At 44.3% G+C, this 230,686-nt stretch carries 223 protein-coding genes, 16 tRNA genes, 3 rRNA genes, 8 pseudogenes and 5 riboswitches (2 of these 255 only partly in view); of the genes and pseudogenes, 174 read left to right on the forward strand and 76 right to left on the reverse strand.

Annotated elements, in window-relative coordinates; genetic code table 11:
• The 6 genes and pseudogenes from J9317_RS04205 to J9317_RS04230 form a co-directional block, all read right to left on the reverse strand.
• Nucleotides 1-295 carry the 5' portion of an ABC transporter substrate-binding protein gene (locus J9317_RS04205; protein ID WP_211556630.1) on the reverse strand. 950 nt of this gene lie to the left of the window's left edge, so 295 of the gene's 1,245 nt are visible here — the first part of the coding sequence; the start codon lies at nt 293-295; its stop codon lies beyond the left edge, outside the window.
• Nucleotides 292-1,376: pseudogene (ssuD, locus tag J9317_RS04210) on the reverse strand (FMNH2-dependent alkanesulfonate monooxygenase). The gene J9317_RS04205 and the pseudogene ssuD overlap by 4 nt, the downstream one beginning before the upstream one ends.
• A 517-nt stretch (nt 1,377-1,893) precedes the next feature.
• A complete protein-coding gene (locus tag J9317_RS04215; protein WP_211556631.1) occupies nt 1,894-6,375 on the reverse strand; it encodes a glutamate synthase-related protein in 4,482 nt (1,493 codons plus the stop codon).
• Between the two features lie 681 nt (nt 6,376-7,056).
• Nucleotides 7,057-8,349, reverse strand: a complete 1,293-nt coding sequence (locus J9317_RS04220; protein ID WP_211556632.1) for a glutamate-1-semialdehyde 2,1-aminomutase — start codon at nt 8,347-8,349, stop codon at nt 7,057-7,059.
• 67 nt (nt 8,350-8,416) lie between these two features.
• Nucleotides 8,417-8,995: an ATP-dependent Clp endopeptidase proteolytic subunit ClpP gene (gene clpP / locus J9317_RS04225; protein WP_284143252.1), complete on the reverse strand. Its 579-nt coding sequence runs from the start codon at nt 8,993-8,995 to the stop codon at nt 8,417-8,419.
• A gap of 18 nt (nt 8,996-9,013) precedes the next feature.
• A complete protein-coding gene (locus J9317_RS04230) occupies nt 9,014-9,616 on the reverse strand; it encodes a sigma factor-like helix-turn-helix DNA-binding protein (protein ID WP_211556633.1) in 603 nt (200 codons plus the stop codon).
• A 165-nt stretch (nt 9,617-9,781) separates the two neighbouring features.
• On the opposite strand from J9317_RS04230, the gene J9317_RS04235 reads away from it, so the two are divergent.
• The 6 genes from J9317_RS04235 to J9317_RS04260 all read left to right on the forward strand — a co-directional run bounded on the left by J9317_RS04235 (nt 9,782) and on the right by J9317_RS04260 (nt 14,595).
• Nucleotides 9,782-10,807, forward strand: a complete 1,026-nt coding sequence (locus J9317_RS04235; protein ID WP_211556634.1) for an ABC transporter ATP-binding protein — start codon at nt 9,782-9,784, stop codon at nt 10,805-10,807.
• Nucleotides 10,808-10,822: 15 nt separating this feature from the next.
• Nucleotides 10,823-11,614 carry an ABC transporter permease gene (locus J9317_RS04240; RefSeq protein ID WP_211556635.1) on the forward strand — a complete coding sequence of 264 codons (792 nt, stop codon included), beginning with the start codon at nt 10,823-10,825 and terminating at the stop codon, nt 11,612-11,614.
• A 3-nt stretch (nt 11,615-11,617) separates the two neighbouring features.
• Nucleotides 11,618-12,403 carry an ABC transporter permease gene (locus J9317_RS04245; RefSeq protein ID WP_211556636.1) on the forward strand — a complete coding sequence of 262 codons (786 nt, stop codon included), beginning with the start codon at nt 11,618-11,620 and terminating at the stop codon, nt 12,401-12,403.
• Between the two features lie 601 nt (nt 12,404-13,004).
• A complete protein-coding gene (locus J9317_RS04250) occupies nt 13,005-13,412 on the forward strand; it encodes a potassium channel family protein (protein ID WP_211556637.1) in 408 nt (135 codons plus the stop codon).
• Nucleotides 13,413-13,472: 60 nt separating this feature from the next.
• A complete protein-coding gene (bcp, locus tag J9317_RS04255) occupies nt 13,473-13,943 on the forward strand; it encodes a thioredoxin-dependent thiol peroxidase (RefSeq protein WP_211556638.1) in 471 nt (156 codons plus the stop codon).
• A 130-nt stretch (nt 13,944-14,073) separates the two neighbouring features.
• A complete protein-coding gene (locus tag J9317_RS04260; protein WP_211556639.1) occupies nt 14,074-14,595 on the forward strand; it encodes a DinB family protein in 522 nt (173 codons plus the stop codon).
• Between the two features lie 34 nt (nt 14,596-14,629).
• Here the strand turns inward: J9317_RS04260 and J9317_RS04265 are convergent, their stop codons facing one another.
• Both J9317_RS04265 and J9317_RS04270 read right to left on the reverse strand, forming a co-directional pair.
• The gene (locus J9317_RS04265; RefSeq protein ID WP_123914226.1) at nt 14,630-14,785 is read right to left on the reverse strand and encodes a type II toxin-antitoxin system antitoxin; all 156 of its coding nucleotides are present in this window, start codon (nt 14,783-14,785) and stop codon (nt 14,630-14,632) included.
• Between the two features lie 11 nt (nt 14,786-14,796).
• Nucleotides 14,797-15,663 (reverse strand): SPFH domain-containing protein, encoded by an 867-nt coding sequence (locus tag J9317_RS04270; protein WP_211556640.1) that lies wholly within the window; start codon nt 15,661-15,663, stop codon nt 14,797-14,799.
• 335 nt (nt 15,664-15,998) lie between these two features.
• Here J9317_RS04270 and perR point away from each other — a divergent pair, with 335 nt between their 5' ends.
• Entirely contained in the window at nt 15,999-16,436 is a 438-nt protein-coding gene (perR, locus tag J9317_RS04275) for a peroxide-responsive transcriptional repressor PerR (RefSeq protein WP_211556641.1), read from the forward strand.
• A 22-nt stretch (nt 16,437-16,458) separates the two neighbouring features.
• Here perR and J9317_RS04280 read toward each other — a convergent pair whose 3' ends face one another.
• Nucleotides 16,459-16,818: a YgzB family protein gene (locus tag J9317_RS04280; protein WP_211556642.1), complete on the reverse strand. Its 360-nt coding sequence runs from the start codon at nt 16,816-16,818 to the stop codon at nt 16,459-16,461.
• A 200-nt stretch (nt 16,819-17,018) separates the two neighbouring features.
• Here J9317_RS04280 and J9317_RS04285 point away from each other — a divergent pair, with 200 nt between their 5' ends.
• From J9317_RS04285 to J9317_RS04390, 22 genes are all read left to right on the forward strand, one after another.
• Nucleotides 17,019-17,891: a nucleotidyltransferase-like protein gene (locus J9317_RS04285; protein WP_211556643.1), complete on the forward strand. Its 873-nt coding sequence runs from the start codon at nt 17,019-17,021 to the stop codon at nt 17,889-17,891.
• A 231-nt stretch (nt 17,892-18,122) separates the two neighbouring features.
• Nucleotides 18,123-19,661 (forward strand): 16S ribosomal RNA (locus J9317_RS04290).
• A gap of 244 nt (nt 19,662-19,905) precedes the next feature.
• Nucleotides 19,906-22,832 (forward strand): 23S ribosomal RNA (locus tag J9317_RS04295).
• 128 nt (nt 22,833-22,960) lie between these two features.
• A 5S ribosomal RNA gene (gene rrf / locus J9317_RS04300) occupies nt 22,961-23,076 on the forward strand.
• The 16S, 23S and 5S rRNA genes sit together here with 15 tRNA genes alongside, the layout of an rRNA operon.
• Before the next feature lie 6 nt (nt 23,077-23,082).
• Nucleotides 23,083-23,157 (forward strand) — tRNA-Asn (locus J9317_RS04305).
• A gap of 6 nt (nt 23,158-23,163) precedes the next feature.
• A tRNA-Ser gene (locus J9317_RS04310) sits at nt 23,164-23,254 on the forward strand.
• 8 nt (nt 23,255-23,262) lie between these two features.
• Nucleotides 23,263-23,337 (forward strand) — tRNA-Glu (locus tag J9317_RS04315).
• A gap of 146 nt (nt 23,338-23,483) precedes the next feature.
• Nucleotides 23,484-23,559, forward strand: a tRNA-Val gene (locus J9317_RS04320).
• A gap of 161 nt (nt 23,560-23,720) precedes the next feature.
• Nucleotides 23,721-23,797 (forward strand) — tRNA-Met (locus J9317_RS04325).
• A gap of 4 nt (nt 23,798-23,801) precedes the next feature.
• Nucleotides 23,802-23,878 (forward strand) — tRNA-Asp (locus tag J9317_RS04330).
• 310 nt (nt 23,879-24,188) lie between these two features.
• A tRNA-Phe gene (locus J9317_RS04335) sits at nt 24,189-24,264 on the forward strand.
• 164 nt (nt 24,265-24,428) lie between these two features.
• Nucleotides 24,429-24,501: transfer RNA gene (locus J9317_RS04340), tRNA-Thr, on the forward strand.
• Between the two features lie 16 nt (nt 24,502-24,517).
• Nucleotides 24,518-24,601: transfer RNA gene (locus J9317_RS04345), tRNA-Tyr, on the forward strand.
• Between the two features lie 5 nt (nt 24,602-24,606).
• A tRNA-Trp gene (locus J9317_RS04350) sits at nt 24,607-24,680 on the forward strand.
• Between the two features lie 18 nt (nt 24,681-24,698).
• Nucleotides 24,699-24,774, forward strand: a tRNA-His gene (locus J9317_RS04355).
• Nucleotides 24,775-24,836: 62 nt separating this feature from the next.
• Nucleotides 24,837-24,911: transfer RNA gene (locus tag J9317_RS04360), tRNA-Gln, on the forward strand.
• A 61-nt stretch (nt 24,912-24,972) separates the two neighbouring features.
• Nucleotides 24,973-25,047: transfer RNA gene (locus tag J9317_RS04365), tRNA-Gly, on the forward strand.
• 7 nt (nt 25,048-25,054) lie between these two features.
• Nucleotides 25,055-25,128: transfer RNA gene (locus J9317_RS04370), tRNA-Cys, on the forward strand.
• 8 nt (nt 25,129-25,136) lie between these two features.
• Nucleotides 25,137-25,217, forward strand: a tRNA-Leu gene (locus tag J9317_RS04375).
• 211 nt (nt 25,218-25,428) lie between these two features.
• Entirely contained in the window at nt 25,429-26,004 is a 576-nt protein-coding gene (locus tag J9317_RS04380) for an MEDS domain-containing protein (RefSeq protein ID WP_211556644.1), read from the forward strand.
• Nucleotides 26,005-26,176: 172 nt separating this feature from the next.
• Nucleotides 26,177-26,548, forward strand: coding sequence for a MerR family transcriptional regulator (locus J9317_RS04385; protein WP_211556645.1), 372 nt, complete (start codon nt 26,177-26,179; stop codon nt 26,546-26,548).
• Nucleotides 26,549-26,601: 53 nt separating this feature from the next.
• Nucleotides 26,602-27,897 (forward strand): hemolysin family protein, encoded by a 1,296-nt coding sequence (locus tag J9317_RS04390; protein ID WP_211556646.1) that lies wholly within the window; start codon nt 26,602-26,604, stop codon nt 27,895-27,897.
• Nucleotides 27,898-27,980: 83 nt separating this feature from the next.
• Here the strand turns inward: J9317_RS04390 and J9317_RS04395 are convergent, their stop codons facing one another.
• The gene (locus J9317_RS04395) at nt 27,981-28,835 is read right to left on the reverse strand and encodes a DUF1206 domain-containing protein (RefSeq protein WP_211556647.1); all 855 of its coding nucleotides are present in this window, start codon (nt 28,833-28,835) and stop codon (nt 27,981-27,983) included.
• 220 nt (nt 28,836-29,055) lie between these two features.
• Complete coding sequence (locus J9317_RS04400; protein WP_211556648.1) at nt 29,056-29,457, reverse strand: PH domain-containing protein; 402 nt, start codon at nt 29,455-29,457, stop codon at nt 29,056-29,058.
• A 197-nt stretch (nt 29,458-29,654) separates the two neighbouring features.
• Between J9317_RS04400 and J9317_RS04405 the strand changes: the two genes are divergently transcribed.
• Together J9317_RS04405 and J9317_RS04410 are read left to right on the forward strand one after the other, a co-directional pair.
• On the forward strand, nt 29,655-29,792 hold the full coding sequence (locus tag J9317_RS04405) for a hypothetical protein (protein ID WP_211556649.1): 138 nt from the start codon (nt 29,655-29,657) through the stop codon (nt 29,790-29,792).
• A 274-nt stretch (nt 29,793-30,066) separates the two neighbouring features.
• Nucleotides 30,067-30,444 (forward strand): FAS1-like dehydratase domain-containing protein, encoded by a 378-nt coding sequence (locus J9317_RS04410; protein WP_211556650.1) that lies wholly within the window; start codon nt 30,067-30,069, stop codon nt 30,442-30,444.
• Between the two features lie 69 nt (nt 30,445-30,513).
• Here J9317_RS04410 and J9317_RS04415 read toward each other — a convergent pair whose 3' ends face one another.
• Entirely contained in the window at nt 30,514-31,353 is an 840-nt protein-coding gene (locus J9317_RS04415; RefSeq protein ID WP_211556651.1) for a hypothetical protein, read from the reverse strand.
• Nucleotides 31,354-31,814: 461 nt separating this feature from the next.
• Between J9317_RS04415 and J9317_RS04420 the strand changes: the two genes are divergently transcribed.
• Nucleotides 31,815-31,888 (forward strand) — tRNA-Gly (locus J9317_RS04420).
• Nucleotides 31,889-31,978: 90 nt separating this feature from the next.
• Here the strand turns inward: J9317_RS04420 and J9317_RS04425 are convergent.
• Nucleotides 31,979-32,644, reverse strand: a complete 666-nt coding sequence (locus tag J9317_RS04425; RefSeq protein ID WP_211556652.1) for a B3/B4 domain-containing protein — start codon at nt 32,642-32,644, stop codon at nt 31,979-31,981.
• Between the two features lie 76 nt (nt 32,645-32,720).
• On the opposite strand from J9317_RS04425, the gene queG reads away from it, so the two are divergent.
• Both queG and J9317_RS04435 read left to right on the forward strand, forming a co-directional pair.
• Nucleotides 32,721-33,854 (forward strand): tRNA epoxyqueuosine(34) reductase QueG, encoded by a 1,134-nt coding sequence (gene queG / locus J9317_RS04430; RefSeq protein WP_211556653.1) that lies wholly within the window; start codon nt 32,721-32,723, stop codon nt 33,852-33,854.
• A 132-nt stretch (nt 33,855-33,986) separates the two neighbouring features.
• Nucleotides 33,987-34,877 carry a PhzF family phenazine biosynthesis isomerase gene (locus J9317_RS04435; protein ID WP_211556654.1) on the forward strand — a complete coding sequence of 297 codons (891 nt, stop codon included), beginning with the start codon at nt 33,987-33,989 and terminating at the stop codon, nt 34,875-34,877.
• A gap of 43 nt (nt 34,878-34,920) precedes the next feature.
• On the opposite strand, the gene J9317_RS04440 is transcribed toward J9317_RS04435, so the two are convergent.
• Nucleotides 34,921-35,466, reverse strand: a complete 546-nt coding sequence (locus J9317_RS04440; protein WP_211556655.1) for a nucleotidyltransferase family protein — start codon at nt 35,464-35,466, stop codon at nt 34,921-34,923.
• Nucleotides 35,463-36,074: an FMN-binding negative transcriptional regulator gene (locus tag J9317_RS04445; RefSeq protein WP_211556656.1), complete on the reverse strand. Its 612-nt coding sequence runs from the start codon at nt 36,072-36,074 to the stop codon at nt 35,463-35,465. Before J9317_RS04445 ends, J9317_RS04440 begins: the two co-directional genes overlap by 4 nt.
• A 156-nt stretch (nt 36,075-36,230) precedes the next feature.
• Here J9317_RS04445 and J9317_RS04450 point away from each other — a divergent pair, with 156 nt between their 5' ends.
• The 12 genes and pseudogenes from J9317_RS04450 (at nt 36,231) to hxlB (ending at nt 48,076) form a co-directional block, all read left to right on the forward strand.
• Nucleotides 36,231-37,121: an amidase domain-containing protein gene (locus J9317_RS04450; RefSeq protein WP_431190696.1), complete on the forward strand. Its 891-nt coding sequence runs from the start codon at nt 36,231-36,233 to the stop codon at nt 37,119-37,121.
• A 38-nt stretch (nt 37,122-37,159) separates the two neighbouring features.
• On the forward strand, nt 37,160-37,642 hold the full coding sequence (gene trmL, locus J9317_RS04455; RefSeq protein WP_211562110.1) for a tRNA (uridine(34)/cytosine(34)/5-carboxymethylaminomethyluridine(34)-2'-O)-methyltransferase TrmL: 483 nt from the start codon (nt 37,160-37,162) through the stop codon (nt 37,640-37,642).
• Nucleotides 37,643-37,984: 342 nt separating this feature from the next.
• Nucleotides 37,985-39,880 carry a PrkA family serine protein kinase gene (locus J9317_RS04460; RefSeq protein ID WP_211556658.1) on the forward strand — a complete coding sequence of 632 codons (1,896 nt, stop codon included), beginning with the start codon at nt 37,985-37,987 and terminating at the stop codon, nt 39,878-39,880.
• A gap of 368 nt (nt 39,881-40,248) precedes the next feature.
• Nucleotides 40,249-40,416: a hypothetical protein gene (locus J9317_RS04465; protein WP_211556659.1), complete on the forward strand. Its 168-nt coding sequence runs from the start codon at nt 40,249-40,251 to the stop codon at nt 40,414-40,416.
• Between the two features lie 274 nt (nt 40,417-40,690).
• Nucleotides 40,691-41,859: pseudogene (gene yhbH / locus J9317_RS04470) on the forward strand (sporulation protein YhbH).
• Nucleotides 41,860-42,135: 276 nt separating this feature from the next.
• Complete coding sequence (locus J9317_RS04475; protein WP_211556660.1) at nt 42,136-42,888, forward strand: sugar phosphate isomerase/epimerase family protein; 753 nt, start codon at nt 42,136-42,138, stop codon at nt 42,886-42,888.
• Nucleotides 42,863-43,822 (forward strand): sugar kinase, encoded by a 960-nt coding sequence (locus tag J9317_RS04480; protein WP_211556661.1) that lies wholly within the window; start codon nt 42,863-42,865, stop codon nt 43,820-43,822. The genes J9317_RS04475 and J9317_RS04480 overlap by 26 nt, the downstream gene beginning before the upstream one ends.
• Complete coding sequence (locus tag J9317_RS04485; protein WP_211556662.1) at nt 43,819-45,096, forward strand: MFS transporter; 1,278 nt, start codon at nt 43,819-43,821, stop codon at nt 45,094-45,096. Before J9317_RS04480 ends, J9317_RS04485 begins: the two co-directional genes overlap by 4 nt.
• 15 nt (nt 45,097-45,111) lie before the next feature.
• Nucleotides 45,112-45,750, forward strand: coding sequence for a bifunctional 4-hydroxy-2-oxoglutarate aldolase/2-dehydro-3-deoxy-phosphogluconate aldolase (locus J9317_RS04490; protein ID WP_211556663.1), 639 nt, complete (start codon nt 45,112-45,114; stop codon nt 45,748-45,750).
• Between the two features lie 133 nt (nt 45,751-45,883).
• Nucleotides 45,884-46,891: a LacI family DNA-binding transcriptional regulator gene (locus tag J9317_RS04495; RefSeq protein ID WP_211556664.1), complete on the forward strand. Its 1,008-nt coding sequence runs from the start codon at nt 45,884-45,886 to the stop codon at nt 46,889-46,891.
• 3 nt (nt 46,892-46,894) lie between these two features.
• Complete coding sequence (locus tag J9317_RS04500; RefSeq protein WP_211556665.1) at nt 46,895-47,494, forward strand: orotidine 5'-phosphate decarboxylase / HUMPS family protein; 600 nt, start codon at nt 46,895-46,897, stop codon at nt 47,492-47,494.
• Between the two features lie 30 nt (nt 47,495-47,524).
• The gene (gene hxlB / locus J9317_RS04505) at nt 47,525-48,076 is read left to right on the forward strand and encodes a 6-phospho-3-hexuloisomerase (RefSeq protein WP_211556666.1); all 552 of its coding nucleotides are present in this window, start codon (nt 47,525-47,527) and stop codon (nt 48,074-48,076) included.
• Nucleotides 48,077-48,178: 102 nt separating this feature from the next.
• Here the strand turns inward: hxlB and J9317_RS04510 are convergent, their stop codons facing one another.
• On the reverse strand, nt 48,179-48,337 hold the full coding sequence (locus tag J9317_RS04510) for a hypothetical protein (protein ID WP_211556667.1): 159 nt from the start codon (nt 48,335-48,337) through the stop codon (nt 48,179-48,181).
• 111 nt (nt 48,338-48,448) lie between these two features.
• Here J9317_RS04510 and J9317_RS04515 point away from each other — a divergent pair, with 111 nt between their 5' ends.
• Genes J9317_RS04515 through J9317_RS04525 form a run of 3 tightly spaced genes read left to right on the forward strand, consistent with a single transcriptional unit; the run spans nt 48,449 to nt 50,686 of the window.
• Nucleotides 48,449-49,246, forward strand: a complete 798-nt coding sequence (locus J9317_RS04515; protein ID WP_211556668.1) for a transporter substrate-binding domain-containing protein — start codon at nt 48,449-48,451, stop codon at nt 49,244-49,246.
• Nucleotides 49,247-49,267: 21 nt separating this feature from the next.
• Nucleotides 49,268-49,933: an amino acid ABC transporter permease gene (locus J9317_RS04520; protein ID WP_211556669.1), complete on the forward strand. Its 666-nt coding sequence runs from the start codon at nt 49,268-49,270 to the stop codon at nt 49,931-49,933.
• A 12-nt stretch (nt 49,934-49,945) separates the two neighbouring features.
• Complete coding sequence (locus J9317_RS04525; RefSeq protein WP_284143253.1) at nt 49,946-50,686, forward strand: amino acid ABC transporter ATP-binding protein; 741 nt, start codon at nt 49,946-49,948, stop codon at nt 50,684-50,686.
• Between the two features lie 119 nt (nt 50,687-50,805).
• Here J9317_RS04525 and J9317_RS04530 read toward each other — a convergent pair whose 3' ends face one another.
• Entirely contained in the window at nt 50,806-51,228 is a 423-nt protein-coding gene (locus tag J9317_RS04530) for a pyridoxamine 5'-phosphate oxidase family protein (protein WP_211556670.1), read from the reverse strand.
• A 190-nt stretch (nt 51,229-51,418) separates the two neighbouring features.
• Between J9317_RS04530 and J9317_RS04535 the strand changes: the two genes are divergently transcribed.
• The 7 genes from J9317_RS04535 (at nt 51,419) to J9317_RS04565 (ending at nt 58,688) form a co-directional block, all read left to right on the forward strand.
• The gene (locus J9317_RS04535; RefSeq protein WP_211556671.1) at nt 51,419-52,045 is read left to right on the forward strand and encodes an FMN-dependent NADH-azoreductase; all 627 of its coding nucleotides are present in this window, start codon (nt 51,419-51,421) and stop codon (nt 52,043-52,045) included.
• A 338-nt stretch (nt 52,046-52,383) separates the two neighbouring features.
• Complete coding sequence (locus J9317_RS04540) at nt 52,384-52,848, forward strand: divergent PAP2 family protein (RefSeq protein ID WP_249291993.1); 465 nt, start codon at nt 52,384-52,386, stop codon at nt 52,846-52,848.
• Nucleotides 52,849-53,016: 168 nt separating this feature from the next.
• On the forward strand, nt 53,017-54,408 hold the full coding sequence (gene bcaP, locus J9317_RS04545) for a branched-chain amino acid transporter BcaP (RefSeq protein ID WP_211556673.1): 1,392 nt from the start codon (nt 53,017-53,019) through the stop codon (nt 54,406-54,408).
• Nucleotides 54,409-54,493: 85 nt separating this feature from the next.
• Entirely contained in the window at nt 54,494-54,823 is a 330-nt protein-coding gene (locus tag J9317_RS04550) for a YqzG/YhdC family protein (RefSeq protein WP_211556674.1), read from the forward strand.
• A gap of 105 nt (nt 54,824-54,928) precedes the next feature.
• Complete coding sequence (locus J9317_RS21005; protein WP_431190669.1) at nt 54,929-55,111, forward strand: hypothetical protein; 183 nt, start codon at nt 54,929-54,931, stop codon at nt 55,109-55,111.
• Nucleotides 55,112-55,294: 183 nt separating this feature from the next.
• A riboswitch (SAM riboswitch) is annotated at nt 55,295-55,403 on the forward strand.
• A gap of 137 nt (nt 55,404-55,540) precedes the next feature.
• On the forward strand, nt 55,541-56,887 hold the full coding sequence (locus J9317_RS04560; RefSeq protein ID WP_211562114.1) for a Na+/H+ antiporter NhaC family protein: 1,347 nt from the start codon (nt 55,541-55,543) through the stop codon (nt 56,885-56,887).
• 685 nt (nt 56,888-57,572) lie between these two features.
• Nucleotides 57,573-58,688, forward strand: coding sequence for an acyltransferase (locus tag J9317_RS04565; RefSeq protein WP_211556675.1), 1,116 nt, complete (start codon nt 57,573-57,575; stop codon nt 58,686-58,688).
• Between the two features lie 21 nt (nt 58,689-58,709).
• Here J9317_RS04565 and J9317_RS04570 read toward each other — a convergent pair whose 3' ends face one another.
• Genes J9317_RS04570 through J9317_RS04590 form a run of 5 tightly spaced genes read right to left on the reverse strand, consistent with a single transcriptional unit; the run spans nt 58,710 to nt 63,145 of the window.
• On the reverse strand, nt 58,710-59,177 hold the full coding sequence (locus J9317_RS04570) for a hypothetical protein (RefSeq protein ID WP_211556676.1): 468 nt from the start codon (nt 59,175-59,177) through the stop codon (nt 58,710-58,712).
• The gene (locus J9317_RS04575) at nt 59,174-59,467 is read right to left on the reverse strand and encodes a hypothetical protein (RefSeq protein ID WP_211556677.1); all 294 of its coding nucleotides are present in this window, start codon (nt 59,465-59,467) and stop codon (nt 59,174-59,176) included. The genes J9317_RS04570 and J9317_RS04575 overlap by 4 nt, the downstream gene beginning before the upstream one ends.
• Complete coding sequence (locus J9317_RS04580; RefSeq protein WP_211556678.1) at nt 59,454-60,569, reverse strand: GerAB/ArcD/ProY family transporter; 1,116 nt, start codon at nt 60,567-60,569, stop codon at nt 59,454-59,456. Before J9317_RS04580 ends, J9317_RS04575 begins: the two co-directional genes overlap by 14 nt.
• Nucleotides 60,570-60,581: 12 nt before the next feature.
• Nucleotides 60,582-61,757, reverse strand: a complete 1,176-nt coding sequence (locus J9317_RS04585; RefSeq protein ID WP_211556679.1) for a Ger(x)C family spore germination protein — start codon at nt 61,755-61,757, stop codon at nt 60,582-60,584.
• Nucleotides 61,754-63,145 (reverse strand): spore germination protein, encoded by a 1,392-nt coding sequence (locus tag J9317_RS04590; protein ID WP_211556680.1) that lies wholly within the window; start codon nt 63,143-63,145, stop codon nt 61,754-61,756. The genes J9317_RS04585 and J9317_RS04590 overlap by 4 nt, the downstream gene beginning before the upstream one ends.
• A gap of 537 nt (nt 63,146-63,682) precedes the next feature.
• Between J9317_RS04590 and J9317_RS04595 the strand changes: the two genes are divergently transcribed.
• From J9317_RS04595 to abc-f, 4 genes are all read left to right on the forward strand, one after another.
• On the forward strand, nt 63,683-64,351 hold the full coding sequence (locus J9317_RS04595) for a cobalamin B12-binding domain-containing protein (RefSeq protein WP_211556681.1): 669 nt from the start codon (nt 63,683-63,685) through the stop codon (nt 64,349-64,351).
• A complete protein-coding gene (locus tag J9317_RS04600; protein ID WP_211556682.1) occupies nt 64,329-65,435 on the forward strand; it encodes an ATP-binding protein in 1,107 nt (368 codons plus the stop codon). The genes J9317_RS04595 and J9317_RS04600 overlap by 23 nt, the downstream gene beginning before the upstream one ends.
• A gap of 133 nt (nt 65,436-65,568) precedes the next feature.
• On the forward strand, nt 65,569-65,703 hold the full coding sequence (locus J9317_RS20760; RefSeq protein WP_284143254.1) for an RAxF-45 family protein: 135 nt from the start codon (nt 65,569-65,571) through the stop codon (nt 65,701-65,703).
• Nucleotides 65,704-65,862: 159 nt separating this feature from the next.
• Nucleotides 65,863-67,698 (forward strand): ribosomal protection-like ABC-F family protein, encoded by a 1,836-nt coding sequence (gene abc-f / locus J9317_RS04605; RefSeq protein ID WP_211556683.1) that lies wholly within the window; start codon nt 65,863-65,865, stop codon nt 67,696-67,698.
• Between the two features lie 209 nt (nt 67,699-67,907).
• On the opposite strand, the gene J9317_RS04610 is transcribed toward abc-f, so the two are convergent.
• From J9317_RS04610 to J9317_RS04625, 4 genes are all read right to left on the reverse strand, one after another.
• A complete protein-coding gene (locus J9317_RS04610; RefSeq protein WP_211556684.1) occupies nt 67,908-68,603 on the reverse strand; it encodes an LrgB family protein in 696 nt (231 codons plus the stop codon).
• Entirely contained in the window at nt 68,593-68,970 is a 378-nt protein-coding gene (locus J9317_RS04615) for a CidA/LrgA family protein (RefSeq protein WP_211556685.1), read from the reverse strand. The genes J9317_RS04610 and J9317_RS04615 overlap by 11 nt, the downstream gene beginning before the upstream one ends.
• 57 nt (nt 68,971-69,027) lie before the next feature.
• A complete protein-coding gene (locus tag J9317_RS04620) occupies nt 69,028-69,441 on the reverse strand; it encodes a carboxymuconolactone decarboxylase family protein (RefSeq protein WP_211556686.1) in 414 nt (137 codons plus the stop codon).
• A gap of 433 nt (nt 69,442-69,874) precedes the next feature.
• On the reverse strand, nt 69,875-70,774 hold the full coding sequence (locus J9317_RS04625; RefSeq protein ID WP_211556687.1) for a LysR family transcriptional regulator: 900 nt from the start codon (nt 70,772-70,774) through the stop codon (nt 69,875-69,877).
• 395 nt (nt 70,775-71,169) lie between these two features.
• Between J9317_RS04625 and J9317_RS04630 the strand changes: the two genes are divergently transcribed.
• On the forward strand, nt 71,170-71,781 hold the full coding sequence (locus J9317_RS04630) for a flavin reductase family protein (RefSeq protein ID WP_211556688.1): 612 nt from the start codon (nt 71,170-71,172) through the stop codon (nt 71,779-71,781).
• A 36-nt stretch (nt 71,782-71,817) separates the two neighbouring features.
• On the opposite strand, the gene J9317_RS04635 is transcribed toward J9317_RS04630, so the two are convergent.
• Nucleotides 71,818-73,050 (reverse strand): M14 family metallopeptidase, encoded by a 1,233-nt coding sequence (locus J9317_RS04635; RefSeq protein ID WP_211556689.1) that lies wholly within the window; start codon nt 73,048-73,050, stop codon nt 71,818-71,820.
• A 146-nt stretch (nt 73,051-73,196) separates the two neighbouring features.
• On the opposite strand from J9317_RS04635, the gene J9317_RS20890 reads away from it, so the two are divergent.
• The gene (locus tag J9317_RS20890; protein ID WP_211556690.1) at nt 73,197-74,690 is read left to right on the forward strand and encodes a methyl-accepting chemotaxis protein; all 1,494 of its coding nucleotides are present in this window, start codon (nt 73,197-73,199) and stop codon (nt 74,688-74,690) included.
• Between the two features lie 93 nt (nt 74,691-74,783).
• Nucleotides 74,784-75,362 carry an NAD(P)H-dependent oxidoreductase gene (locus tag J9317_RS04645; RefSeq protein ID WP_211556691.1) on the forward strand — a complete coding sequence of 193 codons (579 nt, stop codon included), beginning with the start codon at nt 74,784-74,786 and terminating at the stop codon, nt 75,360-75,362.
• Nucleotides 75,363-75,401: 39 nt separating this feature from the next.
• Here J9317_RS04645 and J9317_RS04650 read toward each other — a convergent pair whose 3' ends face one another.
• Entirely contained in the window at nt 75,402-77,159 is a 1,758-nt protein-coding gene (locus J9317_RS04650) for a glycoside hydrolase family 66 protein (RefSeq protein ID WP_211556692.1), read from the reverse strand.
• A 59-nt stretch (nt 77,160-77,218) separates the two neighbouring features.
• On the reverse strand, nt 77,219-79,762 hold the full coding sequence (locus tag J9317_RS04655; protein WP_211556693.1) for a glycoside hydrolase family 31 protein: 2,544 nt from the start codon (nt 79,760-79,762) through the stop codon (nt 77,219-77,221).
• 458 nt (nt 79,763-80,220) lie between these two features.
• Here J9317_RS04655 and J9317_RS04660 point away from each other — a divergent pair, with 458 nt between their 5' ends.
• Complete coding sequence (locus J9317_RS04660) at nt 80,221-81,051, forward strand: aldo/keto reductase (RefSeq protein WP_211556694.1); 831 nt, start codon at nt 80,221-80,223, stop codon at nt 81,049-81,051.
• Between the two features lie 44 nt (nt 81,052-81,095).
• On the opposite strand, the gene J9317_RS04665 is transcribed toward J9317_RS04660, so the two are convergent.
• Nucleotides 81,096-81,986 (reverse strand): RluA family pseudouridine synthase, encoded by an 891-nt coding sequence (locus J9317_RS04665; RefSeq protein WP_211556695.1) that lies wholly within the window; start codon nt 81,984-81,986, stop codon nt 81,096-81,098.
• Between the two features lie 147 nt (nt 81,987-82,133).
• On the opposite strand from J9317_RS04665, the gene J9317_RS04670 reads away from it, so the two are divergent.
• Entirely contained in the window at nt 82,134-82,535 is a 402-nt protein-coding gene (locus J9317_RS04670) for a DUF5365 family protein (RefSeq protein ID WP_211556696.1), read from the forward strand.
• A 263-nt stretch (nt 82,536-82,798) separates the two neighbouring features.
• Here the strand turns inward: J9317_RS04670 and J9317_RS04675 are convergent, their stop codons facing one another.
• Together J9317_RS04675 and J9317_RS04680 are read right to left on the reverse strand one after the other, a co-directional pair.
• Nucleotides 82,799-83,269, reverse strand: coding sequence for a thioredoxin family protein (locus J9317_RS04675; RefSeq protein ID WP_211556697.1), 471 nt, complete (start codon nt 83,267-83,269; stop codon nt 82,799-82,801).
• Nucleotide 83,270: 1 nt separating this feature from the next.
• Entirely contained in the window at nt 83,271-83,702 is a 432-nt protein-coding gene (locus J9317_RS04680; protein ID WP_211556698.1) for a disulfide oxidoreductase, read from the reverse strand.
• A gap of 161 nt (nt 83,703-83,863) precedes the next feature.
• Here J9317_RS04680 and J9317_RS04685 point away from each other — a divergent pair, with 161 nt between their 5' ends.
• From J9317_RS04685 to J9317_RS04730, 10 genes and pseudogenes are all read left to right on the forward strand, one after another.
• Entirely contained in the window at nt 83,864-84,865 is a 1,002-nt protein-coding gene (locus J9317_RS04685) for a LacI family DNA-binding transcriptional regulator (protein WP_211556699.1), read from the forward strand.
• A gap of 12 nt (nt 84,866-84,877) precedes the next feature.
• Entirely contained in the window at nt 84,878-86,560 is a 1,683-nt protein-coding gene (locus tag J9317_RS04690; RefSeq protein ID WP_211556700.1) for a glycoside hydrolase family 13 protein, read from the forward strand.
• 128 nt (nt 86,561-86,688) lie between these two features.
• A complete protein-coding gene (locus J9317_RS04695) occupies nt 86,689-87,117 on the forward strand; it encodes a CBS domain-containing protein (RefSeq protein ID WP_211556701.1) in 429 nt (142 codons plus the stop codon).
• A gap of 89 nt (nt 87,118-87,206) precedes the next feature.
• The gene (locus J9317_RS04700; RefSeq protein WP_211556702.1) at nt 87,207-87,875 is read left to right on the forward strand and encodes an HAD family hydrolase; all 669 of its coding nucleotides are present in this window, start codon (nt 87,207-87,209) and stop codon (nt 87,873-87,875) included.
• 50 nt (nt 87,876-87,925) lie between these two features.
• The gene (locus tag J9317_RS04705; protein ID WP_035404925.1) at nt 87,926-89,470 is read left to right on the forward strand and encodes a bifunctional GNAT family N-acetyltransferase/carbon-nitrogen hydrolase family protein; all 1,545 of its coding nucleotides are present in this window, start codon (nt 87,926-87,928) and stop codon (nt 89,468-89,470) included.
• 121 nt (nt 89,471-89,591) lie between these two features.
• Nucleotides 89,592-90,158 carry a glycerol-3-phosphate responsive antiterminator gene (locus J9317_RS04710; RefSeq protein WP_211556703.1) on the forward strand — a complete coding sequence of 189 codons (567 nt, stop codon included), beginning with the start codon at nt 89,592-89,594 and terminating at the stop codon, nt 90,156-90,158.
• Nucleotides 90,159-90,504: 346 nt separating this feature from the next.
• A pseudogene (locus J9317_RS04715) lies at nt 90,505-91,286 on the forward strand (MIP/aquaporin family protein).
• 24 nt (nt 91,287-91,310) lie between these two features.
• The gene (gene glpK / locus J9317_RS04720; protein ID WP_211556704.1) at nt 91,311-92,801 is read left to right on the forward strand and encodes a glycerol kinase GlpK; all 1,491 of its coding nucleotides are present in this window, start codon (nt 91,311-91,313) and stop codon (nt 92,799-92,801) included.
• Nucleotides 92,802-92,957: 156 nt separating this feature from the next.
• Nucleotides 92,958-94,616, forward strand: a complete 1,659-nt coding sequence (locus tag J9317_RS04725; protein ID WP_211556705.1) for a glycerol-3-phosphate dehydrogenase/oxidase — start codon at nt 92,958-92,960, stop codon at nt 94,614-94,616.
• A gap of 536 nt (nt 94,617-95,152) precedes the next feature.
• A complete protein-coding gene (locus J9317_RS04730; protein WP_211556706.1) occupies nt 95,153-96,901 on the forward strand; it encodes a phospho-sugar mutase in 1,749 nt (582 codons plus the stop codon).
• A gap of 376 nt (nt 96,902-97,277) precedes the next feature.
• On the opposite strand, the gene J9317_RS04735 is transcribed toward J9317_RS04730, so the two are convergent.
• Complete coding sequence (locus J9317_RS04735; protein ID WP_211556707.1) at nt 97,278-97,670, reverse strand: Na-translocating system protein MpsC family protein; 393 nt, start codon at nt 97,668-97,670, stop codon at nt 97,278-97,280.
• A gap of 219 nt (nt 97,671-97,889) precedes the next feature.
• Nucleotides 97,890-98,030, forward strand: a riboswitch (cyclic di-AMP (ydaO/yuaA leader).
• Nucleotides 98,031-98,532: 502 nt separating this feature from the next.
• Here J9317_RS04735 and J9317_RS21010 point away from each other — a divergent pair.
• The 10 genes and pseudogenes from J9317_RS21010 (at nt 98,533) to J9317_RS04785 (ending at nt 109,769) form a co-directional block, all read left to right on the forward strand.
• Nucleotides 98,533-98,610, forward strand: a complete 78-nt coding sequence (locus J9317_RS21010; protein WP_123920017.1) for a potassium-transporting ATPase subunit F — start codon at nt 98,533-98,535, stop codon at nt 98,608-98,610.
• Nucleotides 98,611-98,633: 23 nt separating this feature from the next.
• Nucleotides 98,634-100,307, forward strand: coding sequence for a potassium-transporting ATPase subunit KdpA (gene kdpA / locus J9317_RS04745; RefSeq protein WP_211556708.1), 1,674 nt, complete (start codon nt 98,634-98,636; stop codon nt 100,305-100,307).
• Between the two features lie 27 nt (nt 100,308-100,334).
• Nucleotides 100,335-102,359, forward strand: a complete 2,025-nt coding sequence (gene kdpB, locus J9317_RS04750; protein WP_211556709.1) for a potassium-transporting ATPase subunit KdpB — start codon at nt 100,335-100,337, stop codon at nt 102,357-102,359.
• Between the two features lie 23 nt (nt 102,360-102,382).
• Nucleotides 102,383-102,937, forward strand: coding sequence for a potassium-transporting ATPase subunit KdpC (kdpC, locus tag J9317_RS04755; RefSeq protein ID WP_211556710.1), 555 nt, complete (start codon nt 102,383-102,385; stop codon nt 102,935-102,937).
• 20 nt (nt 102,938-102,957) lie between these two features.
• Complete coding sequence (locus J9317_RS20765; RefSeq protein ID WP_211556711.1) at nt 102,958-105,285, forward strand: universal stress protein; 2,328 nt, start codon at nt 102,958-102,960, stop codon at nt 105,283-105,285.
• A 124-nt stretch (nt 105,286-105,409) separates the two neighbouring features.
• The gene (locus J9317_RS04765; RefSeq protein WP_211562116.1) at nt 105,410-106,855 is read left to right on the forward strand and encodes an amino acid permease; all 1,446 of its coding nucleotides are present in this window, start codon (nt 105,410-105,412) and stop codon (nt 106,853-106,855) included.
• Between the two features lie 141 nt (nt 106,856-106,996).
• Nucleotides 106,997-107,341, forward strand: coding sequence for a hypothetical protein (locus J9317_RS04770; protein ID WP_211556712.1), 345 nt, complete (start codon nt 106,997-106,999; stop codon nt 107,339-107,341).
• A gap of 115 nt (nt 107,342-107,456) precedes the next feature.
• Nucleotides 107,457-108,599: a GAF domain-containing sensor histidine kinase gene (locus tag J9317_RS04775; RefSeq protein WP_211556713.1), complete on the forward strand. Its 1,143-nt coding sequence runs from the start codon at nt 107,457-107,459 to the stop codon at nt 108,597-108,599.
• Nucleotides 108,596-109,227: pseudogene (locus J9317_RS04780) on the forward strand (response regulator). Before J9317_RS04775 ends, J9317_RS04780 begins: the two are co-directional and overlap by 4 nt.
• Before the next feature lie 11 nt (nt 109,228-109,238).
• Nucleotides 109,239-109,769: an NADPH-dependent FMN reductase gene (locus J9317_RS04785; RefSeq protein WP_211556714.1), complete on the forward strand. Its 531-nt coding sequence runs from the start codon at nt 109,239-109,241 to the stop codon at nt 109,767-109,769.
• A 52-nt stretch (nt 109,770-109,821) separates the two neighbouring features.
• Here J9317_RS04785 and J9317_RS04790 read toward each other — a convergent pair whose 3' ends face one another.
• Nucleotides 109,822-110,064, reverse strand: coding sequence for a YhdB family protein (locus J9317_RS04790; RefSeq protein ID WP_035405685.1), 243 nt, complete (start codon nt 110,062-110,064; stop codon nt 109,822-109,824).
• A gap of 176 nt (nt 110,065-110,240) precedes the next feature.
• Between J9317_RS04790 and J9317_RS04795 the strand changes: the two genes are divergently transcribed.
• Nucleotides 110,241-110,564: a DUF3889 domain-containing protein gene (locus J9317_RS04795; RefSeq protein ID WP_211556715.1), complete on the forward strand. Its 324-nt coding sequence runs from the start codon at nt 110,241-110,243 to the stop codon at nt 110,562-110,564.
• A gap of 63 nt (nt 110,565-110,627) precedes the next feature.
• The gene (locus tag J9317_RS04800; RefSeq protein WP_211556716.1) at nt 110,628-111,539 is read left to right on the forward strand and encodes an alpha/beta hydrolase; all 912 of its coding nucleotides are present in this window, start codon (nt 110,628-110,630) and stop codon (nt 111,537-111,539) included.
• Between the two features lie 47 nt (nt 111,540-111,586).
• On the opposite strand, the gene J9317_RS04805 is transcribed toward J9317_RS04800, so the two are convergent.
• On the reverse strand, nt 111,587-113,053 hold the full coding sequence (locus J9317_RS04805) for a catalase (RefSeq protein WP_211562117.1): 1,467 nt from the start codon (nt 113,051-113,053) through the stop codon (nt 111,587-111,589).
• A gap of 168 nt (nt 113,054-113,221) precedes the next feature.
• Here J9317_RS04805 and J9317_RS04810 point away from each other — a divergent pair, with 168 nt between their 5' ends.
• On the forward strand, nt 113,222-113,623 hold the full coding sequence (locus tag J9317_RS04810; RefSeq protein WP_211556717.1) for a DUF4362 domain-containing protein: 402 nt from the start codon (nt 113,222-113,224) through the stop codon (nt 113,621-113,623).
• An 89-nt stretch (nt 113,624-113,712) separates the two neighbouring features.
• Here the strand turns inward: J9317_RS04810 and J9317_RS04815 are convergent, their stop codons facing one another.
• Nucleotides 113,713-114,150, reverse strand: coding sequence for an RrF2 family transcriptional regulator (locus J9317_RS04815; RefSeq protein WP_211556718.1), 438 nt, complete (start codon nt 114,148-114,150; stop codon nt 113,713-113,715).
• 223 nt (nt 114,151-114,373) lie between these two features.
• On the opposite strand from J9317_RS04815, the gene J9317_RS04820 reads away from it, so the two are divergent.
• The 19 genes and pseudogenes from J9317_RS04820 to arsC all read left to right on the forward strand — a co-directional run bounded on the left by J9317_RS04820 (nt 114,374) and on the right by arsC (nt 129,875).
• Complete coding sequence (locus tag J9317_RS04820; RefSeq protein ID WP_211556719.1) at nt 114,374-115,786, forward strand: SpoVR family protein; 1,413 nt, start codon at nt 114,374-114,376, stop codon at nt 115,784-115,786.
• A gap of 171 nt (nt 115,787-115,957) precedes the next feature.
• Entirely contained in the window at nt 115,958-116,449 is a 492-nt protein-coding gene (locus tag J9317_RS04825) for a PCYCGC domain-containing protein (protein WP_249291997.1), read from the forward strand.
• A gap of 210 nt (nt 116,450-116,659) precedes the next feature.
• A pseudogene (locus J9317_RS04830) lies at nt 116,660-116,925 on the forward strand (cupin domain-containing protein); the annotation flags it as partial.
• Nucleotides 116,926-117,151: 226 nt separating this feature from the next.
• Nucleotides 117,152-117,520, forward strand: coding sequence for an ArsR/SmtB family transcription factor (locus tag J9317_RS04835; protein WP_211556720.1), 369 nt, complete (start codon nt 117,152-117,154; stop codon nt 117,518-117,520).
• A 31-nt stretch (nt 117,521-117,551) separates the two neighbouring features.
• Complete coding sequence (locus J9317_RS04840) at nt 117,552-120,158, forward strand: heavy metal translocating P-type ATPase (protein ID WP_249291999.1); 2,607 nt, start codon at nt 117,552-117,554, stop codon at nt 120,156-120,158.
• 211 nt (nt 120,159-120,369) lie between these two features.
• A complete protein-coding gene (locus J9317_RS04845) occupies nt 120,370-120,789 on the forward strand; it encodes a MarR family winged helix-turn-helix transcriptional regulator (protein WP_211556721.1) in 420 nt (139 codons plus the stop codon).
• Complete coding sequence (locus tag J9317_RS04850) at nt 120,774-121,127, forward strand: DUF3147 family protein (protein ID WP_211556722.1); 354 nt, start codon at nt 120,774-120,776, stop codon at nt 121,125-121,127. The genes J9317_RS04845 and J9317_RS04850 overlap by 16 nt, the downstream gene beginning before the upstream one ends.
• A 276-nt stretch (nt 121,128-121,403) precedes the next feature.
• Nucleotides 121,404-121,925, forward strand: coding sequence for an SMI1/KNR4 family protein (locus J9317_RS04855; RefSeq protein WP_211556723.1), 522 nt, complete (start codon nt 121,404-121,406; stop codon nt 121,923-121,925).
• A gap of 206 nt (nt 121,926-122,131) precedes the next feature.
• Nucleotides 122,132-123,070: a ring-cleaving dioxygenase gene (locus J9317_RS04860; RefSeq protein WP_211556724.1), complete on the forward strand. Its 939-nt coding sequence runs from the start codon at nt 122,132-122,134 to the stop codon at nt 123,068-123,070.
• A gap of 14 nt (nt 123,071-123,084) precedes the next feature.
• Nucleotides 123,085-124,032, forward strand: a complete 948-nt coding sequence (locus J9317_RS04865; protein WP_347880550.1) for a ring-cleaving dioxygenase — start codon at nt 123,085-123,087, stop codon at nt 124,030-124,032.
• Nucleotides 124,029-124,634, forward strand: a complete 606-nt coding sequence (locus J9317_RS04870; RefSeq protein WP_211562121.1) for an alpha/beta hydrolase — start codon at nt 124,029-124,031, stop codon at nt 124,632-124,634. Before J9317_RS04865 ends, J9317_RS04870 begins: the two co-directional genes overlap by 4 nt.
• A 400-nt stretch (nt 124,635-125,034) precedes the next feature.
• Nucleotides 125,035-125,595: a YdhK family protein gene (locus J9317_RS04875; protein ID WP_211556726.1), complete on the forward strand. Its 561-nt coding sequence runs from the start codon at nt 125,035-125,037 to the stop codon at nt 125,593-125,595.
• A 178-nt stretch (nt 125,596-125,773) separates the two neighbouring features.
• Nucleotides 125,774-125,992: a hypothetical protein gene (locus tag J9317_RS04880; RefSeq protein ID WP_211556727.1), complete on the forward strand. Its 219-nt coding sequence runs from the start codon at nt 125,774-125,776 to the stop codon at nt 125,990-125,992.
• Complete coding sequence (locus tag J9317_RS04885; protein WP_211556728.1) at nt 125,993-126,439, forward strand: MarR family winged helix-turn-helix transcriptional regulator; 447 nt, start codon at nt 125,993-125,995, stop codon at nt 126,437-126,439.
• 67 nt (nt 126,440-126,506) lie between these two features.
• Nucleotides 126,507-127,373, forward strand: coding sequence for a permease (locus tag J9317_RS04890; protein WP_211556729.1), 867 nt, complete (start codon nt 126,507-126,509; stop codon nt 127,371-127,373).
• A gap of 11 nt (nt 127,374-127,384) precedes the next feature.
• Nucleotides 127,385-127,519, forward strand: coding sequence for a hypothetical protein (locus J9317_RS20770; RefSeq protein ID WP_284143255.1), 135 nt, complete (start codon nt 127,385-127,387; stop codon nt 127,517-127,519).
• Nucleotides 127,520-127,765: 246 nt separating this feature from the next.
• Nucleotides 127,766-128,116 (forward strand): ArsR/SmtB family transcription factor, encoded by a 351-nt coding sequence (locus tag J9317_RS04895; protein WP_211556730.1) that lies wholly within the window; start codon nt 127,766-127,768, stop codon nt 128,114-128,116.
• A gap of 13 nt (nt 128,117-128,129) precedes the next feature.
• Nucleotides 128,130-129,425 (forward strand): arsenic transporter, encoded by a 1,296-nt coding sequence (locus J9317_RS04900; protein WP_249292002.1) that lies wholly within the window; start codon nt 128,130-128,132, stop codon nt 129,423-129,425.
• 30 nt (nt 129,426-129,455) lie between these two features.
• The gene (gene arsC, locus J9317_RS04905; protein WP_211556731.1) at nt 129,456-129,875 is read left to right on the forward strand and encodes an arsenate reductase (thioredoxin); all 420 of its coding nucleotides are present in this window, start codon (nt 129,456-129,458) and stop codon (nt 129,873-129,875) included.
• 39 nt (nt 129,876-129,914) lie between these two features.
• On the opposite strand, the gene J9317_RS20540 is transcribed toward arsC, so the two are convergent.
• Together J9317_RS20540 and J9317_RS04915 are read right to left on the reverse strand one after the other, a co-directional pair.
• Nucleotides 129,915-130,526 carry a periplasmic substrate-binding domain-containing protein gene (locus tag J9317_RS20540; RefSeq protein ID WP_249292003.1) on the reverse strand — a complete coding sequence of 204 codons (612 nt, stop codon included), beginning with the start codon at nt 130,524-130,526 and terminating at the stop codon, nt 129,915-129,917.
• Entirely contained in the window at nt 130,523-131,641 is a 1,119-nt protein-coding gene (locus J9317_RS04915) for an ABC transporter substrate-binding protein (RefSeq protein ID WP_211556732.1), read from the reverse strand. Before J9317_RS04915 ends, J9317_RS20540 begins: the two co-directional genes overlap by 4 nt.
• Nucleotides 131,642-131,742: 101 nt before the next feature.
• Between J9317_RS04915 and J9317_RS04920 the strand changes: the two genes are divergently transcribed.
• Complete coding sequence (locus J9317_RS04920; protein WP_211556733.1) at nt 131,743-133,002, forward strand: MDR family MFS transporter; 1,260 nt, start codon at nt 131,743-131,745, stop codon at nt 133,000-133,002.
• 302 nt (nt 133,003-133,304) lie between these two features.
• Nucleotides 133,305-133,541 (forward strand): hypothetical protein, encoded by a 237-nt coding sequence (locus J9317_RS04925; protein WP_211556734.1) that lies wholly within the window; start codon nt 133,305-133,307, stop codon nt 133,539-133,541.
• 91 nt (nt 133,542-133,632) lie between these two features.
• Here J9317_RS04925 and J9317_RS04930 read toward each other — a convergent pair whose 3' ends face one another.
• Nucleotides 133,633-134,613, reverse strand: coding sequence for a hypothetical protein (locus J9317_RS04930; protein ID WP_211556735.1), 981 nt, complete (start codon nt 134,611-134,613; stop codon nt 133,633-133,635).
• 159 nt (nt 134,614-134,772) lie between these two features.
• Nucleotides 134,773-135,729, reverse strand: coding sequence for a hypothetical protein (locus tag J9317_RS04935; RefSeq protein WP_249292367.1), 957 nt, complete (start codon nt 135,727-135,729; stop codon nt 134,773-134,775).
• Nucleotides 135,730-135,982: 253 nt separating this feature from the next.
• On the opposite strand from J9317_RS04935, the gene J9317_RS04940 reads away from it, so the two are divergent.
• From J9317_RS04940 to J9317_RS04950, 3 genes are read left to right on the forward strand one after another with little or no spacing between them, the layout of a single operon-like run.
• The gene (locus tag J9317_RS04940; protein WP_211556737.1) at nt 135,983-136,312 is read left to right on the forward strand and encodes an ArsR/SmtB family transcription factor; all 330 of its coding nucleotides are present in this window, start codon (nt 135,983-135,985) and stop codon (nt 136,310-136,312) included.
• Between the two features lies 1 nt (nt 136,313).
• Nucleotides 136,314-136,559, forward strand: coding sequence for a hypothetical protein (locus J9317_RS04945; protein WP_211556738.1), 246 nt, complete (start codon nt 136,314-136,316; stop codon nt 136,557-136,559).
• Nucleotides 136,560-136,578: 19 nt separating this feature from the next.
• A complete protein-coding gene (locus tag J9317_RS04950; protein WP_211556739.1) occupies nt 136,579-137,061 on the forward strand; it encodes a PH domain-containing protein in 483 nt (160 codons plus the stop codon).
• 1 nt (nt 137,062) lies between these two features.
• On the opposite strand, the gene J9317_RS04955 is transcribed toward J9317_RS04950, so the two are convergent.
• Nucleotides 137,063-137,506: a YoqH family protein gene (locus J9317_RS04955; RefSeq protein WP_211556740.1), complete on the reverse strand. Its 444-nt coding sequence runs from the start codon at nt 137,504-137,506 to the stop codon at nt 137,063-137,065.
• 154 nt (nt 137,507-137,660) lie between these two features.
• On the opposite strand from J9317_RS04955, the gene J9317_RS04960 reads away from it, so the two are divergent.
• Entirely contained in the window at nt 137,661-137,867 is a 207-nt protein-coding gene (locus J9317_RS04960) for a DUF5316 family protein (RefSeq protein WP_211556741.1), read from the forward strand.
• A 487-nt stretch (nt 137,868-138,354) separates the two neighbouring features.
• Here the strand turns inward: J9317_RS04960 and J9317_RS04965 are convergent, their stop codons facing one another.
• Both J9317_RS04965 and J9317_RS04970 read right to left on the reverse strand, forming a co-directional pair.
• The gene (locus J9317_RS04965) at nt 138,355-138,699 is read right to left on the reverse strand and encodes a hypothetical protein (RefSeq protein WP_211556742.1); all 345 of its coding nucleotides are present in this window, start codon (nt 138,697-138,699) and stop codon (nt 138,355-138,357) included.
• Between the two features lie 90 nt (nt 138,700-138,789).
• The gene (locus J9317_RS04970) at nt 138,790-139,179 is read right to left on the reverse strand and encodes a DUF1761 domain-containing protein (RefSeq protein WP_211556743.1); all 390 of its coding nucleotides are present in this window, start codon (nt 139,177-139,179) and stop codon (nt 138,790-138,792) included.
• 199 nt (nt 139,180-139,378) lie between these two features.
• Between J9317_RS04970 and J9317_RS04975 the strand changes: the two genes are divergently transcribed.
• Nucleotides 139,379-140,143 carry a MerR family transcriptional regulator gene (locus tag J9317_RS04975; protein WP_211556744.1) on the forward strand — a complete coding sequence of 255 codons (765 nt, stop codon included), beginning with the start codon at nt 139,379-139,381 and terminating at the stop codon, nt 140,141-140,143.
• A 165-nt stretch (nt 140,144-140,308) separates the two neighbouring features.
• Here J9317_RS04975 and J9317_RS04980 read toward each other — a convergent pair whose 3' ends face one another.
• Entirely contained in the window at nt 140,309-141,487 is a 1,179-nt protein-coding gene (locus J9317_RS04980) for a NupC/NupG family nucleoside CNT transporter (protein WP_211556745.1), read from the reverse strand.
• A 414-nt stretch (nt 141,488-141,901) separates the two neighbouring features.
• Nucleotides 141,902-142,043: riboswitch (cyclic di-AMP (ydaO/yuaA leader) on the forward strand.
• A gap of 154 nt (nt 142,044-142,197) precedes the next feature.
• Here J9317_RS04980 and J9317_RS04985 point away from each other — a divergent pair.
• From J9317_RS04985 to J9317_RS04995, 3 genes are read left to right on the forward strand one after another with little or no spacing between them, the layout of a single operon-like run.
• Nucleotides 142,198-142,614, forward strand: a complete 417-nt coding sequence (locus tag J9317_RS04985) for a CBS domain-containing protein (protein WP_211556746.1) — start codon at nt 142,198-142,200, stop codon at nt 142,612-142,614.
• A gap of 25 nt (nt 142,615-142,639) precedes the next feature.
• Complete coding sequence (locus J9317_RS04990; RefSeq protein ID WP_211556747.1) at nt 142,640-143,107, forward strand: MgtC/SapB family protein; 468 nt, start codon at nt 142,640-142,642, stop codon at nt 143,105-143,107.
• Between the two features lie 25 nt (nt 143,108-143,132).
• Entirely contained in the window at nt 143,133-143,369 is a 237-nt protein-coding gene (locus J9317_RS04995) for a hypothetical protein (RefSeq protein ID WP_211556748.1), read from the forward strand.
• Nucleotides 143,370-143,403: 34 nt separating this feature from the next.
• On the opposite strand, the gene J9317_RS05000 is transcribed toward J9317_RS04995, so the two are convergent.
• Nucleotides 143,404-143,700 (reverse strand): hypothetical protein, encoded by a 297-nt coding sequence (locus J9317_RS05000; RefSeq protein WP_211556749.1) that lies wholly within the window; start codon nt 143,698-143,700, stop codon nt 143,404-143,406.
• Nucleotides 143,701-143,842: 142 nt separating this feature from the next.
• Here J9317_RS05000 and J9317_RS05005 point away from each other — a divergent pair, with 142 nt between their 5' ends.
• The gene (locus J9317_RS05005; RefSeq protein WP_211556750.1) at nt 143,843-144,691 is read left to right on the forward strand and encodes a dimethylarginine dimethylaminohydrolase family protein; all 849 of its coding nucleotides are present in this window, start codon (nt 143,843-143,845) and stop codon (nt 144,689-144,691) included.
• 83 nt (nt 144,692-144,774) lie between these two features.
• On the opposite strand, the gene J9317_RS05010 is transcribed toward J9317_RS05005, so the two are convergent.
• Both J9317_RS05010 and J9317_RS05015 read right to left on the reverse strand, forming a co-directional pair.
• The gene (locus tag J9317_RS05010) at nt 144,775-146,223 is read right to left on the reverse strand and encodes an MDR family MFS transporter (protein WP_211556751.1); all 1,449 of its coding nucleotides are present in this window, start codon (nt 146,221-146,223) and stop codon (nt 144,775-144,777) included.
• 118 nt (nt 146,224-146,341) lie between these two features.
• Nucleotides 146,342-146,803, reverse strand: coding sequence for a nucleoside deaminase (locus J9317_RS05015; RefSeq protein ID WP_211556752.1), 462 nt, complete (start codon nt 146,801-146,803; stop codon nt 146,342-146,344).
• A gap of 118 nt (nt 146,804-146,921) precedes the next feature.
• On the opposite strand from J9317_RS05015, the gene J9317_RS05020 reads away from it, so the two are divergent.
• Nucleotides 146,922-147,263, forward strand: a complete 342-nt coding sequence (locus J9317_RS05020) for a hypothetical protein (RefSeq protein WP_211556753.1) — start codon at nt 146,922-146,924, stop codon at nt 147,261-147,263.
• A gap of 223 nt (nt 147,264-147,486) precedes the next feature.
• Nucleotides 147,487-147,636 carry an RDD family protein gene (locus J9317_RS05025; protein ID WP_211556754.1) on the forward strand — a complete coding sequence of 50 codons (150 nt, stop codon included), beginning with the start codon at nt 147,487-147,489 and terminating at the stop codon, nt 147,634-147,636.
• On the opposite strand, the gene J9317_RS05030 is transcribed toward J9317_RS05025, so the two are convergent.
• The 4 genes from J9317_RS05030 to J9317_RS05045 form a co-directional block, all read right to left on the reverse strand.
• Complete coding sequence (locus J9317_RS05030; protein ID WP_211556755.1) at nt 147,630-148,973, reverse strand: (Fe-S)-binding protein; 1,344 nt, start codon at nt 148,971-148,973, stop codon at nt 147,630-147,632. The genes J9317_RS05025 and J9317_RS05030 overlap by 7 nt on opposite strands.
• Nucleotides 148,970-150,382 carry a glycolate oxidase subunit GlcD gene (gene glcD, locus J9317_RS05035; RefSeq protein ID WP_211556756.1) on the reverse strand — a complete coding sequence of 471 codons (1,413 nt, stop codon included), beginning with the start codon at nt 150,380-150,382 and terminating at the stop codon, nt 148,970-148,972. The genes J9317_RS05030 and glcD overlap by 4 nt, the downstream gene beginning before the upstream one ends.
• A 101-nt stretch (nt 150,383-150,483) precedes the next feature.
• Complete coding sequence (locus J9317_RS05040) at nt 150,484-151,587, reverse strand: CdaR family transcriptional regulator (protein ID WP_211556757.1); 1,104 nt, start codon at nt 151,585-151,587, stop codon at nt 150,484-150,486.
• 51 nt (nt 151,588-151,638) lie between these two features.
• On the reverse strand, nt 151,639-153,330 hold the full coding sequence (locus J9317_RS05045) for an L-lactate permease (RefSeq protein WP_211556758.1): 1,692 nt from the start codon (nt 153,328-153,330) through the stop codon (nt 151,639-151,641).
• Between the two features lie 337 nt (nt 153,331-153,667).
• On the opposite strand from J9317_RS05045, the gene J9317_RS05050 reads away from it, so the two are divergent.
• From J9317_RS05050 to J9317_RS05080, 7 genes are all read left to right on the forward strand, one after another.
• Nucleotides 153,668-154,381, forward strand: a complete 714-nt coding sequence (locus J9317_RS05050; protein ID WP_211556759.1) for a FadR/GntR family transcriptional regulator — start codon at nt 153,668-153,670, stop codon at nt 154,379-154,381.
• Between the two features lie 207 nt (nt 154,382-154,588).
• The gene (locus J9317_RS05055; protein WP_211556760.1) at nt 154,589-154,963 is read left to right on the forward strand and encodes a DUF2089 domain-containing protein; all 375 of its coding nucleotides are present in this window, start codon (nt 154,589-154,591) and stop codon (nt 154,961-154,963) included.
• Nucleotides 154,960-155,349, forward strand: a complete 390-nt coding sequence (locus tag J9317_RS05060; RefSeq protein ID WP_211556761.1) for an SHOCT-like domain-containing protein — start codon at nt 154,960-154,962, stop codon at nt 155,347-155,349. Before J9317_RS05055 ends, J9317_RS05060 begins: the two co-directional genes overlap by 4 nt.
• A 3-nt stretch (nt 155,350-155,352) precedes the next feature.
• On the forward strand, nt 155,353-155,622 hold the full coding sequence (locus tag J9317_RS05065; protein ID WP_211556762.1) for a hypothetical protein: 270 nt from the start codon (nt 155,353-155,355) through the stop codon (nt 155,620-155,622).
• Nucleotides 155,623-155,881: 259 nt separating this feature from the next.
• Nucleotides 155,882-156,598, forward strand: a complete 717-nt coding sequence (locus J9317_RS05070) for a (Fe-S)-binding protein (RefSeq protein ID WP_211556763.1) — start codon at nt 155,882-155,884, stop codon at nt 156,596-156,598.
• Nucleotides 156,599-156,613: 15 nt separating this feature from the next.
• The gene (locus J9317_RS05075) at nt 156,614-158,041 is read left to right on the forward strand and encodes a LutB/LldF family L-lactate oxidation iron-sulfur protein (RefSeq protein ID WP_211556764.1); all 1,428 of its coding nucleotides are present in this window, start codon (nt 156,614-156,616) and stop codon (nt 158,039-158,041) included.
• Nucleotides 158,034-158,762 carry a LutC/YkgG family protein gene (locus tag J9317_RS05080; RefSeq protein WP_211556765.1) on the forward strand — a complete coding sequence of 243 codons (729 nt, stop codon included), beginning with the start codon at nt 158,034-158,036 and terminating at the stop codon, nt 158,760-158,762. The genes J9317_RS05075 and J9317_RS05080 overlap by 8 nt, the downstream gene beginning before the upstream one ends.
• Before the next feature lie 142 nt (nt 158,763-158,904).
• Here J9317_RS05080 and J9317_RS05085 read toward each other — a convergent pair whose 3' ends face one another.
• Entirely contained in the window at nt 158,905-159,741 is an 837-nt protein-coding gene (locus J9317_RS05085) for a glycoside hydrolase family 191 protein (RefSeq protein WP_211556766.1), read from the reverse strand.
• A gap of 321 nt (nt 159,742-160,062) precedes the next feature.
• Here J9317_RS05085 and J9317_RS05090 point away from each other — a divergent pair, with 321 nt between their 5' ends.
• A complete protein-coding gene (locus J9317_RS05090; protein WP_211556767.1) occupies nt 160,063-161,013 on the forward strand; it encodes an L-lactate dehydrogenase in 951 nt (316 codons plus the stop codon).
• Between the two features lie 149 nt (nt 161,014-161,162).
• On the opposite strand, the gene lepB is transcribed toward J9317_RS05090, so the two are convergent.
• From lepB to J9317_RS05105, 3 genes are all read right to left on the reverse strand, one after another.
• Nucleotides 161,163-161,690, reverse strand: a complete 528-nt coding sequence (lepB, locus tag J9317_RS05095; protein ID WP_211556768.1) for a signal peptidase I — start codon at nt 161,688-161,690, stop codon at nt 161,163-161,165.
• A gap of 123 nt (nt 161,691-161,813) precedes the next feature.
• A complete protein-coding gene (locus tag J9317_RS05100) occupies nt 161,814-162,599 on the reverse strand; it encodes a cytochrome c oxidase assembly protein (RefSeq protein WP_211556769.1) in 786 nt (261 codons plus the stop codon).
• Complete coding sequence (locus J9317_RS05105; RefSeq protein WP_211556770.1) at nt 162,599-163,042, reverse strand: DUF2243 domain-containing protein; 444 nt, start codon at nt 163,040-163,042, stop codon at nt 162,599-162,601. The genes J9317_RS05100 and J9317_RS05105 overlap by 1 nt, the downstream gene beginning before the upstream one ends.
• Nucleotides 163,043-163,252: 210 nt before the next feature.
• Between J9317_RS05105 and J9317_RS05110 the strand changes: the two genes are divergently transcribed.
• The 3 genes and pseudogenes from J9317_RS05110 to J9317_RS05120 all read left to right on the forward strand — a co-directional run.
• Nucleotides 163,253-164,224 (forward strand): aromatic ring-hydroxylating oxygenase subunit alpha, encoded by a 972-nt coding sequence (locus J9317_RS05110; protein ID WP_211556771.1) that lies wholly within the window; start codon nt 163,253-163,255, stop codon nt 164,222-164,224.
• A 33-nt stretch (nt 164,225-164,257) separates the two neighbouring features.
• A complete protein-coding gene (locus tag J9317_RS05115; protein WP_249292005.1) occupies nt 164,258-164,635 on the forward strand; it encodes a hypothetical protein in 378 nt (125 codons plus the stop codon).
• Between the two features lie 264 nt (nt 164,636-164,899).
• A pseudogene (locus tag J9317_RS05120) lies at nt 164,900-165,208 on the forward strand (RrF2 family transcriptional regulator); the annotation flags it as partial.
• A gap of 3 nt (nt 165,209-165,211) precedes the next feature.
• Here J9317_RS05120 and J9317_RS05125 read toward each other — a convergent pair.
• The 3 genes and pseudogenes from J9317_RS05125 to J9317_RS05135 form a co-directional block, all read right to left on the reverse strand.
• A pseudogene (locus J9317_RS05125) lies at nt 165,212-165,589 on the reverse strand (glutathione peroxidase); the annotation flags it as partial.
• 98 nt (nt 165,590-165,687) lie between these two features.
• Nucleotides 165,688-166,104: a VOC family protein gene (locus J9317_RS05130; RefSeq protein WP_211556773.1), complete on the reverse strand. Its 417-nt coding sequence runs from the start codon at nt 166,102-166,104 to the stop codon at nt 165,688-165,690.
• A 621-nt stretch (nt 166,105-166,725) separates the two neighbouring features.
• Nucleotides 166,726-167,769, reverse strand: a complete 1,044-nt coding sequence (locus J9317_RS05135; RefSeq protein WP_211556774.1) for a hypothetical protein — start codon at nt 167,767-167,769, stop codon at nt 166,726-166,728.
• Between the two features lie 201 nt (nt 167,770-167,970).
• Between J9317_RS05135 and J9317_RS05140 the strand changes: the two genes are divergently transcribed.
• The 9 genes from J9317_RS05140 (at nt 167,971) to J9317_RS05180 (ending at nt 175,612) form a co-directional block, all read left to right on the forward strand.
• Nucleotides 167,971-169,527 carry a sensor histidine kinase gene (locus J9317_RS05140; protein ID WP_211556775.1) on the forward strand — a complete coding sequence of 519 codons (1,557 nt, stop codon included), beginning with the start codon at nt 167,971-167,973 and terminating at the stop codon, nt 169,525-169,527.
• The gene (locus J9317_RS05145) at nt 169,528-170,190 is read left to right on the forward strand and encodes a response regulator (RefSeq protein WP_211556776.1); all 663 of its coding nucleotides are present in this window, start codon (nt 169,528-169,530) and stop codon (nt 170,188-170,190) included.
• Nucleotides 170,191-170,513: 323 nt separating this feature from the next.
• Entirely contained in the window at nt 170,514-171,818 is a 1,305-nt protein-coding gene (locus J9317_RS05150) for a CitMHS family transporter (RefSeq protein WP_211556777.1), read from the forward strand.
• Between the two features lie 83 nt (nt 171,819-171,901).
• The gene (locus J9317_RS05155) at nt 171,902-172,849 is read left to right on the forward strand and encodes a tripartite tricarboxylate transporter substrate binding protein (protein WP_211556778.1); all 948 of its coding nucleotides are present in this window, start codon (nt 171,902-171,904) and stop codon (nt 172,847-172,849) included.
• A 29-nt stretch (nt 172,850-172,878) separates the two neighbouring features.
• Nucleotides 172,879-173,022, forward strand: a complete 144-nt coding sequence (locus tag J9317_RS05160; RefSeq protein ID WP_211556779.1) for a hypothetical protein — start codon at nt 172,879-172,881, stop codon at nt 173,020-173,022.
• A gap of 265 nt (nt 173,023-173,287) precedes the next feature.
• Nucleotides 173,288-173,554: a YueH family protein gene (locus J9317_RS05165; protein WP_211556780.1), complete on the forward strand. Its 267-nt coding sequence runs from the start codon at nt 173,288-173,290 to the stop codon at nt 173,552-173,554.
• A gap of 111 nt (nt 173,555-173,665) precedes the next feature.
• Complete coding sequence (locus J9317_RS05170) at nt 173,666-174,013, forward strand: nuclear transport factor 2 family protein (RefSeq protein ID WP_211556781.1); 348 nt, start codon at nt 173,666-173,668, stop codon at nt 174,011-174,013.
• Between the two features lie 120 nt (nt 174,014-174,133).
• A complete protein-coding gene (locus J9317_RS05175) occupies nt 174,134-175,039 on the forward strand; it encodes a cation diffusion facilitator family transporter (RefSeq protein WP_211556782.1) in 906 nt (301 codons plus the stop codon).
• A gap of 12 nt (nt 175,040-175,051) precedes the next feature.
• Nucleotides 175,052-175,612, forward strand: a complete 561-nt coding sequence (locus J9317_RS05180; RefSeq protein WP_211556783.1) for a maltose acetyltransferase domain-containing protein — start codon at nt 175,052-175,054, stop codon at nt 175,610-175,612.
• Between the two features lie 233 nt (nt 175,613-175,845).
• Here J9317_RS05180 and J9317_RS05185 read toward each other — a convergent pair whose 3' ends face one another.
• Nucleotides 175,846-177,306 carry a potassium/proton antiporter gene (locus J9317_RS05185; protein WP_211556784.1) on the reverse strand — a complete coding sequence of 487 codons (1,461 nt, stop codon included), beginning with the start codon at nt 177,304-177,306 and terminating at the stop codon, nt 175,846-175,848.
• A gap of 352 nt (nt 177,307-177,658) precedes the next feature.
• Here J9317_RS05185 and J9317_RS05190 point away from each other — a divergent pair, with 352 nt between their 5' ends.
• The 5 genes from J9317_RS05190 to J9317_RS05210 all read left to right on the forward strand — a co-directional run bounded on the left by J9317_RS05190 (nt 177,659) and on the right by J9317_RS05210 (nt 180,962).
• A complete protein-coding gene (locus J9317_RS05190) occupies nt 177,659-178,225 on the forward strand; it encodes an RNA polymerase sigma factor (RefSeq protein ID WP_211556785.1) in 567 nt (188 codons plus the stop codon).
• A complete protein-coding gene (locus J9317_RS05195) occupies nt 178,215-178,964 on the forward strand; it encodes an anti-sigma factor (RefSeq protein WP_211556786.1) in 750 nt (249 codons plus the stop codon). Before J9317_RS05190 ends, J9317_RS05195 begins: the two co-directional genes overlap by 11 nt.
• A gap of 299 nt (nt 178,965-179,263) precedes the next feature.
• The gene (locus J9317_RS05200) at nt 179,264-180,190 is read left to right on the forward strand and encodes a nucleoside hydrolase (RefSeq protein ID WP_211556787.1); all 927 of its coding nucleotides are present in this window, start codon (nt 179,264-179,266) and stop codon (nt 180,188-180,190) included.
• A 41-nt stretch (nt 180,191-180,231) separates the two neighbouring features.
• Nucleotides 180,232-180,615 (forward strand): fluoride efflux transporter FluC, encoded by a 384-nt coding sequence (locus J9317_RS05205; protein WP_211556788.1) that lies wholly within the window; start codon nt 180,232-180,234, stop codon nt 180,613-180,615.
• On the forward strand, nt 180,612-180,962 hold the full coding sequence (locus J9317_RS05210) for a fluoride efflux transporter FluC (protein WP_211556789.1): 351 nt from the start codon (nt 180,612-180,614) through the stop codon (nt 180,960-180,962). Before J9317_RS05205 ends, J9317_RS05210 begins: the two co-directional genes overlap by 4 nt.
• An 888-nt stretch (nt 180,963-181,850) precedes the next feature.
• Here the strand turns inward: J9317_RS05210 and J9317_RS05215 are convergent.
• The 3 genes from J9317_RS05215 to J9317_RS05225 all read right to left on the reverse strand — a co-directional run bounded on the left by J9317_RS05215 (nt 181,851) and on the right by J9317_RS05225 (nt 183,630).
• Nucleotides 181,851-182,264 (reverse strand): NUDIX hydrolase, encoded by a 414-nt coding sequence (locus J9317_RS05215; RefSeq protein WP_211556790.1) that lies wholly within the window; start codon nt 182,262-182,264, stop codon nt 181,851-181,853.
• Between the two features lie 34 nt (nt 182,265-182,298).
• A complete protein-coding gene (locus J9317_RS05220) occupies nt 182,299-182,751 on the reverse strand; it encodes a DinB family protein (protein ID WP_211556791.1) in 453 nt (150 codons plus the stop codon).
• Nucleotides 182,752-182,871: 120 nt separating this feature from the next.
• On the reverse strand, nt 182,872-183,630 hold the full coding sequence (locus tag J9317_RS05225; RefSeq protein ID WP_211556792.1) for an MBL fold metallo-hydrolase: 759 nt from the start codon (nt 183,628-183,630) through the stop codon (nt 182,872-182,874).
• A gap of 118 nt (nt 183,631-183,748) precedes the next feature.
• On the opposite strand from J9317_RS05225, the gene J9317_RS05230 reads away from it, so the two are divergent.
• The 4 genes from J9317_RS05230 to tenA all read left to right on the forward strand — a co-directional run bounded on the left by J9317_RS05230 (nt 183,749) and on the right by tenA (nt 187,604).
• Nucleotides 183,749-184,171, forward strand: coding sequence for an Lrp/AsnC family transcriptional regulator (locus J9317_RS05230; protein ID WP_211556793.1), 423 nt, complete (start codon nt 183,749-183,751; stop codon nt 184,169-184,171).
• An 88-nt stretch (nt 184,172-184,259) separates the two neighbouring features.
• Entirely contained in the window at nt 184,260-185,447 is a 1,188-nt protein-coding gene (chrA, locus tag J9317_RS05235) for a chromate efflux transporter (protein ID WP_211556794.1), read from the forward strand.
• 264 nt (nt 185,448-185,711) lie between these two features.
• The gene (locus J9317_RS05240) at nt 185,712-186,686 is read left to right on the forward strand and encodes a DUF3231 family protein (RefSeq protein ID WP_211556795.1); all 975 of its coding nucleotides are present in this window, start codon (nt 185,712-185,714) and stop codon (nt 186,684-186,686) included.
• A 49-nt stretch (nt 186,687-186,735) separates the two neighbouring features.
• Nucleotides 186,736-186,842, forward strand: a riboswitch (TPP riboswitch).
• Nucleotides 186,843-186,917: 75 nt separating this feature from the next.
• Nucleotides 186,918-187,604: a thiaminase II gene (gene tenA, locus J9317_RS05245; protein WP_211556796.1), complete on the forward strand. Its 687-nt coding sequence runs from the start codon at nt 186,918-186,920 to the stop codon at nt 187,602-187,604.
• Nucleotides 187,605-187,883: 279 nt separating this feature from the next.
• Here tenA and J9317_RS05250 read toward each other — a convergent pair whose 3' ends face one another.
• On the reverse strand, nt 187,884-188,237 hold the full coding sequence (locus J9317_RS05250) for a hypothetical protein (RefSeq protein WP_211556797.1): 354 nt from the start codon (nt 188,235-188,237) through the stop codon (nt 187,884-187,886).
• 163 nt (nt 188,238-188,400) lie between these two features.
• On the opposite strand from J9317_RS05250, the gene J9317_RS05255 reads away from it, so the two are divergent.
• Nucleotides 188,401-188,880, forward strand: coding sequence for a hypothetical protein (locus J9317_RS05255; RefSeq protein ID WP_211556798.1), 480 nt, complete (start codon nt 188,401-188,403; stop codon nt 188,878-188,880).
• Between the two features lie 45 nt (nt 188,881-188,925).
• Here J9317_RS05255 and J9317_RS05260 read toward each other — a convergent pair whose 3' ends face one another.
• Nucleotides 188,926-189,366: a ferritin-like domain-containing protein gene (locus tag J9317_RS05260; protein WP_211556799.1), complete on the reverse strand. Its 441-nt coding sequence runs from the start codon at nt 189,364-189,366 to the stop codon at nt 188,926-188,928.
• A 127-nt stretch (nt 189,367-189,493) separates the two neighbouring features.
• Here J9317_RS05260 and J9317_RS20775 point away from each other — a divergent pair, with 127 nt between their 5' ends.
• From J9317_RS20775 to J9317_RS05285, 6 genes are all read left to right on the forward strand, one after another.
• On the forward strand, nt 189,494-189,628 hold the full coding sequence (locus J9317_RS20775; protein ID WP_284143256.1) for a hypothetical protein: 135 nt from the start codon (nt 189,494-189,496) through the stop codon (nt 189,626-189,628).
• A gap of 40 nt (nt 189,629-189,668) precedes the next feature.
• Nucleotides 189,669-190,460, forward strand: a complete 792-nt coding sequence (locus J9317_RS05265; RefSeq protein ID WP_211556800.1) for a GNAT family N-acetyltransferase — start codon at nt 189,669-189,671, stop codon at nt 190,458-190,460.
• A gap of 161 nt (nt 190,461-190,621) precedes the next feature.
• Entirely contained in the window at nt 190,622-192,457 is a 1,836-nt protein-coding gene (locus tag J9317_RS05270) for an IucA/IucC family protein (RefSeq protein WP_211556801.1), read from the forward strand.
• Entirely contained in the window at nt 192,438-194,348 is a 1,911-nt protein-coding gene (locus J9317_RS05275; RefSeq protein WP_211556802.1) for an IucA/IucC family protein, read from the forward strand. The genes J9317_RS05270 and J9317_RS05275 overlap by 20 nt, the downstream gene beginning before the upstream one ends.
• Nucleotides 194,345-195,565, forward strand: a complete 1,221-nt coding sequence (locus J9317_RS05280) for an MFS transporter (RefSeq protein ID WP_211556803.1) — start codon at nt 194,345-194,347, stop codon at nt 195,563-195,565. The genes J9317_RS05275 and J9317_RS05280 overlap by 4 nt, the downstream gene beginning before the upstream one ends.
• On the forward strand, nt 195,565-196,749 hold the full coding sequence (locus tag J9317_RS05285) for a type III PLP-dependent enzyme (RefSeq protein ID WP_211556804.1): 1,185 nt from the start codon (nt 195,565-195,567) through the stop codon (nt 196,747-196,749). The genes J9317_RS05280 and J9317_RS05285 overlap by 1 nt, the downstream gene beginning before the upstream one ends.
• 155 nt (nt 196,750-196,904) lie before the next feature.
• Here the strand turns inward: J9317_RS05285 and pdxR are convergent, their stop codons facing one another.
• Nucleotides 196,905-198,269, reverse strand: a complete 1,365-nt coding sequence (gene pdxR / locus J9317_RS05290; RefSeq protein WP_211556805.1) for a MocR-like pyridoxine biosynthesis transcription factor PdxR — start codon at nt 198,267-198,269, stop codon at nt 196,905-196,907.
• Between the two features lie 105 nt (nt 198,270-198,374).
• Here pdxR and J9317_RS05295 point away from each other — a divergent pair, with 105 nt between their 5' ends.
• The 4 genes from J9317_RS05295 to J9317_RS05310 all read left to right on the forward strand — a co-directional run bounded on the left by J9317_RS05295 (nt 198,375) and on the right by J9317_RS05310 (nt 201,582).
• Nucleotides 198,375-198,803, forward strand: a complete 429-nt coding sequence (locus J9317_RS05295; RefSeq protein WP_211556806.1) for a GNAT family N-acetyltransferase — start codon at nt 198,375-198,377, stop codon at nt 198,801-198,803.
• 244 nt (nt 198,804-199,047) lie between these two features.
• The gene (locus tag J9317_RS05300; RefSeq protein ID WP_197491597.1) at nt 199,048-199,155 is read left to right on the forward strand and encodes a YhdX family protein; all 108 of its coding nucleotides are present in this window, start codon (nt 199,048-199,050) and stop codon (nt 199,153-199,155) included.
• Between the two features lie 474 nt (nt 199,156-199,629).
• Entirely contained in the window at nt 199,630-200,721 is a 1,092-nt protein-coding gene (locus J9317_RS05305) for a mechanosensitive ion channel family protein (RefSeq protein WP_211556807.1), read from the forward strand.
• 99 nt (nt 200,722-200,820) lie between these two features.
• Nucleotides 200,821-201,582, forward strand: coding sequence for an NAD-dependent protein deacylase (locus tag J9317_RS05310; protein ID WP_211562130.1), 762 nt, complete (start codon nt 200,821-200,823; stop codon nt 201,580-201,582).
• Nucleotides 201,583-201,870: 288 nt separating this feature from the next.
• Here J9317_RS05310 and J9317_RS05315 read toward each other — a convergent pair whose 3' ends face one another.
• Nucleotides 201,871-202,710, reverse strand: a complete 840-nt coding sequence (locus tag J9317_RS05315) for a polysaccharide deacetylase family protein (RefSeq protein ID WP_211556808.1) — start codon at nt 202,708-202,710, stop codon at nt 201,871-201,873.
• A gap of 264 nt (nt 202,711-202,974) precedes the next feature.
• Here J9317_RS05315 and J9317_RS05320 point away from each other — a divergent pair, with 264 nt between their 5' ends.
• The 9 genes from J9317_RS05320 to nadE all read left to right on the forward strand — a co-directional run bounded on the left by J9317_RS05320 (nt 202,975) and on the right by nadE (nt 211,963).
• Nucleotides 202,975-203,757 carry an SDR family NAD(P)-dependent oxidoreductase gene (locus J9317_RS05320; protein ID WP_211556809.1) on the forward strand — a complete coding sequence of 261 codons (783 nt, stop codon included), beginning with the start codon at nt 202,975-202,977 and terminating at the stop codon, nt 203,755-203,757.
• A 51-nt stretch (nt 203,758-203,808) separates the two neighbouring features.
• Complete coding sequence (locus J9317_RS05325; RefSeq protein ID WP_211556810.1) at nt 203,809-204,114, forward strand: ArsR/SmtB family transcription factor; 306 nt, start codon at nt 203,809-203,811, stop codon at nt 204,112-204,114.
• Nucleotides 204,115-204,463: 349 nt separating this feature from the next.
• Entirely contained in the window at nt 204,464-205,849 is a 1,386-nt protein-coding gene (locus tag J9317_RS05330; RefSeq protein ID WP_211556811.1) for an aldehyde dehydrogenase, read from the forward strand.
• A 150-nt stretch (nt 205,850-205,999) separates the two neighbouring features.
• Nucleotides 206,000-207,508 (forward strand): methyl-accepting chemotaxis protein, encoded by a 1,509-nt coding sequence (locus J9317_RS05335; protein WP_211556812.1) that lies wholly within the window; start codon nt 206,000-206,002, stop codon nt 207,506-207,508.
• A 164-nt stretch (nt 207,509-207,672) separates the two neighbouring features.
• Nucleotides 207,673-208,443, forward strand: a complete 771-nt coding sequence (locus tag J9317_RS05340; RefSeq protein WP_211562132.1) for an NUDIX hydrolase — start codon at nt 207,673-207,675, stop codon at nt 208,441-208,443.
• A 19-nt stretch (nt 208,444-208,462) separates the two neighbouring features.
• Nucleotides 208,463-209,011 carry a cysteine hydrolase family protein gene (locus J9317_RS05345; RefSeq protein ID WP_211556813.1) on the forward strand — a complete coding sequence of 183 codons (549 nt, stop codon included), beginning with the start codon at nt 208,463-208,465 and terminating at the stop codon, nt 209,009-209,011.
• A gap of 23 nt (nt 209,012-209,034) precedes the next feature.
• Nucleotides 209,035-210,501: a nicotinate phosphoribosyltransferase gene (locus J9317_RS05350; RefSeq protein WP_211556816.1), complete on the forward strand. Its 1,467-nt coding sequence runs from the start codon at nt 209,035-209,037 to the stop codon at nt 210,499-210,501.
• Between the two features lie 7 nt (nt 210,502-210,508).
• Nucleotides 210,509-211,123, forward strand: coding sequence for a nicotinate (nicotinamide) nucleotide adenylyltransferase (gene nadD / locus J9317_RS05355; RefSeq protein ID WP_211556817.1), 615 nt, complete (start codon nt 210,509-210,511; stop codon nt 211,121-211,123).
• A 21-nt stretch (nt 211,124-211,144) separates the two neighbouring features.
• The gene (gene nadE / locus J9317_RS05360) at nt 211,145-211,963 is read left to right on the forward strand and encodes an NAD(+) synthase (RefSeq protein ID WP_211556820.1); all 819 of its coding nucleotides are present in this window, start codon (nt 211,145-211,147) and stop codon (nt 211,961-211,963) included.
• A gap of 362 nt (nt 211,964-212,325) precedes the next feature.
• Here nadE and J9317_RS05365 read toward each other — a convergent pair whose 3' ends face one another.
• From J9317_RS05365 to J9317_RS05385, 5 genes are all read right to left on the reverse strand, one after another.
• The gene (locus J9317_RS05365; protein WP_249292008.1) at nt 212,326-213,219 is read right to left on the reverse strand and encodes a DMT family transporter; all 894 of its coding nucleotides are present in this window, start codon (nt 213,217-213,219) and stop codon (nt 212,326-212,328) included.
• Entirely contained in the window at nt 213,216-213,764 is a 549-nt protein-coding gene (locus tag J9317_RS05370; RefSeq protein ID WP_211556822.1) for a bifunctional transcriptional activator/DNA repair enzyme AdaA, read from the reverse strand. Before J9317_RS05370 ends, J9317_RS05365 begins: the two co-directional genes overlap by 4 nt.
• Before the next feature lie 150 nt (nt 213,765-213,914).
• The gene (locus tag J9317_RS05375) at nt 213,915-215,165 is read right to left on the reverse strand and encodes a sensor histidine kinase (protein WP_211556824.1); all 1,251 of its coding nucleotides are present in this window, start codon (nt 215,163-215,165) and stop codon (nt 213,915-213,917) included.
• Nucleotides 215,166-215,927: 762 nt separating this feature from the next.
• The gene (locus J9317_RS05380; protein ID WP_211556826.1) at nt 215,928-216,974 is read right to left on the reverse strand and encodes a ribonucleotide-diphosphate reductase subunit beta; all 1,047 of its coding nucleotides are present in this window, start codon (nt 216,972-216,974) and stop codon (nt 215,928-215,930) included.
• Between the two features lie 12 nt (nt 216,975-216,986).
• Entirely contained in the window at nt 216,987-219,248 is a 2,262-nt protein-coding gene (locus tag J9317_RS05385) for a ribonucleoside-diphosphate reductase subunit alpha (protein ID WP_431190670.1), read from the reverse strand.
• A gap of 120 nt (nt 219,249-219,368) precedes the next feature.
• A riboswitch (cobalamin riboswitch) is annotated at nt 219,369-219,548 on the reverse strand.
• A gap of 197 nt (nt 219,549-219,745) precedes the next feature.
• Between J9317_RS05385 and dat the strand changes: the two genes are divergently transcribed.
• From dat to J9317_RS05405, 4 genes are all read left to right on the forward strand, one after another.
• Nucleotides 219,746-220,603, forward strand: coding sequence for a D-amino-acid transaminase (gene dat, locus J9317_RS05390; RefSeq protein WP_211556828.1), 858 nt, complete (start codon nt 219,746-219,748; stop codon nt 220,601-220,603).
• A gap of 293 nt (nt 220,604-220,896) precedes the next feature.
• Nucleotides 220,897-221,697 (forward strand): SGNH/GDSL hydrolase family protein, encoded by an 801-nt coding sequence (locus J9317_RS05395; protein WP_249292010.1) that lies wholly within the window; start codon nt 220,897-220,899, stop codon nt 221,695-221,697.
• A complete protein-coding gene (locus J9317_RS05400; protein WP_211556829.1) occupies nt 221,694-222,608 on the forward strand; it encodes an ABC transporter ATP-binding protein in 915 nt (304 codons plus the stop codon). The genes J9317_RS05395 and J9317_RS05400 overlap by 4 nt, the downstream gene beginning before the upstream one ends.
• Complete coding sequence (locus J9317_RS05405; protein WP_211556830.1) at nt 222,601-223,581, forward strand: DUF2705 family protein; 981 nt, start codon at nt 222,601-222,603, stop codon at nt 223,579-223,581. Before J9317_RS05400 ends, J9317_RS05405 begins: the two co-directional genes overlap by 8 nt.
• A 332-nt stretch (nt 223,582-223,913) precedes the next feature.
• On the opposite strand, the gene J9317_RS05410 is transcribed toward J9317_RS05405, so the two are convergent.
• The 5 genes and pseudogenes from J9317_RS05410 to J9317_RS05430 form a co-directional block, all read right to left on the reverse strand.
• Nucleotides 223,914-224,696, reverse strand: a complete 783-nt coding sequence (locus J9317_RS05410) for a GNAT family N-acetyltransferase (RefSeq protein WP_211556832.1) — start codon at nt 224,694-224,696, stop codon at nt 223,914-223,916.
• A 143-nt stretch (nt 224,697-224,839) separates the two neighbouring features.
• Nucleotides 224,840-225,157 (reverse strand): DUF3784 domain-containing protein, encoded by a 318-nt coding sequence (locus tag J9317_RS05415; protein WP_211556834.1) that lies wholly within the window; start codon nt 225,155-225,157, stop codon nt 224,840-224,842.
• Between the two features lie 66 nt (nt 225,158-225,223).
• Nucleotides 225,224-226,246: pseudogene (locus J9317_RS05420) on the reverse strand (IS1595 family transposase).
• Nucleotides 226,247-226,379: 133 nt separating this feature from the next.
• Nucleotides 226,380-227,765 carry a Na+/H+ antiporter NhaC gene (gene nhaC / locus J9317_RS05425; RefSeq protein ID WP_211556835.1) on the reverse strand — a complete coding sequence of 462 codons (1,386 nt, stop codon included), beginning with the start codon at nt 227,763-227,765 and terminating at the stop codon, nt 226,380-226,382.
• 294 nt (nt 227,766-228,059) lie between these two features.
• Nucleotides 228,060-228,572 (reverse strand): universal stress protein, encoded by a 513-nt coding sequence (locus J9317_RS05430; protein ID WP_211556837.1) that lies wholly within the window; start codon nt 228,570-228,572, stop codon nt 228,060-228,062.
• Between the two features lie 190 nt (nt 228,573-228,762).
• On the opposite strand from J9317_RS05430, the gene J9317_RS05435 reads away from it, so the two are divergent.
• A protein-coding gene (locus J9317_RS05435; RefSeq protein WP_211556839.1) for a transglycosylase domain-containing protein crosses the window boundary here: on the forward strand, nt 228,763-230,686 show its 5' portion. The gene runs 101 nt beyond the window's last position; the window shows 1,924 of its 2,025 coding nt (coding positions 1-1,924); the start codon lies at nt 228,763-228,765; its stop codon lies off the right edge, out of view.

A 230,686-nucleotide genomic window follows, 5' to 3' on the forward strand; every position in this document is an offset into this window, starting at 1 on the left:
ATTGTGCTCCCGGGAAGGAGGCAAAGACATCTCCTACCGTTCCATCCATTAATTTCGTTTGAGCCAGGGTTTGATATTGATCAGATGGAAAGACGTTCATTTCCACATCAATGTTCGGGTTTTTTTCTTCAAATTGGGAGATCAGCTCGTTGAATACTTTCGTATCCTCGCCACGCCAATGGATAAAACTGATCTTTTCCTTTTCCCCGCCGTTCTCCGAATTACCGGAAGTTCCTGCTGAACATCCTGTTAATGCTAAACTTGCAGCGAAAAGCAGCCCTGCCCATTTCTTCATATTGCTTCCTCCCTAATTGGTGCTGATTGATTTTTTAATTTTGGAAAAACAAGCTCTGCAAAACGGTACGCCTCTTCAAGATGCGGGTAGCCAGAGAGAATAAAGGTATCAATTCCAATATCCTCGTATTCTCTCAATCTTTCAGCGACGATATCTGGATCTCCGACAATGGCGGTACCAGCGCCTTCTCTTGCAAGTCCCACACCTGCCCATAGATTAGGTGAAATCTCTAAATCTCTTCTGGACTTGGATCCGCCATGAAGGGATGATTGGGTCTTCTGCGCGGTTGAATCAAAGATAGAAAATCTCTTTTGGAAGCTTTCAATCGTGTCATCTGTTACATATTGGATCAGTTCTTCCGCTGCAGCCCATGCAGCCTGTTCGGTTTCTCTCACGATGACATGCATACGCAGACCAAATCTCATTGTTTTTCCGGCAGCCTTTGCCTGCTTTTTCATCTCCTCTACTTTTTTTCTTATTTTTGCAGGGGGTTCCCCCATAACAAATGAACATCAGCGTGCTTCAGCCCAACCCGCTTGCCGGCATCTGAGGAGCCTCCAAAATAGATTGGGGGATAAGGCTGCTGGATGGGCTTTTCCGGTACATGGGCACCCGTAACAGAAAGGTGCTTTCCTTCGAAATCAACCGTTTTGCCTTGAAGAACATCCCTCCAGATGGTTAAAAATTCATCAGTGAGGTCATATCTTTGGTCATGGTTGAGATAATTCCCAAAGCCTGCCTGCTCAGCCGGATTCCCGCCGGTAACAATGTTAAGGAGGAGGCGGCCATTCGACAGCTGATCAAAGCTTGCAGCCATTCGGGCAGATAGGGTAGGGGACATTAAACCGGGCCGTAATGCCACCAAAAATTTCAAACGCTCTGTTACCGATGCAAGCATTGAGGCGGTAATCCAAGCATCCTCGCAATTTGCTCCGGTTGGCAGCAGAGCGCCGTCATAGCCGAGAGTGTCTAAAGCTCCTGCAATTTGCTTTAAGTAAGAAAGATCGCTTTTTCGGGCTCCTTGAAGGGTACCTAAATAGCGTTCGTCTCCTGCAGTTGGAAAAAACCAGAAAAGATTCAATTTTTTTCTCCCCTTATCGTTATGTTTGATGGAAAAATGGAAGTTTAAACAGGAAAAAGGCGCCTGCTTACCTTGGGAGTAAGTAGACGCCTTCAGTTTCTCTGATCAGCTCATATCATTTGTTATATTTTAATGTATATAATTCCGATCAGTCAAGTGTGTATTTAAATTTTTTTGGAGGAAAGTCGGTGGTGCCTGACCCGCACTTTATTAGAGAAGTAAAGCTTCGGCACCATTTCCGCCATCCGCTGCGGCGCAAGGGCTGGTTAGACATGGCCTCTGTCCCCCGCTGCGGTGAAGAATGACGGGACTGGCACCGTGCCAGTCCCCGGTTTCTCTGCAGAACGAAAGCTCCGGCACCTGCTCCTCCAAACCTTGGTAACAAAGGGTTTAAACACCCCCGTCTCCGTCCCCTTATGCTTTAAAGCAAGCCGGGACAGGCACCCTTATAAAAGTAAAAAAATTCCACCAAAAAAGAACCGGCCCCTAAAGGCCGGTTCTCACATATCAACCAAAATCACTCGGTAGAAACAGAAGGATCTGCCTGTTCCTTAGCCGGTACGAGCTGCAGGAAGTGCTGCGCCGGATTGTCGAGCAGAGGTTTTAATTCTTCCGCTTCTGCCTGCTGGCCATGTTCTTCAAGTGCGGCAATGTAGACGCCTAGCAGTTCTTGAATATCGGACAGACCTTTTTTGTTGAGATGGGCAATTTCAACCTTCGCTCCTTTAGCGACTCGGCGCTCAAGCGCAGATTGAGTGAGTCCCATTTCAGGCTGCTGACGGACATAGACGACTCCGCCTGTCATCCCTGCGCAAATCCATGGACCCGGGTCGCCGAGGACAAGGCCGCGGCCGTTTGTCATGTACTCGAAGGCAAAGCCCTTGATGTTCGCGTTGACTCCGATGTTTCCGTGTTCTACTGCTGGAATCGGCTTTTCGATGCGGCCTCCGATGATCATGTCGGCGCCGGATAGACGAATGCCGGCTCTTGCATCTGCATCTCCCTGAACGAGAAGGGTACCGCTTTGTGCACCATAGCCGAAGCCTTTTCCGACAGAGCCGCTATAGAATTCACCGTCTCCGCCTTTTCCTTTAAGGACACGGATCGCGCCGCCGAAGGACGTTTTTCCGGTTCCATCCTGTGCACCGCCTTCAACGGAGATCGTGATTCCGCTTGAGTTGTAGGCGCCGAGTCCGTTACCGGGAACCGAGCCGTTTTTGTACGTCAAGCGGATATCTTCAAGCTCCCTATAGGATCCGTCAAGACGCTCGCGCACTCGATGGCCTGACACCCGGCTTCCGAGAACGCGCTGTTCGGAGGTGATGCTTGCAAATTCTCTGGATTGATGAAGATCTTCATCCCTGTAATCCAGGTATTCTGCTCCTGCCGCAACGGCAAGACCGCGTTCCTGGCTGCTTGCTGCAACCTCTTTATGAGCGCTCGCAAGGTTCTGGATTTCAAGAGGTTTAAGCAATAAGGAAAGATCCATTGCATCGGTCTCTTTTGTTTGTTCAAGCAGATCGGAACGGCCTACAATGCTTTGAAGATTCGTAAAGCCTAGTGAAGCGGTCAAAGCTTTCAGTTCGCTTCCGAATGCCGTGAACATGTTCTTTAATCCCTGAACGGCATTATCGTATTGTCTTGGAACGAAGCGCCTTAAACCGTGTTCTTTTGCCTGTGCTTCGGATTCGATTTGCGTTGCAATTCCGACATGGCACGTATCCAGATGACAGCCGCGGCACGTTGTACAGCCGATGGCGATCATAGACAGGGTTCCGAAGCCGATGCGGTTGGCACCAAGGAGCATGAGCTTTACAACGTCCATTGCGCTTTTTACGCCTCCGTCTGCCCATAGCTCGACCTTCTGGCGCAGTCCTGCTTCAAGAAGGGCATTATGAGCAGCCTTTACACCGATTTCAACGGGAAGCCCTACATACTGAAGAGCATGAATTCTCGCTGCCCCCGTACCGCCGTCAAATCCGCTTAGAGTAATGATGTCAGCGCCTGCCTTGGCAATTCCGACAGCGATGGTTCCGATATTCGGCACAACCGGCACCTTTACCGCGACCTTTGCCTGATCGTTTGCTGTTTTCAGCTCGGTAATCATTTGCGCAAGGTCTTCAATGGAATAGATATCATGGTTGTTTGATGGTGAAATCAAATCAGAGCCAATCGTTGCATTCCGTGCTTCCGCAATTTTCGCTGTTACTTTTGATCCCGGCAGGTGGCCGCCTTCTCCAGGCTTTGCCCCCTGGCCAATTTTGATTTCGAGAAGGTTGGAAGAGTTCAGCAGCTCTGCGTTGACTCCGAATCGTCCGGATGCAACCTGCTGGCCGCGCGTTTTCGGATATTTGCCGAGCATATCCTTGATTTCTCCGCCTTCACCGTTCAGGCTGACCATATTCAGCTGATCAGCTGCTTCCGCATAGGCGCGGAACGCGATTTCGTTCTGGGACCCGAAGGACATGGAAGCAATGATAAACGGCAGGTCATGCTCTCCGACCCTTAAATCCACCTTATCCGGGTTTACGCTTGAATCTGTTTGCTTCAGGCTAGTCAGATGGCGAATCGTAATCGGATTTGCTTCCTCCTGCTCGGTAATTTTTTCGCGGTATGCATCATAATCACCATTGGCAGCCACATCTCCAATCGCTTTCCAGATCCTTGGGAACAGATGAAAGGTTTTAGTCGGACGGGCTTTTTCATTTTCAAAATCCTCTGCCCGCTCTATGGCATCTGTTTTCATCTGATTGAAATTGTAGCGCAGCTCATTTGAACCAAGGAAGTTCGGAATATCAAGCAAGTCACCGATTTCATGGTTAAGCCCGATAGCTGAAAACAGGCGTCCATACCCGCGCAGTTCGTGAATGCCGATCGTTGAAATGACTTTTTCCAGACCTTTATTCAGTGCTTCAAAAAGATTAATAGAAGGCTGTGTCTGGCCATCCTCCGCTACTGTCGCAAAAATCATGTACGGGTTCAGGATATTCGCACCAAGTCCATATGCTGTAATGATGTCATGCAAGGAACGAATCGCTCCGGAACGGAGGAGAATCGAACAGTTTCTGCGCAGCTGCATGGTCACAAGGGTCTGATCGATGATAGACGTAATCAAGTGAGGGTCAATCCACAGATTTCCGTCTTTATGTGCAAGATGATCGTCCAGTACAAGCAGTGCAGCACCATCGCGGACCGCTTGAATCGCTTCCGCAGAAAGGCGGTCAAGTGCTTCCTTCAGGGATTCATTTTCAGAGAAAACGGTGTTTAAAACATAAAGCTGTTTATTTCTGGAAAAAATTTCGGATAATTCTTCATATGGCAGCTGATAGGACGCTTCAAATGCTTCATGAGCGAGGAGGCCTTCCATAATGATCGGGGAAGGAAGCTCTAAAATATGCTCAGAAGTTTTCGCATCAAACAGGGACGGCCGTTTTCCGACAATCGTACGGGTTGAGAAATGTTCGGATTCCCGGTCCCGGTCAATAGCTGGGTTTGTTACGACTGCTACGCTTTCCTTAAAGAAGTCCGCCAGGTTTTTCCGGCCTGGATGAATGGCGGCAAGCGGACCGTCATGTCCAAGAGAACGAATCGGTTCAACGCCTTTATCCGCCATTTGTTCGAGCATCTGTATATGCTCCCTGTCCCAGCCGAATGCTGCATAATGACCGTTATGAAGCTTCATAACTGGTGATGTTGAGCATTTTCCTTTTGAAACAGGATGATTCAAGTGGGTGCCAAAGCCATCAACCTGAACGCGGCTTGTAAAGCGGCCATGAACTTCCTCCTGATAAGCAGGATAATCATAGACTTTGATGGTGTCCTCATCCCATTTCAAGCCAACTTTTTCACCCGGTGCAAGCGGCTTCGGGTTTGCCATGTATTCACTAGCCGGAATGATGCCGGGCTCTGATGCAAAAATATAGGAAGTTTTTGTTTCTACCTTCCAAAGCGGACGAAGCCCCAGAGCATCAACGCTGTACACTGCTTCATCCCCGAATCGGGAAATGATGCCCGCGGGACCCTGTGCGAAATGACCCCAGGCCTCCCGAATATACGTATACAGATTTTTCAGGTGGTCCGGATAGGACTTAATTTCATTAATAATAGGAGGGAACAGGACGTCAAGTGCTTCAAATAAGCTATATCCGTCACGGCATACAAGGGTCTCAATTGTCCTGTTCAAATCCTGTGAATCACTTCCGCCGATGGTGAGAGGGGCACCAATCATGCGCGCCTCATCGCGAAGCTTTGAAATGGTATTGATTTCACCGTTGTGGCCGAGCATGCTGAACGGCTGCACACGGAAAAAGTTTGATAGGGTATTAGTTGAATAGCGGTTGTGGCCGAGAGTCATGGAAGACGCCACTAGCGGATCTGCCAGGTCATGATAATACTGCGGCAAAACGTCTCCGGCGCCCATTACCTTGTAAACTGCGGCATGCTGGCTTAGGGAAGCCGCATGGATATGCTCATCCTTTTCAAGTTCAATAGCCAAGTCAAATAGGCGTTTGGCAAGTGTTTCATTGGTTTTTTTTACAGGAATCAGGGCAGTCTGCCAGAAAAGAGGCTCCTCCTGAACTGCAATCGGACCAAGTGCGTTAGAAGATGTAACTTTGTCCGTTTCAAAAACAATTTCAAAACCGTAGGATGCAATATGCTTTATTGCGGCTTTCTTCGACTCTGACTGATTGCCATGGCGGGATAAAAAGAAATGGCCGACTATAAAATCGTCTCTGTCAGCCAGTTTTGTATCGGCACCGGCCTGTTCAAGCTTTTGCTTCCAGAGATTGCGCGGGATATCAATGTGAATGCCTACGCCGTCGCCTTCTTCATTAATGAAGCCTGCGCGATGGTTCATCGTGACAAGGGCTTTAATACAAGCATCGATGTTCTCTTTCGTCGGTATTTTATGTTTTTCTACTATTGAAACAATACCGCATGCATCGTGCTCTGCGTTTTCATAGTTTTTGAATGTACTGGGACTCCACTTTTGCTTCATATTAATCGGCTGCCATGAGGGAACTTTATATTCCGCTCGCTGCGCCTTCACCTCCTGCTGATAAATGTTGAAATGGTAAGTAAGATTGAAGAGTAATAGGATGTAAAAATAGGGCGGAGAAAAGAAAAGTAAACAGTGCCGGACAAGTATTGAACCTGCACTGAATTTATATAATTTTCAGAATTGTAGCTTTTATCATACCATCTAAGAAAAACATTTTCAATTATTTATGCAAAATGATGAAAGGAGCATTCATGTCAACAACTATGGCATATTTGTTCCAAACGCTCGTATGCATGAATAAGTAAGCGTTTTCATAGGAGTGTTTAAAAAGAATCAGAGAATGAAAGTGTAGTTTAATTGTATAATAGTGTATTTTTATACAGTTAGTTTATAAGAGGAGGAAATTTGCCGGGCGGCCCGTATATGGAACGTACTGGCGCGTAAGTGCGGTTAGATGGCACGTATTATTCTGCGGAACTTGGCCTGTAAACAGTGCCGGATGGTCCGTATTTGGAACTTGGCCCGCAAATAGCCTCAAATGGCCCGAATTCGGGGAAACTTGGCCCGGAAACCGCCGAAAATGGCCCGTATTGAGGAAAACTTGGCCCGTAAACGGCCGTGGGTGGCCCGGAAATAAAAAAGGACCGGCTCAAAAGCAGGCCGGTCCCTTACCAAATCCTATTTTTTCAGCGCTTTAAACGCTTTTTCCACTGCAGCTAGAGTCTCCGTAATATCTTCTTCCGTATGCTCGGTTGTCAGGAACCAAGCTTCGTATTTAGACGGGGCAAGGTTGATTCCCTGATGCAGCATTTCCTTAAAGAAGCGGGCGAACATTTCGCCGTCTGTGTTCTCTGCCTGCTCATAGTTTTCTACTTTTTCATCCGTAAAGTAGATCGTCAGCGCGCCTTTCAGACGATTGACTGTGATTGTGATATCATGTGCAGCCGCATGCTTCAGGATGCCTTCTTCAAGGATTGCGCCCAGGCGGTCCATTTCTTCGTATACGCCCTCCTGCTCCAGTACTTCGAGGCAGGCGATTCCGGAAAGAATGGAAGCGGGGTTGCCGGCCATTGTTCCTGCTTGATACGCAGGTCCGAGCGGTGCGACAGTTTCCATAATCTCTTTTTTGCCGCCGTACGCGCCGATTGGCAGTCCGCCGCCGATTATTTTTCCGAGCGCGGTCAAGTCAGGGGTCACACCGAGCATATCCTGAGCGCCTCCATACATGAAGCGGAATGCCGTGATGACTTCATCGTAAATCACAAGGGCTCCTGCATTGTGGGTAATTTCGTTTACCTGCTCCAGGAAGCCGGGTTTCGGTTCCACAATCCCGAAGTTGCCGACGATCGGCTCTACCAGCACAGCGGCGATTTCACTTCCCCATTTTTCCATCGCTTCGCGGAACGGTTCAATGTCGTTGAAGGGAACGGTGATTACTTCCTGGGCGATGCTTTTTGGAACCCCCGCAGAGTCCGGTGTACCGAGAGTTGCAGGACCTGATCCTGCTGCAACAAGGACAAGATCGGAGTGGCCGTGGTAGCATCCTGCGAACTTAATGACTTTATCGCGTCCTGTGTAAGCACGGGCTACACGGATCGTCGTCATGACGGCTTCCGTACCGGAGTTCACGAAGCGCACCTTTTCCATGTTCGGCATGGCTTGCTTCAGCTTTTTAGCAAAATCAATTTCGAACGGAGTCGGTGTTCCGTAGAGAACGCCGTTTTCCGCCGCTTTTGTAATGGCTTTTGTGATATGGGGGTGGGCATGCCCGGTAATAATCGGACCGTATGCCGCCAGGTAATCTATGTATTTATTTCCGTCTACATCCCAGAAGTATGCGCCTTGGCCTTTTTCCATGACAACGGGAGCTCCTCCGCCAACGGCTTTATAGGATCGGGAAGGGCTGTTTACGCCACCGACAATATGTTCAAGCGCTTCTTTTTGAAGTTCTTCTGATCTGGTAAATTGCATAATAAAAATCCTCCTAAAAAAGTCTGCTCTCTCATTCTAGCACTTTTTCAGGAGGATTTCTGTTCAGCTACTTGGAAATGATTTCATCAACGATTCCATAAGCGAGTGCTTCTTCCGCCGTCATATAGTAATCGCGGTCCGAATCCCGGGCAACCTTTTCGATTGGCTGTCCGGTCTGTTCGGCAATTTTTTCATTCAATATCTGTTTGGTGTGAAGCAGGCGTTTCGCGGTTATTTCGATATCGGATGCCTGGCCGCGGGCTCCTCCAAGCGGCTGATGAATCATAACCTCAGCTGAAGGGAGCGCATACCGTTTTCCCTTTTTGCCGGAAAGGAGCAGCATTGCTCCCATGGAAGCGGCCATCCCAATGCAGATCGTTTTCACGTCAGGCTGGATGTAATCCATCGTATCGATAATCGCAAACCCAGCCGTGACAGAACCACCCGGACTATTTATATAGAGGGAAATATCTTTTTCCGGATCCTCGGAAGCAAGGAAAAGCATCTGGGCAACCGCGCTGTTGGCTGTATGATCATTGATTTCATCACTGATCATGATGATGCGGTCTTTTAAAAGCCTTGAGTATATATCATACGATCTCTCGCCATGTTTTGTTTGTTCCACTACGTAAGGAATCATATTCATCTGCAAATCCTCCGTTTATTAAGCGGCCATAAGTGCCGTCGGTCCGCTGTTTGATTTTGGAACGAGGGTCAGCAGATTGAGCAGGGGATGTGGATCTTCTTCAGTCAGAGAGCGGCTGATGGCAGCGGCCAGCTCTCTATCGATGTCCGATGTGCCATCCCGCATCGTGTGCTGCCTCGCCCTGAATAGCAGGGCTTTAACGGTTGCAACCGTAAATCCTGTTATTTCAGCGATTTCTTCATTTTTGAAAAGCAGCGCTTCCTTCAGCACAAAGACCGCTGCCTGTTTTTTCGTCATGACCGATGCAAGCCATTCGGCAAGCTCCGCTATTTTGCTTTCTGTTTTGGCTCCAGTTAAATCAGATGGGACGAACCCGGTCGTAATTCGCTTTTGTTTGCGGAAGAAATCAATGTGCAAATGGCAGGCGGCTTTGTTATATAGGGCCTGCGGCAGATCCTCCGGCAGTTCTTGATACTTTTCTAAAAGTTTGCATACGGTTGCTTGAGCGAGATCCTCCGCATCCCATTTATTCCGTGTGAGCATGAGACAGTATTTAAATAGGGAAAGATACGTTTCATGAAGGTCTTTCTTTTCAAAACGAGCAGCGCTGCTATTGTTCATCGATTTCACTCCTTAAAGGTGCACCTTTGTATATTAAACGGATGAATGGCTTAAAAGGATATGGGTTTCTGCATTTTATTCTTTCCAGGGAAGATGAATTCCTTCAAAGTTGGGATGATATAGGCTAAACTATCTTTGGCAGACATTACGAAGGGAACGTGCAAAATGAAAAATGTCATTGAAACTGAAGGGCTTCGGAAGGAATTTAAAGCCTATTCGAGCCGGGAAGGCCTAGGAGGCGCTTTTCGGGATTTGTTTACACGCAATTATAAAGTGGTCCGCGCTGTCGACGATTTATCGTTTACCATCAAGCAGGGAGAGATGGTCGGTTATATTGGTGAAAACGGAGCGGGGAAATCCACTTCCATAAAAATGCTGACGGGAATCCTCAATCCAACGGCCGGAACGGTTCGTGTCAATGGAATGGATCCCCACAGGCAGCGGGAGAAATTTGTAAGCTCGATCGGTGTTGTTTTCGGCCAGCGCTCCCAGCTTTGGTGGGATATCGCGGTTCAGGAATCATTCCGTCTTTTGAAAAAAGTGTACAAGGTGTCTGATGAGGATTATAAAAATCACATGGGGCATGTGATTGAATCGCTTGATATCGGTCCGCTTTTGGATAAGCCGGTGAGAAAGCTGTCGCTTGGACAGCGGATGCGCTGCGAGCTTGCCGCTGCATTGATTCATAATCCGCCGCTCTTGTTTCTGGACGAGCCGACAATTGGGCTGGATGTACTGGTGAAACTGAAGATCCGCCAGTTCTTGAAGGAAATGAATGAAAAGTACAAAACGACGATCCTGCTGACCACCCATGATTTATCCGATATTGAAGCGCTTTGTGAGCGGGTCATCATGCTTGACCAAGGAAAAATTATTTATGATGGCGCGCTTGCACATCTCCGCCAGGATTTCGGGGAAGGAAAGAAGATTGAATTTCAGTTTGGAGAGGCTGTGGATGAATCATCATTAAAGGATCTATCAGAGGAGCTTGAAGTTTTCTGGCAGCAAAACAATGAAAACAGCTGGACGGCCTTGCTCACAGCACAGGAAGCCGGCATGTCCGAGCTTATCGGCCGTGTAGTAGGAGCGAAAAAAGTGCTGGATATGAGCATTCATGAGGTTTCAACGGAAGAAATCATCCGCCAGATTTATGAAAAAGGCTACCAGCCGGAGAAGAGGATCCTGACATGATGCGGGGGTCTTGGCATGGATAAATATATAGAAATGGTGCGGATCCGCTTTTTGATGATGCTCGCGTACCGGACGAACTATTATAGCGGCATTTTGATCTACAGCATTAACATCGGCGCTTACTTCTTCTTATGGTCCGCGATTTATGGAGACAAAGGGAATATTCAGGGTCTGAGTGTGCTGCAGATGTCTACTTATGTGGCAGTGGCCTGGATGGCGCGCGCTTTTTATTTCAACAATATCGACAGGGAAATTGCCCTTGAAATTAAGGAAGGGAAGGTAGCCGTTGAGCTGCTTCGTCCCTATCATTACCTTGGGATGAAGACGATGCAGGCGTTCGGTGAAGGGGTATTTCGCCTATTATTCTTCTCGATGCCGGGCATGATTTTTATCGCTTTTGTTTTTCCGCTGGAATTTCCGGGGAATGCCGCAACGTGGATCTTTTTTGCGCTGTCACTCGTTTTCAGCTTTATCATCAACACGCAAATCAATTTGCTCACAGGAATTATGACGTTCTTTCTATTTAATAATGATGGGTTAATCAGAGCGAAACGTGTAGTAGTGGATCTGTTTTCGGGGCTGCTGCTGCCAATCAGCTTTTACCCGGGCTGGGCGCAGGGAGTCATGCAATATTTCCCGTTCCAGGCCATCAGCTATGTGCCAAACATGATTTTCACAGAGGCCTATAAAGGAAACGAACTCCTGCAGGCACTTCTTTATCAAGGGATATGGGCGATCCTCCTCCTTATTCCAATCCAGCTTCTATGGATGCTGGCAAAAAAGCAAATGGTCATCCAGGGAGGGTAACGCATGTATTACGTATCGATGTTTATCCAATATGCAGGACAATATATGAAAACGAGACTGCAATACCGCGCTGATGTGCTCGTCGAAATCTTTTCCGACTTTCTGTTCCAGGCCGTCAATTTGATTTTTATCCTCGTTGTATTTGGCCACACCCAGTCATTAAGCGGATGGAATCAAAATGAAATCATCTTTATCTATGGATTCTTCCTTATCCCATTTGCGATTTTCGGAGCTTTTTTCAACATATGGGACTTTAATGAACGGTACATTGTAAAAGGAGAGATGGACCGGATTTTAACGAGGCCGATCCACAGCCTGTTTCAAATCACGCTTGAAAGAATGGAACTGGAATCGCTGTTCGGAGCGGTTACTGGTTTTGCGGTTATGATGTACGCGGGATCCCAGCTTGATCTCCCGTTTTACTGGCATGATCCGCTCGTCTTCATCCTTTTCACCGTGGGAGGAGTATTGGTTTATGCAGGCATCTTTATCATGATTGCAAGCATCAGCTTTTACTCCGACTCCCGCACATCCATTATGCCGATGATGTATAATATCGGTAACTATGGACGGTACCCGGTCGATATCTACAACAAAGCCATCCGCTTCGTCTTAACGTGGATCCTGCCATTCGCCTTCGTCGGCATGTACCCTGCTGCCTACTTCTTGAGGAAAGAAGAATGGTACACATACGCATTTTTAACTCCGGTTGTCGGGGTTGCATTCTTCTTGATTGCCGTGTTTGTGTGGAATCAGGGAGTGAAGCAGTATCGGGGAGCGGGGAACTGAATTTGGCGCTTTGTGTGGTACTTTGCTTGCACTGACCCTCAATACGGCAGTGCGGCGGGGGAATGAGCAGCTGCCCGCTAAACCCGCGTCCAGTGTGCAATTACAAGGGTGGGGACGGAGATTTAGTCCTTTAGCGGAATGAAGGTCAGAGCAATGCACTGACCCCCAATGCGGCAGTGCAGCGGGGGACAAAGCACCACCGCCTTTTATTCCATCTGTAATAAACGTTCTCCAGCACAGGGGACAGAGATTTAGTCCTTTAGCAGAACGGGGGTCAGTGCAAACCCACAGTCGAAAGGAGCCAATCCTGATGGCCAAGAAAAAAGAATCACCCCCTAAAGAAGAACCCAAAAAAGCTCCTGAGTGGGAGAAGCTGTATCAGCTGATTAGTAAGAAAGTGAAGAAAAGGTGATTTATATAGTAGAGACCGGCTCGTGGTTTGGGGCCGGTCTTTTAACGTTTGTATGACTGTTTGGTATGAGATTATTGCAAGAAAAGCAGCAACAGACTTTAAAACTTTAAAAATGCACTATATTTCCAGGCACATAATCGGACTTTCTCCATGCATATACATAAAAAAAGGACAAACACGGAGGCTGCTATGGAACCGATTATTGCTGTTGCTACCATCATCTGCCTGCTCATGTCTGTTCGAATAACAGCGAAGACGTTCAAAGAGCAGCAATTCCTGTCCCGCGAAACGATTCTCGTCATCGCGTTTTTATATTTATCGATTTTGATTGGTTTTGCGATGCTGTATCTTCTATTTATCCAAACTGGACAAGGGATTCTAACGCAGGGCAATGAGCCGATTAAAGGGGATTATCTGGAGCATTTGAATACAAGTCTGTATTTTAGTGCGGTCACACTGTTCTCGGTCGGCTATGGGGAGATCATTCCGGTGGGAGCGGGGAGGCTGATTGCCGTTCTCGAAGCATTGATTGGATATATGCTGCCGGTCATTTTAGTAGCAAGAACGGTGCTGGAGATAGATAAAAACGCTAAATAGTTGTACGAACTCTTACTTTTGGGTACCCTCTAGATAGAAATCATTTTTGGAGGGGAAAACATGAGTATTGAAGTTGGGGTTCAGGCTCCTGAATTTGAACTGAATGCAGCCGGCGGCGAAAAAATTAAGCTGTCTGATTATAAAGGGAAATATGTTGTTCTCTATTTTTATCCGAAGGACATGACACCGGGATGTACGACACAGGCCTGTGATTTCCGCGACCGCCACAGTGAATTTGCTGATGTCAATGCGGTGATTCTCGGTGTGAGTCCGGACCCTGTGGATAAGCATGATAAATTCAGAGACAAATATGATCTTCCTTTCCATCTGCTAGCCGATGAGGATCATAAGGTATCTGAAGCATATGGTGTATGGAAGCTGAAAAAGAACTTCGGAAAAGAATACATGGGCATCGAACGCTCTACTTTTATTATCGATCCTGAAGGCAAGATTATTAAAGAATGGAAAAAAGTTAAAGTGAAGGATCATGTGGAGGACGCACTGTCGTTTATCAAGAATGAGTCCAACTAAACCGTGAAGGCCTGGGAGAATGTTTCTCAGGTTTTTTTGATTTAACACCGCGGCTTGAATTCAAAATCGGAAGGAATACCAGCCTCCTAACACGAATAGGAAAAAGGTAAATAATTAGGAGGCGATTATAATGGAGAACCATCCGAAAAAGCTCTATGAATACAATGCGTGGGCGCATCAGCGGATTCTTGGCCATTTAAAGACCCTTCCTCAGGACATCTTTCATAAGGAAATAAAAAGCACCTTTCCCTCTGTTTCTGCGACGATGACTCATATCTATGTAACAGAATATTTATGGCTTCAAGCGCTGGAAGGAAAGGAAATGGCGGCTGCTATGGAAGCGGCAGGTAAACTGCGTGAAGAGCTGGGAGAACTATCGCTGGATGAGATTGAAAAGGAGTTCATTGAAATAACCGCTCAATTTCAATCCTTCTTTAACCTCAATCCTGATTTGGAAAAGAAAATCATGCTCAACAATCCATTCGCTGGAGAAAGAGAAACCAGTCTGGCAGAAATCATTTTTCATATTATAAATCACGGGACGTATCATAGAGGCAATATTTCAGCGATGCTTCACCAGCTGGATGAATCTTCTTTGATGACCGATTACGTATATTATTGGTACAGGGATCAGCTTACTCCTAAAAAATGAAAAGGACCGGATGCTTGGTATCCGGTCCTTCCTTTTATTCTTCTTTTTTGCTGCGTCCAGCGCGTTTTACTGCTTCCTTCAAAATAATCTCGATCTGAGCATTTACACTTCGGATTTCATCGTCTGCCCATTTTTCAAGCGCTTTGTAGAGCTCGGGATCAATTCTGAGAGGGAAATTTTTTCGCTTCATTTCATCACAACCTAGTAGATGCTTCCTGAATTAATGATCGGCTGCATGCCTTTTTCAGACACGAGGGAGACCATCAAATTATTCACCATCTGTGCTTTTTTCTCTTCATCCAATTCCACAACGCCTTCTTCAGCAAGCTGATCGATTGCGGACTTCACAAGACCTACGGCTCCATCAACAATAACTTTTCTTGCAGCAAGAACCGCAGTTGCCTGCTGTCTCTGCAGCATAGCTGATGCAATTTCAGACGAATAAGCAAGGTGCATAATTCTGGCCTCGATCACTTCAACCCCTGCAACTTGAAGTCTTCTTTGAAGATCGCTTGCCAGCATATCGGCAATTTCATCACTATTTTTCCTTAAAGAGATACCCTCATCTCCGTAAAAATTATCATAAGGATACTGAGTGGCGATATGACGAATTCCAGTTTCACTTTGGATGCGGACAAATTCTACATAATCGTTTACATCATACATGGCTTTCGCTGAATCCAATACCCTGTAAACAATGACAGCTGCAATTTCAATCGGATTACCTTCAAAATCATTCACTTTAAGCTTGTCACTGTTAAAGTTCACCGCTCGAAGTGAAATGGTGCTGCGGATTGTGAGCGGAATCGTCATCCAAAATCCTTGATCACGGATGACTCCCCGGTATGTGCCGAAGAACGTACAAACATTTGCTTTATTAGGCTGGACAATCGTCAGCCCGCTGAGCACAAGCATACCTAGAAGAAGGGAGGCAATGGCTAAAACAATCCCCGCGACTTCTCCAAACTGCTGCTGTGCATTGAAGAAGAAGAGGGCTCCTCCGCAAAAGATGAGAAACAATAGGATACCCATGAATCCATTAACCTTCCAGATCTTTTTCTCTGTCATTCATCTGACCCCCAATATATTTATATCATTATGATATCACTTTAATATCAGAATTACACTATAATTTTACATTTAAGGAAAAATGTTTGAAAAGGGGGCGTTCGTCCATTCCGAAATTGGCACTGCGGTATATAGTAAGAGGGAAGGCATAACCTCCTCAAAAGTTAGTGCGACATTGGTGCAGAATTAATTTCTGCACATTTTTTTATGAGAAAACTTTTTCTTAATTGCGTATTCCAGCAGGGCGGAGCATTGACAAAACTCAATTCCGCAGAGTACACTATTTATAAATATTACAATGTGAGAATGTTTTTCGGAAGAGAGGTGCATGGCGGATGTCTGAACATCAGCTCAAGGAAGCGATTGATACATTAAAGCAAACCGGAGTCCGGATTACCCCGCAGCGTCATGCGATTTTGGAATACCTTATTCAATCCATGAACCATCCTACAGCGGACGATATCTATAAATCATTGGAAGGTAAGTTTCCAAATATGAGTGTGGCTACGGTCTATAATAACCTTCGGGTTTTCAAGGAAGTCGGACTTGTGAAGGAGTTAACCTATGGAGATTCCTCCAGCAGGTTCGATTTTGTAACAACAGAGCATTATCATGTTATTTGTGAAATGTGCGGAAAGATTGTTGATTTCCATTATCCTGGACTCGATGAAGTTGAGCATCTGGCGGCTCATGTTACTGGATTCAAAGTGAGCCATCACCGAATGGAGATCTACGGTGAATGCAGCGGGTGCGCTCAAAAAAATATCCATTAAAAAAGCTGATAGGAAGCGCCTATCAGCTTTTTTTTGCCGTTTTTCGGTTGTAATCTTCATTAAACTCTTTGCCTTCCAGCTGCTTGTCCAGTGTGAGAGGTTCTCTGCAATGCATACACATATCCACTCTCCCGAGAATTTTCGTAGGTTTTTGACATGCTGGACAGATAACCTGAACAGCTCGTGTAGAAAGCATGCCAATCCAAAAGTAAACTGCCGTGCTGGCTAAAACTGAAAGCAAGCCGAGGATCATGAAGATAGTCATTGCGATAATAGATTGCCTGAAAAAGATCCCTAAATACATGATGAAAAACCCAACAAAAACTAAGCTAAGCGCGAAAGTTCTTATTTTATTAATTTTGTTTGAATAAGCGCGAGCCATCCCATCAACCCCTTATACTAAATATAGCACAGGAAGCGGAGAGGATTTTGAAAAAATCACCATTAATATCCGAAAAATATCCTTGTCGAAAAAATGTCTTTTAATCCTTTAGTGGGATAAATGTTTGTCGAAAAAGGGTATTAGAAAAAAATGTAGAAGTTAAGAAACGAATCAATATTGTGCTTGGAGGAATTATTGAAATGGAAAACATTCTTCGCCCTATCTATCAGGAACGGGCAAGTCACCCGGACACGCTTGCTGTCATCATGGTTGAAAAAAAGGATCAAACCTCTCCGGGAACGGATATGTTTGATGCAGCGCTGCTAATTATTGTCCGCACAGCGGAAATCCCAGTACATATAAAACATTATGAGTTTAACGATCATAAGGCATCCATGCATATCGTGACAGAGAAACAGATCAGTGAATGGCTTGTGCTTGGAACAAACAGAAGGATCATTGATTGGATTTTAAATGGCAAGGTATTATTTGATCGGAATGAATATTTATCTCAACTGGTAGAAAAACTTAGTACATTCCCATTCTCTGAAAGAAAGCTGAAAATTGTCATGGAATACGGGAAGCTGATCAGACGTTATTTTGAGGGGAAATCTTTTTTTGAAGCAAAGCAGTATTTGGATGCATATAATCATATCGTTCATGCCCTTCATCATCTTGCAAGATTAGAAGTTATTGATCAGGGGTTTTATCCGGAGATTACTGTCTGGAATCAAGTTCGGCAGATTGAACCGCAGGTCCATAAGCTTTATCAGGAGCTGATCGATAGTGGAGAGCCCCTCAATAAAAGACTGGAGCTTCTTTTTCTTGCGAGTGATTTTTTGATTCATTCAAAAGCAGATGTGGGAGCGGCGCATTTACTTTCTATATTAGAAGAAAAGGAATTCTGGCACTTTTCGGAGCTCCTGGCTCACCCGGAGATCGCTTATTATGCGGTGGATCTGAGTATTTTGCTTGAGTTTTTAGTGGAGAGACAGTTCGTGGGCATTCATCTAATTGAAACGAAGGGCAAGGGAATTTATCACCGGGCTTATTCTTTTAAAAAAAGTTATTGACCAAGGTTGTGACAGGTGGTATATTAATAAGCGTCGCTGCTGAACGAAGCCGATAACGCCGAAATCGGCAGCGATAAAAAATAAAAAAGTTGTTGACTCGGGCTTCTGAAAATGTTATATTTATAAAGTCGCTTCTGAGGAAACGAACGAAACAAAATGATCTTTGAAAACTAAACAAATCGAAGTGCCAACGTTAATTCTAGAGCAACAAACAAGAGCTAGTCAAACTACTTTTTGGAGAGTTTGATCCTGGCTCAGGACGAACGCTGGCGGCGTGCCTAATACATGCAAGTCGAGCGGACCTCTTCGGAGGTCAGCGGCGGACGGGTGAGTAACACGTGGGCAACCTGCCTGTAAGACTGGGATAACTCCGGGAAACCGGAGCTAATACCGGATAACTTTTCGAACCGCATGGTTCGAAGATAAAAGACGGTTATGCTGTCACTTACAGATGGGCCCGCGGCGCATTAGCTAGTTGGTGAGGTAATGGCTCACCAAGGCGACGATGCGTAGCCGACCTGAGAGGGTGATCGGCCACACTGGGACTGAGACACGGCCCAGACTCCTACGGGAGGCAGCAGTAGGGAATCTTCCGCAATGGACGAAAGTCTGACGGAGCAACGCCGCGTGAGTGATGAAGGTTTTCGGATCGTAAAGCTCTGTTGTTAGGGAAGAACAAGTGCGGGAGTCACTGCCCGCGCCTTGACGGTACCTAACCAGAAAGCCACGGCTAACTACGTGCCAGCAGCCGCGGTAATACGTAGGTGGCAAGCGTTGTCCGGAATTATTGGGCGTAAAGCGCGCGCAGGCGGTCTTTTAAGTCTGATGTGAAAGCCCCCGGCTCAACCGGGGAGGGTCATTGGAAACTGGAGGACTTGAGTACAGAAGAGGAGAGTGGAATTCCACGTGTAGCGGTGAAATGCGTAGAGATGTGGAGGAACACCAGTGGCGAAGGCGACTCTCTGGTCTGTAACTGACGCTGAGGCGCGAAAGCGTGGGGAGCGAACAGGATTAGATACCCTGGTAGTCCACGCCGTAAACGATGAGTGCTAAGTGTTAGAGGGTTTCCGCCCTTTAGTGCTGCAGCTAACGCATTAAGCACTCCGCCTGGGGAGTACGGTCGCAAGACTGAAACTCAAAGGAATTGACGGGGGCCCGCACAAGCGGTGGAGCATGTGGTTTAATTCGAAGCAACGCGAAGAACCTTACCAGGTCTTGACATCCTCTGCCACTTCTAGAGATAGAAGGTTCCCCTTCGGGGGACAGAGTGACAGGTGGTGCATGGTTGTCGTCAGCTCGTGTCGTGAGATGTTGGGTTAAGTCCCGCAACGAGCGCAACCCTTGATCTTAGTTGCCAGCATTCAGTTGGGCACTCTAAGGTGACTGCCGGTGACAAACCGGAGGAAGGTGGGGATGACGTCAAATCATCATGCCCCTTATGACCTGGGCTACACACGTGCTACAATGGATGGTACAAAGGGCTGCAAAACCGCGAGGTTAAGCGAATCCCATAAAACCATTCTCAGTTCGGATTGCAGGCTGCAACTCGCCTGCATGAAGCCGGAATCGCTAGTAATCGCGGATCAGCATGCCGCGGTGAATACGTTCCCGGGCCTTGTACACACCGCCCGTCACACCACGAGAGTTTGCAACACCCGAAGTCGGTGGGGTAACCCGTAAGGGAGCCAGCCGCCTAAGGTGGGGCAGATGATTGGGGTGAAGTCGTAACAAGGTAGCCGTATCGGAAGGTGCGGCTGGATCACCTCCTTTCTAAGGAAGAATTATCAGCACCTATGTGGTGCACAATTAACGGACGCACTTCGATTTTGTTTAGTTTTGAGAGATCATTCTCTCTATAAACTTGTTCTTTGAAAACTAGATAACGATATGAATGTCAAACATTCACACGAGTAAGCAAGTAACCTTACGATTTTCTTCTGCGCTTGCGTATGAAGAGAACATCAAGTCTGAAGACATCTGTTTTCAGCTCTAACGAAGATAACTTCCGTTATCAGGTTAAGTTAGAAAGGGCGCACGGTGGATGCCTTGGCACTAGGAGCCGATGAAGGACGGTACGAACACCGATATGCTTCGGGGAGCTGTAAGTAAGCGTTGATCCGGAGATTTCCGAATGGGGAAACCCGCTGCTCGTAATGGAGCAGCATCCTGATCTGAATACATAGGATCTGGAAGGCAGACCCGGGGAACTGAAACATCTAAGTACCCGGAGGAAGAGAAAGCAATAGCGATTCCCTGAGTAGCGGCGAGCGAAACGGGATTAGCCCAAACCAGAAGGCTTGCCTTCTGGGGTTGTAGGACACTCAACACGGAGTTACAAAGGAACGGGGTAGAAGAAGCGGTCTGGAAAGGCCCGCCAAAGAAGGTAACAGCCCTGTAGTCGAAACTTCGTTCCCTCCTGAGTGGATCCTGAGTACGGCGGGACACGAGAAATCCCGTCGGAAGCAGGGAGGACCATCTCCCAAGGCTAAATACTCCCTAGTGACCGATAGTGAACCAGTACCGTGAGGGAAAGGTGAAAAGCACCCCGGAAGGGGAGTGAAACAGATCCTGAAACCGTGTGCCTACAAGTAGTCAGAGCCCGTTAACGGGTGATGGCGTGCCTTTTGTAGAATGAACCGGCGAGTTACGATTACGTGCAAGGTTAAGTTGAAAAGACGGAGCCGCAGCGAAAGCGAGTCTGAATAGGGCGATTGAGTACGTGGTCGTAGACCCGAAACCAGGTGATCTACCCATGTCCAGGGTGAAGTTCAGGTAACACTGAATGGAGGCCCGAACCCACGCACGTTGAAAAGTGCGGGGATGAGGTGTGGGTAGCGGAGAAATTCCAATCGAACCTGGAGATAGCTGGTTCTCTCCGAAATAGCTTTAGGGCTAGCCTCATAGTAAGAGTCTTGGAGGTAGAGCACTGATTGGACTAGGGGCCCTCATCGGGTTACCGAATTCAGTCAAACTCCGAATGCCAAAGACTTATCCATGGGAGTCAGACTGCGAGTGATAAGATCCGTAGTCGAAAGGGAAACAGCCCAGACCACCAGCTAAGGTCCCCAAGTATCCGTTAAGTGGAAAAGGATGTGGGGTTGCTTAGACAACCAGGATGTTGGCTTAGAAGCAGCCACCATTTAAAGAGTGCGTAATAGCTCACTGGTCGAGTGACCCTGCGCCGAAAATGTACCGGGGCTAAACGGATCACCGAAGCTGTGGACTGTTCTTACGAACAGTGGTAGGAGAGCGTTCTAAGGGCTGAGAAGCCAGACCGGAAGGACTGGTGGAGCGCTTAGAAGTGAGAATGCCGGTATGAGTAGCGAAAGAGGGGTGAGAATCCCCTCCACCGAATGCCTAAGGTTTCCTGAGGAAGGCTCGTCCGCTCAGGGTTAGTCGGGACCTAAGCCGAGGCCGAAAGGCGTAGGCGATGGACAACAGGTTGAGATTCCTGTACCACCTCTTTTCCGTTTGAGCAATGGAGGGACGCAGGAGGATAGGGTAAGCGCGCTGTTGGATATGCGCGTCCAAGCAGGTAGGCTCAAGGGATAGGCAAATCCGTCCCTTGGTTAAGGCTGAGCTGTGATGGCGAGGGAAATTAAGTACCGAAGTTCCTGATTCCACACTGCCTAGAAAAGCTTCTAGCGAGGAAAATGGTGCCCGTACCGCAAACCGACACAGGTAGGCGAGGAGAGAATCCTAAGGTGATCGAGAGAACTCTCGTTAAGGAACTCGGCAAAATGACCCCGTAACTTCGGGAGAAGGGGTGCTCTTTAGGGTGAATAGCCTTGAAGAGCCGCAGTGAATAGGCCCAGGCGACTGTTTAGCAAAAACACAGGTCTCTGCGAAGCCGCAAGGCGAAGTATAGGGGCTGACGCCTGCCCGGTGCTGGAAGGTTAAGAGGAGAGGTTAGCGCAAGCGAAGCTTTGAATTGAAGCCCCAGTAAACGGCGGCCGTAACTATAACGGTCCTAAGGTAGCGAAATTCCTTGTCGGGTAAGTTCCGACCCGCACGAAAGGCGTAACGATCTGGGCACTGTCTCAACGAGAGACTCGGTGAAATTATAGTACCTGTGAAGATGCAGGTTACCCGCGACAGGACGGAAAGACCCCGTGGAGCTTTACTGCAGCCTGATATTGAATTTTGGCACAGCTTGTACAGGATAGGTAGGAGCCTTGGAAACCGGAGCGCCAGCTTCGGTGGAGGCATTGGTGGGATACTACCCTGGCTGTGTTGAACTTCTAACCCGCGGCCCTGATCGGGCCGGGAGACAGTGTCAGGCGGGCAGTTTGACTGGGGCGGTCGCCTCCTAAAATGTAACGGAGGCGCCCAAAGGTTCCCTCAGAATGGTTGGAAATCATTCGCAGAGTGTAAAGGCACAAGGGAGCTTGACTGCGAGACCTACAAGTCGAGCAGGGACGAAAGTCGGGCTTAGTGATCCGGTGGTTCCGCATGGAAGGGCCATCGCTCAACGGATAAAAGCTACCCCGGGGATAACAGGCTTATCTCCCCCAAGAGTCCACATCGACGGGGAGGTTTGGCACCTCGATGTCGGCTCATCGCATCCTGGGGCTGTAGTCGGTCCCAAGGGTTGGGCTGTTCGCCCATTAAAGCGGTACGCGAGCTGGGTTCAGAACGTCGTGAGACAGTTCGGTCCCTATCCGTCGCGGGCGCAGGAAATTTGAGAGGAGCTGTCCTTAGTACGAGAGGACCGGGATGGACGCACCGCTGGTGTACCAGTTGTCTTGCCAAAGGCATCGCTGGGTAGCTATGTGCGGACGGGATAAGTGCTGAAAGCATCTAAGCATGAAGCCCCCCTCAAGATGAGATTTCCCATCGCAAGAGTAAGACCCCTGAAAGATGATCAGGTTGATAGGTTCGAGGTGGAAGCGTGGTGACACGTGCAGCTGACGAATACTAATCGGTCGAGGACTTAACCTTTATTCAAGTAAGGCTGCTTTACTCGTGCAGCAATCGTTATCTAGTTTTGAGTGAACAAAAAAGATTAAAAAAAGTCTTGATTTTTTCTCCTCAAACTATATAATTAATCTTGTCACTTTTAAAATTTGTCTGGTAACTATGGCAAAGAGGTCACACCCGTTCCCATACCGAACACGGAAGTTAAGCTCTTTAGCGCCAATGGTAGTTGGGGGTTTCCCCCTGTGAGAGTAGGACGTTGCCAGGCAGGTATTCCGCAGTAGCTCAGTGGTAGAGCTATCGGCTGTTAACCGATCGGTCGCAGGTTCGAGTCCTGCCTGCGGAGCCATATTATGGAGAGCTGTCCGAGTGGCCGAAGGAGCACGATTGGAAATCGTGTATACGTCATAAGCGTATCGGGGGTTCGAATCCCCCGCTCTCCGCCATAATATCTGGCCCGTTGGTCAAGCGGTTAAGACACCGCCCTTTCACGGCGGTAACACGGGTTCGAATCCCGTACGGGTCACCAACAGTTTTTAATCAGCAGCAAGTTAAAGGTGTTATAATCACCCAACAAAATGATTGCAAGAGGGTTGGGAGGAGCAAGCAATTCTAGGAGTCGAGAGAGCGAACACGACAACGAAGTGCGCCGCTCATCACAAACCGAAACTATATGGAGGATTAGCTCAGCTGGGAGAGCATCTGCCTTACAAGCAGAGGGTCGGCGGTTCGATCCCGTCATCCTCCACCATTTTAACTTAATAACTTTTATTACCGCGGGGTGGAGCAACGAGCAATGCTTCCGTGAAAAAGCTTCGAGTTGTACTCGCCGAGCTGCTGCTTGGTTTTACTTCCTGAGGCGAGGACAGTCCGCTGTCTATGAGCATAGCTAAACTTAATACTTTTTATTATCGCGGGGTGGAGCAGTCTGGTAGCTCGTCGGGCTCATAACCCGAAGGTCGCAGGTTCAAATCCTGTCCCCGCAACCAAAATGGTCCGGTAGTTCAGTTGGTTAGAATGCCTGCCTGTCACGCAGGAGGTCGCGGGTTCGAGTCCCGTCCGGACCGCCATTTGATTTTTCGATCAAATCTAAGTAAAATGTAAGAGGGTTTCAATAAGCGAGAAGGTCGAGGAAGCGACTGAGTGAGCACAGGAGCGTATATCAATACGTGAGGATGCGATCGAGGGAGCAGACGAAGAGATTCGAAGCTTAGTGGAAGCCGAAACTTAATGGCTTGGTAGCTCAGTCGGTAGAGCACGTTCGAATAAGCTGCGAAGCGAAACATCAGCGCACAAATCGAGCTGCTGCTTGAATAGGCTTTCTGAGATTTGGGCGATTGTGCAAGTGAAATACTTTGGTTCTGACGTAAACAATAAAATGGCTTGGTAGCTCAGTCGGTAGAGCAATGGACTGAAAATCCATGTGTCGGCGGTTCGATTCCGTCCCAAGCCACCATAATCAACTTAGATAATATGCCGGTGTAGCTCAATTGGTAGAGCACGATCGAATAAGCTCCCTGGAATCACTTCAGCGCACAGATCGAGCAGCTTCTTGACTAAACACCCTGAGATCTGGGCGACCTTATCAAGCAGGAACGGTTCATATCACAAATATTATATGCCGGTGTAGCTCAATTGGTAGAGCAACTGACTTGTAATCAGTAGGTTGGGGGTTCAAGTCCTCTTGCCGGCACTGTCTTCACTGATGTGGAGGGGTAGCGAAGTGGCTAAACGCGGCGGACTGTAAATCCGCTCCTTAGGGTTCGGCAGTTCGAATCTGCCCCCCTCCACCATTTATAGGGGCATAGTTTAACGGTAGAACAGAGGTCTCCAAAACCTCCGGTGTGGGTTCGATTCCTACTGCCCCTGCCAATATAATTTGATAATGTGGCGGTTGTGGCGAAGTGGTTAACGCATCGGATTGTGGTTCCGACATTCGTGGGTTCGATTCCCATCAGTCGCCCCATATTTTTGTCTTTAGATATTGGCTGCTGTATAATGAACATACATAATGAGTACATACATAGATGGGCTATAGCCAAGCGGTAAGGCAACGGACTTTGACTCCGTCATGCGTTGGTTCGAATCCAGCTAGCCCAGCCATTTTTATTTTAAAGTAAATGATTCGTTTCCTTTTGCATAGAATGACATACAGAGGAAAAATGCGGAAGTAGTTCAGTGGTAGAACATCACCTTGCCAAGGTGGGGGTCGCGGGTTCGAATCCCGTCTTCCGCTCCATATGTACGGCGGCATAGCCAAGAGGAAAGGCAGAGGACTGCAACTCCTTTACCCCCGGTTCGAATCCGGGTGCCGCCTCCAAATTGTATGCCGGTGTGGCGGAATTGGCAGACGCGCACGACTCAAAATCGTGTTCCTCTGGAGTGCCGGTTCGACCCCGGCCACCGGTATCACAAAAAGACTTCAACGATTACGTTGGAGTCTTTTTTTTTCAGCAAGAAATTTCCTTTAATCTTATCGTAATTACACATAGGCCATTTTCTCTATAAATGTAGTTAATATACCTAATCTTCCTTTCGTTAAATTCTTTTCTTTGCAAACATGTTAGAATGGTAGGAAGAATTAAAATGAATACACTTTGCTTTTTAAGGAGCCCTTTGCTTGAATACATCCATTCAGGATATGAAGAAAAAAATAGATGAATATAAAAGCGGGCATATCTTGTACCTAATAGATGAGCCGCAGGCGTATTTGAAGAATGCTGCTGCCTACATTCTCTCAGGAGTTGAGCAGGGAGACCATGTCTTTGTCATTGAGAATGATCGAATGTTTGCTTCGCTATTTGAACTGGTTAAAGCTTCTTTAACGAGGACTCAGTTGGACCGGGTTCATTTTGTGAATAATTTTGATTTTTACTATTCCCGAGGGGATTTTAATACGCCGACCATTGTGGCTTATTTTCTGGAGGTTGTGAAACCAATTATTGATGCAGAGCAATCTTATCGGACGTGGGCTCATATTGAGTGGGGAAAGTTACAGGATATTGAGGATGAGGTTGATGCATATGAGGTCAACGCTCAAAAGACTGTGCATGAGATGGATTTGCTTTCTGTTTGTGGATACGATAAGGATCGGCTGACTGAAGATATGAAGGGTTCACTTTTGAATTCCCATGATTGTTTAATGCTTGAAGATGAAATTGTGCTTTTGAATCAGCAGGATGCTGTTGGGGATTAAATTAAAAAGAAATCTTACGTTTTGTAAGGTTTCTTTTTGCTTTTATGAACATTCCATTAACAATCTCCATTTGCCTTGCCTTCCATACTAGTAACCTATACAATTAGTCCATAACCATCACGTTACAGTTTGGGGTGATCACGTTGGGGAAGAGAAGCTAAAGATTGGTGAATTGGCTGAAAGATGCGGTGTTACTAAAAGAACGATTGATCATTATACAAATCTTGGACTGCTAAAAGCAGAACGTTCTCCTTCTAATTATCGATACTATGATCATTCTTCCATTGAGAGGCTGAATTATATAGAAGAGTGCAAGGCGGACGGAATGCATTTAATTGATATTAAGAAACGGCTTCTAGAAAAGGATGCAGAAGAAATAGATGTGCTTGAATTAAGATTGAAAATCAGCGGCTTGGAAAAGGATGTTTCGGAGGTGCTGGCTCATCTCGATAAAAATGATAAGAAAAGCCTTGAGTCGATTAAAAAGAACCTTTCACATGAAAGTTTATCCTTGATCCAGACGCTGCTAGTGCTGCTTAATTAATTTGCTTACTATACCCAAGGAGGTGTGAGATCTTACTATTGTAAGATCATTCATTGACAGCTATTAACTTGCTTATGTTTGTTTTACTAATTGCATTAACCGGATTTTTCGTTGCGACGGAGTTTGCAATCGTAAAGGTTCGTATGTCCAGAATCGATCAGCTGATCGAAGAGGGCAGAAAGGGCGCAATTGCCGCTAAAAAGGTTGTTTCGCACTTAGATGAATATTTATCAGCCTGTCAGCTGGGAATTACGGTAACAGCTCTTGGACTGGGGTGGCTTGGTGAACCGACGTTTGAGATTCTCCTGCACCCGTTGTTTGAGTATTTTAACGTGAATGATTCTATGGCTCATATCTTGACGATTGGGATTGCGTTTGCACTTGTTACCTTCTTGCATGTTGTTATTGGGGAGCTTGCTCCAAAAACGGTTGCGATTCAAAAGGCGGAGGCTGTAGCGCTTGCATTTGCTAAACCGATTATTTTGTTTTATCGCATCATGTATCCGTTCATTTGGTTCCTCAATGGATCAGCTCGTTTTCTTGTTGGGCTTTTCGGTCTTAAACCGGCATCTGAGCATGAGCTCGCCCACTCGGAGGAAGAGCTGCGTCTGCTTCTTTCTGAGAGCTATAAAAGCGGTGAAATTAACAAGAATGAATTAAAATATGTAAACAACATTTTTGAATTTGATGAGAGAGTTGCGAAGGAAATAATGGTTCCCCGCACTGAAATTGTGAGCATTTCTGTAGATGACAGTTTTGACACGATCATGGAAACGATGATTGAGGAAAATTACACCCGTTATCCAGTGACTGACGGGGATAAAGATAATATCCTTGGTTTCATTAACGTGAAGGAATTGCTTACGGCTAAAGTAATGAACCGGGAATTGAATAAAGACTTAAATTTGCAATCCTTCATCAACCCTGTTATCCGTGTGATTGAAAATATCCCGATTCATGATTTGCTTGTGAAAATGCAGAAGGAACGGACTCATGTTGCCATCCTCATGGATGAATACGGAGGTACCTCTGGTATGGTGACAGCTGAAGATATCCTGGAAGAAATCGTTGGGGAAATCCGTGATGAGTTTGATGAGGATGAAGTGGCGGAAATCCGCAAGGTAGGGGAGCAGCACTACATTCTGGATGCGAAACTGCTGATCGAGGATGTGAATGACCTGCTTGGTACGGAGCTTGAGAATGAAGAGGTCGATACGATTGGCGGCTGGTTCCTTACTCGAAATATTGATGCTAAATCGGGGTCAGAGATTGAAGAGGAAGGGTACTTGTTCCGTGTTCATGAAATTGAAGGGCATCAGATTTATTATTTAGAGGTTAAAAAATTATAGTAGTGAAGGAGAAGCCATGGCAGCATGGCTTTTCTTTTTTGCGCGTTAAAAAGCCTGCAGAACGTTCTCTGCAGGCAAGTTCTTTATTTTCCACCAAAACTCATATGTTCATATCTTCCCCGTATGACTCCATAAACTCCATACAAAATCAGTCCGAGTGCGACGGCTCCAAGCATCCATTGGCCAAAAGGCTGGCTGGAAAGCTCTGAAAGGGCTCCGTCGATTCCTTTGTTTTGGCTAGGGTCAGCAGAGACGGCGGTTTCAATGAAAAAGAATCCAATCATAGCTAAGACAATGCCGCGTGCGATGAGCCCCATTTTTCCTGAATTGCGGGCAATTTTACGCTCGTGCAGACTCATTTCGCTAGCTCTGAATTTAGTCATGAATTTTTCTTTGTAGCCGGAGATAAATTCGTATATTCCGTAGCCGATAATGATAGCGCCGATAATCCCGATCACCCATTGACCGTAGGGCTGGGAGAGAAGCTTCGCTGACATGCTTTGTTCAGAGCCTCCGCCTGAACCTCCTCCATTTACGGCGATTTTAATGGCATTAAAGGCAATGCTTCCATAAATACCTGCGCTGACAAGGTAGCCGATTCTGATAGCAATGCCCTTTGCATCTGATCCCCTGTTCCCCGGATCGGTAAAGCATTTCACGATTCCCCATATACAGTAGCCAATCAAGCCGATTCCGATGATCCAGAGGAGAAGCTCTCCAAGCGGCATACCGGGCAGTGACTGAAGCATTCCCTTCGTATCGGTTGTTTTACCTCCAGCCCCGATTGCTGCCATGAAGGCAAGAATTCCAATCAGCCCATAAACAAGTCCCTGAGCCATGTAGCCAAAGCGTCCTAAACGCCTGATCCATGGTTTTGTATCCTGTTTCGTTTGCTCAGCAGACTGCCTTGCTCCCGCTTTTGATCTTGATAATTCCATCCTGTAGCCTCCACATTTTTTCTAGTCGATTAGTACTGAATAAATTCCCTTTGTGGGCAAATTAGAAACCTTTCCAAACGAAAAATGGCTTTGTTTGTTTGGCGTAAGAGCAGTGTGAGTTACTAATAGCTTATAGAGGTTCGGTGAATCGGTTCCTGGGGATTGCAAAGAAGCTGTTATTTTAAAACATCAAAGCGGATCCCCCTTTACCGGGAATCCGCTATTTCTCTTTAATATCGGGCTGAATCTTCTTCAGCATTTTAATAAATTCCTGCTTTTCTTTAGGAGATACAACCGCGATATCAAACCATCTTCCATAGGTAATTTCCAGTCGATCTATTGATAAAGCGGGGGCAGAAAATGGATTTTTCGTTTTCCTGATGCTCGTAATCTCCGTTATGGATATAGTATTTGTAAAGGGGCCATAGCGGATTGTAAGCTTCTCGCCCTCTATTAGATAACCGGTTGAAAACCAGAGCCATATTAGAAAGCCCGCCAATGGAACGGTAACAAATAGAGCTTCGTAGTCTCTGCCGGCAGCAAACGGCGAGAGGCAGCCGGCAAGGGCTCCTCCCCAAATGACCAGATAGACCCACCAATCTATTTTAGATGGAAAATACATGAACATCCCTCTTCCTCTGTTTCTATTATCCTAATAAAGTTCCACACTTTCCTCCTGTTTTCCTTTTAAATGGAATCCTCTAAAAAAAGTATTTGAAACATTTTCCTGTTTTGTACGTAAAGAATACTAGAGGTGAAAAAGATGTATTTACAAATTGAAGACCCGAAGCAGGGTATTTCTCATAAGGCAGTTCGAGTATGGCATTTCTGACACGGCGTGAAAAAATTCAGCAAAATGAAGTCTTGCATTCATGGCTGCAGCGGAAATTTGACGTTGCAACGCTTTACAAATCGTGCAAAGCCGGTTCAAGTGAGCACGATGGAAGACTTGCCTAGGGAAGAGGTAAGCGAATGTTATGGGTGGTTTAAGGAGAAATATAAGGTGCAGGACAGGTAATCCTGAATTTGTTAGAGGCAAGGTAAGAGGATATCGTTAGAAACCTCAGGATACCGGCGGGAAATTTACTATATCGACGAAAATCTTAGGATATCGATTTTTCGACAAAAACTGGAAGCAATTATATAGAAAGATATTCATAATAAAAGTGAATACTCATTCATTCCTCCTGCTCCTTATGCTATATTGAAAGAAACAGGGAGGGGTAATGGGATGAACATTCAAACAGGGGATGTATTTACTTGGGATCGAATGTTTTCAGAAGAAGAGGTTGTCTTTTTCGCAGAGCTCACCGGGGATCAGGGACGGCATCATATGGAGAAAGATGAACAGGGACGACTTATGGTCCACGGACTGATGACTGCGAGTATCGGAACAAAAATCGGCGGGGATTTGAACTATATTGCCAGGGAGATGGTCAGTGAATTCCTGCGGCCGGTCTTTACAGGGGATACGATTACATGTGAAGTGATTGTAACGGAGCTTGAAGAAAAAGAAGGTTTCAAAAGGGTTGCGATGAAAAGCGTATACAGGAATCAGCTTGGGAAAGAAGTGCTTGTCGGATCGAGCCATGGGATTATCAGAAATTAACGAAAGACCTCAGCAGATCTTGAGGTCTTTCGGTTTACCTTTTTTAGCGGTGCATAAGTGGCAGGCCGTTCAATCCTTATTATAAGCCACAGCAATCTCAAGAGCCGTCATTGCTCCATTTGCCTGTTCAATCTCATACACAATATTCCCATCCTGCCAGACAACAAGGTTATTTCGGCTGTAAGGATTGTTTCCGTCCAATAAAACCGCGCCTTTATCAGGCGGAGGAAGCATTTGTTTTTCGAGGAAGTTCACGACTTTGACAGCAAGTTCTTTATTGCTGTCTTTTTCTGGTTTATTCAAAGCTTTGGATATAAAAGACCATCTGCCTTCATTCCAGTGCAGGAATATACTTCCTGCTCCTGCATCTGAATAGCCTTTAATCCCATGGCCGAGATCGATTGGCGGGTTTCCTGTTGATGCAGCCTTTTGGTAACTGACCCTATCGGCTGCCTCTTGTTCAGTTTTATATTCTGTTGCTTTAATGGTCGCGATTTTGCTGTCGCTAGAGAGGGTATTCAGCTTGCTGTTATTGATTGGAATAGGTTTTTCTGTTTGATAAAAGGTGATTTCATAGGAATTGGCATCAGACTTTATTTTAGAGGTCAGATGAAGCCCTTTAGAAACGGGCATGGTTTTCGGCAATGTGAATGGAACCCTTGTCTTAAGCAACTTGGACGTTTCGTTAATGACTTGCTCAGGTGAAGACGGTGCGCTAGAAGGCTCCGGCCCGGGAGCTGGTTCCCCTTCAGCGAACCCAGGTGAGACTTCTGAAGCCTGAGCAGTTTCGGGGGAGCTTTTCTGTTTAGGTGACTTGCTGGATGTTCCTTGATCAACAGCGTTGGTTTGACTGCATCCGGCAGTGAGGGACAGCACGAGGGCGGTACTTAGGATGTAAGGACGTTTCATTGGTTTCCCTCCTTCACAGGTTCCCTATATTTTTCCCTGTTATGGAAAGGGTAAACGATTGAAGATTCACGTTTTGGAATTCGTTCAGAAGTCATATAAATCGGAGAAAAAGAAGGAATCCTGGCAGAAGCCGCAGAGTAACGAGAATATGGAATACAATGCAGCAAATGCCATCTAATTACTTAATGCTTGGTAAAAGTATAAACAGAAAAAAACACAAAAAGATGCAGAAGCTGAGGTAGCACGGGAAGAATTAATTGATAAGGGATAAACACAAACGGATACTTCTTCTAATAAACTAATTCATTAAAGATAGGAATTTCCTTCTTCATCCGCCAGCCTTCTTGTCGAGATGTACCCTCGTATACAGCGGTTAATAAAAAAAACAAAAATAGTATTGACGTTTTGATGTAATACGAATATAATAATATACATCGTCATCAAGACGAGAAAGTAAACGTGCGGGTGTAGTTTACTGGTAAAACCTCAGCCTTCCAAGCTGATGTAGTGGGTTCGATTCCCATCACCCGCTCCATACATACGTTACTAACGCAGTGTTTCGTTCCGATCAGCGAAGCATTGCGTTTTTTACTGCGTAAAAATAAGCCTGCGCTCACCGCAGGCCTTACGATATAATAAAATGCTCTTCCGTTCCGCCATGAATTTGAACGAACATGCTTGTCAATGCTGATAACAGCTTCTCTGCTTCAGGCTCTTCCATAGATGGAGCGAGATAGACGATTTGCAGGGCGTTAACCGTTTCTCGGCTGGTGGCTGTTTTTTTGGAGTCGACATAGGGGCTTCCAAATGCTCCGTTGCCATCTGCAGATAGAATTTTCTTTTCCATTGAGACTTCACGTCCATTGATGGCTTCATATGTATCATCTGAATTTCCGATGCGGATTTCGATGTTTCCGTTTAACCGGTCTAAGTCATAGATTCCGGTTGGAATTTGATATTCCATGGAGAAGAAGTTGTTTATGTCTGCAGCGGAATGGATCGTCTCTAAGTACTGCTGCTTTTTAATTCTTCGAAAAATAGCTTCCTGAGCAGGGCGGTACCGGTTTGGATCTGTCCCGGCTTTTTTAAAAAGACTGCGCCATTCCTGGATAGCAGGGATATCCTTTATTTCTTGATTTTCAAAGTCAAAGTATAAGGATTCCTGAAAGAGCCTCATTCTCCCCTTCAGCATTTGTGGAGAGTCTCCTACCTCTATTCCCCGATAAAGAGCGATTCCGATTTTAAACGAAGGTTCAAGTTCTTTCAAACCAGGATTTACTGTGATTTCCATTTCATCCGGCCTCCATGATTTGGTACCATTATCTTATCATAGAGCAGCGAAAAAACCGAAGGAAGGAGGGTCACCTATGAATATTGGAGCGTTAAAAGAAGAAGTCATTGCCTACAGCAAAACGATTGGAATTGATAAAATCGGCTTTGCAAGTGCCGATACTTTTGAAACATTAAAAGGAAGGCTTCTCATGCAGCAGGCACTTGGCTACCAATCAGGCTTTGAAGAACCCGATATTGAAAAGCGGACCAATCCCGGCTTGCTCGTACCGAAAGCTAAATCGATCATTGCCATTGCTCTTGCTTATCCTTCTAAAATGAAAAACGCACCGAAAAGCACGAGAGAGGACCGCCGCGGAATTTTCTGCCGTGCTTCATGGGGCAAAGATTATCATGACGTGCTGCGCGAAAAGCTATCGAAGCTTGAAGAGTTCTTAAAAGAAAAATCTCCTGATGTCCGGGTTAAATCCATGGTCGATACGGGCGAATTGTCAGACCGGGCTGTCGCAGAACGGGCAGGGATTGGCTGGAGCGGAAAGAATTGTGCAACGATCACACCGGAGTTCGGTTCTTATGTGTATCTTGGTGAAATCGTCACAAATATCCCATTCGAGCCTGATCAGCCAATTGAGGATCAGTGCGGAACCTGCAATAAGTGTGTAGAGGTCTGTCCGACAGGCGCTCTTGTCCAAGGCGGACAGCTGAACGCCCAGCAATGCATCGCCTATTTAACGCAGACAAAGGGCTTTTTGCCGGAGGAGTTCCGGACGAAAATCGGAAACCGGCTATACGGCTGCGATACATGCCAAACCGTGTGTCCAGAGAACAAAGGCAAGGATTTTCATTTGCATGAAGACATGGAGCCGGATCCAGAGCTTGCTAAACCAAGCCTAAAGCCGCTGCTTTCCATGTCGAACCGGGAATTTAAAGATAAATTCGGACATGTGTCAGGGTCCTGGAGAGGGAAAAAGCCAATCCAGCGCAACGCGATCATTGCCCTCGCTCACTACAAAGACACAACAGCGCTTCCTGATTTGTACAAGCTTGTCAATGACGATCCAAGGCCTGTCATAAGAGGGACCGCTGCTTGGGCAATAGGGAAAATCGGACAGGCCGAGTCGATCTTGTTTCTGGAAGAGCATTTGCCAAAAGAAGAAGATGACGAAGTGCTGAAGGAAATTCGGGCGGGACTTGATCTCCTGCGGAAGTGATTAAAAGTTAGAAGCTTGCCTGCTGGCAGGCTTTTTTTCGATTCAAATAGCTTGTATTCATTTACAATAGAAGGAAAGAGAGAGCAGGGGACGAAACATAATAATCTGCATCTATAATTTGGAGGGAAAAGGATGAAACGTATAAAGGTTCTTCATTATGATGCCTTCAGCAGCAAGCCGGATAAAGGAAATCCTGCGGGAGTGATTTTAAACGGGGATTGCTTAAATGAAACGGAAATGCAGGAGCTGGCAAGAATAGCTGGATTTAATGAAACGGCGTTTCCAATCCATTCTGATTCTGCCGACTTTAGAATCCGGTATTTTACTCCGGGTCAGGAAATGGATTTGTGCGGTCACGGAACGATTGCCGCGCTGTATGCGTTAAAAGAAAACGGATTGCTGAGTGATGAAAACGAGGTAACTGTTGAAACAAAGGCAGGAATGCTGCCCATTCAGCTTACGTACACTTCCGATGAAATACTTGTGACTATGAAACAGGCGGAACCGGTCTTCAAGGCTTTTAAAGGTTCAAGGGCAGAATTAATGGAATCCATTGGTTTAGCCGACGGAGATTTAGCCGACGATTTGCCGATTAAATATGGGACCACCGGAAACTGGACGCTGCTTGTCCCGATAAAAGAATTACAGGCATTTGAAAGAATGGTTCCTTATAATAAGCGATTTCCTAATATATTAACAGAAATCCCAAGAGCATCCGTCCACCCATTTTGCTTGGAAACGCATGATGATGAGGCAGATATGCATGGCCGGCATTTCTCCTCTCCATTTTCAGGCACAGTCGAGGATCCGGTGACGGGAACGGCTTCCGGCGTTATGGGTGCGTATTACAAGAAATACATAGCGAAAAATGAAGAGAGCGAAATCAATCTTATTATCGAGCAGGGAAATGAGATCGGAAAAGAGGGAAGAGTTCGAGTGAAAGTGGCACAAGATCATGGCCGCCTTCATGTAGAAATGACGGGAAATGCCGTATTTGTAAAAGAATTTGAGATTGCTTTATGAATGGAAGGGAACTTCTGATTAAGAGGAGTTCCCTTCATTCGGATTAAAGGGTCACCTTGACCATAGGCCAGACGGCTGCCCAGTCTTTTTCTATGACCCGCTTTTTATACACAGCGCTGTTCACAAAATAGGGAGTTGCTTTTACCTGCATCCGCACTAAATCCTCTATACTGTGCGGAGCAGCTAAAATGGCGCGTCCGTCATGGTTCAGTGTAACTCCAATGGCGGTTGCCGTTTCAGGGAACTTGGACATGGCATCGACTGAATCTGTGTAGGGGTCCATCTTGTTTTTGCGGTGCATTCTTGCCTGATTTTTTACTGACCATGGAATTTCTGGTGATAAAGAGAAGAGCTTCCGTTCAAGCTCCTTCTCAATTGCTTCATTCTGGAAGCGGTGGTCATAATAGATGACATCTACATCAGGGAGCACCGTTTTTTCACTGAACCCGTGAAGGACATCCCAAACCTTTGAACGGACAAAGCCTGCACAGATCCACCAATCAGGAAGCTTCAGCAGCTGCACGGTTTCCAAGACGTGCATCATCCACAAATCCTCTTCTATATGGGCAATGATCTCTTTTTCATTCATCCTTTATCATTCCTTCTCATCAACGCTGCAACCCTCCGTTCGTTTTCATTCGGCAGATTTTCAAGCGCTTCAATAACTCGTGCCTGCCGTTCAGGGGGATGGTTTTGACTTAGTTTTGCTTTGCCTTCCATCTTTGTAATACGGATTTTAAAGGCTGCAATTCCTTTGCTCAAATTTTCGATATAGCCAGGCTCGATGTCCTGCATCTGGTAGGAGCTGTCAGCAGGTTCATGCTGGCGGACGAGCTGCGACAGCACTTCCAAGACGTCGTCCTTATCTTTCAAGAGTTCCAGTTCCCCGTATACATGGACCGCTGTATAGTTCCAGGTCGGCACGGCATGATCGGTGTTGTACCACGCTGGAGATATGTAACAGTGCGGGCCTTGAAAAACGATGAGCACCTGCTGATTTTCAGCATCCTCCCATTGCGGATTCGGCCGGGCAAAATGACCGTAAATCATTTCTTCCGTCTCATCGATTGTCAGAGGCAGATGGCTCGCGAACGGTTCACCTTTATGCTGAGTAAAAACAGTGGCGAAGCTGTTTTCTTTCATTAAATGATACATCGCTTCTTTGTCGTTCATTTCGAAGTGTTTAGGAATGTACAAGGTTACGCCTCCTTTTAATCATGATTTTACCAATGAATGAGCAAGCCATACAGAGCCAGTTTTCATGAAATGATGAGGCACCATTTGAAAAAAACTGATACTGCGGGATTCTTTCTCATATTCTTGTAAAAGAAGAATGGGAAGCAGGTGAGCATGGTGAATGAGTTGCTTAGAACAGCAGCAGAAAGCCGGCTGGACTATGTAGTCAACGGGAAGACAAGGCATTTGCCTTTTATGTCGGACGCAGAAAAGCTGTCCCTTGAGCGGAAGGCAGAGGAATTGAATGAGCGGAAGACCCTTGCGATTAAAGGATCGTCGAAGATTAAAGTGACGGATATTAAGGAGCGCGGGGATTTTCGGGAGGTTCAATATATCCTCCATGAAAAATGGCTCATTCAAAATGACGATTCGTTTTATTTAGAGGAAAAAATAGTCCGGCGTTTAGCCTCCCTCACGGATACCGAGGTTCTCGAGGATTTGGCTGAAAGCAGGCCTGAGGTTCATCAGGACTTTGAAGCTTTTGATGATGAAGATCTTGAGCGGAAGGGCTTCTATTATGACCGGATGGCGGCGGTGCAGTATGCGGAACGCTGGTGGAACAGCCATAACAGCCAGTATAAAAACTTTGATGTAAACTGCACGAATTTTGTTTCGCAATGCCTTCGCAGCGGAGGAGCACAAATGAGGGGATATCCTGGAAAGGGAACCGGCTGGTGGATGCAGAATAACACATGGAGCTACAGCTGGGCGGTCGCTCATTCCATGAATTTGTTCCTGCCCAGGTCGAAAACGGGACTGCGGGGAATCAAGGTCGGCTCAGCTGAAGAGCTAAGACCCGGGGATGTCGTTTGCTATGATTTTGAAGGAGACGGCCGTTTTGATCATACAACCTTTGTTGTGGCCAAGGACAAAAACAACATGCCGCTCGTGAATGCACAGACGTCCAACAGCCGGATGAGGTACTGGTCATATAAAGATTCGACTGCCTATACACCGAATATCCGCTATTCGTTTTACCGAATTCAGGACGATTCTGAGAAAAGCTAAAGCGTGGTATAATGAGGCGGAAAGAATTTTTAGCAGAGGTGACCATTTTGGGATTACACGTAGTATTGTATCAGCCAGAGATTCCTGCCAATACAGGGAATATTGCCCGTACATGCGCAGCAACGCACACCGTTCTTCATTTAATCCGCCCGCTTGGGTTTTCGACGGATGATAAAATGCTGAAGCGTGCCGGCCTGGATTATTGGGAGCACGTGGATGTCCGATATCATGATTCGCTTGACGAACTGTTTTCGGAATATGATGACGGAGAATTTTATTATTTAACAAAACACGGCAAACAGCCGCATACGGTTTTCGACTATTCCGATCAAGAGAAGGATATCTTTTTTGTTTTCGGAAAAGAGACGACAGGTCTTCCGCGTGATCTGATTGATGCCAACATGGACCGGTGCCTGCGGCTTCCGATGACGGAGCATGTCCGCTCTCTGAATCTTTCCAACACAGCTGCCATTCTGGTTTATGAAGCATTGAGACAGCAGGATTATTTGGATTTGCTGTAAGCAAAAACGGCCTCCGCGAGAAGGCCGTTTTTTTATTTCCGTATTTTCGGTTTATCGTTGTACCCGGCTGTGAAAATCGAAACGAGGAATGTAATGCAGACTCCAAGCAGCAATGCGGTCTTCATAAAAGCCCTCCTCAAGAATGTAGTCCAAGCGTATAGGTTCAATTATACGGTAATATGTAAGCGCTGTGAATTGTATTCGTTCTCTTTTTCTTCCATTTCTAAAATTTCAGTCATATAGATTGCTTGGAAGACACATCTGAAAAACAAGAATGATAAGCTTCCCTCTCTCATAAAGTGTAATAATCTCTTGTGATGCACAAAGATGAAGGAGGTCCTTATGGATATCTTAAAGAAGATTGAAAGGTACAGAGAAGATGAAGAGCGTTTGAAATGGGAAGGAACCTTCGTAGAGTATTTGGAAATATTGAAAACTCGCTCAAATGTGGCTCAATCAGCTCACTCGCGGGTTTATAATATGATCAAAGATCATGGTATTGAAGAAGTCAACGGCGTCAAAAAGTACAAATTTTTTGATTCTCAGCTGTTCGGGCTTGAAGAAGCTCTTGAAAGACTGGTAGAAGAATATTTTCACCCTGCTGCCAAGCGGCTTGACGTCCGCAAGCGGATCCTTCTACTCATGGGACCGGTAAGCGGAGGGAAATCAACACTTGTCACGATGCTGAAAAGAGGTCTTGAAAAATACTCTCAAACCGACAACGGTGCCGTATTTGCGATTAAAGGCTGCCCGATGCATGAAGATGCTCTTCATTTAATTCCCCATCACCTTCGCCAGGATTTTTATGAGGAATACGGCATCCGGATCGAAGGAAATCTGTCTCCCTTAAATATGATGAGGCTTCAGGAGGAGTACGGCGGCAGAATTGAAGATGTAATCGTTGAGCGGATCTTTTTCTCCGAGGATAAGCGCGTCGGAATCGGTACGTTCAGTCCATCGGATCCGAAATCACAGGATATTGCCGACCTGACAGGAAGCATCGACTTTTCAACGATTGCCGAGTACGGCTCTGAGTCTGACCCAAGGGCTTATCGCTTTGACGGAGAGCTGAATAAAGCGAACCGCGGAATGATGGAGTTCCAGGAGATGCTGAAATGTGATGAAAAATTCTTATGGCACCTTCTTTCTTTAACACAGGAAGGAAACTTCAAAGCAGGGCGATTCGCGCTCATTTCCGCCGACGAGCTGATTGTGGCCCATACGAATGAAACCGAGTACCGCTCCTTCATATCCAATAAGAAAAACGAGGCGCTTCACTCAAGGATTATCGTGATTCCGATTCCATATAATCTTAGAGCAACAGAGGAAGAGCGCATATACGATAAAATGATCAGCGAAAGCGATGTGTCCGATGTCCACATTGCCCCGCATACCCTTAAGGTTGCAGCGATGTTCTCAATTTTAACGAGATTAAAGGAAGCAAAACGCGGAGATATCGACCTCGTGAAGAAGATGAGGCTTTACGATGGTGAAAGTGTAGAAGGCTACAACACAGTGGATTTAGAGGAACTGAAGAAGGAATATCAGGATGAGGGCATGAGCGGGATTGATCCGCGTTATGTCATTAACCGGATTTCCTCCACCATCATCCGGAAAGAAAATCCGTCCATCAACGCACTGGATGTCCTTCGCTCTCTTAAAGAAGGGCTCGATCAGCATCCCTCCATTTCTCAGGAAGACCGTGAACGCTATTTGAACTTCATCTCTGTCGCCAGAAAAGAATACGACGATATTGCGAAAAAAGAAGTTCAAAAAGCATTTGTGTATTCCTATGAAGAATCGGCGAAAACCCTTATGGAAAATTATCTGGATAACGTCGAAGCATACTGCAATAAAAATAAGCTGCGCGACCCGCTCACCGGTGAAGAGATGAATCCGGACGACAAATTGATGCGCTCCATAGAGGAGCAGATCGGCATTTCCGAAAATGCAAAAAAAGCATTCCGCGAAGAAATCCTGATCCGCATTTCCGCCTATGCACGCAAAGGGAAGCGATTTGATTACAATTCGCATGAAAGACTGCGCGAAGCCATCCAGAAAAAACTGTTTGCTGATCTGAAGGATGTTGTGAAAATTACGACCTCATCCAAGACACCGGATGAACAGCAGCTGAAGAAGGTAAACGAAGTCGTCAAGCGATTGATTGATGAGCATGGCTATAATTCAACTTCTGCAAATGAACTGCTGCGTTATGTTGGAAGTTTGCTGAATCGATAGGTGTGCTGCGAGCCGGGAGATTCCCGGCTTTTTGTTTTGGCTGTATGGGCCGTGCCTGACCCCTGTTCTGATAAAGGAGTAAAGCTCTGGCACCGATCCTTCTGAGCCTATATGTATCAACGTTTTCTGGAGGGTGGTCTCTGTCCCGCAATACGGTAAAGAAACCGGGGACTGGCACGGTGCCAGTCCCCGGTTTCTTTACAATAATAAAGCTCTGGCACTGTGTCTTCAAATCCCTTGATCCATATAGAGTACAGAAGTGTTTCCTCTGTCCCCCATTGCGGTAAAGCAGAGCGGGTCAGGCGCCACGTTTCACCCCGCCCTTAACCGGGTAATTACTCTATATAATCTCCTAAGGAGTGATAGAAATGGATCAAAAGAATCCGAAGAAATCAAAAGAGAGTTCAAGTATTCGCGATATGGATGATTTGGTGGAACAATCCAAAATCATGGAGCATATGAAAACAAATAAGGAAGTAAAGAAATCGGGAAAGACTCCGGATCCCGATCAGCATAAAGAAAACGAGAATAAATAATCAATAGAACCCTTGCCCCGTGCAAGGGTTCTTTCATTTAATATGTATAAAATCTGCCAGATTCCTTCTAAAAATACCTTGTCTAATTTTTGAGTGAAGGGCGCCCAATTTTCATAATTGTTTGTCAATAATCCTCATCCCCCGCATAGGATAGAGTAATCTCAAAAAATCAGCCAACGGAGAGAAATTCATTCACCGACATCATATGCAATGGGCTCCAAATCGGTGACAGATGGCAGAGCAATTTTTAAAAAGTTTGGAGGGGAAGGGGAATATGTCAAAAGGAGACGCAAGCAACTTCGTCATTTCGAATGAAGATTGGTCCCTCCACCGCAAAGGCTATGACGACCAGCTAAGGCATCAGGAGAAGGTTCAGGAAGCGATTAAAAATAACCTGCCTGACCTGATTACCGAGGAAAGCATCATTATGTCCAATGGTAAAAACGTAGTGAAGATTCCAATCCGGTCACTCGATGAATATAAGATCCGCTATAATTATGATAAAAACAAACATGTCGGGCAGGGTGACGGCGACAGCCAGGTGGGAGATGTAGTCGCACGGGACGGTTCGCAGCAGGGTCAGGGACCAGGAAAAGGCCAGGGAGCAGGAGACCAGGCGGGGAAGATTATTACGAAGCCGAAGTGTCCATGATGGAGCTTCAGGAGGCTTTGTTCAGCGAGCTGGAGCTGCCCAACCTGAAGCGTAAGGAAATGGCAGAGAATGTTGTGGAGAATATAGAGTTTAACGATATCCGCAAAACCGGTTTGATGGGAAATATCGATAAGAAACGGACGATGATGTCTGCTTATAAACGAAACGCAATGAAGGGAAAGGCGCAATTCTATCCGATCTATCCCGAGGATTTGAAGTTTAAGACATGGAATGAGGTTATTAAGCCGGAGTCCAAGGCAGTCGTTATTGCGATGATGGACACAAGCGGCAGTATGGGATTATGGGAAAAGTACATGGCCCGAAGCTTTTTCTTCTGGATGACGAGGTTTCTCCGTACGAAATATGAGCATGTGGAAATTGAATTCATAGCCCATCATACTGAAGCAAAGGTTGTATCTGAAGAAGATTTTTTCAATAAAGGAGAGAGCGGAGGTACGATTTGCTCCTCTGTTTACAGGAAAGCCCTTGAAATCATTGATGAAAAATACCAGCCTGCCCGTTATAACATTTATCCATTCCATTTTTCAGATGGGGATAATCTAACGTCCGATAATGCGAGATGTGTGAAGCTTGTCGGTGAATTAATGAAGGTATCCAATATGTTTGGATACGGCGAGGTCAATCAGTATAACCGGCACTCGACCTTAATGTCCGCTTATAAAAACATCACCAATGAAAACTTCCGCTATTATATCCTCAAGCAAAAAGTCGATGTATTCCATGCGATGAAAAGCTTTTTCCGAAAAGAAGCAGCTGAAATGACTAGCTGAACAGGGCCTTGCGTACAGCATGTATGCAGGGCTTTTTTTTATGATTGACAATTACCAAACGAAACAATGAAATGTTTATATAATTACAAACATAAACAGGAAGTGTTTACAGGCTGCCGCGTCGACGTGTCAGCCTGTTTATTTTTTATCCTAAGCGCAGTACCAGATTATGCAAAAACAGAGTGATAAAAACCTTGTTAAAACGCTTACATTCTAATATACTGTTACTAAACCGATTTACTAAACCGATTTATTAAGAATTAGGAGGTGTTTATTTTGAGATCCATCGTCATCCCTTTCCATGCTTTGGATGGAGGGGAACTCCAGTTAGACGATCATGCCCAGCTTTTTCCCCTCATTCATTCAGTCGGAGCTGATGGAGCGGAAATAAGAAAAGAGCGTATGACGGAAGCTGAATTGCCGCTTAAAGCCACCAAGGAAGATGTGTATTCGGCTCCGGCCGAGCTCTTTGATGAACAAGGCAGGCTCAATAAGGAAATGTTCCAATTAGCAGATGAAATGAAACGGCACGGTGCAGGAGCACTGAAGGTATCGCTTGGCTATTTTATTCCCCAGGTTTTTGAGATTGAGAGCTTGATAGAGCTGATGTCTCATTTCCAAGAATCCGAGGTTCTCTATGTTGAAAATGATCAAACATCCTACGGGGGAAAAATAACGCCAATGAAAGTATTTTTTGAAAGCGTTTCCTGTTTTGATTTGCCGATTGGCATGGTGTTTGATACAGGGAACTGGCGGTATGCAGGAGAAGATCTGATGGACGCAGCAGGCAGACTAAGGAAATATGTTCGATACATTCACCTAAAGGAAACCGTCATGGAAGGGAATCAGCTGATTACCGCGCCTCCTGAACTGCATAAGGAGTCTTTGTGCAGCCAGGTTTTGAGCGTACTGCCTGAAAACTGTCCGATCGGACTTGAGTTCCCTATAAGAACAAAGGCTGAGGCTGTGAAATACGTTAACCATTTTAAAAGGAGTGAAAAAAATGTTGGATACAGTGACGTTCGGTGAAGCAATGGCCATGTTCATAGCCGATGATACAGGACCTCTTTATAGAGCAGAGCATTTCACCAGGTCTCTGGCGGGGGCGGAAACCAATACAGCGATAGGGTTTGCGAGGCTTGGCTTTAAAAGCGGCTGGGCGAGCAAGGTCGGAAGCGATGCATTTGGCGAATTTATTATGGACCGGCTGAAAAAAGAAGGCGTGAATGTTGACTGTGTTTTGACGGATTCCCGCTATCCGACTGGGTTCCAGATTAAATCCAAGGTTTTAGAGGGAGATCCTGAGGTGCAGTATTTCAGAAGAGGTTCTGCAGCAAGCACTCTTTCACCCGAAGATGCCGACAGCAGCTATTTTCTTTCGGCAAAGCACCTCCATTTAACGGGGATTCCGCTTGCTTTGTCTGAACAGACGAGGGCTTTTTCTCATCACATCCTTACGCTGATGAAGGAAGCGGGCAAAACGGTTTCATTTGATCCGAACCTGAGACCAGCTTTATGGAACTCGCAGGAGGAAATGGCTGAAGAGATTAATAAAGCAGCATTCCAGGCAGACTTTGTTCTGCCGGGAGTGGAAGAGGGACGTATTTTGACAGGCTCTAGTCAGCCTGAAACAATTGCAGATTTTTACCTGGAACATGGTGTGAAGGCAGTGGCCGTTAAACTGGGACCGGATGGAGCGTTCTTTAAAACAGCAGGGCAGAAAGGGCTTGTGGAAGGCTTCAAGGTTGATAGAGTCGTAGATACCGTCGGGGCAGGAGACGGATTTGCCGTCGGTTTTGTGAGTGGAATTCTTAAGGGTCTCCCAATGGAAGAGGCTGTTCTGAGAGGAAATGCAATTGGGGCAATGGCGGTTCAGTCTATCGGCGACAGTGATGGCTACCCGGTAAGAGAAGAGCTAGAACGATATATGAAAAAGCATGTGAAGGAGGCTGATGAGGTATGAAAGGGACATTATCCAAACAGCGCTGGATTCGTTTGATTCCAATTGCATTTATTACGTATAGCCTCGCTTATCTGGATCGAGCCAATTATGGCTTCGGGGCAGCGGGAGGAATGGCGGAGGATCTGCATATCACGGCAGCGATGTCATCGCTGCTCGGGTCGCTTTTCTTCCTGGGGTACTTCTTTTTTCAAATTCCGGGAGCTCATTATGCGGAAAATAAAAGTGCAAAAAAGCTGATTTTCTGGTCACTTATTTTATGGGGCGGACTGGCAACGGCTACGGGATTGATTACAAACGTGAACCTTCTGATTGTCATCCGCTTCATGCTGGGAGTCGTAGAAAGTGCTGTTATGCCGTCCATGCTAGTTTTTTTAAGCCACTGGTTTACGAAAGCGGAACGGTCCAGGGCGAATACTTTTCTTATTCTTGGAAATCCGGCAACTGTGCTGTGGATGTCGATTCTATCCGGATATTTAGTAGAATCCGTTGGCTGGCGCTGGATGTTTATTTTGGAAGGGCTGCCGGCATTAATCTGGGCATTCTTCTGGTGGAAGCTCGTTAATGACGATCCAAAGGACGCCAAATGGCTGAACGAGCAGGAAAAAAGAGACCTGCAAATGCAGCTGGATCAAGAGCAGCAAGGCTTGAAGCCTGTGAAAAATTACGCAGAAGCATTTAAATCTAAAACGGTTATTCTGCTCAGTCTTCAATATGCGCTTTGGAGCATAGGGGTTTACGGGTTTGTGATGTGGCTTCCTTCTATTATTAAAGCAGCGCCGAACATGGACATTGTCACGACAGGATGGCTTTCCTCTGTGCCTTATATTTTAGCGATTATCGGAATGCTGTCCGCGTCTTATTTCTCAAATAAAACGCTTAACCGAAGTGCTTTTGTCTGGCCGTTCCTGCTGATTGGAGCACTCGCGTTTTATGGTTCCTATCTAATTGGAACGAGCAATTTCTGGCTGTCTTTTGTTTTGCTCATTATTGCAGGAGGAGCGATGTACGCCCCATATGGTCCGTTCTTTGCCATCATTCCGGAGATTTTGCCACGTAATGTCGCAGGCGGCGCTATGGCGCTCATCAATAGCATGGGGGCACTCGGATCATTTGCAGGTTCCTACCTTGTTGGTTATTTAAATGGGACAACAGGAGGATTTGGGGCTTCCTATCTTTTCATGTCAGGTGCCCTGCTTCTGTCAGCGATTATTACGATTTTTGCCGTAAAGAATACAGCTGCAGCCAGACATCAATCTGCCGTAAAAAGCGCTTAACAGGAGGAATGGAAAATGAGAGCAAATGCAATTCAGGAAAGCGGTGTTGTAGCCGTTATAAGAGGGGCTAATCCGAATACGATTGTTCCGATTGCTCAGGCCCTGAAGGATGGCGGGGTAACCGCCCTTGAAATTACGATGGAAAACCCGAAGGCGATCCAGGTGATTGAACGGTTAAACGAGGAGTTCAATGAAGAGGTTTTAGTAGGAGCGGGGACGGTACTGGATCCGGAGACGGCAAGAACAGCGATCTCAGCCGGAGCGAAATTTATTTTTTCACCGACTGTCAGCTTGGGCACAATCCGTATGGCAAAGCGATACGGGGTCATCAGTGTACCTGGTGCAATGACTCCTACTGAAATTCTCACTGCCTATGAAGCGGGAGCAGATTTAGTGAAGGTATTTCCAGCAAATGTTTTGGGGCCAGAATTTTTAAAGGCAGTAGCAGGACCGCTTCCCCATATACCGCTCATGCCGACAGGCGGAATCGGCCTCGATAATATGGAAGCCTTCCTGAAGGCTGGGGCAGCAGCAATTGGTGTGGGGAGCACGCTGGTTAGCGGCGGAATGGCGGCTGATGGGGACAGTCTGATCAAGCTTACGGAGAGGGCGCGCCAATTCAGTGAATGTGTCCGCGGTTTCCAGGTGAAATGAAACGCCCCTTCCATCAGGTGGTGACTTATTGAAAAGTTTTACGTGATAATCAGCTTGTCCTCTTCTTAGATGGATATCGACTCCCTGGAACAGTACAATAGAGGAAGAATCTATAGACAAGAGGACGGATTAGATGAAACGCGTAACGATGGCAGATGTAGCCACAGCAGCTGGAATCAGTAAAAGCACAGTCTCTCAATTTTTAAACGGACGATTTGAATATATGGGTCAGGAAACGAAGGATCGGATCAAAAAAGCGATAGATGAGCTCGGGTATCATCCAAATTATATAGCAAGAAGCCTGAAGCAAAAAAGAACGTCGCTTATCGGCATTATCGCCGCCAATATCGTTCATACCGTTTCCACGGAGATGAGCCGGGCGATCGAGGATTATTTTCAGGAAAAAGACATCCAGGTGATTTTCTGCAATTCTTATGAAGATGAGAATAAGGAAAAAAAGTATATCGAAAGCATGAGAGCGAGACAGGTTGACGGACTCGTGATTTTTCCTACTGGGAAAAACCCTGAGCTCTATAAAAAGCTTGAGTCAGAGAAGTACCCTGTGGTATTCGTTGACCGCAAACTGGATGGGATCGATGTGAATACGGTGGTTGTCGACAACCGGGATGCAATGGATCAGGCTGTCGGTCACCTTTTGAAGGAAGGCCATGAAAAGCTTGCGATTTTAACGCCGCCTCCAACGATCTTTCCAAGAAGAGAGCGGGTGGCCGGATTTATAGAAGCACTTGAAAAACGAGGGGAACCGGTCAATGAGCATTTCATGAGATCTGTTGAAATTTCGGAGATGGTATCGGTCCTTGAAGAGATGTTTGCTAACGGGAAAGGGCCGACCGCACTTATTGCCGGGAATGATCTGACGTATTTTGAAGTGATGAAGTTCGCCCGTAAAAATGAAATCCGTATCGGCAGAAATCTCGCTCTCGTTGTCTTCGATAATATTGAAATGGCGGCCATATCTGAGCCTGCTCTCACGGTAATTGACCAGCCCGCCTACGAGATGGGTATGAAGGCTGCGGACTTATTATTCGAACAAATCAGCGGCAAATCTGATAAAACGGGATTATTCGTATTCCAGACGGAGTTGAAGATTAGAGAATCATCAACCACGATCGGAGGATGAAACATGGAGCTGCAGCTTGCGCTCGACCGGCTTAGTCTGGAGGATGCAATTGATTTTGCAAGAAGAACAGACTTCTTTACGGATTATGTGGAAGTGGGAACGTCCCTCATAAAGGAATTCGGAATGCGGAGTGTATTTGAGGTGAAAAAAGCCTTTCCGGATAAGCTGGTTATGGCAGATATGAAGGTCATGGATAACGCTGTTTATGAATCAAAGCTCGCATATGACGCAGGTGCTGACATCCTTACTGTTATGGGGGCAGCGCCGGGAGAAACAATTGAAATTTGCATCAATGAAGCGGCAAAACGAGGCAGGACGGTTATGATCGATTTACTGAACACGGATTTGGAGAAATTAAAAAAAATTGTAAACTATCCTGCCGTCTTTTGTGTCCATACAAGCAAGGATTTGCAGGAAAGCGGAAAGGGAAGCCATGTATTTGAGGTGCTGCCTTTCTTGAAGGAGATGGGAGTGCGAACTGCGGCAGCAGGGGGATTGGGGTCGAAAGTATTCCCTCCCTGCAAAAATCCGGAGTCCAAATCATTATTGCCGGCTCTAGTATCACGAAGGCGGCCGATCCTGCAATGGCTGCCGCCGATCTAAAAGCAGCCTGTATGAAAGGAATGAGCAGCATTGAATTTTAATGGAATCATCGAGGAAGTCTCCTCCGTCCTCCAACAAACAGACAGGCAATCTGCAGAAAAAGCATTGGAAAGGATCTACAGGGCAAAACGGATTTTTGTAGCCGGGGAAGGGCGCTCCGGTCTCATGGCCAAATCATTTGCTATGAGGCTCATGCACCTTGGTCTAATCGTTTATGTCATCGGCGAAACGACCACTCCTTCTGTACAAAAGGAAGATTTGCTTATTCTTGTATCCGGCTCCGGAAAAACGAAAAGCGTGGAATGGCTTTCTGTAAAAGCAAAAGAGCAGGGGACAGAGCTGCTCGTTTTTACAGCGAATGCAGATACATTGCTTGCACAGAACGCCGGAGAAGAGTCGGTTGTGATCGTGCCGGCGGCTACGAAATACAGGAAGCCGGGAGAAAAGATGAGCATCCAGCCGCTCGGATCCCTTTTCGATCAGAGTATCCATTTGCTGTTTGACTGGATTTGCCTGAGCCTGTCTGAACGGAAGAGCCTCGATCATGATCAGGTTTTGGGGATGCATAGCAACATGGAATAGTGAGAAATCCAATTGAAAGAGCCTGGGAGAATTCCCAGGCTCTTTGGCGTTTCAATCTTCATTTTTCGCAGTACTCCTGCAGTTGCTCGATCCTTATCTTCATTATTTTTTGGACGATCCGTGCTGCATTTCTTTTGTCTGTTCAGTCGATTTTCCCTCAATAAGGGGTACATAAATGCGCTCATCCTCAACGGGTTCATTGGAGATGAGTTTCAGCAGTATGTAACTAGTTATAAAGAATCGTTTACCGAAACGTTTCACTGAAAACTCAATCCTGTAATTTTTATTCAGGTTAAAAATTCAGAAAATTGGGTATGTAATACCAATGGCTTACAAACCTGATCCATGACAGAAGGGAGAGAAGGTATTCGGATGAAGAAGGTATCGATATGGATGATGAGCGTTATGCTTATGACTGCCGTGCTTACAGGCTGTGCCGATAAGGAAAAAGGCGAAGACGGCTTGGAGCTTGTGCATAAGGGAGAGTTTATCTTTGCCGCTTCCGGAGAATTCAAGCCATTTAGTTATGTCAGAAACGATATGACAATGACAGGCTTTGATGTGGAAGTTGGAAAGGCAATTGCAAAAGAGCTGGGGCTAAAGCCGGTTGAGAAACGGATTAAATTTAAAGGAATTGTAGAAGGGGTTAAAACAGGAAGAGCCGATGTGGCGGTTGCGAGCCACACGATCAATGATCAGCGGGCAAAGTATGTTCGTTTTTCCACTCCCTACTATTATTCTGGACCTCAAATTTTCACAAGAGAGGACAGCGATATTAAAACAACTGCTGATCTGAAAGGAAAAGAGGTTGCCGCAGCAAAAGGATCTACATACGCTGATACAGCGAAGCAGTACACGGGGAACGTGAAAATATATGATAGTGACATAACAGCCCTGAAGGCACTTAGTGAAGGACGTCATGACGCCGTTATTACTGATTTTGTAACCGGCAGAAGCGCTGCAAATGAAGGCTTTAAAATTAAGGGCCAGCAGCTGATTGAACGGAGTGCCCAGGCAGTGGTCATCCCCGAGGACAATCCGCTGATGGAGAAAAAAGTGAACGAAGCGCTTGAAAACCTGCGCAAGGATGGAACATTAGCGAAAATCAGCATTGAATATTTCGGGGAAGACATTACAAAAGAAGAAGCAACGGAAAAACCAAAAAAATAATAAAGAGAGGGAGTCGGATCATTGCCTAGTTTGCCGCACTTTTTTCAAGTATTCGGAGAAAGCTATGATGTTTTTTTAAAGGCCATGCTGCTCACTCTGCAGCTCACGGTTGTATCCATTATCATCGGGATTTTTATCGGTTTGTTTTTTGCACTATTAAAAATTTCCAATATAAAGCCGCTGGGGTACATATCGGATGCGTATATTTATCTGGTTCGCGGAACACCGCTCATCGTTCAAATTTTTATTCTGTATTTTGGGATTAGCGGTATCTTTTTAATTCCGGATTTCTGGGCCGCATCGCTAGCGCTTGCCTTTCATAATGGTGCTTACATCGCCGAAATTTTCAGGGGTACCATTCAATCAATCGACAAAGGGCAAATGGAAGCGGGACGGTCTCTTGGAATGACCCGGTCGCTTGCCATGCGCAGAATTGTACTGCCGCAGGCATTCCGCCGCGCACTGCCGCCGCTCGGGAACCAATTTATTATCGGATTAAAAGATTCGTCCCTGGCCGCCTTCATTTCAATGAATGAATTATTTAACGTAGCGACAACGCTCGGGTCGAACAACTTTGATGAAATGACATATTTATTGATTGTCGCAGTTTATTACTTAATTGTCGTGGCAATTTTGACGATAGCTGTCAACCTGATCGAGAAAAAACTGGCCGTCAGTGACCGGTAGAAGGAGGCAACCATGGAAAGAGAAATGATAAAAGTGGAGAAATTGAATAAATCGTTCGGAGATCTTCATGTTTTAAAAGATATAGATATGACAGTGTATGAGAGTGAAGTGGTCTGCCTGATCGGCGCCAGCGGTTCGGGGAAAAGCACCTTGCTGCGCTGCCTGAATTTTTTAGAGAAGCGCGATAATGGAAAGATAGTCATTGAAGGTGAGGAAGTAACAAAGGAATCACATGATATCAATGAGGTCCGCCAAAAAGTCGGAATGGTATTTCAGCATTTTCACCTTTTTCCTCACAAGACAGTGCTTGGAAACGTAATAGAAGCACCGCTTATGGTGAAAAAAATGAAAAAAGAGCAGGCCGTTCAGCTAGGCAAAGACCTTTTGAAAAAAGTAGGGCTTGAGGACAAGGCGGACGTTTATCCAAGCAAGCTTTCCGGTGGACAAAAGCAGCGTGTAGCTATTGCAAGGGCGCTCGCCATGGAGCCGGACATTATGCTGTTTGATGAACCGACCTCTGCATTGGATCCTGAGCTTGTAGGCGAAGTGCTCGAAACGATGAAACAGCTCGCTGAGGAAGGAAAAACGATGATTGTCGTTACTCATGAGATGGGATTTGCACGCGAGGTGGCCGATTCTATCGTCTATATGCACGAAGGACGGATTGTGGAGAAAGGAACGCCGGATGAGTTCTTTGACAACCCGAAAGAAGAGCGTTCGAAGGAATTTTTGATGTCGACGACGTTTAAATAATGATTGGAAGAAGCTTGAGGTGAGAGCCTCAAGCTTCTTTTTTATAAGATCTGCAGTCCATTCTCTCCATAAAAAATGGGCGGACAATCAACTTGGATTGTCCGCCCATTTTAGGTTCATTATACTTCCAGTGTATGCGGCGGCTCGCCTTTTTTATTCATCAGTCTGATATGATCCGGAGTAATTTTCAAAATAATGTAGTTATCATCATGAGGGCCGTCAAACCACATCTTCATATTGTCATCCCATAAACGCTGTTTAAGCTCCTCTGATTTCTCAATTGAAGCCTTGCCTTCAATTTCTACGTACGTATCACCAAAACCTTCTCCATCATAACCAAGAAGGATATGAACATTCGGGTTCTCGTCAACTTCTTCCACTTTATGAGTTTCGATATCAGTAGGAGTATAAAGCGTTAGATTCTCATTGAAAAATGTCATATAGCGGGAATGCGGCTTACCGTTCTTAACCGTAGCAAGAGTCCCGATTTTATTTTGGTCGATTAATTTTACGATTTGTTCTCTTAGTTCTTGCTGATCCATGATTATTTCATCCTTTCCATTGAGTAGCTTACTTTAGATTTACCCTTAATAGTTTGAGTTTAAAACCATGGAATGTTCTGCAATTCTATCTGGTTGACAGAAGGGGAGGAGTGAGATAAAATAAACCTCGAAGTCGAGATACTTTAATAAAAAATATATAGTCCCATAATATTTGAAGGAGAGATAAATAATGGCAAACATTCTATATGTAAAAGCAAATCCAAAAGGTGACGAAATGTCATTCTCAGCACGTGTAGCTAACACGTTCTTAGATGCTTATCAAACAGAAAACCCAGGAGATAAAGTGGAAACACTTGATCTTTACAATACAGATCTTCCAATGATCGACGCTGACGTTCTTGGCGGCTGGGGCAAACTTGCTGCAGGACAGGAGCTAACAGATGCCGAGAAAGCAAAAATCACCCGCCTTTCTCAGCTTGTAGATCAATTCCTTGAAGCAGACAAAGTGGTATTTTCTGCCCCAATGTGGAACTTTGGCTTCCCTCCATTGATGAAAGCTTACATCGATGCAATCGCAGTAGCAGGAAAAACTTTCAAATACACTGAAAATGGTCCAGTGGGACTTTCCGGCGACAAAAAAGTAGTTCTAATTGAAGCACGCGGCGGCGTTTACTCTGAAGGACCGGCGCAATCCATGGAACACACTGAAAGCTATTTCCGTGCAGTAATGAGCTTCCTTGGCATCAATGATGTTGCAGTGGTTCTTGCTGAAGGAATGGCTGCAGACCCAGCAGCAGCAGATGCAATCTTCGGAAAATCTGTAGAAAAAGCAAAAGAAGCAGCTCTAAGCTTCTAAATAATCTTTCAAAAACCGTCCGCTCTTACCAGCGGGCGGTTTTTTTGATTTGAGGATGGCGAATTTTAACAAGAGGCAAATAATTGCCGGGAGTTAAATATCTTGCAGGAGACAACTTTCAATTTAACCAACCTGGATGAACATGAGACGCATCTAACGGATTGCCAGCAGAAATTTAAATACCAGCAATTCAACAAAAAAAGCTGAAAAATCGCTAATTCTCCGTCTGAGCCCTTAAACAAATCTTTACTCATCCTGAATTTAGGGTATAAGCACATTGAGTAAGTGTATAGTCCCCATGGAACAGTCTAAAACTAATCTCACGCGAGGTGAAGGAATTGATTAAGAATCGAGGAATTTTGACAGCATTAGCAGGAATAGGGATTGCGCAAGGATTGAAAATATTTGGCCATAAGAGGCTGACTGGCAAGTGGGATTGGCGCCCAATGTTTACAACGGGCGGGATGCCGAGTTCTCACTCTGCAGGAGTATCATCTCTTGCTACATATGTAGCGGCTAAGAATGGGAGTTCTTCAATCGAAACCGCTCTGGCTGTTGTTTTTGGGATTATTGTGATGTATGATGCGCAAGGAATCAGAAGGCATACGGGAGAGATTGCTGCACTCGTGAATGATATTGATGCGGATATCGAGCTTCTTTCAGGGCATTTTCCAGGTCTGGGCCATGTAAAACAAAAAGAAGAATTGAAGGAGCTTTTGGGTCATCAGCCTGAAGAGGTGTTTTATGGAGCGTTGTTGGGAGTTATTATTGGTCTTGTTAGTGCAAGAACTGAATCCGAATAATGATGAGCCGGCCATGGCCGGCTTTTTCCATATAAAGGTTTCTCTATTTTAATAAATTAAATTTTCTAAAAACGGTTGATTTTTCGACATAGTTCGATTAAATTAAGACTATCTCAAAAATTATTTAAATATTTCTGAATATTTTAAAAAAGAATAGCGGGTGAGACAATGAATTTGTTTAGGAAAAAGTCTATTAATCAAATTATTAGTGATTCGGGGAGTAAAGGGATTTCTCTTAACAAAACGCTTGGTGCGTTTGATCTGACGATGCTCGGAATTGGAGCGATTATCGGAACGGGGATTTTCGTACTTACAGGCGTTGCCGCTGCAGAACATGCTGGTCCTGCACTGGTCCTATCCTTTATTTTAGCGGGTATTGCCTGTGCCTTTGCGGCATTATGCTATGCGGAATTTGCGTCTAGTGTCCCGGTCTCTGGCAGTGCTTATACATATAGCTACGCAACGTTCGGCGAGCTGATGGCATGGATTTTGGGTTGGGATTTGCTTTTGGAGTACGGACTTGCCTCTGCATCCGTTGCAAGCGGATGGTCAGGATATTTTCAAGGGCTGCTGGGGGGCTTCGGGATCCATTTGCCGACAGCATTGACCAGTGCCTATTCACCGGAAAATGGAACGTATTTTGATCTTCCGGCTGTCATTATTGCGTTTTTGATTACCTTTCTTCTAACGAAGGGGGTAAGAGAATCCGCGAGGCTTAATGCAATTATGGTTATTATTAAAATTGTGGTGGTTCTTTTATTTATCGCAGTGGCTGTCTGGTATGTAAAGCCTGATAATTGGACGCCATTTATGCCTTTCGGCTTTGGAGGTGTAGCAACTGGCGCTGCAACGGTATTCTTTGCTTATATCGGATTTGATGCTGTTTCCTCTGCTGCGGAAGAGGTTAAAAATCCTCAGAAAAACATGCCAATCGGGATTATCGCTTCTTTAGCCATCTGTACAGTTCTATACATTGCAGTATCGGCGATTTTAACAGGAGTCGTCCCTTATACAGAGCTTAATGTGAAAAATCCGGTTGCTTTTGCTTTGAACTATATCAACCAGGACTGGGTTGCGGGACTGATTTCAATCGGTGCCATTGCCGGGATGACAACAGTTTTACTTGTTATGATGTATGGCCTGTCCCGTCTGTTTTATGCAATCAGCCGTGATGGTCTTCTGCCGAGCGGTTTATCAAAAATCAACAAAAAGACGCAGACTCCTGTCAAAACGACATACCTGGGCTGTTTGCTCGTTTCCCTTTTTGCAGGTTTTATACCGCTTGATGAATTAGCAAATTTAACAAGTATCGGTACTCTGTTTGCCTTTATGTCGGTTTCGATTGGGATCTTGGTTTTAAGAAAATCAGGAGAAGGGATGAAGGCAGGGTTTAAAACTCCATTCGTTCCAGTTGTGCCGATTTTAGCCTTCCTCTCCTGTGCGTATTTAATGCTCCAGCTTCAAATGCAAACTTGGATTGCCTTCCTGATTTGGCTGGCTGCCGGTTTAATTGTTTACTTCGTTTATGGAAGAAAACACAGTTTGTTAAACAAATCATAATTGGATAAAAAAGGCGTGCCGGATGCACGTCTTTTTTTTATTCGTTTGCGCAACCCTAAAAAGAAAAAGGGATGTGTCATGTACGATGAAAAAATGGATTTCCTGTTTTCTTATAGCAGGTATACTTGCAGGGATAGCTGAGCCTAGGCTTGTTTATTCAGCACACCAGCAGGAGCCCGCATATGCAAAGTGGTCTAAAATTGCTATACAAGAGGTTAAGCGTAAGTATCCGGATGCCAAGCTGCTGGATTATAAGCATATTGGCCGCGAAAAATTGGATGATGAATTGGCAGCAGAAAAATTTAAGCTCTGGATACGCCAGGGCAGCAGGGAATTCGGATTATTTGTAACAGTTGAATTTAATGAAAAGACCCAGAAAGTAAAATCCATTCATTTTAAAGAATCCGAACGTTGAAGCGGAAGCAGACCATCTGTAGTGGTCTGCTTTTTTGTAAAGGTTTCTAAATCTCAGAAAGCGGTATTAATTATTATTAGAAAATGCTTGAGACGGGGGAAACCAATGTACAGGAAGGACTTTTACGTTTTCGATGAGAATGGGCCAAAGCCTGCAGTTATTCGGAATTATAAGGAAACAGATTTTGAAGGACTGATTGCCATTCAGCAGAAGATACGGAGGGCTAATGGAATGGAAAAGTCCTTTTTTGAATCAATAGTAATAATTGTAAATATTCGAGTGCTATAATAATTGTCTGAAAACGATACAGTGCCCTTTTATATTAGAAATGAAAGGGTTTTCTATTTTTTGAATAGGAATATTATTTTCTTGAAAAAGTAAAATTCGCATCTTATTTTGTTTGACATTTATCCTGTCAGCCCTTAAGGTAGTAAAAGATTGTTTTTGAAAAGCCAATAAATTAATTCGAACTTCTTATCATGAGAGGCGGAGGGACTGGCCCTGCGATGCCTCGGCAGCGGACTTTTTTTGAAGAGTGCTGTGCCAAATCCAGCAAGCTCCAGAGCTTGGAAGATAAGAAGAGTGTCCTGAAAATTGTGTATTAAGGCCTCTTCTTAAAAGGATAAGAAGGGGTCTTTTTTATAAGGCGGATCTTCCGGCAGCAGGTGATGATAACCAGCAATGCTGGAAAAACAGAATAGCAGCGAGGTGGAGAAAATGGATTTAAATAACGGAACGAAAAGAAATCCGCTGGCTTTATTGCCATTGCTGATTTTTATATCGCTATTTATTTTAGCAGGTGTGATCACTGGGGACTTCTATAAGCTTCCGATGGTTGTAGCGATTCTTGTGGCAGTTGCAGTTGCCCTTTTTATGAATAGAAAAGAAAATTTGACATCAAAAGTTGAACGCTTTGCGAAGGGTGCAGGACATCCTGATATTATGATTATGGTATTTATCTACATCCTGGCCGGCGCTTTCTCGGAAGCGGCAAAAGGAATGGGTGCGGTAGAGTCGACAGTTAACCTGGCTTTAACGTATTTTCCTCAAAGCTTTTTAGTAGTAGGACTTTTCATCATTGCAGCATTTGTCTCAATCTCAATGGGTACATCAATGGGAACTATTGCAGCTCTTGGACCGATTGCAGCAGGAATCAGCGGTGAGACAGAAATTCCGGTTGCTCTGGCTGTTGCTTCTGTTATTGGGGGAGCGATGTTCGGAGACAATTTATCGTTTATTTCCGATACAACGATTGCAGCCGTACGCTCACAGAAAACCGAAATGCTGGACAAGTTTAAAACGAACTTTTTCATCGTCCTGCCGGCAGCAATTGTTACAGTTATCGTCCTGGTTGCCATTTCACTTGGGATGGATTCAGCAGTCGAACCAAAGGAGTTCAGTTTTGTAAAATTGCTCCCTTACATTGGGGTGCTCATCGCAGCACTCGCCGGGTTGAATGTTGTCGCCGTACTGGGCGGGGGAATTGTCTTAACAGGTGTTATCGGTCTGGCAGACGGAAGCTTCAATATCCTGACCTTCTCTCAAACCATGATGAAAGGCATCTCTGGAATGTCAGAGCTTATCATCCTGTCCGTCCTTATTGGAGGTATGGTAGAACTCATCAAGCATAATGGAGGAATTGCCTTCCTGCTGAACGCTATGACGAAAAACATCCGTACAAAAAAAGGCGCAGAGTTTGGAATTGCCGGACTTGTCAGTGCAACAAACCTATCAACTGCGAATAACACGATCTCAATTATCACAGCAGGACCGCTTGCGAAAAATATTGCCGATCAGTACGGCATAGATAAAAGAAAATCAGCAAGCATCTTGGATATTTTCTCTTGCAGTGTGCAGGGGCTGATTCCATACGGTGCCCAAATGCTGGCAGGGGCTCAGCTCGTAAAAGCTTCTCCGCTCAGCATTCTTCCGTACACATTCTATCCGATGCTGACTCTTCTATGCGGTATATTAGCCATAGCATTCGGCTTGCCAAGACTGAAACCGAAAGCTGGACACCGCCAAGCTGAAGCGGGAGAGATGAAAGAGAACTATACCAATTGATATTAAGAGCGGTACCCTTTTTCCAGGGTATCGCTTTTTTTAGTTGATAGAAGGCTGTGAGCAGCTTAGATATAACAAAATGGAGTTTGGAAACAATCCATAAATAGTACAGTTGAGGAATAGGTAAATAAGGGGCAGGAACGGCTAAATAACGTGCGCCGGCGGACAGAAAATGAAACAGCTAAATTTGGTTCCCGAACGGCTAAATAAGCGGGAGGAACGGCTAAATTGAAGAGCCGAACGGCCAAATAACGTGTGCCATCAAACAGAAAAAAATGTACCGGCTAAATAAGTGCTGGGAAGTTCGGAACAGCCAAATAGCGTGCGCCATTTGAAAAAAGTTTTCGGTGAGCACTTCAAAAATCAGCTGTTTGCCCTTTTAACTCCAAATTCCGACAAATTTCGCAAAGGATTGATTAGGTTTCATTAGAAACCTTGATAAACCGCTATTCTGCCTTTTACAACAATTAATGACAAAAACACCATTTTGCAAACATTTATGTTTAGTGATGACTATTTGCTTATGCAGGATGGCAGGGAGATAGCGCTTACAAGTGGAATGTCTCTATCTTAAGACCTTGCATCCAAAACGAGACCAAAGAAGCCTTTTAATAGAACGCCACCATTTCGGCCGCTTTTCAGATTAAAATGATGAAGGAGTCTTTTTAATAAAGGAGTGATCGTTATGGCAAAAGAGGCCAGTCAGAAGAGCGGTAAATCTTATTTGTTTGAAATTCATTTCCTGCGTGCCTTTGCTTGTTTAGCTGTTGTGGCGGTACACGTTTCCGCAACGAATTCTGGTATGAATAACGATACGTATGACTGGTTTTCGTATTTTCTGAACCAGATCGGCCGTTTCGGGACACCAATTTTTGCGGTCATCAGCGGTTTTCTTTTGTTTTTTCAGGTTCGGAATAAAGGATTTCAATTTGGGAAGTTTATGAAATCACGTTTTTCGAAGGTTATTATTCCTTTTATTTTATGGAGTGTTGCATATCGTTATATGATGTACGTTTATAACGGCCAGGGAATTGGCGATCCGATAGAGGAAATCGGGGGGTTTATTCAAGGAAATGCGTTTTATCATTTGTATTTTATTTCAATCGTAGTGCAATTTTATCTTGTTTTTCCACTTCTTCAAAAGCTGTTTAGAACGCAAACGACGATTCTTATTTTCTTGTTTATTTCCTTCTTAATTAGTTACAACCTATACGGAATTAAACCTCCGTTTGAGGGTCCGATTGGAGAATTCATTGCAAGCAAGTCGTTTATGCCGATCTGGATTTTCTACTTTGCCTTCGGTGCATTCCTTGCCTATTACTGGGAAGGGATCCGCAATTTTGCGCAGAAGCGCCCGGTTCAAATGCTTATTCTCGCTCTTGCCGTTTCAGCTGGGGCGGTGATTGAATACAACATGAAGGGGTATGTATCAAACCGCAGGCTTTCTAACCTTGCGAATATACCGCTTCTAAGCATCGCGGCTATTGGAATTTATCCGCTGCTCGCTAAATTTTCAGTTATAAAGCATCCTCTTGTGCTAATTGGCAAGTACTCGATGGGAATCTACCTGATTCACCCTATGGTACTGTATTTGATGGCTAGGCATCTTCCGGAACCCTATTGGAATGTTCAGTATGTCGGCATTATGTACATTGCTGTTATGATCATCTGTGTTGCCGCCATCAGACTGATTACATTCGTTCCGCTTACAACGTTCCTATTGCCTGTGCCGAAAATCAAGAAAACAAGCCAGGAACCGCCGGCAAATGCTGCAGATGCCAGTGCAAGACAGCCTGCGTAATAATGAAAAAAGAGCTCAGTGTTAAGTGCTGGGCTCTTTTCTTTTGTATAGATGTTCAATCATCATCTGGTATCCGTAGAGAAGAACCGCCCACATCATTGATACTCCGAACATATAAGGCGGCTGGAACCTCAGCAGTTTGAAAAGCTTCTTTTTTTGAAAGAAAAAAGCGATTGGGTAAGCGAGAGAAAAATCCAGGATGCTATTGGCCAGCAGATATTTAAGGAAGTTTCCATAGGTCAGATGGAAAATCCATAGCGTCCCGCTTAAGAAGGGACCAAATATAAAGCTTAAGTTTACTCTCGCCTCTTTTTTCCTGCCTCCAGGAACCTTCCAAAATTTCCATGCATCTGCGAACATGCTCTCCACACACAAAATCATGGTGATAAAGATTCCGGACGGCAAAAACCGAAGCAGCCTCTTTTTATTAATGAACACCAGTGTGGAAAGTGAAAGAATGGCCATCAGCCTCTCAGGATGCTTTTTCACTGATTTTTCACTCCTTTAGTTCCAGCAGTCTGTTTCTTTTTACCAGACTTAATATTGGTTATATAAAGATAGATGCCAATCAAAACAGCAAATATAAGCAGGGAAAAAAGGTCATTCATGGAAGAGGTCTTAAGCTCATAACTAAACGTTTTCATCACCATGCTCCATGAATAGCCCTGATAAAAATCGATAAGCGCTATGGAAACAAGAAGAAGAAAAACGATCAGCAAAGCATAGATAACGGTTTTGATTTCCTTCATGATTTTGTTAAGCTTTTTAAGAAACTTCATTGGCAGCACCCTTCTTCTGATTTCTTTTTTTCTTAAGCCAAAGTATGCCCAAAATTAGTGCTGGAAAGACCATTTGAAAGGGGACATGAAGGAAGTAAGGCACGAACATCAGTCCTTCCTGAAAGTGCTCATATTGAGTGTTGGCAATAAACAGGGATGAGGCGATCATGGCTACTCCATAAATCAGCACGGGAGGAATCGGATTTTTTGTTCCTGTAATTTCCATTGTGCCTCTAAGTGCTGCATAGAAAAACATAAACACTTTTGTAAATCCCACGATTATCATAAGAACGACCACAATTGAATCAAGACGCTGAATAAAATCCGATATATTGATCAGCGAGACGGTTGCAAGAATCGGAAATACGAAGCTTTTTGTCATTTCTGCCCCAAGAATGGAAACATGGAGCAGAGCGGTAGTGCTTAGAATCAAGGTGGCAAAAAAGATAGAAGAAAGGGTCACTTTGATGAGCTTGGCACTATCCTGAACAAGCGGAAAGAACATCGTAAAAACGACCATTTCTCCGAATGGAAAAGTCATGACCGCAGGGAAAATTGTTTTCAAAATGGGCATTGGACCATTTTCTGCAATCGGCAAAAGTTCATGAATATCCACAATTCCTGATATAATTTCAAATGCTACTATGATGAAAAAGGGGATCGTGATGCTATAAAATAATGGTTTTGAGACACCGGCAAATACATGAAACCTTTTAATCGCTATATACATAACAGCAAGCATCATAAAACTGCTGATCACGATTAAGAAGGTTTCATCATAAGCAGTGATGATCAGCAATTCACCGAAGTCTCTGAGAACGCGTGCACAGATGTACAAAAAGTACAGAATGTAAAGAGAGGAGGCGATGGTTCCGGCTTTCTTTCCCAGGAGCATGATGAGAATTCCAACCATCGTTTTTTTACCTGAAAGCTTTGTCAGCCCAATATACATTAAAAACAGCGGGATGCTTGCTGCATAGCTAAGCAATACCGCGAGCCATGCGTCTTTCATCGCCTGCTTTGCAGGATCCAAAAGGATTGCACTGCCGATTTCAAATATGAAAATTAAATAAAACATCTCCTTGGCAGTCACTTTGCTCATTCTGATCCCTCTTTACATATGACTTTCAACCACGCCGCCTCTCAGCAGTTCAGTAGAAACATCCACGGTAATTTCTGCTTCTTGAAAGAGCTGATCCCAGTGATTTTCTACTTCTTTCCATTTCTTTTTATCCTTGGATGCCAGTGATTGCCCAAATCCAAAAATATCTGAATGATGATCCTGTGCGATTTGTACGGTTCGCTCTATTTCCATTTTGAGCTTGCTTGTCATTCTTCTTTCCAAATCCCGTATCATCTCCTCTGTAAGCTTCTTTTTTTTCATGCAGCCAAGAGAGTACAATTCACTTCTTGTATGAACCTTTATGCGGATTTCAGCTTTCCTATCTTTAACTGAGACACGATTATAGGATTTTGAAAAAGGCAATTCATATGAAATGTGTTCATGTTCACAAGGAGCATTAACAAATGTCCGCCGGATTTGATTTTGGAGGATCAGCATCGCCTTCGTTTCCTCTGACCCTATCCAGTAAAGCAGCTTAGAATCTTTTCCGAATACGGCGGTATACCCGACAGCGGTTGAATAAGGCTCGCTTTGTTCGATGTTTTCCTGTTTAGTAAATACCTTTGGATCGCCATAATTAAAAATTCCAGGCATAACCGCATACGTTCCCTTACGGTCATTGGCTTTTGCCCAATCAACGATGTTGACTTTAGTGACAGTTCCGTAATTCTCCATGTTGTTCTCGAGCTTTCCAATTGCCGATAAAGCTGGTACCTTCGTTAAAGGAGGAAGGGCTGATAGCACCTCTAGTGCTGTCTGATCCTTGGCCGTCAGAAGCAGAAGGCTGCTTCTGATTTCAGAACCGCGTTCTAAATGTTCGATAATCTCGTTAATTCCTCTTTTTGCCAGACTCTCACCAATGACAACCACCGATAGATGGCTGTAGAAAGTCCTCCTTGAAATTTTAGAGACGGCAGACTGAAAAGCTTCGTTAATGGAAGGGCCATCACCAACCATGTTAATGACCGGTATCGCTTTGCCGCCAGGTGACATTCCAGCTCCAGTTGATATTTCACTCGGATCTACAAGCTGAAGAGTGACCTGATATCCATCATTTGCTTCATCCATGCCAATTCCTATTACAATGGACATATCATTCAGCTCCTGCTGGGTGCCGCATGATGAAAGGAGGGGGAGAATGCAGAGAATCAAAATCCATTTTCTCACGGCTTGCCTCCTCCTTTTTCAGCCTGGGTCCCTTTCGACATGTAGGGAGTTCCAAGAGTCGTAAGGTGATAAAGGTGTCCCATGAACATAATGGTGGCCAGCAACAATCCATAATATCCGAGGAAGTAAGTAACGAACATTAAAATAAAGCGGACCATCCTGGCTGTGATGGCTAAACTGTAGTTCGGCAGGGTAAAGCTTGAGATGGCCGTGATAGATACGACAATTACTACGGCTGTTGAAACAAGTCCTGCCTGCACGGTTGTTTGTCCGATAACAAGTGCTCCCACAATGGAAACGGCTTGACCGATTGCCCGGGGAAGCCTTACCCCAGCTTCCCTTAAAATCTCAAAGGTTATCTCCATGATGAGTACTTCAATGAGTGCAGGAAAGGGAACACCCTCCCGCTGAGAATAAAGACTGATAAGCAAAGATGTAGGGATTAGAGCCTGATGATGGGTAATCATCCCGATATAAATAGATGGCGCAAAAACGGACAGGAAAAAAGCGGCATAGCGCAGAAATAAAATAAGCTTTCCCGCCATATTGGATTGATATTGATCCTCGGGAGAGTAAAAGTAATGCTTAAAGCTTGTTGGGCACAATAATACAAAAGGTGTGCCATCCACCAGCAGCGCTATTCTTCCGGCAATCAGGCTGCTTACGACCTCGTCGGGCCTTTCCGTATTGTTCATAGTGGGGAACAGCGTAATTTGGTGATCTTCCAAAAGCCTCTCGATGTAACCGGACTCCAAAACGATTTTCGCTTCATTGCTTGTTAATCGCTCTTTTACCAATCTCAGTGTCTCTGGACTTACTTTGCCTTCGATGTACATTAGATTCACTTTTGTACTCGAAACCTCTCCGACGACAAATTGCTCCAGCTTAAGATCCGGTGTCTTCAGCCTTCTGCGGATAAGAGCGGTATTTGTCCTGAGGGTCTCATTAAAGCTTTCTTTCGGCCCCCTGATGACCATTTGAGAGGATGGCTCCTCCACCCCTCTGCGTGCTCCCCCGGTAGTTTCAAGGTCAATAAAGCCTGAATACCCTTCAATCACCAAAACCGTGTGCCCTTCCAAAATCGCATGAACGGCTTCCTGGCAAGTAGATCCCGCTGATAAATCACTCGCCAGCACCCGCTGAGTCAGTTTTTTGAGAAAATCCTTTTTTAAAGGTAGCTCATTTGAATAGAGTAAAGGATGGAGCACTTTTTCAGTGACCTTGGTATCATCAGAAATCCCCTTCAGCCGGATCAGACAGCCCTCGACAGCAGGCTGGGAGGGGAGCAAAAGTGAATGAAAGGATAAATCCTGCATCGTATGGAGAGCGTTTTTGATCGTTTGTTTATTTTGCATCAAGCTTCCCGCCAAGCGTTCCTGCGGATTCATTCCAGATCCTCCTTGTCATTCCTTTTTCTTCTAACTATTGTTTGTTGAATCATTAAATTTATGTAACAAAGGGGGATAAAAACCTTTTTCTGAAGGAGGTTATGTTACCATTGGCATAGACGAACATGCGAAAATAGGAAAATTAGCAAGTTGTTTATAATTTTCACAATCTCTAAAGGGTTTTAAAGACTGAATCTAGAAACATATATCAAACCTCAAAAACTTCTCAGCTATTATGATCCCAAGCTGCACTCCGAACAATTTCCTTCTAATTCGATATATGCCAGCCGCCTTCATCCAAGGAAGGAATTGCTGGTACAGAACCGCGGCTATTCTTTCCTGGACCTATTAAAAAATTTTTTCTGATTTGGTTTTGTCCTATATATTAATGGGTATTGATGAAGTTGTTCTATTCTGAAAAATGAGGCGAACATACCATCTGTTTTTTGATCATGAACATACCTAAAAGAACTCACATATGTTAACCTTTAGTAAACGGGCTAATAAAATGAAACCAATAAAGGCAGGTGAGGAGAAATGAATTTTCAAGTGGAGGAGCTAAGTAAGCTTTTACTAAATGGAAAGATTATGAAAGCCTGGGCCTATTTAGAATCCGTAGCAAATGGAAAAGACAGTAAGGTGTTTTATGACGCATTGAAGGAAACTATGTACTATGTGGGGGACTTATGGGAAGAAAATGTGATATCAGTAGCTGATGAACATATTGCCTCACATGTCTGCAAAAATTTGCTGGCTTACAAGTGTTTTCATTCAATTAAGCATGCGCCTGAAATACTTTCTTTTAGAAAGAAAAAAGCAATGTTTTTCTGTGTAGAAGGAGAAGAGCACGATTTAGGCGTTCACATGGTATCGAATTATTTTCAGGAGAATGGCTGGGAAACGAAATGTCTTGGAGCGAATCTTCCACTCGTACATGCAATGGATTTCGCCGAAAAATTCCGTCCTGAAGTCATTGGTCTCTCTGTTAACATTGCTTACAATCTTCCAGCCGTCAAAAAGTATATCGAAGCACTCGAGGAATTGCCTTTCGGACCGGCAATTTTAGTAGGAGGAAAGCTGGCTGAAAGCCACGACCTTGAGTTTCATTGCCCTCCTAATACCATGATTATACGTAATCTAACCGAGATTGAAGGGCTAATCAAATATATGGGGACTGTTCAATATGGAAACGCAATTAATGTCTAGTAAATATGAAAAGATACCCTTTTCCTACTTTATGGTGGATCGGAGATTAAACATCCTTTCTGTATCCAAGAGGACATTCAGTGAATTTGACGAGACCAGAAATTTCATTGATATCATAGGGATTGGCAGCAAGAAGAAGGCGGCTTCGTTTATTTTGGATACGCCCTCTATTTCAAAAGTTGAACTCAACATGAAAACGAAAAATAAACCGCTGTGTTTATTTGACATATACATTCAGTATGAGAATAAAGATACGATTCACATCTTCTGCATTAATAAAGAGGAATCCTTGGAGCCGGTTTATCAGGCGATGAAAAACCTTGAAATCGACCTGATGAAGGCAAACATGTCGCTGCTCGAAAAAAATTCACAGCTTGAAAAATCATTAAAAGAGATGAAAGAGATTGCCGTACAGAATCACCATCTTCGTTCATTTAAGGAGATTGCAGCAAGCATCTCGACCGACATATCCAGTCCGCTCACAAGCATAAAAGGATTCTTTAACCAAGTGAAACCCCACTTGATCGATCCCGGTGAAAAAAAACTAACATTTGAAGGGCTCAGTCGGGCTAATTATGATCTTTACGAATACTTATTCGATAAGCGTCAGCCCGTAATGTCGAAACGGAAGATCTTGCTTTCGCAGCTTCTGGATGATGCCACCCTGATTTCGAAAAGAGAAGCCATTAACTTTGGATGTGAAGTGCACTATCAGGCCAATCTAAAAAATCCGGTTCTCTTTGTAGACAATTGGAAAATAAAACAAGTCATTTTGAATATTGTAAGAAACGCAATGGAATCGTTTATGAGCTCCGATGAATGTGAAGGCAAGGTCGAAATCTTTACCAATTTAAAATCGGATACGATTGAAATTATTATAGAAGATAACGGCTGTGGAATGGGCAACGAAATCATGGAGAAACTCTTCATTCCATTCGCTTCCAGCAAAGAAGAAGGAAAGGGTCTCGGCCTTGCTGTCAGCATGGAAATCCTAAAAAACCATGAAGGCAAAATCAAAATTGATAGCGAAAGCGGCCATGGAACAAGAGTCACGCTTATCCTGCCGTATGTGGAAATATATTAAAAGAGCGCCCCCGATGCGGTGCTCTTTTTTGATGGACGGAAAATGCTTTATGTCAAATTTAAAATAGAATTGTCAGAAAAAACTTTTTTGTATATACTAGTATTAATTACTGCTCGAAGGAGGTGGAGAAGAGATGAAACGTTCTGTGATTGCATTGGCTGAGAGATTGAGTTTCCTTTATTTATGCCGTGCGATTTTTCATGCTGCAGCTGCCAAGGGGACACGTCTGTCCTTTTATCGCAACTGCATAGCTGAACCGGAATGTTAAGAAGATCTCTTATCCGCCAATTAATTGTGCGATTGGGGAGGGCTTGTTAGCTCTCCCTTTTTGTGTCCGCATTTACAGGCTGACACACGATATCTTGAACCATTTCCATTCAGCTATGCTCCTTTCAATATAAAAAACCATCGAAAAGGAGTAACGATTATGATTATTTGTTCGGGTCAAAATATATCAAAGTCCTTTGGCGGACATACGCTGTTTGAAAATTTATCCTTTGAAATTCATGAGAATGACAGAATTGGATTGGTTGGAAGGAATGGAACGGGTAAGACAACGATCTTTAAATTATTGAAAGGAATTGAGGATCCTGATGGCGGTGCTATATCAATTCGAAGGGGTACGAAAACGGGATATCTCGCACAAATTCCAAAATCCGAACAGGGAGAAACGGCAGAGGGAATGCTGCGGAGAGCATTTACTCATTTACTAGCTATAAAAGATCGGATGACAGCACTTGAAAAAGAGATGGCGTCTGCAGATTCACTTAATTTGGATAGGAAGCTTACTCAATACGGCAGCTTTCAAGAGGAATTTGAACGGAGTGGGGGATATGAGGCTGACGCCAAGCTGAATAAAGTGGCAGCAGGGTTGGGGATAAAAGATCTGCTGAATCAGTCCTTTCATTCGCTGAGCGGAGGCGAAAAGACGAAGGTGGGACTCGGGCTGATTCTGCTCGAGGAGCCTGACCTGCTGCTGCTCGATGAACCGACAAACCACTTAGACATACGCGCTGTGGAATGGCTAGAGCAGTTCCTGAAGGAGTACAAGGGGACAGTGATCCTCATTTCTCATGACCGGCAATTTCTTGATGAGGCATCGACGAAAATTATGGATTTAGATGAAGGCGAAATTACAGTCTATCATAGTAATTACTCCGGATTCATAGAAGAGAAACAGAAGCGGCTAATGAATGAATTTCAGGCTTATCAGGAACAGCAAAAAAAGATAAAAAAGATGAAAGAAGCAATCAAGCAGCTTAAAGAATGGGCGAATCAGGCAAATCCACCTAGTGAAAGTCTTCATAAACGCGCCCGGAATATGGAACGCGCTTTAGAACGAATGGAGAAGCTGAAGCGTCCGATTTTGGAGCACAGGAGGATGGGCCTGCAGTTTGAAGGCTCAGAGCGAAGCGGAAAAAGGGCAATTTCGATAGAGGGTGTATCGAAAGCATTCGGCGAAAAAAAACTTTTTTCAGAAGTGAATCTGGAGCTCTTTTACCGTGACCGCCTGGCGATTGTCGGAGAAAATGGTTCAGGCAAATCCACTCTGATCCGGATGATCTTAGGAGAAGAGAAGCCGGATAGCGGTACAGCACGGCTCGACAGCAGTGTTAAGACCGGTTATCTTGCCCAGCAGCTGATTTCTGCAGCAGAGGGGGAAATGACCGTCATCCAATATTTTCGTGAAGGACTTTCCATGACAGAGGAAAATGCAAGACACATACTGGCAAAATTCCTTTTCTACGGTGCTTCTGTTTTCAAGAAAATGGTGAATACAAGCGGAGGGGAGCGCATGAGAATTCAGCTTGCGAAGCTGATGCAAAAGGACATTAACCTTTTGATTCTCGATGAGCCGACGAACCACCTGGATATTGAGTCGCGCGAGGTGCTGGAGGATGCGATCGACGAATTTGAAGGGACAGTGCTGGCAGTATCCCATGACCGGTATTTTTTAGAAAAACTGTTTACGAAAACAGCCTGGATTCACGGAGGCACGGTTTATCCATTCGAAGGAAGCTACCTTTACACGAGGGGGAAAATGGAGCCCATTTTCATGGCAGCAGCTGAACAAAGCAAGTCTTCTGCTCCTGCAAAAGAACATGCGTCAAAACCAGCAAAAGAAATCACGGCAGAGGAAATTGAGGAAGAGCTTATGGCCATAGAGGATAGCTTAAGAAATCTATCCACTGAATCCAAGGATTTCTCGAAATTGAAAACCAGATGGCGGGAATTGTACGATCAGCTTGATTCAATCATTTAATTAAGGAACATTGAGAAGCGTCATTCCATTAGGAGCGGCGCTTTTCTTAAATGAGTTTGTATTTTAGCTGTTTTCGCAAATATGGTGCTATGAAATAATAATGGCGTTCCAATCAACCTATGTTAGAAGAACCTAAGTAAGCACTCCATCCTTTAGATAAGAATCTTTCAACAATAAAAGCTTGCCCCTACAGATTAGGTGCAAGCTTCTCAAGAAATGAACCGGAGCAGAGCCGGAATAAGGGAGTAGCCCCACAGGAGGGTGAGAAATCCAGCTAATATCATGGACAGGCTCGAAAATGTTCCTTCGAGTTCTCCATATTCCATTGCTTTGGATGTTCCAACGCCATGGGCAGCCATACCGAGCATCAAGCCTTTTGCAATCGGTGTTTTTATCGACATCCACTTGATGATGGAAGGTCCAATGATTCCGCCTATAATTCCGGTTATGATGACAAAAACGGTGGTGAGTGCAGGAAGTCCGCCGATTTCCTTCGATACTTCAATCGCGATTGGGGTTGTTATGGATCTTGGCAAAATGCTGATTATCCAGTCCCCATTCAAATGAACCCAAAGTGCAAGAAGAAAAGATGTAAGAATGGCAGCAACAGAACCAGCCGTTACGCTAAAGAAAATTTCCGCCATGTACTTTTTGATCAGGCCGGCATGCTTGTAAATCGGTACGGCAAATGCAACCGTAGCCGGACCAAGCATATGGGTAAGAATCCTCGAAAGATCCATATATTCCGAAGCCGAAACGTCAAACAGCCGAATCAGGCCTATCAATATTATGGGACAAATGAGGAGGGGATGAAGCAAAGGGAAAGAAAATTTTTGATAAACGAATTTGACAAGCCGATAGACGATATAGGTGATAACTGCTGCCAGCATAAGCTCAATCAGCATCAGGGATGGCCTCCTTTCTGCGGTTATTGATTCTCTCTGCCGTAAATGCCGTCGCGCCCATAACCAAAAACGTGCTGATCAGTATGATACCAAGCATTTGAAGCCCGACCCAGCCGAACAATTCTGTGTAATCAACAATTCCAACGGCGGATGGAACGAAAAACAGCAGCAGTTCTGCCAGAAGCCATGCTGCTCCTTTTTCTACCCACTCGAGCTTGATAATTCTAAAAGATAGAGCGAGAAGAAGAATGGCCATCCCCATCATTCCGGATGGAATTGGCAGAGACAATACACCCGTAATCCATATTCCAAAAAAATAAAAACAGTGTATAAAGGCAATTTGAGTAATAATTAGAATCCACTTCATTCCCAGACCTCCTTTCTCATAAAACAAAGAGCCCAATCAGGCTCTTCGTCTGCGGTGTTACTCTTCCGTTTTATCGTCCCCGCGCTGAGAAAATACCTTCTTTGCTACAGACAGAGCATTCAAAACTTTAGGAAACCCGGTGTAAGGAACAAGCTGAATGATGGATTCGGTAATTTCTTTTGGAGTCAGTCCGGCTGTTAAGCCTGTATTTAAGTGAAGCTCCAGCTGCGGCTCTGTTCCTTGTGTGACAAGGGAAGAAATGGTGACAAGCGCTCTTTGTTTATTGGTCAGTCCCTCACGTGAGTAAACCTCGCCATAGGCAAAATCAATAATCATATCTCCTACATCAGGAGCAATATCCTTCAGCTCTTCTACAATCCGAAGATGAGTCGAAATATCATCATCGGTTTTTAGTGTGTATTCCATCAGCTTATCAAGGCCCACCTGATGGCGGTCAAATGTTTTTGGCATAGTATATTCTCCTCTCTGTTTAACTCTATGAATAACGATAGCATGGAGAAGGATATTCGTGAAATATATAAATATTATAAATGGTATAACTTATTGTTATGGTTAGGGTCCGGGCAATCTTTGCTGAAATGAATATATATGGGGTTTGGTAAAAGGGGCAGGCGAAACAATAAATTTCATGAAAAATATTAATATGCTGTTCAGAAATTTAGTTTTTAACTTTTTAATATTGGATTGGTTTTGGCTGATTTCCGCTGCAGTAGGCTCAGTGACCGCCTGCAACGGAAATCAACAGCCAAGTTTAACAGAGCTAAATACATATTAGATAAAAATGGTTTAGAATGTATAACAGCAACAATCTATACAAAAACACACTACTAAAAAAAAAACCCGCCGGATGCGTTCCAGCGGGCAATTTCCTTAACAGTCTTTTTCATTCCCCCATCCGAAGCCGATCCTTCATTCCGAGAATAAACTCAATAAAGGCTCTGCCAGCAAATGTGGTGTATGTGTCTTTTGCTATGATGATGGCCAGCCGCCAAGGGATGGCTGGATTCTGAATCGGTATTTTCCTGATCCGGCTGCTTGTGATGCGGGTACAAATTGACTGGGGAAGGATGGTGACGCCAATTCCGGCAGCAGCCATTTCCGACATGAAATCCCATTGGGAGCTTTGAAATAAAATGTTCGGTTCGAACCCTGCATTGATGCAGTATTCCCGAACCAGTTCGTAAAGAGCAAAGTCTTCGCTGTAAAAAATGAAGTTTTCTTTGCTCAGCTGGGAAAGCTCCACTGCACTGCTCGAAGCGAGAGGATGGGAGTCGTTTACGAGGAGGACCATTTCCTCGTCCACGATTGGATAGGTCATAAAGCTTTCATCGTCTACAGGCAGGACGACTACTCCTATTTCGATATCTCCTGCAAGCACACTTTCGGCTACCTTTTTCGCTCCGAATTCAGTAATGTGAATTTTGATTTTTGGATGTGCTGAGTGAAAGGCTGCGAGCACCTTCGGGAAAAAGAGACTTCCGATAATAGGCGGTATTCCGATTTTGATGGTTCCGCTGCTGAGACCTTTCACATCGATGACGGATGAAAGAATATCTTCTTCGATTCCAATCATTTGGACGGCATGCCGGTATACGGAATGGCCGGCGTCTGTTAGTTCAAGTCCCTTATAATTGCGTATGATCAGAGGTAAACCGAGTTCGTCTTCAAGAGATTTAATCATTTTGCTTAAAGCCGGCTGGGAGACGAGCATTTTTTCAGCCGCTCTAGTGAAATTCTTTTGTCTGACGGCTTCTACGAAGTATTTCAGCTGTCTAAGTTCCATAGGTCACCTCTAAAGATTATTGGTTTAACTGTAGCGGTCTTTATGACGGCTGTCAAAAAACGGAGTTTGACTGATCATTAAGGAGATAGAGGTCTCTGATGAATTACATCACTCTGTATGGAAAGCTTACGATAACACAGATCAGGGGAAGCGGAGATTACAAGTTCAGGAAAACGGGTATCAGCCAACATAGGCAATCAACCGCAGGTGTTAATGCGATTTACTTCAAAGAAGAAAGATGCTCCTTTTGTAAAGCAATCACACCCGTCTGGGTTTGCACATTATGAATCTCACGAAACGATGGGCGGAAAACAGATGCTTCCTCCTGACATCGAAGCCAAGTAGAGGAGAAATTACCGCCTGTTTTTGTAAGTGACCCGAAAGGATGAGTTAAAATGATTTCCATCAGCCCCAGTGATTTATCTGCTTTAGAAAATTACAAGCTGCTGATTGGCAGTGTAATTCCAAGGCCAATTGCCTTTGTCACCTCCATTTCTGAGGATGATATAGTGAATGGTGCGCCATTCAGCTTTTTTAATGTAGCTTCATCTGAACCCCCTCTTTTGACGATTGCGGTGCAGCGAACCGAAGGGAAAATGAAGGACACCGCCCGTAATATAGTGAACAACAAGGAATTTGTTATTCACGTAACAGATGAGGAGAATGTTAAAAGCATCAACGAAACATCAGCCCCTCTGCCGCCTGACCAAAGTGAAATCGACTTTAGCGGTCTTACTCTGACACCGAGTCAGCAGATTCAAGTTCCGGGCATTGAGGAGGCAAAAATCCGATTTGAATGCGTCCTTGAGAAGCATTTGGAGCTTGGAGGCAGAGAAGGGGAGCCTGCTGTTGATTTTATTATTGGGCGCGTCGTGCAGTATCATTTTAAGAAGAACGTATACAAAGAAGGAAAAATCATGGAGAGGGAGCTTGAAGCCGTCAGCCGTCTTGCCGGTACGAAATACGGGAAAATCGGTGAAATATTCTCCATGGAACGTCCTAAATGAAAAGCAGGAAGCCGTTAATGGCTTCCTGCTTTTCTGTTATAGAGCTCCTTTATAAGTAAGAACTCCTGTCATAGCCTGTTTAAAATCCGTGATGGCTTTTTCACGCCATTTTGTTTCATATGGATAAAAAAGTTCTTTGTAGCGGGCCTGAATAATGAGCATGCTGATATCGCTGGAAGACCCGTACTGATAAAGCTGGTTCTCTTCAACTGTCCGTTTAAGAGATTGAATGGAATCAATCGTGCCGTCTCCAAGTGTCCCGAATTCAAAGGTTGTGGAGTAGAAATCTTTTTCTGGTGCTTTCTGTTTTGCAAGAGCGGTAAAGTACTCGGTAATATCTCCAGTGGATGCGTAAAATTCTTCACAATCCGGTGTCAGAACAAGCGGATATTGGTAGGCTTCCTGAGCCTCGGACTGTGATAGAGTTTCGGCAGATGAACTGAAGATGCTCATTTGGTAGCGCGGCCCGTACCCAGTGTGTAAATCGATATGAATGATTTGCTTATAAGGGGTTGCCAGAATGCTTTCAAATTCCTGCTTCATAAATACAGTTGATTTTTCATCTTTTGTTCCGCCATAATACACGCCTTTAGGGTTTGTATATTGGCCGGTGAGAAGAGCGCCTTGTACTTTATCTGTACCTGCAGTTAGCGCTGTTTTAGCAAGAGAAGCTGTAAATTCGGCATCATGGGCAACAATGCTTCCGATTTTGCTTTTCGGCTCGAAAAAGCTTTCCAGCTCTTTGTATGTTTTATTGCTGTTCAGATCAAACTTACTCCAGTCTTGAATAAAGTTCCTGTTCAAATCTACGTTGTTTTCATTGTAACGGCGGAAGTTTTTCATGCCCCATGGATTGATGGAGTGAACGAGATAAAGCCCCGTTGTATCAGGATTCAATTTCTGAATAAATTCTTTCATGAAAACATCCTGCATGGCGGATCCTGTGTAGCCTTCAATACCATGGGTACCACTTGATAAGACAATCAGTGTATCTTTTGATTTTGCTGCATCAGCTTTTAATAGATCGATTGCTAAGTCTTCGGAATCGGAAATCCGGAAGCTTTGTTTAGTAGTATTCTCCCATCTTGATTTTAGTACAGACTCATAGGTCCGGAAGCGGTCTCTGGACTGTTCATACGTTTTTGGAAAGCTTGATACATTTCTTTCGCTGAAGCTTCCTGTACTTGCTGCAAGCAAGTGGTTGGGAATAACAACATTCAATAGAAATAGAGCGGCAATCATTGAAAATATTGCTTTTTTTGCTTTCATAAGATCCTCCATTATATTAAAATAGCTGTTTTTATAGCCTAATGGTATTATGGACTATATACCTATTAAATTCTACATAAAATGTGGAAATTTTGGAAAATATGCCGATATAAAAGATAATGTGAAATGAAAGAAGGGGTTTCAAAGTGGAAGAGTTTCATTTAAAGAAGCGGAATCTAAAAAATGTTTCAGCCATATTGTTTAGATTGTTTTTAATTGCAGGAAGCATCTTTTTCGCAAATAGTATTATCCAGAAAATCCTTTACGGCATTCCGAAGATTACCTTTATGAATGTAGCCTATAATTTTCTGTTCCTTTTGTTTTTGTATCCTGCTCTGCACTATAAATTTAAGAAAGATGATGAACAGTTTAAGAGATTGGCAGTCTGGACCATGACGGTCTTTGCCTTTTTGCTGAATACAGATTCCTGGGTGAATGTTCCGTTCGTATGGCTGATCCCGCTCGGAATTGCTGCCCTTTTTGCAGATTCCAGACTGATGAGAAAAGCGTTTTATGTTTCCCTTCCATTAATAGTCGCTGCGCAATTTGCCCATCTGTATCTTGCCGATCCGATGGACATTGAGACAAGCATGCAGCGCAGTATCCTGACGGCCGTTTATTACGGGGTGCAATTCCTGTTTGTAGGATTGCTGCTATCAAACAGCACGAAAAGGTTTGATGGAATGCTCCTGGAAAGTGAATTGCTGAAGGATCAAATGAATGAAGTGCTGATGAAGAATCAGGTGGCATCCACCGAAATCGGCGGCCATGTAGAAGAATTAAATATGAATATTTCAGATACAAGCGGGGGGATTATTCAGATTAATGATGCAATCCGGTCTATTCACTCAGATTCGGTTCATTTCCAAGAAGATATGAAGAAAACTTCTTCAGAGATGAAATCGATGGTCCACGAGCTTGAGTCCTCTAAGGAGCTTACTGACCGGATTTCGGATTATTCCGGCAGGATCAACGGATTAATTCAGATTAATAAACAGCATTTAACAAATGCGATCGACAGTATTAATGAAGTGAAGGAATCATCAGGGAATTCCATTAAACACGTAGAGATGCTTACGGAGAAAACGTCTGAGGTTGAAAAGGTGCTGAGTGCAATCAGAACGATTGCCGACCAGACAAACCTGCTGGCTCTGAATGCAGCCATCGAGGCAGCGAGAGCAGGGGAACACGGAAAGGGCTTTGCGGTGGTAGCTGATGAGGTCAGAAAGCTTGCGGAGCAATCTTCCCAATCTTCCCAAGTCATTCAGGACATTTTAAAGGAAATTCTGAATGCAAAGGAACAGGTTTCACAGTCTCTTCATAAAACATCTGACATGATCAATGAGAGTGTTGCTGTCATCTCAAAGACTACCGATGATTTTGATAAAATGGCTCATATTCAGGCAGAGAGCGAAGACCATTTAACGAAAGTCACAGAGCGGTTTGATCATTTGGCAGGCAGAGGCGGAGAGGTGGGGGATGTTATTGGCTCCCTTCAAAACCAGCATGAAGACAATGAAGATAAAATTGCTTCCGCTGCCTCCGCTATTGAACAAATCAGCGCCTCCATCCAGCAGGTTTCCGCTTTTGTAGAACAGGTTGATACGAAGGCGAAGTACCTTGTAAATGAAAAAAAATGAATAAGCTTAAGTTTTGAGTGAATAATACGGGCAGGCAGGTATTTAGAATGACCGGACGCATGTGCGGATTGTTCCTCAAGGGAGACTTCGCTTATGAAAACACTGATTATATTCGCTCATCCGAAGCTTGATAGCTTTAACGGGGCAATCCTGGAAGCAGTAATTGATGAATTGAAGGTCCTGCAGTCGGAAATCAGGGTTCGTGATTTGTATCGGATTGGATTTCAGCCAGTACTTGATGAAGATAATTATTCTGAGTTTTATCAGACAAAAATCCCGGCAGATATCGTGGAAGAACAGTCCTACTTGCTGTGGGCGGATCAGATTATTTTAATTTTTCCAACTTGGTGGTCGGGAATGCCGGCTATTTTAAAAGGCTATATAGACCGGGTGTTCTCGAATGGATTTGCTTTTAGAATGATCAAAAACGGAACTGAAGGGCTGCTTAAAGGGAAAAAGGGGCTAATCTTTCAGACGACTGGACAGCCCGAACAGAAATTAAAGCCTTCTCAGCTGACTATGGCCATGGAAACCGCGATGGATTACGGAATCTTTCATGCTTGCGGAATTGATACGGTATCCCACCAGTTTTTATATGGAGTCACCTACTCAGATCAAGCAACCAGGCAGCGAATGCTCCGGGAAATCCGCGATATTATTCAAATACTTTAAAGAAGCCGTCCCTATAAATGGAACGGCTTCTTCCTTCGTTTAATATTCCATCACAAGCATCGTCCAGTACTTGAGTGAAGGAACGGTAATGGTTACATTCTCATCCTTTTGAGAAAAGTGAACAGGAACTGGTGCTGCTTGACGGGAGTCAGGTGATGCAGCCCATATTTTTTTAACTGGTTTATCTTCCTTTATCTGAACTTCCAAACCCCGGATCAGGTCTGGTTCTGGCTGGGTGCCTTCTGCATCCCGCCATTCCATCGAATCAGCCTTAGTGAAGTTAATCATATGGATCATACGCTGCCGTCCGCTCGATTTTGAGAATCCCCAAATCTTGCCCTGCTCCGGTTCTGAGTTGATTTCTATATTAGATGAAGCCTTTAGAGGTACTTGGTGCAATCCATCGCCCCGCAAAAGATTTTGATAAGCAACAAGAAAATCGTAATAGCCAGTAAGCTGTTCTTTGAACCGTGCTGTCATTTTCAAATTCTTATTCGGGAAATACTCACTCGAAAGCATATGCTCTCCAAGCTCCAAATGAGCGCCTCCTGATGAAAAGATGACGCTGTTGGCAAGCAGCACACCAGGTACATTAAAGTTTCCCGGTTTTTCTTTTGACAGATTGTAATTCATATAGGCAGCCAGAACCGTATTTTTCCCGCCTGAATAGTCAGCATTGTCATCTATGATTCTTTTCAGATCCTTATACTGTTTGTATTCATCCCATACTTCCGTATACATAAAATTAACTGGAGTGGTTCCTATTTGTTCTTGGCCGTATTGATTCACAGCATTCATGACGAGTGATTTGTCAGGTGCTTTACTTTTTCCGTGATGAAGAAATTCGTCAAATTCCTCTTCAAGGTTCAACTTATTTCCATCATAATCATAAACCTCGCCCCGCGGTCCCAGCTGGTCAATGTGCCATCCATCAAAGGCAAGATGCTGATAGATCTCATTTTGCTTTGAAAGAATGTATTGCTGCCATTCCGGGTTTCCAGAGTTCAGTAAATACACATTGCTCTTCCAGTCCTCCGGTAGCGGATGGATGTCTTGTTCGGCGTGATTTTCATCCTTATAGACTCTCCATTCATCCTTGACCCCGTCCGGGCCGGCGTTCTCATATGTGCCGTAAATTAGATTATAAGCCATGGTTTGCATATTAAACTCTTTAGCGCTGGCTATATAGTTTTTTAAAACTGGGACAGAAACATCCCGATTTGCAATGTCCTCCCACTGCTGCTGAATCTCACCATCCTCCATTTTTAAAGGGTTATGGTGTTTGAATTGCCAGTCATAAAATTGAAGCCCATTTATATGATAGCGATTTAATTGCTTTAAGACCGAAGCAGAGTTTTCAGTGGCCTTATCAGAGAAATCGGATAAAAATCCGTAGCGCGGAAACTTGCTCCAATCGCTTGAAATGTCTATACCAATTGTAAAACGCTGCCCGTCAATAACCGTTTCCGCCAAATATCCTCTGTAGTCATCCTTTGGAGGAGTCCAGTTCCAGTTTGTTTTGCTTTTGCTTAACGAAACAGTTTGAGAATCAACCGGAGAATCCAGATGATAGTAACGAATGATTGCTGTTTTCTGCTTTGATTTTCGGGGGAGTGTTAAAGAGAAAGAGATGGTTTCGCCTGGAGCGAAGCGTGCCTTATTGAGATTAAGCTGTGCAGCGACTTCCTTTTCCGGTGAAGAATCAGGCTTGGGCTGAAGAGAATCATAAAGAAAAAACATGCCGAGCACCGCCAATATCAGGGTTAAAATAGCAAGGAAACGAATGGATCCTTTCATGAAAATTTCCTCCATATAAGAAAAGGGACTGCCGGCAGTAAACCGGCAGTCTCTTTAAATTATCGTACGGTAACGTCTCTTTTTTCATTTGCAGGGATGCTCACATAAAGCGTCTTCGTTTTTTCATCGAAGAAGTAAGTGCGGCTTCCGTTTGTTACTCTATCCACTGAGTTTACAGCTTTGTATTTCTTCATTCCAGCTGTCACTCTTCTAGGATTCTCTGCATTGTGAAGTTTTAGAGTATATTGATCTAGTTTCGTATCTTTATAATTTTGCTTAAGTTTCTTTTGTGAGAATACTACACTGTGCTTGCTTTTGCGCTCAACGGACAATTTCGTTTCGTTGAATTCACCTTTTTTCTTGGCATCAAGAGTAGCAGCATCATCTTCATAGAAGCTGTATTCTGCTTTCTTGTCAAGGTACGTGTCAAGTACAAGGTTTTCAAGCGGTTTTTCACCAGTGTATTGCTGTACATCACGTGTTGGAATCATAGAATCTTTTTTCACGAACATTGGCATTTCTTCAAGCTTAGCACTTACATGAATCGTGCGTCCGCCTTTGTATTCTTTTCCAGAAACAAAGTCAACCCAAGTGTGGCCTTCTGGAAGGTAAACATTACGGGAAGTTTGTCCTTCTTTTACAACAGGAGCAACCATTAGAGAATCACCGAACATGAATTGATCTGCGATGTCATATGTGTTTTCATCTTCCTGGAATTGGTACACAAGCGGCTGCTGAACTGGCTTACCTGTTTCAGAAGCATCTTGGAACGCGTTGTATAGGTAAGGAAGCAATTTGTAACGCTGTTCGATGTACTTTTTGCTGATTGATTCTACTTCTGGTCCGAATGCCCATGGCTCTTGACCTTGCTTGATTTCAGACTTTTTGTCACTATCGTAGTGAATACGGGCAAACGGATACAGGGATCCAATTTGAATCCAGCGGGCATACATTTCTGCAGTCGGACGTTTTGCAAATCCTCCGATATCCGTTCCAACGTTTGCTACACCGGACATTCCGATGTTCATATGGCTAGGAAGGGACATTTGCAGATGTTCCCAAGTACTAACTGTATCGCCAGTCCATAGTGCTGAATAACGCTGAGTTCCTGCATACATATCACGAGTCAGTACGAATGGACGCTCGTTTGGTTTGTGCATGCCCCAAGCATTATAAGTAGCCTCTGCTTCGTCATGGCCGTAAATGTTGTGGTACTCAGTGTGAAGAATTTTGTTATCGTCGTATCCAAAATAAGAATCAAGCGGCATTGTATGATTATGCTGTGCATCATCACGGAATACAGCTGGTTCATTCATGTCATTCCATACGCCGTCAATACCTTCGTCAAACAGAGCGCTGTGGTTTTTCGTCCACCAATCGCGAACTTCCTGTTTGGAGAAGTCAGGGAATACGGAATCTCCAGGCCAAACAGGTCCGACGAATGGAGTTCCGTCTGCATTTTTAGCCCAATAATCGTTTTTTGTACCTTCTTGGTAAGACTTATTGTTTTCATCCACTTTTACAGCGGGGTCATTGATGGCAATAGTATGGAACCCTTCCATTGCTTCAACTTGTTTAAGAGCATCTTTAAACTTGTCATTCCATGTGAATACGCGGAATCCATCCATGTAGTCGATGTCAAAGTGCATCGTGTCAACCGGGATTTTCTTTTCACGGTATGTTTTCGCTACATTTACAATTTCATCTGCATCATATTCCCACTTACTTTGGTGAAGTCCCATGGACCATTCAGGAGGAAGTTCCTGCTTTCCTGTAAGCTCAGTGTAGCGGTCAACAACGTCAGAGATTTCAGGACCGTTCATGAAGTAGTACGTTAAATCTCCGCCGTTAGCGTAGAAGTAGTAGTAGTCATCAGATTCTGAAGCCATTTCGTAGTATGAACGGTGAGTGTTATCGAACATAATTCCGTATGCTTTTTCATTCTTAAGACCAATAAAGAAAGGAATGCTTGTGTAGATGTATTTTGTATCTTTATCATATCCGTAAGCATCTGTATTCCACATTCCGATGCTTTCGCCGCGCTGGTTCAAATTCAGTCCAGCTTGCTCTCCGAAACCGTAGAATGCTTCATTTTTATCGGTTTTTTTGTAAACGTAAGGTTTTCCGTCTTCATAGCCGGATGTGCTTCCGTTTTCCATGTAATCTTCATTAATCACATTTCCTTTGTGATCCATGAATTTCACGCCGAATGTATCTTTTTTAATATGAATGATAAGTTCTTTTGTTTTTAACTCGTATACATTGCCTTTATCTTTTGCTGTGAATCTTGGAGTCTTCCAATCTTTCTTTGCGATACCGCGGGAAGTGTACTCTTCTTTTCCTTTTTCAAGGATGGATACCTTCGCAAGATCATCTGCAAACAGACGAATGAATGCGTCTTTGTTTCCAAGGTCAAATTTCACCCCGTTGTCGAGCTTTTCGATCCCTTTAACTGATAGCTTTTCCAGCTTGTCTTTCGCTAAGGGTGTATCTGCTTCCGGCTGTGTAACAGCTAGTGCGTTTGGAGCAAGAGCTGTTGCTGCCATTCCCATTGCAAGGGAAGCGGAGATAACTCCTTTAATGATGCGTTGTGACTTTTTCATCTTCCACCTCGTTAAAAAGATTTTTGTAAACCATTCGTTGTGCACACGATGGCACAAGTCAAAATATAGACTCAATCACATAATTTCGCAATCCATTAAATGTATATATATATGAGCGGAATCTAACATGCCATTGTACCTTTAACCCTTATAATTCAATAGTTTGCAAACGTTTTTCAAAGAATGTGGAACCAGTGCCGCATCGTTTAGAAAATAAACCGATATGTCTAGACAAGTTCATGGCGTTACATTATGTAGATCAATAGTCCTCTTTTGTGTAATAAAAGAAATATTTTAGATACTTCTATTGATAGATAAGGGTTCCAACGTAAATGAAAAGTAAAAATACGATATAAATCTATTTTTCTGAATATTTAAGCGAGCATCATTTTTGAAATTTCTATTCCGATAAAGGATAATTAAAAACGAAATCTGGTAAGTGAAGGGAGCTAGTTTAAATGGTTAAAAGTTTACAGGAAACCACCACACTTCATAATGGAGTGAAAATGCCATGGTTCGGTCTTGGTGTTTGGAAAGTAGAAGACGGGAACGAAGTGGTAAGCTCCGTAAAAGCTGCCATCAAAGCAGGATACCGCAGCATCGATACTGCAGCGGCATATAAAAATGAAGAAGGCGTTGGACAGGCTATTAAGGATAGCGGAATTCCCCGCGAAGAACTCTTCATTACAACAAAATTGTGGAATGCGGACCAAGGATATGATTCCGCACTAAAAGCATTCGAAGACAGCATGGAAAAATTGGGTCTGGATTATTTGGATCTCTATTTAATTCATTGGCCTGTTGAAGGAAAATACAAAGACTCCTGGAAAGCAATGGAGAAGCTTTACAAGGACGGCAAAATCAAAGCAATCGGAGTCAGCAACTTCCAGGTTCATCATTTGGAAGACTTAATGAAGGACGCTGAAGTGGTGCCGATGGTCAACCAAATTGAGTTCCATCCGAAGCTTTCACAGGAAAAAGTCCGGGCATTCTGTAAAGAAAACAGCATCCAGGTGGAAGCATGGTCTCCTTTAATGCAAGGGCAATTATTTGAGGAACCGGTTTTGAAGGAAATTGCTGAAAAACACGGTAAGTCCGTGGCACACGTTATTCTCCGCTGGGATATTCAAAGCGGTGTCGTGACCATTCCTAAATCCGTTAAAGAACACCGCATTCAAGGAAATGCCGATATCTTTGATTTTGAACTGACTCAAGAGGACATGGAAAAAATCGACGCGTTGAATGAAGACAAGCGGGTAGGTCCAGATCCTGATAACTTTGATTTCTAATAAAATGAAAACCGCCCCGCTTCGATTGAAGCAGGGCGGTTTTTTTAAGGTTTCCATCGTTTCATGTCAGCAGGAAACGGAGCGGTTAAATCGATTTTTTCATTTGTAATAGGATGGTGAAAGCGGATGCGTGCTGCATGCAGTGCTTGTCTTTCTATTAAGTCTGAAGGAGTTCCGTATAGCCTGTCTCCAATTATCGGGTTCCCGATATGACTTAGATGTACCCGGATTTGATGTGTTCTTCCGGTTTCAAGCTGAACCTTTAAAACGGCTGCGGAAGAACTGCTCTGCACCATTTCATAATGGGTAACAGCAGGCTGGCCTCCGGGAGATACCCTTCTTTTAGAGGGGTGATGGCGATCTTTCCCGATGGGCTGGGAAATCGTCCCTTTCTTAGGTTTCGGCTCTCCTTGAACAGCCGCAATATAGGTGCGGGAAATCAAATGCTCCTGCAGGGCCTTATCCATAATAGCCTGTGCGAGGGCATGCTTCGCAAATAAAATCGCCCCTGACGTATCCTCATCAAGCCGATGAACATGGCGAACCGCAGCATCCTCTCCCTGCATCATGTAGTAAAAAGCAAGAGCATTCGCGAGTGTGCCGGTTTCTCCAGGAGAATTCGGGTGGGTCTTCATGCCTGCCGGTTTATTTATAGCAATTATATGATCATCTTCAAACAAAATATCAAGCTCCATGAATTCTGAAACGATATCATTCTTCTCTGCCTTAAAAACCTCAAGGCTGACAACGTCGCCATTATGGACGAGCGGATTTTCCGCACTAAGAATTGTTCCATTAACCTTTAAGCCGTTTGCTTTACGGTAATGATGAATGACTCCTTTTGACGCACCGGCTGTTTGAATCAAGAATTCATTCACATATACAGGTGCAAGATCAGTCACTTTATACTCAAGCCATGTACCTCTTTTTCTCATCCATTTTCCCCTTATCTTAGCAGTTTCTAGAGTGAGTATACCGGACAAAACCACCTCACGGCAAACGAGGAAACACTTACCTGTCTTTTGGCCGTCCCTCCTGTGATATTCTGATGTTACGAATACTCGGTTAAAAGGGTGGGGTATATGAAAATCGTAACAGCATCGACAGACGAACAGGAACAGCACATCGAAGAACTGATTGAAGAAATGTACAAAGAAGTCTTCCCAATCTACTTCTCGGATGAAACCATCGGGCAATTTGAAAAAATGTCCGTCCTGAAACCAACTGAAGAAACCATGATTTACAACGGAACGTTAAAAGAAGCTTTCGAAATTATGTCCAGCCTTCAAACCTTAATCGCCGTTCTCAAACACGCAGACGAGCAAGAAAAACAGGAATACGCCGGTCTGTACGACCGAAACCGTGAAATACTTGGCCGCTATGGCTATGATCTCCCACTGAGCATCAGCGATTTTTTAACCGCCGGCGGCCAGCGGAACCTATTCAGCCGCTACACACGAGCCGCCAATAAATATTTGATATGAGGAAAAGCTCTTCCGATAGGGGAAGGGCTTTTTTTATATGGGATGGAGAGGTGTTATGCGGTTTATTAGCAGGGGAGCTGATGGGAAAGAAGGTGGGATCGGCTGGAGGAGTAGGAACAGGCTGGTACTAAACTAGGAACGGCATGAAAAGAGAACGGAACGGCTGGAAAAATGAGTTTGGCCGGAAAGAGGGTCGACGCGTCTGAGAACGGACAGCCGCGCTAAACAACACCAAAAAACAGCCCGCTCAGCGCGGGCTGTTTTCATTTGCCTGACCATTCTTTCAGTAGCGGTTCCAGCTCTGCTTTTGTTTTTTCGCCTTCGGAAGCATCTGCTTCTTTTCCGTTTTTATAGTGGACGAGTGTTGGCGTTCCAGTGATGCCGTATGTGTCCCAGTAGTCAGGGAATTCTTTCAGGTTAAACTGGTCAATGTTGATGTTCATGTCTTTAGCAAGCGGCATAAGCTCCGGGGTTGTACGCTTGCAGTGAGGACAGTCGGATGCGTAGAAATAGACGATGAAGTCTTCGCCGCTTTTAATTTTTTTATCGAGTTCGTCAGGCAAGATGTTGTTTTGATAGTTCGGGTCATCCAATAGGGCTTCGGTGGATGGATCCAATGTGGTTTTTCCGTATGGATTGCCTTTGGCGGTTTCTTGTTTTTGATAGTTGGTGAAAAAGGCTAGTGCCCCGAATAGAACAATAAAGATAGCGGCGAAAATTATGACTTTCTTCAAATTAGCGACCTGCCTTTCTTATTTTCAAAATCATGATGCTTGAGATGATAATCATTGTAAAACCGATTAAGGCAAGGAATGGAATGGTGATGAAACCGAGCCAGTTAATGTATTCGCCTGTGCAGGGAATTCTTCCGCAGGATCCTGCGTGGTCTGCCAAAAAGGGTATTTTCTGCAGGCTGTAATGATAGATGGAAATAAGTGCGCCGATGCTTGAGAGAATCAGGCTGTATAGAGCGATGCTGTAGTCTTTCTTCGCTATAGCGATTCCAAGTATAATGACTTGGGGATACATCAGAATTCTCTGATACCAGCATAGATCGCATGGTACAAAACCGACGATTTCAGAGAAGTACAGACTGCCAAGAGTGGATGCGAAGGAAGCGATCCAAGCAAATAATAGCCAATTTTCAAGTGATTTATTTTCAGGCATAGAGGTCTCCTCGCCAACAGTATTAGACAAGAAAATTATAGTATAGGGAGAAGAAGATTGTAAACACAGATTCTTCTTGAATGTTGACAACGTTTTCACAAGTGAACTACAATGAGTATATAACGTAAACGTTTACGTTCCAAAAAGGAAGTGCTTTGATTTTGAGACCGACAATTAAAGATGTGGCCAAGCAATCAGGGGTATCTGTTGCTACTGTTTCCAGAATTGTGAATGGACTTCCGGGCTATTCACCTGAAACAAGGAAAAAGGTCATGAGGGTTATTGAAGAACTGGGTTATAAACCGAACGCAGTAGCAAGGAATTTAGTTAGCCGGAAGACAAGTACGATCGGGGTTTTGCTGCCGCAGCTTTCAAGCCATTTTGCAGCCAAGCTGCTCCAGGGGATTGAAGATGAAGCCCATACTAGGCGGTATAGTGTAGTAATCTGCAATACAGATTCCAACGGAAAAAGAACACAGGATTACTTGGAACTACTGAGGGAGAAACAAGTTGAAGGCATATTATTCGCGAGTGAATTATTGACAGAAGAATATGCCGGAACCCTGCAGGGATTTGGTATTCCCGCGGCCGTTATTGCTACAACGTCCCATGTGCCTTCCATCCCTTTTATAAAAGTAGATGACGAAGCAGCCTCATACTCAGCTGTTCAATTTTTGATAAAAAAAGGCCATCAAAGAATTGGGATGATCAGCGGGACGAAACATGACCCGATATCGGGCACACCAAGGATTAACGGCTTGAAAAAAGCGTTTATTGAAAACGGTATTCCATTTGAAGAAGGACTTATTGAATACGGTGATTTCGGCTTTAAGAGCGGGTATGAAGCAATGAAACGGCTGTATCAAAAAAATCCGGAGATGACCGCTGTTTTTGCAGCCAGTGATGAGATGGCGCTTGGAATATTATCCTTCTGCTATGAAAAAGGAATGAAAGTCCCGGAAGAGTTATCGGTAATTGGCTACGATGATACGGATATAGCGACCATGTCGATTCCTCCCCTGACGACTGTACACCAGCCTATTCAGGAGATGGGCACGGAAGCGGTTCGTATGCTGATGAAGATGATTGATGGAAATCAGCCGGAAAGCAAGCTAATGTCTTACAGGATAACAGAGAGAGCTTCAGTGAAAAATCTGACATAGGAGTTGGGGATCATGGAGAAAAATTGGTGGAAAGAAGCTGTTGTTTATCAAATTTATCCGCGCAGTTTTATGGATAGCAATGGGGATGGGATTGGCGATATCAGGGGCATCATTTCTAAGCTTGATTATTTGAAGGAGCTTGGTGTAGATGTGGTGTGGCTTTCGCCGGTTTATCAGTCACCGAACGATGATAACGGCTATGATATAAGCGATTACCGGAACATTATGGACGAATTCGGTACAATGGCTGACTGGGATGAGATGCTAAGGGAAATGCATGACCGCGGGATTAAGCTTGTGATGGATCTTGTCGTTAACCACTCTTCGGATGAGCATGCCTGGTTTGCGGAATCACGCCAATCTAAAGATAATCCGTATCGGGACTATTACATATGGCGTCCTGGTAAAGATGGCAAGGAACCGAACAACTGGGAGTCGGTATTCAGCGGGTCAGCCTGGCAGTATGATGAAGCGACGGACGAATATTTTCTTCATCTGTTTTCAAAAAAACAGCCGGATCTGAATTGGGAGAATCCGCAGCTTCGCAATGAAATTTACGATATGATGAAGTTCTGGCTGGATAAAGGGATTGATGGATTCCGAATGGATGTCATCAACTTTATCTCGAAGGAAGAGGGTCTGCCTGATGCAGAGAATCCTGAAGAACGGCCATTTGCACCGGGCGGTCAGCATTTCATGAACGGGCCGCGCATTCACGAATTTTTAAAAGAAATGAACAAGGAAGTTCTCTCTCACTATGATGTGATGACGGTTGGAGAAATGCCTGGTGTGTCCCCTGAAGAAGGCATTCTTTATACAGATGCTGAGCGCAATGAACTGAACATGGTATTCCAGTTTGAGCATATGGATCTTGATACGGAGCCAGGGAAAAGCAAGTGGCATACGAAGCCGCTTGATCTTCGTGATTTAAAGCATTCTTTATCACGCTGGCAAAAAGGCATGCAGGGCAAGGGCTGGAACAGCCTTTACTGGAACAATCATGATCAGCCTCGAATCGTTTCCCGGTTCGGAGATGACCGGACCTATCGCGTGGAGTCAGCCAAAATGCTTGCTACCTGTCTTCACATGATGCAGGGAACTCCTTATATTTATCAGGGAGAAGAGTTCGGTATGACAAACGTCCGTTTTGAATCCATCCAGCAATATAAAGATATTGAAACGCTGAATATGTATAAAGAGCGTGTCATTGAGAACAAAGAAGATTCGGCAGAAGTGATGAATTCCATCTACATTAAAGGGCGCGATAATGCGAGAACTCCTATTCAGTGGGATGATTCGGAAAATGGCGGCTTTACGCAGGGAACACCGTGGATTGGGGTCAATCCTAATTATAAAGAGATCAATGCCAAGGCAGCGGCGGCGGATCCCTCCTCGATTTTCCATTATTATAAAAACCTGATTAAACTAAGAAAGAATCATGAAATTATTGTTTACGGTTCCTATGAGCTGATTTTGGAGGAAGACCCGGAGATTTTCGCCTTTATTCGAGAATACAATGGGGAAAAACTTCTTGTTACAGCAAATTTCTCGGGAAATAATCCAGAGTTTCGACTTCCAGAAGGTTTGGAACTTAAGGAACCGGAGCTGCTTGTCGCCAATTATGAAGGACAGCCTGAAGGGACTTGCGAAGGTTTTACAATGAGACCTTGGGAAGCAAGAGTATATAAATTCTAAAACTACGGCGGACGTATGATAACGTTCGCCGTTTTTTTATTTCAAGCCACTTCGCTAATTGAGATTTTTTACTACACAACCTTAACCCTAAACATGCTCATACTAAGCAGCGAAAGGGGAGGGTAAATATGAATACAGTTAACAATATTATGTCAAAAAATGTTGCAAGTGTAACGTCCAGCCAATCCATTCAGGAGGCAGCTCAACTGATGAGCCAGCACAATGTTGGGTCCATTCCAGTTGTAGAGAATGGTCAAATGAAAGGGATTATTACGGATCGTGATATTACGCTTCGAACAACAGCTGAAGGCAGAGACTCCAATACGAAGGTGTCAGATGTGATGACATCTCAAGTAGTTTCAGGCCGTTCTGATATGAGCTATGAGGAAGCATCCCAGCTAATGGCTAAGAACCAGATCCGCCGTTTGCCGATTGTGGAAAATAACAATCTTGTCGGCATGGTTGCCCTTGGCGATCTTTCTGTGAATCAGCTATCAAATGAATCAGCAGGAAGCGCCCTTTCGAACATCTCTGACCAGGATAATCAGCATAAATAATCCGAAGAATGGGGTAGCCGGGGTCTCCCGGTTATCCTTTTCTTTTTTTTGTGAAACGGTTCATAATATAGGTAAAGGAGCTGATTTTTTTGTATAAAGCGATTGTGTTTGATTTTGACGGTTTAATTTTGGATACGGAAACCCTTCACTACGAAGTGCTCCAGGAGATGTTTAAGGAGCAGGGCTCCAGTCTTCCTCTTGACCTTTGGGTACAAGGGGTCGGCACTCAATCCGGATTTAAGCCATTTACATATTTGGAAGAACAGCTGAAAAAAACGGTTGACCACACTGCACTTCAGAAAGACAGAGAGAATCGTTTCAGTGAGCGAATCAGCAAGGAACTGGCGAGACCGGGAGTTGAGGAATACCTGGCTGCAGCGAAGGAGCTTGGCTATAAAATCGGTCTTGCCTCCAGCTCTGATTATAAATGGGTCAGCACCCATCTGAAAAATATCGGCTTGTTTGAATATTTTGAGTGCATCAGAACAAGTGATGATGTCGAAGAAGTGAAGCCAAATCCCGATCTTTATTTGAAAACAGCTGAATGCCTCGGTGTCAAACCGGAGGAATGCATTGCTTTTGAGGATTCTGCACACGGTTCGCTCGCTGCAAAACGGGCGGGAATGGCCTGTGTCATTGTTCCGAATAAAATCACAGGCGGTCTTGAGTTTGGAGAAATGGATCACCGGCTAGAATCGATGGCAGAACTGGAGTTTAAGCTGCTCGTTGAAAAATTGGAAAATAGAAGGAACGTTTAATAAGGGGAAGATAGCGGGTAAATGACTCTAATGGTAAAGGAGATGTCGTCATGACCGAAAAATTGGACTTATCTAAATTTGAAAAGAAAATGATTATCCGCAATATACAGCATAAAGACATTGATGAAATCATTAGCATGCAGCGAAAATGCTTTCCAGGGATGGATCCCTGGAAAAGGGAGCATCTTGAAAGCCATTTGGAGCATTTCCCGGAGGGCCAGTTTTGTGCGGAATTTGAAGGGCAAATTATTGGTTCATGCTCCAGTCTGCTTGTGAATTTTGATGAATACGATGACCGCCATACATGGGATGACATTACGGACAACGGCTACATCACAAATCATAATCCCGATGGCTATAATTTATATGGCATTGAAGTCATGGTTGATCCGGAGTTCAGGAGGATGAGCATTGGCTACCGCCTTTATGAGGCCCGAAAGGAATTTGCCCGCCTTCAAAATTTAAAAAGCATCATCATTGGAGGGCGAATCCCCAATTTCCATAAGCATGCTGGCGAGCTGACGCCGCGGGAATATGTGGAGGAGGTTATTCACCACCGCATATATGACCCGGTTCTTTCATTCCAGTTAATGAATGGGTTCACTCTAATGAGGATTAATCCGAGCTATTTGCCGGATGATCAGGCATCGAACCAATATGCAACGTTGATGGAGTGGAACAACGTAGACTATCAGCCGAACACAAAACGGTACTATAAAACGTCATTCCCTGTCCGGATCTGTGTTGTGCAATACATGATGAAGCAAATCGAGTCCTTTGATGAGTTTGCGAAACAGTCCGAGTATTATGTGGATGTCGCCTCTGATGCTGACGCTGATTTTGCCGTGTTCCCTGAGCTTTTTACAACCCAGCTTATGTCTTTCGGCCATGATAAAACGCCAAGCCAGGCAATCAGAAGGCTGACGGAGTTCACGGAGGATTACATTTCTCTGTTCACGGACCTTGCCGTGAAGTACAACATCAATATTATCGGCGGTTCCCACGTAGTTGAAGAGGATGATGGCGATATTTATAACATTGCCTACCTGTTTAGACGGGACGGGACAATTGAAAAACAATACAAAATTCACATCACGCCGAATGAACGCAAGTGGTGGGGGATCAGTGCAGGAGATCAGGTGAAGGTGTTTGACACAGACTGCGGAAAAATTGCCATTCAAATCTGCTATGACATCGAGTTTCCTGAGCTCGCAAGAATTGCAACAGATATGGGGGCAAAAATCATTTTCACTCCATTCTGTACAGAAGACCGTCAAGGCTATCTGAGGGTACGCTACTGTGCACAGGCCCGAGCGGTTGAAAATCAGGTTTATACCGTTATTTCTGGAACGGTAGGAAACCTTCCTCAGACTGAAAATATGGACATCCAGTACGCTCAATCCGCAATTTTTGCTCCATCTGACTTTGAATATGCAAGAGACGGAATTGTCGGAGAATGCAATCCGAATATCGAAATGGTCGTAATCGGGGATGTTGACTTGGAAATTCTAAGAAGACAGCGTCAATCCGGAACAGTACGCCAGCTTAAGGACCGAAGACGTGATCTTTATTCACTGCAGTACAAAAATAGATAATTCTAAAAGTCCGCTGCTGAAGCGGGCTTTTTTTTCATGCAGTACCGCGGCATATGCTAATATAATAAAATACATACTAGAGTATACCCAGAAAAAGATAAGCTGGCAGGAGTGTGCGGAAATGGCATTTGAAGGGCAGACGATATTGCCTGCAATACGGAATATGAAGCAATTTGATCAGTTTTTAAGCAGCAAGTACAGGTACGGGGTCCTGCTTGATACTCATCTGGGCCAGCTGAAAGGGATTGTCAAGGCTTCCGATCAAGCGGGGAAGAAGTTATTGATCCATGTTGATCTGATTCAAGGATTGAAGCATGACGAGTATGCAGCAGAATTTATCTCCCAGGAAATTAAGCCGGCAGGATTGATTTCGACAAGGTCGAATGTGATTTCCAAAACGAAGCAGCGGGGGCTCATAGCGATTCAGCGGCTGTTTTTACTGGATACGAGCGCACTTGCGAAAAGCCTGGAGCTTATTCAAAGGATGAGGCCGGATTTTATTGAGGTGCTCCCGGGGGTTGTACCGAACCTGATAGAAGAAATCAAAAAGGTGACGGATATCCCAATCCTTGCGGGCGGCTTCGTCAAGACAGAGCAGGAGGTGCAAGCTGCTCTCAAAGCAGGTGCTGCGGCTGTTACAAGTTCAGAGACAGCACTGTGGAAGGAAATGGAGAAAAACTTAAGTTAAACCGGGCAAATGAACTGGTCATAGACATGGCCGCCAAGAATTTTCCGGCGCGGTATGTAATTTATTCCAATTCCCAAAGTGTTGGATTCCTGGTCCAATAGTTAGACAAAAAATTAGTTCGATGGCTTGACAACGCTTACAATAAGTTTTAATATTAGGGACAAGTTAATTTATGTGACGGAGACGAGGAGATCCACAACTGTTCTTTACTTTTGTAAGGGGAGAGTTGTGGATTTTTTTGCTTATATTTTATCGTTTTTTGTAAACGCTCTCCTCACCAATTGACTTAGACTTACATTATGGGGGGATTTGCATGTCTGCTTTTATGGGTGAACTAATAGGAACAATGATTTTAATCGTTTTCGGCGCAGGGGTGTGTGCCGGAGTCAATTTAAAAGGGTCGTTCGCTGAAAACTCAGGCTGGATTGTTATTACCATGGGCTGGGGATTGGGGGTAGCAATGGCGGCATATGCGGTTGGTGAGATCAGCGGAGCCCATTTAAATCCTGCGCTCACCATTGGACTGGCATTAACAGGCGACTTTGCCTGGAATCTTGTACCTTCTTACATCCTGGCTCAAATGATTGGTGCATTCATTGGTGCTTCTCTCATTTATTTACATTACCTGCCGCATTGGAAGGAAACGAGAGACCCGGGAACAAAGCTTGGCGTATTTTCAACAGGACCGGCAATCCCGAATGTTTTTGCTAATTTCATTAGTGAAGCACTTGGAACCTTCATTTTAGTCCTTGGAATTCTTTCAATCGGAGCAAACAAGTTTACAGACGGTTTAAATCCTCTGATTGTCGGTTTTCTCATTGTTGCAATTGGTTTATCATTGGGGGAACCACTGGATACGCGATCAATCCTGCGCGTGATTTAGGCCCGCGGATTGCCCATTTTATCTTGCCGATTCCAGGAAAAGGCGATTCCAACTGGCGTTATGCATGGGTGCCGGTTGTAGGACCGCTTGCAGGCGGAGCTTTTGGGGCCGTGTTTTACAATTTCGCATTTAAGGGAAATATGAATTCATCATTCTGGATTGTGACCGTTATTCTGGCTGGACTTCTTGCATTAACTTATGCCATGACAAAACGGGGAAAAAGTACGGTAAGACAAACCGCATAAAAAAGCCAAAGGGAGGAAACAAAGATGGAAAAATACATTTTATCTCTTGATCAGGGGACGACGAGCTCGAGGGCGATTCTCTTTAACAAGGATGCAGAAATCGTCCACACAGCACAAAAGGAATTTACACAGCACTTTCCGAAGCCGGGTTGGGTGGAGCATAATGCCAATGAAATTTGGGGCACCGTTCTTGCGGTCATCGCTTCTGCTTTATCTGAATCAAATATTACGGCAGAACAGATTGCCGGAATCGGCATAACCAATCAGCGGGAAACGACTGTGGTATGGGATAAAAATACAGGACAGCCTGTTTATAACGCCATTGTCTGGCAATCCCGCCAGACGGTGCCAATATGCGAAGAATTAAAGGCTCAGGATTTGAATGATAAATTCCGTGACAAAACCGGACTTCTGATTGACGCGTATTTTTCCGGAACAAAAGTAAAGTGGATATTGGACAATGTAGAGGGTGCGCGTGAAAAGGCAGAAAAGGGCGATCTTCTTTTCGGAACCATTGATACATGGCTGATCTGGAAGCTTTCGGGCGGAAAAGCACATGTAACCGATTACTCAAATGCATCCAGAACCCTTATGTACAACATTTACGATTTAAAATGGGATGATGAACTTCTGGAGATCCTCGGTGTGCCAAAATGCATGCTTCCGGAAGTGCGCCCATCCTCTGAAGTTTATGGGGAGACAATCGATTATCACTTCTTCGGGAACAAAATCCCGATTGCCGGAGCAGCAGGAGATCAGCAGGCTGCCTTGTTCGGACAGGCCTGCTTTGAAAAAGGAATGGCAAAAAACACGTATGGAACAGGCTGCTTTATGCTGATGAATACGGGCGAAGAAGCAATAAAATCTGAACATGGCCTGCTTACAACCCTGGCATGGGGGGTAAATGGAAAAGTAGAATACGCTCTCGAAGGAAGTATCTTTGTTGCGGGATCTGCTATCCAATGGCTGCGGGATGGATTGCGCATGTTCAAAGATGCGAGAGACAGCGAATCCTATGCATCACGAGTTGAATCAACAGAGGGTGTTTATGTTGTACCTGCTTTCGTGGGGCTCGGAACTCCATACTGGGACAGTGATGTGAGAGGATCGGTTTTCGGGCTGACACGCGGAACGTCAAAAGAACATTTTGTGCGTGCTACATTAGAATCGCTTGCCTACCAATCGCGTGATGTACTGGATGCAATGGAAGCGGACTCCGGGATCACTCTTAAAACGTTAAGAGTAGACGGAGGAGCAGTAAAGAACAACTTCCTTATGGAATTCCAGAGCAATATCCTTGGTGTGCCGGTTGAACGGCCGGAAATTAATGAAACCACGGCGCTTGGTTCTGCATACCTGGCAGGACTTGCTGTAGGCTTCTGGAAGGACCAATCCGAAATTTCCGATAAATGGGCAATTGACCGCACATTTGAGCCGGATATGGAACAGGAAGATAGGGAAGAATTATACGAGGGCTGGAAAAAAGCAGTAAACGCTGCCAGGGCTTTCAAATAATTCAAACCTATGCTATAATAAACTCAAGTTAATTACAGTACGGTTGGAGATAAGGAGAGACCGCAGCGCTAAAACAGTGGAGACATTGTTTTGGTTCGTTGCGGTCTCTTTTTTTGCGGCTTTATCTTCTGCCAAAAATACAGGGAGGCTAACATAATGAGTTTTTCTAGTTTAGATAGAGAAAAGCAGCTTGAAAAAATGACAACCGAACAGTACGACCTGTTCGTTATAGGCGGAGGCATAACCGGTGCTGGCATTGCACTTGATGCTGCATCCAGAGGAATGAAAATCGGCCTAGCTGAAATGCAGGATTTTGCAGCAGGCACATCCAGCCGTTCCACTAAGCTAGTGCACGGAGGCTTAAGATACTTAAAGCAATTTGAAGTGAAAATGGTAGCGGAGGTTGGGAAAGAGCGCGCAATTGTTTATGAAAACGGCCCGCACGTAACAACACCTGAATGGATGCTGCTGCCGATGCATAAAGGCGGTACCTTCGGAAAATTTTCAACAGGCATTGGACTTCGTGTCTATGATTTTCTCGCAGGCGTTAAGAAAAGCGAATGGCGCACAATGCTGACAGCGGATGAAGTACTGGAAAGAGAACCGCTTGTCAAAAAGAAGGATCTGCTTGGCGGAGGCCGCTATGTAGAATACAAAACAGACGATGCACGCTTAACGATCGAAGTGATGAAAGAAGCCGTTCGATTTGGGGCAGAGCCGGTTAACTATGCAAAGGTCGATGGCCTTCTGTATGAAAAAGGCAAAGTAATCGGCGTCAAAATTCTGGATACATTAACGGGCAAAACGTATGACGTGCACGCCAGGAAAATTGTCAATGCAACAGGACCTTGGGTAGACGGTTTGAGAGAAAAAGATCATTCAAAAGAGGGGAAACACCTGCAGCTGACTAAAGGAATTCACCTTGTATTTGATCAATCCCGTTTTCCGTTGAAGCAGGCTGTCTATTTCGATACACCCGATAAACGGATGGTATTTGCCATTCCGCGCGAAGGCAAGACTTATGTAGGAACGACCGACACTGTCTATAAAAGCGACATTGCAAAGCCGAGAATGACAGAGGCAGACCGCAAATACGTGGTGGAAGCCATCAACTACATGTTCCCGAGCCTGGAAATTAAAGCGGAAGATGTTGAATCCAGCTGGGCAGGATTACGCCCGCTTATTCATGAAGAAGGAAAAGATCCATCCGAAATCTCCAGAAAAGATGAGGTTTGGACTTCCAATTCCGGTCTTATTACCATTGCAGGCGGGAAGCTGACTGGCTACCGCAAAATGGCGGAGCATATTGTGAACCTTGTAGCTGAACGCTTGAAAAACGAAACCGGAAAAGATTTCGGCAAATGCAAAACGAAAAACATGCCGGTATCCGGAGGCCATGTAGGCGGCGCATCCAGCTTCCAGCAATTTAAGAAAGTCAAAACAGAAGCAGGGCAAAAACATGGTTTGACTGAACAGGAAGCTGAGCGGCTTGCTCAGCGCTACGGTTCAAACGTGGACCAGGTTCTTGAAATCCTGGACAGTGTGAAGGACGAGGCAGCACGCCTTAACATTCCGGCCTACGTTCTTGCTGCTGCAGAATACGCAATCTCGGAAGAACTAGCAGCAACACCCGCTGACTTCTTCGTGAGACGTACAGGTGCCGTTTATTTCAATATTGACTGGGTTAGAAGCTATAAAGAACCGGTAATTAGCTACATGGCCAGCCGCCTTAACTGGTCAGAAGAGCAAAAACGGACTTACACTGAGCAATTGAATGAGCAAATTGATTACGCAGTGGTACCACTCGCTGAATAATTTTCAAATCAGACTGCCCCGGGGGACTGGGGCGGTTTTTTTTTCTGTAAATTGGGGAATGGAATGGGGTTAGATGGTGGTCTGTTATGTAATACGCGGATCCGGCAAATAACAGTTACAGACTCATTTTGGCCGGTGGCGTTCCAGGTTGTATCGGGTTTACGGGCACAATTCTGTCGATTGCAGGTAAAATCATTTCGATAACGGGCACGATGATGTCTAAAGCGTTCCAGGTTGTATCGGGTTTACGGGCACAATTCTGTCGATCGCAGGCAAAAGCATGTCGATAACGGACACAATCATGTCGATAACGGGCACAAACGTGTCGATAACAGGCAATTCGACATAGGATGACAAGGTACGACTGACCGTATTCAGACCATGGCCCTAACCAAGGCAAAACCCGCCCCATCCTGTGTTTTGTGATAAAATAACAGAGAACATGCGGTTCTTTTTCAAGACAAATTGCAGGAGAGAACAGCATGGATGGAGAAACCGTATAGAGGGATAAAACTTAGCACTTCAGGAGGTAAATGATGAACTGGACACAAAGCTATGAGCGCTGGAAAAACCAAACCAATCTTGACCCTGAATTATTGGATCTGCTTGTCAGTTTCAAAGATGATGAAAAACAGCTGGAGGATTGCTTCTACAAGGATCTTGAGTTTGGTACGGGCGGTATGCGCGGGGAAATAGGACCGGGCACAAACCGGATGAACATTTATACAGTTCGAAAAGCTTCCGAAGGCTTGGCAAAATACATAGAATCTTTCGGTGAGGAAGCGAAAAAAAGAGGCGTGGCAATCGCATACGATTCCCGTCATAAATCTCCTGAGTTTGCAATGGAAGCTGCGAAAACGCTTGCGACACATGGCATTCAAACATACGTATTTGATGAGCTTCGCCCGACTCCTGAGCTGAGCTTCGCTGTTCGCGAACTGAATGCATTTTCAGGAATCGTTTTAACGGCAAGCCACAACCCGCCTGAATATAACGGCTACAAAGTATATGGCGAAGACGGCGGCCAGCTTCCGCCTGCTGCGGCAGATGAAGTCATTTCAAAGGTGAACGAGCTTGAGGATGAGCTTTCCATCCAGGTTAAGGATGAAGAGAGCCTGAAAGAAGCCGGTCTGATCAAAATCATCGGTGAAGAAATTGATGAGAAATATACTCAAAGGCTGACGACGATTTCTGTGAATCCTGAGCTTTCTAAAGAGGTAGACGTAAAGGTAGTTTTCACACCTCTTCACGGAACGGCAAACAAACCGGTGCGGAGAGGACTCGCAGCACTTGGATATGAAAATGTAACAATCGTGAAGGAGCAGGAGCTTCCTGATCCGAACTTTTCAACTGTTAAGTCTCCTAATCCGGAAGAGCATGCGGCATTTGAATTGGCGATCCGCGATGGAGAAGCAGCAGGAGCTGACATCCTGATTGCAACTGATCCGGATGCAGACCGCCTTGGGATTGCTGTTAAAAACGAAGCGGATGAATACGTCGTTTTGACAGGAAATCAAACAGGTGCGATACTGCTTCACTACTTACTGTCCGAGAAAAAAGCAAAAGGCATTCTTCCGGACAATGGCATTGTGCTTAAAACAATCGTAACCTCCGAAATCGGCCGTGAAGTGGCATCCTCCTTCAATCTAGAAACGGTGGATACACTAACCGGGTTCAAATTCATCGGAGAAAAAATCCGTGAATACGAAGAGTCCGGCGAGTATACGTTCCAGTTCGGCTATGAGGAAAGCTATGGCTACCTAATCGGCGATTTTGCACGTGATAAAGATGCCATCCAGGCTGCATTGCTTGCTGTTGAAGTATGTGCTTTCTATAAAAAGAAAGGCATGACGCTGTATCAGGGTCTGCTTGAGATTTTCTCCACATACGGCTACTTCAAGGAAGGCTTGAAGTCCTTGACGCTGAAAGGAAAAGAAGGCGCTGAGCAGATTCAGGATATCCTTTCAACCTTCCGTTCGAATCCGCCTGCTGAAATAGCCGGCAAAAAGGTAACGGTTGTGGAAGACTACAAAACGAGTGAAAGACAGCTGAACGTCTCCGGTGAAAAAGAAGAAATTGATCTTCCGAAGTCCAACGTTCTGAAATATTTCCTTGAAGATGGAACGTGGTTCTGTCTTCGCCCATCCGGTACGGAGCCTAAAATCAAATTCTACTTCGCTGTTAAAGGGACTTCCCTTGACGATGCTGAGCAGCGCCTTGCGCATGTTGAAAAGTCCGTAATGGAAGTGGTTGAAGAGATTATTACGAATAAAGCAGGGAAATAATAGGATGCAAAAAACGCTTGGATTTGATCCAAGCGTTTTTTTTTGTGCTGCTTATCTGGTTGCAACGGCGGCTAGGTGCCAGTCCCGTCATCCTTCACCGCAGCGGGGGACACAGACAATGCCTGATGAGCCCTTATGCCTCAAGGGTTCGCAAGATAGGTGCCAGAGCTTTAGTACGATAAAATTTAAGGGGACTGACACGGTGCCAGTCCCGTCATTCTTCACCGCAGCGGGGGACACAGACAATGCCTGATGAGCCCTTATGCCTCAAGGGTTTGCAAGATAGGTGCCGGAGCTTTAGTGCGGTGAAATTTAAGGGGACTGGCACCGTCACTCCACCGTCACTCCACCGTCACTCCACCGTCACCCCAACCCTTTACTCCCCCTGTGAAGGACACGCTGCTTCAACGATCCGTTCCAAATCTTTATCCATAATAAACACTTCAATGCGCTCACCGGTTTTTGTACTGATGTCGCTATGACTTGAAAGCACCTTGGAGCCGGTAAGACCCTCAATGATTTCTTCGAATTTTTGACTGTACATTTCCCTGAGCAGCTGCCTCATATGCTTGACGAGCTTTCGGCCGTCATCCCGTTCGACAAGGTGTTTTTCCTCAACTGTCAGGACCCCTTTAAAGCGGGTGATGACCATATCCCGAAGAATATAGGTCTTTGCTTCCTGAGGACCTCTGCCGATCAGTTCGCGCTGAAATTTAATTAAGGCTTCACTTACGTCCGCTTCCAGTTTCTTTTTCGTTGTATAAGGCAACCCGATATCCTCCAATAACCCGAATGATTTCCAGATAATCTTAATCAGCAAGAAAAAGTTTGTCAACTGGAGAAAAACAAAGAAATAATGCGAAAACATTATCTCAGAATCATAAAACGAAAGAATGAGAGCAAATATGAGGAAATATGACTGGATTTCCGCCTCGAAAGGGTATTTACTTTGGAAGGCCGCAAGATTAAAATAAATCTCGTAAGAAACAATTAAAGACGGCTTAGTCCCTGGTCACAGGGAACGGAGGAACCAATTTTTTGGGGTTAATTCTGCAGCAGCAGAAAGGATGAGAAACTCTTTCGCCATCCTACCCGTCAGCTAACTTCGTCGGCTAAAGCGAAGGAGGTCCATGACCGCCTTAAAAGGGTGTTTTTTTATGGAGTTTTTTAAAAAACTCTGCAAAAAACCCTCGATTCCGCTGGTCTTTTTATTTTGCTTACAATATGAAAAATGCAAATCGAAAAGTGAAAAGTCTGGGAGACTGGACGTAAAGGAAGCTTCTGGCTTGCTGGACGTAACGTAGACCAATGAGTACTTTTTTTCCGAGTAGACAAATCTTGGCTTGGCCCTGTTGATCAGGCGCCGTAGCTCTATTAGGATTTGTCCGGGGAAGGGGTAAGCATTGGTCTATTTTTTGTTTTCAGGTTCTCTCCTTCCTTTGGAGGGGGGGAACAGGAGGGCAAACAGCGGAGGCAGCCATTCGCTTCCAGCAGCTTTTCGGAATTGCACATTCTGGTAGGAGGTCAGGTATGGACATTGTGGCTATAGGGATTGCAGCCATTTGTTTCGGGCTGTTTTACGGATTTATCGTATTCTGTGAAAAAGTAATAAAAGAATAGGAGTGGCGGATATGATCTTTTTATTAATCCTCGTACTTGGTTTGTCAGCATATTTAATTGATGCCCTTATTCATCCTGAAAAATATTAATTCGAATGCCGGAGGAGAAAAACATGGATTTTGTTCAAATGGGAATTGTCCTGCTGCTTGTTGTGCTGCTGGCTATTCCGATGGGGAAATATATTGCACGCGCCTTTTCGCTAGAAGAGACGAAGCTGGACCGGGTGTTCGGCTTTGAGAAAATCATATATAAGTTATCCGGAATAAAGCTTTCATCTATGACTTGGAAGCAATATGCGATTGCCGCTTTGCTTTCCAACATTGCGATGTTTGCCATCACCTATCTCGTTGTTAGACTGCAGCACGTTCTGCCGGGAAACCCAAGCGGAATTGCAGCCATGGACCCGTTTTTATCCTTTAATACGATTTCAAGCTTTTTAACAAATACGAACCTTCAGCACTACAGCGGTGAGTCTGGATTATCGTACCTGTCGCAGATGATGGTTATTATGTATTTGATGTTTACGACGCCTGCTACAGGGCTCGCCATTTGTATCGCATTCTTTAGAGGCCTGACAGGGCAAAAGAGCATGGGGAACTTTTACGTAGACCTTGTTCGTGCACATACACGAATCCTGATTCCGCTTTCGATAGTGGTTGGTCTTGTTTTAGTAAGCCAGGGCGTTCCGCAAACGCTAAGCGGTACAGTAAATGCCGAAACACTTGAAGGCGCCCAGCAGCAAATTGCGAGGGGGCCGGTTGCGGCACTTGAATCTATCAAGCACTTAGGTACAAACGGAGGAGGATTCTTTGGAGTCAACTCTGCCCATCCATTTGAAAACCCGAATCCATTTACAAACGTTTTAGAAATTCTTTCGATGTTCCTGATTCCGGCATCTTTGCCATTTGCCTTTGGACATATGGCGAAAAGCCGCAAGCAGGGATGGATCCTGTTCAGCTCAATGGGCATCATTTTCCTAGCCTTCCTGGCTACCGCCTATTTTGCTGAAAGTAACGGAAACCCAGCGCTTGCAAACATCGGACTTTCCCAGGAAAACGGAAGCATGGAGGGGAAAGAGGTTCGATTTGGAATTGCCCAAAGTGCCCTGTTTACAACGGTAACAACGGCAGCAACTACAGGAACAGTTAACAATATGCATGATACGCTGACTCCGCTTGGCGGAATGGTTCCGCTTGGATTGATGATGCTGAACAACATCTTCGGCGGTGACGGTGTCGGTACGATCAATATACTGATGTATGCGATTCTCGGTGTTTTCCTCGCTGGACTGATGGTTGGACGAACGCCAGAATTCCTCGGCAGAAAAATTGAAGCAAAAGAAATGAAGCTGATCGCGATTACCATTCTTGTTCATCCGCTGATCATTCTTGTTCCATCGGCCATCGCTTTGGCTACCGAAATGGGCTCATCAGCGATTTCCAATCCAGGATTCCACGGAATTTCACAGGTAGTGTATGAATTCACTTCATCTGCTGCGAATAATGGATCTGGATTTGAAGGACTGGGCGATAACACGCCGTTCTGGAATATTTCCACTGGTGTTGTGATGCTGCTTGGACGCTACTTGTCCATTATTGCCATGCTTGCTGCCGCCGGATCACTTCTCAGCAAGAAGCCGGTGCCGGAAACGCTTGGAACATTTAAAACCGACAATATGACGTTTATGACGATTCTTATATTCACAGTTATTGTTGTTGGAGCCCTTACATTCTTCCCGGTGCTTGCACTAGGACCGATTGCAGAATGGCTGACGATTGCGAACTAATACAAAGAGAAGAGAAGGAGCAAGATCATGAATACGAAGCGGAAAGCGACGATGACAAATGATATTGTCAAACAGGCTTCAATCGATGCCTTTAAAAAATTAAATCCAATGACGATGGCGAAAAACCCCGTAATGTTCGTAGTGGAAATCGGCTTTATCGTCACGCTCATCCTAACACTGGCTCCTAGCCTGTTCGGTCCTGGGGAAAGCGCCGGCTATAACGGGATTGTCAGCATCATCCTGTTCATAACAATTCTTTTTGCAAATTTTGCTGAAGCGTTAGCGGAAGGACGGGGAAAGGCTCAAGCGGATTCGCTGAAAAAAACGAAACAGGACACGAAAGCAAAGCTTCTTCAAAAGGATGGTTCTTACAAGTCAGTCAGCTCCACAGATTTGCGGAAAGGCGACATTGTCCTAGTTGAAGCGAACGAGCTGATTCCAAGTGACGGAGAAATTATTGAAGGGGTATCGGCAATTGATGAATCAGCCATTACCGGAGAATCTGCTCCTGTTATTAAAGAATCAGGCGGCGATTTCAGCTCCGTGACGGGCGGAACAAAAGTCATCAGTGACGCTATTAAGATAAAAATCACAACAGACCCGGGTGAATCATTTCTTGACCGGATGATCGGACTTGTCGAAGGGGCGAAACGCCAAAAAACACCGAATGAAATTGCACTGAATACATTGCTTGTCAGCTTGACCCTGATTTTCCTGATTGTTTGTGCAACACTGCTTCCAATCTCATCTTATGTGGATGCAGCCGTTCCAATTGCGACCTTGATTGCTTTGCTGGTCTGTCTCATTCCAACGACCATCGGCGGCTTGCTTTCCGCGATTGGGATTGCTGGAATGGACCGGGTAACGCAGTTTAATGTCATTGCGATGTCTGGGAAAGCAGTAGAGGCTGCCGGGGACATCAACACAATTATCCTCGATAAAACCGGAACGATTACACACGGAAACCGGATGGCTGCTGAGTTTGTGGCCGTTGGAGGAACAAGCAAAACAGAATTGAACAGAGTAGCGATGGAAACCTCTCTTTTCGATGAAACACCGGAAGGCCGCTCTGTGATCGAGCTTGCGAGAAAGCAGGGAGCTTTGGAAGAAAAACGGGATGGCGCTGAAGGAGTCGAGTTTAAAGCGGAGACCCGGATGAGCGGAACGGATTTCGCTACAGGAAGAAAGGTAAGAAAAGGGGCCGTTGATGCAATAAAGGAATATGTAAAAGATCAAGGCGGAACGATTCCATCCGATCTTGATGACCAAACCACGATGATCGCAACAGAGGGCGGAACTCCGCTTGCAGTTGCAGACGGAAGTCGCATTTTGGGCTTAATTTACTTAAAAGATACCGTGAAACCAGGTATGAGAGAACGGTTTGATGAGCTTCGCAAAATGGGAATCAAAACAGTCATGTGTACAGGGGATAACCCGCTTACAGCCGCTACAATTGCCCGCGAAGCAGGAGTGGATGACTTCATTGCAGAAGCAAAGCCTGAAGACAAAATTGCTGTCATTAAAAAAGAACAAGCGGAAGGAAAATTGGTCGCAATGACCGGAGATGGAACGAATGACGCACCTGCACTTGCCCAAGCAGACGTGGGTCTTGCCATGAACAGCGGAACCATCGCCGCGAAAGAAGCAGCCAATATGGTCGATCTTGATTCAGATCCAACGAAAATCATTGAAGTCGTGGCCATCGGCAAACAATTGCTCATGACCCGCGGAGCGCTGACAACTTTCAGTATCGCCAATGACATTGCGAAATACTTTGCCATTATCCCTGCCATGTTTATGCTTGCGATTCCTCAAATGCAGGCGCTGAACATTATGCAGCTTGATTCACCGCAAAGCGCGATTCTTTCTGCTCTAATCTTTAATGCAATCATCATTCCGCTGCTCATCCCGCTTGCAATGAAAGGCGTCAAATACATTCCGATGAGCGCAACGAAGCTATTAAACCGCAACCTATTTATTTATGGATTCGGCGGTGTCGTCGCTCCGTTCGTTGGAATTAAAATCATTGATATGATTCTATCTGTTTTTTAAATTTAGAGAAAAAGGTGAAGATCATGTTTAAAAATATACGAATTGCCCTAGTCCTTCTTGTAATCTGCGGCATTGGCTATCCGCTGCTGATGACAGGAATTGCACAAGCCGTCATGCCGGCGAAAGCGGATGGAAGTCTGATTGAGAAAGATGGAAAGGTTATCGGCTCAGAGCTGATTGGACAGACGTTTAAAGATCCTTCCTACTTTACAGGACGTGTTTCTTCTATAGAAAACAATGCAGCAGGTTCCGGATCAGGGAACTATGCACCATCAAATGCGGATATGATTGAGCGTACGAAAAAAGATATCGCAGCCTTTCTAAATGCGAATCCGGATGTAAAGAAAAGCGATATTCCGGCAGACCTGCTGACCAACTCAGGCTCCGGACTGGACCCGCACATTTCACCGATGGCAGCAGAAATTCAGATTCCGAGAATCTCCAAGCTTCGCAATCTGGATGAAAACGAGCTGAAAGATATGATAAAAAAACATACAGAAGGCCGCCAGTTTGGGCTGTTCGGCGAGCCAAGAGTCAATGTGCTGGAACTGAACATGGAGCTTGGTCAGAAAAAGTAACAAGTTAGGGGGCGGATGCGATGGCCGATCAATATAGACGAAAATCACCTGAGGAGCTTCTGGACTCCATTTCCAAACTCCATCGCGGCCGTCTGAAAATCATATTAGGAGCGGTAAGCGGTGCGGGAAAAACGTATCACATGCTGCTTGAAGGCCATTCTTTGAAGAAAAAAGGGCTGGACGTCGTGATCGGTGTCATCGGCAGAGGGGAAAATCGCCCGAAAACAGAAGAAAAAATCGGAACGCTTGAAACGGTTCTTCCCATCCAATGGCGCCGCGGAGACAGCATTCGCTATGACTTGGATCTGAAGCGTCTCATTGAACGGAACCCTGAGGTGGTACTCGTCGATAATCTGGCAAAAAGAAACCGCCCCGGAGCGGAAAATCCAAGCAGGCTGGACGATGTACTCGAGCTCCTTGAGCACGGAATCAGTGTCATCACCACCTTAAATATTTATGAACTGAGCGGTGCCAGGCAGGTAGCCGAAAAGCTTACGGGCATTAAAGTGAAAATTGAGGAATGCCTTCCAGAGGACACCTTAACCAGGGCAGACGAAGTCAAGCTTCTCGATGTTCCGCCTGAAGCCATTTTGAAAAGGCTTCAGGAGGGATGCCCGGAAGGTCTGTACGGGGAATTGTTCAGTCAGGGGAGCCTGACCGCTTTGCGTGAGCTTGCTCTTCGTTTTTTGGCAGGGGAAGTGGGAGAGGATCTAGAGGAATACCGGGAAAAACAAGGGCTGATCGGAGCCTCCGGTGCCTCGGAGCGAATCCTCGTCACAGCGCAATATCACTGGAACGGCTCAATCTTAATCAGAAGAGGGCACCAGATAGCCAAACGGCTCGGGGGAACTCTGAACGTCGTTTGCTTTATCCCGCACAACCGGTCGATCACCTCCGAGCAGGCGGCCTTTAAACGATCGATGAAAAAACTGACAGAGAAACTGGAAGGGAAATTCGAGGAGCTGCCGCTTTTAAATGAAGATGCCCCTTCAGCCATCGTTTCCTATGCAACGAGGAAAAACATCACCCGGATTGTAATGGGCCATTCCAAAAAGAGTGTATGGGAAGAGCGAATCCAGGGATCGGTTGTGAATAAGATTCTTCGCCATACGCGGAATATCGATATTTTCCTTGTCCCAGACAGGACCGAAGCTGAAGGAGAGCGGCTCCTGCCTGCTAAGCAGTCGGAGCTTCCCGTTAATCCTTTTAGGCGGCTCTCAGCAGATGAAATGGCCGATGAAATCAGTAAAATCCGGCGGGGGACGCTGAAAATTTATATCGGTGCCGCACCGGGTGTCGGTAAAACATACACAATGCTAAGGGAAGCGAATGAGCTGAAAAAAGAAGGAATCGACATTGCCATCGGTCTCCTCGAAACCCATGGACGCAAGGAAACCGAGGAGCAGGTAGGAGAACTTGAGCTTATACCGAGAAAACAGATTCCTTACAAAAATGTCGTCTTAGAGGAAATGGATACAGCCGCGATTATCAAGCGGAATCCTGAAGTTGTCCTTGTCGATGAACTCGCTCATACCAATGTCCCGTTCAGCAAGTATTTGAAGCGGTACGAGGATGTTGAAGAAATTCTTGAAGCGGGAATATCGGTTATTTCCACAGTGAACATTCAGCACCTGGAATCTCTGAATGACAGTGTTGAGCAAATAACAGGGGTGAGAGTACGTGAAACGATTCCGGATCGGGTGTTAACCGCTGCGGATGAAATCGAACTGATTGATATCTCCCCGAAAGCCCTCAGGCAGCGGATGAGGGAAGGAAACATATACGCCCGGGAAAAAGTCGAGCAGTCGCTTCAGAATTTTTTCAAAACCGGCAACCTGATTGCGCTGAGAGAACTTGCGCTAAGGGAAGTAGCCGATGACGTAGATGAAAGGCTTGAATCATTAGAGCGAAGCCAAACAATGCGGGGGCCATGGAGAAAGCAGGAAACGATTTTCGTCTGCATCAATCTCCGTCCCGAAAGCGAAAGACTGATTCGAAGAGGCTTCCGCATTTCCTACCGGCTTAAAGCGAAATGGTATGTGATGTTTGTAAAAGGTCCGGCACCTCTTTCAATGGAAGAGGAAGCCCTTTTGAAAAAAGCCAGGATGCTGACCGAGCGTCTCAGTGGAGTCTTTTTGCTGCGGGAAACAAAAGAGTCCGGGAAAGTCGTCCAGAATATCGTCATCCAGCTGATTGATAAAAAAGCGACTCAGCTCATCGTCGGACACACCTCCAGATCAAGGGTGGAAGAGCTATGGAAAGGGCGGGTCGTCCAAAATCTGCTAAAAGAAACAAGAAATTATGATGTTCTTGTTGTTGCAAATCCAACCGACTCAGCTAAAGGATAGGAGAGTGTACCATGTCAGGCGACACGAGCTAGTTTCCATGTGTTTCATCATTCGTAACTAAAACGGAAAGGGATGAACATGGATGAAACAAGCAGTGGTGAAAAACAGGCCGGCCGTGCTGCCGATGCCAAAAAAACAGGCAGTCCATGATTTGCAGAGAGGACTTCAAGCAAGGCATTTAACGATGATCTCAATTGGCGGAAGTATTGGAACAGGACTTTTTCTAGCGAGCGGTACCTCCATTTATTCCGCCGGACTAGGCGGTGCCCTGCTTGCCTACTCCATTATCGGAATCATGGTGTACCTGCTCATGACAAGTCTTGGGGAAATGGCCGCCTATATGCCGGTAACGGGCTCTTTCAGTACGTATGCTTCAAAATTTGCCGATCCAGCCCTCGGATTTGCACTGGGCTGGAATTATTGGTTCAGCTGGGCCATCACACTCGCCGTTGAAACATCGGCCGCAGCCATCTTGATGAGGTACTGGCTGCCGGATTCTTCCTCGCTCCTGTGGAACGCCCTGTTTCTGCTTTTGATTGTAGGATTGAATCTGATGCCGGTGAAAAAATACGGGGAAGCCGAATACTGGTTTTCTATGATTAAAGTGGCAGCCATCATCGTGTTTATCATTACGGGACTGCTGATGATCACTGGCATTCTTTCAGGACAAACCTCAGGACTGAGCGGCTTCACCGCGGGGGATGCGCCCTTCCACGGCGGACCGCTTGCCATCCTGGGAATCCTGATGATCGCCGGGTTCTCCTTCCAGGGAACCGAAATCGTTGGCATCGTCGCAGGAGAAAGTGATAATCCAAAAAAGAACATCCCAATCGCAATCAAACAAATTTTCTGGAGAATCCTTCTTTTTTACACGCTGGCGATTTTTGTCATTGCGATGATCATTCCCTTCACGGACGAACGCCTGATGGTGGGTGATCTAAGCAACGTCGCCATGAGCCCGTTCACACTCGTATTTGAAAAAGCCGGCATCGCCTTTGCCGCGGCGGTCATGAATGCAGTCATCCTGACATCTGTCCTGTCAGCCGGAAACTCCGGCCTATACGCAGCCACACGGATGCTGTACGTAATGGCAAAGGAGAAAAAAGCCCCATCCATATTGAAAAAAGTAAACAAAAACGGGGTGCCGATTTTCGCTCTGCTGCTGACGGCATTCGTCGGAATGCTCGCCTTCCTAAGCTCCATCTACAGCGAAGGAACCGTCTTCCTCTGGCTCCTGAACGCATCCGGACTAACCGGTTTTATCGCCTGGATGGGAATAGCAGTCAGCCATTACCGGTTCAGAAAAGGATATCTCTCTCAAGGAAACAAACTGGAGGACCTTCCTTATAAAGCAAAATGGTATCCACTTGGACCCATCCTGGCCGGCCTGCTCTGCCTATTCATTATCCTTGGCCAAAACTATCAAGCCTTCACAGGCGGACCAATCGACTGGCATGGAATCCTTGTCACCTATATCGGCCTCCCGATATTTATCGGAGCATGGATTGGACATAAAGTCATCTGCAAAACAAAATGGGTCACACCGGAAAAAATGGATCTAAAACCGTAGCTTATGAAGTGCTTTTTGCAACAGGAAATCACTTCGGTACATGGCTGCAAGTGAAAACGCTCAGACTGTATGGATTTGCAGCCATCAGGCGAAGTGATTTCACGCACTGCCCCGCCATCTGGGATGGCGGGGTTTTTGTGTTTGAGTGATGTGGTGGTGGGTAGATACCCAAAGAAACCAGTGATACCAGGCAATTGCTTCACAACCAACAATGCCAGGCAAGAATACCAGGCAAACGCTCCAAACCCAGCAATGCCAGGCAAGAATGCCAGGCAAACATCCCAAACCCAGCAATGCCAGGCAAGAATGCCAGGCAAACATCCCAAACCCAACAATGCCAGGCAAGAATGCCAGGCAAACGCTCCAAACCCAGCAATGCCAGGCAAGAATGCCAGGCAAACGACCCAAATCCAGCAATGCCAGGCAAGAATGCCAGGCAAACGCTCCAAACCCAGCAATGCCATGCAAACACCTCAAATCACTTGACCAGCGTCACCATCCCCCACCCTACAACTAAAGTCCGAGAAAAAATTCCTCCTTTCCATGTAAGAATATTCCGCTTCTTCCTGATATACTAACGAATAAGAAGGAGCGAAACGGCATGAACCTGGATGAAAGACGGATAAATGAATTAAAAACGCTGAAAACGATTGCAGAGAAGCTGAATGAGGGCAATGAACTTTCCATTCTCCTTCCTGATGTATTAAAGGAGCTCGTTTTATTGGCTGATATGAAGACAGGCTGGATTTTCCTTGTTGACGATCAAGGAAATCATTCGCTTGCTGCTGATTATTCATTGCCGGAAGCCCTTATGTACGAGGAAAAGAAACCAATGTGCGGTGAGAGCTGCTGGTGTATGGATCGTTTTCGAAGCGGCCGTTTGACGCAGGCTGCGAATATTTTAAGCTGTCAGAGAATTGAAGAAGCGATTGAACATAAATATGGTGATACCGAGGGCGTTACTCACCATGCAACTGTCCCGTTAAGTGCAGGGGGAGAGAGGTTTGGTCTGCTTAATATCGCATCACCGGGTAAGACGCATTTTTCTGATGAGGAGCTTGCTTTGTTAGAATCGGTTGCCTTTCAAATCGGGTCGGCGATTAAGCGGATCCAGCTTGCTGAGAATGAACAGAAGCTGGCCCTCATTGCAGAGAGAAACCGTCTTGCCCAGGATCTTCATGACTCGGTCAATCAGCTGCTCTTTTCGATTTCCCTGACAGCGGGCGGGATGAAGGAGATGACTGGGGAGCCGAAGCTTAAAGAAATGCTTACCTATGTGCAGGATTTGTCTCAGGAAGCCTTGTCTGAAATGAAATCGCTTATTTGGCAGCTAAAGCCTTCAGGATTGGAGAGGGGATTAACCTGTGCTCTTAAGCAATATGCTGAAATGCTTGGACTTACAGTTCATTGTGCGGTTAAAGGAGTCAGTAATCTTTCGCCTAAAATAGAGGTGATGCTCTGGAGAATCGGACAGGAAGCGCTGAACAACATTAGAAAACATGCAGGGGTTGATGGCGCGTCATTAATTTTTTCCAGATCAAAAGATAAGGTACAGCTTGTGATTAAGGATAAGGGGCGCGGATTTCATTGCACGAAGTCATCCTCTGATCTTCCTTCACTCGGTTTGCAGGGCATGAAACGGAGAGCTGAGCAGCTGAACGGAACATTTTTCATCCGGAGCAAGCCAGGGGCAGGGACCACTATACAAGTAACCATTCCATTAAAGGGAGCTGAAATGCCATGATTCGAATACTTCTTGCAGACGATCATCCGGTTGTGCGGAGGGGGCTTGGCTTTTTTCTGAGCATGCAAAAGGATATGGAAATTGCCGGGGAGGCCTCGAATGGGGCAGAGGCTCTGAATCTGGCCGGAGAGCTGAAGCCGGATATTATTCTGATGGATCTCAGTATGCCTGAGATGGATGGAGTCCAGGCGACAAAAGCCATTAAGGCTGCTTTTCCGAACATGAAAATTTTGATTTTGACAGCTATGCAGATCAGGATCATGTAATACCTGCAATTGAGTCGGGTGCATCAGGGTATCAGCTCAAGGATGTGGAGCCGGGGGAACTTGCTCAAAGCATCCGTGCGATTCTAAACGGGGAGAATAAGCTGCATCCGAAAGTAACGAATCATGTACTTGCCCACCTGTCGAATGGAAAAAAAGAGAAAAATCCTCTGACTGAATTGACAGCAAGAGAGCTTGACGTGTTAAAAGAAATCGCAAAGGGGAAAAGCAACAAAGAGATTGCTGCATCCCTGTTTATCACCGAAAAAACAGTTAAATCACATGTTTCCAATCTCCTTCCGAAGCTGCAGGTTTCGGATCGCACGCAGGCGGCGCTGCTTGCAGTAAGAGAAGGATTGGCCTAGGAGGATGACAGATGAACGTATTAGTACTAAGCGGCGGACCGAGGAAACACGGCCGTTCAGCCATTGCGGCAAAATGCATAGCGGAAAACCACAAAACGGATCTAATTGATCTGTCCCAGTTTGCTCTGCCGCTTTTTACGGGAGAAGAAAGTCAGGCAGCCGATTCTCAAGTGAAAAAGCTGAAAGAGGCGGCTGAAAAAGCAGATGGCTTCGTGCTGCTATCCCCTGAATACCACGGGGGAATAGCCGGTGCTCTAAAAAATGCTCTCGATTTTCTGAACAGTGGTTATTTTGCCCAAAAACCGGTTGCTTTAGTATCAGTAGCTGGCGGAGGAAAAGGCGGAATCAATACACTGAACCAAATGAGAACCATCATGCGGGCGCTCTACGCCAATACGATTGCCAAGCAGCTCGTTTTGGACCCCCATTGCTTTGATATGGAAGCAAAGGCTTTAAATGCAGAACCTGCGGGGCTGGTAAATGAGCTAATGGATGAACTGGCTCTTTATTTGGAAATTTCAAAGCAAATCAAAAAGCCGTAAAAACAGAAAGGAAGGCTAAGTCCGAGCGGACTGCCTTCCTTTTTTCACTCATCTATGTTAAAGGAACAGCATGTTCCTGGATTTCCGGATGTGCAGCATGATCGATGTATCGAAGCAATGTGTAAAGGTTCTGTTCGATCATGGTGTAGTCATGCTCAAAATTATAAGCATGCAAAAAATGTTCAATTTTTTTTGAAAGAAAATCATCGTGGGTCCGCACCATTAAGATCAGCAAATTGTCCCACTGGGAACGGTGCGTGTAATATAAAGCTTTATCATAATCAACGGTATTCAAATGATTTTCCTCCTTCATTTAGGAGTCCTTCTTAATGTGCGCTCACTCGTGAGAAATCCTCTGGGGAAAACTTGGCTTCCCGCGAAAAGCGGGATTGGGAGTTACTGCACAGGATAAGATTAATTTGCTTCGTTCGGGACAAAATAAGATAAAATCCTTTAGCGGAGGAGATCTTGTTGAAATCCCGATTTTGGCTGAATGCATTGGCTTTGATTTTATTTGCTGTATTTTGTATAGACTCTGCTGGAGTTTATTTTCATAAAGAAGAAATGCTGAAGGAGGAAGGGGAGTATGCCCTTCAAGCTGTTCAGGGGAGTTTTCCTGATGCGGCCATTCGTACATTTTCCTATAAAGGGCGAAAAACCTCCGGACGCGAGGCTATGGATTTTTATCGGGTGGAAGCAGCGGTAAAAAACCGTCATCCCCTTGTTCTGATCGTTGAAGTGACAGTCAATCCTCAAACAAGTGAACCGAAAAGAGCACACGTAAAAAAGCTTTGAACGTTTCCCCTGCCCCTTCCGGTGGTATAGTTTAGGCAAGTAAGGAAAGGGGCGGACCTACTCATGTTTCATGATACCGAGAAAAAGCTGATTTCATTATTTGTGCAAAAGGAATGGGATGAAGCCTATGCACTGATTTTACAGGATGAGCCGAACCATCCCGGTAAGCTGCACAAATTCAGCTTCTGGAAAGCATGCCTTCTTTGCATAAAAAATGAGCCGGATGAAGCGATGGCCACCTTGCAGAGCGCTTTTGACAAAGGCTTTTGGTGGAATCCAGATTTGCTGATGGGTGATCAGGATTTAAGCCCGCTTCAGGGAAGAAAAGCCTTCGAGGAGCTCATTTATGAATGTGAGCATCGCAAAAAACAGGCGATAAATGAAGCGAGACCGCTCGTAGAGTTTCATGGGAATCAGGATCCTTCAACTGCCGTCGTTGTTCTCCATGGACGTGGCGGGAATATGGAGGATACCATTCCCTATTGGATAAACGAAATGTCAGTACGCGACTGTTTATTCGCATTTCTGCAATCCTCGCAGGCAGCAGGTTATGATGCATACGGCTGGGATGATCATGAACAGACTGCAAGTGAAATAAAAGCAATTGTAAGCAAAATCATTAAAGATTATCCGGATGTGGAGAGGGTTATTCTTGCCGGCTTTTCACAAGGCGGAAAAACTGCCATCAAGCATGTTCTTAGCGGAGAGCTAGAAAGGACGAAGGAATTCTATGCAGTCGTTCCTGCTATTCGCGAGGAAGACCTTCATATAAATGGGGAAAGTGATACCAGTGGCTGGATCGTTACAGGCACAGAGGACCCTTTTTATGAAGATACGAAGAAAATGAAGCAGTATTTAGATAAGAAAAAAATAACATGTGAATGGATTGAATATGAAGAAATGGCTCATACATACCCTGAAAACTTTCCTGAGCTATTTCAAAAATCTATTCAATCAAAAAAAGTCACCCGGTGAAGGGTGACTTTTTTCTCAATTTCAGAGAATAAATGAGAATTCTGTCATTACATTTTGCTAAGCTGTGCTGTATAGGCGCTAATATCGATGCCGAGTGAATCAGCGAGACGCTGTCCATATTCTGCATCCGCACGGTAAAAGTTGCAGATGGCAAGCAGCTTTGTCCGCTCATGAACGCTTTGTAAGTCATCAGTCAGATTTTTGATCAGGTTGTCCTGCTCTTCTTTTGTGTAGCTGCGGTATTTTTCGCCGGCTTGCTTGAAATCGTTCGGCTTTTCGATTTTTTCCCTAGTGATATAGCCTGACGGAAGCGGTTGAACGCTGTCGCGGAAGGCTGGGACTTCCTGAGGAGCATCAGCATGACGAGTCGGCTCGTAGTTCACCGGAGAATTCTGCTGCTTCGTCTGCATAAATCCATCACGCTGGTTGTTGCGAACCGGAGCGTATGGGCAGTTTACCGGAATCTGCATGTAGTTCGGTCCCAGGCGGTGGCGCTGTGTATCAGGATATGAGAACAATCGGCCCTGCAGCAGTTTATCTTCAGACGCTTCAATTCCAGGTACTAATGCACTTGGAGAGAAGGCGGCCTGCTCAACTTCTGCAAAGAAATTTTCCGGGTTTTTATTTAAGGTCATCGTTCCGACTTTTTGTAGAGGATACTCATCCTCAGGCCATGTTTTAGTCGGATCGCACGGATCAAAATCAAGGCTGTCATACTCGTCCAGCGGCATAATTTGAACATGCAATTCCCACTCAGGATAATCTCCCTTTTCAATGGAATCAAAAAGATCGCGTGTAGCATGATTAAAATCCGTTTTTTGAATTTCAGCTGCTTCTTCAGCCGTCAGGTTCTTAATTCCCTGTACAGGCTTCCAGTGGTATTTCACATACACTACATTTCCTTGTGCATTCACCCATTTAAAGGTATGTACGCCGAAGCCCTCCATGTGACGGTAGTCCGCAGGTGTTCCATAATCAGAGAACAGGAACGTCATCATGTTCGTGGATTCCGGTGTAAGGGACATGAAATCCCAATAACGGTCTGGATCCTGGATGTTCGTTTCAGGAGATGGTTTTAATGAATGAACCATATCAGGGAATTTCATCGCATCCCGGATAAAGAAGACGGGCAAATGGTTTCCTACAAGATCATAGTTCCCTTCATTTGTATAAAATTTCACGGCAAATCCACGAGGATCGCGGAGGGTTTCTGGTGATCCCTTAGAATGAATAACGGTTGAAAATCTTACGAATACTGGTGTTTCTCTTCCTTCTTCGCTTAAGAAATCAGCGCGGGTAAATGGATACATGCTCGTTTCGGTTTTAAATACTCCATGAGCTCCAGCTCCGCGGGCATGGACGACGCGCTCAGGAATGCGCTCACGGTCAAAATGAGCGATTTTTTCAAGCAAATGATAATCTTCGAGAAGTGTCGGGCCGCGCTGGCCAGCTGTTCTGGAATTCTGGTTATCACCAACGGGGACACCCTGGTTTGTCGTCAAATTAGGACGAATGTTTTCAGTCATTATAAAATCCTCCCTTTCACTCTATCAATAATAATTATTATATAGTTTATATTTTAAGAGTCAATATTTAATTATAATAATTTTAATTTGGATGTGCTGCAAGGGAGAGGTACAGGGGTGGTATAATTTTACAAAAAAAGTATAGGGCGGTGAAAAATGAAAAAGCGGGTGGCTTGGATGGTGCCGGTGCTGCTGTTGGCGGGGTGCGGGGGATATATTCCTTCCGGAAGGGACGTTGTGAATACACACGGAGAGGTTAAAAACCATGAACGGCTACTGGATTTCATAAGCCATTCAGAAAAAGGAGTAAAGGATAAACTCAGAGTGGTGAGTTATACAACTGAGGGTGATGCCATGCTGCAGGATTTGGAATTCGACGGGAAGCTAATCAAATCACGATACGATTCGACGCGTGATCAATACGGAGACGGGGATGTAACCTATGCCTCATGTAAAACGATTGAGATGAAGGAGCATGAGGAAGAGCTGGAATATAAACTGACAATGTGCGGGAAAGACAATAGTGAGATGGCGTTATTAACAATAAGCAAGAAGTAAGAAAGATTGACTTGTAACATCATTTTCAGGAGATTCGGCTTATACGAAAGACCGGCGGAAGCGTCTCACATAGACGAACCGCCGGTCTTTTAATTTGTGCCCAGAACTTCCTGCAGCTGGCGCTGGTTTTTCACAAGATCGGCCAGTGTATAGCCATCCAGGATCTGCAGGTAAGACTGCAGGGCTTTGTTCAGCACGTGTTTTAATCCGCATACAGGCGAGATAACGCATTGATTCGTTTCAGGGTCAAAACATTCCACAAGGTTAAAATCATCTTCAGTTTTCCGTACAACCGCCCCGATGTTAATATCTGAAGGATCTAAAGCAAGCCTGATGCCTCCGTTACGTCCGCGAGTTGTATTAAGAAGGCCCATTTTGCCAAGTTCGTAGGTCACTTTCATTAAATGGTTCTTTGAGATACCGTAAACGTCTGCAATTTCTTTGATGTTTGATAACTTCTCCTGATCTTTTGCTGCCAGATAAATGAGGACCCGCAGCGAATAGTCGGTATAATTAGTCAGTCTCATAGCTACAACCCCGCTTAAGAATCTTAATTTAATAGTATCATACTGTTGCGTTAAATCGAGAAAGAACTCTTCAAATCAAGTAGAATTATGAATTTTTTGTGAATCTTTTCCGTGAAAGTGATCCAAAATGAATTTGGAACAAACAGGAATAAACGAGTGCCTTTCATTTTTTTATCTGCTAGGTCATACATTTAGGTAAGAAAGTGATAAGGGGGAAGGACGTTTGAGCGGATCACGACATGCATCCCTTCAGTATGCGATCGAGCAGATCACGGAAATCGCTGATGGGTTTGGACTGGATTACTATCCAATGCGCTATGAAATCTGTCCCGCGGACATTATTTATACGTTTGGCGCGTACGGTATGCCAACAAGGTTTTCTCATTGGAGCCACGGCAAACAATTTCATAAAATGAAACTCCACTATGATTTGGGATTAAGCAAAATCTATGAGCTCGTAATCAACTCAGATCCGTGCTACGCATTTTTGCTCGATACAAATTCACTTGTGCAAAACAAGCTCATCGTGGCCCACGTTTTGGCACACTGTGATTTTTTCAAAAATAACTGCCGATTCGGGAACACAAAAAGGGATATGGTCGAAAGCATGGCCGCAACAGCTGAAAGGGTGAAGCACTACGAAGTACTTCACGGAAGAAAAGAAGTCGAGGATTTCCTCGATGCGGTCCTTGCCATTCAGGAACACATTGACCCTTCTATAATGAGGCCAAAGCTTTCCTGGAGCATGGACGAAGAAGAGGAGGAGGATGCCCCTCCGAAAAACAGTCCATATGATGACCTCTGGAAGCTCGACAGCCGGGATGAGAAAAAAGAAAAAAAGAAAAAAGGGAAGAAAAACTTTCCTCCATCTCCCGAAAAAGACCTGCTGTTGTTTATTGAAGAACACAGCCGCGAGCTCGAGGACTGGCAGCGCGATATCCTGACAATGATGCGGGAGGAAATGCTCTACTTCTGGCCGCAGCTTGAAACGAAGATCATGAACGAAGGCTGGGCTTCCTACTGGCACCAGCGCATCATGCGTGAGCTGGATCTCACCTCAAGCGAAGCCATCGAATACGCCAAGCTCAACGCAGGAGTCGTTGTTCCATCCAAAACAAGCATCAATCCGTATTACCTCGGACTGAAAATCTTCGAGGACATCGAAGAACGGTACGACAATCCAACCGAAGAAATGAAACGCCTCGGCGTCAAGCCAAACTCAGGCCGTGAAAAAATGTTCGAAGTGCGGGAAATCGAATCCGACATTTCCTTCATCCGAAACTATCTCACAAAAGACCTCGTCCTGCGAGAAGACATGTACCTATTCCAAAAGCAGGGCCGCGACTACAAAGTCGTCGACAAAGACTGGAAAGGCGTCCGCGACCAGCTCGTCAGCATGCGCGTCAATGGGGGGTTCCCGTACATCACCGTCAATGACGGAGACTATATGAAAAATAATGAACTCTATTTAAAACACTGGTACGAAGACATCGAACTCGATCTCAAATATCTGGAGAAAGTGCTCCCATACGTTCACCAGCTTTGGGGCCGCCCGGTTCACATGGAGAGTATGCTGGAAGGGAAAAAAGTGATGTTTACGTATGATGGGAAGAGTGTCCATCGGAAATATTTGTGAGGGAGGAAGCCGCTTTGGGGAGCGGCTTTTTTGTGGTTATAGCTCGCAATTTGTATCCGTCCTAAGATAAAGGGATGTCAGTTAAATATGTATATGTTGTGAAAACGCTTGATTGTTCTAGAGGGATCGATAAGATTAAATGTACATACTGCTTACTGGGAGAGTGCAAATTTGAAATTCAACCTGTTCGTCATGAGTATCCTTTCCGTATTAGCCTTGGCTGCATGTTCATCTGAACCCAGCACCGGAAAGAAGGAAGAAGACCACGCCAGTCATCAGGAACATGCTGGCGAAGAAATCCGGGAAGAGACAAAAAGCATGAATTTGCTTCCTTCTTTTCTTGAAGACAAGCCTGAGGAAATGAAAGGCATCTATACGGCTGCTGCCAAACATCGGGAATTGCTTGAGTCCATCCCTTGCTATTGCGGCTGTGGAGATTCAGCTGGGCATCAAAACAACTTTGACTGTTTTGTTTTTGAAAACAAAGATAACGGAAGCCTTGTATGGGATGATCATGGAACAAAGTGCGGGGTTTGTTTGGAGATTGCAGCCAAATCAGTTATTGATTATCAAAATGGGAAGAGCATCAAAGAAATTCGCAGTAAAATAGATGAAGCATACAAAGATGGGTATGCAAAACCCACTCCTACGCCAAAAGTATAAAATCACCAAAGCCCTTTTTAAAAGTGACAGGGCTTTTTTTCATCGTTTTTTTCTTCAATCGTATCCATTGCTCAATTACATAAGTAAGCTTCATTCCCTGAAAATGGTTCATAGGATAATAGGATAAATCCTCGAAGGGAGTGAGATGGAATGAACGATCCTTGTTGCATGTCTCCATACAAGTTTCAGCCATATCACCATTATGCTAGGTTGGAAATTCACCCAGAGCTTGACCAATTTTTACGAATTGTACAAGGTCAAGGGATTGTTCAAATGGGCAAGAAAAAAGATAATTTAAACTTTGTACGTAAAGCTCAAGATGATTTTGCCATCGTGATCCCGCCGGAACATGGCACAATGTAACCAATACAGGGAATATCCCGTTAAAACTCTATTCTATATATGCTCCTCCACAACATCCATTTGGCACGGTGCATATAACTAAAGCTCAGGCATTGGCAGAGGAAAATGACTAGATGTTTGGTTGAATACGCCATTCTTTTCGAGTGTGCCTCTTTTTTAGATGATTTTAAAAAGTAAGTTTAGGGGCAGCAAAGGTTCATTCCTTCCTGCTCCCTTTTCATATTGGGTCACTGAATCCAGCTTTTTTCAAACATTCAAATAACCTTTTGACTAATTAATTATTCTGTTTTATTATTAAACTAATAATCAAATGAACGTTTGAATAACGAGGTGAATAATATGAAGGAAATTGATATCTGTGAGGTAACGTGCGTAGATGAAGAGAAAGTCGTACGGGTCAACGAACAGCTGAAGAATCAAGATCCAATGAGTGTGGCAAAAATTTTCAAGGCCCTTTCCGATCCAACGCGGCTTAAAATAGCCTACTCCCTTACGCTGGAGGAGGAGCTTTGCGTTTGCGACATTTCCAATATTGTAGAAGCTTCCAATGCAACAGCCTCCCACCATTTGAGGCTTTTGCATAACCTGGGATTAGCTAAGTACCGTAAAGTCGGGAAGTTAGTTTATTATTCGCTGGATGATGAACATGTGAGCCAATTAATTAAGATCGCGTTTACTCACCAAATGGAGATAGAAAACCGGGGGTGAGAATGGGATCAGAGGTAAGGAGTGTTTTGACATGTCGGAGCAATGCTGTGGTTCTAATAGTAAGAAAAACAACATGCAGGAAGTGAGCTGCTGTTCCTCAGGCAGTTCTTTATCCAATACAAATGAGTCAGTGGCTAAAGAAACTGGCTGCTGCTCAAGTTCAAATGGTGAGCAAAAGACAAATATTTCAGAACCAGCTGATTCATGCTGCAGCAGTGCCAAGCCCCTTGACGGCTGCTCCTCAAGTGAAGAAGCAGCGGCAACCATTATGCATCAAACAAAAAGCTGCTGCATTTCTGATTCCCAAACGAATGAAGGCGCTGCAGCCGAAAGCATGAACTTCCGGGTATACGGAATGGATTGTCCTGCCTGCGCGAAGACAATCGAAAAAGGAATTGGCTCATTACAAGGAATCCGGGATGTCCAAGTAAATTACAGTACAGCCAGAATGCAGGTAACCGCGGCAAGCGCTCAGGCTTTTGAACCGGTTCAGAACGAAATGAAAAAGCTTGGCTATACGGCTGAACAAATGAATGAGAAGAGAAATCTCAAAACATACACGGTTGAAGGAATGGACTGCGGAAGCTGTGCAAAAACGATTGAAAATCACTTGAGGCTAAACAAGTCTGTCCAAAGCGTAAATGTGAATTTTTCTACGGGAAAAATGAAAATTGAACATGCGAATTCTACAGATGAAATCATTAAAGAAGTGTCGAAGGTTGGGTTCAAAGCTTCTTTAGATTCAAGCCGCTCATCCAATCAGCCTTCTCCCTCTGTAAAAAGCAATGAAAATGGCTGGTTTATTCTTTCCGGAGTATTGATTGCAATGGGCTTTGCAGGTTCGTTCTTGGGAATTGACCCGTTACTATCTTCATTTTTGTATGCTTTTGCCATGATCATCAGTGGATACAAACCAGTGAAAAGTGCATTTTATTCCATCAAAAGCCGCTCGCTTGACATGAATGTCCTCATGTCCGCAGCTGCAATCGGGGCTGCCTTAATAGGAGAATGGCTGGAAGGTGCTACGGTCGTTTGGTTATTTGCTCTTGGAAATTTGCTGCAAAATAAATCGATTGAACAGACAAGGAATTCCATTCGCAATCTTATGGATTTGGCTCCACCGGAAGCCTGGATTAAAAATGGAGCAGATCTTGTGAAAAAACCTGTTGAAGAAATTTCGATCGGGGAAGTCATTTTTGTTAAGCCAGGTGACAAGATTCCATTGGACGGAGAAGTCGTTAAAGGAGAATCCAGTGTTAACCAGGCACCGATCACGGGAGAATCCATTCCGGTTGATAAAGAAGCGGGAGATACCGTTTTTGCCGGGACGATAAATGAGCATGGAACACTTGAAATCCGGGTAACGAAGCTCACTGAGGATACAACGATCGCAAAGATTATTCATTTGGTCGAAGAAGCGCAGGAGCAGAAAGCCCCGACGGAAGCATTTATTGATAAGTTCGCAAGTATCTATACTCCTGTCGTTTTTGTCATAGCACTGCTGATTATGATTCTGCCTCCAATAGCAGGATTTGGAACGTGGGGCGATTGGTTTTATAAAGGATTAGAGCTGCTTGTTATCGCCTGTCCATGTGCACTTGTCATCTCAACCCCGGTGGCCATTGTATCAGCCATTGGAAATGCGGCAAAGAACGGGATCCTGATTAAAGGCGGTACATTTTTAGAAAAAGCTGGTGCGATCACAGCGATTGCGTTTGATAAAACAGGAACGTTGACAGAGGGGAAACCGAAAGTATCAAAAGTTGAAGTGCTGGAAGGTACTGAGGAAGAACTGCTCTCCATTGCCCTCACGCTTGAAACCTATTCTACACATCCGATTGCCAAAGCGATTGCTGATTATGTGAAGTCAAAAGGAATACCTTCTCAAGAGGGAGACTCATTCAGTAACATTGTAGGAAAAGGGGTGCAAGCGACTGTAGAAGGGGTACCGTATTACGCAGGGAATCTCGCACTTTTTAAAGACATGAACCCATCGCTCGAGCAGGTCAGCAAACGCGTAATGGATCTGCAGAACGAAGGAAAGACCATTGTACTGATTGGTACGGATCAAAAATTAATAGGATTGATTGCCGTATCGGATACGATTCGGGAATCCACCACTTCTGCAATGAAAACATTAACGGAAAATGGAATCCGCGAAACGGTGATGCTGACGGGAGATAATACGGGAACCGCCAAAATGATCGCCTCTGAAGCGAACATCACCCGATACTTTGCAGAATTATTGCCAGAAGATAAAGTAAACGCCATAAAAAAACTTCAAAATGAAGGCCATAAAGTGGCCATGGTAGGAGACGGAATCAATGATGCCCCAGCATTAGCCGCCGCTGACTTGGGAATTGCGATGGGAGGAGCAGGCACAGATACAGCCATGGAAACAGCAGACATTGTATTAATGGCTGATAATCTGGATAAACTGCCTCACACCATCAAGCTCAGCAAAAAAGCGCTGGCCATCATCAAACAGAACATCTGGTTCTCCATCATCATTAAAGTCATTGCCCTGGCCCTTATTTTCCCCGGCTGGCTCACTCTTTGGATGGCTGTTTTAAGTGATACAGGTGCAGCGTTGATTGTCATTTTGAATGCGTTGAGGCTGTTAAGAGTTAAGGAATAACTGTGAGAAAGAACCATTGAATTCATATTCATTGGTTCTTTTTCGTTGGTATTGGACTTTTTGCGAACAGATGGATAAAGAAAGTATGTGCAACGGAAGTATTTGTGAGGGAGGAAGTCAATTTTCGCTATTTTTATACTCCCATTAATCCTGTTTGATATTATCGTTTAATACGATATAATCTTATTATAAGAAATAAAAGGAGGACACGATGGACAAAGCAGCATTAATAAACAAATATTGGACGGACATTTATTTTCATCTTCATTACGATCATAAGGAAAAAGTGACTCATCAGGTGATCCGGATCCTCCAGCTTGTTGATAAAAAAACAGATGCAGGAATAAATGAGGTGGCCTCATCTTTAAAGGTCTCTCATAATACGGCCTCAGAGCATGTAAAACGAATCATCGAGAAAGGGTATCTCTTTAAAAAAAGAGACACTCTGGATGAAAGAAAGGTCATCCTTTGTTTAACTGACTTAGGAAAAGAAGTACTTCATCGAAACACAAGTCTCGATGAAGAGAAATTGAACGGCATTCTAAGTGAGCTAAACCCTGAAGAAAAAGGAACCGTCGAACTTGCCCTGAAACTATTAAGTGAGCGTGCAAAAAAATGTACGTCATCTTAAAAATAATTGTGTCTGCCATCATCATTGCTGGTGTCACTGAAATTGCAAGGAGATTTCCAACCTATGGAGGAGTGGTAGCCGCCCTGCCGTTAGTCAGTTTACTGAGTATCGTCTGGCTATATGTACAAGGCGAGCAAACCGAAACATTAAGTAAATTTGCATTGGGAGTCATATGGGGATTTCCTGCAACAGCCGTTTTATTATTTGTTGTTTACATAGCTCTGAAGCATTCCCTGCATTTATTTGTCTCAATTGGATTGGGAGCGGGAAGCTGGTTTGTGTTTTTGGTTCTACAAGAAAGTGCTTGGAATTATTTAAAAAAATTATTTTTCAACTAAAGAGCTGCAGCAGAAGGAAGAGTCGCAGATACGCTTTTGATTGCTTCGCCTATACACCTTTTACAATGGTGTCTATTCTCCCAATTGATCCCGCAATCGTTAATACCAGTGGGCGGATGATTGTCATATAAACTTTGCCTCCCTATTAATCGTGCAGTTTACGAAAAAGTTCGTATGGATTATTATGGGAAAAGAGATTAGAGGCTATAAAACCCGTTTTTGGTGTCTTAGCCCTCTATAATAAAAGTAAAATAATTGAAAAAAAGGGTGGTATAAGTGGGTAGTGCCATTTGGAGCGAAGATACTGGTGATTACAAACAGGAACCATTAACGGATGAAATGATTCGTGAAGCGGAAGAAGACCTTGGTATTAAGCTGCCGGATTCTTACATAAGCCTTCTAAGAGAACAAAATGGGGGTTACATAGAATTTAATTCACATCCGGCGGATACGCCGAATTCCTGGGCTGATGATCATGTAAATGTAGAGTACATAATGGGAATCGGAAAAGAAAACGGGATTCTAGAGAGCCATTACTATATTGACGAATGGGATTTACCTAATGATATTGTCCTCATCTCCGGAGGGGGACATAGCTGGATAGCGCTTGATTACAGAAAGACCCAAACCGATCCCCCTGTCATTTTCATTGATAGTGAACAAGAACAGATTTTTGATCTTGCTCCTGATTTTGGGACGTTTTTAACCCAGTTAACGAATTGGGAAGAGGATGATGGAGAAGGGGAATTATATGTGAAAGAAAAAAAAGGGCTATGGAGATGGATCTTTAAAAAATGAGTAGTTTAGGCATCTATAGGAGGTGCCTATTCTTTCACGAATATCATTGACTTTGACTCAAGAGGGGAGGTATAATTATCTCAACTTCAAGATAATATATTGAAATTCAGCTTATATACCAAAGGGATATTGTAAAGATAGAGACTCTTTTTTAGTTATATATCTCGATTTCGAGATAAATGAAAAATTCTAAGGAGTGAAAATACATGACGAAAAAAACAATGGGCATTCACCACATCACAGCGATAGTCGGGCATCCGCAGGAAAATGTTGATTTTTACGCAGGCGCACTGGGATTGCGTTTAGTAAAAAAAACCGTAAATTTTGATGATCCAGGTACGTATCATCTTTATTTTGGAAATGAAGGTGGAAAACCGGGCAGCATCATCACCTTTTTCCCGTGGGCCGGTGCACGCCAAGGATCGATTGGAGATGGGCAGGTAGGCGTCACCACTTATTCAGTGCCAAAAGGTTCAATGAAGTTTTGGGAGCAGCGGCTGGAAGCATTCAAGGTTCCTTTTGCAAAATCGGACCGCTTTGGTGAACAGTATTTGGAGTTTGATGATCCTCATGGTCTGCACTTAGAAATGGTAGAACGGGAGGAAGGCGAAGCGAATACATGGACCTTCAATGGCGTCACTCCGGAAACGGCAATCAAGGGATTTGGGGGAGCGATTCTGCTTTCGACTCAGCCGGACCGGACAGCCGAATTGCTGGAGAACGTCATGGGGCTTGAACGCATTGGAAAAGAGGGAGATTATATCCGTTTCCGTTCCGAGGCTGATCTTGGAAATGTGATTGATATAAAAGCGACGCCAACCGGCCGCGGACAAATGGGAGTGGGAACCGTGCACCATATCGCATGGCGCGCAGCGGATGATGAGGATCAATTGGAGTGGCAAAAATATGTGGGAGAGCATGGATATGGCGTCACTCCTGTGAAAGACCGAAACTATTTTAACGCCGTTTATTTCAGAGAGCATGGCGAGATTTTATTTGAAATCGCGACTGATTCTCCAGGCTTTGCCCATGATGAATCTCATGAGACAATGGGACAGAAATTAATGCTTCCTTCTCAGTATGAGCAGGCAAGAGAACGGATTGAACGTGCTTTGATTCCGTTTGAGGTAAGAGAAATTGACTGAATTTAGGGGGGGATATCGTGCAAAAGACAGCTGGCATCCATCATATCACAGCTATGGTCAACGATCCGCAGCGGAATATTGATTTTTATGCAGGCGTATTAGGCTTACGGCTTGTTAAGAAAACCATTAACTTTGACCGTCCGGAAGTGTACCATCTTTACTTTGGAAATGAATCCGGCCAGCCTGGAACGATTATCACCTTTTTCCCCTGGGCTGACCAATTAAAAGGACGAATTGGGACGGGACAGGTCGGAGTGACGAGCTATGTGATTCCTCCAGGTTCCCGTTCATTCTGGGAGAGCCGTTTGATAAAGTTTGGCGTAAAGTTTTACAGGACCGAACGGTTTGGGGAAACGTATGTCGCCTTTCAGGATCCGGATGGTTTGGAGCTTGAATTGGTGGAACGGGAGGAAGGGCCCCTCAATACATGGAGCGTCAGCGGAATTCCATCGGATCGGGCTATTAAAGGATTCAGCGGCGCTACCTTAATCTCAGCCCAGCCGAATAAAACAGCGGATTTGCTTGAACAAGTACTAGGACTCGAATGCGTGGGACAGGAAGAAAGCTTTCTGAGATTTCGATCTGAGGGAGAGCTCGGCAACACCATTGATGTGAAGCTATCCCCTTCCGTACGCGGATTAATGGGAGCCGGCACTGTGCACCATATTGCCTGGAGAGCGAAAAATGAAGAAGACCATCTCAATTGGAGAGCCCTTCTTCAGGAGAAGGGATTTTATCCAACCGACATATTGGATCGCAACTATTTTAAAGCCCTTTATTTTCATGAAGAAGGCGGCATTTTATTTGAAATTGCGACCGATCCGCCCGGATTTACTGCAGATGAACCGGCTGATGAACTTGGCTCCAAGCTCATGCTGCCATCCTGGCTTGAACCGCAGCGGGAAGAATTAGAAAAAAGCCTGCCTCATGCAGAGGTAAGCGTTTTGGAGGAGGAATTATAATGAAACACATCTTTAACAAAGGAACCAATCCGGACAAACCTACTCTGCTTCTGCTTCACGGCACAGGCGGAAATGAACTTGACCTGCTTCCGCTCGCAGGAATGATTGATGAAGAGGCGTCCGTGTTAAGCGTCCGCGGAAATGTACTGGAAAATGGTATGCCCCGCTTCTTCCGCCGGCTCGCCGAAGGTATATTTGATGAAGAAGATCTCGTATTCCGCACACAGGAACTCAATCAATTTCTGGATGAGGCGGCCGAAACGTATCAGTTTGACCGACATCAAATCATCGCGATCGGCTATTCCAATGGAGCCAATATCGCGGCAAGTCTGCTATTCCATTACCAGGATGCTTTAAAAGGCGCCAGTCTTCACCATCCAATGGTGCCGAGAAGAGGGATTGAACTCCCGGATCTAACAGGGAAATCCGTCTTTATCGCTGCCGGCACTAACGATCCGATTTGTCCGGCTGAAGAATCAACGGAACTGCACGCCCTGCTGCAAGGAGCCAATGCCAAGGCAGAATTGCACTGGGAAAATCAAGGCCACCAGCTAACGCGGAGTGAGGTTGAGGCTGCGGCGAAGTGGTATAAGGGATTGTGAAGGAGGAAGAAAACTGCTTGTGCAGTTTTCTTTTTTTTGCACTTTGCACTGACCCCCGCTATGCAGCTCCGGCCCCGTGTCACGCGACGCCTAGAGCGGTCAGTGTTTGCACGGGCTATGCTCATTCCCCAAGTGCGGTAAAGGGTAGAAGGTCAGAGCAATGCACTGACCCCTGCCCTGATAAAGGACTAAAGCTCCGTCCCCGTGCCACATGACGCTTAAAGCCGTAAGGGATCGCTCTCTTCTTCCTCCTTCCCCCGGTGCGGTGAAGAAGAGAGGGTCAGTGCAAGCTGCTCATCAATTTCAACTCACAATACACTTAGTCCGTCAGCTGTGCACGTTTTTTACAATTGAAAGATGTGCGGTTATACTGAAAGCATACTTACAGGAGGGTGATTTGATGAGCCGCAAAAAAATGGTGATGCTCACTGTTTCTCTGCTTGCCGCATTTGGTTTGGCCGCTTGTTCGAACGGCGGGATGGATGAAAAGCATGAAGGAATGGATCATTCCAAGATGGAACATTCTAGCTCGGGTGAAGTGCCTGAAGGATTAAAAGAAGCAAAAAACCCGGCAAATCCTGTCGGGAGCAAGGCGATAGTGAAAACGGAACATATGGAAGGCATGAATGGAGCAGAAGCGACCATTGCGGGTGCTTATGATACAACGGTCTATGCGGTGACCTACACACCCAAAGGAGGCGGAGAAAAAGAAGTCAATCACAAGTGGGTGATTCACGAGGAAATCGAGAACGCGGGAGATGTTCCTTTTAAGAAAGGTGAAGAAGTAACCTTGATGGCAGACCATATGAAAGGAATGATGGGAGCAAAGGCGACCATTGATTCTGCTGAGAAGACAACCGTTTATATGATTGATTATTCTCCAGCGAATGGCGGAGAAGAAGTGAAGAATCATAAATGGGTGACGGAAAGCGAGCTTTCAGCCTTGATAAATAAAGAATGAGGAAGAGCATCTTATAGGGGATGCTCTTTTCCATTTTCCCAGAATTGCCATCTGGTCAGCGGGAAAAACGGGCTTTTCTATCGTATAAACAGGAGGTGTATAAATACTTGCATTGTGCAAATTTATTACTTGCAAATTGCAAATATATAGATTAAGATCAATTTAAGGAGGCGGTACAGTGGAGCTAACAATCAATAAGTCAGGGAATTTGTCCGTTCAGTATTTTCTGTCGTACCTTTTTCTTGTATCAAAATCTATGAATGTATCATCATCTCAAATTATCGAGTTTACAGAGAAGCGAATGTTTGGGAAAGACTGTGGTTCACGGGGAGAAGCTTCCTATCAAAATTTTTTGAAGGCATGCAGCCAATTTATAGAAAGCGGAGGACGAGATTAAATGGAAAATGTACGCGAGCTGTTTCAAGTAATGGTCCGCCGATTCGGGCTTTTGGATAAGAATTGCTGTTCAGTTGGAACGAGGGAATTGAGCCTGGTTCAAAGTCATATTCTCTATGAAGTAGAACGACGGGAAGCTCCATCCATTCAGGAAATTGCCGATACGCTAGGAACAGATATTACGACGTTCAGCCGGCAGGTTCAGGGCCTAGTAAAGATGGGACTTATAGAAAAAAAACAGTCTATCGAAGATAAAAGGATTTACCAGCTTTTCTTAACCGATGGGGGAAAAGAAATAACTGCATCCATCGATAACCAAATGAATGAGTACTTAAAAGAAGTATTTTCTTATATGCAGCCGGCAGAGAGAAACCAGGTTATCGAATCTATAAAATTACTGAACCTAGCGATGGCAAAAAGTGCGATGTGCTGCCGGCCTGTGAAATAAAAGAAAGATCGAATACGGTCTTTTTACATATATACTTGCATTTTGCAAATAAAAGGAGGAAATCATCATGTGGGGAGAAGTTGCCCGAAGTTTTCTTGAAATTGCACTGGAGCTGACGATGTTATTTATCGCCATCTCGTTTTTGATCAATCTGCTTCAAGAATTTATTCCATATGCCAAGATGGAAACATTGATGAGGGTGAGCCATCCTCTATTAAGCGGCGGGTTGGCTTTGGTTTTTGCCTTCGTGACTCCCTTTTGCTCCTGCTCCACCATTCCAGTGGTCGTGAACCTGCTCAACAACCGAATACGTTTCGGCATAGTGATGGTGTTTTTGTTTGCCTCTCCTGTTTTGGACCCAACCATTTTAACGCTGATGACGGCCGTCTTAGGATGGAAAGTTGCCCTGTACTACACCCTCATCACTTCGGTGCTGTCTATTATGATTGGTTTTACGCTCGAGAAACTTGGCTATGAAAAAGAGGTCAAAAAGGTGCTCGTAAAAAATTATGATCCGATCAAAAACGGTTTAAGTCTCAAAGGTGCTATTAATGAAACCATCCAGCTCATGAAGACGGTGTACCCATACCTTCTCATCGGAGCTGCGATTGGATCGATTATCCACGGGGCCGTTCCAACCGAGTTTATCACTCAGTATTTCGGCGGCGAAAACTGGTGGCTTGTACCGATTGCTGCTGTCGTTGGGGTCCCTTTATATATCCGTCTTTCCTCGATGATTCCAATTACGCAGATCATGATTGCGAAAGGAATGGCGCTAGGCCCTGTCATGGCACTGATGATCAGTTCAGCCGGGGCGAGCCTCCCTGAACTGACGCTTTTGAACAGCATATTTACGAAAAAGCTCGTCGTTGCTTTTGTGATTTCCGTCATAACCATGTCCACGATTTCAGGATTCTTATTTTATATCGTATAGGAGGTGACAATATGAATTTTATGAAAAAATGGTTAGGTGCAAAAGAACAGAAAGACTGCTGTAATGTAATCATCGAGGAAGTGAAGGATGATTCGTGCTTCTCCAAGCAAACGGATGAAGCATCAAAGGAAGGCGAAAAAAAGTGAGCTGGTTATTGAATCTTTGGAATTCTCCCACTGGAAACAAGTAAAAATGAATGATTTATGAAGAAGGCATAAAAACAGAAAATGCAACGTTTGAAACCCGAAGTCCAGTATGGGAAGCGTTTCCTGTAACGAAGAAGCAAAAAAGTAGGCGTGTAAGCAGCAGGAGAATTTTCCTGCTGTTTTTATATAAGAGATTGCTTATATAAGTGTATTGTTATATTATAATGCATGGAGGTGAACCAATCAATGACGGTCCAGCCTAAAACGATTGAACTGGAGGAGGCAGCAATTATTATGAAGCTGCTTGGTGATAAAACGCGGCTTACGATGATGAAAATGCTTCAGAAAAATGAATGCTGTGTGTGTGAATTTACGGCAATTTTTCAAGCGAGCCAGCCTGCAATCAGCCAGCATTTGCGAAAATTGAAGGATGCGGGGCTTGTAAAAGAAAAGCGAAACGGCCAGTGGATCTTCTATTCGCTGAACCGGGAAAGTGAAATGTATGAATTTGTTCAAAATCTTCTTGCGTTTATTCCGGATCAAGATCAAAAGCTGAAGGATCTGGAGAAACAGGGATTGCGAATAACTTGCGAATAATGGAGGGACCATTTTGACATCAGTGATTTTAGCGTCCTTAATTTTTCTTCTGACCCTGATCCTTGTGATCTGGCAGCCGAAAAATTTATCCATCGGCTGGTCTGCATGCGGCGGGGCGGTTCTCGCCCTCATCGCAGGGGTTGTCGATTTTCAGGATGTATGGGATGTAACAGGCATCGTTTGGAATGCCACATTAACATTTATAGCGGTTATTATTATTTCTTTAATATTAGATGAAATTGGATTTTTTGAATGGTCCGCCTTACATATGGCGAGAGCAGCAAAAGGCAGCGGAGTCCGCATGTTCATTTATGTGAGCATCCTCGGAGCTGTCGTCGCTGCCTTCTTTGCAAACGACGGGGCAGCTCTTATTTTGACACCGATTGTTCTGGCGATGGTTCGCAACTTGAAATTTGAAGAAAAGCTTGTGTTTCCTTTTATCATGGCCAGCGGCTTCATTGCGGACACGACGTCGCTTCCGCTTGTCGTCAGTAACCTGGTAAACATCGTGTCGGCCGACTTTTTTAACATCGGATTTGTCGAGTATGCAAGCCGGATGATCGTTCCGAACTTTTTCTCGCTTGCAGCCAGTATTTTGGTCTTGTACTTGTTTTTTAGAAAGAGTATCCCGAAAAACTATGATGTTACAATCCTGAAGCAGCCGAAAAAAGCGATCCGGGATATGAAAATGTTCAAGCTTTCATGGATCGTCCTTGGTGTATTATTGGCGGGTTATTTCATTAGCGAGTTTATTGGGATTCCTGTCTCGATTATTGCCGGGATTATCGCGATTTTCTTCCTGGTCATGGCGAAGAGGAGTCCTGCGGTTCCAACGAAAAAGGTACTGAAGGGTGCCCCATGGGCCATTGTCTTCTTCTCTATCGGGATGTATGTTGTGGTGTATGGTCTTCGGAACGCTGGATTAACAAGCGTTCTTGCAGATGTCATACAGATCGTGGCCGATCAAGGTTTGTTTGCCGCAACGATTGGTATGGGGTTTATCGCGGCGATTCTTTCATCTGTTATGAACAACATGCCGACTGTCATGATTGATGCGCTCGCAATTGCCGATAGCAATACGTCGGGAATTGTCAGGGAAGCGCTCATTTACGCGAATGTCATCGGATCAGATCTTGGACCGAAAATCACACCAATTGGTTCCCTTGCGACCTTGCTTTGGCTTCATGTCCTGTCGCTGAAGGGTGTCAAAATTTCATGGGGGACCTACTTCAAAACGGGGATCATCCTAACAGTACCGACTCTTCTTATTACGCTAATCGGCCTGTATCTATGGCTGTTGGTTTTCTAAATCCAATACATTTAAAAGGAGACTTACAACATGTCTAAAAAAACACTTTATTTTCTATGCACAGGAAATTCATGCCGCAGCCAGATGGCAGAAGCGTGGGGCAAAAAATACCTTGGCGATGAGTGGAACGTACTTAGTGCAGGAATCGAAGCACATGGCTTAAACCCAAATGCCGTGAAAGCGATGAAAGAGATCGGAATGGATATTACGAATCAAACGTCAGACATCATAGATAGCGAAATCTTGAATAACGCTGATTTCGTGGTGACACTTTGCGGAGATGCCGCAGACAAATGTCCAATGACGCCGCCTCATATTAGACGTGAGCACTGGGGCTTTGAGGATCCTGCGAAAGCAACGGGTACGGATGAAGAAAAATGGGCCGTATTCCAGCGGGTTCGTGATGAGATCGGAGAACGGATTAAACGCTTTGCAGAAACAGGGAAATAAGAGAAAAGCCGGGAGTGAATGCTCCCGGCTTTTATTCTGCTAATGCTTTACCCAAATCCTCCTGAAATCCACATACCCAAACGATTCAAACTGGATATCCCGGATCATTGGATGAAAGACGCGGTTCTTCATTGGGTGATACAAATAGATAAATAGATTTTCCTTCTTAATATAATTCTCGGTTTCTTCAATGAATTCTTCTCTTGTTAACGGGTCCGGTGCCTGCTTGATCTTTTCAAAAAAGATATTTAGCTTGCTCATTTGGCTCTCAGTCAGAAAACGGTTGAAAATGAGTGCTTTGTTTAGAAACGCTCCCATAAAAGAAAGGTGATAATCGGTTGACGCGACTTCTCCCATGAATAAGAGGTCGGCCTGTTCTAAAAGAGGATCATAGTATTGATCAAGGGTATACGTTTGAATATCGAGATGAATCCCTGCTTTTAGCGCTTCTCTCTGGAAGAGTTCCCCGCGCTCAATCTCACTTTTTTTCTCCAGGATATAGACATTCAGCGTTTCGTCATTGTATCCCGCTTCCTTAAGCAGCCCGCTGACCTTAGTAGGCTCTTTCTTTTGCGGCTTTGATTTCCACGGAAAGTAGCTGGATGCTTCCTGGAAATCTTCAGCATCAGAGGCTGATCTTAGCTTGTTCATGTCCAATAAATGATAGATGGCTTCCCGAAAAGAAGGATGGTGTACGATCGTATTCTTTTTAAATTAAAGGCTAAAAAGCGAAATCCCACTTCAATATCGGATTTCTGAAGGGCAGGTTTTACGGTTTTTTCCCTCGCAAGCTCATAAACGGCCGAAGAGGCCATTTGCGGATCGACCCTGTAAAACTCGATTTCATCTAAAAAAGGCCTGGTGAGAAAATAATCGTCAAATGCTTGTAACACGAGCAGCTGATCAGTCCGCTTTTTGAGCTGGAATGGTCCGGTGCCTATCCATTTCCTTTCATCAAAAAGTTCGTTTGCCGACAAAATCGCCAGGTTATGCGAACTGACATAGCGCGGAAACAGCAGATTTGGTTTATTCAATGTGAACACAATCGAATAGGGGGAGGGACATTCCAATTTTTCAATACCCTCTGTGAGCCATGAGTGGGCAGAATCATTGTCCTTAAAGCGTTGAAAGGTAGAGCGGACATCCTCACTCGTCAATCCGTGCCCGTTATGAAAGCGGACGCCTTTTCTCAAATAAAACGTCCATATCCGTCCTTCATCCTCCTGCTCCCAGCTGTGTGCGAGATGTGGCTGAAGCAGATCCTGCTCCTGATGATAGGCAAGCAGGCTGTCTCCCAGCTGATGAATTAAGTAGGTTTCAAAGGTAATAGAGGATAGCAGCGGATCAAGTGTGGTTAGATTTCTCGTGACCATTGTCCGCAGCACATCCTTCGATTGTTCCAAAACATGCAGACCGAACAGGGCTTGAACTTCTTTTGATACGTTTGCAATCCAGGTTTTCGGGATCGGAAGCTGCAGCAAAAGAATGATGGATTCCATTTTTTTATTTTGGACAAGATGAATGACGGTTTTTTCAATCTCCTCCTGGAAGGGATTATGAAAGACAAGGCTGGAAGAGTGGCCCCGTCCCAAGCCAGGCTTGTACGCCAGTTTTCCGGCTGCCTCAAATTGCTTCAGCCTCCTCTTCACATTTTTCTGTGTGCAATACCACAGCTTTTCCAGTTCGCTGAGTTTAAATGAAGCGGATTGCTGTTCTTCTCTTTTGTATAAATAGGCTCTCATTTCATAGTAAATCAAATCTTTCATCACAAAACTCCTTCTCGTTTAAAAGGGGACATTTCTAAACGGATTGTACCCTTTTTTTCCACTTTTGGCCAAAGCATAATGGAATCAAGAGGGGGAGTTGTATGTTTAGAGAGCTGCATCCAAATATAAAAATTCGAATTTACACATCATTCTTAAGCCGGTTAGTCGGCTCAATGGTCTTTCCGTTTATGGCCATTTATTTCGCGAGGGAAATCAATGCGGTGACGGCTGGAATTCTGCTTCTGATCCAGGTTGTCGTCCAATTCTTAGCCGGGTTTTACGGAGGTTATTTAGCGGATACAAGGGGGCGCAAGAAAGTCATGGTAGCGGGTGAATGGATGAAGGTCATTTCAACAGCCGGGATGATTTTAGTAAACTCACCATGGTATACATCGGCATGGGTCACGTTTGTCATGCTTGTGCTTCTCGGAATTTCCATGGGAATTGGAAATCCGGCGGCAGAGGCCATGCTTGTTGATGTCAGCACAAAAGAAACGAGAACGATGATCTATTCCATTAACTATTGGACAATCAATTTGTCCATCATGCTTGCCTTAATTATCGGAGGCTGGTTTTTTGAATCGAACTTTTTCGAGCTTCTTCTTTCCCTGCTGGTCATTTCCATCTTTATATTGTGGATCACGAAGGCGAAAATTGAGGAAACCTACGTACCGGAAGAAAAATCACCCCATTCTTTTTCCCTGAAGCCGATCTTCAGCAGCTATGTCTCTGTAATGAAAGATGTTCCTTTCATGCTTTTTACAATCGGAGGCATTGCGATTTTGTCGATTGAGTTTCAGCGGAATAATTTTATGGCGATTCGTCTTGAAGAAGAAATTCCTAAACAAATGATTTCTATATGGGGGAGCATTCCGATTGAAATGACCGGTGTGAGGCTGATCAGCCTGTTAACCGTCGAAAATACGCTGCTCATCGTTCTCCTCACTGCAACGGTAAATAAATGGCTGAAAAACAAATCAGAGCAGAGATTGATGTACATTGGATTTCTTGTGTTTGGCTCCGGTTATTCGTTTCTCGCTTTTTCCAATAACATGGCTGTATTGATGATTGCCGTTTTCATTATGACCATTGGCGAATTGATTTACGTTCCTACGAGGCAAACCATCATCGCCGATATGGTGGATGAATCCCGGCGAGGCGCTTATATGGCCGTCAACGGAATTGTTTTTCAAGCGGGGAAAATCTTCGGGGTATTAGGAATTATGGTATGGGAAGCAGTGGGGGGTATTGGGATGGCGTTTCTCATTATTCTCTTCGCATTGGGAGGAGTCCTCTTTTCGAGGCAGGCGATTGTAAGGCGCAGCCAGCGTCCTGTATACATAGCAAAGAAGATGACGTAATCATCTCTATAACAAAGGTAGTTGGAAAGTCGCTGTCAGAGCGGCTTTTTTACCATATTGAAGCAGGAATATAGTGATTGCAGTTTTTAAATAATTACCATAAGATGGAATTATATCATTAGTCCCATTATTCGTGATTGGAGGTATGAAACATGAAAAAGCCAGGCGCTTTCTATAATGCAAGAATACAAGATTTAGACGATCTTTCATTTCTGAAAACTGCGGTGACATCTGGATGGGGGAAAAACCGGTCTTGATATAGTCATGAAGATCGAATGACAAAAAATAGGGAGTGGTCCTTAATGAAAGATCCTCATGAAACTTTAATATCCAAGAGGTACGAACCGGATATACGAGAAGGAAGAGTTTTTTCACCTACTGAAGAGCTTGAGCACATTTCTGGAGGAGAGCCTTTAAATATTGAAGGCTTGGAAAACGTAAGCAGATTTCCAAAGGGTATAAAATATTTGGGGTATGTCTTGCTTGGAGTGTTTGGCGGTTTGATTTTGCTTGGAATAGTGTTGAGTTTTACAGACTAGGCTTGGAATATAGGGTGTGGACTATTTTAAGCATTCGAAAACCAATAAAAAAACACCGTCAAATTTACTCGACGGTGTTTCACTTCCAAACTTATTTTCCATCAAGAACCGCTTTCAAATCTGCTTCATAAGCAAGCAATTCATCACCGATTTCTTTTGCTAAAGGCTCATAGCCGCCAGCTTTTTTAATAGCAGCCGCTCGGGTTTTTAAGCCTTCAAGCTTGCTGAATTGTGTTTTTGCTTCTTCGATCTTACCGGCATCGATGAGTTCTGAGACGCGGTTCATCAAGCGATACTGGGAGATTTCATATTTTGTACGTTCAATCATAATTTTCACAGGTGTTACAGACCCTTCTAAAAGAGCCTTTCTATATTTTTTATTAGGGACCTGGCCAATTTTTCCTTCTGTTTGCCTCAAGTACTGAATGACTTTGTCATAGGTGAGGTTTGCTTGGTGAAGGTCTGTGAGAGGTTCCATATCTGGAAAAGTATCCACATAAATACTCAATGTATAAATGTTTAATGCTAGGTTAATTCCAGATGCGTATGCTTCCATATAACGAAGTTCTTCATTTATCTTTCCTGGAAGAGGTTCATAATTCCTAGCACTTTTCATGACTTCTTTGCGCTTTTTCAATCGCTCTGCTTTTGCCATGTCTGTATCGTATTGTTTGTAGTTCACTTCAGAAGAAACTTGATAAATAATGCTTGCTAACAGCCGGTATTCGGATACTTCGTAGCCAGTTCGTTCCATTTCTATTTCAACAGGTCGGATATATGAAGATAGTAATATCGAGCGATTTGATGCACCAGATACCCTTGCAATACTCTTTTCAGCAATATATCGCTGCTTTGCCAAACCATCATATAAGCTTTCTATCTTCTCTAAGGAACCCGATGAAATGGCTTCTTTAAACAATGCCAATTTCTTTAAGAGACTTTCACCTTGCCTGACGGCTTCTTTACTTTGAGTTGAAACCGCAGCTGCTGATGGTGAAGGTAATCCGGCATATGCAAGCGGAAAAATGAATAGTGCTGCTGCTATCCAGATCAATAATATTTTTTTACTCATAACTAGCCCTCCCGAATGTGTTCAAGTGAGTTAATTATAAGATAATATAATTCTTTTGACTTGTGATAAAATACCTGTTTAATGGAAGAATTTAGACTTATCAATTCCAAATATAAAAAAACACCGTCAAATTTACTCGACGATGTTTCACTTCCAAACTTATTTCCCCTCAAGAACTGCTTTCAAATCTGTTTCATAAGCAAGCAATTCATCACGGATGGCTTTTGCCAAGGGCTCGTAGCCGCCAGCTTCTTTAATAGCAGCCGCTCGGGTTTTTAAGCCTTCAAGCTTGCTGAATTGTGTTTTTGCTTCTTCGATATTACCGGCATCGATGAGCTCTGAGACAAGGTTCATCAGTCGTAGCTGGGAGATTTCATATTTCGTACGCTCTACAGTTACTTTAGCAGGCGCAACGAATTCTTGAAGCAACGATGTTCTATAGGTTTTGTCAGCAACCTGGCCGATTTTCATTTCCGTTTGTTTCAGATAGCGGGTTAGATCATCGTAATAGAGATCGGCATCGTCAATATCAGGTTCAGCGCCAGTGGATTCATCCACCCAATAATCATAATAAGATAGATTGTATCCCGCAGCAAAGGCTTCTGCTTTACGAAGATCAAGGTTGATGGAGGCAGGCAGCGCTTTGTATCCGCCGGCTTCTTTAATCGCAGACGCGCGTTTTTTCATGCGCTCTAATTTCGCCATATCTGTATCGTACGTATAGTATTCATCCTCATCTAATCCAATAAGTATGGTGGATAGCAGACGAAGCTGTGATACTTCATAAATAGTGCGTTCGATTTCTTTTTTAGCTGGAACTGCATATTTGCTTAAAAGCATATTGCGGTTTGATAAGCCTGATACCTTTCCAATAGCCTTCTCAACGATGGAAAGCTGCTTAGTCAGACCATCATACAATTCATTAATCTCATCAATATTACCCATGGAAACTGTGTTTTTGTAAACATTTAGGCTTTTCAGCAAAAGATCCCCTTGTTTTACTGCTTCCCTGCTTTGTGCAGATGAGGTTGCTGCAGCGTATGCGGATGGTGCTGGTGTTGAAACAGCTGCAAGTGGTGTGATCAGCATAGCTGCGGTCATACCTGTTACCAACATTTTTTTCAAGTTGTTTTCCCCCTAAAATTCTTTCAATCGAGATTATTATAGGGTTCTTCAAAACTTTCATCATGTGTTAAATGGCCTATTTTTTATCAGGATATAGAAGAAGTTGTTTAATTTAGATTGCTAGACAAATAATGGATATATCCTTGGTTTACAAGGGTTTCTTTTAGTGGTTTCCAAAATAACAATCATGTAAATTTACAAAAAAGGTATAAATTTCCATATACCTACAATAAAATTATGACACATGAAAAATGTAAAAAATGGAAATGAACTTCTTTTAGTGCTAGAAGCCTTGTCTAATCCTTACCGACTCAAAATTATTGAGACCCTCAGCGGTGAAAGACAGTATGTGAGCCAGCTTGCCAGAGCTTTAGGGATCAGCAGGCCGCTGCTTTACCTGCATTTAAAAAAACTGGAGGAGGCTGCATTGATTAAAGGTGAGGAAGAGCGGGGCGAGGATGGAAAGGTAATGAAATATTTCGAAGTCCTTCCATTTGGCATTGAGCTAAATGACAGGATGATTGCAGACGCAGCAGGAACAGTCACACTAAAAAATAAGGATAAGGGGGATTGAAATGGTTAATTCCCGAGATTTTCTTTTTTCAGGCTTTGCATTGCTGATTACGTTCCTGCCTTTAATCATCACTGTTTGTGGCTTGATCTTCATCATTCGCGCCTTCCGGCGGTTTGAAGTGCGCGCACAGGAACGCCTTCATTTAGAAAAAGAAAATTTAGCTTCTAATGAGCAGCAAATGAGAAGGATTCAAGACTTAAATCAGCGTATGATCAGCATCGAGAATATTTTAAAGCAAGTAGAGTAGAGATGGGGAGGAGAAACGTTTGGTTTTTCGTTCAAAGGTGGACTCATTTTTTGTGAAAATATTGGTGTGTACAATCATTTTTGTTGGAGCTGTTCTTTTTTTGCCTCTTTATTTTGATAAAACAGCAGACCGTATCGTGTATATCGTTGAGACAGCCATTTTTCTCATTATAGCCGTTTTTATTTTCTGGACCATCACATCGATTCGATATACCTTTCAAGACAAATTCCTGGTTGTGCAGGGAGGGCCGGTAAGAAGCTGGATCCCTTATGAAGACATCACGCGTGCAATTCCGACACGTGATATTTACACAGGCTATCGTCTCCTGTCTGCCCGTTATGCCATCGACCTCTATTACAAATCAGCGATGCTTGGAAGTGTAAAAATTTCTCCTCAAAACCCAAGCTTGTTTCTTCAGCAATTAAGAAACAATTGTACAGATGCTTTAATTGAATCGGACAAAATATTAAAACTGCTGGAGAAAGAGGAGAGCAAGGGTTAACCTAGTGGCATGATTGGATGCTCCCGGAAAGGATGCTTGGACCAAGCTGTCCTGATTTGGTATTTGAAGGACGAACCTGAATCTTGCTTTTTTCAAGCCCCGCTGTGATGGAATCAATTTTCCCGGCCCAAACAGGATCTACAGCAGACGAAGAAGGATACAGACTGAAGCGCCAGCTGATTTCACCTGGAATAAAGGCGAACCCTTCATAGCTGTCGAAATTCCCCAGGTCCCGTGGAGCTGGTAAGTGAAGGGCGTGAAGACTGATGCTGGTTCTTGGAAAACTAGGTGTAAGCTTCACTTTATATAGAAGCGCGGCACCTTTGGCATTGAATAAGTTCTGATTGGGTGGTGTCAAAATCATACTGCATGGCATCTCGACAGCTTTGGCACTCAGGGGATTGATTAATGTAGCGAGAAGAAGGACGGATAGGGAGAATTTCATATAGTACCTCTTTCGTTTGAATTTCCTTTAGGATTCCCTAAAAAGAAAACATTATTGGAGGACGAGTTTCGAAGGGAATGTAACAAACTCAAATAAATTGCAAACTTTTCCTTGTTGATACGTATGAAAGATAAGAAAGAAAGGAGTGGTTTTCATGATTCAGTTTTTTTTAATAGCAGGCATCATCGGCATAATCATTTCAGGAATCTCGATTGGTTCTTGGACAGGTGGTCAGCAGCAGAGAGCAAATTTCTTTTCAGAGACGAAGGAGCACCGTGTTTTCCGGTCTAGAATTGCCATGTTTTCCGGATTAGCCGGAGTGATTTTTCTGGGGATTTCTGGACTGCTTTGGTATTTATAATATTAGCGCTGTTAAACTTAGCTGTTGATTTCCGCTGCAGGCGTTCGCTTTCTGCTCCAATCAACAAACAGGTGTCAAAAAATCAACACCATGCTTTAAAATAGCCATAATATTAAAAACAAAAGGGAGTTTGTTGTGGTATAAAACGAATAACGGATTTGCTTGATCAGCAGGGGATACAGGGGAAATCCAGGAAAGATTATATGGCGGTGGGAGAAATTAAGAGTTCATGAAAAGACAGCTGCAGCACAAATGGGGAACATAAAAATCAGGCGGAGTTCCTGCAAAAAATTCTCCAGTCAGAATGTTAAAAAAGATATTGGTATGCCGTTACTGATTTGAAGGATGCAGAAGTGAGCACAGTCCACGATGTTGGGCATGAAGAAATAGTAAAAGAATTTGCAGGTGAGCCATCGGCAAAATAATGCAAAACACGTTTGGGTTTCCCCGGGCGTTTTTTCTGTTTAACCCCCTTCATCCAAAGTTCTTATTTTTCTATTGTGAATCTATCGGTTAGAGAAATAACTTTTATGGCTTTCCCGTCTTTAATAAATATTTGCATAGCACCCATTTGTTCAGACTTTGATTCTTTCCAGCCATCTTCTTCTAATTTTGCAAGGTACTCTTTCGGCAAGCCTTCTTCTTCTTTCAATCCTTTCAGGCTATATACTGCAGAGTCCTCTTTTTTCTTTACCTCTTTTGCATCGGCTGGTATGGGGAAGGTGCTTTCAATGGATGACTGTTTATAGTTTTCTGCATGAGCATTGCTGGAGCAGCCTTGCAGGATGAAGATAAGACCGGCAGCTGCCGTAGTCATGACTAAGCGTTTCATAGTATCACTCCTTCAAAATAATGGTAACAATCTCATTATACTAGACGATTTGGAAAAAAAAGAAAAAGTCTTCCGGACCAGGAAGACTTTTTAGTTTAATAAACCGTGTAAAACACCAAGCAACGTAAAAATAACCAAATGATCTCCGATTGCTATCAGCATAGCTTTTCTGCTCATTAATCCGAATAGTGAATTTTTCACATACACAATGGAGATGAGAACACCGATAATCAAGCCGATTCCAGCTCCGGTAAGCCAGTTTTCAGCACCCATGGATTGAATCAGAATAGCTGTTAGAAACGAGCTAATGAAAGCGACGATGACAGAAAAGATATATTTAAGGGGGCCTTTACTTTCATTTTGCGCAAAATTGCCTTTATCTTTGAGTAAAATAGAATAATATATGCCTCCGTATATCATATACAGGATGCCTCCAGCCAGGATGGCTAAAAAATTTAAATCAGACACGTTAATTAGCATATTGTTTCTCCTTTTCTTCTGTTGGTTTAGGGTCAATGATATGGTTTGGGGCATGTGAGGCAAGGGTTCCGCCAATCGGATGAGGTCTTTTTTTATTATGGAGAATTTCGGGCTGGATTTCTACCGTTTTTTTCAAAATACTGATTGACCTTCACGCTGCGTAAAGGTGTAAGCTGAATCTATCAGGAGGTGAACACCGATGGAATATACGGTGCAAAAGCTTGCGAGAATGGCAGGGATCACGGCTAGGACGCTCAGGTATTATGATGAGATTGGCATTCTTAAGCCGGCAAGAATGAACTCATCGGGGTATCGGATTTATGGCATGGCAGAGGTGGATCGGCTGCAGCAAATCCTCTTCTACCGGGAGCTTGGAGTCAGTCTTGAGCAGGTTCAGGAGATTTTGTCTGACCTTCATTTTAACGGAGCGAAAGCCCTTATTGAACATCGTGAAAAGCTCCTGGAAAAACGAAAGCAGCTGGATTTGCTCATTTCCAATGTGGAGAAGACGATCTCAGCGGGCGAAGGGAGAATAACGATGTCTGATCAGGAAAAATTTGAAGGCTTCAAGCAAAGAATGATTGATGAGAACGAAGAAAAATATGGGAAAGAAATCCGCCAAAAATATGGAGAAGAGACGGTTAAACGCTCCAATGAAAAGTTCCAGAACATGACGAAGGAGCAATACGAGGAAGTAACGAAGCTAGAGCAAGAAGTCAAAGCCTCATTGGAAGAAGCCTTTAAAACGGGTGATCCTTCAAGTGCAGCTGCTCAAAAAACGGCAGACCTGCATAAGCAGTGGCTCATGTATTACTGGGCTGAATACAGCAGTGAAGCACATGCGGGCCTTGGAGATATGTATGCAGAGGATGAGCGGTTTAAAGCCTATTACGATGAAAATCATGCCGGACTAGCGGAATTTCTGCGGGATGCGATCCATGTTTATACAGGTTTTAAGAAGTAAGTATGCTCCACGGAGATTTGAGCTTCTTGCAGAACTTTTATGAGGATATAAGTCAGCAATTATCCTTTAATAGTAAGCAAAAGTGAAGTCTGGCTGCTTTCTCTTCATCAAGTGCGGGCAGAAAACAAATAAAAACGATGCGGCCGATTATGCCGCATCGTTTTTTTAAATCAGCAATCCAACAATTGCTGCAGATAAGAAGCTAACTAATGTTGCTCCATAAAGGAGCTTAAGTCCAAAGCGGGCTACTACGTTTCCTTTTTGTTCATGCAATCCTTTTACCGCTCCGGTAATGATCCCAATGGAGGAGAAGTTGGCAAAGGATACGAGGAATACGGAAATGATCCCGGTTGTCCGGTCAGAGAGCTCGGTCATTTTTGAAAGATCAAGCATCGCGACGAATTCGTTTGAAACGAGCTTTGTTGCCATAATCGTTCCGGCTTGTACAATTTCTGCAGCCGGTACACCGATGATGAAAGCGAATGGTGCAAACACATACCCAAGCATCGTTTGAAAAGAGATGCCGAAAATGATGCTGAATAGATCATTGATGGCTGCAATTAAAGCAACGAAACCAATCAGCATCGCTCCGACGATGATCGCTACTTTAAAGCCGTCCATGATGTACTCGCCCAGCATTTCGAAGAAGGTCTGTTTTTCCCCTTCTTGCACTTCAATAAAGTCTTCACTGTCTACAACATCGTATGGGTTGATGATGTTGACGATGATGAATCCGCCCAATAAATTCAGCACAAGAGCCACAATGACGTATTTTGGATCAATCATCGTCATGTACGCGCCGAGAATCGAGGCGGAAACAGTGGACATAGCTGATGTACAAAGTGTATATAAACGGTGGTCAGGCAAGTGGCCTAATTGTTTTTTTACGGAAATGAATACTTCAGACTGTCCAAAAATAGCAGATGCAACCGCATTGTAGGATTCAAGTTTTCCTAAGCCATTTATTTTACTTAAAACCAGTCCTAGATACTTAATGATGATAGGCAAAAGTCTAATGTGCTGAGCAATCCCGATTAAAGCTGAAATAAAGACGATCGGAAGGAGAACATTAAGGAAAAATGGCATTTCCTTAGGGTTGGCAATTCCGCCGAAAACGAAATTAATTCCGCTGGCAGCATATTCAAGGAGCTTCGTAAATAATGCTGAAATTCCCTCGATAATAAATAGGCCAATTCCGGTATTAAGGAAAATAAATGTTAAGACGACTTGAAGAACAAGCATGATGATAATTGGTTTGAACTTAATCTGCTTCTTATTGTTACTAACCAAATAGGCCAGCAGCAGAACCACGACGATACCGACAAGCGAAATGATGATACTCATAGCAGCAACCTCCTTATGTAGTAAGCGAATGATGACGAGGGGCGGAGTGGTGAGAAAAAGGGTTACCTTTATCTTTACCCAAACATTCCCTAGAGTGTACAAAATTACAGCAAAAACTCATTTTTATCCTTGCTCCTTTTTTGCCCTTTCCTATTATACTGTTTTACAGGCAATAGGGAAGAGATTATTTAAATAAAAATGAATTCGTTTTCTTTTTAGTGAAAAACTACACGCCTCTAGCGTACTTTATATTAGTAATGCCCCATTCCAAGTTATCTTTTCACAAGCAATTTTACGTATCGCCAAGCAAGCACAAGTAATGGGAAGAGAAAGTCTGATAACATGGAAAAAATACGAATATATAGTCGGAAACTCACATTTACAAAGTGCTATGCAGGGAGTACGATAGACATGAAAATTTACTGGCTTAATCCCGTGGACACGGGAACGGAGGAACCAATTTTTTGGGGCTAATTCTGCTTTAGCAGAAGGGATGAAAGGACTCTTTCGCCATCCTGCCCGTCAGCTAACTTCGTCGGCTAAAGCGAAGGAGGTCACAAGACCGCCTTATTTTGGGGGCTTTTTTTGCTGTCATTTTTTCAGCAATAGCCCGTGAAGTGCCAGTGGTCTTTTTCTTATGGAATGAAAAAGTCAGTGCGTGAGAAAATGCTAAAAGAGATTATAGATTAAATAAAGGAGCTATCGATTGAATGAATATAGCGTTTTTCTTAATACCGAAGAAAGAAGTTATCCATTTGCCCATTCACGCTACAATGAGACAGGCTTTGGAGAAGATGGAGTATCATCGTTATTCAGCCCTTCCGCTGCTGGATGATGAGGGGAAGTATATAGCAACACTGACAGAGGGTGATTTATTATGGAAGCTCAAAAATACACCTAATTTAAGCTTTGACAGTACAAATAAAATCCGGTTAACGGATGTGGAGATGCACCGGAAGAATGAACCGGTCCCAATTCACGCCAAAATGGAACAAATTATTTCCAGGGCAATGGAGCAAAATTTTGTCCCTGTTGTAGATGATCAGGGGATTTTTATTGGGATGATTAGGCGCAGAGAAATCATAGAATACTGTGCGGATCAGCTTTTTAACAAAATAGAGAGATAATATTGGATGAAGGGAAAATAGAATTATGGAATACGAAATTTTAGTCAGACTGCTGACGGCTGTTTTTCTGGGGATTGTCATCGGAATTGAAAGACAATGGCATAAATGCATTGCAGGTCTTCGGACAAATGTTCTGGTAGCCGTAGGCGCATGTCTATTTGTTATGCTCGACTTTGCCTCAGGCGGTGAGTCCAGTATGAGGATTGCTGCTCAAATCGTCAGCGGTATTGGGTTTTTGGGGGCTGGGGTTATTTTTCGCGAAGGGTTAACTGTTAGAGGATTGGATACGGCAGCAACTCTCTGGTGTTCAGCCGCTATCGGTACGCTTGCGGGTGCAGGGTTTTTGATATTAGCCACTGCAGGCACAATCATTGTTGTAGCCGTCAACAGCATTCTCCGTCCAATGGCGGACTGGATTGACCGGTATAATCATCAGCACGGCAAAATTACTTCTTCTCAAAAGGTCCTATCTAAAGATAAAATGTCTATATAAGGAATTTTAACTCAGGGAGGCCTTTATGGAGAAAAAGTGGAAGCAGGACAATCGCATTTTTGAAACGCTATGGGAAGCGGAGATGTGGTCAGATTCTATCGCCAACGAAATGTATGGAAAGCTTTATGAGACATACGTTACACCTGATCATAAAGTGGCATACGTACTTGCTTTCCACTTAGCTTCGAATCCGGAAATTCATGTAAAAACTGAAATGTTTACTGCGGAAGGCTCTTTTCTATATAAGGTTTCAATTAAGTAATCATATGTTCATGACGAGGGGAGCCAGTCCCCTGTCATTCCACTCCATCAGGATAATTTTTTTTCCAGTATTTATCTCCTTTATGGCCGATGTCTTCCGCGGTTTTTTCCAGTTCAGTCAAAATAATCTGTTTTACTTGATTAATCGTTTCGAAAAACGTTTTTTCCTCATAAGGGTTTGGCTGTATTTTAGCCGTAGCACGAACCCCTGCATATCTTCGGTGCTCTTCAATTAATGAATCAAATGCCTCAAAAATGTGGCTTGTCAGTACTGCAATATTTTTGTGGTTCTCAGGAAGCCTGTTTCTTAGATTTTCTATTCGATTATACATGCAATCACCGGTCCTTTTAATTTTTCTTATGTTTTGCTGATTGGAGATCAATCATTCATGAAAGAGCTGAATGTGCGCGATTGAATTAAGCGATTATGGAAACACTACTTCTCATGAAGTGATGCATGAGGAGGATTTCCATATGTCCCATTCAAAAATACAGGTAAGCTGTTCAAGCGAATATGCGCCTCTTAAAAGCGTTCTTTTATGTCCGCCACAGTACATGAAAATCGAAGACATTATCAATGAAACACAAAAGGAATTTCAGGATGAAGAGCTTGATGCCGGAAAAGCTGTAAAGCAGCATAGAGAATTCCTTCGTTTACTCAAGGAAAATGGAATTGAAACACATCTTCTTGAGCCGGACGAGCAATTTCCTGAGCAGGTATTTACAAGGGATATTGGGTTTACACTTGGAAATACACTGTTTATAGCGAATATGGAGATGGACATCAGGCAGGGAGAGGAACGAATCCTGAAAGAATGGCTTGATAAAGAGGGAATTAAATATGTGGACTTAAAAGGCGCCGGCATTGAGGGTGGGGATGTTTTAATTAACGGTAATACTGTCTATGCAGGCATTAGTGAGAGAACATCTGAAGACAGTATTGCCATGCTTGAGAATCATCTGCCTGATTATGAAATTATTCCAATCCCTATTAAAAAGGAATATCTGCATTTAGACTGTATTTTTAACATAATTTCAGAAAAAGAAGCACTACTTTTTCCGGAAGCGTTGAGACAGGAAGAAATCGATTTGCTGTCATCCCGCTTTTCCATTATAGAGGTAAAAGATGAAGACCAGTTCAGGCTCGGAGTGAATGTATTTTCCCTCGGTAATAAAAAAATCATCGCTCTTCCTCACAATAAGCATACAAATGACCAGCTAAGAAAGCTTGGTTATGAAGTCATTGAGACGGATCTATCAGAAATCATTAAGTCCGGCGGTGCGTTTCGATGCTGTACAATGCCGCTTCGGCGGGAGGGTTAAAACTGCATCCTTCATCGAGGTTTGCAGCATCGCCGCTCCATGAACATCACTTCAAAAAAAAGCGATGCCCAAAAGGCACCGCTTTAAATATTCCCCTGTACTTCATTTCCCCGAGCTTTAACCAAAAACCAGGAAAGTCCAAAGCTTAGAATGGCAAGAAGCAACGTTCCTCCATATATAATATGAACCCCTGAAGCAAGAATTCCCTGCAGGCCGGCAAGTTCGCCGGCCTGAACGTTTCCGTGATCAAAGGAAGCGTTTAAATTAAGATTTCCTTTTCCGGCTTGGGAAAGAGTCACTATATTAAAAACTGTTCCAAATACAGCTGACCCGAGTGTCTGGCTGAAGGTGCTGATAAATGTGTTCAGCGCAACGGCAGATCCTCTTTTGTTAGAAGTAACGGACCCCTGAATGATCAGCATAAAAATCGGAGTCATGAGCCCCATGCCCAGTCCAAGCAGTCCAATCGATACATAGATTAGAGATTCAGGTGATTGAGCGGATAACGAAAATAAAAGGAGTGCGCCGCCGCTTAGAAAGGCCGTTCCCATCGTAATAATTGCCTGAGCTTTCAGCCGGCCAACGAGATTTCCTGCAATGATTGATCCGAATGTCCAGCATACAGGCATTGGCATGAGGATAAATCCAGCCGCTGTAGCGCTTTTCCCCAGTACTCCCTGACTCCAGATCGGCAAGTAAATGGTAATGCTGATAATAACAGCACCGGTAAGCAAAGTCAGCAGATTCACAATCAGCACACGTTTGTTGGAAAAAAGGTTCAAAGGAATAATTGGTTCTGCTGCTCTTTTTTCAATCCATACAAAACAGCCATAGACGGCAAAAGCAGCTGCAAACAATCCGATGATAAGCGGGTTGCTCCAGTCCTGTGACTGGCTCCCGGAGAGCAGGGCATATAAAAGGGAGATTGTTCCGATGGAGAACGCTGCCGCTCCCAAATAATCGATGCGCTGCTTTTCCTTCGAAACATCCTCTTTATAATATTTTACAAGCATCATTAAAGCGACTAGTCCGAATGGCAGGTTCAGGAAGAAAATGTACCTCCATGAAAGGGTATCAACGATAAATCCCCCAAGCAGCGGGCCAAGAACGCCGGCGACTCCCCATACGGCACTGATCCATCCCTGTGCTTTTGCACGGTCTTTCGTTTCTGTATATAAATCTCCTATGATAGTCATGGTTACCGGCATGACCACTCCGGCACCTAGACCCTGAATGGCACGGTAAATAATTAATTGCTCCATTGTTAACGCGATACCGCAAAGTGCAGCCCCAATTAAGAAAAGAATAATTCCATAAACCATAATTTTTTTTCGGCCGAATAAATCTGCAAGCTTGCCGTATATTGGAGCGGAAACAGCTGTTGCCAGCATATAAACCGCATACACCCAGCTCACAAGTTCAATGCCGGATAAATCACTTGTTATACGAGGGATCGCGGTGCTGACAATGGTTCCTTCCATGGCGGCAAGAACGGTTACGAGCAGCAAAGCGCCCATTATTTTTTTTCGCATGTTAAAATCTCCCTTGTATCATGACAATAAAAGAAAGTTTACCACTAAATTGAGGATAGATGTAATGAATTCTTCCGAATGCATGAAAATAGAGAGGGAAGTCGCATTCCCTCTATCATCATCGTTCTTTAAGCTTATGGAAGAGCTCATAAGGATTTTCCGCATAATCAGCTTCAGCCTTCCAGATTGGCAGCGACTGCTGTCCAATCGGAAGGGCGAGCTGTGTATAAATTGGAGCCGTTGAAAAGCCAAAAGGTTCAGCTTCCTCGTTCGAGTAGGCAAAATACACCTCTTTGATTTTGCTGAAATACATGGCGCTCAAACACATCGGACAGGGCTGGCCGCTTGCATAAACGGTACATCCGGATAGATCGGATGTTTTAAGCGATTGCGATGCTTGCCGGATGGCCTGTATTTCTGCATGGGCGGTCGGGTCAAAGCTTGCGGCAACATCGTTTACCCCTTCAGCTACTACTTTTCCTTTTTTCACAATGACAGCGCCAAATGGGTTTCCGCCATTCATCTTCACATTTTTATTGGCTAGGCCCACAGCCTGTTTAATATATTGCTCCGTTTCCATAAAACTCCTCCCGAAATCTTCATATGAAGATGTCATTCCCTATCAAATGCTAAAATATGTATAGGAATGTTTTGCATTTGCTTTTTATAGAGGGTGGAAATAAATGTATATTTAGCGTTTGTCTGGCAATCTTGCCTGGGATTCCCCTCTGTTCTACGTTTTGCCTGGCAATCTTGCCTGGGATTCCCCTCTGTTCTATGTTTTGCCTGGCAATCTTGCCTGGGATTCCCCTCTGTTCTACGTTTTGCCTGGCAATCTTGCCTGGGATTCCCCTCTGTTCTACGTTTTGCCTGGCAATCTTGCCTGGGATTCCCCTCTGTTCTACGTTTTGCCTGGCAACCTTGCCTGGGATTCCCCTCTGTTCTATGTTTTGCCTGGCAATCTTGCCTGGGATTCCCCTCTGTTCTACGTTTTGCCTGGCAATCTTGCCTGCATCGCACCTGTTTTCCGTCTTGCCTAGGAATCTTGCCTGGCATCGCACCTGTTTTCCGTCTTGCCTGGCAATCTTGCCTGGGATTCCTCCCCTGTTCCACGCTCACCTGGCATTGCAAGATCATGACAGGTCATCTGTAAGAAAAATTGATGCTGCCTCATGCTTTCTTCCGTTCTATTATTAAATTTTTGCCATGGGAAAAGCTCATTTCGGTGTATGGAGACTCCATTTTTCAACCGGCGTTCCTGAATTGGCAGTAATCGTTATGTTAGCAGCAGCCAACGGGTTCGCAATCCTCTATATTATTCTTCCGTTTTTCAATAAGAATAGAAAATCCGTTCATGACTGCGCTGCCGGAACGATCGTCAGCAAAAAAGAAAAACCTCATGACAGTCAATGAGGTTTTTTTAAATCGGCAGGCATAGCTTCATAAAGAAGATCGGCGAGGTGAACGGCTTTCATTTTATCCGATAGACCTTCACGCTCAATCCCGAGCTTCATTTGAAGAAGACAGCCGGGATTTGCGGTGACAATGATGGCTGCCCTTGAGGCTTTCGCCTGCTCCATTTTATGATCTAAGATCTGCATGCTCATCTCAGATTCTACAATGTTATAAATTCCAGCAGATCCGCAGCAGCGATCTGCATCCTTCATCTCCCGGAATTCAGAGCCTTCAATCGCGTTCAGAAGTTTCCGGGGAGCAGAGGAGGTGTGCATGACGTTTCTCAGATGGCAGGAATCCTGATAGGTGATGACGGACGGGGGAAGCGAGAGCGAGCCGTTTTTATGGAAATCGCACGCGATCAGCACCTCTGTAAAATCCTTCAGCTTTGCTGAAAACGTGATTGCCCGTTCGTGCCATTCCGGTTCGTCTTGAAGGAGGTGGCCGTATTCAATCAGAAAAGCACCGCAGCCGCCTGCATTGGTGATGATATAGTCAGCGTCCAGATCCTCGAATGCCTGAATGTTCCGTTTGGCAAGCTCTTTTCCTTCAGCCTTTTCACCGCTGTGTCCGTGCAGTGCTCCGCAGCATGCCTGTTTTTTTGGGATGACGATCTCGCAGCCGGCAGCCTGAAGGAGCTTGGCCGTCGCATTGTTGGTCTCCATAAACATCGTATCCATCAAACAGCCGCTGAAAAAAGCAACCCTTTTAGTGGCCGTACCCCGTGCCGGCAAAAATTCGGGACGGTTCTTCATCTCTTTCATCGTCGGTACGGCAGGCAGCACTTTTTCCATCGTTGCGAGTGTTTCAGGAAAAAGCTTCATCACGCCCGTATTCCGAGCAAGCTTCTGCAAACCGGACCGCTGATAAAAGCCAAGCAGCCCTGTAACATTCCTCATCCGGTTCTGATGAGGGAATAACTGATGAAATGCAGCCTTCCGCATTACCCGGACAGGCAGTGAGTGCTTTTTATTCTGATTGATAATATCCCGGGCTTCTTCCAGAAAATGGCCATAATTCACACCGGAGGGACAAACCGGTTCACATGCCCGGCAGCCAAGGCAAAGATTCAGTGAGCGCTCCACATCTTCATCCGGTTCGATTAATCCGTCCACGACACCTTTCATTAAAGCGATCCGGCCCCTTGGCGAATGGGCCTCGTCAAAGCCTGACTCAATATAGGTGGGGCAGGAGGGCAGGCAAAAGCCGCACCTCATGCAGTTCAGCAGTTCGTCTTCATTCATGCGCTCCTTGAACTGTGCCTGGATTTTTTCGCGTTCCTGTACCGTTGTCATGATGATACAACCACCCTTTTTCTAGTGTCCTTCGCAAATACTTTCCCGGGATTCATGATGTTGGCAGGATCCAGTGCACTCTTTACTGCCTTCATGGCGGAAATGCCTGCGGCTCCGAGTTTTAATTCAAGATATGGCGCCTTCATTTCCCCGACGCCATGCTCACCAGTAATGGTCCCGCCTAGCTCAATGGCCTTTTCAAAAATGGCGGCAAACGCTTTTTCAACCCGTTCCATTTCATCATGGTCCCGGGCATCGGTTGCAACGGTCGGATGAAGATTCCCGTCGCCGGCGTGACCGAACGTACAGATTTGGACATTGAATCTTTCGCCGATTTCGTTAATGGCCGTCACCATCCTGGCAATCTCAGACCTTGGAACCGTAGCGTCTTCTAGAATGGTCGTGGGCTTCAGCCTGGCAAGCGCGGATAATGCAGAGCGCCTCGCTGTTCTTAACGCTTCAGCTTCTTCATTTGTCTTCGCCAGCTGAACCGAAACGGCCTGCTCCTGCTTGCAGATATCCGCCATTTTCAGCATGTCTCCTGCAACGAGGTCAGCTGGACCGTCCTGTTCAATGAGCAGAACGGCTTTTACATCGGTCGGCAGTCCAATCCTGGCAAAGTCTTCGACCACTTTTAGTGTTGGCTGATCCAAAAACTCCAGTGTAGCCGGGATGATTTTATTGGCGATAATCTTTGAAACCGATCTTGCAGCCGCCCCCAAATCTTGATAAAGAGCGAGCATCGTGCTTTTCGTTTCCGGCATCGGAATCAGCTTCAGTGTTGCTTCAGTCAAAATCCCGAGGGTCCCTTCAGAACCGACAAACAATCTGGTAAAATCATAGCCTGCCACATCCTTCGCAAGCTTTCCGCCTGTCCGGATGACGTCTCCGTTTGCGAGAACGATCTCCAGAGCCATTACATAATCACGGGTAACGCCATATTTTAGCCCGCGGAGCCCGCCTGAGTTTTCGTTGATATTTCCTCCGATTGTGGAAATTTTCATGGAGCTTGGATCAGGAGGATAGAAGAGTCCGCGTGCCTCAACTTCATTAATAATATCCAATGTTACGGCACCTGGCTGAACCGTCACAGTCAGGTTTTCCTCATCGATTTCAAGAATTTTGTTCATATGCTTAAATAAAAGGACAATCCCGCCTTCTGTGGGACAGGTGCCTGCGCATAGATTTGTTCCAGAACCTCTGGGTACAATCGGGACGTTATATTGCCCGCAAAGCTTTACCACTTGTGATACTTCTTCAGCAGACCTTGGTGAGACTACAGCATCAGGCAGCGCCTGGAAGTTTGGTGTAGCATCATAGGAATACACAAGCCGGCTTGCATTGGAATCCTCCACGTTGCTTTTGCCGACAGCAGCGATCAGTTTTTCTTTAAATTCTAGGTTCAGCATCTATATCCCCCTGTACAGGTAAGCGTTTTCTCTTAGTATAAAAGAAAGCGGGCTCAGCCCGCTATGTAGATTCCTATAAAAATATGGCGGGAAACCCGTGTTTATTTTGGCTGTTTATCCATAAGCATGACGGCAAGATAAAGAATGAGCGCATCATTGAGCCTGGAAGGATTCAGCCCGGTCAGCTCTTCTATTTTTTTTATCCGGTAATGGAGCGTATTGATATGAATAGGCAAAGCTTCAGCTGTTTTTTTCAAAGAATGATTTTTCTCAAAAAGAACGGACAATGTTGTAAATAAATCACCCTCCGTTAATAGAGGGGAAATGGTGCGCTCAATATATTCCTCTTTTGTTTTCAGACTGATTTCATTCAACAGCATTTCAATGGTTAAATCTTCATCAAAAACAATCCGCGCATCATTGGGGCTATGCGACTGGAGGGCCCGTTCTGCTTGCAGATATGAGTCAGAGAGTCTGGAAGGGCGTACGGACTTTCCGGCTCCAATCAAAACATGTGTCCTGAATTCTTCTTCTAAAAATTGGTGAAAGGATCGTATTCTTCCTTTTGTATAGGCGGTGTCTCCTGAATGAAAAATCATCACGATCCGGTTGTTTCCCCATTGCACCAAAAGATCTTCGGGATGGCTGTTTTGCCAGGTTTGGATGACAGAGGATATGCCTTTGTAATAAAGACCTTCATCGGGAATAGCCGCTATGGCTGCCAATCGCTGGATGGTTAAGTCGATATTCAGAAGCCGGGCCCGGTTCGTGAAAGCAGAAGTCCATTCCTTCAGCTGAATCCAGTCGAATACAAAGGCTTCCCGGGTCCGGGCTTCCCAGTTTAACTGTTCTGTATAGTAGCTTTCGTTGACAAGAAGTTCGGTCATTTTCCGGATGACTTCTCCGAAGGGGGATATTTCTTCAGGTATCCCGGTGATGCCGATTACGCCGGCCACCTCTCCCTGAAAAAACACAGGGAGATTAATCCCGGCTTTTACACCGGCTAGAGTCTGTTCATCCTTTTTGGAAATGATGACCTTACGCTTTTCGACTGAAGCGATTTGCGCCCCTTCATGGAAGTCTCCTACCCGGCTGTCATCGGTGCTTGCGATAATCGTTCCTTCAGGAGTTACAACGATCACATCTTCCTCAATTACCTTTTTTACTTCTTCCACGATTTTAGCGGCAAGTGCAGGCAGCAGCATCGTATACACTCCTTCGATTCTGTTCTGCGCCCATTATACCAAAGACATCGCTTACGGAATCATCCACTGCAGGAAGTTGTGCTGAAGCCAAGTAATCAGTCCGACAATCAAGAGCAGAAAGAGACTGTGCTTAATGGTAAATCGGAACAGATGAGACTCTTTCCCTGCCAGCCCAACTGCCGCACATGCGACTGCAATGGATTGAGGGGAGATCATTTTACCGGTCACTCCCCCGGAAGAGTTGGCAGCAATCGCAAGAATCGGATCCATGCCGATGGAAGTGGCCGTTACCTTCTGAAGATTGCCAAACAGTAAATTGGCAGACGTATCCGAACCGGTGATAAAGACACCAAGCCAGCCCAGGAAAGGGGAGAAGAATGGGAACAAATCTCCTGTGTGGGCAAGCGTCATGCCAAGGGTTGTGCTCATACCCGATGCATTGGTGATGTAGGCAAATCCAACAACCGATCCAATGGTTAAAATCGGCATCTTCAGCTCGCCAAAGGTCTCGCCAAACGTTTTCGCCCAGCTTTTCCAGGAAATGTTCACAACGAATTTCGTCACAATGGCTGCCAGTAAAATCGCGGTTCCTGCAGCACCCAGTACTTCAAGCTTATAAAAGGCGGGAATCGGATCACCCGAACCCCCAATGATTTTGTTGTGAAGAAGCGGGACCTCGGGACTAAAGGTCAGGAGGTGGCCGATCGAATTAATCGCTTTCAAAAATACGTTTTCTCCTTCGTAGTGACCTGTCAGCGCAAGCTTCACAGCAGGGATTCCCCATAGTGAAATGAAAAGAGTCAGGATCAAAAACGGCGACCATGCTTTTAATACTTGTCCCCTTGTATAGCCTGCAGGCGGATCATTGATTTTCAATGCTTCCGAAGCGGCCGCAGTTTCTGCTTCTGATTTGAACCTATAAATCGTTTTCGGTTTCCAGAATTTCAGGAACACCGTTAACGCAATAAGAGAAACGAGAGCAGATAGAATATCAGGCAGCTCAGGTCCGATGAAATTTGAACTTACATATTGAGTAAGTGCAAACGAAATCCCAGAGACGAGTATGGCCGGCATAATTTCAACGGCCCGTTTAAATCCTGCCATCACGATGACAAGGTAAAGAGGAATAAACACCGAAATGAACGGGAGCTGCCGCCCAACCATTTTGGAGATTTCCATAGCTGATTCACCCGTAGGTCCGGCTACCGCTATAATTGGAATTCCGATGGCCCCGAAAGCCACAGGGGCTGTATTCGCAATCAAGCAGATTCCGGCTGCATAAAGAGGATTGAAGCCCAGTCCGGCTAAAAGGGCAGCGGATATGGCAACCGGTGCACCAAATCCTGCAGCTCCTTCTAGGAATGCCCCGAATGAGAAGGCAATCAATAACGCTTGCAATCTGCGGTCCTCAGTAATGGAAAGTACCGAGTTTCGGATAATATCAAACTGTCCTGTTTTAACGGTCAGTTTATACAGGAAAACCGAGGTGATGATGATCCATCCAATGGGAAGGATCCCGTATACGGCGCCTTGGGTGGCCGACATTGCGACTGTTTGAACCGGCATTTTATATGCGAATATGGCAACCGCAAATGCCACAAGCAGCGTGGTAATTCCAGCCCAATGCCCTTTCATTCTTTTTATGGCAAGCGCCCAGAAAAAGTATAACGCCGGGATCAGCGCAATAATTGCTGAGAGTGCGAGATTATCTCCCACAGGAGTAAAGTCTTGGGTCCAATTCATGGTTTTTCCTCCTTAATTCACGGTTCTTTTTGTAAACGATTACATTGCGTTGCATCAGAAAAACTCTTATTAACAGTAAAGTATAATGAATGCCAAGAAGCCATTCTATGTGTGTACCTATAAAAAATAAGAGCCTTTCCTTGCTTTTTTTTGTAGATTTAACCAATTCATTACATGAAGGTGATAAGGTCATCTGATGACTGATTCTCTGGTAAGAGTATAAATGGTCGGCAATCGTTTAATCAACTGTTTTCTGAATTTTCTTTCGCTGCTTTATCAAAAGCTGTCTGCAGAGTATACTTGATACAGATGGAAGCCAGCAGAGGTGAAGGATACAGTGAATTACAAACAAATCAAACCCAAAAAAATATACGAAGAGGTCGCTGAAGCGATTCTTGAATCAATAAAAGAAGGGGCTATCAAGCCAGGAGAAAGGCTGAATTCCGTTCAGCAGCTCTCAGAAGATTTCAATGTCGGAAGATCGGCGATCCGCGAAGCGCTAAGCGCACTGAGAGCAATGGGAATGATCGAAATGAAGCAGGGTGAGGGAACGTATGTAAAGAAGTTCGATCCGAACGCAATTGGAGGCTCCCTCTTTTCCGCCGTTCTTATGGATCGGGAGGCGATAGCCCATCTCCTTGAAGTCCGAAAAATACTGGAAGCCGGCATCGCTGCCTCCGCAGCAAGGAACCGTACAGATGAAGATTTGAACAAGCTTAAAGAAATTCTTCTCGAGATGAAAGGCACAATCGGAAACGAAGAGCTTGGAGAAAAGTCCGATTTTGATTTTCATATGGCCATTGCCCAGTCTTCCCGCAATCCGATGCTGATGGGTCTGATGAACAATGTTTCTGAAATGATGCTCAATACAATGCGGGAAACGCGAAGAATCTGGCTTTATTCGAAACAGACAACATCAAAGCGCCTGTACCAGGAGCATGTGAAGATTTTTGAAGCCATTTCGGATAAAGACGAAGCACTGGCACAGGATTTAATGATGAGCCATCTGGTGAAGGTGGAAGAGGTTTTGATGAAATATTTAAAGAGGTAGGAATGGGAAGCAGACGACAGTTTGCTTTCTTTTTTTTGACAGGATGATTTAAACCGATCTAATTTTATTAAAACGGTTAATGGTAATATTTAATTATAAAATTAAATTATTTAATAAATAATCTTTATTTTATAAAATTTTTTAAGTTTATATTTGATATAATTAAAAAAATAGTATAATATGGTTAATATCAGAAAGGAGCAAAATATGGCATATCCTTTACTCACAAATTGCCCGGTATGCAGCGAATCATTAAAAATTACAAAGCTGCATTGCGGACATTGTCAGACAACTATAGAAAATGAATTTGAAGCTTCAAAACTGTCTTCTTTAGGTCAGGAACAACTGCATTTTATTGAAACTTTCCTTAAATGCCGCGGGAATATAAAAGAAGTGGAGAAGGAATTAGGCATTTCCTATCCAACGGTCAGGGGTAAATTAGATGATATCATTTCCATCCTGGGATATAACACACAAAAGAAACCGGGAGTCGATAAGAAAAAGATTGTAGGTCTTTTAGAAAAGGGAGAAATTACAGCGGAAGAAGCGATCCGTTTATTAAAAGAGGGGGAAACGGAATGAAGGACGAAATTTCAAGAGTATTAACGCTGGTGGAAGAAGGAAAGATTGATAAAGAAAAAGCGAGTGAATTAATTAATATCCTCCAAGTGGAAGACCAATCAGAACGGTTTTCATTAAAGAAAGAAGGATCATATGGCAATAAAATATTAAAGATTCGGGTTACCTCTGAAGAAGGTGATAATGTAAACGTGAATTTACCAATTAATCTGGTAAAGGCTGTCTTGAAAGTAGGTACAAGTATTGCTGAAAAAATCCCCGATGCAGAAAAATATGTAAAAGATATTAATGTTGATCTGCTCATCGAAGCAATCGAAAACGAATTGGACGGACAAATTGTTGATATCACCTCGGCTAACGGTGATAAAGTATTCGTAGTGATTGAGTAAACTATGTTGATAGTCAAGGTAAAAGTAAAGGATAAGCGATTCTCCATTCCCGTTCCTTATGCGGTTTTACATTTGGTTAGTATGATTATTACTTCAAAGAGAGTGACCCGCTTGATTAATAGGGCAATTGAAAAGGATGGCAATAAATTCAGTTTTCCGGAAATGGAAAGGAAAGATTTAAAACCATTGCTGAAGGGACTTTCAATGCATAAAGGCCTAGTGCTCGTGGAAACTAAATTAAAAGACGGTACCGAAGTAAAGGTAAAACTGTGAAGCATTATTCGAATAGGGATAATGCTTTTTAATATGGCAGCGTTATGTTTGGATTGGATGGAAGGCAATTTACCCTGGCTGGAAAAAAAGTTTTACTTGCATTAATAAGAAGGCTCCTTTACAGCCTAATCTGCAAAACGAGTCATCAATATTTGTCTGATTTCCCCTTGAGGAACCGTAAAATTTGATCTATAATAGGGGAAATTAAGTGAAGTCATCAGATGACCTGTTGACTTATTTTCGGAAGGGGTAGTGAAACATGAGAGTTTCATTGTTTGCCACCTGCCTGGTGGATATGTTTCAAACTGAAGCTGGGAAGGCAACAGTTGAACTGCTCGAACGGCTCGGCTGTGAGGTTGATTTTCCAGAGAAACAGGTATGCTGCGGCCAGCCCGCCTATAACAGCGGGTATGTAAAAGAGGCGAAGGAAGCGATGAAGAATATGATCCGCGCGTTCGAGCAAGCGGAATACGTAGTGTCCCCATCCGGTTCCTGCGTCGCGATGTTCAAGGAATATCCTCACCTTTTCGAAAAAGATCGAAAATGGTCGGAAAAATCGAAAGCGCTTGCAGAAAAGACTTTTGAGCTGACGGATTTTATCGTCAATGTGCTAAAAGTTGAAGACGTCGGCGCGCGCTTTGATGGGAAAGCCACTTACCATACGTCCTGCCACATGACGAGGCTGCTTAAAGTAACGGAGGCACCTTTTAAACTATTAAAGAACGTAAAAGGACTTGAACTTTTGCCCCTTCCAAACGCGAAGAACTGCTGCGGCTTCGGGGGAACGTTTTCTGTGAAAATGGGGGCGATTTCGGAACAAATGGTGGATGAAAAGGTAGAGTGTATTGAACGGACGGAAGCAGACTATCTGATTGGCGGGGACTGCGGGTGTCTGATGAATATCGGCGGGAGAATCGACCGTAAAGGAAGACCGGTAAAGGTGCTGCATATCGCGGAAATTTTAAATCATCAATGAAGGGAGAGAACGGCCATGCCAATGAGGATCGGAACAGAGAACTTTAATGAACGGGTAGGCAAAGGAATTGGGGATTCCTTTATGCGGCTTGCTGTATCGGGTGCTCAGGAAAGACTGCAGGGACGGAAAAATGAAGCAGCGGAAGAGCTGGGCAGCTGGGAGGAATGGCGTTCGCACGGAGAAGAAATCCGCCAGCATACGCTTGAGAACCTTGATTTTTATTTGGAGATGATGAGTGAAAATGTAGTGAAACGCGGCGGTCATGTATTTTTTGCTGAAACAGCAGAGGAAGCCAATGAGTACATTGCTTCGGTTGCGATAGAAAAGAAAGCAAAGAAGATTGTGAAGTCAAAATCCATGGTCACAGAAGAAATCAATATGAACGCATACCTTGAAGGGATTGGCTGTGAGGTCATTGAAACGGATCTTGGCGAGTATATTCTGCAGGTGGATGACCATGACCCTCCCTCTCACATTGTAGCGCCGGCTTTACATAAAAATAAGGAGCAAATCCGTGACGTTTTCAAAGAAAAGCTTGGCTACACGAAAACAGAAAAACCGGAGGAGCTTACCCTTCATGCACGGGAGATGCTAAGGAAGGAATTTTTAGCGGCAGACCTTGGGATTACCGGCTGCAACTTTGCGATAGCCGAATCCGGATCGGTCAGCCTCGTGACGAATGAGGGGAATGCAAGGCTCGCTACAGCTCTCCCGAAAACGCAAATAACGGTCATGGGGATGGAGCGGATTGTCCCGACCTTCGAGGAGTTTGAAGTGCTTGTCAGCCTGCTGACAAGGAGCGCGGTCGGTCAAAAGCTGACCAGCTATGTCACTGCGCTGACCGGACCTAAACAGGATGGGGATGCAGATGGACCGGAGGATTTTCATCTCGTCATTGTGGATAACGGAAGGTCCAAAATTCTCGGCACTGAATTTCAATCGGTTCTGCAGTGCATCCGCTGTGCAGCGTGCATAAACGTCTGTCCGGTGTACCGCCATGTAGGCGGCCATTCCTACGGATCAATTTATTCAGGTCCGATTGGTGCGGTTCTGACTCCGTTGCTTGGGGGCTATGACGAATACAAAGAATTGCCTTATGCATCTACACTGTGTGCCGCCTGTACCGACGCATGTCCGGTGAAGATCCCGCTGCATGAGCTTTTGCATAAGCATCGGCAGGCCATTGTAGAACGGGAAGGAAAAGCGCCGATTTCTGAGAAAATGGCGATGAAGGCGTTTGGTTTAGGTGCTGCATCATCTGCCCTCTACGGCTTGGGCGGTAAAGCAGCTCCAGCTGCCATGGGTCCCTTCACTGCCGGTGGAAAAATCTCAAAGGGACCGGGACCTCTCAAAGCATGGACAGAAATCAGGGAATTCCCTGTTCCTAAAAAAGAACGTCTGCGCGACTGGATGAAAAGCCGCCTGAAAAGGGAGGATGACTAAGATGGCAGGTACCATAAAAAACAAAGAATCCTTTTTAAATAACATTGCCCAAAATCTGGGCCGGCCAAGGCGGTCCAAAGGAGTATTGCGGCCTGAGTGGAAGCATCGCCCGCAGGATGGTGTCCTGCAAGGATTGAATCAGGATGAATTGCTGGAGGTTTTAAAGGAGCAGTGCATTCGAATTCATACAACCTACAGGGAAACAAACTCCTTAGGTCTTTATGAAACCCTTAAAGATACAGTCATGGAATATGGAGGGGGACCGGTTATTACGTGGGATGACCCCAGATTTCGGGAATTTGGCCTGTCGTCGCTTATTAATGATGACTTGCCAAGGGAAGATGTGAAAACGCATATTTGGGATACTAAACTCGGGGATGAGAACATCAAGAAGGCGGAAGAGGCAAACGTCGGCATCACCTTCAGCGACCAAACCCTCGCCGAATCGGGGACTGTTGTCCTCTTCAGCGGAAGCGGGAAAGGGCGGTCTGTATCTTTGCTGCCGGCCACCTATATTGCCATCATTCCGAAGAGTACGCTTGTGCCGCGGATTACTCAGACGGCTCAGAAGATTCACATGCAAATTCAGGCAGGCGAAGAGGTCGCTTCCTGTGTTAACTTCATCTCGGGACCCAGCAACTCAGCGGATATTGAAATGAACCTGGTTGTTGGAGTGCATGGCCCAATTAAGGCTACTTATATTGTGGTCGGGGACCGTTGATTGGTCTAGGGTGCGGCTTGCATATGAAAGTGGGATTTTGACGAAATTTATCGAGAGGTCGCTATTCGACAGGCGAGGGTTGATATTCGGCATTGAGGGTTTAATAAATTAATAAAATAGGGAGATGCCGCGCATCCCCCTTTTACCACTCCTCATAATCCCTTGGAGCATAATAATGGATGAATCCCTGCTTTTCAGCAAGCTGTTCACTTTTTTTCTTCTCTTTTTCAGAAACGGTAAAGATCTTAACCCCATACTCCCCGGATAAGCGGCGGGTCTTTTCCATCCATTCTCTTGACCAGTCATCGTTCATAATAAAGGAATATTGAAAATCCTCCCACATAAACCCGTCAATATATGGGGCCGTTTTTTGTGCGGTTTCCATCCCCCAATTCTGGATGACAGATAGCTGCCTTCTTTCCAGTACTTTAAGCAGAAGGATCAGACTCTCCTGCTGCTGCTTCATCTCTTTTGGATCCTCTGAGAAAAAATCGTCAATGTCTCCTATTGTATCTAAAAAGACTCCGTCCAGCTGCTTATCCTCGATTTGCTGATTAATTTCTTTTAGAAGTGTTTCCCGGTAATGGGGTGATGTCATATCCATTAAGTAAGCATCCCATTCTTTAAGGTAAACCCGTTCTCCATCTCTTTGATGGAAATCCTGTTTCTCAAATTGCTTGAATAGTTTTTCGTTCCATCGATCCGCTTCCATTGAATTTATATATCCGTAAACAAGAGTCCCATTTCGTTTTATTTGTTGTATCTGCTTCTTAGAATAGTAGGTTGGTTCAATAATGACGAGGGGATAGCCGGATAATTTATTAACGGCATCCTTTGCTGGTTCGCCGTAATAGATTTTGTATTGCAGAACTCCATCAAGTGGATTTTTCTGCTTGTTTAAAATATTGAGCAAATAACCCAGTAAAAAAAAGAGAAGGATCGAGAAGCAGAGTAATAGCAAGGTGGATTTTTTTCTCATAGCAATCATCCTTTTTTCTTTTCTGAAAGCTCTGCTAAACTTGGCTGTTGATTTCCGCGGAAGGCGTCTCACGCCTTCCGCTCCGATCAACAGGTGTTAAAAATCAACCTTATGCTTTAACATAGCCTTTCTAAATTTAACTTATCATAAATGTGTATAAAATCTGCTATTAAGTATGCTCAAAGAAGCATGTCTGCAGAATCAGTAACAAAACAGACAAAAAACATCTAAGTAACCCCATTGGCAAATAATCACATTCGGTATAAAATAAAAATGTGAAATATTTCACAAATTTTCTGTTTTCTGAAAGGGTGAGGCGATATGGCAGGCGAAACAGCAAACCGGGTTGTATTAGTTGGGACGGGATCTGTAGGATCAAGCTATGCTTTTGCACTTATGAATCAAGGGATTGCAGATGAATTGATTATGATTGATATGAATGAAGAAAAAGCAATGGGCGACGTCATGGATCTAAATCATGGAAAGGTGTTTGCACCGTATCCGACACAAGTGAAACTTGGCAGCTATGAGGATTGCAGAGACGCAGACCTGGTGGTCATTTGCGCAGGGGCGAATCAGAAGCCGGGAGAAACGCGCCTTGATTTAGTAGAGAAGAATTTAAAGATTTTTAAAAGTATCACAGATGAAGTGATGGCATCCGGTTTTGACGGGATTTTTCTAGTGGCTACGAATCCTGTGGATATCTTAACGTATGCAACGTGGAAATTCAGCGGCCTGCCGAAGGAGCGGGTGATTGGTTCCGGAACGATATTGGATACAGCCCGGTTTCGCTTTGAGCTTGGAGAATACTTCGAAATCGCTCCACATAATGTTCACGCCTATATCATCGGAGAGCATGGAGACAGTGAACTCCCGGTATACAGCGCAGCAGACGCTGGCGGAGTGCCAGTGTTAAAAAGAATTGAGCGGGATGCAGCTTATAAAAAAGAAGATTTAGATGAAATATTTGTTCGCGTAAGAGACGCGGCATACGAAATCATAAAGAGAAAAGGGGCAACGTACTATGGCATCGCGATGGGGCTGGTGCGGATAACGAAGGCGATTCTTCATAATGAAAACAGTGTCCTGACCGTTTCTGCACTTCTCGAAGGGGAGTACAAAGAAGACCAAATTTATATAGGTGTCCCTGCTGTGATTAACCGCGGCGGAATCAGAGAAGTGATTGAACTTGATTTGAATGAGGAGGAAAAACAGCGATTCGGTCATAGTGCAGAGGTGCTGAGGAATACATTGAAAGCTTATTTTGATTAAGTAAAAAGGGATAAACAGAATTCATAATGCTGGAATAGATAAATTTATAGTTAGTAAATAAAAAACGCTTGATTCAATGTTCAAGCGTTTTTCGTATGAGTAACGGTGCGATTTGGGCAATTTCCTTGATGACAGTACTCACTTTTTCCTTACTTAGGAACTCCCATCTTCTCAAATGGAGAGAATCGAAACTTTGCTTCCCCGACAACCGCTTTTTGAGAAATACTGCCGAAGACCCGGCTGTCCATGCTGTCGCGGCGGTTGTCTCCCATGACATAAAGAGAGCCGGCCGGCACCTGGATGTTCAGGTTTTCAGTCAGATTTTCGCGGGGGACAAGAACGCTTTTATTTTCCTTCAAGTATGGTTCTTCATATATTTTACCGTTAATGGTTAAGACATCATTTTTAATTTTGATCCTGTCACCGGGAAGTCCGATGACTCTTTTGATGTAATTGTCTTTTGAGATTGGCGAGTGAAAGACAATCATATCAAAACGTTCAATTTTGCTGATTTTGGATACGATGATCTGGTTATTTGTTTCAAAGGTCGGCATCATCGATTTTCCCTCTACCATGACAGGGGTGAAAATAAAGTGCCGGCAAATAAGGGCAATGACGACAGCCGCCAGAATGCTTCCTAACCAGGACCAGACCTCTTTTTTACTGCGTTCCTTCATACAAGCGCCTCCTTTACTTGCTTCGGTAAAAGGCAAAAACGTGAAATTCTTTTAATGGGTGTTTAGCTTATTTTACACGTTTTTTTCCGGGAAAGATATTATCTATTCCACCTTTTTACAACTTTATGAAGGATTGGCGTGGGATAAGGAGGTTCCTGGACGAGAGGCATGATACCACTGGAAGCAAAAAACAAAGATTATAAGAATATCAATTACGTCCCCTCCATAATACATCAGCATCCCAGCTGTTTCGGCTTGTTTATCCGGTACACCTGCCGGCGGATGTGCATAGATGAACTTGGACAGGATTCCATGCCCTGCAAATGCAAGGATTAAAACGGCGGCTCTGAATTTAAAGCTGTATCGTTTCGAGACAGGGTCTAAGTATAGGAAGGCGATAGTAAATAGATAGCCTGCAAGAAAGATATGTACATGTACAAGAACATAAATCCAGTTTTGCTCATGCATTAATCCGTATAAGCCTGTCGAATAAAGGACCCATAATCCGCCAATGTTTAAAATGGATGCTGCTAAAGGATGAACAGCAATCTTGAGCGGCTTGCTTTTTAAAAGCTTTGAAAGCTTGCGGCCTTTCTGAACGCTCAGCGACCGAAAGGCAAGTGTTAATGGAGCGGCAAGTGCGAGCAAGAAAGGGGCCAGCATTCCAAGAAAAAGATGGCTGAGCATGTGGGCTTTGAAATCGTTATGAGACCTTTCTGCCAAAGGGCCGATTACGGAGATTAGTGATAAAGAAATTCCCAATGTCCAAAGCACGATTCGATAGAGCGGCCATTTTTTTTTAGATTTAAAAGCGGCTAACAGATACAGAAACAAGGCCAGCAAAAAGGGCAGAGCGAGGATCAGCTGTGCCCAATTGAAGACGGGAGCTGATTCATGATGGCTATGCATCACCCTTTTTCCTCTGCCTGGGTTTTAATGAGTAAAATAATACCCGCTGCAAGCATCGTTGCGGCTGTTAAGTTCCAAACAAGATCATATGGAAGGATATCGACGCCATACCGGATTTGGTGAAGGCCCATCAGCTTATGCTGAACCGTCCCGTCATACAGCTGAAAAGCTCCTGCTCCTGTCAATATTCCTCCAATCCATCTCTTTCCATAAAACGTTTTTTTCCTGCGAAGGTCTGCAAACATGAAAAGAGAAGCAATGGTTGCGAACCAGCTGAAGGAGTGGAAAATTCCATCTGAAACAAGTCCAATATCCGTGGTCGATTTATCGTAAAAATGATGCCAGTGCAGCAATTGATGAAAAACGGTTTCATCGAAAAATGCAACTAAGCCAAGTCCGAAAAGGATCCCTGACAATGCGTTAAGTGCCTGTCTTTTTTCCATAATTTAAACCCCCTTACTTCATATAACTTAATAGTTTTGTATAACCTGTCCTTATTATCAATAAACTGGGTCTTTTGGTAAAGGTGTCCTTTCGGGGAGTTTTAATTTGTGTAAGTTTAGTACATACATAAACCGACTATAATTTTTCACAGGGTAATAGACCGGGTATGATAAAAGCAAACGGATCTTTATTTAAGGGAGGATGGTTAGATGGAAGAAAACATTAACCGCGTATTTCCTTCAGCCTGGTATGCGGTCGCCTTTTCATCAGAATTAAAGAAGGATCCCATACGGAAAAAAGTGACTGGCCGGGAGATCGTGCTGTATCGTGATGATAAGGGAGAAGCAAATGCCCTGCATGCCTTCTGTCCGCATAGGGGAGCCGATTTATCATTGGGCTGCGTGAAGGATGGCAAGCTCATGTGTGCTTATCATGGGTGGAAGTTTGAATCGGATGGAACATGTAACGAAATTCCGTCCCAGCCAACCAAGGCGATCCCAAAATTCGCTCATACAGCTGCTTTCCCGGTAACAGAAGAGGCAGGACTCATATGGGTATATCCTGATCATTTAGAAAAGCACGTACCGGAAATTCAGGTAATACCGGATGTGAAGGATAAGAGATACCGTCTGTCCCCTTACCAGGCTCATTGGAATGCCCACCTGACAAGGACGGTAGAAAGTGTGCTGGATGTCGCTCATCTTTCCTTTGTGCATAAAAAAACAATAGGAAAGAAAACAAGCACCGTCTTTCATGATCTTCCCTATACACATGAACGAGATAACATTACGATTCAAAATGGAGGCGGACTCCTTGAATACCGGTTTCCCCAGCAATGGCTTTTGAGGCCGGCAAAGGAAGGAAAGAGTTCCTTCATTAACTATGTTACCTTCACTCCTGTGGATGAGGAAGAAACGTTGATCTTCGGTTATGCGGGAAGAACTTTTGCTAAAAATATTCCTTTCATGGACAGAGTTTTTTCAAAGTACAGCCTTAAAGTATTGGATGAAGATAAATCGATTGTAGAGAGCCAGCATCCAAGGCCGATTCCTGAAGCTCTCAGGATGGAAGCTCACGTTTTTGCAGACGGTCCCCAGATCGCTTTCAGAAAACGGTGGTTTGAGTTTCTCTCGGAAGATGAAAGGAAAATCAGGCTTGATGAGGGTGTAAGGGTTTACTAAAATCTCTTGCACATTAAGGGAAATTCAGTATTCTTGTTAGTAATAACCAGTAAGGGAGTTTTCGTTATTTTTAAGAAACTATTTAGCAGAAAAGATTGCTCTCACCCCTCATACAAGATGGAGGCAGATTTCAGTGCGGATCCGATTTGGTGCAGCAAATGCGAAGAAAACCTGGATATCGACAATTTTCCACTGTCAGAAGAACTGAAAGAAGAACTGGCTGAATGGATAGGAGACTACGGTGAGTGGATTGATATGGAAAAAGATACATTGATGCCTGGCGGATTAGAGCTTGAGGGAAAACACGATGAAAGAGGCCTAGAGCTTTTCAATAAGGTAAAAGCTTCTCTTGGTGAAGGATTTCCGATTGTTTTTGTACCTTCTCCTTTAGGTCAATGGTATAAAAAGTAAGGATATTTCGAGTTTGGTGCAGGCTGCATGCTTGCACCTTTGTCTATTTAGCTGTCTTTTAGTATCAATACCGGCGGTTACCTCCCTATACGCAGTAGGAGCCTGCAGTACGTTGGGGGGGGTCCGTTCTTTTGTATAAACGCCTCCTATTCTTCATGAAATGGGTTAAATATATTTATTTTAAAATGGAAAAGAGTATTGTGTATAAAGTGGATAATAATTATCCACATAAAGTTTAACTGAATAGAAATTGAGGTGAGTCCTTTGCAAATGAAAACCGGAGTGGAACAGGCCGTCTACGCAATTCTAATGCTGACTTTTTTACCTGGAAAGGCGGTATTGCCTGGAGAAGTAATCAGCGGCCAACTAGGCGGCTCGCCGACCTATTTTCAAAAGCTGCTCAGAAAGCTGGTCAGTGCAGACTTGATTGCCTCTGTTCCCGGGAAGAAGGGCGGCTTCCGTTTAAAAAGAAAGCCGGAGGATATTCCAATCTACGATGTGTACTTGGCGATTGAAGGAAAGCAGTCCCTTTATTCATCAACCGGAATCTTTCATGACATGCTGAACATAAAGAAACTGATCAATTAGAAACTTAGTGAAATTCCACTTGATGGAGTCTCCGTATAAGTATTCCGGGTGCCGGTCATTAATTAGAGGAATTAAAACTTTAGCTACAGGGTGAAAATGGTTAAAGCCTTCAAACGGCAAGATAGATATTAAATAATCGAAAAGCGGGTGAGCCCCATCATCCGGGACTTTCACTTTTTAAAACATCGGAAACGATACACCATAGCGAAGGATGCAGAATGTTTGAATCCGGTCATTATCATCCGGTTCCTGGTCAGCAAACTGATTGGATGGGAAGCCTAAAATGACAAAGTCCTTTGCCTTGTAGCGATCATAAAGACGCTGATGGTCCTCGTACTGGAATGTAAAGCCGGATTGACTGGCTGTAAAACCGCGGTTCATCCCAGCCAGCTTGAAGTGGGGGTCTTCTCGCTGTGCAGATAAAATAAGACTGCACGGCGATTCCATGCAGTCATCAGTAAATGCTATTCCTCAGGCACAGCATTTTCATCCATATAAAATACTTCCCAAAGATGATCGTTCACGTCCTGGAAACTCCACCCGTACATAAATCCATGATCAATCGGTTCGTTTGAAGACTTTCCACCGGCATCGAGAGCTTTGTTTACAATTTCGTCAACATGCGCACGGCTTTCTGCAGCAAGGGCAACAATCACCTCGGTACTTTTTGCAGAATCAGAGATCTCTTTTTTCGTAAAAGTCTTAAAGTAATCTTCTACAAGCAGCATCGCATACGTATGTTCATTGATAATCATGCAAGTGGCGTTTTTGTCGGTAAAATGTGGATTAAATTCGAATCCAAGCTTTGTAAAGAAATCAACGGTTCGATCCAAGTCTTTTACAGGTAAATTAATAAATACCTTGCTGATGTTTGCACTCATTCAAAATCCCTCCGAATAGGTTTATTTGCCATAAGTCCATTTTAATATTCGGCTTACAAGCCCCATATCCTGCTTAATAAAGAGAGATGCCATCAATTCGTAGAGAAGGGGTGCAGGTCATCGGGCGCTGTTCTTCAGCAAGATGGATTGGACACTTTCTATGAAATATCGGACCCTCCAGCTGTTATCGGAAATTCCAAATATCCGACACAGAAATCAACTGTTTGTCCTTCTGCTGGAATCCAGGTATAACGCATCAGCTGATTCTTCCATCCCCTATGCTATAATGAAAAAACAATAGAATAGGGGACTCAAGGGTGGACGGTACACTCCCGGCGAAAGGGGGTGGTGCCTATAACGGTTTTTCAAGCGCTGATGTTTGCTATTTCGTTTGCGAATCTTGTGATTGCCATTTTGGCGTTTAACCATAAAAAATAATCCACCCTTGAGTTGACGGCTCGGCGGGTGGATTATCTTCGTTTTGACCGATCCCCCTTGCAGGGAACCTTTCTATTGAGGGGCCGTCTGGTGTGCAATCACCAGGCGGTCTTGTTTAGGTTATTCTAAGTTACTCCCAGTATACATGTTTTTGGTCCAGTCTGTGAACTGATTTACTGAACCTTATTTTGCAATCCGGGTAAAATCCTCAGTTGAATTTACATTTATAAAGGTTACGCTGTTTTTATCCTGAATGACATAATCATTGATCTGCTTTCCCGTTTTATCATTACTGCTGTTTTGCAGGTATACAAAGTCTTTTCCAGTTCCGCTTAATACAGTGAGGGAATTGACCTTCAGTTCTTTGTTATAGGCATCCGTTGATTGGTATAAATCCCCAGGGTATTCTGCGATAAATTCTTTTGAAAAGGATTCGCTTTTATCTGTTTCAGTTGTGTAATAAATACCGGATACATTCATGGTGTTTCTAAAATCTATGCTAAGCTTTTCACCGCCGTATACGGTTTCGCTGTAGTCATATTCCCATGAACGGTTTCCGAATTCGACATACGGTTTACCAAGAAGAAGCTCAATTTTGTGTTTGGGATCTCCAATTTTGATTCCGCCAAGAGTCGCCTGTTTGGAACTTGCATCGTTATCCAGCAGCAAAACGACTTCCTCATTATTTTTGTAAAAAGGATTCACCGCTGCATCTTCTAAATAGCTCTCAAGCCATGTTAATTCCTTTACAACGGATGCTGGAACAGCTGCATATCCGCCATCCTTTTTAATTTCGACCGCTCTGTCTTTCAATCGGTCAAGTTTTTTCAAATCCAGTAATGCATTCTCTTCGAAATTGAAAATAATCGATTTTGAAATGGAACCCATCAGCCTCGCCTGGGAAACTTCATATATAACTCTTTCTTTCGCTTTTTTAGCAGGAGTTACATACATATCATTTAGGGTTTTACGTACTGCTGCACCGGGTACCTTGCCAATTGCAAGTTCTGTTGTTTTCAGCCTTTTTGTGAAGGCATCATAGTTTTCATCGATTGCATAAACATCACCTGCATTCGTTGTCGTAACAAACGCGGCTGTCTCCTTTTTTAATTTCTCTCCGGTTGCTGTAGCAGTTGACAGGGGAGATGCTGCTGCTTCTGCTTGGAATGAAATAGATGCAGAAAGCGCGATTGTTGCCATGAAGCCAAACATCATTTTAGTTTTCACTTTTTTTCCTCCTAAATTATGTACTATTATAGGTGTGCGGGTGTCTGGATCTGGTTTATTTGTAACATTCTTGTAACAAAATTAATACTTTTGTAATTTAACACAGAAAACAAACAAAGAAAAGGGTAAATTGTAAATTTATAGAAAGATAGGAAAATAGCATTATAAAACCACTGCCTGATAAGTGAAGAGAGGAATTTTATGAAAAAACGGTACAATTTTTCCCTTCAGACAAAGATTATGGGTCTTGTCATCATCATTCTTTCTGTCATCATAAGCCTTCTAGTCTCAGTCTTTGCCTATCTCGAATCGTCCGATACAAAAGAGGAAACGGCAAAGCTTGCTATTCAGACGGCTGCAAATGTGGCGTATATGCCGGAAATAAGGAATTCCATGATTGAAGGGAATCAGGAGGAAATACAGGGACTCGCTGAACTTATTCGTGATCAAGTGGATGCAGCATCGGTAATTGTGACAGATAGGAATAACCGAATTTATTCTCATCCGGATGCCTCGAAAATTGGTCAAGTCCTTCGCGATCCGGATAGCGAGAAGGCCCTGGTCTTTGCCGGGAAATATGCTGCAGAAGGGCCTGGAAGCTTTGGACCTTCCTTGAAAGGAAAGGCTCCTATTCTTTTAGACGAGGGAAACTATCAGGAAGTTTCAGGAGTTGTTACGGTTGAATTTCTCGAAAAGGACATTAAGGAAAGGATTGCGGGGAAAATCACAAACCTGGTTCTGTATACCTTGCCGGTGCTTGCAGCTGGGATAATAGGAAGCGCTTTATTAGCCCGAAACATCCGGAAAGATACGTTAGGCCTTGAACCGTCTCAAATTGCGGCCCTTTACCGGGAGAGGAGCGCCATTCTTTCTTCTCTCGGCGAGGGAATTTTAGCTCTTGATTCAATAGGAAATGTGACCTTGATGAATCCAGCCGCAGAAGAGATGCTTGGTTCGGATAATCGGGATCATTGGTTTCCTGAATTGGAGAACCTCCGGCAGAGCGAGTTAACGAGGAATGCGGAAATGAGCTATCGTGATCGCGTACTGATCGTCAATCATGACCTCATTTTAGAAAAAGGCAAGGCAGCCGGTTTGGTTTGGACCTTTAAGGATAAGACGGAATTTGTAAAGATGATTGATACTCTTTCCGAAGTGAAAAAGTATTCGGAGGATTTGAGGGCTCAAACCCATGAGTATACGAATAAGCTTTATGTCATTTCCGGCTTACTGGAGCTTGGGAGGGTTGATGAGGCGCTTGATTTAATCAATGAAGAATCGGTCAGAAGCCAGAATCAAAATCAAGTGCTGTTTGAACAAATCAACGATCCGAAGCTTCAGGCGATTTTGCTTGGCAAGATCGGCAAGGCTTCAGAGAAGAAAATTTCTTTTACGATTGACCGTGAAAGTTCTGTCGGCCAGCTGCCTGACCGCATTGGGATGTCCGCTTTAATCACGATTGTCGGCAATCTTGTTGATAACGCGTTTGATGCAGTCAGCCATCAGGATGTGCGGGAGGTGCTTTTTTTCGTAACCGATCTGGGCCGTGATCTTGTTCTTGAAGTGGAGGATAACGGACCGGGTATTGCCTTTAATCACGATATTTTTAAGCAAGGGGTTTCAACAAAGGGAGATCATGGGGGCTATGGGCTTTCCAATGTAAAAGCAGCAGTAGAAGAGCTTGGGGGATTCATTGAAACGGGCGGAATCGATGGAGCTGTTTTTACCGTATCCATTCCAAAAAAGGAGACAAATTAGATGTATAAAGTAGCGATTGCAGAAGATGATTTCAGAGTGGCTCAAATACACGAACAATTTTTGGAAACAATGGAGGGCTTTGAACTGAGCGGAAAATCAGCGAATGGACGGGAAACCCTAGCATTGCTTGAAAAAGAGCCAGCTGAAGTGCTCCTGCTGGATGTGTATCTGCCGGACACACTGGGAACGGATTTGCTTCCGCAAATCCGGCAGAAATTCCCGAATACAGATGTAATCATGATTACCGCTGCAGCGGATAAGCAGCTTATTCAAAAAGCGTTGAGCTATGGAGCGGTCCACTTCTTAATAAAGCCGGTTACGATGGAAAAATTCAAGGAGGCTCTGCTTCAATTTAAAACACGCCGCGAGATTATGATGAAGAAGGAAGTTGATCAATCTTTTTTGGACAGCTTATTTTCAACATCAGCTGCGAAACCTAAAGATTTGCCCTCAGGAGTGGACTCTCTTACTTTGCAGCGTGTGAAAAATAAGCTCATTGAAGCAGGCGGAGGCATCAGCGCGGAAGAACTCGGTAAGGAAATGGGCGCGTCCAGGACAACGGCGCGAAGGTATTTGGAATACCTCGTCTCTGTTAAGGAAGCTCAGACTAAAATAGAATATGGAACGGTAGGCCGGCCTGAGCGGCAGTATTTTTCTGTTTAAATTCGAGTCGTTTCTCTCATAACTTTTGAAAATTCATCATAAAGTCGAAAAATTCATCATAACTGTAAAAAAATTCATCATAAAGTCGAAAAATTCATCATAACTCTGAAAAAATTCATCATAAATCAGAATAAGTTTTCCTATACGGCATTTTCACCGAAAAAGTCCGTTCGCAGATCCCCAGGTGAACAAAATGAACAAAATGATTGGAATAAATTAAATGTGAGTAATTAAGAAAACGCTTACACGAGCAAAAACCTCCTCTATAATAAATTTCAAACTAGTCAGTCTATTTTGAAAACGCATACATAGGAGGGGATTGGATGCTTGCACTATTAGGATTTTCTATGATTGCCGTATTTATGTTCTTTTTAATGACAGGCCGGTTATCTGCACTTATTGCCTTGATTATTGTTCCGATTTTGTTCGCGGTGATCGGGGGCTTTGCTGGAGACCTGGGGCCGATGATTATGGACGGGATTCAAAGTGTAGCGCCTACAGGGGTCATGCTGCTATTCGCCATCCTTTATTTTGGAATCATGATTGATTCAGGACTGTTTGATCCGCTTATCAAAAGAATTCTGAAGGCGGTAAAAGGGGATCCGTTAAAGGTTGCTTTGGGGACAGCGCTTCTGATCTCCCTTGTCGCATTGGACGGGGATGGAACGACTTCGTATATGATTACGATTTCCGCGATGCTGCCGCTCTATAAACGGCTGAAAATGAATCCGCTTGTCTTGACGTGTATTGCTATGCTTGGGTTTGGTGTGATGAATATTTCTCCATGGGGAGGACCTACAGCAAGGGCGATCGCGGCGCTTCAGCTGGATGCTACCGAAATGTTCACTCCGCTAATCCCTGTAATGGCTGGAGGGATTCTCTGGGTTTTTGTTACGGCCTTTATCCTTGGACGAAAAGAACGTCAGAGACTTGGCGTGATTGACCTGGATTCCGCAAAAGAGACGGCTGGTTTTTCCGAGACAGCTGCAGCGGTGGAAGCAGATGAATGGAAACGCCCGAAACTGCTATGGTTTAACCTTGGCCTCACACTGCTTCTGCTTTTCTGTTTAATCAAGGGGATTTTGCCTCTTCCTATTTTGTTCATGATTGCTTTTGCTATCGCAATCATGGTGAACTATCCGAATCAGGAACATCAAAAGGATCGAATCCGCACACATGCCGGGAATGTCCTGGCGGTTGTCGCCCTAGTTTTTGCTTCCGGTGTTTTTACGGGAATTTTATCCGGAACAAAGATGGTGGATGCAATGGCGAACAGCATGATCGCTGTCATTCCGGAAGCATTTGGTCCGTATTTCGCGGTCATTACCGCTGTGGCAAGCATGCCGTTCACTTATTTTATGGCGAATGACCCTTACTATTATGGTGTATTACCGATTATTGCGAAAACAGCGGCTGCCTATGGAGTTGATCCAATCCAAATTGCCAGAGCCTCTGTACTTGGAATGCCTGTCCATGCCATGAGTCCATTGATGGCTTCTGCCTATCTGCTGTGCGGAATGAGCGGAGTCGAGTTTGGAGCCCACCAGAAATTTATATTAAAATGGGCAATCCTCACCTCTTTAGCGATGATTGCCACAGCACTGCTTACTGGAGCCATCAGTTTTTAAACCAGAGCAGCCCCGCAATACAGGGCTGCTTTTTTGATTGGAAAAAAGCCATTATAATGTTGGTAAGAAACGGGGGAAAGCACATGAAGAGAATACTGCCGTTATCCCTTAGTGTTAGTTTGCTATGCAGCTGTCAGCCTGCAGCTCCTGCAAATGAAATGGCTCCCGCAAAGGAGATTAACTTAATTATTCCTGCTGCTGAGGGTGGAGGCTGGGATGTAATTGGCCGATCCATGAAAAAAGTATTGGATGAAAAAGGATCCAAATCCATTCAGGTTGCCAATGTATCTGGAGGAAGCGGGGAAAATGGATGGAAGTACGTGAAGGCACATCCAGCTGGAGCGATTACTTTAAACTCTTCGTTAATTATGACAAACGAGATTCTAGGTAAAAGTGAAATCACTTATCATGATTTTACACCGCTTGCCATTCTGGTCTCAGATTGGGAGGCCATAGCTGTACCGAAAAATTCGCCTTACCGCCATGCAAGTGAAATCATCAAGAACATGCAGAAGAACCCTGGGGACATGAGTATCGGCCTGGAGCAGGGCTTCGGCAACGATGACCAGATAGCATTCGTTCAAGCTGCACGGGAAGCGGGAATCAATCCTGGGAAAATTCCGTTCAAGCTTCATGATTCGCTTAATGATCTCATTCATTCTTTTGACAGCGGTTCCATTGATGTTGCTTCCCTTTCTTTTTCTGAAGCGGCCGCTCTACACCAGCAAGGGAAATTAAGGATTCTCGCTGTATCTTCCCATCGCCGGCTAAAAGATTTCGAGGCTATTCCCACCTGGAAAGAGGAGGGAATCAGCATCGTCTTTCCACACTGGCGGGGAGTTATGGGTCCTAAGGGAATGCCGGAGGAAGAAGTGAGAAGGTGGAACCGAGAATTGAAGGCTATGACAGAAACGAAGGAATGGAAAGCAATCCTGAAAAAGAACCACCTGAGCGAGTTTTATAAAAATAGCCAGCAAACAAATGAGTTTCTTATAAATCAGCAAAAGTTTTATGAAACCATTATGAAATGAATAGATTACGAGAAGAAAGGGTGCCGCCTATGCAGCGAATTACAGAGTTTAAAACAACACTCTCTCCAGCTGATGCTTCTTCTATTCTGCGAAAATATGAAGAGTCAGAAAGCAGATTGATTCATGAAGAGTATCATGATGCTGGGGATGGCTGTAATCCTTCTAATTTTTGAGAAGTATTTCATGAGGACAAGCGGGTGCGGGGACAGTCTCTTTAACTTTGATCTGGGAGCCAGCCGGAATTTTCTTTGAGTTCTTATATCGAAGAAAATTTCTATTTTGAAAGAAGGGTGCGGCTGCGCTTTTTTAAATAGGAAGAAAGAATGAATTTGTGAAAATGGGTTTACCGGGATGGTAAAGTGGGTTATATTACTTCGTTATCTATGTTACAATAGAAACGAACGTTCGGAAAACCTCGAACAGATAGGAATGATGTTAATGAACACCGCATTTGAAAAAATGAACCTATCAGGAAATAGGGTTGCAGAAGTATTCTTGCACAAAACAGCCAATGGACAATATATTGCAGCCGTACCAGACATACACTGGTCAGCAAAGTTTAACCAAATAGATGAACTCCAAGATCAATTTGTACATCTGCAATCTTCGTTAAACTTTCATATGTTTGAAGGAAATACTGATGAATTGGCAAAGTCAATCATAGGAATGGTAAAAAAATTCAATCATAAGCAAGATGCTATTTAACCGGGAATTCCTTCCGGTTTTTTATTTTGCAAAAAAACTGGCATGCTTCATTCTCTGCCAGGTGATAAAATTTGTGCATTATAGAAATCGAAATTCGGAGGGATGCGAAGGATGAAAGCGAATTTAGCTGGATTACAGGATCAATTAAAAGAATTGGAAGAGTGCTTGCTGCAGCCGGAAATACGTACGTCTGCAGAGGAGCTTGACCGGCTTTTGGCGGATGATTTCCTGGAAATCACAAGCTCAGGAAAGACCAAAGATAAGTGTGATTGTATGAACGGGCTGGACGTTCCGGAAATGAAGCTTTCACACTTCTCAATCCGGTTACTGAGTGAAGGACTCGTGCAGACCTTTTATACCGTTCACATTTTGGAGAAGAAAACCCTGCGCAGCTCGATTTGGCGCTATAAAGGACAGAAATGGCAGATGATTTTTCATCAGGGGACTCTTTCAGAATGACTTTAGCTTCCGGCCAGTTTGCCGAGCTGAGAGCAGCTCCCATGCTTTTCTTAAACTTGCATTTTCCGCAGCAGAAAGCGAAAATAATGAAAAGAAATGGAATGTGAGGCAGGGAAGAGAATGGGACATAATCACGATCATCACCATCACCATGGTTCAAATAATAAAAAAGCATTGCTGTGGGCTTTTTTGCTTATCTCCCTTTTCATGTTTGTGGAAGTGATCGGAGGCATATTGACGAACAGTTTAGCTCTTCTTTCTGATGCCGGCCATATGCTGAGCGATGCGGCTGCACTGGGATTATCTTTATTAGCCGTCCAATTTGGCCAGAAAAAAGCCGATCAGTCTAAAACATATGGCTACAAGCGTTTTGAAATTTTAGCTGCATTTATTAATGGCCTTGCCTTAATTGTGATAGCTATTTTGATTGTCTGGGAAGCAGTGAAGCGATTTTCTTCACCTCCGGAAATAGCAGGGTCAGGAATGCTTCTGATCTCCTCTATTGGTCTTCTTGTAAATATAGCAGCGGCCTTTATATTAATGATGGGAGATAAAGAAGAGAATCTGAACGTGAGGAGTGCATTTCTCCACGTGCTTGGGGATTTACTCGGATCTGTAGGAGCCATTATTGCTGCTCTCCTTATCATGTTTTTCAATTGGGGAATTGCGGATCCGATTGCGAGTTTGCTTGTAGCTGTTTTAATTGCTGTTAGCGGCTTTAGGGTTACTAAGGATTCATTCCATGTATTAATGGAGGGAGTTCCCGCGAATATTCCGGTTGAAAAGGTGAAACAGAAGCTGGAGCAGATTGATGGCGTATGCGGTATACATGATCTTCACGTTTGGGTTATAACGTCTGATTTTCCCGCATTAAGCTGCCACATCGCCATTCAAAAAGAATTCGATGGACGAACTGTAATCAAGGCTGCCAATCAGATTCTTCACGATGAGTTTGGCCTGCACCATACGACCATTCAGATTGATGAGGATGGAGAAGACCATTCAGAACACGAGCATTGCAATTAGGAGGCAGCATAAATGAAAACAGAAAAAGAAAAGATGATGGCAGGGGAAATGTACATGCCGAATGACGCCCAGCTGTTTGAAGAGCGGGTGAACGCAAGGAAACTGACGAGACTTCTGAATGAAACGACGGAGCAGGAGGGAGAGGAAAGAGTCCGCATTATAAAAGAACTCTTCGGCTCGGTCGGTAAAGAAATATGGCTGGAACCATCTTTCCGGTGTGACTATGGGTATAACATCCATGCTGGAGAATCATTTTTTGCTAATTTTGATTGTGTGTTCCTTGATGTATGCGAAATCCGGTTTGGCGATAACTGCATGATTGGACCTGGTGTACATATTTATACCGCAACCCACCCGCTTCATCCTGCCGAACGAAACAGCGGCAAAGAATACGGAAAACCAATCACAATCGGGAATAACGTGTGGATTGGAGGTGCTGCGGTCATCAACCCGGGCATAACAATCGGGGACAATGCCGTCATTGCCGGAGGTGCGGTCGTTGTAAAGGATGTACCTGCCAACTGTGTCGTCGGGGGGAACCCTGCGAGAGTATTGAAGGTAATAGAAATATAAGACAAGAACCCCTGCCGGTTCTTGTTTTTTAGCTGTTTTGGGCTCTTTTCTAATAGTCTGATTGTGCACGCTATTCAGATGTTCTGCTGATCGTGGGAATTTGTCCGTTGCATTTAATCTGTACGATGGCGCCCGCTATTTGGCCGTTCCGCTACTTAATTTAGCCGTTCATGCCCTTATTTGTCCGGTAATTAAAAACCGCAGGGATGTCCATCATCCCTGCGGCTTTACGGTTAATCTAAAGGAGCGGTGTCCTTTTCCTCAAATAGCTGCTGTATCGTATCACGGTTTTTCTTCGAAACAAGAATGTACAGTGTATCTTTTCCCTGCAGAATGGTATCACCCCGCGGGGTAATGAGTCTTTCCCCGCGAATAACTCCGGTAATCAGAGTATCTGTGGGGAGATCTATGTTTTTAAGCTCTATTCCTGCATAAGGAGTTTCTGAAGGAATTTCCAATTCGATGAGTTCATTATTCGTTTTACCGATGGAAACAAGCTCAAGAGTATGGCTTTTTACTTTTGTTTCTCCCTCCGCAAGCTTCAACTTGTTGGCTAGAGGGGAAATCGTTGCTCCCTGCAGCAAGGCAGAAAGCAGGACAACAAAGAAAACGACGTTAAATATGAGCGTATCATTTTCAAGGTTGGCCATGAGCGGATAAGTAGCAAGCACGATTGGAACGGCTCCTCTTAAGCCGGCCCATGAAATGAAAATCTTCTCTTTAAAAGAAAACTTGCTAAACATCATACTGGTGAAAACTCCGAGCGGCCTTGCAACAAGCATAAGCAGGAATGCGAGCAGAAGACCTTGCCATGTAATCGCAATTAGATGTTCCGGGAATACAAGCAATCCAAGCATGATAAACATGAGAATTTGCATCATCCAGGCGAAGCCTTCATTGAAGCGGATGATGGTATGCCGATAGGTAAGAGGGGAGTTGCCGATAATAATAGCCGTTACATAAACAGCAAGCAATCCGCTCGCATGCAGCATGGTCGTGATCCCATATGAGAAGATTGCGAGTCCGAGCGTCAAAACAGGATAAAGCCCTGATGAGTCAAAATCAATTTTGTTAATCAGCCAGACAGCGCATTTACCAATCACAAGCCCCATAATTAATCCAAATCCCATTTCCCAGAAAAAAGTCAGGACGAGCATAAAAAAATTTGCATCCGGGTGCTGTATTAGTTCAACAAGCGTCACCGTCAGGAACAGGGCCATAGGATCGTTGGAACCTGATTCCGCTTCTAATGTTGAAGTAAGTTTTTTACGTATATTTTTGCTGCCCAGTACAGAAAACACTGCTGCAGCGTCCGTTGATCCAACAATGGCACCAAATAGAAGTCCTTCAAGCCATGATAAATCAAGAATAAATTTCGCGAAAAGCCCGGCTGCAACCGTTGTTACGAGCACCCCTATAGTGGCAAGTGATCCGACGGGAACCAAAACGTTTCTTAAATCCTTCCAGCGGGTCTGAATTCCGCCTTCGAAGATAATGATGATTAATGCTAAAATACCAAATAGCTGCGTTATTTTCGCGTTGTCAAAATATACATAGCTTCCGAGGCCCATTCCGACAGCAACGAAAAAGACCAGCGCAGGCAGTCCAAGGCGATTTGAAAATTTAGCGGTGAGGACACCGATAATTAGTAATAAGGCTACAACGAATATGATGCTGTCGATAGAAAAATTCAAACCAATCGATCACCTTTCTCTCTTTTATCTAAGTTGTTTTATATCCCCTTTTTCTAAAACAGGCACACAGAACCTGATGATTAAACAAAGCCTAAAGGCTGAAAATTAACATTACGGTACTTTGGGGAATCAGTCATTTGAAGGTTTTCCGGAAGAAAGTATAAGAATAATTATACACATACTTTGAATGGAACTCCCTTTATCTGCTCAAATTGGAAAACACCCAAGAAAATTTCTGTGAAAAATGATCTATATTTTGATTTATCCCGTTACCTTTATAGACCATTACAATTCCACTTTAGGTACAAAATATGATATTTTTTTCTTAGCCCCTAAAATAAAGGAGATAACTATGGTCGAAAACAATGATGCCGTACTCTATGAAAGGCTTGCTGCCAAAGACAAGCAAGCTTTTGAAACGCTGTATGACCGCTATGAAAAACTGTTATTTTCCTTTGCTTTTAAAATCACGAAAGATCGCGGCTTGGCAGAAGAGGTCATGCAGGATGTATTCGTTAAGCTCTGGAATGGAACACATGCCTTCGACTCTTCCAAAGGAAAGTTCTCCTCATGGCTCCTTACCATTACACGAAATAAGGCGATAGACATGATAAGAAAGTATGCAAAGCACGAGCATGTTGAGTTGATGGATAAAGATTCCTTAATCAGCGATGAAAAACCTGTCGACAAGGCAGTTGAATGGAAAGAAGACAGAGAAATGATCCAAAGCGCAGTATCCAAGCTTAACACGGAGCAGCAAAAGGTGATTGACCTCTTTTATTTCAAAGGCTTCAGCCAGCAAAAGATTTCCGAAAAATGCGGAGTTCCTCTTGGAACTGTTAAAGGAAGAATAAGGCTCGCACTAAAGCATCTTAGAGAGACATTGGAGAAGGGAGGGAGGTCTGATTATGAAGCCTGAACAGTGCCATCATTTAATTGATTATTTTAACGGAACGATGACGAACGAAGAATCAGCTGAATTTGAACGGCATCTGCAGGAATGCAGCGAATGTCGCGAAGAGCTTGCAGAAATTCGTACTTTGACCGAGGACCTTCCTTACCTCTCAGATCCAGCAGAGCCATCGCCAGGACTTAGAAACCGGATTTTGGAAGCAGCGTATGAAGAAAGCCATCCGGTCGAAGCACCTCCTGAATTAGAAGCATTTAAAAATAAAAAATCACTAAACGAACCTGAAATAAAAAAATCAAAGCGGAGCCAGACTTTAATAGTAGGAGGCCTGGCAGCGGGGCTCGTTCTCTCACTCGCCGCTAATGTCATTCAGATGTCTGATGACAAAGATGGACAGCTTGTACAAAGCGAAGTGCTGGAAAGAAAAGTGGCACTTGCCTCTGTTGAAGGAAATGAGACCTCGAGTGCGAACGCCTCTTTCCTCAAGGAAAAGGACGATCAATTCATGGTTCTGCAGGCAGACGGACTTCCGGAAATTAAGGATGGAGAATTATATCAGGTATGGCTGATACAAGGGGAAAAGCCTGTTCCCGCCGGATATTTTACACCGGATGAGAAAGGAAATGGCGCACTGGTTTACAAAGTGACAGACGAAGATTTGGACTGGGATACTGTAGCGATTACAGTGGAAAATGAGCCGAATTTGTCTGCTCCTAAAGGCAAAGTCGTATTAGCAGGAAAAATATAATTTTTTAAAACAGAAGGTGTAAGTCCCTTCTGTTTTTTTACTGCTTAGATAATATGCTCACGGTGGATATGCATAACTTGGTCTATTTTCGTCCAGCACAATATATCCTTATCCCGGGCCCAGCAAAACCTCGTATATTTCAAGGGGCATGCGCTTTTCTCGTTCAGTGGAAATAAACACGTTTACTATTTACCCAACGTTTTTATGGCCACATAAAAAATGGTTCGTAAAGTACGTTTGACAATTTTGCTGGTCTAATTCACCAGCTGCCTCCATACGTAATTTATAGAGGTGATTGGATGAAGGTACTTCTTTTTTGTGACCCTGGGATTGATGATTCACTTGCGATCATCTATGCCTTGCAGCACCCGCAAATTGAACTTCTTGGAATTGTAACCAGCTACGGAAATGTATCGAAGGAGCAGGCCACATTAAATGCGGCCTATTTGGCAGGTCTTGCAGGGCGTTCTGATATTCCAGTTATCTCTGGTGCAGAATTTCCTCTTTCTGGGGAAAATACGACCTACTATCCTGAAATTCATGGACCTGATGGACTTGGCCCCATCCGCCCTCCAGCTTCGATCCAAGGTAATTATCAGGGATTCATGCATTTGTACAAAGTGATTGAAGATCATTTGGATGACGTGGTGATCATCGATGTAGGACGCAGCACTTCTCTCGCTGCCGCCTTTAATTTAAATAAGAATCTCATGATGAAAGTGAACAGGATCTATATAATGGGCGGAGCATTTTATGTCCCTGGAAATGTGACCCCGCTTGCAGAAGCTAATTTCCATGGAGACCCGATTGCAGCGAACGTTGTCCTTAAATATGCAAAAGAAGTGTTCATTTCACCGCTGAATATAACAAACCATGCCATTGTGACAAGGGAAGTTGCTTCTTATATTTATAATTCGGCCCATTCCGTCTTTAAGGAGCTCATCCCGCCGATTACTGAATATTATGCTGCTTACTACCGCAAAATGAATCCGGGTATGAGAGGGGCTCCTGTTCACGATGTACTGCCGTTGTATCAACTGTTGAATCACTCTTTTATTATCACAAAAGAACGAAAGGTAACCGTTTTAACCTGTGACGACGGAAGGGGTACGAGTGCAGCTGATTTCAGGAATTCAAGCAAAAACGATGGGAGCCAAAGACATATAGGATTGCTGTTTGATTACCGGCACTTCATTTCAGATTTTATTAAAACGATGACGGTTTAAGATATAATATAAGAAAGAACGAAAGATAGGCTGGAGGAATTATGAATTATTTTGCCATCGGACTTGCTGGCGCTGCAGGCGCCCTTCTCAGATATGCAACGGGTCTTGCGGGAAGTGCAGCAGGATTTCCCGCTGGAACGTTTTTCGCCAATATAACCGGATGCTTTCTATTAAGTTTTTTGACCGCTGCTGTATTTAAAATGGACAGGTTCCCTAAAAAGCTGGCAGCACCCATTGGGACAGGTCTGATTGGTTCCTATACAACGTTTTCCGCGTTCAGCATTGAAGCCGTGCAGCTTATGGACAAGGGGGATGTGCAGATGGCATTGCTCTATATTGGAGCGAGTGCGGTCTTGGGTTTCCTTTTTTCGATCACAGGTATTATTGCAGGCAGTGCCTTCTTAGAAAGGAGGGTGCGGGAATGATCGGTTTTTTATCCATAGCTGGAGGCGGATTCCTTGGAGCGATTTCACGTTACGCTTTGAGCCGGAAATGGAATAGGACCTCACTTCCTTATGGCACCCTGATCGTTAATTTGTTAGGTGCCTTTATCCTTGGCATGATAGCAGGAAGCGGGCTTGCCGGACCTTTTTTTCTCTTTGCTGCAACAGGATTTCTTGGAGCGTTTACTACGTTTTCAACATTAAACCTTGAATTGGCAAAGCAAGTCATGGAGAGGAAGTATAAAGAATTTTTGATTTATGGAGGCATGACATACATAGGCGGTCTGCTGCTTGCGTTTGCAGGGTTTTGGATTGGAAATAGTATGTAGAGGACAGTGGAGACTGTCTTTTTTTGTTTCTCCCAGTAAAAATATGAGTCAGTCCACCAGCAAAAATTGAAGAACATTCAAACGACTATTTGACTATAATGATGGCAAGTTTTATACTTATATTCAAATAAACGTTTGAATGAGGGGATCCCGATATGGAAGAGATGAAGGATGTATGTGCGGACGTTTGCGCAACGGAAGAAAAGGGCTCAAGGATTAAGGGCGCTCTTCAGAAAAAGAATCCGGGAGCGGTTGTCAGATGGCGAAGGTGATGGGATGCTGTAGCATTTTTTGGCCTGGTCTAACAACAAGAACGTCCCCAGTTTAATCAGCACACCGTTTCTTGCTGCGTTTCCAATGGCAACCAGAAAACTCGCCGCACACGTTCTGGTGGTTCCGGGCTGGCTTACCTTATGGATTGCTATTTTTGCAGATGGCTCTGTTAAAGGCTAATGTTGATTTTTAACACCTGTTGATTGGAGTGGAAGGCGCGAGACTGCGGGAGCAGCGGGACAGGTGAGACCCCGCAGGCCCAAAGCGTTGAGGAGGCTCACCGCCCGCCCCGCGGAAAGCGAGCGCCTGCAACGGAAATCAACAGCCAAGTTTAACAGAGCCTTGCAGATATGGGTGCGACGCTTCTGGTTACGCTGAACGGATTGAGATTGCTGAAGGTAAAGGATCGCTAATTACAGAATGATGGCACCGGAGCAGTTATTCAGGTGCTTTTTGTATAGTTTCCCTGCTGCGAAACGGCGGGAGTGGTGACTATTTAGGGTAATTGCTGACTAATAGAGGTTAATTGCTGACTAATTGAAGATAATTGCTGACTCACGAAAATAATGCTGAATATACAAAAGGAGCGGGCCCGCAAGTATGGCCCCGCTCCTCTTACTTTTCCAGTACATAAGGAATGGATGATTTCAGCAGCCCCTTTATTCCTTTGGGATGATAAGGCATCAAGCGATTGGCTGTCTCCCAGTCCATCCAGGCGATTTCATCAATGGTGGCGGTATCTTGAATAGCGATTTCCCCGCTCCTGATTTCTGCTTTAAACGTAAAGAAGAGAGCGTGAGCATCCATATTTTCGAGGAAAGACTCGTTCACGGAAAGCAAGTTACCTATTTGGACGGTAAGCCCTGTTTCTTCAAAGGCTTCCCGCTGAGCTGCAAGAGTGAGTGTTTCTCCTTTTTCCACGCCGCCGCCAGGCATTGACCAATCATCCCGTTTGCTGTTTTTCACCATTAGTATTCTCTCGTTTCTTTCGTCACAGATTAAAGAATAGACTACATCTACCCGTTTCATATGAAAATCCCTCTTTTCGGTTTATCGTAAACGTCTACTTGGCAGAGGCTATGATCTGCTTCATTGCCATGATTTGTCTGAGATGAAGCGATTCGTGCAAGACGGAAAAAGCTGCGGCATCAACAGCTGTGATGAATTCATGAACCGGTTCTTTTAAAGGCTGATTTAATCCTTCAGGAGAGTTTTTATTAATACGGGCTAGCCGGGCTTTAAGTGTTGAGACAAGCTCTGATAAAGACGGTAATTCTCCATCCCAATCCACTGGTTTTGTACCTGGAGAAAAAAGTACGCTTGGGAGCTGAACAGAGTGCTGGGGAAGTTCAAGCATAAAGTACTCCGCCTCTGTAATGATATGACGTAAATGCCATTTAATCGTATTGTTGAATCCATTTGGCTGAGTTGCTGCAATTTCCTCTGAAAGCTCTTCTGCCACTCCGATACTCCAGTTTCTTATCGTCTTAAACTGACTGAGAAGAATGGATGGCATTTATCTTCCTCCTAAATTGCATTTTAACCTTCCTTCGTGGTTCAACGGCTGGATCCCTGCAGTTTTACAAAAAAACCTCTGGAGAATCAAAAAAAGTGCAGGGCTGGCCCGCACTTCCAATTAAAACTTTATCGTTTCTCCATCTTCCGGGACCAAAGCCTTGCCGGACCAATCCTTAGCAGAAAGAAATTCTCTCAAATCCCTCCTTGTCAGCAGACAGTGATTCAATGTTTCCATATGCGACACAACGATAATGGATTCAGAAGCGGCATGATGGAGCTGCTCAATATCTTCTTTATCCATCGTAATAGTGCCGCCTTCAAGGAATTGTGCAGCTCCTCCGTTCACAACGATTACTTCAGGATTATGCTTTTGAAGGGCTTCTTTTACATCTTCACACCAGATAGTATCCCCGGCGATATACAATGTTTTTTCATCTGGATGGCTGAAAACCACTCCTGAAACCTGGCCAGTCATCTTTGTAATTTCGCCTCTCCCATGCTGGCCGCCCGTTTTTGTAATTTTAATGTCTCCAACGGTAATGGTCTCCCCAAGAGATTGTGCATGAACAAAACCATCTTGGCGAATGGCTGCTGCATCATTTTCGTTTTGAGCGTAAATACTGATTTCCTTTGGCAAATCTTTGATGGCTGCGTCATCATAGTGATCGGGATGCAGATGAGTAACGATTACCGCATCCGCTTCAATAATTTCTTTGATTGGTACGGGCAGGCTGACCATTGGATTCCGTTTATCCTGATTAGGGGTGTTGGGAAACGGAGGCATGGCTCCTTTATCAGCAAAAAACGGGTCAATTAGAAAGGTTTTTCCTGCGTAATTTACAACTAATGTAGCATTGCGGATTAGACGAATCTCCATCTCAAGTTCCTCCTTTTGTATGATTCTCCTATAGGATAATATAAGAAGGGATATGACATACATAGATATAATCAAGAGTTTAAGCAGATATACTTGAATTGTGAAAGAGGTGGAAGAATTGCTTGATCAAACCGATCAAAGGATTATAAGCGAGCTCATGAAAAATGGCCGTATCACTATGAAGGAATTAGGAGAGAAGGTTCATTTAACGGGGCAGGCTGCTTCTTCAAGAGTAATCAAGCTTGAGGAGGAGGGGGTTATTGAAGGCTATACAATCCACCTCAATGAAAAGAAAGCAGGATACTCGATTCACGCTTTCCTAAACATATATACAAACAGCTTCAATCACCAGCCTTATTTAAATTACCTTTCTACTCAGAAGGAGTATGTGCTTAAAAATTTTAAGATTAGCGGAGACGGGTGTTATTTGCTCGAATGCCGGTTTCCGGGCAATGAGGAACTGGATGCCTTCTTAACGGGGTTAACCAGCCACGTGAATTACAAGCTGTCCATCGTCATTAATGAGACACAAATTGTGTAAATTTTTCGTTACATTTGATAGTCCATTATCCTCTCCCAGCATGTCCATGCTACTATAAAGGTTGATTATAATAACGGAGGACTTTTAGATGAATTCGCGTATTAAAACCTGGCTTGAGATTTTATTCGTGTCCTCTAAGCTCGGATGGACCTCCTTTGGCGGTCCAGTTGCCCATTTAGGGTATTTCCGGGAGGAGTATGTCAAAAAGAAAAAATGGCTGGATGACCAGTCTTATGCAGATATCGTAGCGCTGTGCCAGTTTCTCCCGGGACCTGCGAGCAGTCAGGTCGGCCTTTCCATCGGGCTGCTGCGGGGAGGCCTCGTTGGGAGTTTTCTATCATGGTTCGGTTTTACCATGCCCTCTATCCTTATCCTGATCTTATGCGCATACTTGTTCAAGGGGACGGATGTTCATGACGCAGGCTGGCTGATGGGACTGAAAATTACAGCGGTAGCAGTAGTAGCGCAGGCTGTGATGGGAATGGGGAAATCACTTGCACCGGACAGACCGCGGATCGCAATCGCTGTTCTGGCTGCAATCGGTGCCCTTTTCGTTCCATCAGCATGGGGGCAGATTGCAATTATTGCAGGATCGGCTGCTGCGGGTTATATGCTATATAAAAGAGAAGAAGTTCCTGCCGTGCCTAAGCTTGTCCTTTCAATCGGTAAAAAAACAGCTGCAGCTTCACTCTTATTGTTTGTTTTGCTGCTTGTGCTCCTGCCCATTATCCGGCAGACATTCCCAGGGACCTATATCGCTTTATTTGACGTATTTTACCGTGTCGGTTCCCTCGTATTCGGCGGCGGTCATGTCGTCCTGCCGATGCTTGAAAAAGAGGTAGTTCCTGCAGGCTGGATGACACAGGATGTGTTTCTTGCCGGATACGGGGCCGCACAGGCAGTTCCTGGCCCGCTTTTTACACTTGCTGGTTATATCGGTGCGATCATCTCTGATGTTCCCGGAGCCTTAATCGCGACCGCTGCTATGTTTCTGCCTTCATTTTTGCTCGTCATCGGAGTTCTTCCTTTTTGGAGCAGCATCCGCGGAAAAAAGGGAGTGCAGGCAGCCCTCATGGGAGTAAATGCTGCGGTGGTTGGCATTCTGCTTGCCGCCTTGTATGATCCTGTTTTTACAAGTGCCGTTGATTCAGCTGCCTCTTTTGCTCTGGCCCTTGTCTCCTTTGCTTTTCTCGTTTATTGGAAGCTGCCGCCATGGCTAGTCGTGGCACTTACCATAATCGGCGGCACATTGATGAAGCAAATTGGAGTGCTTTAAAAAAACAATATGATATACTAACCGGCAAAGGAAGGTGATTTCTTATGAATAGTAAACAGTCCATCCTAAAAAAAGTTGTGGATTATGCGAGAAGGAATCCTGAACAGACAAAAAAAGCAATCAATCTGGTAACCAAAACTTTAAAAAATCGAAAAAAATAAATGTGCAGATGGCCTTTACTGGTCATCTTTTTTTACTTCCTCATATTATCTTCTTTTTTTGGAAAAATAACTGTATCTATTTATTTTGAAAAGAGGAATCAGCATGAAACCAATGTCTTCATCCGAATATGCAAATTTATGGTCCACTTATCAGAAAAAGACGATGGTGCTCCGGATCATGGAGCATGCTCTTCAAGTTACCACCCAAAAAGATATTCAGTCCATCTTACGGTATGCACATCAGGAAGAGACGAAATTTGTAAAAGAAATTACTCAGCTGCTTCAAAAAGAGGGGGCTTGTATTCCTGAAGGATTTGATGAGACTGATGTAAACCGGAATGCGGATCGGCTGTTCGACCAATATTATTATATCCGGTTTCTGCGGATGCTGATGAAGCTTGGTATTGCTCTTAATGCCATACATTTGACAATGGCCTATAGAAATGATGTACACGACTTCTTTTCAAGGACTTCCGCCCACTCAAATAAAGTGTTTGGCATGTGTACAAATTGTTTGCTCCAAGTAGGGAACGGAACGATTCCCCCAGTTATTCAAATGCCGGATCACCCAAAATACGTAGTAGATGAAAAGTACCTGTCTGGATTTCATTTTAGAAAAAGACACCTCAACGCATCTGAAGTGTCCATTATCTACCATATTATTGAAAATAATAACTTCGGTGCACAGCTGATGAATGGGCTGTCTAAAGGAGTGCAGCACTCCGATGTAAGAAAATACCTTCAAAAGGGGCAGGAGCTGTCCATTGATTTGTATCAATCATATGCAAAGGTATTGCAGGAGAGCGGCATCTCTGTTCCGGCGCTGCCAGGTGCAGTTATCACTCAATCCAAAATGAGTCCGTATTCTGATAAGCTCATCATGTATCTAGTTAACCTTCTTTGCAGCTTTGGATTAACAAGCAATGCGCTTGGTACAACCTTCAGTCTCCGTCCGGACCTTCCGCTGAAAATGGCATTGGCCGCAAGAGATATTTTCTCCTTTGCCAAAGAAGGCGCGAAAATCATGATTGAGCACCAATGGATGGAGGAAGTGCCGGAAGCCATTGTGAAGGATTAGTTGTACTTTTTTCTGTAGATGTTATGATGAATCTGGAAAATAAAATACCGCACACCACTAGGGGAGCCTAACGAATAGGCTGAGACCGAAATATCTTCGGGACCCTTGGAACCTGATCTGGTTTGAACCAGCGGAGGGAAGTGGAAGATTGTTTTTTTATAATCTTTCCCGCTCTTATCCGTTAAGAGCGGTTTTTTATTTTTACATAAAGAAAGCAGGGGGAATTCGGAGATGTCATCTTTTACAGAACAGTTAAGAAAAGCAGCCGATTCAATTTGGGAGGCAAACTTCAACCACCCGTTTGTTAAAGGAATCGGCGATGGAACACTGCCGCTGGAAAACTTTCGTTACTATGTCATGCAGGATGCGTATTACTTATCCCACTTTGCCAAAGTTCAGGCGCTCGCAGGGGGAAAGGCGGACGATCTTCATGTAACAGCGCGAATGGCCTTCCATGCTCAGGGAACCTATGAAGCAGAATTATCACTTCATGAGAAATTCTCAGCACTGCTCGGCATTACAGAAGAAGAAAAACGGGCATTTGAACCATCACCAACTGCATATGCCTACACATCCCATATGTACCGATCTGCCATCAATGGAAGCCTCGGCGAAATCATTGCCTGTATCCTGCCATGCTATTGGATTTACTATGAAATTGGCGAGAGATTGAAAGAGTGCAAGCCTCAAGAACCGATCTATCAGGAATGGATCGCGGCCTATGGAGGCGAATGGTTCAAAGAACTAGTATTTGAACAGCTTGAGCGTCTGGATCAGCTGGCCCTGGAGGCATCTGAAAAAGAACGCCAGAAAATGGTCCGGCATTTTACGCTCAGCTGCAAATACGAACTGGCATTTTGGGAAATGGCCTATACGATGGAACAATGGCCGGATGCGGCAGCTGTTGAGGGGCAGTAAGAGTGGAGACGCCGATAAGGGAGTGTCTGATAAAAAGAGCGGAGTGTCCGATATCCATGCGCGAGCGAGCGATATCCCCTCGCATGTGTCTGATAAAAAGCCGAGTGTGCGATATCAGGCCATGAACGTCCGATAAAAAAGCGGAGTGTCCGTGTGCCATGAGCACCCGATAAAAAGCCAAGTTTCTGTTATCCTGCCACGAAAGATTAAAAGAAGAGCTAAGAGTCTCTCCGCAAAAAAAACCGGCTTCCAACAGGAGGCCGGCCTTTTCTCAATCAATTAATCAACTACTTCATCATCAAATGGGTTAATCACGTAAATATAACCGTGGGCTAAATCAATCCGGAGGATCCATTCCCATGGAACGTCCAGTCTTTTATAAATAGTTTTCCAAAACTCAGCGGATTTCGTTTCAAATTCCAGGTATTCCTGCAGCAGCTCCTTATAGGAAGCTCCCTGAATCTGGATGTTTGAATCCATTAGACGCATGTGGGCGAGGTGCCTGCACTCCAATTCCTGGGCCAACTGAAGCTCTTCCTGTGTGGCTGTTCCAATAACGGTGCCGTCCTCAGGTATTGCCGCAAAAACGTTTACATTTTCATCTACTGTAACTGGCTGTTCGTCGAAGCGCATGAGTCATTTCCTCCTTGTTTTGGAATAGGATGGTTCTCCCCTATCATACATGAAAAGTTTCAATAATGACATGAATAATCATTGGGTTTGATGAAGGATATTTCGGGAAAACAGGCAGTACGGACATCAGACATTTCATCAATGAATAGGGAGGCGCTTTTTAATGTTCGAGCTTCGGGACGTTGTGACACTGCTTTGGTCACTTTGCATTGTTTTGCCGATCGCATCATTTGTTCATCAATTAGGCCATACCGTTATGGCGCTTGCCTTTGGCGGAAAAGGGACATTCACAATTGGAAGAGGGAAACCGCTTTTTACGTTTAAAAACCTGACGGTAAAACGTCTTTATTTTTTGGATTCTTTTTGCCAGTATGAAGGCCTTAGGTATGATAATCGGGCCACGCATGCCATGGTATATGGAGGGGGGGCGCTTTTTAATCTTCTGTCCATCTTGCTGGTTAATCTGCTTATTGTGCAGAATGTATTAGAGCCGCATTTGTTTTTCTATCAGTTTGCTTATTTTTCAAGCTACTATGTCATTTTCGCTCTTCTCCCTGTCCGATATTCAGAGGATCATCCAAGTGATGGAATGGCGATTTATGAAGTTCTCCGTCATGGACGCAAATGCGATCATATTGATTAATAGAAAAATTGCCCGGTACGAAAAAAACCGCCATCAGGCGGTAAATTAAATTTTTGTTAAGTAGTATAAGAACCATACAGCATGGTTTTGCTCATCCGCCGCCGCTCTTTTGAAAATGCGCTTTATGTACGCATTAGTGGCTTTATCTGATATGTCCAGATAGAAATCAACAGTTTCCTGTTCATCCTTGAAAGCGGCATTAAGCCCTTTCTCATAGGTTGAGGGACATTCTTCAATTTGCTTCGGTTTGTGCTGGCGTCCTGTCAGCGACAGATAAATCTGCGAAAACTCCTCATAATGCCTCCTTTCATCCTTCTGAATTTCAAGAATTTTTTCCCGCTGTTCCTGAGTTGGTGCTTGCTTTGCTAGAACTTCATAGCAATTAATCGCGCTGTATTCCCCATCAATTGCTTTTGCAATTTCTTTGGCAAGCAATGCATTCTGGTTCATTTGGCGCTGGTATTCCTCGTAATATGGATACTGCATGTACTTGATCCCCCTTAAAAAGTAAGCTTGATAAAATATATGACAGAAATTTCAATTTAGTAGTGAAAAGGTTCGGAACATTCTTTATAATAAATTCTAATATCATCAGGGGATGTGTTGAGAAGCAATGATAACCGTTGTTAAAGCAAGTCTTGAACACATTCAAGGAATCATTCGTGTTTGTTCAGATGGCTACAGGAGTACATACCTTTTCAATGAGTACATAGAACGCAGACCGAGACAAAAAGAAATTATTCACTAAGATGCTAAGATGCAAGAGAAGACTGTAAGGGGGCTGCATTATGATTAGACAACTAACAGAAAAAGACCATGAACAATGCTATTCCTACGTTTCCGGGAAGCCTGCTGAAAACTTGTTTATTATAGGGGACATCGAAGCATTCGGGTACAATGAGCCTTTTCAGAAGGTGTGGGGCGATTTTAATGAGGATGGCGAGCTTAAGGGGATTCTATTAAAATATGAAGCGAATTATATTCCTTTTTCCCATGGAGATTTTGATGCAAGCGGATTTGCCGGAATTATGAAGGCGGACCCGGAATGGGGAATTCTTTCAGGTCTTGAGGAAGTAACGGTAAAACTGGAGCCGTTCCTTGAACGGAGCGCTGAGAAACGTGTGCTGCATTATGCAAAATGCGTCAAGCTGGAGAAGGCGTTTAGTGACCGCCCAGCAGTAACCGTGAAAAAGGCAAGGATTGAGGATGCGGAACGGATTCTGAACCTGCATAAAGAGATTGAAGAATTTACATCAGCGGGAGAGAGTGTGGAAAGCAAGCGCCGTAACATGGAGAAGGGTGTTTCGAGAACGTATTATGTGGAAAAGGAGGGCAGCATGGTCAGCGCTGCTTCTACCGCAGCTGAAAACACTCTTTCAGCAATGGTGGTCGGTGTATGTACACTAAATGACCATAAGCGGAAAGGCTATGCCACTCAGTGCATGCTTGAGCTATGCGGTGACGTACTGAGTGAGGGACGCGAGCTCTGCTTGTTTTACGATAACCTGGATGCCGGCAAAATTTATAAACGGATTGGATTTAAGGATATTGGGATGTGGTCGATGTATAGTTTTTCATAACGAACGGGCTGCCTTTTCATCAGGCAGTTTTTTTAATGCCGGTGCCTTTATCCTCATATAGTAAGAAGGAATCCGACTATCGAACGATTGATTAAGACAATCATTTTCATTATTATTAATGAGATTGATTCTCATTATCGAAAGAGAGAGGGCCATTGCGTATGAATGACTTACATAGTGCACAGAAGGGCATTCTCGACAGACTTATGCAATGTCTGCTTAGGGAAAAGCTTTTACCTTATATTGAAGAAAAGAACGCTATTAGAGTTGAACTTTCTAAGAATTCATATATCCAAGTAGAAGTAAAAAGAAAGTTTTATCTGAACCGGATTGAAATTTCCGACGTTTCCTATATTCAGCCTTCGGGTACAGCCCGTATTGGAAATTCTGAACAGCTGATTCATCTGCTGCAGTCTTATCGTCTGTTTCCGGAATCTGAGGAAGCGGCAGTCTTTAGCAGGGAACTGCAGAATAGTGCAGAAAATTACCAGATCAGTTTAAAGGAATTTTCCAAAAGACAGAAAACCTGGCTACCGTATCGGGAGCAACATGATAACCCAATCAGCTGGATTCATCAGCTTGCAGTTGAAAATGAGACTTTTAGTCCGCTGGCATTTTTTGAACAGCTTGCCGTTCATGGTCATACTCTGCATCCATGTACAAAAACAAAAATGGGGATGAGTTTAAAAGAGTCCGCTGTTTACTCTCCTGAATGCGGCGGTATGCCTGAGGTTGTTTACGCAGCGGTTCATAAAAGCAGGACCGCAGCCAGTGTTTTGAATGGAAGCGAAATTAAAACCCTTTTGTTCCGGCAGAATGCCGCTCTTGAGGAAGCGTTCAGAAACGAACTGAATAGCCAGTTTCTAAATCCTGAGGACTATGAATTGCTTCCGCTTCATCCATGGCAGGCTGAACATGTTATACCTGAGCTTTATTGCGGGGAACTTCAAGACCGTCTTGTTGTGCTGATTGAGGGGATAAAGGAGCCGGCATTTGCCCTTGCTTCATTGCGCACCCTTTTACCGGCAGCACAGGGACGGAGGAATCCGTATCACCTGAAAACAGCAATCAGAGTTCAGGCAACAAGTGCCGTTCGAACCGTATCGCCAGCTTCAGCGAGCCATGGACCTAAATTTACACAGCTGTTTCAGGAGTTAGCAAATCGTCCTGATTTTCCTGAAACTCTGATTTTAGTTAAAGAAGAGGGCGGCATTCATTTCAAGGATCAAGGTTCCTCAGATGAACGGGAAAAAAACCTGGCTGCGATGATTAGGGAAAATCCTGAGGTCTATACGGATTCCGCGAATGGAGAACTAGCCATCCCGGGCGTAGCTTTCCTCTCTGATTCACCATTCGGAAATGGATCTCTTCTTACTGAAATAGTCCGTTTATACAAAAAGAGCAAAAACTCAGGAAGTCTTGAGGAAGCCGCAAAGAACTGGATCAGGGATTATTCTAGGCTGCTCTTTCAATCCGTTCTTCCAGTGATGACCCGTTACGGCATTGCTTTGGAAGCCCACTTGCAAAACAGCATCCCGGTATTGAAGCATGGGGTGCCGGTCAAATTAATTGTAAGAGACTATGGCGGGATTAAGCTTTTTAATGAGCGGCTTCAAAAAACAGGGCTTGAATTTGTCTTTCAAATGGAAACCCATGTGGAAGCACAAAATGCCGAAGCCCTGCAGGACACCGTTTCACATGCGATCATCCAGAATCATCTTGGCGAGCTGATTATAACGCTTGTTAAGGAGCTGAATTTAGATGAAGAAAAGCTCTGGAAGATTGCATCTGAAGAGATGGATCTCGTTTGGAATTCCCTCTGTGATGATTCCGATGCGGCGTCTGACAGAAAGGCGTTAATGGAAAGAGAATTGTCTCTTAAAAGTCTAGTGGGTATGAGGCTTGAGCATACGATTGATAATACGTACACGAAGGTCTCCAACCCCTTTGCGGCCGTGAAAGAAGGAGGAAGCAAACGTGCTGAATTACCGAACTGATTCAAAACAGGGCGAAAATCCATTTGCACTGGAGACGCTGAAATATTTGGAGAAGCAGCTTCCTCATTTGAAGAAAGTCTATTTGGAACAGCTGCCTAGGGCAGAGGAAGCGATTTTGCATAAATGGATGGAATCTCTTTTGCGGGAGGACGTCTTGAACATGAGAAGCGAAGCAGTGGAGTGGGAACAGAAGGTCACTGGCCGGAATTCCTCTGGAAAGCCTTCCACGTTTCTATCCATCCAGCTGAATGATCGGGCAAGCCTGATTGCAGCCTGTTCTGGAAGGCATGCCTTCAACCGGATTATGGTTAGCGACCTGTTTCTCTTAAAGGATGGACTGTTTAAGATTAAATCCTGTTCCGAGCTGCTTGAGCTGCTTCAAAACCGGCATCCCCGTTTTTGGGAGTTTGGAGGAAGCTGGGAAACCTATGCCGAGGAGCTTATGAATGGAAGTGCAAATCTGGCCCTGACTTATGCTGTGTTTGAGGAAATGAAAAGCAAGCTCCCCAGACAGGAAAATTTGTACAGCTATGCTGAAAAATTATCGAAGCCAGCTTTGTTTTTTGAACAGCTTTGCATTGAGGGCCATCACCTTCACCCGGGAACGAAGACGAAAATGGGCATGCAGGCAAAGGATGTATTTGACTATTCCCCTGAACTGGGAGGCAAGGTTAACATCCGGTTTGTCCTTGGTAAAAAAGAAGCGTTTATATGGAAGGTGCAGTCAAATAGAGAACCGAATAAGTTTTTGTTTTCCATGCTGCCCGGGTTGGAAGAAACGGCAGAAAAAGAGTGCCGCATGAGAGGGTTGAAGCTGGATGATTGGCTAATGATACCGGTCCATCCATGGCAAATGAATTATATGCTTCCTGAGCTGTTCAAAAAGGAGATGGATTCCGGAATTATTCAGGAGCTTGATCTGAAATGGGAGGCATATCCAACGACCTCCTTTAGGACCGTCATTCCAAAAGGCAGTGATTTGTTTATAAAGCTTCCAGTTCACTCGCAGATGACATCAACAAAGCGCTCTGTGTCAGCTCAAACAGCTTGCAACGGTCCTGCAGTCTCTTCGTTATTTGATGAAATTTTAGAGAGAGAAGAGCACTTGAAGGATACCTTTATTCCCATTCCGGAAACGTATGGTGTGGCCTTGCAAGATGAGAATCCATTAAAAAGCCGGAACATGACAGCCATGCTTAGAAGCGGTTTGGATCAATTTGTAAACGCCAATGAAATTCCTGTAGTTGCCTCATCGTATAACAGTCCGTCTCCATTTTCGGAAAAGCTGGTTCTTGAGGAAATCTATGAAGAATACTGCCGCAGCGAAGAGATGAACCCCAAAGAGGCTTTTGAACCGTTTTTGAAGACTTATTTTTCCATTGTTCTTCCAGGAACCTTAACACTTATGACTCGATACGGAATCGGGCTGGAGGGGCATATGCAGAATTCGATTGTGTCCTTCATCGGCGGAAAACCAGTGAAATATCTGTTCAGAGACTGGGGAGGGGCGAGAATATATAAGGAGCGTCTAATCAAGCAGAGTCTCCGCCTGGAGCTGCTTCCGGGCTCTGTAACCATTACAGAATCAATGGAAGAAATGCGCAGCAAGATGCATTATACGGTGTTTCAAAGCCATTTCGGAGAGGTTATACGCATCCTCTCAAGCTTCACTGGTTCAGGCGAAGCACTTGCATGGAAATGGCTTGGCGAGGAAGCAGACCGAACCTTTGAATTCATTGGCGGGATCAATGCGGAGGAAGACCGGGCGTTTCTTTTTAGCCCAATTGTTAAACACAAGGCGCTTTCTTCCATGAGGCTGTTTCCTGATCATGAAGGCTATGTTTATGTGGAAGCACCGAATCCACTTGCAGAGGCGTGTGGAATACAGTGAAAACATTCCCTGCGGCCTCTGCGTTCCGTTCAAAAGGATACCGGCTTTTTTACGCATCAGGCTTTGCAAGCAGATTGTGGGAGTGGGCGGATTTCACCGTTTTAAATTGGGCAGTTTTGCAAATGACGCATTCCCCTCTATACTTGGGTCTTGTTAACGTATGCCGGCTTATTCCGATTTTCCTTTTTAGCCTGACTGGAGGCATCCTTGCCGATCGTTTTCCAAAAAAATTGCTGCTGCTGATCAGCCAGCTGCTCATGTTCGGATCCACTGTCTGGCTTATTTCAGAATGGGGAGGGCCAATGCCCTTAATTCTATCTATTGTGTTTATCCGTTCAGCCATTCAATCCATTGAAGCCCCCATTCGAAATGCATATGTGGCCGATTTAACGCAAAAAGAACAGCTCACGAGCGCTGTTGCCCATTACAGCTCCATGATTCATCTGGCGAGATTAATCGGACCTGCGGCTGCCGGGGTTTTGCTTGGATCCATGGCTCCTGAGCCTTTGTTTACTCTTATTCTTGGGCTGCTTCTCATTTCGTGGACGGTCATGCTTTTTGTTCCGCCAGGGAGTGCAGTGCCAGTTAAGAAGGACAAGCCTAAAAACTCCAGCTTAAAAGATGCCATTACATATGTGAAAAAAGATACATGTATTCAAGGCTTGCTCCTGCTGTCGGTCATCCCGATGACCTTCGGCTTCCCGTATTCTTCAATGCTTCCGATTTTTGCCGATTCTCTTATGGATATTGGACCCGAAGGATTCGGCCTGCTGCTTTCGCTGTCATCATTCGGCGCCATTATCGGGACGTGGATTTTATCTGCAGGCTGGATACGGGCGAGTCACTGGACGATGATTGGCTCTTCGGTTCTGTTCGGATTATTTATCATTGGCATGATCATGGCAGCGGAAAGCACTTACCTTTTATTTACAATCGTCTTTATGATGGGGCTTTTTGGACAAGTATACCGGACGCTGAATCGAATATCCCTTCAGCATTACGTACCGTCCCATTACCGCGGAAAAATTTTAAGCATTGCGCTTATGGACAGAGGATTTATTTCGCTTGGTACCATGATGTTTACTCTTCTTGCTGAGTGGAATGTCTACTGGAGCGGCATTCTCATGGGATTGTCGTGCTGTGCCCTGACGATTGTCATTGGTGTGATTTTCAGCCGTCCGCTTGAAAAGATGCATAACGAAGTTGGAGGATTATGATGTCATCAGCTGAACAGATTAAAACGGAAATTTTAAAAATGAAATCAGCGCGGCACCCTTTCTGCGCCTATATTTATGATGTAAAAGGGCTTGAGGAGCATGCACTCAGTCTGGCTTCATCACTGCCTGAGCAGGTAAGTCTTTATTATGCGATGAAGGCAAATCCTGATCCGATGCTGATTCATGCGATTCACCGCCATGTTAAAGGATTTGAAGCTGCGTCCCTCGGGGAGCTGGACAAACTTACAGCATTTCCTGACCATCAAAAGGTAATAAGCGGACCGGCGAAAACGGATGATTTTCTGAAAGCTGCGATTACCCGGGAAATTCGGATGATTCATGCAGAGAGTCTTTGGGAGGTTGAACGGATTCATCTTATTGCCCAGATGCTAGGGAAAAAAGTACGTATTGCTCTCAGAATTAATTTGCAGGCTGCAATTGGCAAAGCGCGGCTGACTATGGCTGGCAAGCCCACTCAGTTTGGAATGGACGAAACAAGACTTCCAGAAATCATGGAAAAAATAAACCAGCTTCCCTTTGTTGAAATTACCGGCTTTCATTTTCATTCTGTCTCCAACAATCTGGATGCTAGCGCCCATCTGGCTTTTGTGAGCCAGTGTTTGATGAAAGCGAAGGGGTGGGAGGCGCATTATCATCTGGACCTGAACTATGTAAACTTTGGCGGCGGAATCGGAATTCATTATGAAAAACAGGATGAGCCTTTTAATTGGGAAGCATTTTCGCAAGGCATACATGAACTCATGCCGCTTGCATCGTCCCATTGGGAGCTGGTATTTGAATTGGGCAGGTATATGGCAGGCCCTTTCGGATACTATGCCGCAGAAGTGATGGATGTAAAGGTAAACCATGGCCAGGCATATGTAACAATCAGAGGCGGGTCCCACCATCTCCGGCTGCCGGCAGCATGGAAAATGAGCCATCCATTTGAAGTCATAGCGGTTGATGACTGGGAATATCCTCTCAGCCGTCCTGCACTTCGTGAGAAGGACGTTTGGATTGCAGGAGAGCTTTGCACGCCGAATGATTTATTAGTAAGGGGCGAATTCTGCGAGCATATTCGGGTAGGAGACATCGTTCTTTTCCGTTACGCAGGAGCTTATGCCTGGACGATTTCCCATCATGATTTCTTAAGTCATGGGAAGCCCCAGATGATTTATATATGAAAAAAACGGCGTGGAATCCGCCGTTTTTTTAAAATCCTGGTAGTTCCATGTTTCTTCCTTGCAAAGACCTCCAAACGATTGTATATAAATAGGTCCTTTGAATAAAACCTATTTAGGCGGTTGGAGCGAAATCAGCCTTAGAAAATTACAACCTCCTAAAACCAAGCTTCCTTAAGCAGTCCGAGTCCTTTCACAATCTCTTCCTCAGTTACTCCTCCAAATCCTATAAATATTAGCGGGCGGATGGGTTTCGCCGTGACGCAATATATAGAAGATGGATACACTTTTACACCTTTTTGTAAGGCAGCTTCAATCAGTTCCTCTTCGCTCATTTCATTAAATACTTCGATCAGCACATGCATTCCGGACTTCTCCCCAATTAATTGAATCCTGTTTTGAAAGACTTGCCGGAATTGATCAAGCAGCAATCTGTGTTTTTTACGGTAATGCGTCCTCATCCGGTTTAAATGCTGCTCCCAGAATCCCCGGGCCATAAACAGCTCCAGCGCATGCTGGTGAAATCTTGAAACAGTCTGTTTAAAGGACAGAAGCTCTGATTCTGCCTCTCTCATTAATTTTCCAGGCAGAATCATATAGCTAATTCGCAAAGAGGGGATGAAGGATTTAGAAAATGTTCCAAAATAAATAACATCATCACGAGTACTAAGGCTTTGCAGGGAGGGAATGGGCTTTCCTTCGTACCTGAATTCCCCGTCATAATCGTCCTCAACAATCCAGCGATTGTTCTTTTCCGCTGCCCATTCCAGCAGCTCCAGTCTGCGTTTTACAGGCATTACAGTTCCTTTCGGAAACTGATGGGAAGGAGTTACATATACTGCAGCAGCCTTTGATTCTTTCAGAAGATCTGACCGCATTCCAAATTCATCAAGCGGTATGGAGACTAGCTCGTAATCTTTTAAGGTGTCCCTTGTCCGATGATAGCCAGGGTCCTCAAGCGCGAAGCAATCAATTTTCAGTGCCCTTGCTGCCCGATCTAATAATAGCTGAGTACCGCTTCCAATCATCACTTGATTTTTACTGCATCGCACGCCTCTGGCACGATAGAGATATGCTGCAATTTCCTTCCGTAAGCCTTCTTCACCGTAAGGATGACCTGTATGAAAGAGCTCTTCTTTATGAATAGCCTCAATCGAGCACTTTTTCCATTGCTTAAATGGGAATTTGCGGGGGTCGATTGTCTGGCTGAAATCTATTGCATGCCCAGAAGGGGATAGCTCTCCCTCTGCCTTTTCCTGTTCCCCTATTTCTTCGGCTGCCGTTTCTTCAAGGTGCACTACATACCAGCCTTTTCTCGGACTTGCTTCAATATAGCCCTCTGCTTCAAGCTGTCCATATGCCGCTTCCACTGTATTTACGCTGATGTTAAGCTGAACCGAAAGCTTACGCTTAGAGGGGAGCTTGGAGCCTGAAGGCATTGTCCCATCTGAAACTTTTAGTTTTATATGTTCATATAGCTGTACAAAAAGAGGGGCGCCTGTATTGAAAAAAATGGTATCCATTAAATTTCCCTCCCTAAACTGAACCTGTTTACAGGTTGAAAACTGGCTCTTATCACCATGCCAGTTCTTTGATATTTTTATCCTATCACAAAGGAGGAGTGGAAAATGGAAAAAATTATCGAACTGATAGGCTATCATGAATGGATGAAAGGATTTCCGGTCATAACTCAGCTGAGACCGCATTTGACGGAACAAGCTTACCTCGATTTAGTATCGCTCGCTGTAAAACAGGAGAACTATCGGATCAAGCTGCTCTATAAAGATGAAAAGGCTGTATCTTATATCGGATACCAGCCAATGATCACCCTGTACTACGGAAAATTTATATGGGTCTCCGATTTGGTAACAGTGGAAGCACATCGGTCACAGGGATTCGGAGAGCGCCTGCTGTCTCATGTGGAAGAAGAGGCACGGGGTGAGGGATTCGGTGGCATAGCTCTTTCATCGAATCTTCAAAGAAAAGAAGCGCACCGGTTTTATGAGGAGAAGATGGGATTTGAAAAAGCGAGTTTTAGTTTTAAAAAGAATTTTTGAGTATGACTATTTTTTTCACAAATTTGGTTGTCTATTTTCCTAGAAAGAAAGACCCGCTATAAGAAAAAAAACATCCGTGAAATCTGATATAATTCCTTACAATTCTCTTCGTTTCGGCATTTCCTTTCAGGTGGTACAAACGGAGGCCTCTCGAATTCTGTAAAAACTTCGGTTAAAATTAGGCATTCCGTTATATTTACTAAATATTCTGATAAATTTATGATGTGTAAAAGGAGGCGAGACAATGGGAAAGGGAAGAATCAGAGTGGAGGAGCGAATCAAAGTTGAGACTAATGAAGAAATGTATAAAGCCACCCTCGTTGACCAGAATAGCTCAAAGGAAAAGAAATAATCCCAATTCCATGAATCAAAGCCGAACTGCCTTTTCACAAAACTTTACTTAGAGTCCCGTTAATGCTTTAAGCTGCCAGCCCCGAAACTGGCGGCTTTTTTAATTATTGGCTATATTAAACTTGGCTGTTGATTGCAGCTAGCAGGCACTCGCTTATCCTTGGGCGGGCGGTGAGTCTCATCGCCGCTTTGCGCCTGCGGGGTCTCACCTGTGCCGCTGCTCTTAGCTAGGAGTCGCGCCTTCCACTCCAATCAACAGGTGTTAAAAATCAACACCAGGCTTTAACAGAGCTAAATTATTAATGGGATCTGGCTATAAACGTATTTGTATCTATTTCTCAGCTCGCTGCCCTTCAATCGCCGTTTAACATTTTTTCATAAAGGTATATAAATGAAAAAGGGGACATTATCCCCGTTTTTGGAACGAATATATAGTATAATTCTTTTTTAAACAATCTAAAGGAGAGAAAAAGAAGTGCAGTTATCTTGGTTTACATACGAAAATTTGACGAAGCTTGGGATCAGTATTGCCATCCTTGTTTTGTTTTTGGTTCTTAGAAAGCTTTTCACGAAATATATTTTTCATCTGATTATGAGAATAAGCAGGAGAACACCAACCGAATTCTTTACACATGTGCTGCTATCGTTTGAAAAACCGGTGAGATGGCTGTTTATGTCCGTTGGGATTTATCTTGCTATTATCTACTCTCCGTTTTTTAATGACAGCATGCAGATTGTCCATGAGGTATACAGATCTGCCATTGTTATCGTTGTTGCATGGGGACTGTACAATTTAACTGGTTCATCTTCCTTGTTTTTCAATAAGGTAAATTCGAGGTTTGATCTTGGTATTGATGATATTTTAGTTCCGTTTCTGTCTAAGCTTTTGCGGTTCGTCATTGTGGCGCTGAGCTTTAGCATTGTGGCTCAGGAATTCGATTACGATGTGAATGGTTTCGTCGCAGGACTCGGTCTCGGCGGTCTTGCCTTTGCGCTTGCAGCCAAGGATACAATCGGCAATTTCCTTGGAGGAATTGTGATCATTACGGAAAAGCCCTTTACAATCGGGGACTGGATTAAAGCTCCGAGTGTGGAAGGTGTCGTAGAAGACATCACCTTCCGCAGCACGAAAATCAGGACATTCCCGCAGGCGCTTGTAACCGTGCCAAACTCAACTTTGGCAAATGAGCCAATTACAAACTGGACCAAAATGGGGAAAAGACAGATCAACTTTAAAGTAGGGGTTACCTATCATACGAACCAAAAGCAAATGAGTTTGAGCGTTAAAAGAATCGATCACATGCTTCAGGACCATGACGGCATCGATGATGAGTCCATCCAAGTTAGCTTTGACAGCTTCAGTGCAAGCAGCCTGGACATTTTGATAAACTGCTTTACAAAAACAACCCAATATGGGGAGCACTTGAAAATAAAGCAGGACATTAACTTGAGAATTATGAGTATATTGGAAGAGGAAGGCGTGCGTTTTGCTTTTCCAAGCCAGACCATTTACGTTGAACAAGCAGGAAACGGGGAAGCGAAAACTAAGGAAAAGCAATACTCATAATGCGGGAGGATTCCTCTCATTTATGCAGGTTATACTCGATTGGAGAATTTGCGGGAAAATCATACAGCATAGAGGCAGGTTTTCGCTTTGAACAATTCCATTCATCAATTAGTCAATTGGCTGGACGAAGCAAAGGTAATATCGGTAATGACGGGGGCAGGGATCAGCACGGAATCCGGCATCCCCGATTTTCGCTCATCCAAGGGATTGTGGACAGAAGACCTTTCACGGACGGAGGTTATGAGCCGGTCCTACTTTGAACGGCATCCTAAATCCTTTTGGAAGTACTTCAAAGACATTTTCCAAACGAAATTAAGCCCGGGCCACAAGCCGAATAAAGGCCATTTGTTCTTGAGAGAGTTAGAGGCCATGGGAAAAGAAGTTCATATTTTCACTCAGAATGTCGATGGTCTTCACCAAAAAGCTGGAAGCTGTAACGTGTATAATATGCATGGCTCTATCCAGACCGCTGAATGCCCAAAATGCAAATCCGTCTATGGGCTCGATCATATTCATGAAAAAGAAGTGCCAAGATGCAGCTCCGTTTTAGCCAGCGGAAGTCCATGTGATTTTATTCTGAAGCCTGATGTCGTGCTTTTTGGCGACATGGTGCAGCACATGGAAGCGATCTATCATACGGTGGATCGATCCGAGCTTCTGCTGGTAATGGGAACTTCGCTTGAAGTCTATCCAGTCAATCAGATCCCTAAGGATTTCAGGTACCGCGGCAATAAAAAGATGGTGCTTATTAACCGTGAACCGACCCGTCTGGATCATTTGTTTGACCTTGTGATCCATGCTTCAATAGGCGAAACCCTTGAACAGACAGAGGAGTGGATGAAGCAGGAAAAATTGGGATGAGTGAAGAATGCTCCTGAAATTGACAGTGTCAGCAAAGAATATTTCCCTTTCCAAAAACGCATAAAAATGCCCGGGATCTTACATCCCGGGCATTTTTTTATTTTAAGGCTCTGTTAAACTTGGCTGTTGATTTCCGTTGCAGGCGCTCGCTTTCCGCGGGGCGGGCGGTGAGCCTCCTCGCCGCTTTGCGCCTGCGGGGTCTCACCTGTCCCGCTGCTCCCACAGGAGTCTCGCGCCTTCCACTCCAATCAACAGGTGTTAAAAATCAACATCAGGCTTTAACAGAGCCTATTTTAAATGAACTGGTTCCATGCTCTCTTTAATAACATCAAAAGTGTACCCGCGTTTTTTCAGCTCAGGAAGGAGCTGACTGAGAGCTTCCGGTGAAGGAACCCGGTCGTGCATTAAGATTACAATGGGCTCGTCTGGAAAATCGTGATGGTGCTTTTCTACTTGATTAAGAACATCTGTTACGTATTCAGGCTTGTTGAACTTCCAGTCAAAGCTGTCGACATTCCAGTCCCAATATTGAAAGCCCGATGCATAAAGCGCCTGCTGTTCGGGCTCTGAAAGGTTTGGCACGCTTCCATAAGGAGTGCGGACAAGGCTTGTTGAGACACCTGTTAATTTTTTAAGTGTGTCCCTTGATTTGCTCATTTCTCCTACGACAGATTCGGGATTGGCATAAAAGACCTTCGGCTTGTGTGAGACTCCGTGCAGTCCTGCAGCATTCCCTGTTTGAACAATGCGTTTGACCTCTTCCGCATGCTTAACCATATTAGGCTCGAGCATGAAGAATGTGGCTGGTGCGTCATATTTTCCTAGTACATCCAGAATCTCATCGGTGGCATAGGAGGGACCGTCATCAAACGTTAAAAATACCGTTTTTCCCCTGATTTGCTGCTTCGGCTCCGGGGGGTTTGGAATCATTGATTTTGGCGGATCCGCCTTCATAAATTCTTCCCTGCCTCCATGGCTGAGCGTTCCAATTTCCTGGCTTTTCACCTTAGCTTTGACTGGTTTGTGGAAATCTGTTCCCATCCAAAGCGACACGAGAACCAGGCCTAATACTGCGAGTACACTTGTTTTTATCCATAAGTACTTTGACGTCGGCTGTCTTTTTTCCACATGACCCTCTCCCCCATGACCTATAGATATGTATCCTTATAGTAGTGTAACGAATATTGGAAGCTGTTTTGTTACAGAAAAGTAACAATTTACCGACTATTATGTAATGAAGTGTAATGAATGCGCTTCAGGTGTGATGTCTAAAATATGGATGGAGAAAATTCTGTAATTATATTGACGGCTTCCTGGAAAAGCGGGTATATTATGTTTATGAGTTTAACTGTTTAAGTTTTTAAACAAACAATCAAATGGGAGGAATCATTTATGGAATCAACAGGTTATGTACTGATCACAGGTGCCTCAGGCGGAATTGGAATGGAACTTGCTAAAATTGCAGCTGGAAAGGGGTATTCACTTATCCTCGCAGCAAGAAATGAGAAAAAACTGCTGGAGCTGAAGGCGGACCTTGAGAAAAAGCACGGTATTTCAGTTGTGGTCCATCAGGCAGATTTATCAAAACCTGAGGAAATAACGAAGATGGCAGAAGAATTTAAAATAAAAAACCTAAAGGTATCCTATTTGATCAATAACGCAGGGTTTGGTTTGTTTGGTGAATTTATTGAAACAGATCTCATGGATGAATTGAATATGATTGATTTAAATGTCCGTTCCCTGACGCACCTTACAAAACTGTTTCTTCCGGATATGGCAGAGCGTAATGAGGGAGGCATCCTTAACATTGCTTCAACTGCAGCCTTCCAGCCTGGTCCCTTAATGGCTGTTTATTATGCAACCAAAGCGTACGTCCTTTCTTTCACAGAGGCTCTTGAAAATGAACTGAAGGATACAAATATCCGTGTATCTGCTCTCTGCCCGGGTCCTACCGATACCGGCTTTTCAGAAAGAGCTGACCTCGGCAAATCCAAGCTTTTCAAGAACGGTGTCATGCGTGCTGATCAAGCTGCACAAGCAGGATTTGATGGTTGGATGAAAGGGAAAACGGTCATCGTTCCAGGACTTCAAAACAAAATTCTCGCTGGATCTGTCCGTTTCATGCCGAGAAAAATGATCACCACCATTGTGAGGAGCGTGCAGGGCAAAAACTAAAGGGAAAATAGTGTATAATGGATGTACTTGAATTAGGAAAGGCTGATAATTATGTCAGAACCCGTTTTAGATATTTTTCGCTCTTGCACGCCTATTTTTCAGGCACTTGGCGATGCAGCCAGACAGGATATCATCTTGCTGCTTGCGAAGCATGACACCTTAACCGTTAATCAAATTGCTGAGCAATCCCATCTTTCGCGTCCTGCTATTTCCCATCATTTAAAAGTACTGAGGGACAACCAGCTTGTGGCGATTGAACAAAAAGGAACTCAGCGCTATTATTCATTATCTCTCGATCAGTCTGTAGACCTGTTAAAACAGCTGATATCAAAAATAGAAGAAGAGTGTGATCTTTAAATCGAAGATCAGCTTCGGTCTAAATGTTTATGTATTTAAACGTTTGAACTATAGAACAAAAAGAGAGAAGTAGGAATCCAGGGTGTCGCGGGATAATTGGCCGCCGCACACATTAGCTGAGTGGCAGCGGATTGATCCACACAAATTATTCAAAGGTAATTCTATAAGAATTGGTTTTTTACACGCTGAAGCATTCCTGCGAACATTATTTTGGTTTTTTAAAAGGCTTTGTTAAAGCATTATGTTGATTTATTAACACCTGTTGATTGGAGTGGAAAGCGAACGCCTGCAGCGGAAATCAGCAGCCAAGTTTAACTGAGCTTTTAAAAAAGGAAGGAGACGGACCATCATGATTGACACAAAGCTTGATGAAATCCAACAAATTATCAAGGAGCAGCAAACGTATTTTGCTGCTCAAAAAACAAAAAATATTTCTTTCCGGATGGAACAGCTGAAGAAGCTAAAGAACGGAGTGAAAAAACACGAACAAGCGATTGCAGAGGCATTGGCACTGGATTTGAATAAATCCGAGCTTGAAGCTTACTCGACGGAAATCGGTATTCTATATGAAGAGATAAATTTTACGTTAAAGCGTTTAAGGAATTGGGCTAAGCCTAAAAAGGTGCGTACGGCATTGACTCACACGGGTTCAAGAGGGTATGTCATTCAGGAGCCCTTTGGAGCAGTGCTAATTATTGCACCATGGAACTATCCTTTTCAGCTCGCTTTATCTCCCCTAGTCGGAGCAATCGCAGCAGGGAACACAGCGGTTATTAAGCCTTCAGAGCTAACGCCAAACGTCTCGGCGCTGATAAAGAAGATTCTTCAGGAACAATACCCAGCCTCCTACATTGCAGCCGCTGAAGGAGGGGTAGCTACCAGTCAAGCCCTTCTGGAACAGCCATTCGATTACATCTTCTTCACGGGAAGCGTCCCAGTCGGAAAAGTAGTGATGGAAGCAGCAGCCAAGCACCTTACCCCCGTCACACTTGAATTAGGCGGGAAAAGTCCAACGATTGTAGATGAGCATGCCAATATTAAACTTGCAGCTAAACGAATTGTATTCGGTAAATTTACGAACGCTGGACAAACATGTATTGCTCCGGATTATCTGCTTGTACAAAAAAAAGTAAAACAAGAGCTGCTCGATGCAATGAAGGATGCAATAAATGAGTTTTTTGGAGATAAACCTTTGGAAAGCAGCAGGTATTCAAAAATTGTGAACGATCGCCATTACAGCAGACTCACTCGTTATCTAAATGATGGAGAAATCCTTTTTGGAGGAACGCGAGCTGATGAAACCCACCGGATTGCACCAACACTGCTCGATCAGGTGGATCCAGATTCACCAGTAATGACTGAAGAAATTTTCGGACCGATTTTTCCTGTAATGGAATATGACACTCTGGATGAAGCCATTGAATTCGTGAATTCCCGACCAAAGCCGCTCGCTCTCTATTTATTTACAGAAAGCAAAGAGACGGAGGCTGAAGTGACAAACCTTATTTCTTTTGGCGGGGGATGCATCAATGATACCCTCATGCACATAGCAACTCCCTACCTCCCATTTGGGGGAGTCGGTGAAAGCGGGATGGGAAGCTATCACGGGAAATACAGCTTTGAAACCTTTTCCCATGCTAAGAGCGTGCTGAAGCAGACGACAAAATTTGACTTTTCCTTCCGATACCCTTCAGCAAAGAACGGTCTTAAATTAGTAAAAAGATTATTAAAGTAAAGAAGCGGGCAGTTCCACTAGGGGGGCTGTCCTAGTTTTGTCGAAAAATAATAGGGAACCCAGCACATTGAGATTACAGGTATAGGCCTTTATTCCGATATATTCAGTAATAGAATCTAGGAATTCGTTACATGCATAGGAGGAATATCATTGAACGCATCGAAAAACAGGCTTATGCTGTGGGTCTCCGCAGTGTGCATTGCCGTAGCCTGCGGTATACAAGTTATCCATCGCTTTTTTCCAATGCACATGCATATGGAGCATACAGGCAGCGATTCACTGATTCTAATCGCTGCAATCATCCTTCCGGTCCTCTTATTGATTGCTGCTGTTTTCTTTTATAAGAAAGACACAAGTCATCGGCTTGTTCCGCTCTTAATTGTACTGACTTTAACTTTTTCAAGCATCGCTATGATCGTTTCCGGAGAGGGGATGGTTGTGTACCACTTTTCGATCTTTCTGGTCGTAGCGCTTGCTGCCTATTATGACAGTATCAAATTGATTTCGGTAATGACTGTGCTTTTTGCCATTCCTCACCTGATCGCTATGTTTGCCTTTACAGGTTTGTTTTTTGGAGATCACGATTATACATGGTTTATGTTCTTCATACATGCGTTCTATCTCGTTCTAACCTCAGGGGGAATTTCTTGGCAAATCTACTCGAAGAATAAATACACCCGTGAGCTGCTTCAGAAAAATGAATGGCAAAAGCAATCTTTAGATCGCCTCACAGAAGAACTGGCTTCTACCGCTCGCCGCATTGTTGAAAATGTGGACAGGCTGACTGAGCATGGTGAAATGAGCAGCCTGGTAAGCCGCCAAATCAAAGATTCAGCCTCTGAAGTAGCAGCGGGTACGGTAAGCCAAGTGGAAGAGGCAAAGCAGAGTGAAGAAAAAATGCTCGATATGCAAAATGGCGCGGTGAAAATCTCAAGTGCGGCTGCCGGGATACGGGAATTGTCCTTTAACGCTAATAAACTAGTGAACGCAGGGAAAGGATCCCTAGAAGATACAGAGCGTCAAATGGAAAACATTCATGAAACGTTTGGTACGCTGGCCCGCTCCATTCAGGCCCTTCAAGGTCAATCCAAGCAGATTGGGGGCATTGTTTCAGAAATAGCTTCCATTGCTGATCAGACCAACCTGCTGGCATTAAATGCTGCGATCGAAGCCGCCAGAGCAGGAGAAGCAGGAAAAGGATTTGCCGTGGTGGCGGATGAGGTCCGGAAGCTTGCAGGAAAGTCAAACGAATCCACTGAAAAAATAAGCCATCTTATTGAAGCAATTCAAAACGATATCCAACAGGTGACCGAAGAAATGAATGCCGGTTCAGTTGTTGTCCAGGAAGGTTTGCTCAAAGTCGAAACGACTGCCGCAGCCTTTGAACAAATCAACGCTGCCTCCAATGATGTTGCTGCAGGCACAGACCGGGTGGCAGAGGAAGTAACCCGTTTCCTTCAAACCATTACCGAAGTAAGCGACTCCATTTCCAGCATGTCATCCGCTCTGCAGCTAAGCAAAAAGGCAAGCGGCGAAATGATCACAAGCATGGAAAGCCAATCAGAAGCGGTTCATCATCTTGGAACCATAATTCAATCCCTGGGAGAGCTCACCGTAAACCTGAATGGATTGGTCGCATCGCTTGGGGAGAATAAGTAGAAGAGTGAAAAGCAGCCGGTGGCTGCTTTTTTGATTGTAATGAAAATATAATAGACGAAAAGAAAAAATCTGAATATCCAGCTTCCATCTTAGTTGACTTCCCAAACTTCATATAATACAATTAACAAAATGTTAATTAAAAAGTAGGTGATCGATTGAGTGACATAAATCAAGAGGCCTTAAAAAATTACGATTCCAGCAAGTATCGGACACCCGATGGATACACGTCAGACATCGCCGTATTTACGATTCATTCAGAGAAGCGGGAGCATAAGCCGCCAATTGTAAGCATGATGCTAATGCTGATTCAGAGATCAGAAATCACTGCAGAGGGCACCCCGAATATTGAGGGCGGAAAATGGGCTCTTCCGGGAGGATTTGTTCAGCCGGATGAAACAGCACTTGAAGCCGCACACCGGGAGCTTTTAGAGGAAACCGGGGTAAGAGGTATTCATATGAAGCATTACGGTGTATATGACCGTCCTGGAAGGGATCCGCGCGGATGGATTTTATCCAATGCCCATTATGCGATTGTTCCTGAGGATGTGCTGAACGGACGAAAGGCAAGTGATGATGCGGAGGATGTACAGCTTTTCCGCTTGGCAGACTTAAAGTCAATTCATCTTGCTTTTGATCATGAGGAGTTAATTTCCGATGCCATTCGCGAAATCCGTTCAGATCTGCTTCAGACGACGGCAGCGAAGAATTTTTTGCCTGAGGAATTTACCTATTCGGAGCTGCAGGCAGTGCTTCTAACGGTAACCGATGACCCCGCCATTAAAAGCGAGCAGTCATTTGCCAGGAAAATAAAGACACTTCCTTTCATACAGGAAGCAGAGGGGAAGACAACAGCCAGAACCTCAAAAAAGCCTGCTAAGCTGTACCGTTTTGTAGAAATGGATATCATAAAGCCAATCTATACGGCACGCTACTAAGTAAACAGGGGGAATGGGCATGACCAGGGGATTGATTGTGATTGATTACACAAATGATTTTGTTGCGGATAACGGAGCACTGACTTGCGGCAAGCCGGGTCAGGTGATTGAATCAGAAATCGTGAGGGTAACGAAAGATTTTATTGAGTCTGGAGATACCGTTGTTTTCGCAGTTGATTTTCATAAAATGAATGATCCATTTCATCCGGAGACAGCTCTTTACCCTCCTCATAATATTGAGGGAACCTTAGGAAGAGAGCTTTACGGAGCGCTTCAGGATCTATATGAACAAAATCAGCATCTCGGCCATGTTATTTGGATGGATAAAACAAGGTACAGCGCATTTGCAGGAACAAATTTGGAAATCCTTCTCAGAGAGAGAGGAATTACGGAGCTTCATCTGATTGGGGTATGCACAGACATTTGTGTTCTTCACACGGCAGTAGATGCCTATAATAAAGGATTTAAGATTACGGTTCACGAGAAGGCAGCAGCCAGTTTTGACGAAGATGGCCATAAATGGGCGCTGAGGCATTTCAAAGGCAGCTTAAATGCGGAAATCAAGTAGTTGGATGGAGAGGAGATCTAAAGATGCACGGCAAATATGAGGATGACAGCCTGGCCCTTCATACGGACCTTTATCAAATAAATATGGCGGAAACATACTGGGAAGACGGTGTCCATAATAATAAGGCTGTTTTCGAATTGTTCTTCAGAAAACTGCCGTTTGGCAATGGATATGCAGTCTTTGCAGGGCTGGAGAGGGTTATTCAGTATTTAGAGGGATTTCGTTTCTCTGAAAGTGATTTGGAATTTTTAAGGGAGCTTGGATACAAGGAGGATTTCCTCGCTTACCTGAAAGATATGCGATTCACCGGTTCCGTTCGCTCAATGGAAGAAGGAGAGCTTGTTTTCGGAGGTGAGCCGATGATTCGGGTTGAAGCTCCACTTGCAGAAGCCCAGCTCGTTGAAACGGCTTTGCTGAATATCGTAAACTTCCAGACGCTGATTGCAACGAAGGCATGCCGAATTAAACAGGCTGTCGGGGATCAGACGGTAATGGAATTCGGTTCAAGACGGGCGCACGAATTGGATGCGGCTCTGTGGGGAACACGGGCTGCCTTTATCGGCGGACTTGAAGCAACCTCGAATGTCCGGGCTGCGAAGCTTTTCGGAATTCCGGCTGCAGGTACGCATGCCCACGCGCTTGTTCAGGCATACCGGGACGAATATACAGCTTTTCATAAATACGCCCGGCGCCACAAGGACTGCGTCTTCTTAGTTGATACATACGATACGCTGAAGTCCGGTGTTCCTAATGCGATCAGAGTGGCACAGGAGCTGGGTGATAAAATTAATTTTGTTGGGATCCGTCTTGACAGCGGAGATATGGCGTACCTGTCTAAAAAAGCGAGAAAGATGCTGGACGATGCAGGATTTACAGAAACTCATATTATCGCATCCAATGATTTGGATGAAGACACCATTATGAATTTAAAATCACAGGGAGCGCGCATTGACACTTGGGGAATCGGCACGAAGCTCATCACTGCCTATGATCAGCCTGCGCTGGGAGCTGTGTACAAGCTAGTCAGCATTGAAGGCAATGATGGCCGGATGGAAGACACCATTAAAATCAGCGGGAATCCTGAAAAGGTCACAACGCCTGGCATGAAACGCCTCTACAGGATTATCAATACGAATAACCATAAATCAGAAGGCGATTATATTGCGCTTGAGGAAGAGAATCCGAATGAAGAAGAACGCCTGAAAATGTTCCATCCGGTTCATACGTACATCAGCAAATTCGTCACGGATTTTGAAGCGCGTGATCTCCATAAAGATATTTTCAAAGACGGAAAGCTCATCTATGATCTTCCATCCATTCAGGATATTCAAGGCAAGGTAAAGAGTAACCTTGAGGAGCTTTGGGATGAGTACAGAAGAAAGCTGAATCCTGAGGATTATCCGGTCGATCTCAGTGAAAAATGCTGGGAAAACAAAATGAGAAATATCCGTGAGGTTAAAGAGAAGGTTGAAAAAATAAGAAAAGGGTGAGAAACGGATGGCGAAAATCGGAATTTACGGCAGCTCATTCGATCCAGTCACAAACGTTCATTTATGGACAGCCAGTACAGTAGCACATCGCTGCAAGCTGGACCGGGTCATTTTTCTTCCTTGCTCAAGCAAAAGAAAGGATAAGAGTCTGAACACCACCGATGAACACCGGATAGCCATGCTGCAGATGGCCCTTAAAAACAATGAAAAATTCATTTTAGATGACTATGAAATGAAGCAGGATAGCTGGAATGTGTATACGTATCATACAATGCAGCATTTTCACTCCCTTTTCCCAGGCGACGAAGTGTCTTTCATCATGGGTGCCGATCTCCTGGAAGACATTGCAGAGGGAAAATGGAAGTATTCTGATGAACTGATTGCCAATAATAAGTTTATCGTCATGGCCCGAAATGGTATAGATATGTTAAAGACGATTTCCCGTTCGCCCTTTTTGCGCAATTATGATGACGGAACGAGGTTTCATTTAATTGATAAAGGGCTTGCAATGGAAATCAGCAGCACGTATATACGGGAAGAGCTGGCGAAGGGCGGAGAACCGCGCTACCTGCTTCCAGATGCCTGCTATGATTATGTGAAAAAACATGGATTATACCAATAGCTACTTGAGGAGGACTTTATCATGAGCATGCAAAAGCAGATTATGAAAGAATTGAATGTACAAGCCCAAATTGACCCGGCACAGGAAATCCGTAAACGCGTGGACTTTTTGAAGGAGTATGTGAAAAAAACGAACACAAAAGGATTTGTTCTTGGAATCAGTCTTGGACAGGACTCCACTCTTGCAGGCAAGCTGAATCAGATGGCTGTTGAAGAGCTTCGCGAGGAAGGCTACGATGCCTCATTCCTGGCCGTACGTCTGCCGTATAAAGTTCAGCATGATGAGCACGATGCCAAGCTTGTCTTCGAATTTATGAAGCCGGACAAAATCGTAAGCTTTAACATTGCGCCTGCAGTGGACGGCTTTACTGAAACATACAACGAAGCCGATGAGGTTAAGCTCGCAGATTACCATAAAGGCAATGTAAAAGCACGAATCCGGATGACCGCTCAATATGCGTTCGGCGGACAGCACGGCTTGCTTGTAACAGGAACTGACCACGCCGCTGAAGCGGTAACAGGATTCTTTACCAAATACGGAGACGGCGGAGCGGATATCCTGCCGCTTACCGGCTTAACAAAAAGACAGGGAAAAGCCCTTCTTAAAGAACTTGGCTGCCCGGAAAGCCTGTACATGAAAGCTCCAACTGCCGACCTGCTGGATGATAAGCCGCAGCAGGCAGATGAAACCGAGCTTGGAATTAAGTATGATGAGCTTGATGACTACCTGGAAGGCAAGGAAGTATCAAGTGAAGTGGCTGAGAAGATTGAAAAGCGCTATATGATCACAGAGCATAAGCGCCAGCTGCCGGCTTCGATGTTTGATGGCTGGTGGAAGTAATAGAAGCGGACCGGGGAGACCCGGTCTATTTTTTATGGGACTTTATTTTCTTATCCGCATACCAGTGGCTGATAAATACACCAATGATAGACAATCCGAGAATGCCAGCCGTAATTGATAAAAAAATGGGGAGCCATGCGCCGAAAAATAAGAATTCCATTACATCATCACCGCATCTGCAATAAGAGAAACGAATTTCAGGGGATTGTATTTGACGCCTCTTTCTTTATCCCTATCGGTGATGTCCACTTCCATCTCAGGTTGAATAGACAGTCAAGACCCCTCCTTTTTCTTCCATTATAGCTCATATGGATAATGAATATTAAAAAAGGAGAAAGAGCATCGAACTCTTTCTCCATTCCTTACGCAGATTCACTGATCGAAACAGCCGCTTTCTTTTTTCTGGTCGCCAGATAAACACCGGCTAAAATAACAAACAGTCCCCAAATGGCATGAGAGCTGATTTTTTCCTGCAGCAGGAAGGCTCCCCACAGCAGAGCGGTAACGGGAATAAGGAACGTCGCCGAAACCGCAATTTCCGGTCCGCCTTCTTTCGTAATGTAATAAAAAAGAAGCTGGGCAATTCCCGATCCGAAACAGCCGAGTCCGATAATTGCCAGGATAACCGGGCCGTTGGCGAGAGCCGCAAGTTCAATGGGCTGTGAAAAAAACATGCCGATCAGTCCAACCAATGCTCCGACCATCAGGGATACAGCCGATGTAAACAGCACGCCGCTGTTCCCCAAGTACTTTCTCGTAAGCTGGGCAGAGGTGCCATAGCAAAGTGTCGCAATCAGCATCGTACCGACTCCCGTAAAGTTTTCCTGTGCAAGCTTCATAACGTCAAAGTCGATGAAAATCAGAATTCCAATCAGTCCCATAACCAGCCCGATCCACTGTCTTGCTGCCAATGCAGCCGAGAAAAAAAGCAGTCCGATCAGTCCGGTCCATAGCGGAGTGGTGGCGTTCAGAATCGAAGCGGAGCTGCTTGAAATGACCGTTTCGCTGAGCGCGACTAAGCCCCATGGCAGTCCGGTGTTCAGGACGCCAATGATCAGAAGCGGAATCCAAGGGATTTTGCGCGGGATGGTTTTTCTTTTTGCGAGTAAAATGGGCAGGAGCAATAACGCTCCGGCTGCGCATCTCAAAAAGACCGTTCCCCACATACCGGCCGGTCCGACGAGAACTTTAATAAAAACAAAGGAAAGTCCCCAAATAAGGCTGAGACCTCCAAGTGCAGCATATACACGAATCATTTAAGCACCTTCTGTCTAAAATTGGATGGAGATTCACCGGTCAGCCGCTTAAACACTCTTGAAAAATGGGAAGGCTTTTTGAAACCGGTCAGACTGGAGATTTCCGCAATCGAATATGTCCCTTCATTCATTAAGGCTTGAGCGGCTGCGATACGGATTTCCGCTACATATTGAGCAGGTGATTTTCCTGCCAATTCTTTAAACGTTTTATGAAAATAATAAGGGCTGATATAGAGAGAATCGGCTAATGTCTGAAGAGTCAGCTCCTCTTGGTATCTCTCTTCAATCAGTCTTTTTGCATTTCGAATCAGATGCTGCTTAGGATCAGGAAGCACTTCCGCATCGGGCTGGCATCGCTTGCAGGGACGGTAGCCTTGATGAATGAAAAATTCTGCAGAGCCGTTCACTTGAACATTTTGTCTCAAGGGAGTCCTTGAACGGCAAGAAGGCCTGCAGAATATGTTCGTTGTCTTCACTCCGTAGAAAAATTGCCCGTCAAAAGCTGTATTACAGGAAACAATGGCTTCCCATTCGTAATTGCGCATTGCCGCTCACCTCCGTCTGAAACAAATTTTAACATATTTCAGCGAGGTGAAACGGGAGATGGAAAGGAACAGCAAAAATCGATAAGGGAGGAAAGTTAGGTATTTTTAAATGTTGATGAATGACATTAGATTTGCTGAGAACCTCTGCATTTAAGCTACCCGGGGGATAAGAATAATAAATTCTGTCCCCCTATCCTTTTCACTTTTAACTAGGATCTTGCCCTGAAAAGACCGGACTATTTGAAAACTTACCATCATACCTAAGCCTGTTCCACTTTCCTTTAAAGAATAAAACGGAGACCCGAGCCGCTCCATCTGGTTTTTTGTCATCCCGATTCCCTCGTCTTTAATGGTGATTATAATGTACCCATCTTCAGTTGACCCGCATGTAATCCAAACGATTCCACCAGCCGGCATAGACTCTATCGCATTTTTAAAAATATTAATCAGTGACTGGTTCAGTTTTTGAGGATTGGCATAAATCCAGCAGTTCTCAAGAATATCCGTTTTAAATTCAACATTATGGTTCAGGGAGTAACTTTGGATGATGCTGACTGCACGCTGCAGCTGATAACCTGCGTTGATTCTTTCATTATTATTTACGGTTGGTTTACCGAAAGATAAAAAGTCATTAATGATTTCATTTGCACGATCTAATTCATCAATAGAAATTTGAAGGTATTCCTTCTTTTTTTCTGGTAATTCAGGATCGTTCAGCAGCTGAAGAAAGCCTCTGGTTACTTGCATCGGATTTCTGATTTCATGAGCAAACACACTTGCCAGCTCGCCTATCACTCGGAATTTTTCTGAGTTTTGCATGTCTGACCGCAGCTGGTGGATTTCTTTAATTGTTTCATTTAACATCGTAAAGAACCAAGTAACGGCCAATACAAAGATTAGATGAATCATCTGTACTTTAAGATAATCGATGGAAAATCCTTTAAACCATCCAAAAATAGAAATACCTGTAAAAACATAGAAAAAAGAAAGGCCGACAGCCATTTTAACTCTTCCATCTTTGTTCGAACGTGCAAAGGACTTTTGAAAATATAGCAGAACAGGCAGTGAGATTGATAAGGTAAGAACAGTCGTATAAAATCCCATACTGATTCCAAGATAAAGCCGATACAGGATGATAAGGGCAGACAGAAAGATGCCTGGCCAAAACCCGCCATATAAAATTCCGAATAGGAGAGGAATAATTCTTAAATCCAAACGGGCATTTTGACCAAAACTCACTGGGAAGGACATGCAAAAAAATATTGAAATTCCCCACAAAACAGACATGATGACCTTTCTATTTTTATGACTCTTTACCTTCTCCGTGACAAAAGTAAAATAAATAAAAATGGGAATGGCCATAAGTGTTAGCTGCAGCAAAAAATCCTTAATTATACTCATCTTGGCTACCTTTCCTATTCAGTTCTTTAGCTTAATTCTTAAAACACATTACATTCAGCCTGTTTTCTTATAGAGAAAAAACGAATTATAGTAGTTATTATACTTTAAAGTTATCAGAATTTGTCGACGATTAAATCTGACTTTCCATTTTCTTTTCCTGCAAGTCCCTTCACACTCATCAGAGACATTCATATTGGTGCTGTAGAGAATGCGTCTGCCGTTAACTTCGGCAATAACTTCCCTTTTAAAGTAAAAAGCATAATCAGGGATTTGGCAGCATCCTTGGCAATGGAAATGATATTCATGATATCCTTCCTCAACAGGAGGAAAGGGATGTCACAGAGGTCTTCAGCGAAAATCCGGATCATCCCCAGCCTGAATGGCAGAAATGGCTGAAGGATGAGAAGAAGAATGACGGGGAGGAAAAAGGGGAACCGGAATAAAATAAAGAGCTGATGCTGAAAGATATTCTTTCAGCATCAGCTCCTTTTGAGGTGCCAGTCCCGCACTCTATTAGCGAAATAAAGCTCCGGCACCAGCCCTGTGAACCGTTGATGCGCAAGGGTTTGAGAGGAGATGTCTCTGTCCCGTTCTGCGGTGAAGCATCGCGGGACTGACCCGGTGCCAGTCCCGCACTCTATTAGCGAAATAAAGCTCCGGCACCAGCTCTGTGAACCGTTGATACGCAAGGGTTTGAGAGGTGGTGTCTCAGTCCCGTTCTGCGGTGAAGCAGAGCGGGACTGACCCCGCCTTTAGCACATTTTACAAATCATCAAATCCATTATCCACATTATTTACTTTCGTATACTGCCTTGATTTCTGTTCAAAGAAATCGGATTTGCCGAGATCGACTTCTTCGTATGCTTTGATCCACTTGAGCGGGTTCGTCCGGTAGCCTTCAAACGGACGGTCGTAGCCGAGCTGATTGGAGCGGACGTTGGCATAGAATTTAATGTAATCCTCTACATCCTTCATACCGATGCCTTCGATTTTGTTTCCAATAATGTGGCGGCCCCATTCAATTTCAAGCTCGGCTGCTTCAACCAAAGTGCTTTCCACAAACACTTTCAGGTCCGTTGTATCATATTCCGGATATTGTACAAGCACCTCTCTGAAAATTTTCACGAATAGATCGACGTGGATTTGCTCATCGCGGTTGATATAATTAATCATCGTACTTGTTGCCACCATTTTTTGATTGCGGGCGAGGTTGTAAAAGAAGGCGAATCCCGAGTAAAAGAACAAGCCTTCGAGAATTACGTCATAAACAAGCGACTTGAGCAGGTTTTCGACATTCGCGTTTTCTGCAAAATCCTTGTAGCCGTTTGTAACAAAATCGTTTCGCTTCCTGAGTATTGCCTCGCTCCGCCAATACTCGAATACTTGATCCTGCTTGCTTTTCGGCACAATGCTAGAGAGTACATAAGAGTAAGAATGATTGTGAATGACTTCCTGCTGTGCAAGCATAATCATGAGTGCGTTAATGCTTGAGTCGGTAATGTAGTCAGCGACTTTTCCTGCATAATCCGTTTGAATGCTGTCGAGCAGGGCGAGAAGCCCAATGATTTTAAGGAAGGCATCCTTTTCATGCTCATCGAGGTCTTTAAATTGCTTAACATCCTGAGACATATTGATTTCAAATGGCGTCCAGAAGTTCGATAGCATTTTCTTATATTTGGAATACGCCCATGGATAGGCAACATCATCCCAGTTTAAAATGTTGGAACTCCGGCCGTTGATCAGCGCTGTGGAACGGTTCGGCGCCTCGGGATCCATAATGGTCCGCTGTGATAGTGCGATGTCTGTCATCTGTTTTTCCTCCTAGCTCGCACAGGAATCGCAGTCTTCGATGAGGCTGGAAGTGGAGCGGACGTAATAGGTTGTTTTCAGTCCTGCGTTCCAGGCGCTCATGTGAAGATCGAGCAATTCTTTTGCTTTGATTGTATTCAGTACGTAAAAGTTAAATGAGATTGATTGATCAATATGGCGCTGTCTCGCCGCATTTTGTTCAATGCTCCAATGCTGATCGGTGAAATAGGCGGATTTATAATACCAAGTCGTTTCCGGGCTCAAATCAGGGGCTGTGACCGGAATCTTGTAGTCTTTCTTTTCTTCCGAATAAACCTTTTGAAAAATCGGATCAATGCTTGCTGTGCTGCCGGCAATGATGGATGTAGAGGCATTTGGTGCGACTGCCATCAAGTAACCGTTCCGCATGCCGTTTTCAGCGATTCGCTGCTGAAGCTCCTGCCATTCTTCAGAACGGTAGCCGCGGTTCTCAAAATAAGTGCCTGTTTCCCAGCCGGACCCTTCAAATGCCGGGTAAGAACCTTTTTCCTTCGCAAGCTCCGAGCTCGCCTGAATCGTCAAAAAGGAGATTTTTTCGTAAAGCTGATCGGCGTACTGTACCGCTTCATCACTTTCCCACTTAATGCCTTCAAGGGCTAGAAGATGATGCCAGCCAAAGGTTCCAAGTCCGATTGCGCGGTATTTGGAATTTGTCAGCTTCGCCTGCAGAACCGGAATGTCATTTAAATCTATGACATTATCAAGCATCCTGACCTGAATTGGTATAAGACGTTCGAGCACGTCCTCTCTAACTGCTTTAGCAAGACTGATGGAGGAAAGGTTGCAAACAACAAAATCACCGGGTGTTTTAACTGTTATGATTTTTCCGTCCTCCGTATATTGTTCATCCATCGTCGTCGCGCTTTGGTTTTGAGTGATTTCTGTGCAGAGGTTGGTGCAGTATACCATTCCAGCATGAGCGTTGGTATTCATCCGGTTCACTTCGTCCCGGTAAAACATAAATGGTGTCCCTGACTCAAGCTGGCTGATCATGATCCGCTTCATGATATCAATTGCCGGGACTTTTTCTTTCGCTAAATCAGGATGGCGGACGCACTCCCAATACTTTTCACGGAAGCTGCCGCTGCCTTTTTTCTCGTCAAAATAATCCTCCAGGCTGTAGCCGAGTGTTTTTATGACCTCATGGGGGTCGAATAAATACCAGTCACCGCGTTCCTCGACCTGTTCCATAAATAAATCAGGGAGACAGACGCCTGTAAACAAGTCATGGGTACGGAGCCGCTCGTCCCCATTATTCAGCTTGGAATCGAGGAAAGAAAAGATGTCTTTATGCCATACATCAAGGTAAACCGCGATGGCGCCTTTTCTTTGGCCGAGCTGATCGACGCTGACCGCTGTATTATTAAGCTGCTTCATCCAAGGAAGCACGCCGGAGGAAACCCCTTTAAACCCGCGGATATCACTGCCTCTGCTGCGGATTTTTCCAAGATAGACGCCGATGCCGCCGCCGCTTTTTGATAAATTCGCAATATCTGTGTTGCTGTCAAAAATGCCTTGCAGACTGTCGTCAATCGTATCGATAAAGCAGCTGGACAGCTGCCCGACGGATTTCCCGGCATTTGATAGAGTAGGAGTCGCAACCGTCATATAAAGATTGCTCAGAGCCCAATACGCTTCTTTAACGAGATGAATTCTGTGCTCCGCCGGCTCTTTTGCCATCAAGGTCATCGCAATTATCATAAAGCGCTCCTGGGGAAGCTCCATGACGTTTTTGCTGAAGTCGCGGGCTATGTAGCGGTCAGCAAGCGTCCGGAGTCCGATATAGGTGAAGAGCAGATCGCGTTCCGGATCGATTATCTCGCCGAGCTCGCTGATTTCTTTAGAAGTATACGAATGCGGAATCAGGTCTCCGTAAATGCCAATGCTGTGAAGGCGATCAATCAGTTCAAGGAAGGATCCGTATTTCGCTGATTTATCATATCCGCGGCTTTTTGCTGCTTCTGAATAAAGCTCGTCCAAATACAGACGGGCACAAAGGTAAGTCCAATCCGGCTCGAGCTCCGATATGTTCGCCAAGCCTTCTAAAATGGCGAGGTTCTTCATTTGTTTTTCTGTATATGTATCTCTCGCTGCGACCGCTTCAATTAATCTCTCTGTAAAGGTAAGCAAATCAAGGTGATGAAAATCTTTTCCCGCTTCCTGTATCCATTGCATATAATTCTGTTGATCAAATGGCCTTTTTACGCCTTTTTCATTCGTCATTACGGTGGTCATCGCCATCCTCCTCCAAAGGAAAATAAAAAATCCGCTCTTGGCAATTGAGCGGATCAAACGATAGAATAAAAGAAGATCTTTTACTTCCACCGTTTCATCTTCCCAATCCCCGGGAAAAGCGAAACATATCCAGCATCGGCAGGTCTCCTGACTTGTGCTTCCTCCTACTATGGGTCCTTCCCGTACGAAGCCGTACAGTGGCTTTCCCAGTTCGTCACACTTACAGTTGCGGGGACAGTTCCGGTCTTTAACCGGATTCCCTTTTAAGCTATTCTTAGCACCGTTTGCTGTGGAATATAAACTATATATAGTGGTATGTTTTAATTTAAGTTTCTATATATTGTGTTTGTTATAGATACATATTAAAGTACAAGATTTTGAATTTCAACTATTTCCCCTCAAAAATATTCTTTTTTATTTACGCGGATGTGCTTGACAATAACTCGGCCAACCGTATGTAATGATAAGTACAAATCTGAAAATTCCAGAGGTGCTCTATGAAAATCCTGATGAATACAGAACTAATCGATCGAGAGCAGGCAAAAGTAGATATTGAGGACAGAGGCTATCAATTCGGAGACGGCGTCTATGAAGTAATCCGGGTCTATGATGGAGAAGTTTTTACAATGGATGAGCATTTAGAAAGATTAAAAAGAAGTGCTGGAGAAATCAAAATTTCGCTGCCTTATGATATCGAGGAGCTGAAAAACCGGGTTAGAGAGTTGGTCTCGGTGAACAAGGTATGGGACGGCGGAATCTATATGCAGGTGACAAGAGGGGTCAGCCCAAGGAACCACCTTTTCCCCGGATCAGATATTCCAGCTCAGCTGGTGGCCTATCCGGTTCCATCGAAACGTCCGGAAGAGCTTCAAAAAACCGGCGTTGAGGTCATCACAGCGGAGGACATGCGCTGGAAACGCTGCGACATTAAAAGCCTGAATCTTCTGTGGAATGTGATGGCGAAACAGGAAGCAGCGGACGCAGGGAAATATGAAACCATTTTTGTACGGGACGGTATTGTCACAGAAGGAAGCTCCACAAATTTTTATGCAGTTAAGGATGGAACGGTTTATACTCATCCCGCCAATAACTTCATTTTGAACGGCATTACACGTCTTAAAATATTGGAAGCATCCAGAAATGCCGGGGTAAATGCAGTTGAAAAAGAAATTCAGGCATCCGAGCTCGATCAGTATGAGGAAGCCTTTATCTCCTCTACAACGATCGAAGTGATGCCAATTGTGAAAATTGACGGCAAGTCCTACAGCAAAGGAAAGCCGGGACCGGTCACATTGTCGATTGCAAAAGCGTTCCGGGAGCTGCTGCCGGACCATAAGAAGAATGGCGTTTTGTAAAGGGTTAATAAACTGTACACAAACAGTTTAGCCGTTTAGATAACGGGAGTGCTGTTAAAAGAGCATTCCTGTTTTTTTGTATTAGGCTCTGTTAAAGTCTAATGTTGATTTTTAACACCTGTTGATTGGAGTGGAAAGCGATCGCCTGCAACGGAAATCAACAGCCAAGTTTAACAGAGCCTTGTATTAAGGAATTTTCTCGTTGAAACACATTGATGAAACCGCTGCTGTAAGCTTTTCCAATGATTTAAGGTACAATAAAAGAATCTCACTGAAAGGTGCAAACCATCCAAATGAAAAGTGTAAAACTGATAGCGGGAATTTCATTAGCCGCAAGCATATTGTGGATAGGCGGTTTAGGATACACGATGAACAGCCAATTTTTTCAGCAGCCTGATCCTCCTGCAAAAAGGAGCACCCAACCATCTGATAACAAACCGGCTAAGCAGGATAATGAGTATGTTGTCGTTGGACTTGGCGATTCTCTTACAAGAGGGATCGGTGATGGCGACGGGAAAGGATATGTCGGGTATTTAATGAATGATCTTCGAGGCAGATCGGAGCAGAAGGTTACGCTCTCCAATTTATCCATCAGCGGACAGACATCGTCGGGGCTGGACAAGCAGCTGAAGCAGGCGGAAATTCAGCGCCAAATCAGTAAGGCGGATGCTATTGTGATGACCATCGGGGGAAATGACCTTTTTGCGGGCGGACAAGTGATGAACGACCTGTCGAGCAAGACGATTGAACAGACAAGAACAGCATTTCTGAACAGGCTGTCCGGGATTTTCAAACAAATCCGCACCATAAATCCGGATGCGGCGATCTATTATGTTGGGCTGTATAATCCATTTAATGATCTGTCCGATAGCTCTGTAACCTCCGGCATTGTAAGAGAGTGGAATTTTTATACCGCTAATGAAGCGGCAAAATATAAGAAAACCGTTATGGTGCCCACCTTTGATTTATTCGAACAAAATGTGAATGACTACTTGTATAGTGATAAATTTCATCCAAATAAAGAGGGGTATAAGCTAATAGGAGAGCGGCTGTCCTCCCTCATCGTCTTCAGTGAGGAGGGAAAGAAAAAATGACAGATAATGTGACACTCTCTGTATCGGGTTTGAAGAAAACAATCAAAAAAAAGGAAATTATTAAAGGGTTAAGCTTCGAACTTCAAAAAGGGGAAGTGTTCGGCTTTTTAGGACCGAATGGAGCCGGTAAAACGACGACGATCCGCATGCTGGTCGGGCTAATCAAACCAACATCTGGAAAAATCTCCATATGCGGATATGACCTGGAGAAACAGTATACAAAAGCCATCCGGAATATCGGCTGCATCGTCGAAAATCCAGAGCTTTATACGTATTTAAGCGGACGGGAAAATCTTGAATATTTCAAACGGATGATTCCGGGATTAAAAGAGGAGCGCATTGATGAAGTTGTTCATCTTGTCCGGCTTGAGCACCGAATCGATGACCGGGTCAGTACGTATTCACTCGGGATGAGACAAAGACTGGGAATTGCCCAGGCGCTCCTCAGCCGTCCGAAAGTACTCATCCTGGATGAACCGACAAATGGTCTTGATCCAATGGGAATCCGGGAAATGCGCGAATTTATCCGTTTTCTTGCAGAGAAGGAGGGGTTAACCGTCCTCGTGTCTTCCCACCTGCTCAGTGAAATTCAATTAATGTGCGACCGGGTAGCCATTATGTCCAAAGGAAAGGTCCTCCGCATCGATACCGTTTCTGCCTTGCTGACAGAAAAAGAGCGTGTGATCTGGAATGCGGCACCACTGGCAAAAGCGAAAGAGCTGCTGGAGCAGGAAACAGCCATTCTTGCAGAAAAGGATGGAGCTCTTGTAACCGCAAATGATGAAACTCACATTGCAATGTGGAATGAAAAGCTGGTTAACGCAGGTGTGAGTGTAAGCGGAATTGAAATAAAGCTCCCAACACTGGAAGACCTCTTCATTGAACTGACAGAAGGTGAAACCATTGATTAATCTTGTATATAACGAAATGATTAAGATCGTGCGGAAAAAGAGACTGTTTATTATCATGGGCATCATTGCAGTATTAGCAGCGCTGTTTACCTATGCACAAGTCAAGAAGTATGAAGAATCCGTTAAAGAAGCGGGGACGGAAGACTGGCGAACGCAGGTGCAGCAGGAGATTATCAATACCCAAAACAGGCTGAGCTCAGGCGGCATTTCCGGTGAGTGGAAAGAATTCATGCAAATCCGGGTCAATCAGCAGCAGTATTACCTGAACCATGATATCAATCCATCTGCCCCGGGTGCTCCGACCTTTATGAGAATATTTGCTGAAAATTCGATTGATCTGCTTTTGCCGCTGATGGTGATGGTCATCGCGAGTGACCTTGTTTCATCCGAGCATACAAACGGAACAATCAAGCTGCTTCTGACGAGGCCGGTCAAAAGGTGGAAAATCCTATTAAGCAAATACATCACGCTTCTTCTGTCCATCTCGTTTATCGTCCTGTCAGTCGGAATTTTGACGTATCTCGTGTCAGGAGTTGCTTTAGGCTATACGGGCTGGAATTTGCCGGTATTAACCGGATTTACGGTGAACGGCGGCCAACTTGATACGAGTCAGGTGCAGATGATGAGCATGTGGCAGTATCTCATAATGGACTTTGGTTTAGTCTGGTTTGTTGCGGTGGTAGTCGGCACGCTCACCTTTGCGCTTTCCTCCGTTATGAAAAGCACCGCCTCCGTAATGGGTGTTATGCTTGCTTCTCTAATAGCGGGAGCGATCCTTGCTAACATGGTATCAGCATGGGACTCAGCCAAATACCTTTTTATGGTGAACTTAAGGCTGACTGATTATCTCAGCGGCATGGCGCCGCCGATCAACGGTATGACGCTAGGCTTTTCAATGACCGTGCTGACCATTTGGGCAGCTGCTGCTTTAGCTATTTCCTTTTTCTTTTTTACGCGGAAGGATGTTTATTAAAACTAGAAAAAGAGGCAGTTCAGATCGTCAGTTTTATAAACTCTTTTCACTTATAAAAATTGGATAGTTTTAGGCTGATTTCCGTTACAGGATGCTCCCTTTCCGCGGGGCAGGCGGTGAGCCTCCTCTGCGCTCTGCGCCTGAGGGTCTCACCTGTCCCGCTGCACCCGCTGGAGTCTCGCACCTTCCACTTCAATCAGCCTAACCCATTATTTTTGAGTATACCTATTTAAAAAACAAAATCCCCGGAGTGCTCCCACAGCGTCCGGGGGTGGTGTTCAAACATATCCTATCAGGAGGCTTTTTAAAACAGCCTCCTTTTTTTGATCATCCTAACCTTGAATCTCTTTTATGCTCTTTCCTCCTAAGAATGCATGCCCCGTTTTCATTACGGCAATGGTCTCAAATCCATAGCGGCTGTACACCTTTTCAACTCTTTCATTAATTGGAAGCACCCAAAGTTTATCTATGTGTTTTCTCACGGCTTCTTTTTGAATAAAGAATAGCAAATCACCGATCAATCCCTTTCCTCGGAATGCCTCAAGAGTTGCTACACTTTCTACACGGGCCTGATTTTTTTCTTCAAACATACAGGCAGCCGCACACGCTTTTCCGTCACAGCGAAGAAGATAGTAGGTAAAGGATGGATGGCTGAATTGTTTTCTGAAGATCTTTTCAATGGTTTCCTTCCCGCCGAATTCCTTGATGCTGCCTTGAATTTGAAGAACTTCATTAAAATTTTCCAGAGTTACTTTTTCGATCGTTGCATGCCGGTCCGGCACGGCTTGAATTTGGCCCGTCCATAACTGAACAGGACTGACAAACTCTTCATATTGAAATCCTCTTGTTTTCAGTTCTGTGATTAACGCTTGCTGCTTTTCAAGCTGATAAAGGTAGAATCTTGGAATAATGTTCCTGGACTGATAAAAGCGGATCACTTCATCTGCCAAAAGCACGGGATCCGGACACTCCTCGCTGATGTGTGCATGGTTGGCATCATAATAATTCGGCTCATTTTCATTTAAAAACAGCGAGCCCCATGCTGTTTCGTTTCGTGTTGTGAACGTTTCTAAATATGCGAAATCAAGTTTTACTGCTTCTGCTAAGTTCATCATATTGCCCTTCTGATTGTCATTTGAACATCCAAATTATAGCATAGGGGTTAAGATCATTTATTCCATTGGCTTTGTTAATGAATATTGTTGATTAGTTTTATAAATTTAGGACTTCAAGTTATGAAGTCCTCTGTATATTACCATTAAATATTCTTTTTGAATCTGTTTCTTGTATTTGAGTAAACCAATGCAAAAATAATAAAAGTTAAAAGTAAAATAAGACCTATAATAAATAAAATTTGGATTTCTAACATCTCACTCAATGCAAATAATAATATGCTAAAGCTAATACCATACATAATTTTTCCCATAAATTTGCACAAAGCTACCTCATCATATTGAGCCTTTTCACTGTCAGACATTGTATTATACCCTGCAAGTAATGAAGCTCCTTTTCCTTTTGATAGTAAAATAGCGAAAATTAAGAACGGTATTAAAACGATAAGGATAGCTACTCCCATTCCAAGTTACCTCCTTTCTATAAGATTGCCCTGTAAAGTAACAATTAAGTTCTAATACTGATACGTTCATAATGAATCATAGGTTTCATTAATTGAAAATAGACAACTCTCCACAATCATTTTACTTATTGATTCATTATCACTGCGATGCTTAACAATATTTTAGAATTGAAACCAACTCAAATAATGGTCGAGGTATTTTGTAGCTGCGCCATTAAATCGTTGCATCCAACCTTTCAATCTACTGTGATAGTTGTTGACATTTTGTATATGATAAATCCCTTTGACTCGTTCCGTTCCATCCGATTTAAAGCGATAATGTTCCATTCCTTTGCTTCTTGCATAAGTGGAAAAAGCCCTCCAAGCATCGGTACAAAGGGTATTATCAGTCCTTAATTTAGCACCAATAGCCTTATCTAATTGTGCTTTCACAATTCTGCCCATACCAAGTACACCTGAATACGTGGCTTTTTGGCGGTCTCTTGCTATTAAAACACAAACTTGTTCGTAGCTGATACCACGAAATTTAGAAGAACCTCCACGTTTGCGAGGCTTACGACCTTCGATGTTTCTTTTACCTTTTTCAGAGAATAAAAAATAGGTTTCATCCATCTCCACGATGCCCGAAAATGTATCAAAATCCATTTGTTTTAGGGCAGTTAATACCTTGTGTCTCCAATAAAATAAGGTAACATAATGAACATCGCCAATAAGGTTCGCTGATTTACGAAGGGAAAACCCTTCTAACATACATTTAATGAATTCTAACCATTTATCGGGCTTATGGGTGTAATAAAGGGGAGTAGAGGTAACATCAGTAAAAGTTTTTCGGCAATCTTTACAACGGTATCGCTGACGTTCAATTTCTTTATTTCCGAGTTTCACCTTATACTTGCCGAAACGAACAACTTCTTTAGAACTGCAATGCACACAGGTGTAGCCATCTTTATTTTTTCGTTCTGTTACTTCTTGAAATAAGGGTTCACTTGCAGAAAATGACGAAATGGAATTCATAAAGAATTCTTTCAAACGATGTTGCTCTGCTAAATTTAACTTTTTAATTTCTGCAATTAATTCCTTTAACGTCATTGCAAACCCTCCAAACGAAAATTCTTAACTATATTGCAGAACATTTGTTTGCTTTCATCAAATATCAACAGAATTATTTAACATAGCCATTCCATTAAAAAAGAAGCAGCCAAGCGGCATGCTTCTTTTTGGGTTAGGCAGCTATTTTTAATGAATCCGCATTTTTACTTGGCAGAAACCCGTACAAGATTGAAAAGATGGGAGACAGATACAAGAAGAATGCAAACGGAATGTAGTGAACCACATCCACTCCAAGTGACTGGGCAAAGAATGCTCCACTGACACCCCAAGGGACAAGCGGGTTCACGAGTGTTCCCGCATCTTCCAGCGTTCTTGACATGTACCGATTCGGAATCCCCAGTTTTCCGTACATCGGTTTAAGCGATTGGCCGGGAATCAGAATAGACATGTACTGCTCTCCGGTTGAAAAATTGACACTGATGGAGGACGCGGCGGTCGAGGCAATCAGCTGCCCGCGCGACTTCACTTTTGTAATCAGTCCATTCATCAACGACTGGATCACCCCGAGTTTTTCCATTAAGCCGCCGAGAGCAAAAGCGATCATAATGAGTGAGATCGACCACATCATCGATTGAAGGCCGCCGCGGTTTAAAATGGATGCGGCCTGTTCGTTCTCCACTTCAAATTTCGTTCCATTTTGAATGACGCTCATAAACTGAGTCATATCCCCGTTACCGGCTAAAACTCCAGTCAGACCAGATGTAGCTAATCCAATAACTAATGTTGGAATAATTGGCATTCTGAACATAGCGAGTGCTACGACAACAATAGGAGAGAGCAGTGTAAACCATCCGGTATTCACAGAAGCTGAGATGGCTTTCATAATTTCCTGCATCGCACCGGCACCGGAAGGATTAACAGGAATGGACCGTCCCATTAAAAAGAAAAAAACGGCTGTAAGCAAAATGGCAGGTATTGTAGTCTTCGTCATATGCCGGATATGCTCCATAATCGAGATTTCAGCCACACCGGCTGCAAAATTCGTTGTATCGGACATTGGGGACATTTTATCTCCAAAGCAGGCTCCGCAAATAACGGCACCTGCAGCCCACTCTAAAGGAATACCGGCAGCGGATGCAATTCCCATAAGAGCTACACCGACTGTACTGACCGTGGTAAAACTGCTGCCTACAAGCATGGAGATAAACATACAGCTGATCAGTCCTGTAATGAGCAGAAACTGCGGCTGAATGACAGACAGAGAAAAATGAATAACCGTCGGAATCGTTCCGCTGAACATCCAGGCAGCAATCAGCATTCCAATTAAAGCTAAAATAATAATCGGCTGAATCCCGTTCTGAATGCCGCGGACCATTCCTTTTTCAAGGGAGCTCCATTTTAGCCCCTTCACTCTTCCAAATAGTGTCAATAAGATTATACAAAGGATTAATGGAAGATGCGGTTCTGTTTCTAAATAGAAAAGGCACGTGAAAATCGTCCCCAACATAACGGCTAAAATAATGAATGATGTCCTAAATCGAATAAAATCTGAATTCATAATTGTTTTTCTCCTTCTTTTTCGCTTGAACGCTTCTACGCTTTTGTGTGTAAAAGTATTATACCAAGCGAACAATATATGTCAATGGGCAGGGAAATAGTATGAAAAATAAGATTTCAATATAAAGAAGGAAGATATTAGATAGGGGGGAACAAGAGTTAGAAAGTGGACTATTGTTCATGGATCAGTATGACAAGGGGCGATAACGGGCGGGAGCCCACACAATCTACCTCTAAACAGCTCCTTTTAAGCAAAGAAAAAGCTGCCCCTTAAAGAGCAGCTTCTTACCACTATTTACTTCGCAATCAAAACCGGGATGACCGATTCTTTCGTTACTTTTTCGCTTACACTGCTTGTAATCAATTTTTTGAAGCCTGAAATGTTGCGCTGTCCTACGACAATCATGTCTGCACCAATTTCCTCTGCATAAGATAGGATGGCGTCGGATGGATTGCCGTCCATGACTTTGACTTCACCTGGAAAATTGTGCTGCTGAAGTATTGCTGCGGCTTCCGATGTAACCCTGTTCGTTCCGTCGTTCATGTATTGATCTTCTTGGTAGGCTTCATCACGATCATCTACTACTGGGGGCATTGGATAATTTGTCATCCCATCGCCGCTCATTCGATTGGCGTATAATGGCTGAGTGGATGAGGCTGTGATTGCTGGCTTATTTTCATTTTCGTATACATGGAGAACGGACAATTGAGCATTAAGCTGCTTGCTTAGAGCGATTCCGGTTGATAGCGCTTCCTTACTGTCTGCTGTACCATTGAAAGCTACGAGCAGGTGCCGAATTGTATTCAACTTCCCCACATCCTTTTTTTAAGTTTGAAGCATTTTACATTCAATACCCTTTTTGGTAAATATTAATCCTCAAGACATCTACCCCTATGAAAAGAGCCTGTATTTCGTATGATTTATCGTTATGTTTTTGTTAGGGTAATGTATAAAGGGAAGGCAGCATGCCCAATTTCCATTAGATGGCGGGGATTTTATGACGAAAAAATTTATGTTTAAAATATCAATCATTGCCGTACTGGCAGTAGTTTTGGCAGGTCTTGTTCTTCACCAGGCGCTGATAGCCAAAGCTGATGTAAGCAAGCTGGAAAAGTCAGTTACCCAGCCGACGGCAATTTATGACCAGAACGGCAAGCTGGCAAGCAAACTCACATCCTCGAAGATTGAATGGATGGATTATGAGGAAATGCCGAAAAGCTTTGAGCATGCTCTCGTTGCGACCGAGGATCGTGACTATTACAAACACAGCGGCATTGATTATTTAGGAATTGTCAGAGCGGCCTTTAAAAATATAGCTGCAGGCGGCGTCGTGGAAGGCGGAAGCACCATTACGCAGCAGCTGGCTAAAAATACGTTCCTTACACAGGATCAAACCTTTACGAGAAAATTCGATGAGTATTTTTTGGCCAAGAAAATTGAGCAGAAATATTCGAAAGAAAACATCCTGGAGCTTTACGCTAATCAGGTATATTTCGGTGAAGGAGCCTGGGGACTGAAAAGTGCCGCACAAACTTATTTCGGAAAAGAGCCTAAAGATTTATCAAACAGCGAATCAGCAATTTTAGTTGGGTTAATAAAAGCTCCAACAAACTACTCTCCTGTTAAAAATTACGACAAGGCGATTGAGCGCCGTAACGTTGTAATCGGCTTGATGGAGGAACAAAAATTTCTGTCTAAAGCCGATGCAGATAACGCGCGCAGCGAAGAACTCGTTTTGAAGGAGAAGAAGACAGATCCTCTTAAAGGAAAATATCCTTCATATGTGGATCAAATTATTGCAGAGGCAAGCCAGCGATATGGAATTTCCCAGGAAAAACTCCTTGCAGGCGGATACAAAATTCATACGGAATTGAACCAGGATATGCAGACTGGCCTGGAAGAAATCTTTAAGGATGACAGTCTTTTTCCTAAGAGCAAAACGGATCAGCAAGTTCAGGCAGGATCGGTTCTGATTGATCCGAAAACTGGAGGTATTCAAGCCTTAATCGGCGGCCGTGGAGAGCATTCATTCCGCCAGTTTAATCGGGCTACCCAGCTTAAAAGACAGCCGGGTTCGATTATGAAGCCGATTGCTGCTTACACGCCGGCGCTTGAAAAAGGATTTACACTGGACTCCCCTCTTAAGGATGAGGAAATGGACTTTGGAGGATATACGCCTAAAAATATCGATGGGCAATATAGAGGAACCGTCTCTTTATATTATGCCTTTACAGAATCCTACAATGTTCCAGCTGTCTATACACTTAGTCAAGTGGGCATAGATGCAGGACTTGATTCAGCCAAAAGGTTCGGTATTCCTGTTACCGATAAGGACCGGCAGTATGGTCTCGCTTTAGGCGGCCTGAATGAAGGTGTTTCTCCATTGCAGATGGCCGAAGCATTTTCCGCCTATCCGAATAAAGGAGTCCGGAACGAATCCCATGCGATAACAAAGATTGTAGATTCAGAAGGAAAAACAGCAGGAGAATGGGAAGGAGCCAAATCCAGAGCAACAACCCCTGAAGTTGCTGATAAAATAACCCAGCTCATGCTCGGAACTGTTAATGAAGGAACTGGAAAAAATGCGAAGATAGAAGGCTTAGAGCTTGCTGGAAAGACTGGTTCTACACAGGATCCGAACGGTGGAGATGGCACGAAGGATCAATGGTTTGCAGGCTTTACCCCGAATTTAGCGGGAGCCCTTTGGATCGGCTATGATAAAACGGATGCCGATAACATATTGGATACAACCAGCAGTAAAACAGCCGCTCCGCTATACAAGAAGATTATGGAACGAGCTATGAAAAATGAAGAGAAACAAAGCTTTAATTTGCCTCTTTATGAAAAGCCGGTACCAGCTCCACCACCGCCAAGCGAGTCTAATGAGAGTGAAGAAAAAGGAAAAAAAGATAAAAAAGGCT

Origin of the sequence: Metabacillus flavus, from assembly GCF_018283675.1 — a bacterium.
Taxonomy (GTDB): Bacteria; Bacillota; Bacilli; order Bacillales; family Bacillaceae; genus Metabacillus_B; species Metabacillus_B flavus.

Excerpts from the sequence above, each read along its gene's own strand:
- kdpA (WP_211556708.1), top strand. The coding sequence starts at position 98,634 with ATGGATTTTGTTCAAATGGGAATTGTCCTGCTGCTTGTTGTGCTGCTG.
- J9317_RS04990 (WP_211556747.1), top strand. The coding sequence starts at position 142,640 with ATGGAATACGAAATTTTAGTCAGACTGCTGACGGCTGTTTTTCTGGGG.
- J9317_RS05350 (WP_211556816.1), top strand. The coding sequence starts at position 209,035 with ATGCACGGCAAATATGAGGATGACAGCCTGGCCCTTCATACGGACCTT.
- J9317_RS05225 (WP_211556792.1), bottom strand. The coding sequence starts at position 183,630 with ATGGAGATTCGTCTAATCCGCAATGCTACATTAGTTGTAAATTACGCA.
- J9317_RS05215 (WP_211556790.1), bottom strand. The coding sequence starts at position 182,264 with ATGAAACGGGTAGATGTAGTCTATTCTTTAATCTGTGACGAAAGAAAC.
- J9317_RS04765 (WP_211562116.1), top strand. The coding sequence starts at position 105,410 with ATGCCAAAAAAACAGGCAGTCCATGATTTGCAGAGAGGACTTCAAGCA.
- bcaP (WP_211556673.1), top strand. The coding sequence starts at position 53,017 with ATGAATTTGTTTAGGAAAAAGTCTATTAATCAAATTATTAGTGATTCG.
- J9317_RS04655 (WP_211556693.1), bottom strand. The coding sequence starts at position 79,762 with ATGAAAAAGTCACAACGCATCATTAAAGGAGTTATCTCCGCTTCCCTT.
- J9317_RS04935 (WP_249292367.1), bottom strand. The coding sequence starts at position 135,729 with ATGTTGGTAACAGGTATGACCGCAGCTATGCTGATCACACCACTTGCA.
- J9317_RS20760 (WP_284143254.1), top strand. The coding sequence starts at position 65,569 with ATGAAACGTTCTGTGATTGCATTGGCTGAGAGATTGAGTTTCCTTTAT.
- J9317_RS04800 (WP_211556716.1), top strand. The coding sequence starts at position 110,628 with ATGTTTCATGATACCGAGAAAAAGCTGATTTCATTATTTGTGCAAAAG.
- J9317_RS20770 (WP_284143255.1), top strand. The coding sequence starts at position 127,385 with ATGAATTTTATGAAAAAATGGTTAGGTGCAAAAGAACAGAAAGACTGC.
- J9317_RS05065 (WP_211556762.1), top strand. The coding sequence starts at position 155,353 with ATGTTGATAGTCAAGGTAAAAGTAAAGGATAAGCGATTCTCCATTCCC.
- J9317_RS04985 (WP_211556746.1), top strand. The coding sequence starts at position 142,198 with ATGAATATAGCGTTTTTCTTAATACCGAAGAAAGAAGTTATCCATTTG.
- lepB (WP_211556768.1), bottom strand. The coding sequence starts at position 161,690 with ATGAAGGAACGCAGTAAAAAAGAGGTCTGGTCCTGGTTAGGAAGCATT.
- J9317_RS05395 (WP_249292010.1), top strand. The coding sequence starts at position 220,897 with ATGAAAAGTGTAAAACTGATAGCGGGAATTTCATTAGCCGCAAGCATA.
- J9317_RS04515 (WP_211556668.1), top strand. The coding sequence starts at position 48,449 with ATGAAGAAGGTATCGATATGGATGATGAGCGTTATGCTTATGACTGCC.
- J9317_RS04590 (WP_211556680.1), bottom strand. The coding sequence starts at position 63,145 with ATGAATCCGCAGGAACGCTTGGCGGGAAGCTTGATGCAAAATAAACAA.
- perR (WP_211556641.1), top strand. The coding sequence starts at position 15,999 with ATGTCTGAACATCAGCTCAAGGAAGCGATTGATACATTAAAGCAAACC.
- J9317_RS04395 (WP_211556647.1), bottom strand. The coding sequence starts at position 28,835 with ATGGAATTATCAAGATCAAAAGCGGGAGCAAGGCAGTCTGCTGAGCAA.
- J9317_RS04710 (WP_211556703.1), top strand. The coding sequence starts at position 89,592 with ATGGCATTTGAAGGGCAGACGATATTGCCTGCAATACGGAATATGAAG.
- J9317_RS05040 (WP_211556757.1), bottom strand. The coding sequence starts at position 151,587 with ATGCTGCTGCCTGCACTTGCCGCTAAAATCGTGGAAGAAGTAAAAAAG.
- J9317_RS04240 (WP_211556635.1), top strand. The coding sequence starts at position 10,823 with ATGGATAAATATATAGAAATGGTGCGGATCCGCTTTTTGATGATGCTC.
- nadD (WP_211556817.1), top strand. The coding sequence starts at position 210,509 with ATGGCGAAAATCGGAATTTACGGCAGCTCATTCGATCCAGTCACAAAC.
- J9317_RS05080 (WP_211556765.1), top strand. The coding sequence starts at position 158,034 with ATGACTAAGATGGCAGGTACCATAAAAAACAAAGAATCCTTTTTAAAT.
- clpP (WP_284143252.1), bottom strand. The coding sequence starts at position 8,995 with ATGAATATGATTCCTTACGTAGTGGAACAAACAAAACATGGCGAGAGA.
- J9317_RS05105 (WP_211556770.1), bottom strand. The coding sequence starts at position 163,042 with ATGGAAAAAAGACAGGCACTTAACGCATTGTCAGGGATCCTTTTCGGA.
- J9317_RS05410 (WP_211556832.1), bottom strand. The coding sequence starts at position 224,696 with ATGATGAACTTAGCAGAAGCAGTAAAACTTGATTTCGCATATTTAGAA.
- J9317_RS05240 (WP_211556795.1), top strand. The coding sequence starts at position 185,712 with ATGAAACCAATGTCTTCATCCGAATATGCAAATTTATGGTCCACTTAT.
- J9317_RS04230 (WP_211556633.1), bottom strand. The coding sequence starts at position 9,616 with ATGAACAATAGCAGCGCTGCTCGTTTTGAAAAGAAAGACCTTCATGAA.
- J9317_RS04620 (WP_211556686.1), bottom strand. The coding sequence starts at position 69,441 with ATGCCAAAAACATTTGACCGCCATCAGGTGGGCCTTGATAAGCTGATG.
- J9317_RS04635 (WP_211556689.1), bottom strand. The coding sequence starts at position 73,050 with ATGAAAGCAAAAAAAGCAATATTTTCAATGATTGCCGCTCTATTTCTA.
- J9317_RS04560 (WP_211562114.1), top strand. The coding sequence starts at position 55,541 with ATGGATTTAAATAACGGAACGAAAAGAAATCCGCTGGCTTTATTGCCA.
- J9317_RS05270 (WP_211556801.1), top strand. The coding sequence starts at position 190,622 with ATGAATGACTTACATAGTGCACAGAAGGGCATTCTCGACAGACTTATG.
- J9317_RS04270 (WP_211556640.1), bottom strand. The coding sequence starts at position 15,663 with ATGACAGAGAAAAAGATCTGGAAGGTTAATGGATTCATGGGTATCCTA.
- J9317_RS04945 (WP_211556738.1), top strand. The coding sequence starts at position 136,314 with ATGGTTAATTCCCGAGATTTTCTTTTTTCAGGCTTTGCATTGCTGATT.
- J9317_RS05325 (WP_211556810.1), top strand. The coding sequence starts at position 203,809 with ATGTCAGAACCCGTTTTAGATATTTTTCGCTCTTGCACGCCTATTTTT.
- J9317_RS05300 (WP_197491597.1), top strand. The coding sequence starts at position 199,048 with ATGGGAAAGGGAAGAATCAGAGTGGAGGAGCGAATCAAAGTTGAGACT.
- J9317_RS04280 (WP_211556642.1), bottom strand. The coding sequence starts at position 16,818 with ATGGCTCGCGCTTATTCAAACAAAATTAATAAAATAAGAACTTTCGCG.
- J9317_RS04785 (WP_211556714.1), top strand. The coding sequence starts at position 109,239 with ATGAACGTATTAGTACTAAGCGGCGGACCGAGGAAACACGGCCGTTCA.
- J9317_RS05365 (WP_249292008.1), bottom strand. The coding sequence starts at position 213,219 with ATGATTCGTGTATATGCTGCACTTGGAGGTCTCAGCCTTATTTGGGGA.
- J9317_RS04810 (WP_211556717.1), top strand. The coding sequence starts at position 113,222 with ATGAAAAAGCGGGTGGCTTGGATGGTGCCGGTGCTGCTGTTGGCGGGG.
- J9317_RS05415 (WP_211556834.1), bottom strand. The coding sequence starts at position 225,157 with ATGGGAGTAGCTATCCTTATCGTTTTAATACCGTTCTTAATTTTCGCT.
- pdxR (WP_211556805.1), bottom strand. The coding sequence starts at position 198,269 with ATGGATACCATTTTTTTCAATACAGGCGCCCCTCTTTTTGTACAGCTA.
- J9317_RS04695 (WP_211556701.1), top strand. The coding sequence starts at position 86,689 with ATGAATACAGTTAACAATATTATGTCAAAAAATGTTGCAAGTGTAACG.
- J9317_RS04680 (WP_211556698.1), bottom strand. The coding sequence starts at position 83,702 with ATGCCTGAAAATAAATCACTTGAAAATTGGCTATTATTTGCTTGGATC.
- J9317_RS04725 (WP_211556705.1), top strand. The coding sequence starts at position 92,958 with ATGAGTTTTTCTAGTTTAGATAGAGAAAAGCAGCTTGAAAAAATGACA.
- J9317_RS04400 (WP_211556648.1), bottom strand. The coding sequence starts at position 29,457 with ATGTATTTTCCATCTAAAATAGATTGGTGGGTCTATCTGGTCATTTGG.
- J9317_RS04220 (WP_211556632.1), bottom strand. The coding sequence starts at position 8,349 with ATGCAATTTACCAGATCAGAAGAACTTCAAAAAGAAGCGCTTGAACAT.
- J9317_RS04490 (WP_211556663.1), top strand. The coding sequence starts at position 45,112 with ATGAGAGCAAATGCAATTCAGGAAAGCGGTGTTGTAGCCGTTATAAGA.
- J9317_RS04600 (WP_211556682.1), top strand. The coding sequence starts at position 64,329 with ATGGAAACGCAATTAATGTCTAGTAAATATGAAAAGATACCCTTTTCC.
- J9317_RS04425 (WP_211556652.1), bottom strand. The coding sequence starts at position 32,644 with ATGGAAATCACAGTAAATCCTGGTTTGAAAGAACTTGAACCTTCGTTT.
- J9317_RS04850 (WP_211556722.1), top strand. The coding sequence starts at position 120,774 with ATGTACGTCATCTTAAAAATAATTGTGTCTGCCATCATCATTGCTGGT.
- J9317_RS04215 (WP_211556631.1), bottom strand. The coding sequence starts at position 6,375 with ATGAAGCAAAAGTGGAGTCCCAGTACATTCAAAAACTATGAAAACGCA.
- J9317_RS04895 (WP_211556730.1), top strand. The coding sequence starts at position 127,766 with ATGACGGTCCAGCCTAAAACGATTGAACTGGAGGAGGCAGCAATTATT.
- J9317_RS04435 (WP_211556654.1), top strand. The coding sequence starts at position 33,987 with ATGAAACGTATAAAGGTTCTTCATTATGATGCCTTCAGCAGCAAGCCG.
- J9317_RS04860 (WP_211556724.1), top strand. The coding sequence starts at position 122,132 with ATGACGAAAAAAACAATGGGCATTCACCACATCACAGCGATAGTCGGG.
- J9317_RS05010 (WP_211556751.1), bottom strand. The coding sequence starts at position 146,223 with ATGCGAAAAAAAATAATGGGCGCTTTGCTGCTCGTAACCGTTCTTGCC.
- nadE (WP_211556820.1), top strand. The coding sequence starts at position 211,145 with ATGAGCATGCAAAAGCAGATTATGAAAGAATTGAATGTACAAGCCCAA.
- J9317_RS04965 (WP_211556742.1), bottom strand. The coding sequence starts at position 138,699 with ATGAAACGCTTAGTCATGACTACGGCAGCTGCCGGTCTTATCTTCATC.
- J9317_RS05400 (WP_211556829.1), top strand. The coding sequence starts at position 221,694 with ATGACAGATAATGTGACACTCTCTGTATCGGGTTTGAAGAAAACAATC.
- J9317_RS05320 (WP_211556809.1), top strand. The coding sequence starts at position 202,975 with ATGGAATCAACAGGTTATGTACTGATCACAGGTGCCTCAGGCGGAATT.
- J9317_RS04960 (WP_211556741.1), top strand. The coding sequence starts at position 137,661 with ATGATTCAGTTTTTTTTAATAGCAGGCATCATCGGCATAATCATTTCA.
- J9317_RS05190 (WP_211556785.1), top strand. The coding sequence starts at position 177,659 with ATGGTCGAAAACAATGATGCCGTACTCTATGAAAGGCTTGCTGCCAAA.
- J9317_RS05055 (WP_211556760.1), top strand. The coding sequence starts at position 154,589 with ATGGCATATCCTTTACTCACAAATTGCCCGGTATGCAGCGAATCATTA.
- kdpC (WP_211556710.1), top strand. The coding sequence starts at position 102,383 with ATGTTTAAAAATATACGAATTGCCCTAGTCCTTCTTGTAATCTGCGGC.
- J9317_RS05210 (WP_211556789.1), top strand. The coding sequence starts at position 180,612 with ATGATCGGTTTTTTATCCATAGCTGGAGGCGGATTCCTTGGAGCGATT.
- J9317_RS04970 (WP_211556743.1), bottom strand. The coding sequence starts at position 139,179 with ATGCTAATTAACGTGTCTGATTTAAATTTTTTAGCCATCCTGGCTGGA.
- J9317_RS20540 (WP_249292003.1), bottom strand. The coding sequence starts at position 130,526 with ATGAACAAGCTAAGATCAGCCTCTGATGCTGAAGATTTCCAGGAAGCA.
- J9317_RS05145 (WP_211556776.1), top strand. The coding sequence starts at position 169,528 with ATGTATAAAGTAGCGATTGCAGAAGATGATTTCAGAGTGGCTCAAATA.
- J9317_RS05090 (WP_211556767.1), top strand. The coding sequence starts at position 160,063 with ATGGCAGGCGAAACAGCAAACCGGGTTGTATTAGTTGGGACGGGATCT.
- J9317_RS04775 (WP_211556713.1), top strand. The coding sequence starts at position 107,457 with ATGAACCTGGATGAAAGACGGATAAATGAATTAAAAACGCTGAAAACG.
- J9317_RS04265 (WP_123914226.1), bottom strand. The coding sequence starts at position 14,785 with ATGAAGCGAAAAAATTTCCCTCTCAGAATTGATCCCGAGCTCTACAAA.
- J9317_RS05130 (WP_211556773.1), bottom strand. The coding sequence starts at position 166,104 with ATGAGTGCAAACATCAGCAAGGTATTTATTAATTTACCTGTAAAAGAC.
- J9317_RS05175 (WP_211556782.1), top strand. The coding sequence starts at position 174,134 with ATGGGACATAATCACGATCATCACCATCACCATGGTTCAAATAATAAA.
- J9317_RS04665 (WP_211556695.1), bottom strand. The coding sequence starts at position 81,986 with ATGAGAAAAAGAGGTACATGGCTTGAGTATAAAGTGACTGATCTTGCA.
- J9317_RS05375 (WP_211556824.1), bottom strand. The coding sequence starts at position 215,165 with ATGAGTATAATTAAGGATTTTTTGCTGCAGCTAACACTTATGGCCATT.
- J9317_RS05085 (WP_211556766.1), bottom strand. The coding sequence starts at position 159,741 with ATGAGAAAAAAATCCACCTTGCTATTACTCTGCTTCTCGATCCTTCTC.
- J9317_RS04495 (WP_211556664.1), top strand. The coding sequence starts at position 45,884 with ATGAAACGCGTAACGATGGCAGATGTAGCCACAGCAGCTGGAATCAGT.
- J9317_RS05160 (WP_211556779.1), top strand. The coding sequence starts at position 172,879 with ATGCAGCGAATTACAGAGTTTAAAACAACACTCTCTCCAGCTGATGCT.
- J9317_RS05285 (WP_211556804.1), top strand. The coding sequence starts at position 195,565 with ATGTCATCAGCTGAACAGATTAAAACGGAAATTTTAAAAATGAAATCA.
- glpK (WP_211556704.1), top strand. The coding sequence starts at position 91,311 with ATGGAAAAATACATTTTATCTCTTGATCAGGGGACGACGAGCTCGAGG.
- J9317_RS04405 (WP_211556649.1), top strand. The coding sequence starts at position 29,655 with ATGGCATTTCTGACACGGCGTGAAAAAATTCAGCAAAATGAAGTCTTG.
- J9317_RS05155 (WP_211556778.1), top strand. The coding sequence starts at position 171,902 with ATGAAGAGAATACTGCCGTTATCCCTTAGTGTTAGTTTGCTATGCAGC.
- kdpB (WP_211556709.1), top strand. The coding sequence starts at position 100,335 with ATGAATACGAAGCGGAAAGCGACGATGACAAATGATATTGTCAAACAG.
- queG (WP_211556653.1), top strand. The coding sequence starts at position 32,721 with ATGAATATTGGAGCGTTAAAAGAAGAAGTCATTGCCTACAGCAAAACG.
- J9317_RS05030 (WP_211556755.1), bottom strand. The coding sequence starts at position 148,973 with ATGACAACGGTACAGGAACGCGAAAAAATCCAGGCACAGTTCAAGGAG.
- J9317_RS05070 (WP_211556763.1), top strand. The coding sequence starts at position 155,882 with ATGAGAGTTTCATTGTTTGCCACCTGCCTGGTGGATATGTTTCAAACT.
- J9317_RS04580 (WP_211556678.1), bottom strand. The coding sequence starts at position 60,569 with ATGAGCAAAGTGACTGCCAAGGAGATGTTTTATTTAATTTTCATATTT.
- J9317_RS04535 (WP_211556671.1), top strand. The coding sequence starts at position 51,419 with ATGGCAAACATTCTATATGTAAAAGCAAATCCAAAAGGTGACGAAATG.
- glcD (WP_211556756.1), bottom strand. The coding sequence starts at position 150,382 with ATGCTGAACCTAGAATTTAAAGAAAAACTGATCGCTGCTGTCGGCAAA.
- J9317_RS04415 (WP_211556651.1), bottom strand. The coding sequence starts at position 31,353 with ATGAAACGTCCTTACATCCTAAGTACCGCCCTCGTGCTGTCCCTCACT.
- J9317_RS04930 (WP_211556735.1), bottom strand. The coding sequence starts at position 134,613 with ATGAGTAAAAAAATATTATTGATCTGGATAGCAGCAGCACTATTCATT.
- J9317_RS04940 (WP_211556737.1), top strand. The coding sequence starts at position 135,983 with ATGAAAAATGTAAAAAATGGAAATGAACTTCTTTTAGTGCTAGAAGCC.
- J9317_RS04550 (WP_211556674.1), top strand. The coding sequence starts at position 54,494 with ATGAAAAAATGGATTTCCTGTTTTCTTATAGCAGGTATACTTGCAGGG.
- J9317_RS05220 (WP_211556791.1), bottom strand. The coding sequence starts at position 182,751 with ATGCCATCCATTCTTCTCAGTCAGTTTAAGACGATAAGAAACTGGAGT.
- J9317_RS05150 (WP_211556777.1), top strand. The coding sequence starts at position 170,514 with ATGCTTGCACTATTAGGATTTTCTATGATTGCCGTATTTATGTTCTTT.
- J9317_RS21010 (WP_123920017.1), top strand. The coding sequence starts at position 98,533 with ATGATCTTTTTATTAATCCTCGTACTTGGTTTGTCAGCATATTTAATT.
- J9317_RS04705 (WP_035404925.1), top strand. The coding sequence starts at position 87,926 with ATGACCGAAAAATTGGACTTATCTAAATTTGAAAAGAAAATGATTATC.
- J9317_RS05060 (WP_211556761.1), top strand. The coding sequence starts at position 154,960 with ATGAAGGACGAAATTTCAAGAGTATTAACGCTGGTGGAAGAAGGAAAG.
- J9317_RS04845 (WP_211556721.1), top strand. The coding sequence starts at position 120,370 with ATGGACAAAGCAGCATTAATAAACAAATATTGGACGGACATTTATTTT.
- J9317_RS04975 (WP_211556744.1), top strand. The coding sequence starts at position 139,379 with ATGGAATATACGGTGCAAAAGCTTGCGAGAATGGCAGGGATCACGGCT.
- J9317_RS05170 (WP_211556781.1), top strand. The coding sequence starts at position 173,666 with ATGAAAGCGAATTTAGCTGGATTACAGGATCAATTAAAAGAATTGGAA.
- J9317_RS05015 (WP_211556752.1), bottom strand. The coding sequence starts at position 146,803 with ATGGAAACGGAGCAATATATTAAACAGGCTGTGGGCCTAGCCAATAAA.
- J9317_RS04875 (WP_211556726.1), top strand. The coding sequence starts at position 125,035 with ATGAGCCGCAAAAAAATGGTGATGCTCACTGTTTCTCTGCTTGCCGCA.
- J9317_RS04925 (WP_211556734.1), top strand. The coding sequence starts at position 133,305 with ATGAAAGATCCTCATGAAACTTTAATATCCAAGAGGTACGAACCGGAT.
- J9317_RS05100 (WP_211556769.1), bottom strand. The coding sequence starts at position 162,599 with ATGCATAGCCATCATGAATCAGCTCCCGTCTTCAATTGGGCACAGCTG.
- J9317_RS05005 (WP_211556750.1), top strand. The coding sequence starts at position 143,843 with ATGTCCCATTCAAAAATACAGGTAAGCTGTTCAAGCGAATATGCGCCT.
- J9317_RS04625 (WP_211556687.1), bottom strand. The coding sequence starts at position 70,774 with ATGGAACTTAGACAGCTGAAATACTTCGTAGAAGCCGTCAGACAAAAG.
- arsC (WP_211556731.1), top strand. The coding sequence starts at position 129,456 with ATGTCTAAAAAAACACTTTATTTTCTATGCACAGGAAATTCATGCCGC.
- J9317_RS05045 (WP_211556758.1), bottom strand. The coding sequence starts at position 153,330 with ATGAATTGGACCCAAGACTTTACTCCTGTGGGAGATAATCTCGCACTC.
- J9317_RS04500 (WP_211556665.1), top strand. The coding sequence starts at position 46,895 with ATGGAGCTGCAGCTTGCGCTCGACCGGCTTAGTCTGGAGGATGCAATT.
- J9317_RS05195 (WP_211556786.1), top strand. The coding sequence starts at position 178,215 with ATGAAGCCTGAACAGTGCCATCATTTAATTGATTATTTTAACGGAACG.
- J9317_RS04670 (WP_211556696.1), top strand. The coding sequence starts at position 82,134 with ATGAAAATCGTAACAGCATCGACAGACGAACAGGAACAGCACATCGAA.
- J9317_RS04955 (WP_211556740.1), bottom strand. The coding sequence starts at position 137,506 with ATGAAATTCTCCCTATCCGTCCTTCTTCTCGCTACATTAATCAATCCC.
- J9317_RS04730 (WP_211556706.1), top strand. The coding sequence starts at position 95,153 with ATGAACTGGACACAAAGCTATGAGCGCTGGAAAAACCAAACCAATCTT.
- nhaC (WP_211556835.1), bottom strand. The coding sequence starts at position 227,765 with ATGAATTCAGATTTTATTCGATTTAGGACATCATTCATTATTTTAGCC.
- J9317_RS04480 (WP_211556661.1), top strand. The coding sequence starts at position 42,863 with ATGTTGGATACAGTGACGTTCGGTGAAGCAATGGCCATGTTCATAGCC.
- J9317_RS04630 (WP_211556688.1), top strand. The coding sequence starts at position 71,170 with ATGATTTCCATCAGCCCCAGTGATTTATCTGCTTTAGAAAATTACAAG.
- J9317_RS04595 (WP_211556681.1), top strand. The coding sequence starts at position 63,683 with ATGAATTTTCAAGTGGAGGAGCTAAGTAAGCTTTTACTAAATGGAAAG.
- J9317_RS04915 (WP_211556732.1), bottom strand. The coding sequence starts at position 131,641 with ATGAAAGATTTGATTTACTATGAAATGAGAGCCTATTTATACAAAAGA.
- J9317_RS05370 (WP_211556822.1), bottom strand. The coding sequence starts at position 213,764 with ATGCGCAATTACGAATGGGAAGCCATTGTTTCCTGTAATACAGCTTTT.
- J9317_RS04260 (WP_211556639.1), top strand. The coding sequence starts at position 14,074 with ATGGAGAACCATCCGAAAAAGCTCTATGAATACAATGCGTGGGCGCAT.
- chrA (WP_211556794.1), top strand. The coding sequence starts at position 184,260 with ATGAATTCGCGTATTAAAACCTGGCTTGAGATTTTATTCGTGTCCTCT.
- tenA (WP_211556796.1), top strand. The coding sequence starts at position 186,918 with ATGTCATCTTTTACAGAACAGTTAAGAAAAGCAGCCGATTCAATTTGG.
- J9317_RS04815 (WP_211556718.1), bottom strand. The coding sequence starts at position 114,150 with ATGAGACTGACTAATTATACCGACTATTCGCTGCGGGTCCTCATTTAT.
- J9317_RS05380 (WP_211556826.1), bottom strand. The coding sequence starts at position 216,974 with ATGACAGACATCGCACTATCACAGCGGACCATTATGGATCCCGAGGCG.
- J9317_RS04615 (WP_211556685.1), bottom strand. The coding sequence starts at position 68,970 with ATGAAGTGGATTCTAATTATTACTCAAATTGCCTTTATACACTGTTTT.
- J9317_RS04460 (WP_211556658.1), top strand. The coding sequence starts at position 37,985 with ATGGATATCTTAAAGAAGATTGAAAGGTACAGAGAAGATGAAGAGCGT.
- J9317_RS05180 (WP_211556783.1), top strand. The coding sequence starts at position 175,052 with ATGAAAACAGAAAAAGAAAAGATGATGGCAGGGGAAATGTACATGCCG.
- J9317_RS04410 (WP_211556650.1), top strand. The coding sequence starts at position 30,067 with ATGAACATTCAAACAGGGGATGTATTTACTTGGGATCGAATGTTTTCA.
- J9317_RS05385 (WP_431190670.1), bottom strand. The coding sequence starts at position 219,248 with ATGACCACCGTAATGACGAATGAAAAAGGCGTAAAAAGGCCATTTGAT.
- J9317_RS04995 (WP_211556748.1), top strand. The coding sequence starts at position 143,133 with ATGGAGAAAAAGTGGAAGCAGGACAATCGCATTTTTGAAACGCTATGG.
- abc-f (WP_211556683.1), top strand. The coding sequence starts at position 65,863 with ATGATTATTTGTTCGGGTCAAAATATATCAAAGTCCTTTGGCGGACAT.
- J9317_RS04645 (WP_211556691.1), top strand. The coding sequence starts at position 74,784 with ATGAAAACACTGATTATATTCGCTCATCCGAAGCTTGATAGCTTTAAC.
- J9317_RS05255 (WP_211556798.1), top strand. The coding sequence starts at position 188,401 with ATGTTCGAGCTTCGGGACGTTGTGACACTGCTTTGGTCACTTTGCATT.
- J9317_RS21005 (WP_431190669.1), top strand. The coding sequence starts at position 54,929 with ATGTACAGGAAGGACTTTTACGTTTTCGATGAGAATGGGCCAAAGCCT.
- J9317_RS05205 (WP_211556788.1), top strand. The coding sequence starts at position 180,232 with ATGAATTATTTTGCCATCGGACTTGCTGGCGCTGCAGGCGCCCTTCTC.
- dat (WP_211556828.1), top strand. The coding sequence starts at position 219,746 with ATGAAAATCCTGATGAATACAGAACTAATCGATCGAGAGCAGGCAAAA.
- J9317_RS04650 (WP_211556692.1), bottom strand. The coding sequence starts at position 77,159 with ATGAAAGGATCCATTCGTTTCCTTGCTATTTTAACCCTGATATTGGCG.
- J9317_RS20765 (WP_211556711.1), top strand. The coding sequence starts at position 102,958 with ATGGCCGATCAATATAGACGAAAATCACCTGAGGAGCTTCTGGACTCC.
- J9317_RS05345 (WP_211556813.1), top strand. The coding sequence starts at position 208,463 with ATGACCAGGGGATTGATTGTGATTGATTACACAAATGATTTTGTTGCG.
- J9317_RS04690 (WP_211556700.1), top strand. The coding sequence starts at position 84,878 with ATGGAGAAAAATTGGTGGAAAGAAGCTGTTGTTTATCAAATTTATCCG.
- J9317_RS04440 (WP_211556655.1), bottom strand. The coding sequence starts at position 35,466 with ATGAATGAAAAAGAGATCATTGCCCATATAGAAGAGGATTTGTGGATG.
- J9317_RS05260 (WP_211556799.1), bottom strand. The coding sequence starts at position 189,366 with ATGCAGTATCCATATTACGAGGAATACCAGCGCCAAATGAACCAGAAT.
- bcp (WP_211556638.1), top strand. The coding sequence starts at position 13,473 with ATGAGTATTGAAGTTGGGGTTCAGGCTCCTGAATTTGAACTGAATGCA.
- J9317_RS04885 (WP_211556728.1), top strand. The coding sequence starts at position 125,993 with ATGGAAAATGTACGCGAGCTGTTTCAAGTAATGGTCCGCCGATTCGGG.
- J9317_RS04890 (WP_211556729.1), top strand. The coding sequence starts at position 126,507 with ATGTGGGGAGAAGTTGCCCGAAGTTTTCTTGAAATTGCACTGGAGCTG.
- J9317_RS04465 (WP_211556659.1), top strand. The coding sequence starts at position 40,249 with ATGGATCAAAAGAATCCGAAGAAATCAAAAGAGAGTTCAAGTATTCGC.
- J9317_RS04660 (WP_211556694.1), top strand. The coding sequence starts at position 80,221 with ATGGTTAAAAGTTTACAGGAAACCACCACACTTCATAATGGAGTGAAA.
- J9317_RS04610 (WP_211556684.1), bottom strand. The coding sequence starts at position 68,603 with ATGCTGATTGAGCTTATGCTGGCAGCAGTTATCACCTATATCGTCTAT.
- J9317_RS05200 (WP_211556787.1), top strand. The coding sequence starts at position 179,264 with ATGAAGGTACTTCTTTTTTGTGACCCTGGGATTGATGATTCACTTGCG.
- J9317_RS04565 (WP_211556675.1), top strand. The coding sequence starts at position 57,573 with ATGGCAAAAGAGGCCAGTCAGAAGAGCGGTAAATCTTATTTGTTTGAA.
- J9317_RS05000 (WP_211556749.1), bottom strand. The coding sequence starts at position 143,700 with ATGTATAATCGAATAGAAAATCTAAGAAACAGGCTTCCTGAGAACCAC.
- J9317_RS04250 (WP_211556637.1), top strand. The coding sequence starts at position 13,005 with ATGGAACCGATTATTGCTGTTGCTACCATCATCTGCCTGCTCATGTCT.
- J9317_RS05165 (WP_211556780.1), top strand. The coding sequence starts at position 173,288 with ATGAACACCGCATTTGAAAAAATGAACCTATCAGGAAATAGGGTTGCA.
- J9317_RS05140 (WP_211556775.1), top strand. The coding sequence starts at position 167,971 with ATGAAAAAACGGTACAATTTTTCCCTTCAGACAAAGATTATGGGTCTT.
- J9317_RS05110 (WP_211556771.1), top strand. The coding sequence starts at position 163,253 with ATGGAAGAAAACATTAACCGCGTATTTCCTTCAGCCTGGTATGCGGTC.
- J9317_RS20775 (WP_284143256.1), top strand. The coding sequence starts at position 189,494 with ATGATAACCGTTGTTAAAGCAAGTCTTGAACACATTCAAGGAATCATT.
- J9317_RS05295 (WP_211556806.1), top strand. The coding sequence starts at position 198,375 with ATGGAAAAAATTATCGAACTGATAGGCTATCATGAATGGATGAAAGGA.
- J9317_RS04920 (WP_211556733.1), top strand. The coding sequence starts at position 131,743 with ATGTTTAGAGAGCTGCATCCAAATATAAAAATTCGAATTTACACATCA.
- J9317_RS05075 (WP_211556764.1), top strand. The coding sequence starts at position 156,614 with ATGCCAATGAGGATCGGAACAGAGAACTTTAATGAACGGGTAGGCAAA.
- J9317_RS04245 (WP_211556636.1), top strand. The coding sequence starts at position 11,618 with ATGTATTACGTATCGATGTTTATCCAATATGCAGGACAATATATGAAA.
- J9317_RS04575 (WP_211556677.1), bottom strand. The coding sequence starts at position 59,467 with ATGAAGTTTCTTAAAAAGCTTAACAAAATCATGAAGGAAATCAAAACC.
- J9317_RS04235 (WP_211556634.1), top strand. The coding sequence starts at position 9,782 with ATGAAAAATGTCATTGAAACTGAAGGGCTTCGGAAGGAATTTAAAGCC.
- J9317_RS05330 (WP_211556811.1), top strand. The coding sequence starts at position 204,464 with ATGATTGACACAAAGCTTGATGAAATCCAACAAATTATCAAGGAGCAG.
- J9317_RS05250 (WP_211556797.1), bottom strand. The coding sequence starts at position 188,237 with ATGCGCTTCGACGAACAGCCAGTTACAGTAGATGAAAATGTAAACGTT.
- J9317_RS04530 (WP_211556670.1), bottom strand. The coding sequence starts at position 51,228 with ATGGATCAGCAAGAACTAAGAGAACAAATCGTAAAATTAATCGACCAA.
- J9317_RS04835 (WP_211556720.1), top strand. The coding sequence starts at position 117,152 with ATGAAGGAAATTGATATCTGTGAGGTAACGTGCGTAGATGAAGAGAAA.
- J9317_RS04525 (WP_284143253.1), top strand. The coding sequence starts at position 49,946 with ATGGAAAGAGAAATGATAAAAGTGGAGAAATTGAATAAATCGTTCGGA.
- J9317_RS04840 (WP_249291999.1), top strand. The coding sequence starts at position 117,552 with ATGTCGGAGCAATGCTGTGGTTCTAATAGTAAGAAAAACAACATGCAG.
- J9317_RS04485 (WP_211556662.1), top strand. The coding sequence starts at position 43,819 with ATGAAAGGGACATTATCCAAACAGCGCTGGATTCGTTTGATTCCAATT.
- J9317_RS05265 (WP_211556800.1), top strand. The coding sequence starts at position 189,669 with ATGATTAGACAACTAACAGAAAAAGACCATGAACAATGCTATTCCTAC.
- J9317_RS04285 (WP_211556643.1), top strand. The coding sequence starts at position 17,019 with ATGGAAAACATTCTTCGCCCTATCTATCAGGAACGGGCAAGTCACCCG.
- J9317_RS04980 (WP_211556745.1), bottom strand. The coding sequence starts at position 141,487 with ATGAGTATCATCATTTCGCTTGTCGGTATCGTCGTGGTTCTGCTGCTG.